This window comes from Methyloligella halotolerans (genome assembly GCF_001708935.1).
Classification (GTDB): Bacteria; Pseudomonadota; Alphaproteobacteria; order Rhizobiales; family Methyloligellaceae; genus Methyloligella; species Methyloligella halotolerans.
The window spans coordinates 37501-265079 of sequence record NZ_MASI01000003.1 but is presented as its reverse complement, the minus strand read 5'-3'; the positions used below and the strand labels follow the sequence as shown (position 1 = coordinate 265079).

Below are 227579 nucleotides of genomic sequence, written 5' to 3'. Positions count from 1 at the left end.
CTCGACGTTGACATTGTCCAGCGGCGAAATCCCGGATTTGTACTCCACATTCTCCAGGATCTGAGGCATGCGCTCGAATCGATTGCACACCTCGCTGACCGGCTTGCCGCTCTGGGCCACGACGGCCATCAGCTGCAGCGCCGTCACCAGTCCGTCCCCGGTGGTCGAGAAATCCGAAAGGATCACGTGGCCCGACTGCTCGCCGCCGACATTGTAGCCGTGCTGGCGCATATGCTCGACGACATAGCGATCGCCGACCGGGGTGCGCTCCACCGTCAGCCCGAGACCCTCCAGATATTTCTGCAGGCCGAGATTCGACATCACCGTGGCCACGATGCCGCCACCGGCGAGACGGCCGCGCTTCAGCCAGGATTCGGCGATCACCGCCATAAGCTGATCGCCGTCGATCACCTTGCCGGTCTCGTCGGTCACCACGACCCGGTCCGCATCGCCATCCAGCGCGATGCCGATATCGGCGCGCACTTCGCGCACCTTGTTGGCCAAGCTTCCGGCGCGGTGGACCCGCATTCCTTGTTGATGTTCAGGCCGTTCGGCTCAACGCCGATCTGCACCACCTCTGCGCCGAGTTCCCAAAGGGCGGCAGGCGCCACCTTGTAGCCCGCGCCGTTCGCACAATCGATCACCACGCGGAGACCGTCGAAGCGGAGATTGCGCGGCAGGGTACGCTTGGCAAACTCGATATAACGCTCAGACGCGCTGTCGATGCGCTTGGCCCGGCCGATCCGATCCGGCGGCGCAAGAAGCTCGCTCACATTGCTGTCCATCAGCGCCTCGATCTCGAGCTCCCTGTCGTCTGAGAGCTTGTAGCCATCGGGTCCGAACAGCTTGATGCCGTTATCGATATACGGATTGTGAGAGGCCGAGATCATTACGCCCAGATCGGCCCGCAGCGACCGCGTCAGCATGGCCACGGCCGGGGTCGGCATCGGGCCGAGCTGGAACACGTCCATGCCGACCGAGGTGAAGCCGGACACAAGCGCCGATTCGATCATGTAGCAGGAGAGCCGGGTGTCCTTGCCGATCACCACCCGGTGGCGGTGCTGGCCGTTGGTGAACAGCTTGCCCGCCGCCATGCCGACCCGCATCGCGATCTCGGCCGTCATCGGGTGAGCATTGGCACTTCCGCGGATACCATCGGTTCCGAAATAGCGACGAGACATGTTGAACCCCCAAAGATCTGGCGCGCGGCAGTCGAGACTTATCGGCCTTGAGGCAAGTTCTACCGAAACTGGCGGGATTATGCCTTTCAAGATCGGCACTATCCCTTCAATTCATGTAAGCGAACTTTACAGCGGCCACTGCACCGCCGACTGTTCAAAAAGGATCAGTTAACCCTGGGTGGCGGTGTTGGCGGGGCTTCCCGTCACGCTTCCATACCAAACTTCAAGCGCTTGCCTGGTCGCCGCCACATCGTGCACCCGCAGGAGCTGAACGCCCTGGGAGGCGGAGGCGATGGCGATGGCCTGGGAGCCGGGCTCCCGGTTGCGCGGGTTCTTTTCGCCGATCACGCCTTCGATGAAGCGCTTCCGCGACGCGCCGACCAGAACCGGCACGCCGAGCCCGTGAAAAATCGAAAGATGCGCCAGAAGCTCCAGATTGTGATCGAAGTTCTTGCCGAAGCCGACTCCCGGATCGGCAATGATCCGCTCCTTTGGGATGCCGGCCGCCGAGACCGCGGCGATACGCTCTGCCAGGTAGTCGTAGACTCCAGAACCACGTCCGCGTAGGTCGGATTCTTCTGCATGGTCTTAGGCTCGCCCTGGGCATGCATCAGCACCAGGTCCATGCCTGTATCGACTGCGGTCTGTAGACTTTCCGGATCGTAGGTGAGAGCCGAGACGTCGTTGAAGATCGTCGCCCCCTGCTCGGCCGCCGCCCGGGCCACCGCCGCCTTGCGCGTATCCACCGAGATGACGGCTTGCACGCCCCTCAGGTCCTCCAAGACCGGAACGACCCGGGAGAGCTCGTCCTCGCCCGGCACGGTCTCCGAGCCTGGACGGGTGGATTCGCCGCCGATATCGATGATTTCCGCGCCGGCCTGGATCAGCTCGGCAGCATGGTTCACCGCCGGCTCCTTCTGGTCGAACAATCCCCCGTCGGAGAAGCTGTCGGGCGTCACGTTGACGATGCCCATGAGCACCGGCCGCCCCGAGCACAACCGCGATGCCGGGATCCCCGCGATCCCCTCCCGCGGCGCCGTGACACGCCCGATCGCTTCGTAGAGCTCGCGGTCCTTGGTCTGGGAAAGATCGTTCGCCGCCACCATGCGGCGCTTGGAAGAACCGGGCTCCCCTTCGATCACCTCGGCGAGTGTGAAGGCGACCGGCCCGCCGGCGATGGGCAGAGCGAAGCCTTCCGCCTGGGCGGTCTTGGCCGCCGGACCGTAAACGAAGCCAAGCGGCCTCAGATAGAGACGTGACATGGTGGGTCCGAACTCCCGGATTCGATCCTGGCCCCTGAAACGACGAAGGCCACCGTCCGTCAAGGGCGATGGCCTTCCAGTCCGATGATGATCGGCCCTTAGGTCTGCGGCTGCGGCTCCATACCGCCCGTGCCGGGCTCGGGATCCGATTTCTTCTTCTTGCCGCGCCCGGCCGCCGGCACCGCCGATGATGCGCTGGGCTTGCTCGGCGTATCGTCTGCCGATTCGCGCTTCGGCGGCTTGCCGTCCAGCAGATCCTTGATCTCCTCGCCCGTGAGGGTCTCGTACTCGATCAGCCCCTTGGCGACGGTGTGCAGATCGTCCAGATGCTCATCGATGATCTTCCGGGCACGGTCGTACGCCTCGTCCACGAAGCGATGGATCTCTTCGTCGACCATGGCCTGGGTGTCGTCGGAAAGATTCTGCTGCCGCGCCACCGAATGGCCCAGGAACACCTCTTCCTCGTTCTCGCCATAGGCAAGCGGCCCCAGCTTATCGGACATGCCGAACTGGGTGACCATGGCCCGCGCCAGGTTCGTCGCCATCTTGATGTCGGAGGACGCGCCCGACGTGACCTTCTCGTAGCCGAAGATCACCTCCTCGGCCACGCGTCCGCCCATGGCCACCGTCAGATCGGCCATCAGCTTGCCGCGGGTATGAGACAGCACGTCCCGCTCCGGCAGGCGCATGACCATGCCCAGCGCACGTCCGCGCGGGATGATCGTCGCCTTGTGGACCGGATCGGAATACTGCTGATGCAGAGCCACCAGGGCGTGGCCGCCCTCGTGATACGCAGTCAGCATCTTCTCCTCGTCCGACATCACCATGGACCGGCGCTCGGCACCCATCAGGACCTTATCCTTGGCGTCTTCCAGCTCGGCCTGGGTGACCAGACGCTTAGAGCGTCGTGCCGCCAGCAGGGCCGCCTCGTTCACGAGATTGGCCAGATCGGCGCCGGAGAAGCCCGGCGTGCCGCGCGCGATGGTCTTGAGATCGACATTCGGCGCCAGCGGGACCTTGCGGACATGGACGTTGAGGATGCGCTCGCGGCCGATGATGTCCGGACGCGGCACCACGACCTGACGGTCGAACCGGCCGGGACGCAGCAGCGCCGGATCCAGCACATCGGGACGGTTGGTGGCGGCGATCAGGATCACGCCCTCATTCGCCTCGAAGCCGTCCATTTCGACCAGCAGCTGGTTCAGGGTCTGCTCGCGCTCGTCATTGCCGCCGCCGAGACCGGCGCCGCGATGACGGCCGACAGCGTCGATCTCGTCGATGAAGATGATGCAGGGCGCGTTCTTCTTCGCCTGCTCGAACATGTCGCGCACACGCGATGCACCGACGCCGACGAACATCTCCACGAAGTCGGAGCCTGAGATGGTGAAGAACGGCACGTTAGCCTCGCCGGCGACAGCCCGCGCGATCAGCGTCTTACCCGTGCCGGGAGGCCCGACAAGCAGCGCACCGCGCGGAATGCGTCCGCCCAGCCGCTGGAATTTCTGCGGATCCTTCAGGAACTCGACGATCTCCTGAAGATCCTCCTTCGCCTCGTTGACGCCGGCGACGTCCTCGAAGGTCACGCGGCCCTGACGCTCGGTGAGCAGCTTGGCCTTCGACTTGCCGAAGCCCATGGCCCGGCCGCCGCCGGACTGCATCTGGCGCATGAAGAAGATCCACACCGCGATCAGGAGCAGCATCGGGAACCAGGAGACCAGCACGCCCATCAGCGAAGGAACGTCGTCCTCCGAAGGCTTGGCGGTGATCTTCACGTCCTTGCTGTAGAGCCGGTCCACCAGCCCGGGATCGTTCGGCGCATAGGTCTGGAAATTGCGCCCGTCCGAATAGTGGCCGGTGATCTGGTTTCCCGCGATGGTGACGTCCTGCACGCTGCCGTTATCGACATCGCTCAGGAGCTGCGAGAAGCTGATCTCGGACCCGCGGACATGATTACCGGGGCTCTGGAACAGATTGAAAAGGGCAATCAGCAAGAGACCGATAAAGACCCAGATCGCGAAGTTACGGAAATTCGAATTCATCGATTGCCCTGATTGTTTAGATGAGGACGCGCTGTCGCCGCCGATCTAGTTGACTTGCAAGTCTACTTCCAATGCAAGCAAATCGCCGAAGAGCCTCCGCCGAGGGTTAAAGATAGGCACAGCCGAACCATTTGCCAACCGGCAGAAACTCCCCGTCTCTAAAGCGGACAAGGCGCCGCACCGGCTCGAAGAACACGGATAATCTAACCCGGAACGGTGCATTCTTTCTCAACGCGCAAACGACAGCTGGAAGCCAGCCTGCCGCAGCCGAGCCGCGTCCGGCATTCTAGAACAACTCTTAACTGCCAACTTCGTCCCAAAGATGGACGAAGCGCGCATTGAACGTATCGTCGGCGCGCACGGCGTCCGGCTCCAGCCCCTCACAGGAGATCGAGACCAACGCCTGATTGCGCCAGCATGATGGCAATGAAAACCTTGCAAACCGGGGAATATCGTTCAGCCAGGGCGTACGGTCGGCAAGATCCCGCGCGCCCGCCTCACCCAGGGCCCGCACCGTGACCGGGGATTCGGCGGTATCCGCGAGGGAGACGACGAATCGATTGTCCCACAGCGCGCGTTCGCCGGGCTGTAGGATAAGTTCGGCAATACCGTCCCGCCGGAGCTCCCGTGCGATCTGAAGCTTTCCGCTTCCCGCGACGATCCGGCAGCCGCCAAGCGTCCTTGCCGCAGCGTGATCCGCCCGAAGGTCGTCCAGCAGTGTCTCGAACTTGGCGAGCCGGACCGGTTCCTGGCGGCCGCCCGTCATGGCCACGAGCCGCTGCAGCGTCCGCAGCGCGATCTCGTCGGGGGCATCCCGCAACCGCACCCCGTCCACCTCGGCGCTGCCGGCGCAGCTGAGGCGCACCGCGCTTGCCATGAACTCCGCGGCCGCCTCGTCGAGTGCCGCCCGGGCCCGGGATAGCCGCTTCGCGGCAAGCGCCAGCGCTTCCGGCGTGAGCCCAAGAGCCTGCAACGCGGCCTGCTCCTTCCGAAGCCGCGCCCGTTCGAAACGGGAGTCCGTGTTGCTGGGATCCTTTGCGTAAGGAAGACCGGCCGCCGCGACCGTCGCGATCAGCCGCGCCTTCGGCACGTCGAGCAGTGGACGATGAATGGCGATGCCTGCCCAGTCGCCCCGGGAGGGGATAGCGGCAAGCCCATCCAGCCCGCTGCCCCGGGCGAGCCGCATGAGGAGGGTCTCCGCCTGGTCGTCCAGATGATGGGCCGTGAGTAGCGCGGGAATGCCCGCCTCATGGCAGTAGCGCGCCATGAGGTCGTAGCGCGCCCGACGCGCCCGCGCCTGAATGCCGGACGCCTCGGTGGTGTCGGGCTCCCAACGGAACGTCCTGTGGGTAAATCCCATCTCCCCGGCGATGTCGGCCACCACGGCGGCTTCGCTCGCCGATTCGGGCCGCAGACCGTGATCGACCGTCAGCACCGTGATCTCGGCGCTATCTCCGCGCGACTCCGTCCAGCAGCGCAGAAGATGCAGCAACGCCATGCTGTCCGGCCCGCCCGACACCGCCACCGCAAGACGCGGATATCCGGTGAGCGGCGCGAAACACCTCTCCCAAACCGATTCCGGCAATGGCGAATGAGTGTCGGTCATGGAAAGACCGGTTCCTTGGCCCGTCCGGGCTCCGGCAGCGATCAGTGCCGGAACGTCCGGGATCTAGACAAGGCCTCTGGGTTCGATGGCATCGAAGCGGACGGGCGCCAGCCTAGGCAAGGACGCCCCGCTTCCGATCGGAATAGAAAAGCCACCGGAACGCGGGAGAATCAAGCTCCCCCGCGCCGAAATACGCGCTTCAGGCAGATTCGAGCCTAGCGCTGGGCCATTGCCCGCGTGTTCAGATTCGTCTTCACCCGGCGGTTCTGGGACCAGCACGAGATGTTGTCGCAAACCGCGACCGGCCGCTCCTTGCCGTAGGAGATCGTGCGCATCCGGGCCGGGTTCACCCCCTGCTGCGCCAGGAAGTTGCGCACCGTCGTCGCACGGCGAGAACCAAGGGCGATGTTGTATTCACGCGTACCACGCTCGTCGGCATGGCCTTCGAGGGTGATGGAGTATTGCGGATACTGGTTCAGCCACCGCGCCTGATTGCGCAGGATATTCTGCGCCTGAGGCGTCAGATCCGTGGCATCGGTCAGAAAGTGAACCGTGTCGCCCACATTCTGGGAGAAGTCCTGGCTCGAGCCAGGCGTGGCCGCGCCTGCACTGCCCAATCCGTTGGCGCTCCCATATTCCTTGGGGCTCTGACGGGCGCAGGCGGCCAGAATGACAGCAATGGTGAGGACGCAGGCAATGTGCCCCGTCCGTCTCGCGACTTCGTTGAAGCGCATCGACAGAAACTCCCGCTAAACAGACTTAGCAAAGCGTTATGCTGAAATGCTTAACTAGTCATAAATTGCAGGGGCAACTAAGCCGCCTGGCATGGCAAAACGAAGACAGGAATCCAGGCATAAAAAAAGACCCGGCTGCGGGGCGCTGTAACAAATAAGCCACAGCGCCCCGGCATCCAGATCTATCATGCAGAACGTGACGTTCTGCTCGACAGAAAATTCTTTGGGTTATTCGCGTTAGACGCGAGCAACCTGCTCCAGCACCACGGCGGAACCAAGCTTCAGCGGCTCGGTCACGACAGTCTTCTCATGATGATGGAAGCAGCCGCCCAGCGCAACGGCGGCGGCCACGAGCGTGGCGGCGACGATAACGCCCTTCATACCCTGCATGGTCTTCTCTCCTTTGGTTAATCGGCAGTAGCCAAGTTTTGGAATACCGGCGTGCCACTGTCAGATCAAGAACGGACTAGACGTACCCAACACTTTGTCGGGTATTGGTGCGAAAATGCCACGCTGCACTTCAGGCCCCCGCATGACCCCCATACTAGCCAATTACCGACTATCGGCCAAGATGGTTAATAGGTGGTAAGCACACGTCTAGGTATGGGAACGATGCCGAAAAGCCACGCCGGATCAGACCGCAAGAAGCGGTCAGTTGAAGCGCTCAGTTGATCAGTGGCGACCATGCGGGATCGGAGGCGAAAGAAGGCGTCTGCACCTGACGCTCGTTGTAGCCGGTGAGGTCGACCGAGTAGAGCTTGGGTCCGCCTTGCGGCCCCGGCGAGTCGCGGAAGAACATGATCACCCGTCCGTTCGGCGCCCAGGTCGGCCCTTCGTTGTGGAAGCCCTCGGTGAGGATGCGCTCCCCCGTCCCGTCCGGCTTCATCACGCCGATCAGAAACCGTCCGCCCGACTGCTTGGTGAAGGCGATCAGATCACCTCGTGGAGACCACACAGGCGTTGAATAACTGCCATTTCCTGAGCTGATACGGTGCTGGCCCGAGCCATCGGCATTCATGACGTAGAGCTGCTGGCTGCCGTCCCGATCCGTCGTGAAGACGATCTGCCGCCCATCCGGCGAGTAGGACGGCGACGTGTCGATGGCGGGCGTGTTCGTCAGCCTGCGCATCTGGCGGCTGCGCAGATCCATCTCGAAGATGTTAGCGGCGCCCTCCTCCTGCCGGCTCATGACGATGCGCTGCCCGTCGGGCGCGAAGCGCGGCGCAAAGCTCATGCCGGGAAAACTGCCGACGATCTCCTTCTGACCGGTCTCGATATTGAGCAGGAAGACCTTCGGCTCGCCCCCCTCATAGGACATGTAGGTGATCTCCTGGGTCGAGGGGCTGAAGCGCGGGGTCACCACCAGCTCCGATCCGGAGCTCAGCAGCCGCACGTTATGGCCGTCCTGATCCATGATCGCGAGCCGCTTCACCCGCTGGTCCTTGGGGCCCGACTCATCGACGAACACGATTCGCGTGTCGAAATAGCCTTTCTCGCCGGTGATTCGCTCATAGATCGTATCGGCGATGATGTGCCCGATTCGCCGCGAATCCTTCGGCCGGGTGAAGAACTGCTCGCCCGCCAACTGACGGCCTGAATAGACGTCCCACAGGCGGAATTCCGCCATCAGCCGGCCATCGACCGCCGCGATGCGCCCGACCACCAGGGCTTGCGCATTGATGACCTGCCAATCCTGGAACCGCGGCGGCTGATTCATGGTCAGATTGGTCTGGATGAAGGCGCCCTGATCGATCGGCTTGAACAGCCCCGAGGATGCCAGGTCGTTGGTGATAACCTCGGTGATCTCCTGGGCCGCCCGCGGATCCACCGACCCGTCCGCCTGGAACGGGGTGATAGCGATGGGCACGGCCTTGATGTTGCCCTGGGTGATGTTGAGCTCGAGCTGGGCATGGGCCGCTGCGCCAGGGCGACCGTGAGAGCACAGAGCAGCGCAAAGGCTCCGGCGGCGCCGAGCCGCGCCAGAAGCCGGGATCTCCCGCCCCTGCCACCGTCGAAACGCTTCGGGTCGCTCGGAATGGAACCGTCTGCAAGCTGCTTCAGCATGGTCATTTGCGCGCTTCTTTGAAGAATCGAATCGTCTGTTGCCGGTCTAACCCGCCCGATACATATCGCTCGGATCGAAATTGAGGATCATGTCCCGCCAAAGCGAGTATTTTTCAATCGGCAGCGGATATGGCTGGCACTGATAGACGGCCCGCACCGCGCTGTCCGCCGCCGCCCGAAAGAAGGGCGAGTTCCCGCTGTTCTCCACCGTCGGATACCCAACCAGCGTGCCGTCCTCGTTAAGCTGCATGCGGAGCTTCACGATGATGCGCTCCGCACCGAGCCCGCCCGGCGGCAGGTTCCAGCACTGGGCGATCCGAGACCGCAAGGCATCGATCTCGTTCACCGACATGGTCAACTCCGTCCCGTCGGTCTGGCCGTGGACCTCCTCTTCCGCCTGCTCCTGGGGCGGCTCGTCCAGCGTAGGCTCCTCGCCGCCGTCTGGCATCTTGTTCAGAAGCGCAGCCAGCCTGTCCGTGCTGGAATCGCTCTGGGTCTCCGGCGCAGGCCGGTTGCTCCGGCTCGGCGTCTCGGCCTGCTGCTTGGGCTGGGGCGGTGGCGGCGGCTTGCGCAACGGCGCGCTCGGCGTCGGCCGGTTCTCGGCGACCTCGGCAGGATCGGGCGATTCGTCGGGTGGTGGCGGCGCTTCGGCCGTCTCTGGCTCAGGTTCCGGGTCCGGCTCGGGCGGATCCGGGGGAAGCGGCGGCACGTCCTCTTGGACCTGCTCCTCGGGCGGAGTCTCCTCGACCGGCGGCGCTTCCTCGGGCGGAGGCGGCGGAGGCGTCGCTTCCTGCTCGGCCTTCTTCTCGTTCACCGCGACCGGTTTTTCTTCCTTCGGCTTCGGCGCAAGGGGCGCTTCGCTTTTCGCGTCCTGGCTGCCCGCCTTGATCTGCGTCAGCTCCGAAGGCGTGAGAATTTCCACGGGGATCTCGCGGATCGGATCGCCGTCTAGCGGCGAGCCATCGATCACGACCACGAGCCACAGCACGATTGCGACGTGCAGAGCGGCTGAGATGAAGGCGCTCCTGCCCAAGGTCTAAAATGCCCCGTCTATCCTAAAACTGTCCGACCCGCGGTTCCTAGTTTTCAAGCGGCGCCTGCACCAGGCCCACCCGCGTGAACCCCGCACCGTTGATGGCGCCGAGGACTTTCGAGATCAGCCCGTAATTGGTGGCGTTATCGCCCCGCACATAGATGCGAGCTTCCGTGTTGTTCTCACTGATAGCCTTGAGTTTTGGCACAATTTCGTCGAGCTGAAGCTCCGTCTCCTGCAGGAAGATCTTGCCGTCGCCGGAAATGCTGATCTCCAGCGGCGGTTCTGTGGCGCTTTCCATCTGGTTGGCGCCGGTCTTCGGCAGGTCGATTGGCACGCCGACTGTCAGCATCGGCGCCGCCACCATGAAGATGATGAGTAGCACCAGCATCACATCGACCATGGGCGTGACGTTGATCTCCGCCATGGGCCGCGCGGTGCGCCGGCGCCGGCTGCGCCCGCCCCCGTTGCCGCCTGTCTGCAAGCTGGCGCCCATGGCTCAGCCTCGGTCGATCTGCCGTGACAGGATGGCGGCGAACTCGTCGGCGAAGCTTCCATCCGCGCCGTCAGCCGCGCCACGTCGTTGTTGAACTTGTTGAAGAAGATAACCGCTGGAATGGCCGCCAGCAGGCCGAGCGCAGTGGCGAACAGCGCCTCCGCGATGCCCGGCGCCACAACGGCAAGATTGGTGTTCTTGCTGTTCGCGATGGCCTGAAAGCTGGTCATGATGCCCCAGACCGTGCCGAAAAGCCCGATGAAGGGGGCGGTCGAGCCTACCGTCGCCAGGAAGTTCAGCCGCCGCTCGAGCCGGTCGACTTCGCGGTTGATGGTGACATCCATCACCTTCTCGATGCGGAGCTGCACGCCGTGAGTCGGCTTGGACGTCTGTTCGAGGCTGCGCTTCCACTCCCGCATCGCCGCCACGAACATCGCCGCCATCGAGACGTTCCGCCGCTGGGAGAGCGCCTGGTAAAGCTCCTCCAGAGACTGGCCGGACCAGAACACCTGCTCGAATCGGTCCGTTTCCTTCCGGAATCGCGCGTAGAGAAAGATCTTCTCGATGATGATCGCCCAGCTCCAGACCGATGCGAGCAGCAGCCCGATCATCACTAGCTGGACGATGATGTGAGCATTGGCGAACAGAGAGAAGATCGACAGGTCGACAGTCGCTTCCGGCGGATTCATCTTGGCCTCATGAAAAAGCGTGCCCCGTACCTGCTCTGCTGACACACGAGCCGGCCTTTTGGGTCCGCGACGCGTTGACGCGGGTAAGCAACAGCAAACTGACAGGAAGACTCGAGGACTAGAGCCGAACTGGCTCCATGCGCAAGCATGAGCCCCGAATGTGACGCAACTTAAGCAGCGTTGCCAGGGGTATATGAAGCCGTCGCTCTGACTTCAGTTCCGATTGAGCCCCATCTCGCGGCTTTGAAGCTTAAGCTTCCAGAGAACTTCCATTGCAAGGATGTCCTCAACGGCCGCCATTGAGCCAGCGACTTCAAGAATCGAGACCTGATAATCGCTGGGATCGCGGCTCTTCAGAGCGACATTACCGCCATGTCCATCACCGACATAGTCGAGCCACCGGCTATGGAAACCTCCGTCGCCTACCGCAGCTCCAACGTACTGCTCCTTTGTCGCCGGACATGTCAGCAGATAGACGCCCCGAGATGCTTTCAGGGCGGCGATCCAACCCGCAGGAAGATTCTCAATTTTCGATAGCGAGGTGACGAAGTTCGAATAACCGGGAAATTCCGGTTCCGCGAATGCAGCACGGATTTCCGAGACAATCTTATTCTGATTGTCTGCACGCTGGATCCATGACCTCTCGCCATGTCCCCACTCTATGAGCAACCTGCCAGCGAGGTCGTTTAGTCGATCATCCAGCCTCAGCTCATATACATCGCAAGTGCCAACCGGACTGAACCCAGACGCATGCGGCCAATGCATTACCGACTCATTCAGACCAAGGCAGCGCGATTGATAGAGGCCAGCGAGTAAGGTCTCCCCAGCGTGGTTCACAACGAAAGAAATCCAGAACTCGGCACTCAACTTGGTCCGGTTCGAAGGACTCTGAGTCGATTGATACTCTTCGAATGCAGGTCGATCGTCTCTCCAGAGTTCGTAAGGCGTTCGGCCCTTGTCTGACCGGCTATCCTGATGCCTCAGAAGTCTGACCGAACCGGGCGCGATGCCCATCTGATCGAGAAGAGAGTTGAACAAGAGCTCCATTCCTCTCCTTCTCCTCAGCTTCTTGTGTAGTCCGCCAGCGCCTCGCGAATCATCTTGCCGATCCGCTGGGGCTTACCGGCCGCCGAGATCAGCACCACCACCACCTTGGCCCGCACCAGCACCGTATCGCCGCGCTTCACCTCCTGGGTGAGGGTCAGGCTCGCCCCGCCAATCTCCGAACAGACTGTTTCCACCTCCAAAACATCGTCCAGCTTAGCCGGGCGCAGATAGTCCATCTCGATCCGCCGCACCACAAAGACGGCGCTTCGCCGTCCTCGGGGTTCTTCAGGTCCTGATGGTGGATGCCGAGCAGCCGGATAAAGTCAGACCGGCCGCGCTCGATGAATTTCAGATAGTTCGCGTGGTAGACGATGCCCGCGAAATCCGTGTCCTCGAAATAAATGCGGACGGGCAGCACGTGGCGGTCGCCCTCGATCCGCCCGGCGAGATCCGGCCAATTCGAACTCACTGATCGCCACCCTGATCGAACAACGCAAACTGGCCGGCAGCCCGCTCCGGCACGGCCAGCCCCAGATGGGCGAAGGCCTGAGCGGTGAGAAGCCTTCCCCGCGGCGTGCGGCTGATGAAGCCCTGCTGCAGGAGATACGGCTCGACGATCTCCTCCAGCGCATCGCGCGGCTCCGATAGCGCAGCCGACAGCGTCTCGATCCCCACCGGGCCGCCTTGGTAGTTCAGCGCCATGCAGCTGAGATAGCGGTGGTCCAGCGCATCCAGCCCGCGGGAATCGACTTCGAGCTGCAGCAGGGCCTTGTCCGCCAGATCGGCGTCCACCTGCTCCGCGCCCGCCACATTGGCGAAGTCCCGCACCCGGCGGAGCAGCCGGCCCGCGACGCGCGGCGTACCCCGGGCGCGCTTGGCGATCTCTTCCGCTCCTTCTTGAGTGAGAGGCAAACCGAGCAGCCGGGCGCCACGGCGCACGATCTCCTCCAGCTCCTGGGCGGTGTAGAATTCCAGCCGGACCGGAATGCCGAACCGGTCCCGCAAGGGTGTCGTGAGCAGGCCCGTCCGGGTCGTGGCCGCAACGAGGGTGAACTTCGCCAGATCGATGCGCACCGACCGGGCCGCCGGCCCCTCCCCGATGATCAGGTCGAGCTGGAAGTCCTCCATCGCGGGATAGAGCACCTCCTCGACCGCCGGGCTGAGGCGATGGATCTCGTCGATGAAGAGGACGTCGCCCTCTTCCAGATTGGTGAGCAGTGCCGCCAGATCGCCCGCCTTAGCGATGACCGGCCCGGAGGTCGCCCGGAAATTGACCCCAAGCTCCTTCGCCACGATCTGGGCCAGCGTGGTCTTGCCCAGACCCGGCGGGCCGGCGAACAGCACGTGGTCCAGCGCCTCGCCGCGGGTTTGGGCCGCCTCGATAAACACCTTGAGATTTGCGCAGGCCTTCGATTGGCCGATAAACTCGCCAAGCGATTGCGGGCGGAGCGACGGCTCCACCTCGTCTTCCGGCCGCTTGGCGCCTGCCAGCATCCGGTCGCTCATCGCGCAAGCTCCTTCAATCCGAGCCGGATCAGCTCTTCGGTCTTGGGCGTACCGTCAATCGCTTTGGCCGCCGACGCAACTGCCGCAGCCGCCTGGCCGTGGGCATAGCCGAGATTGGTCAGCGCCGAGACGGCTTCTTGCGCCGCCATGCCTTCGGGGATTTCGATCGGCTGCTCGCCACCGCTGCCACCGCCGGGCCCGAACGCAGGCGACAGGGCCGGCATCTTGTCCTTCAGCTCCGAGACGATGCGCTGGGCGACTTTCGGCCCCACGCCCGGCGACCGCGCCACGGAGGCCTTATCCTGCAGCGCCACCGCGTTGGAAAGATCCGACGGCGACAGCGTGCCAAGCACCGCGATCGCGACCCGCGCGCCCACGCCCTGCACCGATTGCAGCGCCCGGAACCAGGCCCGCTCATGCTCCGTACCGAAGCCATAGAGCCGGATGGCGTCTTCCCGGACATGGGTATCGATGGCGAGGCTCACAGCCTCCCCGACGCCGGGCAATTGTGACAGGGTCCGTGACGAGCAGGTCACCTCGTAGCCCACCCCGCCGACGTCCAGGATCAGCGTGTCCGGCCCCACCGCATCGAGCTTGCCCGTCAGCTTCCCGATCATCGCGCCGCCCTCGCAAGCTCGCCGCGCTGCACCCGCGCGGTGACGGACGTCCGGCAATGGGCATGGGTGATAGCGATGGCGAGCGCGTCGGCGGCGTGCTCCGTATCGGGGTTCGACCGCGGCAGGAGATGACCGACCATGGCGTGGATCTGCTCCTTGCCCGCGTGTCCCGTGCCGACCACGCTCTTCTTCACCGCATTCGGCGCATATTCCGCCACTTCGAGGCCGAGGAGCGACGGCACGAGCATCGCGATGCCCCGCGCCTGGCCGAGCTTCAGGGTCGCGCGGGCGTCCCGGTTCACGAATGTCTCTTCCACGGCCGCCTCGTCGGGAGACAGCCGGTTCAGGACCTCGCTCAAGCTGTCGAAGATCTGGCGCAGGCGCACCGAAAGCGCCTCTCCCGCATCGGAGACCACGGAGCCCGACGCGACATAGGTCAGCCGCGGCCCGTCGCTCTCGATCAAGCCCCAGCCGGTGCATCTCAGGCCCGGATCGATACCGATGATGCGGATCGCCGCCATTCAGGTCTCCCTCGCGAATCGCGCATGAGAGTAACGCGAATTGCGAGCCAAAACCCCTCCCAACGCATGCCCGAGCTACAGGGCCTCAAGAGCGGCTTTACGCGCTCATCCGCTCCCAGAGATCGTCGGAGACCTCGAAATTGGCGTAGACCTGCTGGACGTCGTCGGAATCCTCCAGCGCATCCAGCATCTTCAGAAGCGTCTCGCCGGCGCCGTCGTCCAGCTCGATGGTATTCTGGGGACGCCAGACCAGCGCCGCGCTGCGCGGCTCGCCCAGGGTTTCCTCCAAGGCCTTCGCCACGTCGTGCAGGGCGTCGCCCGCGCAATAGACCGTGTGGCCGTCCTCGTTGGACTCCACATCGTCGGCGCCGGCCATGATCGCAGCCTCCAGCATCTCTTCGCTGGTCGCCGCCTCTGGCGGATACTCGATGGCCCCCATCCGGTCGAACATGAAGGCGACGGAGCCAGTCTCCCCAAGATTTCCGCCATGCTTGGTGAAGGTCGAACGCACATCCGCCGCCGTGCGGTTCCGGTTGTCGGTCAGCGCCTCGACGATCACGCCGACGCCTGCGACGCCGAAGCCCTCGTAGCGGACTTCCTCGTAGGACTCGCCGCCCGCCTCCTGGCTCTTCTTGATGGCGCGCTCGATATTGTCCTTGGGCATGTTCTGGGCCCGCGCCGCCTGCACGGCACTGCGCAGCCGCGCATTGGCCTCCGGATCGGGCAGCCCCATCTTGGCCGCCGCCGTGATCTCGCGGGACAGCTTGGAGAACAGCTTCGAGCGCTTCTTGTCCTGCGCGCCCTTGCGATACTGAATGTTCTTGAACTTCGAATGGCCTGCCACTCGCGCTCACCTTGTCGCTTTTGACTATGGGGAATCGTCGGCTTTATAGGCGCGCGCTCGAACAAAATCCAGACTCGCAGCGCCGAAGCGGCCGCCGTTAATTCAGCCTTAACCCTAACGCTTCGAGAATCCGCTCCTCAAGGCGCCGCCAGGCGCCGATAGGATTCATCCGCGTGACGACAAGGAGCGGCCATGTCTCGCCAAGCCGAAACCAGTGCAATCAAGTCTCAGGCGAAGCCCAAGCGGCCGATCCTCGCCCTGTCCGGGCTGTGCAACGATGCGGCCGACCACGTCGCCCGCGCCCGCGTCGCTCTCTTCGACGAGACCGCCGACACGGAGACGGCCATGAACCAGCTCGACGACGCCATCACGCTCCTGAAGAGCGTCGTCGCGGCGAGCAAATCCGTTCTGAAGGAAAACGAGGCCGCGCTGAAGAAGACCGCGTAGCCGATCCCATCCGGACAAAGTCCGATGGGATAAAGACGTCTATTCAGACAACCAGAATTCCGGCTCGGCGCGGGCAAGTCTGCCGCCGAGCCGCACCGGTGCGAAACGGCGGGCCAGCCCCGTCGCGTCGTCGGTCTCCAACGCCACGCCGCAGACCGTAGCCTCACCCCGTGCCGGGCCGAACCGGCTCGACGGGATCCGGCTGAGGAAGCGGGAGATCGGCTCTTCCTTCTCCATGCCCAGCACGGAATTGTAGTCGCCGCACATCCCGGCATCGCTGATATAGGCGGTGCCGCCGTCCAGGATCTGGTGGTCCGCGGTCGGCACATGGGTGTGGGTCCCGACCATGCAGCTCGCCCGCCCGTCGATGAAATGGCCCATGGCCTCCTTCTCCGACGTCGCCTCGGCATGGAAGTCGAGGAAGATCGCATCGGCGCCACGCGCCAGACCGCAGGCTTCGAGCTCGCTGTCCACCGCCCGGAACGGACAATCCAGGTCGTTCATGAACACCCGGCCCATGGCGTTGATGACCAGCACCTCCTGGCCGTTCCTCGCCTTGAACAACCCGCATCCCTTGCCGGGCGTCCCAGGCGGAAAATTCAGCGGCCGCAGCAGCTGATCGTAGCGCTCGATGAAGACCAGCGCTTCCCGCTGATCCCAGACATGGTTGCCCGTGGTCACCACGTCAGCCCCCGCATCGAGGAGTTCTTCCAGGATTTGCTCGGTTATGCCGAAGCCGCCGGCCGCGTTCTCCCCGTTCACGATCACGAAGTCGAGCCGGTAGCGCTCGCGCAAGCGCGGCAGCATCTCAATCGCCGCCATGCGGCCGGTCCTGCCAACGAGATCGCCTAGAAAAAGAAGCCGCATGAATGAGCCTTGGAGTCGCGGGGAGCCAGGCGCGCCCTCCCCCGGAAGAACGCAAGGCTACTGCTTTACGGGGAAATGCTTGGGTGAATCAAATCGCGCCGGACGATCCGCGCGCGCAACGATACAGCAAGGATGGAAAGAGCAAGGCCGCGACAGCCGTCGGAGCACCGATTCCCGGCGTCCCTACATATGTAGGTGGGCGCCGAGTGCCAGAGACCACGGTCTCCGGCAGGGTCAGCTCCCATAGGAATCTTATAGGGCCCGAGGAAAATGGCTCCTAACGAACCGCGCAGCCTGCCACTGCGGAATATAGTGGCTCGCCCGGCGCCCTACTAGGCCGGAAACGCGGCGATCGGAAATCGTCCTCAAGCAGCGCTTACCGGCCGTTCTTGCGGGCGCCGAGCCGATCTTTCAGGGACTCCAGCCGTTCGGCCGCCGCGCCGATCGCGGCCGCAACCTCCCGATCCGCCTCGCGCGCGGTGACATCCTCGGGGTCCGCCCCGCTGAGGACCTCGCTGAGCTCTGCCTTGAACTCGTTGGCGACCCGCCGCATTTCCCAGAACTCGTCCGTCACCATCAGCGCGGCCATGAGGATCAGCCGATCGTCGCCGATCTGGCCGAGCTTCCTCTTCAGGCTTTCGACGTGCGACGCCAGATGCTCGGAGAGCTCGATCAGATGAGCCTCCTCGCCATTGTTGCATTCCAGCCGGTAGGTGCGGCCGTTCAATGTGACGCTGACTTGTCCCATGACCCTTAACTTTAGACGCTCCACCGAGCATGCCTAACTCGGAGAGGCCGTCAAATCCTGTTTCAGTGAAGTCATGAGAGATTCGATGCGGCCCGAGACCTCGTCATTGGCCGATTCAAGACGCCGGACCCTGGTGCGAGCCTCTTCCAGCTCGCTCGCGAGCTGGTCCCGCTCCTCTGCCAGAGCCTTTATATGCTCCTTCAGCTCGTTGACGGAATCGCCCGCCTCGATATCGCTGAGATGTGGTCCAAGAAGAGTTTCGAGAGCGTCGACGGCCTCGTCGAGCCGTTTCGTTGCCTCGTTAATATTCGATCCGAAAATTGCCACCACAAGAACTCCCCGCTTTGGCGCCGCCCGTTCGGACGGCCGTGGTTCCGCCTCCGCTCCCTGAACCAGTGGTCGAAAAAACCTGAGTTGCGCCCTCCGTCTTCAATGCGATCATAGTCGATACGGCATCATCCTGATGCCAACTATGACACGTTCAAGCTCTCGGCCATTTGACAGCTGCCGGAAGCGCGTGGTTTGACACCCTCAATCCCTCTTATCGGGTGCCACAGCGCAAGCCGCATCGAGCCAAAGGCCACTTCACCTCGGTCATGCATCGCCGGATCTATCTTCAAATTCCCCCGGCGGCCTCTGCCGCTGCCGAAATGCTGCTCACGAACGCGCTCGAGCGCTACCCCGTGGCGTCCGCGCTTCTGACAGGCGGCGACGATATTCCTTTCGATACGGACTGGGCGAACAACACCCGCCGAATTTGTCATCAGCACGACGTCGCATTTCTCGTCGAGATTTCCCCCGAGCGCGCCATCGCCACCGAGGCCGACGGCATCCACATGGGACCCGACCGGCAGGCTTATGAACAAGCGCGGCAAGTTCTTGGCAAAAATGCCATTATTGGGACCCACTGTTGCAGCCGTCATGATGCCATGGTGTTAGCCGAACTGGGTACTGACTATGTCGCATTTGCGACCCAGATGCAAAGTATGACGCAGCCCGAAGATCCGGTCCCGGACCTGATCGAATGGTGGTCCGAGACCTTCGAGATCCCCTGCGTGGCATGGAACGTTGAAAGCGGCGAGGACGCCCGTCGGGCGTTGAAATCCGGAGCGGATTTTTTGGGCATCACGAAAAAGTGTTTCGAGGCTGACGTCGGCGCGGCGGCCCTTTCGGAGATCGCTGCAGCCCTGGAGAGCGCTTAAGTGAAACGTTATTTTCTGTACGCGGCTGCACTTCTTCTCGTTTTGGGCATCACAGGACCGGTAAGCGCCAAGGAGAGCGAGGCTTATGCCGCCTACTCCAAGGGCCGCTACCTGACGGCGCTCAAGCTCGCGAAGAAGGAAGCCGAGGAGGACGACTCCAAGGAGGCCTATACGCTGATCGGGCAAATCTACGCCCGCGGCGCCGGCGTCCCCCAGGACTACGAGAAGGCCGCCGAAGCCTACGCCAAGGCCGCCGATCTGGGCGATCCGAATGCCCAGTTCGCCCTCGGCAACTTGGTCGCCGAAGGCCAGGGCGCAAAGAAGAACTATCGGCTCGCCGGCGATCTGTTCGAGAAGGCGGCCCGCTCCGGCCACCGGGAAGCGGAATACAATCTCGCCCTGCTCTATCTCTCCGGCAACGGCCGCCGCCAGGACGAAGCCAAGGCGGTAGCCTGGATGACCAAGGCCGCCATGCGCGGAAGCCTCCCCGCCCAGTACGATCTCGGCGCCCTCTACCAGTTTGGCCGCGGCGTCCCCATCGACAAGAAGAAGGCCGCCGAATGGATCGGCAAGGCTGCCAAGTCGGGCTACGCCGACGCCCAGGTGGAATACGGCATCATGCTGTTCCGCGGAGAAGGCGTGGAGAAGGACCAGGAGCGCGGTACCAAGCTGATCGAGCTCTCCGCCGAGCAGGGAAATCCTATCGCCCAGAACCGCCTGGCCAAGCTCTACGCCAACGGCGTGATCCTGGATAAGGACCTCGTGAAAGCCGCCAAATGGCATATCCTGGCCCGCGAAGCGGGGGTCAGCGATTTCGATCTGGAATTGCTTCTCTCCAAGCTCTCCAAGGAGCAAAAGGCGGAAGCCCAGCAGGCCGCCTTTGACTGGATTGACGGCAACTTCAAGGGAGAGCCCCTCGAATCGCCCCAGCCGCCCATCGCCCAAGGGGATATGGACGACGGAGAGCTGGTGCCGCCGGTCCGCAAGAAGGCGGAAGCGGCAGACGAGGCACCCAAGGACAATTAGTCCGCCGCGACAGGCGGACATCGGAGGAAAGGGCCGTGCCATGAGCAGACTTTTCGGCGACCGTCACCGGCAATTCCAGGACATGTTCGAAAGCCGGCCTCTGGCGGACCGGATTGAGGACATCGCTCTCAAGACCGAATTCGACGACCTGACCCGGGGTTTTGTCGAAGCCCAAGACATGTTCTTCCTCGCGACCACCGACGACAGGGGTCGCCCGACCTGCTCCTACAAGGGCGGCGCTCCGGGTTTCGTCCGCGTCACGGGGCCGAGCACGCTGGTCTTTCCCAGCTACAACGGCAACGGCATGTTCCTCTCCGTCGGGAACATCGCCGAGACCCACCACGTCGGCATGCTGTTCATCGATTTCGAAACGCCCAACCGCCTCCGCGTGCAGGGCGAGGCCGAGGTCGCCGACGATCCCGACTTGCTGGAATGCTACGAGGAAGCGGAGCTGGTGATCCGCGTCAACGTCACCGAGATCTGGCCGAATTGTCCACGCTACGTGCACCACTACAAGAGGGTTCGCGACTCCCGCTACGTGCCGCGCGCGAATTGCGAAACTCCCGTGGCGGAGTGGAAGCGCGTCGACGGCGTCCAGGACGTCATCGACGATCGCGACCGCCGCAAGGTCGAGGCGGCCGGAGGCACAATCACCCAAGAGGAATGGTTCGACGCCGTCGGTCGCGGCGAGGGCTGACACCACCCCGCGAACCCCGCAAATCGCATTGCTGGCGCACCCGGCTTGACAGGGCCGCCCTCAGCGCGGCTAAAAGGCGGCCAATCCCTCTTACCTGAAGGCCTCAGCATGAAGATCAATGGCAACGAAATTCGGCCCGGCAACGTGCTGGAGCATAAGGGCGGACTCTGGGTCGCCGTGAAGACCAACCACGTGAAGCCGGGCAAGGGCCCCGCCTACGCCCAGGTCGAGCTGAAGCATGTCACCGAAGGCACCAAGCTGAACGAACGCTTCCGCGCATCGGAAACCGTCGAGCGCGTCCGCCTGGAGCAGAACGATTATCAGTTCCTCTATTCCGAGGGCGAGATGCTGGTCTTCATGGATCTGGAGAGCTACGAGCAGCTCGAGATTTCTCGCGACTTCGTCGGCGACCGCGCCGCCTTCCTCCAGGACGGCATGCAGGTGATGGTCGAGAGCTACGAGGGCAAGCCCCTCGGCGTCTCCCTGCCCGACCATGTCACCTTGGAGGTCTCCGAGGCAGACGCCGTGGTGAAAGGCCAGACCGCGGCCTCCTCCTATAAGCCCGCGGTGATGGAGAACGGCGTCCGCGTAATGGTGCCGCCCTTCATCGCGGTCGGCGAAAAGATCGTCGTCGACACCAACGAACTGACCTACGTGAAGCGCGCCGACTAACGCCGTTCGCGCCCCTCACACCCGAATCCTTCGAGACCGCGAAAGCGCCTATGCCCGCCTCAGCCTTGATGAATGTGATGCTCGCCGCCGCCCGCAAGGCGGCCCGCAGCCTGTCGCGCGACTTCGGCGAGGTCGAGCATCTCCAGATCTCCGTGAAGGGTCCGGGCAATTTCGTCACCGCCGCCGACCACAAGGCCGAGGAGATCATCTACAGCGAACTTTCCCGCGCCCGCCCCGGCTACGGCTTCATCATGGAAGAGCGCGGCGTGGTCGAAGGCGCCGACAAGAGCCATTGCTGGATCGTCGATCCCCTCGACGGCACCACCAACTTCCTTCACGGCAATCCGCTGTTTTCGATCTCCATCGGCCTCGTGCGCGAAGGCGAATTCGTCGCCGGGCTGATCTATATGCCCATCCTCAACGAGACCTACACCGCCGAGAAGGGCAAGGGCGCGTTTCTGAATGACAGGCGCATCCGCGTCGCTGCACGTTCGCGCCTGCCCGAGGCCATGATCGCGACCGGCATTCCCCATCTCGGAAGGCCGGGCCAGAAGCAGTTCATCGCCGAGCTGGACGCCGTCATGGGCACCGTTGCCGGCATCCGGCGCACAGGTTCGGCCGCGCTGGATCTGGCTTGGACGGCCGCAGGGCGCTTCGACGGCTATTGGGAAAACAACATCCAGATCTGGGATGTGGCTGCAGGCATCGTGATCCTCCGCGAGGCTGGCGGCTTCATCACCGACCCCGCAGGCAAGCAAGTCACCCTTGAGACCCGCAGCTTCCTGGCCGGCAACGAGGCCATCCACAACGATCTGAAGCGCATTCTGAAGGGCGTGCCCGCCGTGAGCGCCCCGGAAATCTCGTAAGGCCCGCCCCCGCGATCACGCGCCGATCGCGCCGCGACGGCAGCGCCTATGCCTTTTGCCGCCGAACGATATCCTCAAGAAGGCGTTGGCCCTTTCAATCCGGCGGTTTTGCGTCTCCGCGCTTTCCGTTAATGTCTGCCCCGGTTTGTGGCGTTGCATTGAGTATCCCGCCTCCCGCATAGGGCTCGCGACGGTCCGTCGCGAAAATCCCAAGTTGAGGCGCGAGGATGTGTGCAGACGACGCCAGGTGACGAGGGCGACGGGTAGACCTCGTAGGACCGTGTTCAGTGTAAAGCGTTGAGACGAGGGGCTGACGGCAGCAAGGGACCGAAGGGAAGACATGGCCAAGGAACCGGCAGAAACCACCTACCACGCGACGCTCACGCGGCCGCAAGTCTTCCTGTGGCGGATGACCCTGTTTCTCATCCTCGCCGCGCTCATCATCATCATCATCGACGGCCAGACCAGCCAGGTCCGCAGAAGCTTCATGGCCAATCCCGGCCTCAACGGGCTCATCGTCGGCGTGCTCTTGATCGGCATCGTCTATGCCTTCCGCCAGGTGCTGCGGCTCTATCCCGAGATCCGCTGGGTGAACTCTTTCCGCATCGCCGATCCCGGCATCGCCGGTCAGGAAACCCAGCCCCGGCTCCTGGCCCCCATGGCCACCATGCTGCGGGACCGCACCGGCCAGCTCTCCCTCGCAACGGGCGCCATGCGCTCTCTGCTCGATTCCGTGGCCTCCCGCCTGGACGAGGCCCGGGAGACCACACGCTATCTGGTCGGCCTGCTCGTTTTCCTCGGTCTGCTCGGCACCTTCTGGGGCCTGCTCCAGACCATCAGCTCCATCGGCACGACCGTGGGGAGCCTCGATTCCGGCGCGGGCGAGAACACCATGCTGTTCGACCAGCTGAAGGAGGGCCTCGTCGCCCCCCTGAGCGGCATGGGCACGGCTTTCTCGTCGTCGCTCTTCGGCCTCGCCGGCTCGCTGATCCTGGGCTTTCTCGATCTCCAGGCCGGCCATGCCCAAAGCCGCTTCTACAACGAGCTCGAGGATTGGCTCTCCGGCATCACCGAGATCCAGACCGCGGAATCCGAAAGCGCGACGGGCGTGCCGCCTCAGCTGCGCTTCGCCCTGCTCGATATGCAACGCTCTCTCTCCGATCTCAGCGAGAAGGTGGATATCCGCAGCAAGGACAGCGATTCGACGGAAGCCGTGAAGGATCTCACCCAGGCCGTCGACAAGATGATCAAGCAGATGCGCGCGGAGCAGAAGATCGTGCGCGAATGGGCCGACGAGCAGGCCCAGCAGCAATACGAGCTTGCCGAGACCCTGCGGGAAATCAGCAACCAACCCAAGGCGCCTAAGCCGCCTGCGGAGAAGAAATAGAGATGGCTTCGGTGCGCGCCCGCCATCGCGCCATGGGCAGCGATTACTGGCCCGGCTTCGTGGACATGCTGTCCACCTTGCTGCTGGTGGTCATCTTCCTGCTTTCGCTCTTCATGCTGACGAACTACTTCGTCACCACCCAGTCGAGCGGCAAGGACACCCTGCTGAGCCAGCTTAACACCCAGCTCGCCCAGCTCACCGAGCTGCTCGCCCTCGAGCGCTCCAAGAAGCAGTCCCTGGAAGACAGCCTCGCCTCCCTGCAGGCCACCCTTTCCGACCAGCAGGCCGAGAACGCCCGCCTCTCCGCCCTGCTCGAGCAGCAAGGCACCCAGACCGACACCGCGGAGACCCGCGCATCGAGCCTCAGCCGGGAGCTTGCCGAGCAGAAAGGCATCACCAACGATGCGCTAGCCAAGGTGGAGGTGCTCAATCAGCAGCTCGCCGCGCTCCGCCGCCAGCTCGCCGCGCTGCAGGATGCGCTTGACGCCGCCGAGGAGAAGGACCGGAAGAGCCAGGTCAAGATCGCAGACCTCGGCAAGCGACTGAACCTCGCCCTTGCCCGGAAGGTGCAGGAGCTCGCCCGCTACCGCTCCGACTTCTTCGGACGTCTGCGCGAGATCCTGGGCAACCGCGAGGATATCCGCGTGGTCGGCGACCGCTTCGTCTTCCAGTCCGAGGTGCTGTTCGATTCCGGCTCCGCCGAGCTGAAGCCCAACGCCGAGCCGGAGCTGGACAAGCTGGCCGGCGCCCTGAAGCAGCTCGAGACCGAGATCCCCGACGACATTCCGTGGGTCCTGCGGGTCGACGGCCATACGGATATCAATCCGATCGCCACGGCGGACTTCGCCTCCAACTGGGAACTGTCCTCCGAGCGCGCCATCGCCGTGGTGAAATATCTGATCCGCGACGGCGTCCCGCCGAACCGGCTGGTCGCCGCGGGCTTCGGCGAATACGCCCCCCTCGACACAGCCAACACCACGGAAGCCTACCGCAAGAACCGCCGCATCGAGCTGAAGCTGACCGAGAAGTAACTCTGTCTGTCATTGCCTGGCTTGACCGGGCAATCCAGTAACCATCGTCGTGGCTAAAATGCTGCTACAGGGGCTACTGGATCCCTGCTTTCGCAGGGACGGCGGCCGTGCGTGGCGTGTGGACCCGGCTTCATCCCGGAGAGTCATTCCGGCGAAAGCCGGAATCCAGCAGCGCTGTGGGGATAGGATTGGAGACCGGCTTTCGCCGGTATGACACCGAAGCGGTTAATTACTCCGCGGCATCCGTGGCGAACTGCAGCTCCGCCAGCCTGGCATAGGTGCCGCCCGCCGAGATCAGGGATTGATGCGTCCCCTGCTCCACCAGACGTCCGTCCTCGATCACGAGGATGCGGTCCGCCTGCACCACCGTGGAAAGCCGGTGCGCGATGACCAGGGTCGTGCGCCCTTCCATCACCTTGTCGAAGGCGCGCTGCACCAGGATCTCACTCTCGGAGTCCAGCGCGCTCGTCGCCTCGTCCAGCAGCAGGATCGGCGCCTTGCGGAGCAACGCCCGGGCGATGGCGATCCGCTGGCGCTGACCGGCCGACAGCCGCAGGCCGTTCTCGCCGAGCTTGGTGTCGTACCCCTCCGGCAGCGCCACGATGAAGTCGTGAGCGAAGGCCGCCTTGGCCGCCGCCTCGATCTCGCCTTGCGGCACGTTCTCAAGACCGTAGGCGATGTTTTCCGCGACCGAATCGCTGAACAGGGCCGGCTCCTGGGGCACCAGGGCGAAGCGGGAGCGGAGATCCGCAAGATCGGCCCGGGCCACGTCCACGCCGTCGACGCGCACGGCGCCGCTGTCCACGTCGTAGAACCGCAGCAGCAGGGAGAAGATCGTCGTCTTGCCGGCGCCTGATGGGCCCACGATGGCGACCCTCTCGCCCGGCTTGATGGCGAACGAGATATCGTGCAGCGCCGGCGCATCACGCCGCAAGGGATAGGCGAAGCTCACATCGTCGAAGCCGATCTCACCCTTGGGCGGGGTCGGCAGCGGAATTGGATCGGCCGGCGAAACTATGACCGGCTCCACTTCCAAAAGCTCGCCCAGCCGCTCCGCGGCGCCGGAGGCTTGCGCGACCTCGCCCCACACCTCGCTGAGCTGTCCCAGAGAAGCCGCCGCGAGCACGGCGTAAAGCACGAACTGGCCGAGCTGTCCGCCGGACATCTGTCCGGTCATCACGTCTTGGGCGCCATACCAGAGGATCGCCACCACGCTTGCGAAGACGAGGAAGATGGCGACCGCCGTCAGCACCGCCCGGGACCGGTTCCGCGCAAGCGATGCATCGAACGCGCTCTGGACGTCACGGTCGAAACGCTCCCGCGCCGCATCTTCATGGACGAAGGCCTGCAGCACGCGCACCTGTCCGAGACTCTCGTTCGCGTAAGCAGACGCCTGCCCCAGCCGATCTTGGGCCTCGCGGGACAGCTTCCGCACCGACCGGCCAAACGCCACCAGCGGCAGCACGATGATCGGAATAGCGACCAGCACCAGGAGGGAGAGCTTCGGGCTGGTCACGAACATCATCACCAGCGCGCCCAGCAGCATAACGATATTGCGCAGCGCCAGGCTGACGCTCGTGCTCATGGCCGACTTCACCTGGGTGGTGTCGCCCGTGAGCCGGGAGAGCACCTCGCCCGAATGGGTGAGCTCGTAGAATTGCGGGCTGAGACTGAGCAGATGGCTGAAAACGTCGGCGCGGATATCCGTCACCACCCGCTCGCCGAGCCAATTCACGTAGTAGAACCGTGCCGCACTGGAGATGGCCAGCACCAGTCCAACGCCCACCAGCGTGATGAAATACTCGTCGATCAGCACCGGATCGGCGCCCGAGAAGCCGATATCGATCATCCGCCGCACGGCGATTGGGAGCACCAGCGTCGCCGCCGCCGACAGCAAGAGCGCGACACCGGCGGCGAGCAGGATTCCCTTGTAGCGGAGAACGTAGCGCTTCAGCGCAAGGAGCGGCCGCAAGGACCGCGACTTCTTTACCGTCTCCTCATCGCCCGCAATTGCGGCGATATCCGATGCCGTCTGCCCGGCTTCCTGATCCTGAGCTGTCACGATCACCTAACGCGCTGACCTGAAATTGGGCGGAGAATGCGTCACGCTTGTGCTTCGAGGCAAGGCCTCAGAGGAGACGCAATGCCGCGCACCCCCCGAAACGACGCCGGAGCCTTGTGTGCGCCCGCCACTTCCGGTATAGCGACGCAAACTTAAGAGATTACTGCGCGACCCGCGCCCGAACGTTAAGGCATCCGGCCATGAAGAAAGACATTCATCCCGAGTATCACGCCATCAATGTCGTGATGACCGACGGCACCGAGTTCACCACCTATTCGACCTTCGGCGCCGAAGGCGAGACCATGAAGCTCGACATCGATCCGAAGACCCATCCGGCCTGGACCGGCGGCAGCCATCACCTGATGGACCGCGGCGGCCGTGTCTCGCGCTTCAAGCAGAAGTTCGAAGGCTTCATCAAATAGGATTCGCGTCGGCCTGCGGCCGATAGCGCACGCTTTAGTAGCCAGAGACGCCAAGCGTCTCGAAATGATCTTGCCCGGCCCTTGCGCCGGGCATTTTCTTTTTGGGAATGGCTTCTCTTCGGAGTGGCTTCTCGATCTTAGTCCGGCGTGGGCAGCTCCAGTCCCGGCGCCTTCTCGATGAGCTGCGTCGAGACGATCTCGAAGCCGGACTGCTGCGTGGCGGTCACGGTCTTTGAGATCCAGCCAAAACACCTCGGCGCGCCAGGGGACTTACTCCGCTCAAACACAAAGCTAGCCCGCTTCCGAGAAGGAATGAATTCACAATCCAAGCCATGGGATCGCCGTGGATTTGGACGCCGAATTTCGCAATGTACAGAACGACCACGGCGAGGAGCACCGCCCCACCCATGAGCCGCAGGAGCCGGCCGCCTGTCTTCCCGCCTTCCGACAGGATGCCGATGCCGAGCGAACCGGCTGTGGCGGCGAGATAGCTCGCCAGAATGAAGCCCGGCGCGCCTGATAACGCCACCAATGCGGAGACCGCCAGCGCCAACGGCTGACTCCAGGCCACGGCCGACCAGACCCGCTCCCAGAACGGGGCAGGATCGCCTTTCTCCCGCTTCCGGTGCAGCCAGATGGTGACGCCTGTATGAGTGACGATGGTGAGAGCCAGGCCAAGGATCCCATAGACGATCTTCACCGGCATGCCGGCGAACCAGCCGAAATGGACCGCCTGCAGAGCGCCCAGGATCTGCTGACCGATGGAGCCCGTCTCCAGCCCGCCATCGCCGATCAGCTTCCCCGAGCCATCGAAGTAATACCGATTGGCCGCGGCGAGATGGCCCGGTGTCCCCATGGAGAGGTGGGTCATCTGACCGGCCGTTCCGGCATGCTCGATATCAGCGCTGGCGAAGACCGCATCCGGATGATCCTCCCGCACGCGCGCCATCAAGGCGGCGAGATCGGGTAGCGGGGCAGCCTCCATGTTCTCTCCGGCCCGAGGCCCGAGGATCTCGGCGAACGCCTTCTCCGAATCCCCCTCATAGGCCGCCATGGCCAAGACGCCGATGATCAGCACCGCGAGTCCTAAAAGCGCACCTGTAAGAGAGACCGCGACATGAAACGGCAGGCCCCAGACGCCCAGCCGGTTATGAAGATCCGCATCCTGCAGGCGGAGCGACCCGCCGAAGCGAAAGGCGAAAGCATCCCGGAAAATCCGCGGATGGGACAGCACACCCGAGATCAGCGAGGAGAGCAGAGCCACCCCCGTCAGCCCGACGATAAACAACCCGTAGGATTGCGGGATATGCAGATTGATATGCAGACGGGCGAGGAACTCCGACCACGGCGCGTTGATCTCCTCGACGAGAGTGCCGCTGCCATCGGCCAGCCACTCCCGCTCGAAGTCGGACTCGTGATCGTGGACCCTGATGGTGAAATGGGGCGTCCGGGACCCGTCCCAGGCGATGAAGAGATCGGGATGTTCCGCCTTTTCCTTGGCCGTGGCGAACGCCGACGCGGCCGCCTTCTGGAGCGCGCCTTCGCTTGGGACCTCGAGAACCAACGGCGCATCAGGCTGTTCCCAACGCTGGAACTCCATCACGAACACGGCAAGCGTACCCGAGAGGCAGACGATGTAGATCAGCGCTGCGAAGGCCAGCCCGAGCGCCGAATGACCGGCGAGCATGGCCCGCACGAAATCCGGCGAGAGCCAGTTCTTCTTCCCGCGCGGCCCTGTTTGCTTCGGCGTTTTGCTCATGAGACAAAATTCGGCAGAAACGCGATGCCGTAGCCGACCGCGCAGATGATTAGAAGGATCGCGGTGGCGCGCAGGAGTTTCGAATCTGCGAGCGTCCAGGCCATTCCCCCGCCCCACAAAATCGGCACCATTAGACCGCCGATGATCATCTTATCTGTGGCCGGCATGGGCATGGCCACGGCGAAGGCAACCCCGACACCGATCGCGGCGGCGCCGGCCAGCACCACCGCCAGCAAGCTCTTTCCGATAGCCCGCATCCAGTTGGTGCGCCGCTGCTCGGGCTCCATCGCCCGGTCCCTCGGCTCCGAACGCTTGTTGCGCAGTTGGAGTGTGGCGGTCACTGCCAGAAGGCCGGCAATCGAGAAGGCGAGCAGCGCAAAGGTGATCCCGCGCTCGCCACCGAACACATGGGCGAAAACGTAGAAACTCGAGACGATCGCGAGCCACCCGCCGACGACGAATCCTCTTCCCTCGCCCCGCTTCTGCAGCCATGCCCATCGCAAGGAAAAGATCCCAGCGGCGAGCAGCAGGAACGCTTCGGCCGTCACGTCCAAATCGTCTCTCCCTCGTCCATTCCCCAATCCACCGTTTAGCGCCTCCGAAGCGTTGGCGCCCACCCACCCCCGAGAAAGAGGATGGATGGGCGTTGAAACGAGCGCTGGGATAAGCCTGCAATGCGGCTCGAGCCACTCACGATCCGACTAGAATTTGTAGGTCGCGCTGCCGATCACGGTTCGGGCCTGGCCGATGGCGCAATCGCCGCGGAACGCCGTGCAGGAAAGGACATAATACGTGTCCTCAAGGTTCTGCGCGGTCACGGCCCAGCGCCAATTGTCGGTCTCATAGGCCAACGAAGCATCGAACAGGGTCACCGAAGGCGTCGTGACCTCGAGCCGCTGGCCGGTCGTGATGTCGACGGCGACATCCTCGATCTCGCCGATATAGCGCACGCCGCCACCGATCGAGACCCCTTCCAGCCACCCGCGGCTGAACGTGTAGATCCCCCAGAGCGAAGCGAGATGAGGCGGCGCACCTTCACGCTGAGTGCCGATCTTGATGCCGAGCGGATCGGGATAGTCGGTGTATTTGGCGTCCGTGTAGCTATAGGCACCGATCACCTTCAACTCGTCCGTGATATTGCCGATTGCCTCGATCTCGAAGCCCTTCGCCTCGACCTCCGCGCCGATCAGCGTCTCGAACAGCGTGTCCGGCGAGACGACCAGATTCTCCTCGGTCAGCTGGTACGCCGACATATAGAGGCCGAACCGCGAACCGTCCGGCTGGATCTTGAGGCCAACCTCGATCTGCTCGCCTTCCCGCGGCGTCGCCGCCCGGGCATTGGTCCGGACGAACAGCTCGTCGGACACGATCTGTCCGGGCTGGGGCGTGAAGGATTGCGACCAGGTGATGTAGGGCGCCCAACCGGCATCGAACTCGTACATCAACGCGGCCCGGCCCGACGTCGCCTGCTCATGAGTGTCGGGCGAGCCCTCGAAGCCGATATTCACCCAGTCCTGGCGGATACCGAGAATGCCGATCCAGTTCCCCAGACGGATCTGGTCCTGAAGATAGACACCCGTCTGATACTGCCGCTCGGTGGGATTTTCCCGCAGGGTCAGGTTGTTCGGATCGACCGGCGAAAACGTGCCGAGGTCGACTTGATAATCCGAAGGGCCGTAGCTCGGATTATAGAGATTGAAATTCTTCTGGAAGCCGGGATAGCCCGCGAGTTGCAGCACCGACTGGCGATTGATCCCCAACCCCGCGACATAGTCGTTTGCAAACTGCGTTGCCAAAGCTTGGGCCGTTGCCGGCGGCACGAAGGACGGGATCTGCGCCAAGGCGATCGGGTATGCCTGAGCGAAGGCAGCCGCTTCCGCCGCCGGCACCACCCCCGGATTGACCGATGTGCTGGTCAGGAGATTGTCGAGCGAATCCGCCCGGCTGCTTTCCTCCTTGAAGCTCATGAAATCGACACCGCCCGTGATCTCGTGGTTGATGCGGCCGGTATTGATCTCTCCGGTTAGATAGGCGTCCTGATTGAATACCTCCGTCTCGGTATTCGAGACGAACCGGACGCGGGCAACTTCTTCCTGACTGGCATCCAGAAACGGGGCGTAGTCTGGAATGACCAGATCCGTGCCGAGCAAATTCGCGAACGGCGAATTCAGGATGGAGAACCGAGCCGGCGTCAGAGGGGCCGGCAACGTCGAGTCGTATTCATTCTCCGTGTGGGTATACCGGGTGCCCGAATGAAACTTCAGCTTGTTGTTGAAGGTCTTGTCGATCAGCAGCGTCCCCGACTGCTGCTCCGTGTTGTAGTAGTCCCCAGGCTCGCCCGTGAACGTGTCACGTGGCACGATCCGGCCGTTGATATTCGGATAGAGCGTGCCAGCTTGCGGCATGAATTGCTGCACCGAGCCGCCATCGTCTTTGCGGAAATTGGCGATGAAGGTGACGTCGGTATCGGCATCCGGACGATACGAGAGCGCCGGCTGGATCATGAAGCGGTCATTATCGACATAGTCGACCTGGGTGTCGGCCCGACGCCCGAGAGCGGTGATTCGGTAGTACCAGTCGCTGCCTTCCGAGATCGGTCCGCTCACATCGCCGCGCACCTGCTTGAAGTCGAAGGACCCGTAATCGATTCCAGCCTCGGCAAACGGCTCCAGGGTCGGCCGCTTTGAGACCCCGTTGATGATGCCGCCGGCGCTGGTTGCCCCGTACAGCATGGAGGACGGACCGCGCAGCACCTCGATTCGCTCAAGCGCATAGGGCTCGATCTGGATGGTGTTCGAGTTGGAGCCGCTGACGACCTGGGTCTGCAGCCCATCGATGAAATAGGCCGCCGGGATACCGCGGATGATCGCGTAGTCGTTACGCGTATCGAGGCCGAACCCGTCGGCGAAAACGCCCGGCGTGTAGCGCACCGCCTCCTGCAACGTCTGCACGCCCTGATCCTGCATCTGCTCGACGCCGATCACCGAGATCGACTGGGGCGTCTCCATGATAGGTGTGTCGGTCTTGGTGCCCGTGGCGGAACGTGTCGCGACATATCCCTCGACGGGGCTATAGGCGGTCGGCTCCCCTCCAAAGGTGGAGCGCTCGACCCCTTCCGGCTCCGGTTCCGGCAAAGGCGCCGGGACGGCCGTTTGAATCGGCGCCGTACCGCGCGCAGACCGCACAGGCGGCGCAGCTGGCGACGGCTCGTCTCCCTCCACAACGATCGGATTGAGCTCGATGCCCTGAGAGGCTTCTTGTTCCTGAACGCCCTCTGGCGCACCTTCAGGGCCAATGGGCTCTCCGTCCGACGGCGAGGAGATTTCCGCGCCTTGAACGGGCTGCTCTTCCTGGATGCCTTGCGAAGCGTCCGGTTCTTGCGCCTGCGCCTGCACAACCGTTCCAGTTGAAAGCGCTATGCCCAGCAGCATCAGAATTGCTGCCTGCCCACGCGCGCACGCGCCGCCCTTCACGGCGGCCACCCTATTAAGAATTATCAATTTCGCCCCCCGGCAAATGCTGTGCTGGTGCGCTAGGCGCACCTGTTAACAAGCGCGTAACCTAGAGGGGGGAGCCGCCCAGCGGGTACTGAACTGTTCTCAACTATCTTGTTGAATTAGAGTGGAAACAGATTTTCCGTACCCTGTTCGAGAACCGGCGCAGCAGGGACGGGATCGGAAAGCAGGCGATCGAGATCTTCGCTGAAGCTCACTATTCGCCGGTGTCGAACGCGGCGCGGAGCTGCGACATCTGCCGATGCAGGGGATGCTCCGACTCAAGGGCCGGCCGCTCCGCATCCAGATTGAGCATTTGATTTAGCCGGAGCACGCGATCCTGCAGCTTCAGGCTTTCTCCCACCAGGAACCGCAGCCGCTCCGGCAGCGCTTCGAAATCTCGCGTGGGGTGGTCGCCGCTCTTCACGGGCAGCTTGATCTTGCGCTGCTCTTCCAGCGCCTGCTCGGCGGAAAGCTCGCCTTCGGTGACGGCCCGGCGAATCAGCAGCCAGGAGGCGAGCTGCATCAGCCGCGTGGTAAGGCGCATGCTCTCTGTCGCGTAAGCCAGCGAAAGCGGCGGCTTCAGGCCCCGTGCTTCCAGGCGTCCTTCCCCGTCGAGATAGGCGGCCGCCTCCTCGACAAGCGCCATCCCTTCGCGGAAAACTGCTTTGAACTGCTCGGATTGTGCGAATTTAGCGCCGAAGGAGACGGTTACGTCGCCTTCGCCGCTGCTCGAACGTTCCGCCATCGGCACTCCCCCTGACGTCGCTGGCCGGCCGGCACACTATGCCAACTCGCGGGCCTGTCGACCACCTCATGCGACAATAGGTTAACGCCGAAGATGGGCAAAAAAAGAGCCGCCCGGTGGGCGGCTCAGGAAGTTAACAGGGAGGCGTCAAACAGAGTGGTTGGGGCCACTCCGATCCAGAGGACTGGATAAGGGGAACATTAAGCGTAATGTCCTAAGGATTCGTTAATGCTAACCAGCGATTTACCTAAACGAATCCTTAACGCCCGAAGACCCCGCGCCCCTAACTCTTGAATGCGGATTCCGCGGCATCTTTCGAGGCCTTTTTCGCCTCCAACACCGCTTCCACCCGCGCGATCTCGTCGCGAAGGGACTGGGCGAGGTCTTTCAACTCGTCCACGGAGAGCTTGGAAAGATCGGCGCCCAGGCTGTGCACCTCGGGCTTTTTCGGCTCCAGGTCGCTCCAATCCATCTGCACCTCCTATCATCTGGCCATCAGATCGTTACACTCGCCGCCAATACCGACCGAGCCCATTCTAATCGGAGACCCTTTATGCTGCCATCGACCATGACCGTGATCGAAGCCGAGGACAAAGGCGGCCCGGACGTCCTGAAAGTCGCCGAGCGCCCCGTGCCCGAGCCGGGTAAGGGAGAGGTTCTGATCGAGGTCCATGCGGCAGGCGTGAACCGCCCCGACGTGCTCCAGCGCATGGGCCTCTACCCTGCGCCGAAGGACGCGTCCGACCTCCTCGGCCTGGAAGTCGCCGGCAGGATCGTGAAATGCGGCGAAGGCGCGAACCGCTTCGCCGAAGGCGATGAGGTCTGCGCCCTGGTGAATGGCGGCGGCTACGCTCAATACGCCGTGGCGCCTGAAGCCACCACCTTGAAGAAGCCGGAGAATCTCTCCTTTACGGAAGCGGCGGCCCTGCCCGAGACGGTGTTCACGGTCTGGCACAACGTGTTCGAGCGCGGACAGCTGAAGGAAGGCGACTGGCTGCTGGTCCATGGCGGCTCCAGCGGCATCGGCACCACGGCGATCCAGATGGCCACCCTCAAAGGCGCCAAGGTCATCGTGACTGCCGGCACCGATGAGAAATGCCACGCCTGCGAGGAACTCGGCGCAACCAAGGCCATCAACTACAAGAAGGAGGACTTCGTCGGCATCGTGAAGGAGATCACCGACCGCCACGGCGCAGACGTGATCCTCGATATGGTCGGCGGCGACTACATCGAGAAGGATATCCACGCCGCGGCCACCGAAGGCCGCATCGTGCAGATCGCCTTCCTGCAAGGTTCGAAAGTCGAGGTGGATCTCGTCCGGCTGATGATGCGCCGCCTGACCCTCACCGGCTCCACCTTGCGCGCCCAATCGGATGCCGCAAAGGCCGCCATGGCCCGGGCCATCGAGACCGCGGTCTGGCCCCTCGTCGAGGAGGGCAAGCTCGCACCCGTGATGGACTCGACCTTCGATCTGAAGGATGTGGCCGAAGCCCACAAGCGGATCGACGATCCCCATCACATCGGCAAGATCGTCCTGAGCGTGGAGCACGGCTAGGCTAGTCCGGGCGACGACCGCCGCTCAGGCCGCGGATTGCAACACGTCCTTCAAGTGCAAGGGAAAAGCCCCATGCAACCGACGGGAAGCGTTTGCGTCGAAAACCCGCAAGCCCTATATAGGGCTCATCCCCTTCATCGTTGTCAAAAGGCTCTCGCGCCGGAAGGGGGCGAGAGGCCGCTCGGATTCCAATAGGTTTCTTTCGCCATAAGGTTGCTCTGCTCATGACCCGAATTCCGCTGATGCCCAAGGCGACCGCCGTCTGGCTGGTCGACAACACCGCGCTCACCTTCGAGCAGATCGCCGAGTTCTGTCACCTGCACGTCTTGGAGGTGAAGGGCATCGCCGATGGCGACGTGGCGCAGGGGATCAAGGGCATGGACCCGGTCTCCGCCGGGCAGCTCACCCGCGACGAGATCAAGAAGGCCGAGGACGACTCGTCCTACAAGCTGCATCTCGCCGAGCCGAAGGTGGAGGTGCCCGAGGTGAAGACCAAGCGCGGGCCGCGCTACACGCCGGTCTCCCGCCGTCAGGATCGGCCCAACGCCATCCTGTGGCTCACCAAGAACCACCCTGAGTTGAAGGATGCACAGATCATGCGGCTGGTGGGCACCACCAAGCCGACCATCCAGGCTATCCGCGACCGCACCCATTGGAACTCCGCCAATCTCCAGGCGCAGGATCCGGTGACCCTCGGACTCTGCTCCCAGATCGATCTCGATGCCGAAGTGAAGAAGGCAGCCGCCCGCGTCGAGCGCGAGCGCAAGGCCGCCGGCGAAACCGCACCGCCGCTCGGCGGCACCCTCGCCCCGAGCGAGGAGACGGCCGGCACGCCGGCCTATTCCGCCGACGATGCGGAGCGGGTGCTCGAGGAGGAGGCGGAGGCCTTCGTCGACGACGGTTACACCACCGACGATACGAACGCGCCCGATCCCGATTCCGTGTTCTCGAAGCTGCAGAACCTGAAGGACGACCTCGCGAAGGATCCGCTCCAGCAGGCCGAGGACGACGCATCGCCCCAGGAGCCGCCCGTCACCGAGGTGTCGGATCAGGTTTCGGCCGACGATATCTTCAAGACGACCGAAAGCGCCGAGACCCCCGAGACGGATGAGGCCGGCGACAACGACGAGGACGACGACAAGAGCTGAGGTGTTGGCGGGGCCGCCAGGCCCCTCCTCCGTGACATCGAAACAGCGCCGGGCAAGAATCGGGGCGGCCGGCGCATATTCCGATTGAAGCCGGCCACGTCCCTTGCTCTGTTAGCGCCTCGTAGGGGGGCAAAGCATGAGTACGAGTCCTTACGACTTTCATCTGGGGCCAAATCCGGCCAATTATCAGCCGCTTACGCCGTCGGTCTTTCTTGAGCGCGCGGCCCTGATCTATCCGGACCACACCGCCATCGTGCATGGCACGCAGCGGATTCCGTATCGGACCTTTTACGCCCGAGCCCGCCAGCTCGCCTCCGCGCTGACCGCCCGCGGCATCGGCTTCGGCGATACCGTCTCCGTCATGCTCTCCAACACGCCGTCCATGCTGGAGGCCCACTACGCGGTCCCCATGACCGGCGCGGTGCTCCACTGCATCAACACCCGGCTCGACGCCGCGATCATCGCCTTCCAGCTGGACCACGCCGAAACGAAGCTCCTCATCGTCGATAGCGAGTTCACGCCCGTGATGAAGGAAGCGCTCTCCCAGGCGAGCGTGAAGCCGATCATCCTCACCTACGAGGACGTGGAAAGCGGCATCGAAGGCGAGAAGATCGGCGAAGAGGACTACGAAGCATTCCTTCAGGAAGGCGATCCCGACTTCCCCTGGTCACCACCGAGTGACGAGTGGAACGCCATCTCCCTCAATTACACCAGCGGCACCACGGGCAATCCGAAGGGCGTCGTCTACACCCATCGCGGCGCCACCCTGATGTGCTACGCCAACACCATCGCCACGGGCATGCAGACTCATCCGGTCTACCTCTGGACCCTGCCGATGTTTCATTGCAACGGCTGGTGCTTCCCCTGGACCATCGCGCTGGTCGCCGGCACCCATGTCTGCCTCCGGGCGGTCCGGGCCAAGCCCATGTACGACGCCATCGCAGACCATAAGGTGACCAACCTCAGCGGCGCGCCGATCGTCATGTCGGTGCTCTTGAATGCCTCCGATGACGAGAAGCGTGACTTCGATCACACCGTCTCCGTCAACCACGCCGCAGCCCCGCCCCCGGCCGCCGTGCTTGCCGCCATGGGCGAGGCAGGCTTCGAGCTCACCCACCTCTACGGGCTAACCGAGACCTACGGCCCCGCCACCCTCAACGAGTGGAAGACGGAGTGGAACGAGCTCGACGACGAGGAGCGCCTCAAGCTGCGCATCCGCCAGGGCGTACGCTATCCGGCTCTGGAAGATCTCACCGTGAAGGACCCGGACACCATGGAGACGGTACCTGCCGACGGGGAAACCCTCGGTGAGGTGATGTTCCGCGGCAATATCGTGATGAAGGGCTATCTGAAGAATCGCGAGGCGACCGATGCAGCCTTCGCCGGCGGCTGGTTCCATTCCGGCGATCTCGGCGTGCTCCATCCCGACGGCTATATCCAGCTCAAGGACCGCTCGAAGGACGTCATCATTTCCGGCGGAGAGAACATCTCCTCCATTGAGGTCGAGGACGTGCTCTACAAGCATCCAAGCGTGGCCGCCGCGGCCGTCGTCGCCAAGCAGGATGAGAAATGGGGCGAGACCCCGTGCGCCTTCATCGAGACCAAGCCTGGCGCGGAAGTGACGGCGGAAGAGATCATCGCCTATTGCCGCGAGAAGCTCGCCCACTTCAAATGCCCGCGCTACGTGGTCTTCACGGAACTGCCGCGCACGTCCACCGGCAAGATCCAGAAATTCAAGCTGCGCGACGAAGCGGACGCGGTCACGGCGTGACGCGGGGCGCTTCTGCGTTACCCCAGGCTAAACCGCCCCATCCTTCTCCGCGGAAACGAAGCGTTCCACCCAGCTCTGGTTGATGCTGTCCGCCAGCTTCGCGACTTTGGGTTCGACTTGGTCCGCCGCGCGGCCATCTAACCCGAGGCGCGCCAGCAATAGTCCCAGGCTCACAATCGGTGCCGCGGAGAGATCTTCATAGGTGAACCGCAGCGGATCGATATTTGACGCGTCGAACCACCTGTTCCACTCGCGGTCATGAGCGGTCATTTATCTGCGGTCGCACAGACGGCCCTACGCACATCCAGACAAAAAGAAAGGCCCGCCGAAATTCGGCGAGCCTCTCTTGTGGACTTCGGCAGGCTCCTAAGCCTGATCCGATTTAGTCCTAACGGCGCCAGCGACGGTTCCACCGGCGGTCGTGATCGTAGCGGTGATGACGGTGATACCGGTGACGATAGCGATCCCGGTCGCCCCCGACATAGACACCCACGCCGGGCGCTCTCAGCCGGAAATCGGCACCACCACCACCGCGGCAACGGCGATCGAACAGTCCGCAGTTGCGCCAGCCCACGTTCGTGACGCCAGCCGGGGCGGTGGATTGGATGCCGGTCGCCGTGGCGGCACCGGGCGCAGCCATAGCCGGCGCTGCGGCAAAACCAAGCCCCAGCGCAGCCGTCATTGCTATCGCGATCTTTCTCATGATCTCCTCCTTCCGGGATTTGAATTGGGAAAAAATAAAGGGGCCAGCGGCGACCAGACGGTCCCCACGGCCCTTAGGAGATGATATCTTCACAAATACAAACCCTTAGCCCCGCACGCTGGTTCCTCCGGAACGCTAAAAAGTCACGTTGGGGCGCGCCTGGCTAGGTTGCGAAGCAAGGCCCAGAAAAAGGAAATTTGCATGCCGTTTATCAAAATTGACGTGATCGAAGGCCGCTCGAACGCGGAGATCGACACCCTTCTGGATGCGACCCATGAAGCCGTCCTCGAGGCCTTCAAGGTGCCCGAAGGCGACCGCTATCAAATCCTGAGCGAGCACCCGAAGACCCATATGCGCTTCGAGGACACCGGGCTCGGCTTCTCCCGGACAGACAAGGTCGTCTTCCTTCACGTGACGACCCGCCCCCGACCGCGGGATCAGAAGGAGGCGTTCTACCGTCTCGTCGTAGAGAAGCTGAAAGCCCAGTGCGGGATCGACGATACTGACGTTATGGTCAGCCTGGTTGAGAATGGCGACGACGACTGGTCCTTCGCTCATGGCCGCGCCCAATTCCTGACCGGAGAGCTGTAGACGAATCGAGGAATCGGCTTGGCCGGCCTCCTCCTGATCGCCGAAGATTGTATTTCGCGAATCGAGAGGTCCGGTCGGCCCGATGGTCGAGGAGAATTTCAAGGAGATCGCCGAACTCGTCGCCGTGGCGATCGAGGCGGGCGCGTGGCCGTCGTCACCTATGGCGCCGCGGAGGCGATCGTGCTGCTCGTCAGCGCCATCGCGCGGCGTGAGCCGACCGCCTATCAGGGCCGGATTATCTGGCTGAAATTCGCGACCTGGATCCTGCTCGCTTTGGAATTCGCCTTGGCCGCCGACATCGTGCGCACGGCCATCGCCCCCACCTGGGACGATATCGGCAAGCTCGCCGCGATCGCGGTTATCCGCACGATCCTGAACTACTTCCTGGCGAAGGATATCGCCGCCTTCAGCGAAACACTCGGGGACGGCGGAGAGGCGGCGGGAATCATGCCGCCGCGTCCGAAGCCGCGGCGGCAGTCCAGCAAAGCCTAGCTCGAATCAGATCGGCGGATCCTAGCGGCCGAAGGCGCGACGAAGCAGTCCGCCCAGCGGCCCGCTACGGCGGCGCTCGGGCCGCGCCTGGGTGTCTTCGACCTTCATGGCCCACTCGTCGGAGAATGCCGACTCGCTCTCATCCAGAGCAGGCGACACGCCACGCCCTTCGCGATCGAGGCGAGCCATGCGCATCTCGCCAGGCTTCGCAAGCTGATCGGCCTGGATCCAGCCGACGGTAGACGTTTTCGGCTCCTCGACCTTCGTCCAGCCGTCCTTCTCGCCGCGGACGAACAGCTTTCGGCCAACCGGGAAAGCGACAATCATGGGCGCGGCATTTGCGGGCAGCGAACGCATCACCGCATCCTTGCCGGCCACATTCACCCAATTGTCGGCGTCTTCCTTCTTGGAAGGAAGCGGCATCGCGCCCTGCTGATCGGAAAGGCTGACGGATTGGATTTCCGGCGCGGGATTCTGCGCCGCTACGGGACCCTTGGCCTGGGGCTTTTGGGCAGTGGTCTCCCGGATGGCGGCCCGATATTCGAGCGTGGTGGCGGCTTCGGTGTTTCGCGCATTGGCAATGTCGCGCGGACCAATGGCCGACTGGGCCATGAGAAAGATGCCGAGCCCGAATATCGCGGCGCTCGCCATCCAGATAGAAGCAACGACCTTGTTCATTCGCATGGGAGAACTCCGTCCCTCTAAGGGTCTCCGGGTTTCGCTTGCCGGATTAACGAAGATGTCATCGAAACGTTCCCCGTTTGATCGTTGGATGGCGTGTGCGCACGCAAATGTGATTGAACCGGTCTCGGCTCGTGATGGCGGCCCATCCAACCTGGAAACCCGGATCTCGCGCTAGGCAGTAGCACCGGGCCCCGGTACCATGCGGGGCACACACCCGAGATGACGGATTCGAGACCGCGGAATGCTGAGCTACAAAGAGTTCGACAACGCCAAGACCGTGGAGGTCCGCATTGCGGGCAAGGTCACGGCCGAAGAGTTCGACCGCGTGGCAAAACAGCTCGAAGCCTTTATCGCCCGTCACGGCGAGGTCCGCATCATGGAGATCTTCGAGAGCTTCGAGGGCATGGATGCACGCGCCTTCTGGCACGACATCCGCTTCACCCTGAGCCATCTACGCGACTTCGATCGCTGCGCCGTGGTGTGCGAGGCGACAATCTTCGATCTCTGGTCGGAACTTGTCGCCCCCTTCACCAAATGCGAGGTGCGTCAGTTCAAGCCCGATCAGATGGCCGAGGCCCGCGCCTGGCTGAGCGGCACCGGCGACCCGGAGATCTAGCTTCACAGCAGCGCGCGCCACGCGAGAGGCGAATCCGTCCCCGGGCCGGCAAGTCTTGAAGCCGCCAGGCCGTCATTTCTTGAATCAGTCTGTTCGAGCTTCGTACGTCCCGTCAGCCGCGACGGTCTAGCGCTCAGAAACGGCCCCTCGGTCTAATGGGGCGTCTGATGCTTGAGGCGTTCCATCTCGTCTTTGAGCCGCAGCTTCTTCCGCTTCCAGTCGGTGATCTTGAGCGGATCGGCCATTGGCCTGGCCTCCTCCTGCTCGATCTGCCGCTCCAAAGCCCGGTGCTTCTCGGAGAGTTCAGTGAGATGTGCGTCAAGCGCCATAGTGAGACCTCCACTTTGTTAGGTGGATTATCGAGTTTGACCCAACGCCGGGGCCTTGTCTAACGGTCTTGCGACGCCTCCGCTCACAAATTGTTTCAAGGCCACAAAGGCGCCATCCCCCTTGCGCAAATCCGCCTCCATCGCCTTGCGCACGCCACCTTTGCCGCGCGATACTCCGCCCGTCCTTTGAGGCAGGGGAGCATCCCGCTGGCAGGCCCGGCGGCATCAGAAGGGGCGGAAGGACACTCCTATGGAAAGCGAGGAGCTTGAAGAGCTCCGCCAGGCGTTGGAGCGCTTGAAGCAGGAGCATCGCGACCTCGACGGCGCCATCAATGCGCTAGAGGAATCCGGATTCGCCAACCAGCTCGAGCTGCGGCGGATGAAGAAGAAGAAGCTTGTCCTGAAGGATGAGATCGCCCGCATCGAGGACATTCTCCTCCCCGACATCATCGCCTGAGCAACCGCCGGATTCCGCCCGCGCGACCTTGCCAAGCCATTGCGCGCCCCTATAATCGCGCGCTTTTCCTGAGCAAGGCGCGGGAAGCGCCGGAAAGCGATCGATGAGCGAGCCCAAGCCAAAATCGGCAGGCGAAAACAATCCGACCGTCGGTATCATCATGGGGAGCCGCTCCGACTGGCCGACCCTGCAGAAGTCGGCCGAAGTGCTGGACAAGCTCGGCGTTCCTTACGAGACGCGGGTGGTCTCGGCCCATCGCACGCCCGAGCGTCTCTACAGCTACGCGAAGGAAGCGAAGTCGCGCGGCCTCAAGGTGATCATCGCCGGTGCCGGCGGGGCCGCGCATTTGCCCGGCATGACCGCCTCCATGACGCCGCTCCCCGTGCTCGGGGTTCCCATCGAGAGCCGCGCCCTGAAAGGGCTCGACAGCCTGCTGTCCATCGCTCAGATGCCCGGCGGCGTCCCTGTGGGCAGCCTGGCCATCGGCGATGCAGGCGCGACCAATGCGGCCCTTCTGGCGGCCCAGATCCTCGCCCTCTGCGATCCCGCGCTCGCCGATCGCGTGGATGAGTGGCGCAAGGCCCAGACCGATTCGGTCGCCCACGCCCCTGAAGATTAGGATTGATACGCTTATGAGCGAGATGCTTCCTCCCGGCGGCACCATCGGCATTCTCGGCGGCGGACAGCTCGGCCGCATGCTTGCCGTGGCCGCCTCCCGCCTCGGTTTGAAGGTGCGCATCTATGCCGACGGGCCGGATTCGCCCGCGGCGCAGTTCGCCGAAGAGGCCATGATCGGCGCCTATGACGACGAAGCCAAGATCGCCGAGTTCGGCCAAGGCGTCGATGTCGTCACCTGCGAGTTCGAGAACGTCTCGGCAGGCGCTCTCGATGCCGCGGCGAAAGGCGCCCGGGTGGCTCCGCCCGCCCGCGCCTTCGCGATCACCCAGGACCGCCTGCTCGAGAAGCAGTTCGTCCAGGAGCTCGGCATTTCCGTCGCGCCTTTTGCCCAGGTCGACACGGCGGAGGATCTCCGCGCGGCCCTGGAGACCCTTGGCACCCCTGCCCTCCTGAAGACGCGCCGCTTCGGCTATGACGGCAAGGGCCAAGTCGTCGTCCGCAAGCCCGGCGATGCCGAGGCGGCCATGGAAGAAATCGGCAACCAGCCGGCGATCCTCGAAGGCTTCGTGAAATTCGATCGCGAGGTCTCAGTGGTCGTTGCGCGCGCCCTTGACGGAACGCTTGGCTTCTATGACGTAGCTGAGAACCATCACCAGGACGGCATTCTGTCGAGCAGCCGTGTGCCTGCTTCCATCGACGGCGACTGCACCTACAACGCCAGGGAGATCGCCGGCAAGATCGCAACCGCCCTGGAGCATGTCGGCGTGCTCTGCGTGGAGATGTTCCACTGCGAAGGCGAGCGCAACGCCCTGGTCGTGAACGAGATCGCGCCGCGGGTGCACAACTCCGGGCACTGGACTATCGACGGCTGCCAGGCGAGCCAGTTCGAGAACCACATCCGCGCCATCGCGGGATGGCCCCTAGGGCCCACCGGACGCCACAGCAACGCGGTAATGATCAATCTCATCGGCCACGATGTGGACCGCTGGGCAGAGCTCGCCGCCGACGAACGCGTCGCGCTCCACCTCTACGGCAAGGCCGACACTCGCCCCGGCCGCAAGATGGGCCACTACACGAAGATCTCGCCGAAGTCGGGCTAGGCGTTAGCCCTAAAACGTCAGCGCGTCGATCATCTCGGCGGCGTCGGTGGCACCCTTTTCCTGGCCGATGGCCGACCCGATCTCGGCTGCCCGCGACAGGGTCTCCCAGCTGCGCGCCTTCTGCAGCGCCCGCGCCAGAGCGCTCGGCGTCAGCGACCTTAGCGGCAGCATCTTCGGACCGGCGCCCAACGCATTTACCCGACGGCCCCAATAAGGCTGATCCACCCCCATCGGACAGATCACGGTCGGGCGCCCCCAGCGCAACCCCTCATGGGTCGTGCCGGCGCCGCCGTGATGCACCACCACGGCGCAGCGCTGGAACAGCCAATCGTGGGGCACCTCCTCCAAGGTATAGATGCCGTCGGTCGGTTCCGGATCGAGGCCGCCCCACCCCGTCGCCAGCACCCCCCGAGGCCCGCGAGCTTCAGGCCCTTGATGACCGTCTTGGTCTGCCGCTTCACGTCTTCCGCGGGCATGCTGCCGAAACCGACATAGACGGGCGGCGCGCCTGTCGCGAGGAAGTGCTCCAGAGCCGGCGGCGGCTGAAAGTGGGATGTTTGATCGAGGAACCAGTAGCCGGTAATCCGCTCGCGCTCCGTCCAGTCGTCAGGCGCCGGCGCGAGGTACCGGCTATAACCGTGCAGCCGCTGGCGCAGCCGCCCTTGAGGATCGTACCCTTCGAAGAAGTTGGTCGGCCCGCGGCTCGTGAGCCCGAGCTTGCTCTCCCGCCACTTGCCGATCAGGGATTTCTGCGCCCACCGGGTTACCCGGTCGATCAGGTCATGACTCAGCCGGTTGCCGATCCACCCCAGATCCGGCAGCGGCGTGAAGGGGTTCGGAAAGGCCCCCGTCGGCACGAAGGCCGGTTGCAAGGTGGATGGGATCGCCACCACGCCGAGCGCCTCGGCGATATGCTGCGCGGCGAACCCCTTCGGATGATAGACGATGACGTCGGGCTCCACCTCCTGGGCCACCGTCCACATCTCGTCGAACTGGGTGCGGATCATCCCCTTGAATTCACGCATCGCCTTGAACCGCCCCGAGATGGAGCGAAACGCCTCGTGGGCGATCGGCCGGTTGATGATCTCCCGGTAGTCGATCGAGACGGTCGTCGGCGCGATCCCGTATTCGCTGATGAGGGAATCGAAGCCCTGCCCCGTGCACAGGGACACCTCGTGGCCCATGCGTACCAGCGCCGCTCCCAGCGCCACATAGGGCTGCACGTCGCCGCGGCTACCGAACGTAAACAGCAGAACCTTCAAACCGCCCCCCTTTGGAACCGAACACGGTTCCCAACCGTCTTATGCTCGCTGGACAAGCGGCGGTCCTTTTGCTAGGTACTGCCCCAGATTCGAGGTCGGCCCTAACCGCCGATGTTGCGGTGTGGGCTTTGACCCGCTTCGATCCTTCAAGATCACGACTATTCGGAGATAGCACTCAAGTGCAAGTCGTTGTACGCGATAACAATGTTGATCAGGCGCTTCGTGCCCTGAAAAAGAAGATGCAGCGCGAGGGCGTGTTCCGCGAGATGAAGCTGCGGAACTACTACGAGAAGCCCTCCGAGAAGCGCGCCCGCGAGAAGGCGGAAGCCATCCGCCGCGCTCGTAAGCTGGCTCGCAAGCGCGCCCAGCGCGAAGGCCTGGTGGCTGGTCGCGGCCGCACACGCGGTCGCCGCTAAGCGCATCTGCTTTTTCTGAGATGATTGAGACGGCCGGGGCTACCGCCCCGGAGCCGTCGCCCTAGCCCGCGGCCTCGGCGCTTGCGGGCTTTTTGGCGTTGGGCGCCCGGCTGCTGCCCTGGACCTTGTCCAGCCCCTGCAGGTATTCGTCGACGGTGACGAAGGCGCCGTGCTCGTAGAGGTCGTTGTGATCGGCCTGCGGGAACACCACCATCTGCTTGGGATCGGGCGCCTTGGCGAACAGCTCTTCGGCCATCCGCAACGGAATCACGCTGTCCTGCTTGCCGTGCACGATGAGCAGCGGCATGGAGATCCGGTCGATCACGCTGATGGTCTTATACTTGTCGACCATCACCAGCCGGAGCGGCAGGAACCACCATGTCAGCCGCCCGACCGAGACCGCCGAGGTGAACGGCGCTTCCAACACCAGGGCCTTGGCCGGCCGCTTCAGGGAAAGCTGGGTCGCAACAGACGTCCCGAGGGATTCGCCGTAGATGACGACGTCCTTCGGTTTCAGTCCGCGCTCCATGAGGAGATCGTAGGCCCGTTCGGCATCGGCGATGTTGTCCGCTTCCGTCGGCCTGCCCTCCGAGCCGCCGAAGCCGCGATAGTTCAGCATGAAGACGCCGTAACCGGCCCGCGCGATCTCATCGATCTTCTTGGCCCGCCCGGCGACGGACCCGCCATTGCCTGTGAAGTAGAGCAGCGTCGGCATGTCCTCCCGCGCCGGCACCCACCAGGCGATCAAGGTCACGCCGTCCGGAGTCTTGAGCTTGACCTCTTCGACATTCTCCAGCGCCGTATCCTGGGGCGCCGTGTAGGTCGGGTCGGGCTTGTAGACGAAATAGCGGTGCACGCGGTAGGCGCCGACGCAGATGATCGCGTAGGCCACCACGAAGAGAAGCAGAATAGTGATCCACATGGGGCGAGACATACTCTGCCCTTAGATTATCCGAAAGCGCGAATTCGGCGCACCTTTACACATGCCTAACCGCCAATTGCCTCGAGCTTAGGGTTGAAAGTCCGAAGCCGCCTCCTTCGAGGCGCGCGTTTCTCGCGCACCAAACGATGAGTCACCACGGGGCAAACGGGTCCCGCTTTGCGTGCCCGAGCACGGTGATCCATGAACACCTTCGCAAGGTGTCTGGCCCAGGGGTTATGGATGCCCGGCACAAAGCCGGGCATGACCATGGATCTAAAGCGACTTCACGATCTCTTCCGTCATCTTCTTGGCATCGCCCAGCACCATCATGGTGTTGTCGCGATAGAAGAGCGGATTGTCGATGCCGGCATAGCCGGACGCCAGAGACCGCTTGTTGAAGAGCACGGTGCCCGCCTTCCAGACCTGCAGCACCGGCATGCCGTAGATCGGCGAGGACGGATCGTCCTCAGCCGCCGGATTGGTCACGTCGTTGGCGCCGATCACATAAACCACATCGGCCTGGGCGAACTCGCTGTTGATGTCTTCCAGCTCGAACACCTCGTCATACGGCACCTGGCTTCGGCCAGCAGCACGTTCATATGTCCCGGCATGCGGCCCGCCACCGGATGGATGGCGTATTTCACCTCGACGCCCTCTTCCTTCAGGGTGTCGGCCATCTCCCGCAGGGCATGCTGCGCCTGCGCCACCGCCATGCCGTAGCCCGGCACGATGATGACCTTGCCCGCATTCTTCATCAGGAAGGCGGCATCCTCCGCGGAGCCGAGCTTGACCGGCTTCTGCTCGCCGTCGCCGCCCGCAGGGCCGGCCGTCTCGCCGCCGAAGCCGCCCAGGATCACGCTGATGAAGGACCGGTTCATGCCCTTGCACATGATGTAGGACAGGATCGCGCCCGAGGAGCCCACCAGGCGCCGGTGACGATCAGCGCCGTGTTGCCCAGGGTGAAACCGATACCGGCCGCCGCCCAGCCCGAATAGGAGTTGAGCATCGACACCACGACCGGCATGTCCGCGCCGCCGATAGGGATGATGATCAGGATACCGAGCAGCAGCGAGAGCGCCGCGATGGCCCAGAACAGCACCGCCGTCTGCTGCTGGCAGAACAGCACCACCAGCACCACGAGGCCGATCGCCAACGCAAGATTGATGATATGCCGCCCCGGCAGGGTGATCGGTGCGCCGGACATGCGGCCCGACAGCTTGGCGAAGGCGATGATGGAGCCCGTGAAGGTGATGGCGCCGATGGCCACGCCCAGCGACATCTCGACCAGACTCTGAATGGCGATGTTGCCGGGCTCGCCGATGCCGAAGGCTTCCGGCGCGTAGAACGCGGACCCGGCCACCAGCACCGCGGCAAGGCCGACCAGAGAGTGGAACGCTGCGACCAGCTCCGGCATCGCCGTCATGGCGATGCGGCGCGCGATGACCGCGCCGATCAGGCCGCCCACCGCGATGCCGCCGGCGATCATCGCCCAGGTGACCGGATCGTCCGGCGCGGCGACGGCCAAAGTCGTGACGATGGCGATGGCCATGCCGATCATGCCGACGAAGTTGCCGCGGCGCGACGTTTCCGGCGAGGACAGCCCGCGAAGCGCGAGGATGAAGAAGACGGACGCCAGCAGGTAGAGCAGCGGGACGAACTCGTTGGTCATCTCTAGCGCTCCTTCCGCTTGTACATGGAAAGCATGCGCTGGGTGACCAGGAAGCCGCCGAAGATATTGACGCTCGCCAGGACCAGCGCAGCGAGGCCGAGCAGCTTGGCGATCCATCCGTTGGTCTCGCTCAGCGCCCCGCCGATCTCCACCGAGACCGCGAGCAGCGCGCCCACCACGATCACCGAGGAGATCGCGTTGGTCACAGCCATGAGCGGCGTATGCAGAGCCGGGGTCACCGACCAGACCACGTAGTAGCCGACGAACACCGCCAGCACGAAGATCGAGAAGCGGAACACGAAGTCATGGGCGGAATGTCCGCCGCCCGCCGCCTCCTGGGCGAACGCCGTGCCCGTGATGAAATTCTCCGCCGCCAAGCCGAAGCACAGAACGGCAAGCGTCAGCCAGAGCTGGCGCATTGAAAGCAGCTTGCTCATGAGGTTCCCCCCTTGGTCGGACGCGTCGGCTGCGCCCGGCTCGTCTGCGGCTTGGAATTGCGGGACGGCGTCCGGCTTGCCGCCGGCTTCTTCGGCGTCGTGCTTTTTGCGGTAGACGTCTTCGCGGCGGATGTTTTCGCCGCAGGCTTCTTCGCCGTCGACGTCTTGGCTGCCGGTTTCTTCGCAGGAGCGCTCGCCCCACCGCCCGACTTGAGATTGCCGGCGATCATTTCGTTCACGATCCCGCCATCCTTGGCGATGGCCGTGCCCTTGATGACCTCGTCCTCCCAGTCCAGCGCCAGATCGCCCTTCTCCTTGTCGAGCATCACCTCGATGAAGGAGACTAGGTTCTTGGCGTACAGGCTGGAGGCGTTGACCGGAACCTCGCCGGGCAGGTTGAACTTGCCCATGATGGTGACGCCCTTGTGCTCGGCGATCTCGCCGGGCTTGGCCACCTCCACGTTGCCGCCCCGCTCCACCGCCATGTCGACGATGACAGAGCCCGGCTTCATGCTCTCCACCTGGGCTTTCGTCAGCAGCACCGGCGCGGGCCGCCCCGGGATCAGCGCCGTGGTGACGATGATGTCCTGGTTCTTGACGTGATCGGAGATCAGATCCGCCTGCTTCTTCTTGTAGGCGGCGGACATCTCCTTGGCGTAGCCGCCGGCGGTCTCCGCTTCCTTGAACTCGTCGTCCTCGACGGCGACGAATTTCGCGCCGAGGGATTCGACCTGCTCCTTCGCCGCGGGCCGCACGTCGGTCGCAGTCACGATGGCGCCGAGACGGCGTGCCGTGGCGATGGCCTGGAGGCCGGCGACGCCGGCACCCATGATAAAGACCTTGGCGGCGGGCACCGTGCCGGCCGCCGTCATCATCATCGGAAGCGCGCGCCCGAACGTGGCCGCGGCGTCCACCACCGCCTTGTAGCCGGCGAGGTTCGATTGGGAGGAGAGGACGTCCATCACCTGGGCCCGGGTGATGCGCGGCATCAGCTCCATGGCGAACAGGTTCACGCCCGTCTTGGCCAGGGCATCGAGGCCTTTCGGATCGCCGAAGGGCTCCAGCATGCCGATCAGCAGCGCGCCCTTCTTCATCGATTTGGCGAGAGAGATGTCGGGCCGGCGCACGGTCAGGACGATATCGGCGGCCTTCACCGCCTCGGCGTCCGACTTGGCGATCTTCGCCCCGGCTTCCTTGTACTGCTCGTCAGAGAAATGGGACCGCAGCCCGGCGCCGGAGCTGATCAGCACCTCCGCGCCGTTCTTAGTCAGGCGCTTCACGCTTTCCGGCGTCACGCCGATGCGCGGTTCGTCCTTGCCTTCTGCAGGCACTCCGATGGTGATCATATCGGATATCCGTCGCTTGGGTTGCAGCGCTGATGCGGCCGCGCGACGTTCGCCTGAAATGCGAGCGTGCTATGACCGCCTCAGGAGGCGGAAAGGGGGATTACGCGACGAAGATGGCGAGTGCGAGCACGAGCGCAGCCGTGGCAATCGTGCCCCAGACCGCAAATTTCAGGAACAGCGCATAGGTGCTCGTGTGCTGCTCGTAATCCATATCAGGATGGCAATCTGCCGGATTGATCTTCATGGTCTCTCTCCCCCGAACGATTATACCGTTCTTAGTGGTCGCATTTTCTTGCACCCACGGAGATAGCACAAAGCTTTATCGCGCGGCAATCCGAACCGTGCGGGTGGCAGTGCAAAGGATCGGCGGGCACAGCCTTGCCACACACTCCGTCGTCATGCCCGGACTTGATCCGGGCATCCACGCCGTTACAGGGCAGGCGATCCCAACATCATCCGCACGCTTGAGCGGAAGCGCGACCAGATCGAACAGGCCATCGCTCTGTACGAAAAGAAGATCGAAGCGGCCAAGGTGGATCTGGCGCACGTCAACGCCACGCTGCGCATGTTCGAGGCTCCAGAAGGCCGGTCGCAATACCCGGTCTATATGGACACCCTGAGGCTGTTTAAGCGGGGTGAGATCGTCCGGATATGCAAAGCAGCCCTAGCCGATGAAGGGCCGCTAGACACGCGGGAATTGGCTCTGAGAGTCATGCGAGCAAAGGGGCTGGACGAAGGCGACACCGTGCTGCGCACGTCGATCACCTATCGCATCGTCCAGTCCATGCGGCTTCAATGGAAGCGTGGTCAGGTTAAGAGCCCTGAGAAGCGGAGTGGTGTGCGCGTGTGGTGCGTCCCTGTTTAGTCAAACCGACTAAAGCAGGTTAGCGGCCTCTTCCTCAGTCATAGGATAGTTTGAGTAGACACCCTTCCGGCTTGGCACGGAATAGATCAGTCCTTTTAGGCCCATCCGATAGAGCCGGTTATTCATCTGCGACCGCTTCATTACCTCCCCAGTGAGCCGATAATATTCCACCAAAAGCCGATCCAAGGAGATCACGCCACCGGCCTCTTCGACGATTGAGGCAATGTTGAATTCCGTCTTGTCTGATTCGGTGATGTTAAGCTCGCTGAGCAGTTCTTCGGGCAAACCTTCAATCTCGTCCCAGCTAAGAGCGAGCCGGTTCCGGGGCGCGTCCGGCCTTGAAGTTTTGGAAACTAGATCCAGATAATCGGCAAGCGCGGCGAACTTTGCAGCCGTCTCCTGATGCCGTTCAGATCGCTTGGGATTTGCGGCGTGATATTCCGCTTGCCTCTGATGGAACGCGGTTTGTCCCTTGACGAAATCAAGGAATTCTCTTACATTATCCATGTCAATCGCTCCAAGCGTGTTGGCGGAGGGGGTGGGATTCGAACCCACGGCACGGTGTTCCAGCACCGTGCATCGGAGTATCAGTCCGGTGCTTTAAGCCTCTCAGCCACCCCTCCATAATACACCCCCAGCACCATAGCTGGGGCACCCCACATACAGTTTCAGAAACAGGTCTGGCTCTGAGAAGGGCTGGACCTGTTTCGATTCTATTAACCCTAGCACATTCCTGGGAATTGCGCAAGGGAAACCGAGTGGAAAGAGAAAGAAAGAAAAAAGTAGACGCCAGGGACGGCGCTTCCACTCACCTTCTTTGGTGCGTTTGCTACCTAAGGCCGCAACAATCAGGCAGCGAAACTCGACATCAAGTTGGTAGAGCGAAGCGACAGCTACCGCTCGCACACCTCAGATGCCGCCCCCCAAAATAGCCTCAAAATGACCCCGAATGAGGCGGGAACGGCTCGCGTTCCCTGGCAGTTCTGTTCCCCACTATTGGCGACAACAATAGATTTGGACAGGAGAACTGCCATGAAGACGACCATTCGGACTGCGCTGCTGAGTGCCGGGATTTTGGGCGGTATGGCCCTGGTGACCCCCGCCTTGGCCGACGAGACCACGACCACCGTGGACCCCGTCACCGGCGGATCCGTCACAGTGCATGAGAAAGATGCGCTTCTGCCGAAGAACCGCGACACCGAAGTGATCGTCACGCCGGGCGTGCAGCCCGCCCCTGACGTCGACATCGTGGATAGCGACAATGGCGTCATCCACCATCACGAGGAAACGACCATCGAGCGCTACTAAGCCGAAAAGGCAGATTCGATTCGAGTAGCGCGTAAGCCGATGCCGCCTTCGGGCCCGGTCCCCGGAGGCGGCATCGGTTTTTTGTGCCCGCAGTTACGGAAGCGGCACGCCCGTCGCACCGAAGGCCACGCGCTGGCGCGTTTCGACAGCGTCGATATCCGTGCCCGCGATCGCCTCGTTGAACAGCTGGTGATAGTTCAGCGCCGCATCGAGATGCAGGAACACACCGCCGAGCCCGATCGCCGCGCGGTCCATGAAGACGAACTCCCGCGGCACCCGCACCGGCCCTTTCTCCTGCAGCGCCTGATGCACCTTGAACGCCTCGCGCCGCCCATACATGCCGGGCGTGGTGCCCTCGGCGATGGTGCGCACCCGGTCCTCCAGCATCGGCCCGTAGATGAACTTGGCCCAGATGTTCAGCACGTCGATCACGTCCTCCTTCAGCCCGGTGAAGCCCCAGGTCTCATAGGCATGGACGATCAGGTCCCGGTCGTCCCGCAGCAGCCCGTGATAGAGGTCGATGACGCCCTGGATGAACTTGGGCTGGAAGGTTCGCATGCAGCCATAGTCGAGCAGGTTGATGCCCGTGGCGCGGCCGGCCTCATCCTCGAAGACCGTGTAGTTCCCGAGATGCGGATCGCCGTGGATGATGCCGTAATGGCTGAATGGGAACCACCACGCCTTGAACATGGCGGTGGCGATCCGGTTGCGCTCCTCGGCGGAGTGACCGGTGTAGCCGAGCAGCGGATTGCCCTCCAGCCAGGTCATGGTGAGCAGGCGCTTTGTGGAGAGCTCGGGTAGCACGTCGGGCACGCGGATCATCGGCTCGTCGGCAAAGATCCGCCCGTAGAGCTGCATGTGCCGCGCTTCCAGGGTGTAATCCAATTCCTCCCTTAAACGGGCGGCCAGCTCCTCGCGGATCTCGCTTGTGTCGATGGCCGGACGCATGCGCCGATGCAGGGAGAACAAAACACCGAGCTGGTTGAGATCCGCCTCCACTGCGGACTGCATGTCCGGGTATTGCAGCTTCACCGCGATGGCGCGCCCGTCGTGGGACGTGGCGCGATGCACCTGGCCCAGCGAAGCGGAGTTGGCGGCGTTCCGTTCGAAGCTTGCGAACTTCGATTCCCAATCGGGCCCGAGCTCCGAGGCCATGCGCCGCTTCACGAACGGCCAGCCCATGGCGGGCGCCTGAGACTGAAGCTGGCCGAGCTCGGCGGCATATTCCGCCGGCAGCGCTTCGGGGATGGTGGCGAGAAGTTGCGCCACCTTCATCATCGGGCCTTTCAGGCCGCCCAGCGCCTGGGCCAGCGCCGCCGCGTCCTTGTCCCGCTCCGGATCGCGTCCGAACGCGCGGCGCATGGCGACATTCGCCGCCACGCCGCTCACATTGGCGCCGACCTTCGCATAGCGGAGTGCCCGTGCGCTGAACCTGTTTCTCTCCCGGTCGGCGTCTCTTTCGCTCATTTAGCCTCTTCCGGCCTCCCGACCTACATCCTTCGCAATACGCGGTTTTCCGCCGCGCGCGCCTTGGCTTCCCATGACGGCCTCTTCATATAGGGTGCGCGAGCCGCAATCGCCGCCTATCGGCCCGCCGAAACCATCGAGCCAATCGCACACCGCCATCGAAGTTCCGAAGAAGCAGCATCGAATCGTTCATGTCGAAAGTTCTGAAGCTCCTCACCCTCGCAGGCCTGGTCGTCGGCCTCGCCCTGACGGGCGCCATCCTGCTGGCCCGGGTGTTCCCGTCCCTCGACATCGTGAGCAACGGCCTTCCCGTGCTCGTGCTCGGCTGCTTCTTCCTGTTCCTGCTGGCGGCCTATAGCGGTCCGAAGGGCGCGGCGCCGTCGGCCCTGGTGCTGCTGCTGTTCAACGGGGCGATGCTCTATCCGGCCCTGACGACCACTGCCCAAACCGCGGAGGCGAGCCGTGCGCCCCTCCTGAAAGTGGCGACTCTCAACGTCCGCCAGCGCAATCTCGAGCCGGCGAAAGCCGTCGAGTGGATCGAGCAGCTCGACCCGGACGTGGTCGTGCTTCAGGAAATGTGGGCCCTGAACAAGCCGCCCTTCAACGCGCTCCTCGACCGCTACCCCTATCAAGTCGGCAAGCAGAGCGTCGTCCTCCTGTCCAAATATCCGATCGAGTCCAAGGGCCAGATAACCCGGGCGGGCTTCGAGGTCTGGAACGAGACTCTTGCCCGCTGGGCACAGGTCACGGTCAACGGCGTGCCCGTCGAGATCCTCGCCGTCCATCCTGCCCGGCCCTTCTATCCAGACCTGCAGCAGAACGACATGGACAGCCTGACCCGCTTCGTGCAGTCCCGCCACGGCCCGCTGGTCGTGGCCGGCGACTTCAATCAGACACCGTGGACCCAGTCCCTGCAGCGCTTCACGGAGATCACCGGCCTCGGCCGGTTGAACACCTATCGCCCGACCTGGCCCATGCGGCGGGAGGGGACCCAGATCGTGCCCCTGCTCCCCATCGACAACATCTTCATCTCCAGCCAGCTCGCGGTGATCGATACCCAGTTCTCGCCCGATGTCGGCTCCGACCATCGCGGCGTTGCCGCCGATCTGGCGCTTGCCGCGCCGCAGCCTTAAGGTTGAGCCTCCTTGACCCACAGGAGGCACCAATGGTCCGCACCCTGCTTCTGACAGTCCTGCTCGGCGTCGCGCTTGCCCTGCCCGCCGCAGCTGCCGAACAAACCGTCGAGCTTTGGAAGTCGCCCAGCTGCGACTGCTGCGCCAAATGGGCCGATCACATGAAGGCGGAAGGCTTCGCCGTCTCGCCCCACCCCGTCGATACGGACACGCTCGCCAAGATCAAGCATCAGTCTGGCGTGCCGTCCAAGCTCGCCTCCTGTCATACCGGCAAGATCGGCGGCTATGTGATCGAAGGCCACGTGCCCGCCTCGGACGTGAAGCGTCTCCTGGAAGAGAAGCCCGAGGCCGTGGGCCTCACCGTGCCTGGCATGCCTATCGGCTCCCCCGGCATGGAGGGCCCCGATCCCGAAAGCTACGACGTGCTCCTCATCAAGAAGGATGGCAGCACTGAGGTCTTCGCCCATCACGGCTAGCAGCGTCGATGCAAGCCGACGGCCTGGGCATGTCTGATAGGGATCGGGTCTAATAGGGATCGGGCTTGCGGCCCTTTTGCAGATCTTCCATGAGCTGACGGCGCGCCCGCTCCAGCTCGTCTTCCAGGCTCTGGTCCAGATCGTCGTATCGCGGTGTCGGACCGTCATAGCGCGGCTTCTGCGGCGCAAGCTGTGGCGGTTGAGGCTGTCTCCGCTGCGGCGGCGGAGACGTGCGTGGCGAAGGCGCCCGACCTTGGTTAGATGAGCCTGCATTCGACGGGGCTGGATTTGTCCCGCCCCCACGGGTCGGCGAGACATCGGGAAAACTGGGGCCGCAGACTCAGGCCCGAACGCCGCGTCCCAAGGTGTCCGCTCCTGAAGCCCCGAAGCCACCTTTTGCCCGAACGGATCCGGCGACCCGTATCCGCCGTCCGGCCAGGATATCTCGCCGCCGCCATAAGCCGGCGGAGTTTTGCCGTAGGATGGCGCCTGCTTTCCATACGCGGTCTGGCCGCCGCCATAGGCCGGACCTTGCGGCGCGGCGCGCCCGCCTTCGGGCTTCGGCAAGGCCGGCAGGGCAGCACGGGCCGCAGGCTGCGGCTGCAGGCCCCGCGGCACGGCGCTATCCGCTGAGGCTTTGGCCGAAGCCGCACGCTCTTGTCTCTGCGGTGCGAGGAAGAGCAGCAGCAGCGTGACCACCGGCGTCAGGAAATTCTGCAGGAAGACGGCGCCTGCAACACCGGGCGCGAGGTCGTCGCCGTCCAGGATGTTGTTCACCAGGCTCAGGCCCGATCCGGCCAGGAAGCAGGCCACCAGCAGCGCCACCGCCACTTGCGCCGGGCGCTTGGCGAAGGCGGCGTAGAGGCTCGCCGCGCCGAGCCCCAGATTGGCGAAGGCGAGCTCCATCTGGAACGGACTCTGGGCCCAGCCGAACTGGTCCGCGATCGTCTGCGGCAGAAATCCGTAGGTGACGAAGTCCCAGAGGCCGAGGGCGCCAAGCGGAAATATGAATATCCAGCGCAGCGAAGCCCGCCCGATATTCACCAGCGTCATGGGCTGCGATGCGACGTAGAGCGTGGCCGATACGCCGACCAGCGCCGCGACCCACATCAGCATCGGCATCAGGGTGATCATCCCGCCTCCTCGCAAGAGGCCTGCCGAAGGCGCGTCTCAGCCGGACGGATCAAACGGCGCCGGCCTCCGCATCCATGGCTTCGAGCTCGTCGATCAGCCCTTCGATCACGTTGAGGCCCATGGACCAGAAGCCCGGCTCCGTCGCATCGAGGCCGAACGGCGCCAGAAGCTCCTTGTGATGCTTCGACCCGCCGGCCGCCAGCATATCCAGATAACGCTCGGCAAACCCTTCGTCAGACTTCTCGTAGACCGCGTAGAGCGAGTTCACAAGGCAGTCGCCGAACGCATAGGCGTAGACGTAGAACGGCGAGTGGATGAAGTGGGGGATGTAGCACCAGAAGGTTTCGTAGCCTTCGTCGAGCTCGATGGCCGGGCCCAGGCTCTCCCGCTGCACGTCCATCCACATCTCGCAGAGCTGCTCCGAGGTCAGCTCGCCCTGACGCCGTTCCGTGTGGATCTTCCGCTCGAACCAGTAGAACGCGATCTGGCGGACGACCGTGTTGATCATGTCCTCCACCTTCAGTGCCAGCATGGCCCGGCGCTCCGCGGCCGAAGGCGCATTGTCCAGAAGCTGCCGGAAGGTGAGCATCTCGCCGAACACGCTAGCGGTCTCGGCCAGGGTTAGCGGCGTCGGCGCCATCAGCGGCCCCTGCCCGTTCGCCAGCACCTGATGCACGCCATGGCCCAGCTCGTGGGCCAGGGTCATCACGTCGCGCGGCTTGCCGAGATAGTTCAGCAGCACGTAGGGATGCGCGCTCGGCACCGTAGGGTGCGAGAAGGCGCCCGGCTGCTTGCCCTGGCGCGCCGGGGCGTCGATCCAGCCCTTGTCGAAGAAGTCCTGGGCGATGTCCGCCATGCGCGGAGAGAAATTGCCGTAGGCCGAAAGCACCGTATTGCGGGCCTGATCCCAGCCGATTGTCTGGGCGGGTTCCTTCACCACCGGGGCGTTGCGGTCCCAGTACATGAGCTTGTCCTTGCCCAGCCACCTGGCCTTCATCTTGTAGTAGCGGTGGGAGATCGAGGGATACTTGTCCCGCACCGCCTGCACCAGCGCATCGACGACCTCGCGCTCCACCCGGTTCGCCAGATGGCGGGAGTCCGCCACATCCTCGAAGCCGCGCCAGCGGTCGGAGATTTCCTTGTCCTTGGCCAGCGTGTTGGTGATGATGGTGAAGAGGTGGAGGTTCTCCTTGAACTCCTTGCCCAGGGCCTGGGCCGATTTTCTCCGCTTCTCCTCGTCGGAATCCAGCAAGAGGTTGATGGCCGGCTCGAGGCTCAACGCTTCCCCATCCACCTCGAAGCGCATCTGGGCCAGCGTCTCGTTGAACAGCCGGTTCCAGGCGCCCCGCCCGGACACGGCCTTCTCGTGGAACAACTGCTCCAGCTTGTCCTCGAGCTGATAGGGTTTCTCCTGGCGCAGGTCGTCGATCCAGGGCCTGTAATGGGCGAGTTCCGGCGCCTCCATGGCGCGCTCCATCATCCCGTCATCGACCCGGTTCAGCTCCAGCGGGAAGAAGATCAGCTTCGAGCTGATCGTGGTGACCCGCTCCTGGATATCGCCGAAGAATTTCTGCCGCGCCGGGTCCGACGTGTCGGCCGCGTAGCGCAGGCTGGCATAGGAGATCACCCGGCCCAACAGGTCGCTCAGCGTCTCGAACTCCTGCACCGCCGTGGCGAGATCGCCGCCGCTCTGTGTCGCGATCGCCGAAAGCTTGCCGGCATAGCTCTCCTGCATGGCGTCGGCGAGCTTCTCCGCCCGTCCGAGATCGGCTTCCAGCTCTGGGGCCTCCGGCGAGGGATAGAGATCCTCCAGCTTCCATTCCGGCAGATCGCCCAACGTGCTCGTGACCTCCGCCGCGGTCGCGCCGCCGGCGGCCGAAAAACATGGGGTTCCGGGACTGGAAAATTTGGCAGCTTGCATGGTGGGGATCTCGCGAAAAACAGAGGATACGGGAATCGGATTTGGCGCCACTTACGGCCTAAAGACGGGTTTTGTCCATCCCGCCGCTGAGCGAACTCACCTTAGAAAATGGTGGATTTGAAGGCGCTTTCCACCCCCATCAAGTGGCATCGAAGCATCGCTTCCCCAAAATCGAACCCCCATAAAGAGGATATTTACCCTTCCGGCGCAGATTTTGCCGTCAGGAACAGCGCCTAAGGGTCGAAGTAATTGACCCGCCCGGCGGCCGCTCCGCGTGTTTTGTATTGTGCGTAATCGTAGCGAGTCTTGCGTCATGGCTAAACGGGTTCTGGTCGTCGATGACGACCCTGCGCAGCGTCGTATCCTCGAGGAGACGATCAAGCGGTTCGGTTATAGCGTCGTCTCCGCTGAAAGCGGTGACCAGGCTCTGGAAATACTCCAGGCCGAGGGTCAGGACATTCAACTCCTTCTCCTCGACCTCGTGATGCCCGGCACCGACGGTATGGCCGTCCTTGCCGCCATCAAGACGTTGCCGAAGAAGCCGCCTGCCATCGTGCAGACCGCTCACGGATCCATCGACGCCGCCATTTCCGCCATGCGGGCCGGCGCCGCCGATTTCGTCGTGAAGCCAGTGAGCCCCGAACGGCTGGAGGTTTCCATTAAGAACGCGCTTCGCATCGAGGCCCTTCAGGGCGAATTGACCCGCATGAAGGCAAGTCATGGCGGCGAGCTCTCTTTCGACGACCTGATCGCCGGCAGCGAGACCATGGCCCGCGTGGTCGAGCTCGGCAAGCGCGCGGCAAACTCTCAGATTCCCGTCCTGATCGAAGGCGAAAGCGGCGTCGGCAAGGAGCTGGTCGCCCGGGCCATCCAGGGCGAAAGCGATCGCGCCGGCAAGCCTTTCGTGACCGTGAACTGCGGCGCGATCCCGGAAAATCTGGTCGAGAGCATCCTCTTCGGCCACGAGAAGGGCGCCTTCACCGGCGCCACCGAGAAGCGCATCGGCAAGTTCCAGGAAGCCGATGGCGGCACCCTCTTCCTCGACGAGATCGGCGAACTGCCCCTGGAAGCCCAGGTGAAGCTGCTCCGCGCCCTTCAGGAAGGCGAGATCGATCCCGTCGGCGGCAAGCAGCCGGTGAAGGTCGATATCCGCCTGATCTCCGCCACCAACCAGGACCTCATCAAGCTGGTCCAGGAGGGCCGTTTCCGGGAAGATCTGTATTACCGCCTCAACGTCTTCCCCATCTGGGTGCCGCCCCTGCGCGAACGCCTGGAAGACGTCCCCGAGCTCGCACGCCATTTCGCGGCACGTTTCGCCAGCGAGGAGAGCAAGCAGATCGACGGCCTCGAGCCCGAGGCGATCTCGATGCTCTCGCGCTATAGCTGGCCGGGCAATATCCGCCAGCTCGAGAACGCCATGTTCCGCGCCGTGGTCCTGGCCGACGGCGACACGGTAGGCGTGAACGAGTTCCCCCAGATCGCCGCTCATGTTGAGGGATATTCTGTGACCGTGCCGCCCGCGCCGGCGCCGAAGAAGCCCCCGCAGATCGAAGGCCCCGTCGTCCTCGGCGATTCCGGACGCACCCCGGCCACCATCCATATTCCGGCCGGCAATGGACGGGACGCGGTTGGCATCCCGGCGCTCTCCGATTCCGGCGATATCCGGCCCCTTGAGGCCATCGAAGCCGATATGATCCGCCTGGCGTTCGGCCGTTATCGCGGACGCATGACGGAAATTGCCAAGAAACTGGGCATCGGACGCTCGACACTGTACCGCAAGATGCGGGAGATCGGCCTCGAAGCGCGAATTGGCTAATTTGCGATCACGACTTTGCAGGAAAGCAACAGTCGTCGAAAAAAGGACCTGAAACCGGGCCGGAATCGGCCCGGCCTCTGGTTTTCCGCGGGGGGCCAAGCTACGTTCCAGACCTTGCCGAATCGTACCGCGTTGTCCGGCTAGGGAGCAGGGATTATGAGGCCTATTTATTCGATTGCTGTCGGACTTTCATTGCTCGCGCCAATTGCGGCGGCGTCGAGCCTTCCGGCATTTGCCGCGGAACCCGATGGTCCGTCGGCGCTGATCGGTCGCGACGAAGCGATCCGCATCAGCATCCAGGAGCAGCTTTCCGAGAGTTTTACCAGCGCGACCGAGACGCGCAAGCAGGAGCATGGCGCTCTTGTGGAATTCTACTCGCTGCCCGAGAACAAGCCCCTCTGGGTGAGCGAGAAGGGGCTGACCGATCGCGCCAAGAAGGTGATCGCCGAGCTGCAGAAGGCCGATAGCTACGGTCTGCGCTCCGCCGATTACGCGGTGCCCGATCTTTCCGATTTCGATCCGGCGAGCTTCAAGCAGGACCCCGCGGCAGCCTCCAAGCGCCTGGCCGACGCGGAAATCCAGATCAGCTTCGCCGTGGCCCGCTATGCCCATGACGCCCGCGGCGGCCGTATCGTGCCCCGCCAGGTCAGCGGCTATCTCGATCCCGACCTGCGGCTGCCTGAGCCGCTGGAAGTGATCGAATCCATTTCTTTCCGGTCCGACCCGGCCGGCTATCTCCGGAGCTTCCAGCCCGATCAGCCCCAGTTCGAGGCCCTGCGCCGCGTCTGGCGAAGCTGCGCGGTGGGGACGAGAAGGAAGAAGAGCCCAAGGTCGTCATTCCGGCCGGCCCGACCCTTCGTCTTGGCGTCAAGCACCCTCAGGTTCGCCTGCTCCGCAAGCGTCTTGAGGTCAGCGCCGCGCCCGAGGAATACGGCGATGGAGGCCCTGGCGGCGATCCCGAGCTGTTCGACAAGGACGTCCAGGATGCGGTCGTGGCCTTCCAGCAGGCCCACGGCATTGCAACCGACGGTCTCGTCGGCCCCGGCACCCGCCGCGTGCTCAATGGCGGTCCGGCCCAGATGGGCAATCAAGATCAGATCAAGCTGATCCTCGTGAACATGGAACGCTGGCGCTGGCTGCCGAACTATCTCGGCGACTACTACGTCCGCGTGAACATTCCGGAGTTCAAGCTCCGCGTCGTCGAGGATCGCAAGGTCATCCATTCCGCCAAGGCGGTCGTGGGCAAGCCGGGCACGGCGACGCCGGTCTTCTCGGACGAGATGGAGACCATCGTTTTCCAGCCGTCCTGGCACGTGCCGAACTCGATCAAGACCGGAGAGATCCGCCCCTATATCCGCCGGGCCAGCGGTGGCTGGTTCAGCGCGCCGACGGGTTGGGACACCTCTGTGATCGAGCGTCATAACCTGCGCGTCAGCTATAAGGGCCGCGAGGTCAATCCTCAGTCCATTCCGTGGGATCAGGTGGATGTGCGCACGATCGCCTTCCGGCAGCCCCCGGGCCCGGACAATGTGCTGGGTGTCGTGAAGTTCCTCTTCCCGAACAAGCACGACGTCTACATGCACGACACGCCGCAGCGCTACCTGTTCAACAACACGGTTCGTGCTGAAAGCCATGGCTGCATGCGCATCCAGAACCCGGATCAGCTCGCCGCTGTGCTCCTGGGCCACGACCAGAACTGGACCAAGGGCCGGGTCGATTCGATGATCCGCACAGGTCACGATTCCGGTGTCGCCCTCAAGCGCCACATCCCGGTCTACATCACCTACTTCACGGCCTGGGCCGGGCCAGATGGCAGCATCAAGCGGTATGGCGACATCTACGGTCACGACCGCCGGATGGAGAGCGCTCTGCACCTCTAAGGCGCAGTCAAGAACCCCACAACTCGACCATGGTTAACGCCGTCAGCAGTAACGTGCTGGCGGCGTTAACTTTTTCGCCCTCTTTTGCGCAAAATTTCCGCTCAATACTTCCCATTAACCGCGGTCGAAGAAGACTCGCTGTCTCGCAAGCCCAGCTGGGCGGACGAAACGGGGATGAGGGAGGCCGCAGCCAAAGCGATGTTCGGCCTTGGTCTAGTAGCTGCGTAGGGGTGGAATGCAAAGACGCGGATTTCTTCCGACCAGAAATGCTGTGCGCGCCATTTTCATGGGGCTACTTGCCGTTCTCCTGGTGACGCCGGACCTCTATGCCCCCGCCGCCAACGCCAATTCAACGGCGCGAACCCTCCGCTTCTATAATATCCATACCAAGGAATACCTGACCGTCACCTACAAGGTGAACGATCGCTTCGTGCCCGCCGCCATGAACAAGCTCAACGCCTTCATGGGCGATTGGCGCGTCAAGGATCAGACCAAGATGGATCCGGAGCTGATCGACCTGATCTGGCGCATCTACACCCAACTCGGTGCCACCGAACCGATCCACCTGATTTCCGGCTATCGCTCCCAGAAGACGAACAGCAAGCTGCGCGCCGCCGGCGGCGGACAAGCCAAGTACAGCCAGCACATTCTCGGCAAGGCCGCCGATATCCATATTCCCGGCGTGCCGGTGAAGAAGCTGCGCAATCTGGCGCTGATCCAGGAATTCGGCGGTGTGGGGTATTATCCGAACTCCGGCGTTCCCTTCGTGCATGTCGATACGGGCCGGGTCCGCATGTGGCCGCGCATTCCCCATATGGAACTCGCAGCCCTCTTCCCGGACGGCAAGACCGATTACATCCCGAGCGACGGCCGCCGCATCACCCAGGCCGATTACCGCAGCGCCGCCTCCAGCGGGAAGTATCAGACCGCTGCCGATATCCTGCGCGGACGCCCCAGCGCCCCGGCCACCGTTGCTGTCGCCTCCGTCGAGCCGCCGCCGCTTCCGACGCCCGCTCCCTTCCGCGAGCTCTCGAACCAGCTGGCGAGCGCCGGCAACACTCAGCCGAACAACCCGCTGCTTGCCGCGACCAACGTGAATTACCGGCCCATGAGCCTCGGCCAGGCCGACGAGACCGCGAAGCCTGAACAGCCCGCCTCGGCCATGGCGTCCGCACCTCTGCCGAACCGGAAGCCCGCCAGCCCCTTTGCCATGGCGAGCCTCGGCGGTACACCGTCGTTCTCATCGAACCTTGTCCCCACGCCCACCCCGCGGCCCGCCCCTGCTCCGAAGCCCATCGCGAGCTCCAACGACAGCAGCACCTATCGGAAGACCGAGGTGATGAGCGCGAACCTGCAGGACGAAGAGCACCCCGACGAGACGCTGATCTACGCCCAATACAATGTGGCAATGCTGATGAGCGATCGTCCCGTCGGCTACGATCCAGACATCGCGCCGCTGGTCCATCCGCGCCAGAGCGACCTGGATTTCGTCTTCGAGGAGATGACGATCCCGACCCCGCTTCAATTGCGTGAGACAGGCCGGGTGATGAGCCTCGCTCTAAGCGACCATTTCGACGGTGCCGCCGTGCGAAGCCTCTACGCCGCACTGCCCGGCAACAGCGAGACCAGGCTAGCCTCGCGCTAAGCCGGATAGGCCGCTGTTACGCGGCAGCCACCTCGTCCTCGGCGCCGTCGTCAGCCATCCCCAGCGCGTGGAGATAGGTCGTCAGCACCGCTTCCTCTTCCTTCCGCTTCTCCTCGTCCTGCTTGCGGATCCGGATCACGGATTTCAGCGCCTTGGTGTCGAAGCCGTTGGCCTTGGCCTCGGCATAGACCTCCTTCAGATCGGCGGCCAGCGCCGCCTTCTCCTCTTCCAGGCGCTCGATGCGGGCGACGATCGTGTGGAGCTGGTCTTTGGCTGAGGAATGAAGCGACACGTCTGGACCTCACTGAACTGAATAGGGTGATGAAAGCGAATCGAGCGGTGAGCTTAGGCGCTGGCGCTTCGGGCCCGCAAGCATCCTGACGGGGTAATCCAAGCTATCCAAAGGTCCTCGCGCAGAACGAGAAAAGAGTATCTATATCAGACGCTTACTTCTGATATTTCGTCTTCCACTCCTCATAGGCTATGCCGTAGACGATCTCCCGCGCCTCGTCCTTTGAAAGGCCGACGCCCTCGGCTGCCGCCGCCTCCATATACCAGCGCGACAGACAGTTCCGGCAAAAGCCGGCAAGGTCCATCATGTCGATGTTCTGGACGTCCGTGCGCTCGCGGAGATGGTCCCGCAGCCGCCGGAAGGTCGCCGCCTCTAGCTCGGTGCGGAGCGCCTCGCCGATCCCGGTCTGGCCATCGCTCCCCGATGCTCTTGCCTCTTCGGTCTCCACGCCGCCGCTGCCACCCGTCTTCCCGGGCGCAGGCTGTCCTTCGATCCGATCCTTTGCGCCGCCCGTGTAGATGCGCTGACCGAGCGATTCGGCAACGGCCGGATTCTCCATCACGGAGCGAACGATCCGCGCCAGGCGCTCTGCCCATTCCTCTTGCTGCTGATCGGTGCCGAGCAGATCCTGACGCAACTCGATGAGCGCGTGGGCAACCCCCCGCCGCGTGCCGTGGCGGTTCAGGGTGTCCCCTTCCAGCTCGCCGCTATAGGGCACGTTCTCACCGGAGACGATGTCCTCCTCCGCCGTCAGTCCCGCGAGCAGCGGCTGCGGCAGCCGGCCGTCCTTGTCCCATAGCACCGTCGCATGCCACGGACGCGGCACGCCCTTCCAGGCTGGGGTGAAGCTGTGAATGGCGAGCAGTGCCGGAACCCGGCCGGCCTCGGTGCCCTGATCGATCAGCGCATCGATCGCCTCGTGATACGGCCTGTAGAATGTGTCTTGCCGCTCCGCGCGCTGCTCCGGTGTCAGGCCGATATTGCCGGGCACGATCACGCTGTCGGAGATCTGCATGATCTGGGTGGGATCCCGCGGCCCGCGATTGGGGTCGATCAGCAGCCGGGAAAAGCGCGTCAGCAGCGCCGGCGCGCCCAGAAGCTCTGCGAGCCGCGTCGCCACGCCCTTGGCGCCGGGATCGTAGGCGATATGCCGGCGCAGGATCTCGTCTTCGAGGCCGAGCTGAGCGAATCGCTCGGGGATCGTATTCTCCGCGTGATCGCACAGGATGATCAGACCGCGGGACAGATCGCCATCGATGAACTGGTAGGATTCGTCCTGCGATTCGGTTGGGTGCGGTTTGGGGACCCGTTGCTCCACTGAATGCCTCTTAGTGCTCTTTACGGACTTCCGGCGCGAAGCCCTTCCGTTAAAGCCTCAGCCCCTATACAAGACGATGAGTAGGAATTGGGGGGCGGGTGCGTTGCGACCCATTCTCCCAGCCGTCGCGCGGCGGGTTTTTTGCAGGCGTGAATTACTCTTATAATCCGGCGCGCCGATGATAGAAACGCACCCGTTCGGTACCATCAATCCATTCGTGACCAAAGGCTCAGACTTGACTGTCGCTTCCAAAACGATGCGGACCCCGGCCAATGGCGCCGGGCGCGTGAGGAGACAACTGATTCGCCTTCTCTTCAGTTTCATACTCGCCGTGCCGCTCCTTGCCGCAGGCACGGCCGCGCATGCCGACCTCAAGCTCTGCAACACCACGACGAGCCGCGTCGGTGTGGCCATCGGCTACAAGGACAAGGAAGGCTGGGCCACGGAAGGCTGGTGGAACGTCGCCGCCCATACCTGCGAGACCCTTCTCAAAGGCGTCCTCATCGCCCGGTACTATTATCTCCACGCCGTCGATTACGACCGCGGCGGCGAATGGGCCGGCAGCGTCTCCATGTGCACCGACGACAAGGCCTTCACCATTCGCGATACGAAAAATTGCGTGAAGCGCGGTTACAAGCAAACCGGCTTCTTCGAAGTAGATACCGGTGAGGAGCGCGATTGGACGATCCGCCTCACCGACCCCGGCGCTGAAGACGACGGACAATGAGGCGGAATCGTAGGGTCAAGATCGTCGCCACACTCGGACCCGCATCAAACAACAGAGCGACGTTGGCTGCCCTCTTCGAGGCGGGTGCGGATGTTTTCCGCATCAACATGAGCCACACCAGCCATGAGAGCATGGCTGAGACCCAGGCCATGATCCGGGAGATCGAGCAGGACTATCAGCGCCCGATCGGCATCCTCGCCGATCTGCAGGGGCCGAAGCTGCGCGTGGGCAAGTTCGAATCCGGCGCCATGCGCCTGACCGAGGGCGACGTGGTCAGCTTCGTGCGCCGCGAGGTGACCGACGGATCGGGGCGCATCCACCTGCCCCATCCCGAGATCTTCGAGGCCATCGAACCCGGCCACACCCTGCTTCTCGACGACGGCAAGCTGCGCCTGAGCGTGGTCGATGCCAGCGACGTCCGCATCGACGCCGAGGTCATCGTCGGCGGCTCCCTGGGCAGCCGCAAAGGCGTCAGCCTTCCCGACACGGTTCTGCCCGTCAGCGCCATGACGGAGAAGGATTACGCAGACCTGGAGGCGGCCTGCTCAACCGGCGTCGACTGGATTGCTTTGTCCTTCGTCCAGCGCGCCGAAGACGTGGCCGAAGCTCAGAAGTTGGTTGCCGGCCGCGCGGCCGTGATGGCGAAGATCGAAAAGCCATCCGCCGTTCACGAGCTCGCCGACATCATGAAGCTCGCAGACGGCATCATGGTCGCCCGCGGCGATCTGGGCGTCGAAATGCCCGTTGAAAAGGTGCCGGGCCTGCAAAAGCAGATCACCCGCGCCGCACGCAACGCCGGCAAGCCTGTGGTGGTCGCCACTCAGATGCTGGAATCCATGATCTCCTCGCCGGTCCCGACCCGCGCCGAGGTCTCCGACGTCGCCACCGCGGTGTTCGAAGGCGCCGATGCGGTGATGCTCTCGGCTGAATCCGCCGTCGGCAAGTTTCCGACCGAAGCTGTCGCCACCATGGACCGGGTCGCCGTCGAGGTGGAGCGCGATCCCCTCTACGAGGCGATCATTCACGCCCAGAACATCTATCGCGAGGCCACTGGCATCGACGCCGTCTCCGCGGCCGCACGCACCGTCGCCAACACCCTGAATCTGGCGGCCATCGTCTGCTACACCTCTTCGGGCCAGTCGAGCATCCGGGCCGCGCGCGAGCGGCCGCCCCAGCCCATCGTCGCCCTGACGCCGGTCCCGGCCACGGGTCGCAAGCTGGCGATCGTATGGGGTCTGCATTGCGTGCTTACGGGTGACCCGGAAAGCGTCGACGACATGGTCGCCAAGGCGTGTCGTATCGCGCTCGAGGAAGAGTTCGCCCAGGACGACGACCAGATCATCATCTCTGCCGGCCTGCCCTTCGGCAAATCGGGCGGCACCAATATGCTGCGCATCGCCCGGGTCGGCGACGGTTCCCACGAGCAGGCTTAACCGGCCGGCGACGACGACCGGTTAGCGCCTTTCGAGACGCTAGAAACTACGCCGCCGTCTGAGCCGACGCGTCCGGTGCGCGATCGCGCTGCTCTTTCCGCGCGATCTCCCAGCGAAGCCGTGCCCAGCGATAGGCATCCAGCACCGACAGCGAATAGATCGCCAAGCCGCCCGCATAGCGGCCGATGAACGACGCGTCCGGCGACGCCGTATGCATGGTGACCATGCCCAGCAGGATCATGAAGAACAGGAAGACGAGGGCGCGCTGCTGCTGGTTGTTCAGAAGCTGTCCGACGCCCGGCAGCACGATAGCCACCGCCATCACGAGATAGGGATGCAGAGGCATCGAAACCTTCTCAGGCTTCGAGGGCGATGCTTTCTTGCTCATAACGTCCTTTCCGTCCGTTCGTACGGATCACTCGGAGGTCTGGCTTCGAAGGGGCCTGCTGCTGGGCCGCACACAGGGTTTCCGCAAGTCCGAGCGCACTTTCAAGCAGCGATCTCGCCAACGCCCCGTCGATCGGTTCGGGATCGAACCGGGCCTGGCGCAGCAGGAGATACGTTCCTCGCTCACCCTCGTCGGCCAGATAGATGATGCGGACGCCCCGCGGTGTCACCACCACCTCCTTGACCCGGCGGTCGGCGCAGAGCTGCCGCAGCGGCCCCGCGAGCGCCTTCAGGGAGGGCACAGTGCCCTCCTCGTCGGTCCGGAGCATGGCCGCCTCTTGCGGCCAGTCCGCCGGGATGTCCAGCCGCCTTGCGAGCCGGGAAGAGGGCGAAAAGAATTCCGTGTTCACCGGCCGCAGCAGATAGCTCAGCCGCGCGGTGTATGGGATCGGCGTGAGGATGGAGACCTCAAGCCAGAGCGATGGAAGCTTCCGGGGGATCAGCGTGTCGACGGTTGCACGCAGCACCGCATCCTTGCCCGCATATTGACCGGTGAGGACCGGAAATCCGTCCTGCTGATACCGGCCCCGGACCTCCCCCGCGAGAACCTCGGCGCAATCGTTCAAGGTCGCGCTTCGCCGCTGCCCCGTCGCCCGCTTCTCGCGGACATGGATCCAGGCGAGGACCGCCACCATCAAAGCTGCAATCAAATAAGCCATCTGGGACCACCCATGGTGTCGTTCGCCGGAAACCCGGCAGGCGAACCGCTTTTCCCCCTGGAAGGGCTTGGAGGAAAAGCGGCCGCCGCCGGAAATCCAGCGGGGTTCGCCGTTAGTACCCCGCCGGACGTGGCCACGTCATCGTGAACTGGTCGCCACGCGCCACGTACTTGTAGCGGTGCAGTGCGAACCAGATGGACGCGATGATGTAGAACACCATGATCGACAGAAGCTGCGGTCCGTATCCGAGATACGTGGCGAAGTAGGTTGCCGTGCAAAGCGTCAGCAACATCAGCGCCGGTAGCGGATGGAACGGATGGACGTAGCCGCGGTCGATAACCCCGAGGGGCCATTTCCGCCGGAACTTGATCACGTTGATGGACATGAACGTGTAGCCCAGCAGACCCGACAGGATCGAGAAGGTGATCACCTGGTCCAGAAGTCCGGTGAACGCGAAGGACACCGCGATCGGGATCAGGAACACGATGGACCGGAACGGCGTGCGGTAGCGCGGATGCACCGCACCGAACCAAGTCGGCATGTAGCGGTCACGGCCCATGGAGAACCAGGCGCGCGACGCGTCGTTGATGCAGCCATTGGCCGAAGCGACCGCTGCAAACAGCGTGCCCACGAAGAGCAGCGTCTGAAGCATCGGGCTGCCGGTCATGCGGGCGGTGTCGTAGAGCGGCACCATCGCCTGGCCGAGATACTCCCAAGGCAGCAGGCCGGAGGCCATGAACCAGGTGAGCGAGGCCGCGATCAGAAGGGTGATCATGCCGCACATCGTGCCGAGCGGGATCGAACGTCCCGCGCTGCGCACTTCCTCCGCAGCCTGGCAGGTGCCCTCGATACCGAGGTAGTACCACATGCCAAACTGCAGAGCGGCGACCACGCCGATCCAGCCGTAGGGAAGCCCTGTCAGCAGATCCCCATGGAAGATCGTCACCCCTTCGTTCCACGGCGAAATGCCGAAGAACATCACAATGATCGCGATGAACGCCACCGCGGTGATCAGGAAGTTGACCGAGAGGGTCATCAACACGCCGCGATAGTTCATGAAGGCCAGGATGGCGATTGTCAGAACCACGAACGCTTGAGCGTTGAAGTCCGTCACCCCGCTTTCCTCGGCGAGCTGTGTGAGCAGGTCGCCCACGATCAGCGCATCCGCCGCCTCCAGCATGGTGTAGGCCATCACCAGATACAGACCCACATTGAAGGCCATCAGCGGCCCGATGATGTGCTTGGCTTGGGTGTACTGACCGCCGGCCGCCGCCACCGTCGAGGTGACTTCGGAGTCGATCATCGCGACGCAGGTGTAAAGCAGTCCGATGACCCAGCAGGCGATCAGCGAGCCGAGCGCCCCGCCCTTCGCGACAGAGAAGTTCCAGCCCATATACTCGCCGACCAGAACGATACCGACACCCAGCGCCCACACATGGATGGGGCCGAGTACCTTGAGGAGAAAGAGGCGATCCTTCCCGGATTCAGCTGTAGCTGCCGTGCTCATTTACGGCCCCCTTCCTCTTCTTCCGCTTCCTGCAGAAGTTCGTCCTCGCCCTCGCGGGCACTCATCAGGAAGTCTTCGCCGTAGACCGCGCCGACCCGGATGAGATCGAATAGCATCCAGCCGAGCAGCAGGGCGGAGATGGCCCAGGCCGCGTAGCTGGCGATTGTCCAAATACTCATTTCATCCCCCCTATTTCTGTGTCCGGCCGAAGCGCTCGGCGATGACGTCCCGGTACTCCTTCTCGGAGTATTTCAGGACGAACAGGAAATAGCCGAGGATCACGAGGGCTGTGACGCCCAGCGAGATCGGCTCGATGGAGTAATCGAAGCGTGCGTTGATGAGCTCCGCGGCCTCCTCCGGGCTGTAGCCCAGCTTTTCCCATTGCGCTTGCATCACTTCGTTCTGCTGAAGCGATTGCCAGGTGATCTCGGTCTTTTCAGCCGGCGCCTCGGCCGCGCTTTCGCCACCGCCGAAATTGAACAGCAGCGGGAGCATCAAGCACCCGTAGACCAGGACGATCAGAAAGATGGAGTCGACGAATTGGCCGATGCCTGTCTGCTTCGGCGGAAGATATGCTTTTGCCATTGTGATTACTCCGCGAGCTGACGGTCGAGACGGCCGCTCTTCTTGAGAGCGACGAGAGCGTCTTTGTGGCGGATGTCGATGCCGTAGATGTCTTCCTTGTCATCGGCGTAGTGCCGAAGCATCGCGAAGATCGAGGCGGTATTGAAGATCAGCACAGCGGCGCCGGCGGCGCCGATTGCGATCTTGACGTTCATGTCGTCAACGAATGGCGAGACGGACACGAACACGTAGATGACCGATGCCCACAGAACGACGACGAAGCCAATGGCACATATCTTGTCGATCCTGAATAGGGTATCGATCCGCTCCGATGTGGTGCGGCTCATGGTATTTCCTCCCTTGGTGCGCTCCCAGGCGATTTATTTTTAGCTTTCCCAGGAGGAAATATTATTTCCTGACATTCCTCAACATGTCAATAGGAACCAGGAATTGCAGCGCCGTTAGGCATAACTTGTCTACAAAGCAAGCAATTGCGCCCGGATTTTAGGCGGTGAATTTGCAAGTGTGACGGGATGTTAGCCGGACTTGGCGTGGCAGGGAGGCGTGCCCGGCAGCCGGGATCAGATATCCTGCCCCTCGATCTCGCGGGAGAGGTCCTCAACCGCAAGTCGTGCCGCTTCGAGATAAGGATTGACCTGGAGAGCCCGCCGATACACGGCGAGCGCCGACTCCTTCTGGCCGAGATGCTCCAGCACACGGCCCAGGCCGACGATGGCCTCGTAATGCTTAGGGTCCAGAGCGAGCGTACGCCGCAGATCGGACAACGCCTTGGAGTTCTCTTCCCGCAGGAAATGGACCATGGCCCGCTGATGCCAGGTCTCCGCCGTATCGGGCGAGAGCGAGATGGCGGCGTTGAGGATCTCCAGCGAAAGCTCGTAATCGCCCTCCTGTCCGATCGTCATGGCCCGCTGCAGCAGGAGATCGACTGTCGGGCTGCCCGTGCGCTGCCAGATCGTCTTGATGGCGTCCTGTACCCGCGATGCGGCCTGGGCGTCCGGACTGTTGCTCAGCGCATCGTAAAGCTGATCCAGCATCTGCGCGCGCGCCTGCGGGTTCGCGAAGACGGCGTCGGTATCGATACCGCCAGGCCCGCCCGAGGCGGACGGTCCGGCACCGGGCAAGCCGCCCCGCCCTGGTCCAGGCGGTTGTCCTGCTTCCGCTCCGGGAACCGGAAAGGGTGCGCGGTCGGGTGTCGGCATGAGGGGATCGTCGGCGCTGCGTTCGGCGACCGGCGCTTCCTCCACCCCCCAGCCGGGTTCCCCCGGACCGAGCACGGCGAGCGGCCCCGGCGTCACATTGATCCGGCGCGGCGAAGACGTTGAAGCTTGAATGTCGGGAGATCGAAGAGCCGGCGCGGAGACCGCGTTGGCTGGACCGGCGGCGGCGATGCACCCCAGCGATACGAAACCGGCAATAGTGCCCTGGAGAGCCACCCAGGAGAGCGGCGCCCCCCACCTACAAATGCCCATGAGCGATAGCGTAGGCTTGCGCGCCGGAGTCCGTCAAAGCAAAATCTGACGACACTCCAACGCACATGCGAAGCATCGCGCTCAAAGCCTTAGCCGAGCAGCGAATTGTCTGGTCGGGAAAAGCTGTGGACGCGCTCTAGCCCTGGCGCGCTTTGAACCGCCGGTTGATCTTGTTGATCACGTACAGGCGGCCGCGGCGGCGCACCACACGATTGGCCCGGTGGCGCTTACGCAAGGATCGGATGGAATTCTTGATCTTCATGACCCGAAGCAGTCCGCGGTTTTGAACAATAGGAAAAGCGCCGAAGGCTCTTCGCCCGGCGCTTGAGCGGCGGAACATAAAAAGCCCGGCCCGCCCTGTCAACGGGTCAGGCTGGCCAATCGGCGGCTTTTCGGCTCAGGCGGTCGTCTTTTCGGCCTTGGAACAACCAGGCCGGGACCTCGTTCAGGGTCCGGGGCACCGCCGCAACGGTGTTCCGTCCCCTTTGGTCATGGAGAAACACGGAAGTCAGCGAGAGGCATTATGTGGGTAACGGTCATCGTCGCCATCGGAGCTTTAGTGGTGGTCCTGTCGGCGCATTACTGGACCCTGTGGGGCTTGGCGGCCATCACCCCGAGCGACGATGCCGACAATCACCGGCGCTCGCTTCTGATGCTCATGCTCTTGGTAAGCGCCCATCTTCTCCATATCGTCGGCTACGCGCTGCTGCTCGCCCTGCTGATCGACCAGGGCGGCTGGGGACATTTCGCCAAGGCGGACGCCGATGCGATCGACCTGCTCTATTTCTCGAGTTCCGCCTACACGACCCTCGGCTTCGCCGATGCGACGCCCCAGGGCGACCTCCGGCTGATCAGCGTCTTCGAGGGCCTTGCGGGCTTCATGGCCCTGACCTGGTCGGCGACCTTCGTCTACTCTTCTTTCAAGGCGACGTGGCGCGCGTAGACCCGGAGATTGCGCATGGTCGGCCCTAGGGCTTGGCCATGCCTTTCACGCGGAGCTTCAGCGTGTAGTCGGCCGGGTTCTCGCTGAACTGGAAGAAGGCTTGGCGCGTCGATTGTTGCGGCACGTAGTCGATCGTCGCGCTGCTGTCCTCCACATCCGTGCCGCCCTGCTCCAGGGTCCCGGAGATCTCCACGGCAGCCGCCGTCGAATGCCCGTAATTCTCGACCTCGACCTCCACCAAATAGCCGTCCCTGATCTTTTGGATCTCCGACAGCTGCCGGATCGCAAGCTCGGGCGGACCGTCCGGACGGGCGATGCCGTACCAGACGAGATAGGCGATGGCGGCGGCGACCAGCACAGTCCCGACCGCCGCGACCGCCCATTCCAGATAGGACGTTCCGGTGGGCTGCTGCGTAGCGGGCTGCTTGGTTGCGGATTGCTTGCGAGCCATTAGAGGATCAACCGTGCAAATGCGGCGCCGATCGCGCCTGGAAAGCTGATGACGGCGACGAGGCTCATGATCTCATGGAGCGAAAGCCCGTCGGTCCGGCCGAAGGTCCATAGAAGATAGAGATTGACCAGGGCGACCACGGCGTAACCCACCACCGTGAACCGCACGAAGACGCTGAGGAACGACTCGACCCGGACTTCGGTGCCGGTGAATTCGACCATGTAGACGATGGCGTGGAGCAGAGCGATCGAAAGCACCACGATGATGACCACATGCCAGACAGACATCTGGTAGGCGATCAGTTCCACCTCCTCCGTCGGCGCGATATTCAGCGATAGAAAGAGAGCGCCGACGGCGAGGATCAAGAGCTCGCCCCAATAGGACGATTCCACCTCCTCCATCTTGTCGCGTACCCCGCCGCCGAGCTGATTCTGCGCCAGGATGGCGCCGATGGCCGCCGGAAACATCTGCACCGCGATCTTGCCCATCACCTCGCGCACCGGCATCTCCAATGTGATGAGGTTGAACAGCGCGAGCACGATCACCGCGGAGATCGTGGCCACCGCGATGGCCACGAGGCTGTCGGCGACGTCGTCGAGAATATGCAGGTTGTTGCGGAAACCGCCCAGCCGCGAAAGCCCGGTGAGCATCGGCACCAGAACGAAGAGCAGCAAGGCGAGGCGGAACGGCTCGACGGTGAAGCCGAGCCACCACATCTCCATGGTCATGAGCATGGGGACGGAGAAGATCAGGCGCCCGCGAACGCACGGCCGAGTCCGACCAGGAACTCCCGCGCCGAGCCGTCATCCGGCTCCTCTTCGCGTGACTCGATTCCCTCGCTGCGGCTTGCCAATCGATCTGCCCTTCCATCGCTGGGTTCGGAGGGGTGCCCCCGCCACCACGAATCGCCCAAAAGCCGTACGGCCGGCCAGTTTCACCTAAAACCTCAGTGCCTCAACACAATTCCCGGGCATTACGTTCGCCGGATGCAATAGCGACACGCGACCCCTTCCCGCTTGTGTCCGCGCACGCGGCCGCAACGCCCTATGCTTTGGCCGGCGGCTGCCGGCCGACAAGCGGAGCCGCTGCGCGCGATCTATGTTCGCGAACGAGGCCTCTCGAAACGCCGGAGGACTTTTTATGTGAGGAAATGGTGGGCGGTACTGGGATCGAACCAGTGACCCCTACGATGTCAACGTAGTGCTCTACCGCTGAGCTAACCGCCCGTCCGATACAGGTTCGGGACGGCTTCTATATCGGTTGAACGGTGCCGAAGGCAACCGGCTCTTTTCGCCCCTCGCGAATTCGACCCCAAAATCGGCAGGCAGACCCGTCCTGACGCCTTTGCCGCACGGCCTTCGCCTTGACACCCGTGCCGTGCGATTGAACGCTTGTCTCAGTCGAACAGACGACGGGGAGAGGCCTTATGCATGTCGAAGTGAACGTCCCGATTCCATTTTCCGCCGATGAGGTCTGGAGCCTGGCAGGGGGATTCAACCTGCTCCCGATCCTGAGCAGCGGCTGCCTCGGCAGCGTTCTCGAAGATGGCGGGCGCGTTCGCGTCCTCACCAACACCGACGGCTCGACCCTTTGGGAACGGATGCTGAGCTTCGACGAGAGGAAGAGGACCCTCTCCTACCTCATCACCGACAACAAGAATTTCAAATCCGCCTACGACGTCGGCTATGTCGGCACCGTGAGGATCGTCGACGACGGCGATGGCAATTCCATCTTCAACTACACCGGCGATTTCGAGCCCACTCCGGGCACGTCGCCGGAACAGGCCGAACAAGCGGTTCAGAATTTCGCAAACGATTGCGCGAAAGGGATCGAGCGCGCCCTCAAGGCTCGCAGCCGGTAGGCAACGCGCCGGCCGGATGCCTCAGACCGTCTCGAGGATCCGCTCGACCTCATCCACCAGATCGCGCAGATGGAAGGGCTTGGAAAGGATCTTCGCGTCTTTCGGTGCCTGATTGTCGGGGTTGAGCGCCACGGCGGCGAAACCCGTGATGAACATGATCTTGATGTCCGGATCGAGCTCATTCGCCCGGCGGGCCAGCTCGATGCCATCCATCTCTGGCATCACGATGTCGGTGAGGAGCAGCGTGAAGGGCTCCTCCTTCATACGCTCATACGCCTCGAGCCCGTTGCCGAACGCGACCACGTCGAACCCGGCTTTGTTCAGCGCGTTCACCAGAAAGCGGCGCATGTCCTCGTCATCTTCGGCCAGAAGAATGCGCTGAAGACTGCGCGCCCTCGGATCGTTCGCTACCATCGACTTCCCCCTAAACACATCGCCGAAGAAAAATACGGCTACTCAAGCAAGACGCGACTGCTCAGCGCTTCACTGAATCACCGCCCCGGCCGCAGATTCGAAGGCTCTACACGAAACCGGTAAATGAGCCCTTGCCGTGGCCCGCATGGCACCGGCGGAAAGAATTCGCGAAGGCGAGGCAATCTCCCTAAGCCGGCAGCCGGACGCCTTGCGCACGGCCGCCCCCGATCGCTTAAATCATCGCCGCAATTTCGGTGTCGCACAAGCTATAAGACGCCTAGACAGAACTTGTCCCGGTTGGCAGAGTTTGCCTCACTCCTGCCGTTCGCGTTTCCATCGAGACGGCGCGGACGGATGACAGTTGAGGAATTAGAATGTGCCCCGATGAGGCTGAGACGATCAGGTCGGAGCTGTCACCTGCGTTCGAGGTGATCCAGCCCGCCAATATCGAGCTCCCCTTCATATTCAATTCGCCTCACAGCGGCCGCCGCTACCCGAAGAGCTTTCTCGCCGCCTCGAAGCTGGATCCCGTGACCCTGCGCCGCTCCGAGGACTGCTATGTCGACGAGCTGTTCGATTTCGTCGCGGAGCTCGGCGCGCCGATGCTCATCGCCCATTTCCCCCGTGCCTATCTCGACGTGAACCGGGAGCCTTACGAGCTCGATCCCGTGCTCTTCGGAGATCGCCTGCCCGAATACGCCAACACCCAATCGGTCCGGGTGGTCGGCGGGCTGGGCACCATCGCGCGCATCGTGTCGGAATCGGAAGAGATCTATCGCGAGCCGTTGTCGATCGCCGCGGCCATGGAGCGCATCAACCGCATCTACACGCCTTACCACGAGACCCTGAACAGCCTGCTGCTGGAAGCCAAGACGCGCTTCGGCACCGCGGTCCTCATCGATTGCCACTCCATGCCTTCGACGCCCATGGCCGACAACGACGGCGGCAGGCCAGACTTCGTCCTGGGCGATCGCTACGGTACCTCCTGCCATCCCGCGCTCATGCAGCTCGCCGCCCAGGAGCTACGCGCTCTGGGCTATGCAGTCAGCCTCAACAAGCCCTATGCCGGCGGCTACATCACCGAACATTACGGCTCCCCGGATGAGGGGCGCCACGTGCTGCAGATCGAAATCAACCGCGCGCTCTATATGGATGAGCTGAGTTTCAGAAAGCGGCCGGGCTTCGACCGTTTGCGGTCCGACCTCAAGCAGGTCGTGGAAGCCGTCATGGAATTCCAGGCCGAGTGCGAGGCGCCGTTCCGGGCCCCTCGCGAGGTTCCCAAGGCGGCCGCCGAGTAGCGGCAAAGCCGTGCCGTTCGCTCCCTCAAGACTGCAGACATAAAAAAGGGCCGTTCGAAATAGATCCGAACGGCCCAAGTCTAGGGAGGAAACGCCCAAGGAGGGCAGCGACACAACAAGCGTTATGCCGCGTTGCAACAATATGTCATTGCGACGCACAAAGTGCAAGGTTGCAGACGTCGCAGGTGGCTTTTGCAGAACAGTGATGCAAATGCGCCATACGTTGCGACCGGATTTGTTGGATTTCCGCCATCCCGGCAAACGTCCAGGTCAACGACCCCGTTGATTTCTTGGGGAAAACCGCATCAAGGAGACCTCGTCATCACCTCGACCAAACCCGATTTCGACGCCCTTTTAGCGCAAGCCCACGCCCTTGCGAACCGGGCAAGCTCGGTCATATTGCCGCGTTTCCGTGCAGGCGTCGGAATTGCGCATAAGGGCGGCAGCGACTTCGATCCCGTCACCGAGGCGGACAAGGAAGCCGAGCGCGTCATGCGCGCGCTCATCAACGAGCGCTTCCCTGATCACGGCATCATCGGCGAAGAATTCGGCAGCGAGAACGAAGACGCCGAATATTGCTGGGTGCTCGATCCCATCGACGGCACCCGCGCCTTCATCATGGGCCAGCCGCTTTGGGGGGTCCTCATCGGGCTGGCGAAGGATGGCGCTCCTTATGTCGGCATGATGGAGCAGCCCTTTCTCGGCGAGCGCTTCTGGGCCGCGGACGGCAAGGCCATCTATCGCCGCGGCGAAACCGAAAAGCTCATGCGTACACGCGCCTGCGCAGACCTCGCCGACGCCCTTCTCGGCGCCACAGGGCCCTACATGTTCGAAGAGTGGGAGCTGGCGCGCTTCGACGAGCTGGGAGCCAATGTGCGCCTGAAGCGCTATGGCGGGGACTGCTACAACTACTGCCTGCTCGCCATGGGCGAGGTCGATCTCGTGGTCGAGGCAAGCTTGAACATCTACGACATCCTGCCGCTGATCCCGATCGTGGAAGCTGCCGGCGGCGTGGTCACCACATGGGAAGGCGGCGACCCCGCCCAAGGCGGGCGGATCATCGCCGCGGGCGATCCGGCGCTGCACGAAAAAGCGCTGAGATACCTCAATCCCTAGCCGGGCTTACGCGCTCCGCTTCAGCTTGGCGCCGGGCACGAAAGCATCGAATGCCGCCCAGAATTCTTCGCGGATCGGATCGCGTTCCTGGAGGATCTCGTGCTCGGAGCCCCTGAGCACGATCTGCGAGCCAAGCCTGAACCGGTCGGCGAATGTCTCGATCGCGTCGTTGGAGACGATGCGATCGTTCCCGGCGGCAAGCATGACCACGGGCACCCGCAGCCGGCGCGCAAACGCCTGGTCGTTGATCTCATCCATTGCGCTCATCGCGGCGCGCACCCAGCCGAAGGTCGGCGCCCCCACGGCGAGCTCCGGCGCAGCCTGAGAACCGAAAGATTGCGCGCGAAGCGCTCCGCGTCGCTCGTCAGGATGTTGCCGTCGAAGATCTGGGTTTGGCGATAGACCCTCATGCCGCCCGGCACGGCCAGTCGGCCAAGACCGACCGCCGAAACCAGTGCGGTGGCATTGGCCGTAAAGGCATCCGATACGGGCAGGCCCCGGACACGGATCATGGGCGCCGAGAGCACCATGCGTTCGAACCAGCTGCCCCGCATGGTGGCCGCCTTCAGTGCGATCGCGCCGCCCATGGAATGGGCGAGAACGTAGTAGGGCGGCGGGCAGTCCGGCAGGACCACCTCGCTCATCAGGCGCGAGACATCCGTCTGATAGTCGTCGAAGCTCCGCACATGCCCCTTGAGAGGATTGCGCGCGAGACGCGTCGAGCCCCCCTGCCCCCGCCAGTCGATCGCCACGACGTAGAAGCCGCGGCGGCGCAGATCGCCGACGACCTCGAAATATTTCTCGATATATTCGCTCCGCCCCGGAAAGATGCAGACCGTGCCGTGCCGCTCCTTGAGGCCTGACGGCCAATGGGCGTAACGCACACGGATCGGCTTTCGGAAACGGCGTGGAATCTCCAGCGCATCGACGGTTGCGCCCAGAGGGGCGGGATTCTGTGGGATAGAAACAAGCTCCATCATCGGGTCCGGATCAGCACGCCGCAGCTTGGGCTCTGGCCTCCAAAAAAATTCAATTCGCCAGCGATTTCAGCCGATTAGAAATCTTGACCGGCCGAAGATGCCTTCCCATATCCTTATCGCGCAACGCCTCTGAAGGGTTGCGCTTCCAACCCGTCCGGCTCCCATCAGAGCGGCTCATGGAGATTCGCCTGATCGAGCGGACATCAGCATATCGCTTCTTTAGGAGGATGTGACATGAGACAATTCGATTTGACCCCCCTTTATCGCTCGACCATCGGCTTCGACCGTCTCGGCACGCTGCTCGACCATCTGGGCTCGTTCGAGAACGACGCCCCGAGCTACCCGCCCTACAATATCGAGCGGGTCGCCGAGAACCAGTACCGCATCTCCATGGCGGTCGCCGGCTTCAGCGAGCAGGATCTCAATATCGAGGTGAAAGAGCACGCCCTGAGCGTGCGTGGCGAGAAGCAGGAGGATACGAACGACACCACCTTCCTGCATCGCGGCATCGCGGCCCGCAGCTTCGAGCGGCGCTTCCAGCTTGCCGACCATGTCGAGGTGACGGGCGCCAAGCTCGAGAACGGCCTGCTTCATATCGATCTGAAACGCGAGATTCCCGAAGCCATGAAGCCGCGCACCATCGAGATCACCACCAAGAACGAAACACCCAAGGTGATCGACAGCAAGGCGGCCTAGTCGCCACTGTTGCTGTCCCGACGTCCTGGCGGGCGTCTTAAGCAACAAAAAGGGCGCCACCGCTTGGAGGCGCCCTTCCTTGTTGCAGGTGCTATGGGAGAAAACCTGCTGTAGGAACCGCCGGAAGACACGCTGGACTTTTGTCCCTGGCAGTTCGAACACTGTAGGGGGAGACACTTTACGCGAGTGTTAATGCAAGCCAGTTTTCTCGGCGAGATTTACTCGCAAGAGACCACAGCAAACATCTGAATAAAATACACAATCTGCGCTAGTCTCAATTTGAGATTATTATTTATTGCTCTGCCCACGCACGATTTTGTGCGATCCGCGCGAAACCCTCCTCAACCTTTGGAGGTATTGACGCGGCCAAGAAGCCCCTTCTCTGGTCTCCGGCCCGAAATCGGCTTGTCTGCCGAGGGGAATTCTGTCATTTTGAGGCGGAATAGGACAGGCTTGCTGACCTTTGTGGAACCGCGCCGGACAGTCTGCACCGGCCGGGTCCGGCAGCCGCGATCGCAAACTGAAATCTTTCAGCGTGCTTCCGTCCGGAGGCCGGGTCGACAAGGGGGATCGCCTGAGGCATGGGCCGGGTCTGTTGCGCGATGCGCAGCCTCGGCGTTGACTTATTGGCTGAGCGACACACGTAACTTCAATGCCCCGCAGGCATTTTCGAAATCCGCGAGATGACGCGGAGCCGAGGCGCGGGCCAAACTTCGATGTGGCTATGAAATTCGAGAATTCGCGTATGCGTTCTATCGGCGCGTCCAAGTCTCTAAGTGCGCTTCACTCCGGAAGCGCGTTGGCATCTATCGGTGCGCCTCTCGGCATGCCCCGTGCGCAGGGACTCTATAATCCCGCTCTCGAGCATGACGCCTGCGGCGTGGGCTTCATCGCCGACCTGAAAGGCAAGCCCACCCACAAGACGATCGAATCCGGTCTGCAGCTCCTCGTGAACCTGACCCATCGCGGTGCGGCGGGCGCCGATCCGCGCTTCGGCGACGGCGCCGGCATGCTGCTCCAGATTCCCCATGAGTTCTTCGTCGAGGTCTGCGATTTCGAGCTGCCGGCCCAGGGCGAATACGCCGTCGGCCAGCTCTTCATGCCGGCCAACAAGGCCCAGCGCATCTATTGTGAATCCGTGGTCGAGCGGGCCGTCGAGTCGGAAGGCCTGACCCTGCTCGGCTGGCGCGACGTGCCGACCGACAACGACTGCCTGCCGCCCATCGTCATCGAGACGGAGCCGTTCCACCGCCAGGTCTTCATCGGGAAGGGCGCCGAGCCCTTGGACGATGACGCCTTCGAGCGGAAGATCTATCTGGTCCGCAAGATCATCGCCAACACCATCAACGGCGAGACCGGCGGTCACGACATCGGCTTCTACACCGTCTCCATGTCGTCCCGGACGGTCGTCTACAAGGGCATGTTCCTGGCTTATCAGCTCGGCGCCTACTACGCCGACCTGCATCATCCGAAGATGGCCTCGGCGCTCGCGCTGGTGCATCAGCGCTTCTCGACCAACACCTTCCCGTCCTGGAAGCTGTCTCATCCCTACCGGATGGTCGCCCATAACGGCGAGATCAACACGCTCCGCGGCAACGTCAACTGGATGGCGGCGCGCCAGGCTTCCGTTTCCTCTCCCCTGTTCGGCGAGGACATCCAGAAGCTTTGGCCGATTTCCTATGACGGCCAGTCCGATACCGCCTGTTTCGACAACGCGTTGGAGTTCCTGGTCCAGGGCGGCTACAGCCTGACCCATGCGGCCATGATGCTGATCCCGGAAGCCTGGGCCGGCAACCCGCTCATGGATCAGAAAACCCGCGCCTTCTACGAATACCATGCCTGCATGATGGAGCCGTGGGACGGTCCCGCCGCGGTCGCCTTCACCGATGGCCGCCAGATCGGCGCCACCCTCGACCGCAATGGCCTGCGCCCCGCCCGCTATCTGGTCACCGACGACGGCCTCGTGGTCATGGCGTCGGAGACCGGCGTCCTGCCCGTTCCGGAAGAGAACATCGTCCAGAAGTGGCGTCTCCAGCCCGGCAAGATGCTGCTCATCGATCTGGAGAAGGGCCGCATCGTCTCCGACAAGGAGATCAAGGAGGAGATGACCTCCAGCCATCCTTATCAGGAATGGCTCGACCGCACCCAGATCCACGTTTCCGACCTTCCGGGTCCGAATGGCGGAAACCACCGGCCGAAGACCAATGTCAGCTTGCTCGACCGCCAGCAGACCTTCGGCTTCACCCAGGAAGCCATCAAGTTCCTCATCGCGCCCATGGTCCAAGGCGGCCAGGAAGCGATCGGCTCCATGGGCACCGACACGCCGCTTTCGGCCCTGTCCGACCGGCCCAAGCTGCTGCACACCTATTTCAAGCAGAACTTCGCCCAGGTGACGAACCCGCCGATCGATCCGATCCGCGAGGAGCTCGTCATGTCCCTGGTGAGCTTCATCGGCCCGCGGCCGAACCTGCTCGATCTGGAAGGCACGTCGAAGAACAAGCGTCTCGAGGTGGGCCAGCCGATCCTCACCAACGAGAACCTGGAGCGCATTCGCTGCATCGGCGAGGTTCCGGACAACCATTTCCACACCGCCACGCTCGACATCACCTATCCGGCCGAGAAGGGCGCCGAAGGGATGGAAGAAGCGATCGACGCGCTATGCCAGAAGGCCGAGCAAGCCGTGAAGGCGGGCGAGAACATCATCATTCTCTCCGACCGGGCGGCGAGCGCCAGCCGGATCCCGATTCCTTCGCTGCTGGCCACGAGCGCCGTGCATCATCACCTAATCCGCAACGGCTTGCGCACCTCCGTGGGCCTCGTCGTTGAGACCGGCGAAGCCTATGAGGTGAACCAGTTCTGCACGCTGGCCGGCTACGGCGCGGAGGCGATCAACCCCTATCTGGCCTTCGACACCATCGTCGATATCCTCGACGATCTCGAAGAGGAGCTGACGGCCGAGGAAGCCATCAAGCGCTACGTGAAGGGCATCAACAAGGGCATCCTCAAGGTGATGTCCAAGATGGGCATTTCCACCTATCAGTCCTATTGCGGCGCCCAGATCTTCGACGCGGTCGGCCTGCGCACGGACTTCATCAAGAAATACTTCACCGGCACCCACACCCAGGTGGAAGGCGTCGGCCTGAAGGAGATCGCCCGCGAGACCGTCGAGCGTCATCGCCTCGCCTTCTCCGATGCGCCGGTGCTCAAGAACGCCCTGGAGGTCGGCGGCGAATACGCCTTCCGTATCCGCGGCGAGCAGCATATGTGGCGGCCCGAAGTCGTGGCCGACCTGCAACACGCCGTGCGCGGCAACCTGCCGGAGAAATATCGCAGCTTCGCCGAGCAGGTGAACAAGCAGAACGAGCACCTTCTTACCCTGCGCGGACTGTTCCGCATCCGCTCCGCAGAGGAGCTCGGCCGCAAGCCGGTGCCGCTCGAGGACGTCGAGCCGGCGGAGGAGATCGTCAAGCGCTTCGCAACGGGCGCCATGTCCTACGGCTCCATCAGCCGTGAGGCCCATACAACCCTCGCCATCGCCATGAACCGCATCGGCGGCAAGTCCAACACGGGCGAAGGCGGCGAGGAGACCGATCGCTTCACGCCCATGGAGAACGGCGACTCCATGCGCTCCGCCATCAAGCAGGTCGCTTCGGGCCGCTTTGGCGTGACCACGGAGTATCTGGTCAACGCGGACATGATCCAGATCAAGGTGGCACAGGCGCGAAGCCCGGCGAAGGCGGCCAGCTGCCCGGCCACAAGGTGGATGCGACCATTGCCAAGGTGCGCCACTCGACCCCGGGCGTCGGCCTCATCTCGCCGCCGCCCCACCACGACATCTATTCGATCGAGGATCTGAAGCAGCTCATCTACGATCTCAAGAACACCAACCCGAAAGCCGATATCTCGGTGAAGCTGGTGTCCGAGATCGGCGTCGGCACGGTTGCTGCGGGCGTCGCCAAGGCCAAGGCCGACCACGTGACCATCGCCGGCTTCGAGGGTGGCACGGGTGCGTCCCCGCTCACGTCGATCAAGCATGCCGGCAGCCCGTGGGAGATCGGCCTCGCCGAGACCCAGCAGACCCTCGTGCTCAACGGTCTGCGCAGCCGTATCGCGGTCCAGGTGGACGGCGGTCTGCGGACCGGGCGCGACGTTCTGGTGGGCGCCCTGCTCGGCGCCGACGAGTTCGGCTTCGCGACTGCCCCGCTCATCGCCGTGGGCTGCATCATGATGCGCAAATGCCATCTGAACACCTGCCCGGTCGGCATCGCCACGCAGGACCCGGTCCTGCGCAAGCTGTTCTCCGGCGCGCCCGAGCACGTCATCAACTACTTCTTCTTCATGGCCGAGGAAGTGCGCGAATACATGGCGGCCCTCGGCTTCACCAAGCTCGAGGAGCTGATCGGACGCTCCGAGATCCTCGACAAGAGCGAGGCCATCGACCATTGGAAGGCCCGCGGCCTCGACTTCAGCCGCATCTTCCACAAACCCCAGGTCGGCCCCGAGGTGTCCCTTTCGAACACCGAGCGTCAGGACCACGAGTTGGAAGAGGTGCTGGACCGCAAGTTCATCGAGCTGTCCAAGGACGCGCTCGAGAACCGCAAGCCGGTCAAGCTCGACCTGCCCATCAAGAACATCGACCGCACCGCCGGCGCGATGCTTTCAGGCGAGGTCGCGACCCGCTACGGCCATAAGGGCCTCTCCGAGGACACCATCTGGATCACCTTGCGCGGCTCTGCCGGCCAGAGCTTCGGCGCATGGCTTGCCCACGGCGTGACCCTCGACCTGATCGGCGAAGGCAACGACTATGTCGGCAAGGGTCTCTCCGGCGGACGCATCATCGTCCGGCCGCCGGAAGAGGCGAAGATCGTGCCCGAAGAGTCCATCATCGTCGGCAACACGGTGCTCTATGGCGCCATCACCGGCGAGTGCTACTTCCACGGCGTCGCCGGCGAACGCTTCGGCGTCCGCAATTCCGGCGCCCTGGCGGTGGTCGAAGGCACCGGCGATCACGGCTGCGAATACATGACCGGCGGCGTCGTCGTCGTGCTCGGCGGCACGGGCCGCAACTTCGCGGCGGGCATGTCCGGCGGCGTGGCCTACGTCCTGGACGAGGCAGGCGATTTCGAGCAGCGCTGCAACATGGCCATGGTCGATCTCGAGCCGATCCCGGCGGAGGAGCAATTCAACGCCCAGGATCAGCATCAGATCAACGACATGGAGAGCCACGGCCTCGTCGACCTGACGGACATGACGAAGGACGACGAGAAGCGCCTTCGCCAGCTCATCCAGAACCATCTCCACTACACAGGCTCCAAGCGCGCCCGTCAGATCCTGGAGAACTGGGGAGAGTATCTGCCGAAATTCATCAAGGTGATGCCGGTGGAATACCGCCGGGCCCTGGAAGAGATGGCCGAGGCGCAGGCCGCCGAGGACACTGGCTTGGCCGAGCTCGAAGTCGGCATGCCGGACGCCAAATAGCGCGACATAGGCTGGAACCGCCCCACGTGCCGGCAGGCCGGCGGGGGTGCGCTCCGGCGCGCGCGATGACAGAATAGGTTTGAGAACGGCGGCTTTCGGTCGTCGCAACGGTTGGGAATAAGATGGGAAAAGTCACAGGCTTCCTCGAGATCGAGCGTGAGGACCGGAGCTTGGAGCCGGCCGCCGATCGCGTGCGCCATTATCGCGAGTTCGTGAAGCCTCTGCCCGAGGGCGAGGTGAAGGACCAGGCCGCGCGCTGCATGGATTGCGGCATCCCCTATTGCCATCAGGGCTGCCCGGTGAACAACCAGATCCCCGATTGGAACGACCTCGTCTATCACACGGACTGGCAGGAGGCGGCGCGCAACCTTCACTCGACCAACAATTTCCCGGAAGTGACGGGCCGCGTCTGCCCCGCCCCATGCGAGGCCGCCTGCACCCTGAACATCCATGACGACGCGGTGGCCATCAAATCGATCGAATGCGCCATTGCCGACAAGTCATTCGAAGAAGGCTGGGTCGAGCCGCAGCCGCCCGAGCACGAGACCGGCAAGAAGGTCGCCGTGATCGGCTCCGGCCCGTCCGGCATGGCCTGTGCTCAACAGCTTCGCCGCGTCGGTCACGAGGTCCATCTCTACGAGAAGAATGCTCAGCCCGGCGGCCTGCTGCGCTACGGCATTCCCGACTTCAAGATGGAGAAGCACATCATCGAGCGCCGCCACCAGCAGATGGAGGCGGAAGGCGTGGTGTTCCACCTGAACACCCATATCGGCAAAGACGTTGAGGCGAAGAAACTGCTGAGCGATTACGACGCAATCGTGCTCGCCGGCGGGTCCGAGTCGCCCCGCGATCTCCCCATCGAAGGCCGCGAGCTTGATGGCGTGCATTTCGCCATGGACTTCCTCACCCAGCAGAACCGCCGCGTGTCCAGCGAGGATCTGGGCGATGTTGAGCCCATTCTGGCCGACGGCAAGCATGTCGTCGTGATCGGCGGTGGCGACACCGGCTCCGACTGTATCGGCACCTCGTTCCGCCAAGGCGCGGTCTCCGTGACCCAGCTGGAGATCATGCCCATGCCGCCGATGCAGGAAGACAAGATGCTGACCTGGCCTCACTGGCCGCTCAAGTTCCGCACCTCCTCCAGCCAGGCGGAAGGCGCGGACCGCGACTTCAGCGTCTCCACCAAACGCTTCATCGGCGAGGACGGCAAGGTGACCACCCTGGAATGCCAGCGTCTCGATGAGGAGATGAAGCCCATCGAAGGCAGCGAGTTTCAGCTGAAGGCCGATCTCGTGCTGCTCGCCATGGGTTTCGTGCACCCGGTCAAGCAGGGCATGCTGGAAGCGCTTGGTCTTGAGCTGGATGGCCGCGGCAACGTGAAGGCCAACACGAACGACTATCAGACCTCCACCGACAAGATCTTCGCCGCCGGCGATATGCGCCGCGGCCAGTCTCTGGTCGTCTGGGCGATCCGCGAAGGCCGCCAGGCCGCCCACGCGGTCGACAAGTTCCTCATGGGCACCACGGACCTGCCGCGGTAGCAATCTCTGAACGTCATCACCGGGCTTGCCCCGGTGATCCAGCAATCCCGCTCTCGCGGTCCACGAAAAGTGCGTTGTTGGACGCCTGCTTTCGCGGGGGTGACAGCAGCACTTGCCGCTCGTCTAACGCCGTTCGCCTGGCATAGAGCTCGTGTAGGGGCCATCATCGGTCCGGCGCTTGGCCGTGATCGGGTCATCGCCTGCGCCGAACACCGCCGCCACGTCGGACCAGCTGGCATATTGCGCATCGAGCACCAGACCGCGCACCGAAGCCATCAGCCGTTTCGCTCCAACTCGCTCCATGGCATCATCCCAGCGCTCCGCCACCGGCAGGAGCGACCGGCCCAACCGGCTTTCTGCGAGATCTCGGGCGGTCGAGACAAGACCCTCGGAATTGAATACGGCGAGGAGTGCCGCCGCGATCAGAAGCGCCAGCAGGGCCGCCCGCCTCGCGGGGCTGCGGTCGGCGACCTCGCCGATGCGCTGGCCGACGGGCGGAATTGGCCGCGGCACAGCATCAGCGCTTTGAGTGCGGTCTGGCCCCTCCGCGGCAAGAACACGGTCCAGGAAGGATTTTCGGCGGAATGCGAGCGCGAAAGAGGACACGGGACTAACCTCCATCAGAACTGGAAATATATAAACGGCGCGACGCCCTCCGGCGCAATCGCCCAAATGAGGAGAATGCCGAACCCGAGCACCGCCCCGAGCGTGAGGGCGCTGCGGTCCTCCAGCCATGCGATCGCGCCGGGAAGCAGGTCCTCGGGTAGGAAATGGGCGGCGAGAGACACGGCTACCAGCGCCACTAGGAAGGGCGTCGCCATCTCCACTGGACCCGACCAGTCCACCAGCCCCTGAAGATAGAGCAGCGCATAGTCGAGGGACTCCGCCCTGAAGAAGATCCAGGCGAGACACACGACGTTGAAGGTGACGAGCACGCCGAACGCTCGGACGAGCGCCTCCCGGGAAGGCGCGCTGCCCCAGCCGGCGCTTACGGCCCCGCCGAAGCTGTCCCCGGCGACGACCCCCGATCCAGAGGCCGGTAGGACAGCAAGGATCATGCGCTCGATCACCAGGGCCACGCCATGGATCGCGCCCCAGATCAGGAACGTCCAGTTCGCGCCGTGCCAGAGCCCGCCAAGCACCATGGTGATCATGACGTTCCGGTAGGTCGTGACGGTGCCATGCCGGCTGCCCCCAAGGGGCTTGTAGAGATAGTCGCGCAGCCAGGTGGAAAGCGAGATGTGCCAACGTCGCCAGAACTCGCGCAGCGAGGCAGAGCGATAGGGCTGCAGGAAGTTCGGTTTGAAGTGATAACCGAGCAGCGCGGCGACCCCGATGGCGATATCGCTGTAACCCGAAAAGTCGCAATAGATCTGGATCGCGTAGCCATAGACGGCGAGCAGAAGATCGGGCCCGCTATAGGCGTCGGGCGCAAAGAACACATCGTCCACCAGCAGCGTCGCCAGGTAGTTGGCGATCACCATCTTCTTGAACAGGCCGAGCAGGATCAGCACGATGCCCTTGGCGACCATCTCCCGGTCGAGCTCAGGCTCCGCCTTCAGCTGCGGCAGGAAATCCGCCGCCCGCACGATGGGGCCGGCCACCAGCTGCGGAAAGAAGGAGATGTAGAGGAAAACGTCGAGCGGGTTCGTCTCGGCCGGAATCTCTTTGCGGTAGACATCGACCACATAGGAGATGCCCTGGAAGGTGAAGAAGGAGATGCCGATCGGCAGGATCACCTCCAGGAACGGCATGTCCCGGGCCATACCACCGCGGGCCAGAAGCTCGCCCAGTTGCTCCAGGAAGAAGCCGTAATACTTGAAGAAGCCCAGGATCCCGAGATTGATCGCCACGGCGATGGCCACCAGGATCTTCTTGTCGCGGTCCCCGCTTGCGACCGAGACCAGCCGTCCCGCCGCGTAGTTGATCAGCGAGCTGGCGGCGAGAAGACCGGCGAAGCGCCAGTCCCATGCGCCGTAGAACACGTAGCTCGCCGCCACCAGGAACGTCTTCCGCCCCTCCGGCCGGGCCCGCAGCTCCCAGGCGATGGCGAAAACCACCAGGAAGAAGGCGCCGAACTGGAGCGTGGGAAACAGCATGGCGGCTGACCTATAGCTTCGGCTCTGCTGGCGCCGCCGCGTCCGTCTCGCCGACACGGCCGGTCGGCGGCGGCGTGTTGCGATAGGTCTGGTAGCCGTCCATCAGATCGTCGACGATTGCCTGGGCGATCTTCTCCGATCCGAGATCGGAGAGATGCACGTGATCCGGCAGCGCCAATGCCGGCTCGGACTGGGCCCAGCGATGGATGCTGCAGGGCCCGCCCATCACCTCTTCCAGATCGAGATAAAGCGCGCCCTGCTTCTCCGCGGTCTCCTTCAGCACCTTGCGCACCTCGGCGAGCTTCGGCGGCGGATACCAACGCGCCAGCGCGTCCGACTTGCCGCTGAGGAACTCGTCGTAACGGCTAATCTCACCGGAGGTGAGCGGCGCGCAGCGTAGAGAAAGCGCATCGTCGAACTTCGCGTAAGTTGGGAGCTTCGCCCCATCGGTCGGCCCAAGGATCAGCAGGGTGGCATTGGGCAGGCTCGATCTGATCTTCGCGATAAGCCCTTCATATTCAGCCCGGTACGCCTCCATATCGAGCCCGTCCTGGAACCCCTCGTTCGTGCCATAGCCAACCACCACGAGTTGGGGCGAAAGTGCCTCGAGATCCTGCGCCACCAGGCGGTCGCTCCATCGCCGCGTCGTCAGCACCGATGCGCCGGGAATACCCAGATTGACGTAGCGGATGCCGGGCGTGTCCTGACCCGTGGCGATGCCCAGCACGGTGATCTTCCCCTCGCCCGTTGGCGCGATGGAAAGGCTCTTGCCGCCGCCCACCGATACGCGCAGCACGCCACGGTCCGCCGCTTGGGTATCGACCGTTTGCCGCTGATCCCCCTCTCCGATCACCGCCTTCCCCTGCCCCGGACCGACCAGGAAGCTCACTTCTGCGGATTGGTACGGCTTGTCGGCGCTCAGGCTGAGCGTGGCGTCGGGAGAAGAGGCGCTCAGGCTCACCCCCGTGATGCCGTAGGCGCCATCGTCGGTGAGGGAATTGGCCGCCTGCCAATCGCCCGTCTTGTCGAATGTGACCCCCTCGGCACGGTAGTAGGGAAAGGGGAAGCCCGGCATCATCAGGCCGCGCCCCGCATCGCCGAAGCGTGCCTGAAGGCGGCTGCGAATGTCCTTGGTGATCCGGTCGGCCGCGATATGGCTGTCGCCCAGGTGAAGCACCGTGACCGTCTCGTGGCCCTTGCCCGTCTCCAGTCCTAGAAGGGCATCGTAGAAGGAGCCGTCGCCGGTAACCGGCGGCAGGAGCCGATGGTCCTTGGCGTCGCGCGCTACTTGCAGGCCGGTGACGTCGACCCGTTCGCCACCGTTTCCATTGTCGAAGTAGCCGTTCTCCCCGTCCGGGGCCGCGACCTCGGTGGCGGGTCCGAAGATTTGCTGGACGGCCAGGAAGGTGACCGCGGTCAGGAGTGCGAAACCCAGCACCGCCGCGACGATGCCGCGGATGCGGCCCGCTCTCGGTCGGTCACTCTCATGCTGGGTCTGGCCGGCCATTCAGCGATCCCCTCCCGAGGCGTCGGCTCCCGATGGTCGCTATTGCATGGGCCAGCGGAAATCGTCGGCCCGGCCCTCCTTGGGCTTCAGCTGCTCGCCCTTGACGAGCACGCGGTAATAGGGCCGTTCGGCCAGCGGCAGCCGCGGCTTCGAGGAGACCATCGACAGGTCGCTCACCGCCGAGATGGAGCTCAGCGCCGTTAGACCGTTATCCAGCTGCGCGGCCACGGTCTGGCCCGCGGAACCGCCGCCGCCCTGGCCGCCGAGCGCCTCGGATTCCAGTACCGAATCCGACATCGCCGGCCGCAGCAGCGCGACCCCGCCGACCATGCTCTCTTCCATGCGCGGACCTTCGGGATCGTCCACCGCCTGATCGCCGCTCATGGGATTCTCTACCTCCCCGGAGGCGCCAGGCCGGATCGCCTCACCCGAGATGGCGTGTCCGCCATAGTTTTCCGGTGAGTCGCCACTTCCCTTGGAGATCTTGCGACCCATCACCCGCGCCTGCTCCTGCTCGCTCCCGGCCAGCGGAATATTACGCTCCGCCTTGGCGAGCTTCAGGTCGCGCCGGATTTCCTTCTCCACGAAATGAGCAAGCTTGAGATAGCCGCGCATGGTGAAATGCACGCCGTCATTGGCCCGCAAGCGGCGCTGCTGTCCCGTCATGTCGGGACCGTAGGCGCTGTAGCGGCCGGCCTCGTCGGTGAAGCCCGCCCAGGTCTCGATGAACTTCGTGCCGTAGATGAACGCCTTCTCGCGGAAGATGTCGTTCATCACCTCCGCGTCCTTATTGTCCTGGGCAGTCCGCATCACCGGCAGCCCGACCCAATAGGTGGCGATATTCTTCTCCCGCAGAGTGCGCAGGAATTGCTCGACCCGCTCCGAATAGACCTTCCGCCAGCCTTCCGAGCCCGGCTGATACCATTCCCCGTCCTGACGAATGTTCTGGGCATCATTGGCGCCGAACATCACCACGGCGATCTGGTACTTGCGCTCGCCCTCTAGGAGCTCGGGCAGCGCCTCGTTCCAGTTATAGCGATCGGTCCGGACAAGGCCCGTCGAGACCTTGGACTTCCGGACCACCTCCAGGTTCGTCTCGTCCTCGAAGCTGCGGTAGAGCCCCGACCAAAGCCCGTCGGCGAGGGAGTCGCCCACGACCAGTATCCGGTAGCGATCACCCTTGGGAAAGGGATCGACATAGCTGCGCTGAAAGCCGTTGCTGTTCTGGGCCATGCCGGACGAAAGCGCGGCAAAGCCGGAGATCAGCGAAATGGCGATAAATAACGCCGCCCCCGGGACCGGGCGCAGCGTGAAAACCGTTCGGAAATTGGACGCGATACGAAACATGATCGATCGGACCCCCGTTGGGCCCCCCTAATCGTTCCGAATTGGAACATGGCGAGCCGTGAAACACCGCAACGCCAAGCCACAATTCATATTGCATGCCGTACCCCGCTACAGGAGTTGTGAAGCAGATTGGGACCAGTTTGCAAGAGGGTAAGCGTGTCGCCTGACCCTAGGTGTCGGCCCGCAACATCTTCAGGAGCGTCATGCTCGGGAATCCGTCGACATTCAGCCCCTTCTGGCGCTGATAAGCCTTCACCGCCGACAGCGTCGCCGGCCCGATCACCCCGTCCACCTCGCCGTCCAGCAGCCCGACATGGAGCAGCCGTGTCTGCAGCTCCTTCCGCTGCTCCAGCGACAGATGGTTCTCGTCCGTGGGCCAGCTGTGGGCGAACGGGCCATACCCCATCAGCCGGTCGGCCAGATGCCCCACCGCCAGAGCGTAGGACGGCGCCTGGTTGTACCGCAGGATGACCCGGAAATTGTGCAGGGTCAGGAAGATCGGCCCGTTCTTGCCTTCCGGCGCGAAGAGGGCCGCCTGATCGTTCGGCCGCGGGAACGGCGCGCCATTGATACGGCGCACGCCCATCCGCTCCCACGTGGAGAGCGTCTTCAGGTTCTTGGCCCCGTAGGCACTGGTGTTCATGTTGCTTGGTACGGTGACCTCGTAGCCCCATGTGTGCCCGGGCCGCCAACCGGAAACCTTGAGATAAGCCGCCGTGGAGCCCAGCGCGTCCGGCAGGCTCTGCCAGATATTGCGCCGCCCATCCCCGTCGAAATCGACCGCATAGGCTTGGTAGGTCGTCGGAATGAACTGGGTGTGGCCCATGGCGCCGGCCCAGGAGCCAGACATGTACTGCCGGGAGACGTCTCCCCGCTGGAGGATCTTCAAGGCCTGGATGAGCTGCTGCCGGGCAAACTTCGCCTTCACTCCGCGATAGGCCAGCGTCGCAAGCGCCGCGATGACGTAATGCTCGCCGAGATTGTCGCCGTAGCTCGTCTCCACGCCCCAGATCGCCACCACGATATGGCGGTCCACGCCGTACTTGTTCTCGATCGCATCCAGCAGCGGCTTATGCTGGATCAGCATCTCGTGTCCGGTCTGGAGCCGCTTATCGGAGACCAGCCGGTCCACGTATTCGCCGACCGGACGCTTGTATTCCGGCTGATAGGTGGCGGATTCGATCACTTCCGCGTCGGGCGAGACCCCCTGGAAGGCACTGACATAGACATCCCGGCGGATGCCTGCGGCCTGTGCCGTCGGCCAGAAGCTCTCGACCCAAGCCTGAAAGCTCTGGGCGGCAGATGCCTGAACCGTGGAGCCGAGGAGGCTGACGGCGAAGAGGGAGGCGAGCATCGACGCGAGCAGGAGCCCGCGAAAGAAACTGCCTGATTCCGGGGATGTAGCCGTCGAACGAGGAATGATTCGCATGGTCGCGATTGTACCAAGCGCTCCCGGCAAAACATAGGCAAGCTGACGGCCCGAAGGTCACCTTCGAACGTCACCCCCGACCGTCACTGCTGACCGAGCACCGCGTCGACGATTTTCTTGCTCGGATAGCAGGTCAGCGGCGCTCCCGCCTTCTTCTCGTAGAGGCCGATGGCCTGACGCGTCTTGAAGCCCACCAGCCCGTCGACATTGCCCACGTCGTATCCGTAGCGCTTCACCAGCACTTCCTGGAACGCCAGCATTCTATCCCGGGTGAACCGGTCCACCGGCTTCCAGGCGCCCACGAACCCGGCCGGTGCGCCATACTCGATCATATCGGCAACCTTGCCCACGAAGAGCGCATAGACATCGGAGTTGTTGTATTTCTTCAGCACCGAGAAGTTCTCGGTCACGAGGAAGGCCGGCCCCTCCATGCCGGCGGGCAGGACGAGGAAGCCCTGGTTCTCGAGCTTCTCTTTCGGGAACGGCCGCCCCTTCACCCGGGTGATCCCCATATCGACCCAGTCGCCGAAGGAGCGTGTCTTGTCGGGTCCCTGCAGAGTGCAGTCGAACCCGGCCGGCAGATCGATCTCGTAGCCCCATTCCTGATCGCCGATCCAGCCCTGGCTGTGCAAGGAGTTTCCGGCCGAGGCGAGCGCATCGGGCACAGATTCCCAGATGTCCCGTTTGCCGTCCTGGTCGATATCGACCGCATATTTCAGGAAGTCGCTCGGCAGGAACTGAGTATGGCCCATGGCGCCGGCCCAGGAGGACCGCATCTCGCTTCGCGAAATATGCCCGTCCTGCAGGACCTTCAGTGCCTTGATGAATTCCTCGGTGAAGACCTCCGGGCGCCGTCCGAGAAAGGCCTGGGTCGCGATCGACTGCAACGCATCGTTCGGCAGCCGCACCGTGCCGAAATTGGTCTCCCGCCCCCAGATCGCGACGATGATGCTGCCCGGCACCTGATAGCGCTTCTGCACCTCGGTGAGCACCGTCTTGTACTGGTGGTATTGGGTCTTCCCCTGGGCCGCCAGGGCATTGAGATTGCTGATCTTGAAGTAGCGCTCAGGGGAATCGAACTCCGGCTGCCGGGCCGGCGCCTTTGGCTTCAGGCTTTGCGGCAGCCGTGGCCCGCCGAGATAGGCGGGATCGGGAAGCACCAGATGGGGCAGCGACCAGTCGAGGGTCAGCCCCTTCACCTCCCGTTCGAAGGTCTCGCGGCTGACGCCTTCGGCCTGGGCCTCTGGCCAGCGCGCCTGAAGCCACGCCTCGAACTGCTGCTCTACCGCGCGCTTATAGGCGGCCGCATCGTCGGCTGCCGAGGCGGCGACACTTGGCCCGAGCAGCCCGCCGGCCACAAAACCGATCAAGGCGATTCGCTTCCAAAATCCCATGCCGGCCAGTGTGCCGCCCTCCCTTCCCCATGGAAAGACGAAACGGCGCATCTGCGGCCGTCAGGACTGGGCGGCCATATCCTCGAGATGGCGCTCCCAGCGGAGCGCGTCGGCGACGATCTGATCGAGATCGTCCCGTTCCGGCGTCCAGCCGAGCACCTTGCCGATGCGCTCCACTCCGGCCACCAGCGCCGCCGGATCGCCGGGACGCCGCGGCCCCTGATCGACGGGGAAGTCGACGCCGGAGACCCGCTTGACCGCCTCGATCACCTGGAACACGGAATAGCCGTTACCGTAGCCGCAATTGATGACCTCCGACCGGCCGCCTTCGCGCAGATAGCGAAGGGCCGCCAGATGGGCCGCCACCAGATCGGAGACATGGATGTAGTCGCGGATGCACGTGCCGTCCGGCGTGGGATAGTCGGTGCCGAATACCTCCAGCTTTGGCCGCTGGCCCAGCGCCGCCTGCACCGCAACCTTGATCAGATGGGTCGCGCGCGGCGTTGATTGCCCGCTCCGGCCCTGACCGTCGGCCCCCGCGACGTTGAAATAGCGCAAGGCGACGTAGTTCAGGTCGAAGGCGAGCGCCGTGTCCCGCAGCATCATCTCGGTCATCAGCTTGGAGCTGCCGTAAGGCGAGATCGGGTTGAGGGACGCCTCTTCGGAGACCGGGTTCTCCTCCGGCATACCGTAGACGGCGGCGGTGGACGAGAAGATGAAATGCTTCACGCCTGCGTTCACCGCGCAATCGATCAGCGCCCGGGATTTGCAGGTGTTGTTGAGATAGTAGCCGAGCGGATCGGCCACGGAGTCCGGCACCACGATGGAACCGGCGAAATGGATGATCGCATCGACCTTCTCTCGCTCGATAAGATCGCGCACCAGGGCCTGGTCGCCGATATCGCCGACCACGAGCTTAGCCGGCTCGGCCACCGCCCAGGAGAAGCCGGTGGAGAGATTGTCGAGCACCACGACATCCTCCCCGGCATCGTTCAGCGCCAGCACCATGTGACTGCCAATATAGCCGGCACCGCCGGTCACGAGCACGCTCATCCGAAAATCTCCGATTGAAGAATTCGCCTCTTGATATCCGAAAGTGGTTGAAGGACGGTAGCCGCGCAGAATTTCTCCCCTGCTGCCCTCCTAACACGTATGAGGACTGAATGAGCGCCCCGGTTCGCAAGGCTGTGTTTCCCGTCGCCGGTCTCGGCACCCGCTTCCTGCCAGCCACCAAGCCATGCCGAAGGAGATGCTGACGGTGGTGGACCGCCCGCTCATCCAGCACGTCGTCGATGAGGCGATCGCCGCGGGCATCGAGCACCTGATCTTCGTGACCGGCCGCGGTAAGGGCGTCATCGAGGACCATTTCGACCGGAATTTCGAGCTCGACCGCACCTTGGCGGAGCGCGGCAAGAACGAAGCGCTCGCCCATCTCAACGACGAGCTGCCCCTGGCCGGCCAGACCAGCTTCACCCGCCAGCAGGACCCGCTTGGCCTCGGTCACGCCGTCTGGTGCGCCCGCGAGCTCGTCGGCAACGAACCGTTCGCGCTGATCCTTCCCGATGTTCTGGTCAAATCCGACGGCAAGGGCTGCCTCGCCCAGATGATGGATGTCTACGACGAGCACGGCGGCAACATCCTCGCCGTCGAGGAAGTGCCGAAAGAAGCCGTCTCCAGCTACGGCATCCTAAGCGTCGGCGAAGGCGACGGTAAGATCTTTCCCGTGGACGGCATGGTCGAGAAACCGGCCCCCGAAGACGCGCCGTCCAATCTGAGCATTCTCGGCCGCTACATCCTGCAGCCGGAGATCTTTGAGATCCTGTCCAATCAGGAAACCGGCGCAGGCGGCGAGATCCAGATCACCGACGCCATGCTGAAGCTGCTCCAGGATCAGCCCTTCCACGCCATCAAATGCGACGGCACCGCCTACGATTGCGGCTCCAAGATCGGATTCCTGGCTGCCAATGTCGCCTACGGGCTGGACCGCGAGGATCTGGCCGAGCAGTTCGAGGCGGAGATTCGCCGGCTCCTGCCGTAGGTCGAGCCTAGCTCGGTGTCATGCCCGGCCTTGTGCCGGGCATCCATAACCCTGAAGGTGTTCTTTCGACGGATCGGTGTTCGTGGATTGCCGGGACAAGCCCAGTAATGACTCGCTCAAACTTCACTTCCGCAGGCGCATGCCGACGGTGACGTCGTTGGACGTATAGTCCCCCGCCGGATCCGAGCTCGTGTAATCCGTATGCTCGTAGCTCGCCACCAGCGCCATGTTCCGGTTGAAGATGTATTCGGCCGTCACCCCTTCCCGCCATGACTCGTCGCTGAGGTCGGTGCCGATATAGTCGGCGGTATCGTAGGTGATGAAGCCGCCGAGGATCACGTTCTCCCGCAGCTCGTGGCTCAGGGTGGCCCCGTAGAACCGGCCGAATGCGCCCGCCGCATCGATCGCCGTGGTCTCGTCGAGATTCGTCCGGGCCTGCAGGCTCAACGATGTCAGCGGCGTGATCTGCCAGAGCACGTCGGCATTGAGCAGGAAGCCGTCGACCAGCTCGAAATCCTCGTCGATCGGATCCTGGACGCCATAGCCCATGCCCACCTCGCCGGTGATATTGCCGAACAGACCGAAGGCGAGACCCGCCTGAAGGCGATAGCCCTCCGAGCCGAGCTCGTTCCCGCCGGCGGAGAATTGCGCCTTGTAATCCCGCTTCACCAGTTGCGTATCGACGAAGCCCGTCATGTTCGGGTTGAATTCGTAGGAGCCTCTCAGCCCGATATCCTTCTCCACGTAGTCGCGATCGAGCGTGTTCGTCGGATCGTCCGGGTTCTCGCCGATCAGGACGATATTCGAATAGTCGTAATCGGTGACCGTGCCCTGCAGCGCCAGGCCCAGCCGGTTGAACCGGTGATTGGCGCCGGCAGTGAGATGCTGCTCGTCGAGATCGGAGCTGAACACGCCCGCATCGGGCAGGTTCTCCTGGCCACGGCCTTCTGCGACCTGGCTCTTCTCCAGCTCCAGCGTGAGATTGGTCTTGCGGGTCACGTCGAGACGCCCGTCGATCAGCGCCTGATAGTTGCGCGTGTTCTGGCTCTCGTAGTTCTGGTACCAGCTCCAGTCCCCGTTGAGATCGGCCGAAAGCGCATGTCGGCTCCAATTGGAGTCGAGGCGGAAATCCGGCTGCAGCTCCGGCGCCCAGTCCGATTGAGGGTTGTTTCGCGTGGCGAGCACATTGTCCGTCGCCGTGATGTCCGCCACCAGCTCCGAATAGAGGATGAAGCTGCCGATCCGGGTGCCGAGCGGCGCGTAAGGGTCTTCGTCCGGATTGGCAGCGCCGGGCGAGACGGGCACGCCGGGCGGCAGGGGCGCGCCGTCCATCCGCCCGCTCGAAAGCTGCGCAGCCTCCTTCACGATACGGTCGGCCTCCGACATGGTCGGTCCGTCCCCCAGCCGGCTGGCATCCACGCCGGTAGCAAGCTCGGCCGGCTCCGGCCCGTCGCCGAGCCCGCCCAGGGCGTCGCCTTCGGCATAGCCCGTATCGCCAAGCCCGGAATCGAGGGTCTGCCCGTCCTCCCCCGGGCCGACCAGCCCCATATCGCCAGTGACGTCGTCCGGCGCGGTCTCGTCGCTGCTGCCGGTATCGGGGGTGCCGGCCGCATAGGGATCTGTGATGGTTGCCCGGCCGCCGAAATAGCCTTCGGCGTCGTCCGCTTCCTCTTCCTGGACTTCAGGCGTGATGGGGCCGCGGAGCATGGGTGCGTCGTCGCTCTGCGCCAGGCAGGGCGCAGCGAAGCTCACGCTTATGAGCAATGCGACCGCGAGAGCGTCCGCAGCGCTGATATGAGGAGGACGCGGCAAGGACAAACCCTCGGGAATTGCTGCCGGAAAACGGTTGAAACCCGTCTCTCCGGACGTTGTCCTTCGACCGTAGCGGCCATAGAGTTAACGAGGCGTTTAGGCATGTTTCGCAATGGAGCGATTCCGGCAGCCTTAAGCCCGCCAAAATCGTGCTAGACCAATCGGGAAAGCAGCAGGAGAGAGCCAGTATGTCGGCGAGCCTCGGCCATAAAGGCGTGCCTGAAGGCCTCAGCGATCGGGGCGACGGGGAGCAGGTGCGCGACCTCCCCCACCAGGATATCCAGACCGACGCCATCGGCGCGGCCGCCCGCACTCTGGAACTGGAGGTTCAGGGACTGCGCGCCCTTGAAGCGGCGCTGCGCACCGATCTCGCCGATAGTTTTGCCGAAGCCGTCAAAGCCATCCGTGCCTGCCAGGGCCGCGTCATCGTCACCGGCATCGGCAAGAGCGGCCATATCGGTCTGAAGGTTGCCGCCACCCTCTCGTCCACCGGAACGCCCGCTTATTTTGTCCATCCGACCGAGGCAAGCCACGGCGACATGGGGATGATCACCGGCCAGGACATGATCCTCGCCTTCTCATGGTCGGGCGAGACCATCGAGCTGGGCAACATCGTTTCCTATTCCAGCCGCTTCGCCGTGCCGCTCATCGCAGTGACCTCGAACGCGGAAAGCACCCTCGCCGAGGCCGCCGAGATCGTCCTCGCCCTGCCCCAGGCCAAGGAAGCCTGCCCGCTGGGCCTGGCGCCCACCACCTCGACGACCATGCAGCTGGCGCTGGGCGACAGCCTCGCCATCGCGCTTCTGGAGAGCAAGGGCTTCACGGCGGGCGACTTCAAGATCTTCCATCCGGGCGGCAAGCTCGGTGCCAAGCTGAAATTCGTCTCAGACCTGATGCACAAGGAAGACCGGCTGCCCATCACCGCCGCCGAGACCCCCATGGCTGAGGCCCTGGTCGTCATGACCGAGAAGGCTTTCGGCTGTCTTGGTGTGGTGGATCAGTCGAACCGGCTCATCGGCATTATCACCGACGGCGATTTGCGCCGCCATATGGGTAATGGACTGTTGGAGTCCTGCGCCGGCGACATCATGACCGCCGATCCGAAGACGGTCGCGCCCGACACCATGAGCTCCGAGGCCCTCGCCATCATGAATATGAGCGATCGCCCCTTCACCGCGCTGTTCGTGGTGGAGAGCGGCAAGCCCGTGGGCATTATCCACATCCACGACCTGCTCCGCGCCGGCGTGGTTTAGGGCGCCAAGCGTTGTCCTCGGGCAAGCGAAACGCGACCCGAGGATCCAGCAACCGCCGGCAGCGCAAATCGAGCAGCCCAGGGCGTATTGGATTGCCGGGTCAAGCCCGGCAATGACAGGACGGATGCGCTGATCCCCTAAGACGCCATCGCTGCGATCGGCGGCGCCGGGCGGCGCAGACGGCTGAAGGACCGGCCGGCATTCGGCATCACATCCTTGCCGCCATAGGCCTGGGCCAGCTCGTTCGCCAGCGCCTTGAAGTGATAATGCTGCGCCATCTTGATCACGTAGACGAACAGGATATGCGGCTCCAGGCTGCGGCTCTTCATGATCCGCATGAGCTGCTTGCGGTAGCGGGCCCGCATCTCGTCGTCCTCCACCATGCGCAACAGCCGCGAAGCGACCACCGCGAAGCGGATATAGTTCAGCGTGGCGCGCTTGGCGAAGGCGAAAGGGTGCTTCCACCAATAGGGCAGATTGTGAATGACGAACTGGAAGCGCTCGTCGACGAACAACGAATCCAGCCGCTCGAAATAAGCCTCCTCCCCGTAGGACTTGCTCATCACCTCGACGAAGCCGTCGCGCAGCTCCTCCCGGCTCATACCCAGCGGGATGACGTTGGTGCCGTAACGCTCCGAGCCGTCGTCGTCGTTCAGGCGGTCCGCCTCCTTCAGGCGCTTGTAGAGCGGCGTCGTGGGGATGGCGTGCAGCATGCCGATCAGCGCCGCGGAGATGCGGGCATCCGAAAGGAACTTCGGCATGATCTGGAAGATGTCCTGCTTGTCGTGGTCGAAGCCCACGATCATGCCGCACCAGACATCGAGCCCGTGGTCCTGGATGCGGTGCACCCGGTCCAGCAGCGAGCCCGCATTGGGCCGGACGTTCTGGAGCTTCTTGGTTTCCTTGAGGGACTCTTCGTTCGGCGTCTCGATGCCGATGAAGACGCTCTGGAAGTTGGCAAGCCCCATTAGCTCCATCAACTCCTCGTCCTCGGCGAGGTCGAGTGACGCCTCGGTGAACAGGGTCAGCGGATAGGCCCGCTTCTGCTGCCACGCGATGATGTCCCGCAGGATCGGCTTGATGGCCTTCTTGTTGCCGATCAGATTGTCGTCGACGATGAAAACGATCTTCAGCCCGGCCTTCTCGAAGGATTCCAGCTCGGCGAGCACCTGGTCGGACGTCTTCAGCCGCGGCTTGCGCCCGAAGGTCACGATGATGTCGCAGAACTCGCAGGTGAACGGACAGCCGCGGGAGATCTGCATGCTCCCGAACATGTAGCGCTCGGCCTTGAGAAGCTCGACCCGCGGCAGCGGCAGGGTCGCGACATCCGTCTTCTCGGTCTGCTCGTAGCGCGTCTTGTAGGTGCCGTTCTCCCAGTCCTCGATAAACTGGGGCCAGGTGGTGTCCGCCTCGCCGACGAAGATCACGTCGCACAGCCCGTCGAGCTGCTCCGGCTCCACCGTGGCCATGGGACCGCCAACAACCGTCATCACGCCACGCTTGCGCACCTCCTCCAGGATCTCGCCGATGCGGCGTCCCTGGATGCTCATGCCAGTCAGGCAGACGAGATCCGCCCGGCCGAGCCTGTCGAAATCGATGTCCTCGACATTCTCGTCGACGACCTCGACATCATGGTGATCGGGAACGAGGGCAGCGAGCAGCCCGAGGCAGGCAACGGGCAGATTGGCCTTCTTGCCCAGCAGCCCCATGCAATGTTCCATCCCCCAGAAGGAGACGTCGAAGCGTGGATTGATGATTACGATGTCGGCCATTCGTCCTCCCAAATGCGAGGCGTTCGGTCGCTACCTCACGCTTATTAAATCCTGAAACCCATCCTCAGGTTGCAAGAGGCGAAATTACGGCGCCACCGTAACAGTTCTTAGGCCTGCCCGCTCTCTCCGGCTTTGGTAACGTAAAGGAGTGTTCCATCCGCCCCCGTGACCGTCACCTTCTCGCCGGCCGGCAGCTCGGGCCCCGACACCCGCCAGACGCTGTCGCCGATCCGCACGCTGCCCCGCCCGTCCTCGATGGGATCGACGAGGATGTAGGTCTTCCCCACGTGGCGGGTTGCCCGCAGGTTCAGGAGCGGGCGCTCGCTCGCCAGCGGATGGTTGCGGAGATAGCGTGCTGCCAGCCCCACGGCGATGAGCGAGAGCACGCCGAAAGCGATGAGCTGCCACTGCCAGGAGATGTCATAGCCGAAGGTGATGAGGCCGGTGATGGCGGCGGCCAGCCCGAACCACATGAAGAAGATTCCGGGCGCCGTGATCTCCAGCACGAACAGCGCCGCAGCCAGGATCATCCAGCCCCAGGGCCCGAACAAGAAATCATCCTCCATGGGGTCCTCCCTCTGCCCAGGCTCCGGTCCGACGGCTAGCGCTTCCGCGCTCCGCTCGTGGGCACGCCACCGTCCGCCGGAGGCGTTCCGCTGCCGCCGTTTCCGCCGAAGGCCTCGCGCGCGATCTCGCTCACTCCGGCAATGGAGCCAATCACCGATGCAGCCTCGACCGGAAGCATGAGAACCTTCTGGTTCTTCGCCGTCGCCAGCTCTTTCAGGGCCTCCACATATTTGTTGGCCACGAAGTAGTTGATTGCCTGCACGTTGCCCGCCGCGATCGCCTCGGAGACCATGGTCGTCGCCTTCGCTTCGGCCTCCGCCTCGCGCTCGCGCGCCTCGGCATCCCGGTAGGCCGCTTCGCGCCGGCCTTCTGCAGCCAGAATCTGCGCCTGCTTCTGGCCTTCCGCCTCCAGGATCTCGGATTGCCGCTCGCCTTCGGCGACCAGAATCGCGGCGCGCTTGTCGCGCTCGGCCTTCATCTGCCGCGCCATGGCATCCACCAGATCCCGTGGCGGCTCGATGTCCTTGATCTCTATACGGGTGATCTTCACCCCCCAGCTATGGGTCGCGTCGTCGACCACCCGCAGCAGCCGATGGTTGATCTCGTCGCGCTGGGACAGGAGCTCGTCGAGATCCATCCCGCCCATCACCGTACGGATATTGGTCATGGTGAGGTTCATCACCGCCAGCTCGAGGTCGGTGACCTCGTAGCTCGCCTGGGCGGCATCCAGCACCTGGAAGAAGCAGACCCCGTCGACCCGCACCATGGCGTTGTCGCGGGTGATCACCTCCTGGCTCGGCACCTCGGCGACCTGCTCCATCATGTTGATCTTGCGGCCGACCCTGTCGATGAAGGGGATGATGATGGTCAGGCCCGGCTGCAGGGTCCGCGTGTAGCGGCCGAACCGCTCGACGGTGTAGTTGTACCCCTGCGGAACCACCTTCACCCCCGCCAGAATGACGACGATGAAAAGGACGAGCAGAACGAGAACGAAGAGATTGAAGCCGAACATCGAAGGTCCTCCAGCGGCCGCGCGACACCATATGCCGGCCCGTTCGGAGGCGAACCTTAAGCCAAAAGTCGTGCAGGCTCGATAGAAATCCGGCGGTCGGCGCCGCTAGCGGACCCAGCCTTGAAGCTCGCGGTCGATCACCGCTTCCAGCACCCGCATGCCGTCGTCGCTGTCGTTGAGGCAAGGGATGAAGCTGAACTTCTCGCCGCCATGCTCCTCGAAGATCTCGCGGGCCTCGCCGTTGATCTCCTCAAGCGTCTCCACGCAATCGGCGACGAAGCCCGGCGTCATGATCGCCAGGCTCTTCACGCCTTCCTTGGCCAGCTCTTCCACCGTCTCGTCGGTGTAAGGCGTCAGCCACTCTTCCGGCCCGAAGCGGGACTGGAAGGTAAGGCGGAATTCGTGCTCGTCGAAACCGAGCGCCGCGCGCAAGGCGTCTGCCGTCTCCTTGCACTGCCCCTGATAGGGGTCACCCTTCTCGATATATTTCTTCGGTAGCCCGTGGAACGAGGCCAGGATCACCTCCGGGTCGTAATCCAGCCTGGCGAGATGATTGCGCACCGAATTGGCCAGCGCCTCGATATAGACGGGATCGGTCGGATAGGCGGGAACCGTGCGAACGGCCGGTTGGAAGCGCATCTGCTGCAGCGCTTCAAAAGCCTTGTCGTTGACCGTGGCCGTGGTCGGCGCCGCATATTGCGGATAGAGCGGAAACACCAGGAGACGGTCGCAGCCGGCGCTCGCCAGCGCATCGATCCGCGCGGCGATGGAGGGCGTGCCGTAACGCATCGCCCAGTCGACGACGATCTCCGGCATGCTCGCATACCGGATGGCGAGCTTCTCGGCCTGGTTGCGGGTGATCGTCCGCAGCGGCGATTCCCCCCGCTCGTTGTCCCAGATCGAAGCGTAGGCCTGTCCGCTCTTGGACGGGCGGACGGTCAGGATGATGCCGTTCAGCACAGGCCACCAGATCACCCGAGGGGTCTCGATCACGCGGCGGTCGGAGAGAAACTCCTTCAGGTAGCGCCGCATCGGCCAATAGGTCGTATCGTCGGGCGTGCCGAGATTTACGAGCAGCACGCCGATCCTTCCGCCGGGATGGCTCACACCTGGTCTTTCCGCCGCGAACTGGCAGGGCCCTGGCCTCTCAGTCATTCCTTGCAACCTTTGGGGACGCCTCGATCGGGCGTTCAATAAATTATTCTGGAACAGCGCACTAGGATCTCTCCGACTGCGCCGCAAGCCGCATTGCCTGCTTCATAATCTGCGCGTGATCGAACGCAAGATCAACGCTTTGCCAATCCTCGATCCACTCCGCCGAAGCGGCATCGTCGCCCGCCACCGGCACGGCATCATCGGTGAGCTCGGCGAGGAACGCGGCACTCACCGTGTGGCCCCGCGGATCCCGGCTCGGATCGGAGAACACGCCGATCAGCCGGAGCGGACCGACATCGAGTCCGACCTCCTCCTTCACTTCCCGGCGGCACCCGTCTTCGACGGTTTCGCCGATATCGACGAAGCCACCCGGCAGCGCGTACTCACCCTTATACGGCGGGTTCTTGCGGCGGATCAGCAGGACCCGGCCGGCCGCATCGAGGATGACGCAATCGGTGGTGAGAGCTGGCGTTTCGGGCATTCCCATAGGGGTAGCCATTTCAGAGCCCCCGCCCGCCGTCAACATGAGATGAGACGTCCGAGAGCGGCGCCGGAGATCGGACCCGCATCCGTATAAAAAGAAAGCCCGCCGAAGAGGCGAGCCGGTCTGCCATATTGGGAAGCTTAGCGGTCTTGGCGGGCCGCGAGCTGCCTCGCTTCCTTCAGGGCCATGCCCAGAAGGTAGGCGAGAAAATCCATGCCGCATTTTCGCGACGACTCGATCATCGGCACCAGCTGTTCGGCGATCTGACTTGCCGCCTGCCGAGAATCCGCCACGTCCCCCGATGGCTCGGGGTTCTTAGGACCCGCCATGTCACCCCTTGAATTTCACCCCTAGAGAATGCCGCGCGTCATACGGCGCAGCTTTTCTCATGTCCACGGCCAGCAATGGCCGCCCCCGATACGGACTGAATATCGCGTTAGTCCGTACACACGCTTTTTTACGTGTTGGGAGGCGCCATGCCAAACGAATTTTCAGGCCGCGGGAGGCGCGAAGCGCATGCTCGGATAAGGACTTGTGCGCCGAAAAACTTATCGAGCTTTAACGGCGGGGCGATGAGACGTAGCGCAGATAGGGTTTTTCCTCCCGCCAGCCCTCCGGATATTTCTTCTTGGCATCCTCGTTGGAAACCGACGGGACGATGATCACCTCGTCGCCGCTCTTCCAGTTCGCAGGTGTCGCAACCTGATGCTCCGAAGTGAGCTGCAGAGAGTCGATCACCCGCAGGATCTCATCGAAATTCCGGCCCGTGCTGGCAGGATAGGTCAAGGAGAGCTTGATCTTCTTGTCCGGCCCGATCACGAAGACCGAACGCACCGTGAGCGTGTCGGAAGCCTTCGGATGGATCATGCCGTAGAGGCCCGCGACCTTCCGGTCCGGATCGGCGATCAGCGGGAAATTCACCGCGGCGCCTTGAGTCTCCTCAATATCCTTCGACCACGCCTCGTGGGCATCCAGCGGATCGACGCTGAGACCGATCACCTTCACGTTGCGACGCTCGAATTCCGGTTTCAGCTTCGCCGTCGCGCCGAGCTCCGTCGTGCAGACCGGCGTGAAATTCTTCGGGTGCGAGAACAGAACGCCCCAGGAATCGCCGAGCCACTCGTGAAACCGGATCGGGCCTTCCGTGGTCTGGGCTTCGAAATCGGGGGCAGTATCGCCAAGCTGTAGAGCCATCTTAAATCTCCAAAGTAATGTTCGGCCCGTCCCGCTTTGCGGCGGCACGAGCTCGATCTTGAAACTCATGTAGAAATCGAGGGGGCGGCGTTTCAATCGCCCGCCCCGAAAAAGCAATCGGTTTCCGCAAACGGCGCATCCCGCGAAGGGGGAATGCTATCTATTTAGCAATCGCGCGATGGAACGGCCATCGCGTGTGAAAAGCGAAAAGCCGGAGAGCGGACTCCCCGGCTTTTCTCTAGCGCGTATTCGTTCTAGGCCGCCTGGCGCTTCTCGTGCCGGCCCTCCAGGACTTCCTCGATGATCTTGTCGCAGAAGGCGGGAAGGTCGTCGGGATTGCGGCTCGTGATCAGGGCCTGATGCACGGCCACCTTCTTGTCCACCCACTTAGCGCCGGCGTTCTTCACGTCGGTTGCGATGGAGTGATAGGACGTCATCTCCCGGCCCTCCGCGAGACCGGCTTCGATCAGCACCCAGGGTGCATGGCAGATCGCAGCCAGCGTCTTCTTCGTGTCGAAGAAATCGCGCACGAAATTTACGGCCGTCTCGTTGGCGCGGAGCAGGTCTGGGTTGATCTGGCCGCCGGGAATGACCAGCGCGGCATAATCTTCGACCTTGGCTTCGTCGACCGTCTTGTCGACGGAGACCGTGTTGCCGGACCAGTCCTTGCCCTTCCAGCCTTTGATCTCGCCTTTCTCAAGGGAGATGATCTCGATCTCGGCGCCAGCTTCGGCAAGCGTCTCTTTTGGCACCATCAGTTCCGACTCCTCGTAGCCGTCGGTTGCCAGGATGGCGATCTTCTTTCCATTGAGCTCGTTCATATGAAACCTCCTTGGAAAACAACGTGTCTCGGCGTTCTTGGGAGGTTAAACGCATGGCCCGCGCCCATTGTTTCGGCGGCGACGGCGTGGTTCATCGCCGCAATGCCGATGGGGGCCGGCCCAGAAAAAAGGCCGCCCGGGTGCGAACCGGACGGCCTTTCCGACCTTTACAAGGTCTACGGCTGGGGGGCCGGAAACTTTGGGGCTGCCCTTAGCCTTGCGCGAAACGTTGCCAGGTCACCACGACCTTCGTGCCGATCGGAACCCGCTGATAGAGATCGATCACGTCGCGGTTATACATGCGGATGCAGCCATGGGAGACCTCCTGGCCGACCGTCCAAGGGGCGTCGGTTCCGTGGATCCGGTAGAGGCTGCTGCCGAGATACATAGCCCGCGGCCCCAGCGGATTCCGTGGATGACCGCCCGGGACATAGGACGGCAGCGAGGGATTTTCCCGCCGCATATCCGCCGTCGGCGTCCAGCCCGGATTGACCTTCTTGGCCGTCACCTTCAGGACCCCTTGCCAGCGGGCTTCGGCCATGGGCGCGCCGATCGGATAGGAGATCGCCCGCGCATTGGGAAGCACGTAGTAGAGCTTCCGGTCGGTGAAGGAGACCAGGATGGTGCCGGGCTCGACCTGCGGCGTGAACGAAACGAGCCGCGCGCCGGAGCTGGCCTGGGTCGGCCGCTGCTGCGGCTCGAAGATGCTGAGGATGCCGGCATAGGAGAATGCCGGTGTGGAGCTCGCGCACAGAGCGAGCAGCGCGGCGCCGGTAAGCGCCGCACGACAGAAGACGATACGCATAACAAAACCCCGTCTTTAAACGCACACCTTCTTGCCACGATTTTGGTTTCCAGCCGGTTAAAGCCGTCCCCCTTCTGAGCAGAATCCGTTCGGTGAAGGGCTTGGCCGTTCAAAATTGCGGTTTTCTTATGCCGCCCTCCCGAGACCCCGATTGACTCCCGCCCCGACTCGAATGTAGAACAAAATAGGAACATTCGTTCGGAGTTGTCCCATGGCCCACAACCCAGACGGCGCAGAGAGGTCGAGCGTCACGTCGGCTGGCGTTGCCGAAGCAGGCGGGCGGGAGAAACACCTGATTGAGCGGCTGCGGTCCCTCATTCGCAAGCTCGAGCAGGTGCCCGTATCCTTCCATCACCACCCCCCCGCGACGGGTGCGGGAGCCGCACCGTCCGCCTGCTTCTCCTCTTCTTTTGCCGATAACGCCCCGCGAGACGAGACGGCCTTTCCGCCGCTTCATCGCCTGGGCGAGCCGGGATTGCATGAGCTGAAGCCCGCCGCCTATGGGGACATGCCGGCAGCCTTGGGCTTCGCGCTGGGTGCCTTGCGCTGCCAGGTGCGGGGGATCGAAGAGGATGCCCCGCTCCTCTGGTGCCTCACCGAGAACCAGCTGAAAGAGTGGGGCGCACCCTACGCCCCCGGCCTGCTCGGCTTCGGCCTCGATCCGGCGCGGCTTCTCATCGTCCGGGTGCGCACACCGAAGGACGCGGCCTGGACCTTGGAGGAAGGGCTGAAGAGCGGCGCGCTGGCCGGCCTGCTCGGTCAGGCGGAGATCGACAAGCCGGTCATGGCAAGGCGTCTGGGTCTCGCCGCCAAGCAGGGCGGCCTCCCTTGCCTGCTCCTGTCGGACCACCGGCAAGCGAGCCTGCCCGGCAGCCTCACCCGCTGGCGCATCGCCCCTGTCCTGAGCGGTCCCGAACCGTTCGACAAGCAAAGCCCCGGCCCGCCCCGCTGGCGCCTCACCCTGGAGCGGGCGAACGGAGAACCGCCCGGACAGAGCTGGATCTTGGAATGGAACCGTCATGCGTATGATTTCCGTCTGGCTGCCCCACTGGCCGATCGAACGGCTGAAACGGGAGCTGACCAGAAGCGCCGCTCCTCAAGCGGAGCGTAAGGCGCAGATCGACACAATTGACCGTCACCCCTTCGCGCTCATCGGAAGCGAAGGGCAGAAGCTGCTCATCACCGCGCTCAACGCGCCGGCCGAGCGTGCCGGTTTAAGCGAGGGCCAGGCTCTGGCCGATGCCCGTGCGATTTATCCGCAGCTGCTCACAATACCCGCCACACTCGAAAGAGACGCCGAGGCGCTTTTGGCCCTAGCCCGCTGGGCAGAGCGCTTCAGCCCCTGGCGCAACACCGCCGGCGCCGACGGTCTCTGGGTCGATGCCACCGGCGTGGCCCATCTCTTCGGAGGCGAAAAAGCGCTGCTTCAGGCCATGGAGCACGGCTTTGCCCGGCTTGGTCTGACCGCCCGTCTCGCCATGGCCGACACCCTCGGCGCCGCCTGGGCTGTTGCGCGGTTCGGCCCCGAGACGCTCTCCATGGTGCCGCCGGGCAAACAGGAGAAAGCGCTTGCGCCTCTTCCCGTCGAAGGCCTCCGCCTCAGCGAGGACGCCACCCGCCTCCTGCGGCGCCTGGGGCTGAAGCGCATCGGCCAGCTTTATGACCTGCCTCGAACGAGCCTGAAGCGCCGCTTCGCCTCCCGCGAGATCGCAGACGCCGTGCTGCGCCGTCTGGACCAGGCGCTGGGCCGTCACGACGAACGCGCCATCCCCCTGCTGAAAGATCCCCCGCAGACGGCGTACCTCTCCTTCGCCGAGCCTCTCATCACCCATGACGGGATAGTGGCCGCGCTCGCCGTTCTGGCGGGGGATCTCTGCGGGAAGCTGGCCGACGCCCATCTCGGCATGCGGCGCGTCGCCTTCCGCCTCACCCGGGCCGACGGCGGAACATCCATCGTTCGCGCCGGCTTCAGCGCGCCCTGCCGGGAGGCGCATCATCTCTGCGACCTGCTGGAGAAAAAGCTGGAAGGTCTCGATCTCGGCTTCGGCATCGACACGCTCCGGCTCGCCGCCTTTGCCCTGGAATCCCTGACGCCCCATCAGACGGCGCTGACCAAGGCCGCCAGCCGCGCCAATCTCGCGCCCCTCGCCGACCGGCTTGCGAACCGGCTGGGTCCCCGCGCCGTGCGCCGGCTGGAGCCCCGCCAGAGCCATCTGCCGGAACAGGCCCAGCGGGCACGCGTCCTCGGCAAACCTGAATCGCATAAGCCTGGATCAGATAAGCCTGGATCAGATAAGCCGATCCCCAAAGCTGCGGATATCCTGCGCGTGCTCGCCGCCAAACCGCCGCGCCCGGCCCTCTTTCTGCCCCGGCCCGAACCGCTCCAGGTGCTGGCGGAAATTCCCGAGGTCCGCCAGCCCGCTTCACCTGGCGTCGGGTCACCCGCCGCATCGTGAAGGCCGAAGGCCCGGAGCGCATCGCCCCGGAATGGTGGAAGGCACGGCCCTCTCCCCCACGGGGAGAGGGCGTGGTGAGGGGGTGACAACATATCCGTATCCTGATCCCCCTCACCCGAGCGCTGAAGCGCTCGACCTCTCCCCACAGGGGAGAGGTGAACCACGTTCACACCCAACAAAAAGCAATCTCACTCGCGACTACTACCGGGTCGAGGACGAGGAGGGCCGCCGCTACTGGGTTTATCGCGAAGGCCTCTATCAGGAGAGCGAGGACGGCGACCCCGCCTGGTATCTCCAGGGGGTCTTCCAGTGAGCGCACCTCACCATTCGCAGTCATCCCGGCGAAAGCGGGATCCAGCAACAACGGACTGGATACAAGCGGTTGGATTCCGGCTTGCGCCGGAATGACGGCGGTGGGGTAAGCTATGTCTTTGCCCCCCTATGCCGCGCTGGATGTCACCAGCAACTTCTCCTTCCTGGAGGGCGGCTCCCATCCCGAAGAGCTGGTGGCAACGGCAAAAGCCCTGGGTCTCGAAGCCATCGCAATCGCCGACCGCAACACCCTGGCCGGCGTCGCCCGCGGCCATCTCGCCGCCAGGGATATCGGCATGCGCTTCATCGTCGGCGCACGCCTCGACTTACAAGACGCGCCGAGCCTGCTCGCCTACCCAACCGACCGCGCCGCCTATGGCCGCCTCTGTCGCCTCCTCACAATCGGCCAGCGCCGCGCCGAGAAGGGCGATTGCATTCTTTACCTGGACGACGTCGCAGAACTCGCCGAAGGCTGATCTTCATTGCCCTCCCACCGGACGATTTTGCATTTGAAGAAGAGCGTGCCCCCGCCGAGCCCCCCACTCCCCAGAGCGCTGAGATTCTAGCCTTTCCCGGCAACACGGAGCTCCCTCTCCCCTCGGGGGAGAGGGCTGGGGTGAGGGGGAAAGAGAGGCAGGTGAGGGGGGACCTACCCATCGATTCTTCATCCCCCTCACCCGGCACTTGCAGCGCCGACCTCTCCCCGTCGGGGAGAGGTGAAGACGCTCTGCCGGTCGAGCCGGGCGACGACACCTCATCGGAAGCCGACTTCCCCGCAGCCCTCGCTCGTCTCAAGGCAGCGCTCCCCGCCCCCCTCTACCTCGCCGCGCGCCACATCTATGCCGGCGACGACCGCGCACGCATCGAAGCTCTCGCCCAGCTCGGGCAAGAAGCCGGCATACCCATCGTGGCCAGCACCGGCGCGCTCTATCACGCCGCCCACCGCCGCCCGCTGCAGGACGTGCTCACCTGCATTCGCGAGAAATGCACGATCCACGAAGCCGGGTTTCATCTGCGCGCCAATGCCGAGCGCCACCTGAAAGCGCCGCAGGAAATGGCCCGCCTCTTCAAAGGCCACCGGGACGCGCTTCGCCGCTCTATCGAGATCGCCGATGCCTGCCGCTTCTCCCTCGACGAGCTGAAATACGAATACCCGGACGAGCCGGTGCCGAAAGGCAAGACACCCCAATCTCATCTGGAGGAGCTCACCTGGACGGGCGCCCACTGGCGTTTTCCCGATGGGTTGCCGGACCGTATCCGCGTGTTGATCGAGAAGGAGCTGACCCTCATCGACCAGCTCCGCTACGCGCCCTACTTCCTCACCGTCCACGACATCGTCCACTTCGCGCGCAGCCGCGGCATCCTCTGCCAGGGTCGGGGCAGCGCCGCCAACTCCGTCGTCTGCTACTGCCTCGCCATCACCAATGTGAACCCGGCGGAGATCGATCTGCTGTTCGAGCGCTTCATCTCCCCGGAGCGCAACGAGCCCCCCGATATCGACGTCGATTTCGAACATGAACGCCGCGAGGAGGTGATCCAATACATCTACGGCCGCTATGGCAGAGAGCGCGCCGGCCTCGCCGCCACGGTGATCTCCTATCGCGGCCGCTCGGCGATCCGCGAGGTGGGCAAGGCCATGGGCCTTTCCGAAGATACCGTCGCTGCACTCTCCGGCACGGTCTGGGGCCTCTCCAATCGCGGGCTCCCGGACGAGTATGTCCGTCAGGCCGGACTCGACCCGCAAGACCCGCTGCTCGCCCGCACCCTCGAGCTCACCCAGGAGCTCATCGGCTTCCCCCGCCACCTCTCCCAGCATGTCGGCGGTTTCGTCCTCACCCGCGGCCCCCTTTGCGAGACCGTGCCCATCGGCAACGGCGCCATGCCAGACCGCACCTTCATCGAATGGGACAAGGACGATCTCGATGCCCTGGGCCTCATGAAGGTCGATGTGCTGGCGCTCGGCATGCTCACCTGCATCCGCAAATGCCTCAGCCTGTTGAAGACCCATTACGGGCGCGACCTGACCCTCGCCACCGTGCCCCGCGACGACGAGCGCACCTACGACATGCTCTGCCGTGCCGATTCTCTCGGCGTCTTCCAGGTGGAGAGCCGGGCCCAGATGAACATGTTGCCCCGGCTGAAGCCCCGCTGCTTCTACGATCTCGTCATCGAGGTCGCCATCGTCCGCCCCGGCCCTATCCAGGGCGACATGGTGCACCCCTATTTGCGCCGCCGCTCCGGCGACGAGACGGTCGAGTTTCCCTCTCCATCCCCCGAGCATGGTGACGTGGACGAGCTGCGTCAGGTGCTGGGCAAGACCATGGGCGTGCCTCTCTTCCAGGAGCAGGCCATGCGGCTCGCCATGGTGGCGGCGAAATTCTCCTCCGAAGAGGCGAACGAGCTGCGCCGCGCCATGGCCACCTTCCGCCGCCGCGGCACCATCGGCAAGCTGGAGCACAAGATGGTCTCCCGCATGAGCGCGCGAGGCTATCCGCGCGACTTTGCCGAACGCTGCTTCAACCAGATCAAGGGCTTCGGCGAATACGGCTTCCCCGAAAGCCACGCCGCCAGCTTTGCCCATCTGGTCTATGTCTCGTCCTGGCTGAAATGCCATTACCCGGCAGCTTTCGCCGCGGCGCTTCTGAATTCTCAGCCCATGGGTTTCTATGCGCCGGCCCAGATCGTTCGCTGCGCGCGCGAGCATGGTGTGGAAGCGCGCGAGGCTGACATCAATCACAGCCTTTGGGACTGCACTTTAGAACCGGCATCTGAAGGCGGCTTCGCCCTCCGCCTGGGCCTGCGCCAGATCGACGGCTTCAAAGAAGACGCCGCGCGCGCGCTGGTGGCGAAACGCGACAACCGCCCGCCCGAAACCGAGCCTCACCTCTTCGCCCCGCCCGCTTCTCTGGGACTTCCACCGCCTGAGCCAATTGAGGCCGAACTCCCTCTCCCCTCGGGGGAGAGGGTTGGGGTGAGGGGGAAAGAAGAATCGGTGAGGGGGGCCCAACCTCTCGAGTCTTGCTCCCCCTCACCCGGAGGCTGCGCATCCGACCTCTCCCCGGCGGGGAGAGGTGAAACGCGCGCCCCCACCCCTACTCCGACCTCCACGATCTCTGGCAGCGGAGCGGTCTCTCCCGCGCCACCCTGGAGCGGCTGGCCAGCGCCGATGCCATGCGCTCCTTGAGGCTAGACCGGCGCCAGGCCCTCTGGGCTGTGCGCGGCTCCCGGAGACGGAAGCCCTTCCGCTTTTCCAGCATGCCGACGCCAGGGAGATGGGCGAGGAGCCCCAAGCCGCCCTGCCGGAAATGCCCCTGCCTGAGCACGTGGTGAACGACTACCGGTCGTTACGTCTTTCCCTGAAAGCCCACCCCATGCAGTTTCTGCGGGACTATTTTGCCAAGCGGCGCATCGTGCCTTGCGGCGCCCTCAAAGACGCCCGCGACGGCGCGCGCATCCAAACCGCCGGCGTGGTGCTCGTCCGTCAGAGGCCGGGCTCCGCCCAGGGCGTCGTCTTCATGACCATCGAAGACGAGACCGGCGTCGCCAACGCCGTGGTCTGGCCCAAGACCTTCGAGAAATTTCGTCGCGAGGTCATGGGATCGCGCCTGATCGTTATCCAGGGCCGTATCCAGCGTCATGAGGACATCGTCCATCTTGTTTCCCAGCGCCTGGAAGACCGCAGCGATCTGCTCGGTTTGCTCTCCGAAGGCGGGCTGGAAGCGAACGATCTCCTCGCCAACGCCGACGAGGTCCGCCGACCAGATCCCGGCTCCTGGCGCGGTGCGAGGCTGGACAAGCGAAGGGAAGAAGCCGCATTCGACATTCCGGTTGCCCATGGTGATCATGTAAAGCATGCCGGCGAGGATGCACGCGCACGCGCCAAGGCGAAGACGGAAGAAAAGCACGATCGTTACAGCCGGCCCCATCCGCGCTGGCGGCCGAAGCATCCGAGAAGCGAACGCATCATCCCGAAATCCCGCGATTTTCACTAACCGCCTCGGAGCTGCTGGTACGCAGGCGCAAAACGCTTATCTTCGGGCCATGAAACTCACGCCGATTGCCACCTCACTTCTCGCTCTACTCATCCTCTCTCCCACCGCCGGCCTCACTCAGGACGCAGCGCAAAGCGACACGCGCCAGCCGGAAGCCGGAAGCACCATCGCCCACAAACCGCTGGCGAAGGCGAAGCATGAGATGGTGGTCGCCGCCCATCCGCTGGCCGCGGAAGCCGGCCTGACGATCCTGGAGAACGGAGGCAGCGCCATCGATGCCGGCATCGCCGTGCAGCTCGTGCTCAATCTCGTCGAGCCCCAATCCTCGGGTATCGGCGGTGGCGCCTTCGCGCTCTACTGGGACAAGCAGGCCGCGACCCTCACCGGATTCGACGGTCGCGAGACCGCACCCGCAGCTGTCGGCGAGGACCTGTTCCTCGACAAGAAGGGAAAGCCGCTGAAATTCGATCAGGCGGTGGCAAGCGGCAAATCCATCGGCACCCCAGGCGTCGTCGCCATGCTGTGGAAGGCCCATCAACGCTACGGAAAGCTCCCTTGGAAGGACCTGTTCCAGCCGGCGATCGATCTGGCCGAAAACGGCTTCCCGGTGCCTGACCGCCTGGCCGCGTTGCTCTCCGACATGAAACCGCAGGACTTCGCACCGGGGGCGCGCGCGTATTTCTTTCCGGACGGCAAGCCGCTTCAAGCCGGCGCCATCCTGAAGAACCCGGCCTTCTCCAAGACGCTCCGGAGTCTCGCAAAGGACGGACCGGAGGCCTTCTATTCCGGACCGCTCGCCGATGCCATCGTCGAGACCGTCGCAAACGATTCCCGCGCGCCCGGAAAATTGAGCGAGGACGACCTCACAGATTACGAAGCGAAGGAACGCCAACCGGCCTGCGTCGATTATCGGAAGCGGGAGGTCTGCGGCGCCGGCCTTCCTTCGTCCGGCGGCATCACCGTCGGCCAGATCCTCAAGCTCGCCGAACCGTTCGACTTGGGCCAGGCGCCGCTTACTCTGCCGCCCACCCAGATCATCGCCGATGCGGAACGCCTCGCCTTTGCGGACCGCAACGAATATCTCGCCGATAGCGATTTCGTGGACGTGCCGGCCAAGGGCCTGCTGAACCCGGCCTATCTGGCGGAACGCGCCAAGCTGATCACCCCCGGCACGATGCTTCCCGAGGCGCTGCCCGGCACGCCGTCCGGCATCGACCCAGACCGGTTCGGCAAGGACGCCACCAAGGAACGCAAGGGCACCAGCCATATTTCGATCGTTGATGCAGACGGCAACGCGCTTTCCATGACCACCAGCGTCGAGCAAGCCTTTGGCGCGCGCACCATGACGGGCGGCTTCCTGCTCAACAATCAGCTCACCGACTTCTCCTTCGAACCGAAAGACAAGCAAGGCCGCCCGATCGCCAATCGCGTCCAGCCGGGCAAGCGCCCGCGCAGCTCCATGGACCCGACCATCGCCTTCGACAATCCGGAAGGCGAACGCACCTTGCGCTATGTGCTGGGGTCCCCCGGCGGCCCGGGCATCATCCTCTTCAACGCCAAGGCTCTCTTCGCCATGATCGACTGGAGTCTTGACCCCCAAGCCGCCGTGGATCTCGCCAATTTCGGCGCGGTCGGCAACACGATCCTCTTGGAGAGCGATCCGACCCTCGACGGTCTCGCCGCCAAGCTCGGAGACCTCGGCTATAAGGTGAAGCGGTCGCCCCTGACCAGCGGTCTCCACGTCATCGCGGTCACCAGGGATGGGCTCGAAGGCGGCGCCGACCCCAGGCGGGAAGGCGTGGCCTTGGGCAACTGAGCGCGTTATGGCTCACCGATGACCGAGAAGCCTTCAACCCTGGCCATCCGCGGCGCTGGCATCACAGGCCTCTGGCAAGCGCTGATGCTCGCGCGAAAAGGCTATGACGTGACCGTCTACGAGCGGTCCGAGACGCCGTTCACTGACACCGCAAGCCGCTGGGCCGCCGCGATGCTCGCCCCCCGCTGCGAGGAAGAAAGCGCGGAACGCTTCGTCCGAGATCTGGGCTTACGCAGCATCGCGCTATGGCAGGAGAGCTATCCCGGCACCATCGTGAACGGCAGCCTCGTGCTGACCCTCCCCCGCGACCGGCCGCTCCTGGAGCGCTTCTCGCGCATGACGAGCCGCCACGAGCGGATCGGCAGGGAGAGGATCGAAGAGCTGGAGCCCGGCCTCGCCGACCGCTTCGAGACGGCGCTCTTCTTCGAAGACGAAGCCCACTTCCCGCCCGAAGCCGCCATGGCCTGGGCGCAGGAAGCTGCCGAAGTGGCAGGCGCAAAGTTCGTTTTCGGCACCGAGGACTACGACCGAAACGCCGATCTCGTCATCGACTGCCGCGGTATGGGCGCACGGGACGATTTGCCGGGGCTTCGCGGCGTGCGCGGCGAGCGCATCATCGTGCGCAGCGGGGAGATCGAATTGTCGCGGCCTATCCGCCTGCTCCATCCGCGCCAATCCCTTTACGTCGTCCCGCGCGGAAACCAGGAATATATGCTCGGCGCCACGGCCATCGAGAGCGATGAGGGTGGGCTGATCAGCGTTCGCTCGACCCTCGACCTCTTGGGCGCCGCCTATGCCCTCGACCCCGCTTTCGGCGAGGCGGAGATTGTGGATCAGGGGGCCGGAGTCCGTCCCGCCTTCCCCGACAACCGCCCTAGGATTATCCTCTCCCCTCGCTATATCTATGTGAACGGCCTCTTCCGGCACGGCTTCCTTCTGGCGCCGGCCCTGGGCGAGCTTGTCGCCAACTATCTCGAAGACGGTACGCGCGAGGAGGAAATCTTTGCAGATTCTCGTGAATGGTGAACCGCACGCGACCGAAGCGGGCGATCTCGCTGCACTCTGCGCGGAGCTCGAGCTTGCCGACGCCAAGATCGCCACGGCGCGCAATGGCGACTTTGTGCCCACGGCCGCCCGCGCCGACACTCGCCTGACGGATGGTGACGAGATCGAGATCGTCGCGCCGCGCCAAGGCGGATAAGAGACCGCGGATAAGACACGGCGACTGAATGAACGCACCCATGGCCGATCCAATGCTGACATTGTACGGCGAGAGCTTTGCCTCTCGGCTGCTGCTGGGCACCGCGGGCTATCCCTCGCCCGACATCTTAGCCCGCGCGGCGAAGGCGTCGGGTGCGGAGATTCTCACTGTCTCTCTCCGTCGGGAATCCGCCCGCCAGCGCACCGGTCAGGGGTTCTGGCAACTCGTCGAAGAGCTGGACCTCAAGCTCCTGCCGAATACCGCGGGCTGCCATTCCCCGAAGGAAGCGATCGCCACCGCCCAGATGGCCCGCGAGCTGTTCGGGACCGATTGGATCAAGCTGGAGGTGATCGGCAACGACGACACCCTTCAGCCGGATCTTTTTGGTCTGGTGGAAGCGGCCAAGGCGCTCTCGGAAGAGGGCTTCAAGATTCTGCCCTATTGCACCGAAGATCTCAGCGCCGCGGAACGGCTGGTCGCGGCAGGCTGCGAAGTGCTGATGCCCTGGGGCTCGCCCATCGGCTCCGCGTGTGGCCTCTCCAACCGGCCGGGCCTGAAGGCATTGCGTGCCTACTTCCCCGATATCCCGCTGATCGTCGATGCCGGCATCGGCGCGCCGTCCCACGCCGCCGAGGCCATGGAGCTCGGCTATGACGGCGTGCTGCTCAACACCGCCGTCGCCAAGGCCGGCGATCCGGTCGCCATGGCGGCAGCGTTCGGCAAGGCCATCGAGGCGGGTCATCAGGCCTTCGCAGCGGGGCTGATGGAGCCCCAGGACATGGCGAGCCCCTCCACCCCGATGGCGGGCACGCCCTTTGCCGGCTCCGGCCGCGTCTCCTGACCGGGGCGCACCTCTGCTTATGAAGCTCGATCCGTTCTATCCCATCGTCCCGGATTTTGCCTTGGCCGCCCGGCTCGTGCCGCTTGGCGTGAAGTTTCTGCAACTTCGGATCAAGGATGCCCCTGCTGAGACGATACGGGCCGAGATCGCCCAGACCATGCAGCTCTGCGCGGAGCACGATTGCCTTCTGGTGGTGAACGACTATTGGCGGGAAGCGATCGACCTCGGAGCCGATTTCATCCATCTCGGTCAGGAGGACCTCGCGGCGGCCGATCTCGGCGCCATCAAGCGCGCCGGGCTGAAGCTCGGCATCAGCAGCCATTCCCCGGAGGAGCTCGGCAATGCCAAGGCCGCCGAGCCCGACTATGTGGCCCTCGGCCCGGTCTATGAGACGAAGCTGAAGAAGATGCCCTGGGCGCCTCAGGGGCTGGACCGCATCAGGGAATGGCGTTCCGCCCTGCAATGTCCCCTGGTGGCCATCGGCGGGATCACCGTGGAGCGGGCGGCAGGCGTTCTCGAGGCAGGCGCGGATAGCGCGGCCGTCATCACGGACATCCTGACGGATGCCGCCCCGGAAGCCCGGGCGCGACAATGGATCGCCGCGACTCAAGGCTGGCGGGCAAACTCTTGACCCTTTATATTCGGGCAATGTTCAGAGCGGTCCCGGCCGGTCTTGCCCGGTCAGGAGTGTAGCGGCCGTGTAGGAGTCCGCAGGTATGGGGTACAGTCTCGATCCGGCCTTGCCGGTGACCCATAGTGTCCGGCAAGTCGCCCTGAGCGAGCTGGACGGCGCCAGGGCTTGGCTCGCAGAAGACGACATCCACACCGGAATCCATAACGCCCGCAAATGCCTGAAGCGTCTTCGGTCGCTTTTGCGACTGGTCGAGACGGGGCTCCCCGAGCCGCAGGTGGATTATCTCCAATCCCGGTTGCGGGGCATCGGCAGAGAGCTGGCACCCGCCCGGGATGCCCAGGCCTTGATCGAGACCCTGGACAAGCTCGCACTCAAATCGCCCAAGCTCTCCCAGGGCAAGGTCTTCGGTCAGATCCGGGAGTGGCTCGAAAACCGGCGCGCCAATGTCGAGGCCCGCGGATCCGATCCCGTTGAGAAAGCCAGTGAGGACCTGGACAAGCTTCGCCCCCTCCTGGCCAAGCTCGCGGTGTTTCCGGACGATTTCGAACCGATCCGCAAGGGAGCGAAACAGCAATACCGCGCCTGCCGAGACGCCTATCGCGAAGCCTTCAAGACCAAGTCCGACGAAGCGCTGCATGAGTGGCGCAAACAGGTACAGCGTCACTGGCGCCAGCTCCAGCTATTGGCTCCCTGCTGGCCGGATACGCTGGCGGCCCGCGCAGAGCACGTCCATAGCCTAGCGAAGAAGCTCGGCGACGATCACGACCTCGCCAATCTCCAACAGCTCGCCACCGCTCCGGCTATGAGCTTCGGCGGCGCAGACGAGACCGAGAGGCTCGCCAAGCGCTGCCGCAAGGATCAGAAGGCCCTGCGCGCTGAAGCGAAGGCGCTCGGCGCCCGCCTCTTCGCCGATAAGCCGAAGACGTTCATCGCGCGAATCGAGACCCGCTGGAATGCGGCCGTCGAAGCCGCAGCGGCTGCGGATAAGCCGGCCAAGCGGCCGGACCGGCAGCCCGACGCCCCGGCTCCGGCCGAACCCGATGCCGACCGCGTCAATAACGTGGTGTTCCTGGATGAAAATTTGGGAGCCGGCAGCAAGGCCGGATAGGGCTGCGCCCCGCCGTGGCTAAAGCTCAAGCTTCATTCCATCAAAGGCGACGTCCCAGCCTGCCTTGGTGACGACCGCACGTTCCTCGGAATCCTCGCGCAGAACGGGGTTCGAGTTGTTGATGTGGATGAAGACCTTCCGCTCCACGCCGAGATCCTCGAAAGCCGCCAGCGTGCCTTTCGGCCCCGACATGTTCATGTGGCCCATGCGTTCGCCGGTCTTCTGAAGCATCCCCTGACGCAGCATCTCGTCATTGGTGAAGAGCGTTCCGTCGAAAAAGACCAGGGGCGCGCCCGTCAGCCTTTCCTTCAGCCGATCGTCGACTTGAGCGCATCCCGGGACATAGAAGAAATGCGTGCCGGCGATCGTGTCCGTCACCTTCAGACCGACCGTGTCGCCTTCCTGGGTGCCGAAATCCTCGCCGGCGGACTCGTCTTCAAGATATAGCGCCACCTTGCCCGGCACGGCGAAACCTTCGATCTCGATTCCGACCGGACCGTCCGGCCCTTTCACTTGGAATGGCTCGCCCAGCGTCATGGGCACCCGATCGACGATCTCCGGATTGAGCACGTTGAAGATGGAGTTCTCCGCCAGCACGCCGAGCACCCGCTCACTGCCGTAGATGGTGAAGGGCTGCCCCTCGCGGAGGTTCAGCAGCCCGGCGACATGGTCGACATCACCATTGGTGAGCACGACGGCCTTGATCGGACTGTTGCGCACCGGGCCGTTCGGATCGGGATGAAGCTCCGGCGTCTCGTTGATCTGCTGGCGAAGGTCCGGCGTGGCGTTCAGCAGCACCCAATCCTTGCCGTTCGCGCTCACCGCGAGCGACGACTGGGTCCGCGCGCGCAACCCTGGAACGCCCTCTCGCACGCCGGCCGAATTCCGCCCCGCGCAGTTCCATTGCGGCAGGCCACCGCCTGCTCCCGATCCTAGAACCTTGATCTGCATAGCGCCTGTTGCATGGCCAATGTGACACGCACCCGTCAAGCCACTTAATGGCGCGTTCATGAAAGAAGGGCTCCCGGTTTTCGCCGGGAGCCCAGAGTAGCTCAGGGTCTTTCAGTGAAGGTGCCCGGGCCGGCCAAACGGCCCGCCCGGGTTTCAAACCGCTCTTACCAGAGCGCGATCTTGGCGCCGCCGTAGATAACCGCAGGCGGGGCCGGAGTAATGGTGCGCGGGTTGGTGAAGAAGTCCTCGCCGAGATCCGGGTCGGCTTCCGCACCCTCGTTCGCACCAGCAAGATTGAAGAAGGTGCCGAACACGCCGTACTCCTTGTCGAAGACGTTGTTGGCGAGCGCGAAGAGCTGGATGCGCGGCGTGATCTGATAGCTGGTGTGCAGATCGACCCGCCAATAACCGTCCAGCTGAGGCTGCTGGTTGGCCTCGTCGCCGAAGAAGTACTGGCTGCTCACACCGATGAGATCGCCACCGATCTTCCACTTGTCGGTCACCCAGTAATCCATGCCGGCCTTGAAGCGATGGGGCGGGATGCCCGGCAGCTGGTCGCCCGGACGCACCGCGATACAGGCCAACTCGCCTTCGTCCTCGCCTTCCTCTTCTTCCTCTTCGAAGTCCGACGCATCGCAGATGCTTTCCCGTGCGGACGGGTTGTCGGGCGCATTGAGGATCAGGTCGTTCTGATAGGTGGCATCGATATAGGCGTAGTTGGCGTAAGCCTGCCATTTCTGGGTCTGGTAGGTCAGGCCGGCTTCGATGCCCTGGCGCAGAATATCCGCACCGTTCTGGAAGTAGCCACGGGTGGAGTTCGTCACCACCGTGATGATGTCGTCATCCGTATAGGTCCGGAAGAGACCCGCATTCCAGGTCCAGCGGGACGACCCGTCAGCAGCAGTATCTTCGCCGCGCAGACCGAGTTCCCACGTGTTCGAGACGACCTGCTCCAGCGGCGGGTCGGCCACCAGGAAGCTCTCGATGAGGCAGGGACGCTCCGGATCGGCGCAGGCGAGCTCCGCCGGCACGGGCGCACGGTTCGCTTCCGAATAGCCGCCATAAGCGCTGATCGTCGAGGTCAGCTGATAGGTCAGGCCTGCCGCCGGGTTGAACCTCTCATAGGTGTTCGTCCCGTTCAGAGCCGGATCCTCGCCGGTCAGATCGGTCAGCTGGATGCTGGCGTAGTTGTACCGGCCGCCCAGGGTCACAGCCAGACGATCGTTCACCTCGTACGTGTCGGAGATATAGAGACCGACATAGGTGTTTTCGGTGTCGATCAGCTTGGGCGCCACCTCGTCCGGTCCGCCGAAGGTCGTGCCCGTCGGCGTGACAACGAAGCGCGGCTGGAACTGGGCCAGCTCGCTCTGGGCGTTAAAGGTCACCTGGCCATGGTCGTAGCTGGCACCGATGATGAAGTGGTTGCCGTGGCCGTACAGATCGGCGTCGTTGGCCATCTGGACCGCCGTGCCCCAGCTGTCGGCTGTCTGACCGGTGGAGTCGATCGAGCCCAGCTCGCCATCGGGCGTCGGGATCAGATTGCCGCTGATATCCGTCGCCTCTTCGCCTTCCAGGCAGAGGATTGCCGGATTGTCGTCGCACGGCTCGGCCTCGGAGATGTTGCCGTCGTCGTGGCTCTGCTCAAAGCGGCGGTAGTAGGCGACACCGGACAACGTGATGTTGTCGTTCACGTTATAGCTCGCATTGACCGACGGCATGATCATCTTGTTGTCGGTCGTCTGCGGCGAGGTGAAGGTCCGTTCCCGATCCAGCGCCAGCAGCTGAACCGGCGCAGAAGCCGTCACGCCGAAGGAGGTGTCCGCCGCCGTCACGTTGACGTGCACCTCGCCCTTGCTGTTGCGGAAGCCGAGATCGGCATACATCCGGCGAAGATCGGATTCCGAGAAGTCCCGGTAGCCCTGATCCTTGATCCGCTCGGCTGCGAAATAGGCCGCCCAGTTGCCGCTCTGCATACCGACCTGGGCGTTGCCCTGCACGCGGCCGAACGAACCGCCGAGGGTAACGATCTCCGCGCCTGGTAGCTGAAGCCGTCCTTCATCTGGATGGTCAGCGCGCCGCCGAGGGCGTTCAGGCCGTAGATCGGGTTGCCGCTGACGATCGTCATATCCTGGATCGCGATCTCCGGCAGGAAGTCGTAGTTGACGATGTCGCCGAACGCCTCGTTGATCCGGACGCCGTTCTGATAGACTGCGAGGCCCTGGGCCACGCCCTGCACCGGCGAGGACTCGAAGCCGCGATACTGAATGTTGGTCTGGAACTCGTTGCCCTGCAGATCCGACTGGATCACGCTCGGCACCTGCTGCTCGAGCACCTGAGCCGGCGGATCCACATAGTCCTGACGGCCGAACGCCTCGCCATTCACATAGGAGAAGGCGCTGGGAACGAGCTGCGCCGGAATCTCAGATCCCTTGACGGGCGACATGGGAACGCCGCCGCTCGGCGGTAGCGTCGAGATGGACTGATCGGCCTCGAATCCTTCGACGGGCTGCGCCACGGGCACCACCGGGGCCGGCGCGGGCGCCGGAGCGGGTCGCGGCGTGCGGGTCGCCTGCTGACGGGGCGGCGGCGCCGGTGCGGGCTGAGGCTGCTCCTGGATGACCTCGACCGCCGGAACTTCGACCTCGCCTTCGCCATCGGGAGCGGCGGCGGATTCCCCTTCGGGAGCGGCCGCGTCGGTCGGTGCTGACGTGCCTTCCGGCGATGTCGACTCGACCTCTTGCTGTTCGATATCGGCGTCCTGCGCCTGCGCGTACGCCGGCAGAAGAAGCGCTCCGGCGAGGAGGACGCTATATCCAAACCCCCTGACGATCATTCTTAACCCCCTGCAGTCCATGACGGATACCGAATCGAACCGACTCGGCATCATTGATTCTTGGACCGATGACATTCGGTTGTCTGGAGGATTTCGCGTCGGCGCTGTCGTCAAGCAGCTTACGATTGTCTTTTCAGGGAACTCCTGGCCTTCCCCAAGGCGGATTTCCCTTTTCGCTCTATGGCGAGACGTCCCTGCTTCCTGCGCCCCGAATCGCCCCCCAAAACCGACGCTCGGTGCTCTGCGATAATGTCGCAGTTTCAAAATGAATAGAACATGAAGTCTCTATTAACGCTATCCCATGACCGTCGGGAAAACCTGGCAATCTACTTACCAGCCGCTCCGGGTGGCGCTTGCTTTTCAATAGTTTGGCGCTCGTTCGGCTTCTCTTACCAGGCGCTTCGCCGTTAACGATCCATGGCAGCCCTGCGGGCCCAAGGCAGTTGATTCGTTTATGAACTCCCGCTACCCATTGCCGCGGTCTATCGCGCCAATCGGTCTGCCCCGCGCAAGCTGAGGGGCGCGAAAGAGTGCGAATTACGGACAGGATAAACTGTCCCAAATGCTGCGGGAGAAATGGCGGACGGAGCCGCCAGTGCGTGGCCGGATGCCGCCCTCTCCCCATGGCGCAGAATGAGAGCACGGCCCGGGTCTGTAGATGTGTATCGCGTGGATCGTCCGATGATGTGGTGGAAAGCGCCTCTGGGCCGGTATTCGCCGTTGGCGAAGCCCCTGCTGCGCTCCAGCGCTGCCGTGATGGCCGTTGCCGGCATCCTGGTCATCGCGGGCGTCGGCGTGAGCCACGCCCAGGTCACCGGCGATGAGGCTGGAACGGCCGCTCCGGAAGGCCACGCAGACGCTCCCGCCAAGTCCACGGCGGAATCTCGGGCGCCGCCGCGCCGGCGTCCGCAGACGGCCTGACGCTGGAGTTGAACAAGCTGGAGCCCAACGGCGACAACTGCCGGGCCTACATGGTTCTGCGCAACCAGAGCGAGCGCCATTATCAAAGCTTCAAGCTGGATCTGATTGAATTTCGTACCGACGGGATCATCGGCCATCGCTTCGCCGTCGATCTCGGACCCATTCGCCCGGAGAAGACGTTGGTCAAGCTGTTCGATATTGCAGGCAGGCACTGTGACGAGATCGGCAGCTTTCTGATCAATGACGTGATGGAGTGCAGCACCGGGAGCGGTGCCGTCGACGATTGCTTCTCCGGACTTTCCGTTTCCTCCCGCGCAGATGCGGAACTCACCAAATAAGGGCGACTGACGTGGAGCACATCGCGACATCCTCGGCGGACTACACCGTTTACGGTCTGGTCATGGCCGCCGACCCCGTGGTGAAGGGGGTCATGATCCTTCTCGTCCTCGCCTCAGTGGCGTGCTGGGCGATCATCTTCGAGAAACTCATCCGGGTCGCCGCGTTGAACCGGCAGATCAAGCGTCTGACCCGTGTCGCTCATCAAACCGATGACGAGCTTCCGCCGCCCCATACCCAGCGCGGCCTGGTCGGCCACGTGCTGAACGCCGCCGAAGCCGAGGTGGAGGTCCCCACCTTCGGCAACGAGTCTCTCAGCGAGTTTCGCGGCCGGCTGGAGCATGCCATGCGAGGCGCTCTCCGCACCGATCTTCAGAAGCTGGAAAGTGGCCTGCCCTTCCTGGCGACCACCGGCTCCGCCGCCCCCTTCATCGGCCTCTTCGGCACGGTCTGGGGCATCGTCAACAGCTTCACGGCCATCGCCCAGGCCAAGGACACCAGCCTCGCCGTCGTGGCGCCGGGTATCGCCGAGGCCTTGATCGCCACGGCTCTCGGCCTTGCCGCGGCCATTCCGGCGGTGGTGGCCTACAACATGATTGCCGTCGCGCTGGGCCGGGCCTCCAACCGGGCCAACGCGGCCGTCACCGAGATCGCCCGGCGCATTCCCCATGCCCGGCCGTCGGTTAGAAAGGCCGCAGAATAATGGCGATGTTCGTCGGCAATGGCGGCGGAGGCCAGGAGGGCGGCGGCTATCAGCCCATGGCCGAGATCAACATCACGCCCATGGTCGACGTGATGCTCGTGCTGCTCATCATCTTCATGGTCGCCGCGCCGCTGATGATGGCGGGCGTGCCTGTCGAGCTTCCGCAGACCAGCGCGACGCGGGTTAGCAATCCCCAGAAGCCGATGATCGTTTCGCTCACCGCCGACGGCGAGCTCTATATCCGCGACGAGCAGGTGAGCCAGGACGGGCTGATCCCGCGGCTACAGGCGATCCGCGCCGAGGAAGGCGACACGGTCGTCTATGTGCGAGCCGACAAGTCGAGCGTCTACGGCAACGTGATGGACATTCTCGGGATGGTGGGGCGCAGCGGCTACGGCCGGGTCTCCCTGCTGTCGCAGCCCAAGCCGGGTGGCGACGAGTGAACGGTCGGGCGGCCGAAAGATAGCGGCCTATCTCAATGATCCGTTTTTTGACATGGCTGATCTCGCTGAGCCTTCACGCTGGGCTTGCCGCGTTCTTCCTGTATCAGCCGGGCGGCAAGGCGCTCCAGGAAGGTTCGGGTGAGGATCTGCTCGTGGTCGAGCAGGGCGTCGCCATCGAGGGGCTCTCCGCGCTCGGCCAGGACGAGATTTCTCTCGAGCCCGTCGAGGCGCCCCCGCCCCAGATGGCCCAGCCCAGCCCGCCCGTCCCGGAGACCGAACCCATTGAGACGGCTGAGCTCGCCGAGGAGGCCGTGGTGCCGCCGAAGCAGGTGGAACCCCTAGAGGACACCGAGGTGATCGAGTCCGAGCAAGGACCCGAGCAGGAGCTCGACATCCAGCCGGAGGTGAAGCCGGTCGAGAAGCCCCCGGAAGAGGTGGAGGAGGTCGACCCCGAGGTTCAGGAGGTGAAGAAGCAGCCTCCGCCCCAGATCGCGACCATCGTCGAACAGACCACCGTCCAGAAGATGCAGAGCTCCGGCCAGGAGCGCAAAGGCGGCACCACCACGAGCCGGACCGCCTATATCGGCTCGCTCCGCACCCATCTGGAGAAGAACAAAGTCAATCCGCGCTCGCGCTTCTCCGGCACGGTGCTCGTCCGCTTCACCGTGAACAAGAAGGGGGAGTTGATCCTGCACGAGATCAAGAAGAGTTCCGGCTCCAAGGTGCTGGACCAGGCCGCGCTCGATTCCATCGAACGCTCCGCGCCCTTCCCCGCGATCCCGGAGGACTGGGGCAATCAGCAGTTCACCCTGGTGGTGCCGTATAATTTCAGCATCCGAGACCGCAAGTAGCGGTCCGGCAGCGAGCCTCGAGACATCCCGCCGCGCGGGAGCGTTCGGCTAGTTGAACTCGTAGCCGACGAAGACCTTGGCGGCCACGTCCGAGCTCGCGTCCGTCAGTCCGAACAGTACGCCGAAGCTGACCGTGAATTCGTCGTATTTGCCGGGGACGCCGCGCTCCGACGCTTCGATCAGCGCCTCGTCGTCATCCTCGCCCCAGGTGAAGTAGAAGGCCGGACCGATGTAGTGTTCCTGCTCTTGGAACGACGTCGAAGAGAGGTCTTCCGCCTCACCGAAGGCTTCCACGGCCAGCATCAGCCGGTCGGTGACGTTGTAGGCAGCCTGCAGGCTGTATTCGACGCCCCAGACGCCCGGCTCGCTATCGGGCCCGAACTCGTCGAAGAACAGGATATCGTTGGTGAGCAGGAAGTCCCCCTGGCCGTATTCGAAGATCGGGCCGAAATGGAAATCGCCCGATCCTTCCGGCGCATTGCCGACCCCCTGCTCCATGCCTCCCTGCATGGCAAAGCCGAACCCGTCGCCCTCCAGGGTGATGATCTCGACCTGGGTCTCGAACTCGATGGCATTGATGTCGAAGGTCTCGCCGTCGGGGACCGTATAGCCCTGGGTGAAGGCGAGCAGCCAATGGCTCGTCGGGCTCATCTGCAGCTCGAATTCCTGGCTCTGCCGCAGCGGCTTCTCGTCCTCGTCATCGTCTGATTTCGACAGACCCGTATGACCGGCGCCGCGATATTGCAGCTGGATCTCGCCTGCATCGATGGTCGATTCCTGGACCTCGAACTCGGCCCGCGCTCGATCGAGCGGCAGGAAGGTCAGAGCAAACCCCGCCGTGGCCACGAGACCGAACTTCATGACCGCTATGGTGCGTTCAGTACTCAAGAGCCACCATCGCTTTCAAAGAAAGGTCCGTGGTCGCCGGCGTCAGAGCAAACAGCGCACCAAGTCCGATCTTCCAGGATGATTCGAGCTGTGAGCCTTCCTTCTGTTCGGTGAATTCGTCGAATTCCTCCTCGCCGAGCAGCAGATAGAGCGTCGGTCCTGCCCTGTGGACCTGATTTTCGAACGGGCCGGAATTCGACAGGCTCTCGATCTCGCCGAAAGCCTGAGCGGCGATCGCCCAGTGCCGGGCGAATTGATATTGCAGCTGGGCGGCGTATTCGAAGCCGGCCCCCGGCACCGCGTCAGGACCCCGCTCGCCTGTGAGCAGTGGATTGAGCGTGAGCAGCCAGGACCCCGTCGCATATTCGATGATCGGACCATATTCGTATTCGTCCGGTTCGCCTTGGGCTTCGTTGAAGGGATGCGTGTAGCCGAGCATGAACGCGATGCCGAGCCCTTCGGGCGGGCGCCGCAGCAGCACGAACTGGGTCTCTGCATTCAGATAGTTGTAGGTGAGGTCTCCGCCCTGGGGCTGGGTCAGCCCGGGCGTGATGCGGAACATCCACGAATCCGTCGGCGCGAGCTGGAATTCCAGCTCATGGCTCTGCTCGAGATTCGCCTCCTCGTCTGGTTCGGCGAGAAGGATGCCGTCATGGGTCGCGCCGCGATACTCCGCCTCGATGGAGCCGGCCTCGGCGTTGACTTGCGGGATTTCGAATTCGGCGCGCGCAGCGGGCGACCCAAAGCCGACCGCGGCAGCCGTGGCAATGGCGACCAATACTCCGCCTTCCCTCTTCTGACGCGACGCCATCCGAAGCGGTTTCAAGCGGCTCCCCCCAACCAGTTCGAACACACACAGGAACCCTGCACCGCCTTACCGACGATTTGCCGCAAGCCTAGCGAGGCTCGCCGTGGCCCGCAAAACGAAAACAGGAACATCTGGCACAGACGACGGGAAGAGTCGGCAGAGGTGGCCGCAAAGCCACAAGTGTTGGTTCTCAGACGGCCTTCTCTCAATCGAGATGAATGGCAGATGAAGTCTACATGAAAATCTAATTACCTTCGCCCCCAACCCTCGGCAGAGGGCCGGGAAAATGAGGTATAGAAGGTGAGAGGATTGTCTAGCCTGAGAAATGCAGGAGTGACTGCCTGGCAGCGACGCTGGGGCGGAGGATCGAAGCCGCCGCCCATGCCGGGTCTCAGAGCGCGAGATTTGGAATGCGTTATCAGACCAAGCTGCTGCTGACGGCCGGAGTGTTGCTGATGCTATCGCTTTCGGCGGCGGGCCTCGCCTATTGGGGAGTTGCCAAGTCGCACGACTATCTCACGCGCTCCCGCATCGCCCATCAGGAGCTGGAAGCGCAGCTCCAGCTGTCCCGCCACAGCCGTCAGCTCTTCAAGGCCTGGACCGACACGTTGTTGACCGGCACCTCGGAGCGTCCCTTCGGCGCCGCCTATCTGGAAAAGGTGATCGAATCCGATCTCTCCACCCTGGAAGGCTTGAGCCGTAAGGAGATGGAGGTCGTTGGCCCCGACGAATCCGCGGCCGAGAATGAGGAGCTGGTCCGTCTCAACGCCATCAAGCGGGAGTTCCAGCACACTCTCGATCAGCTCGCGGAGGTCGAGCAGCTCCGCAGCCGCGGCCGGCCCGACATCGCATGGCAGCGCCTGATCGAGCTTCTGAAGGGCGGCATCGACAGCAAGCTCAACGAGTTGGTCGAGGCCGCGGTCGCGGACGAAACCGCCGAGGTCGCCCGCATCGACGCCGATGCCGCGAAGCTCCTCGCCCGCCTGGAGCGCATCAGCCAGATCCACGCCGCCATCGCCATCCTCGCGACCCTCGGCTTGGTGATCCTTCTGCTTCATCGCCTGCGCGCGCCTCTCGCCGAGCTGCTGCGCGGCACACGCTCTCTGGCCGAGGGCGACCTCTCCCACCGCATCGCCATCACGGGACGCGACGAGTTCGCCGATCTCGGCCAGAGCTTCAATCAGATGGCGGCGGACCTGCAGGCCCATCAGAAGGCGCTCGAAGCAGCCCACGCCAATCTTGAATCGACGGTCGCCGAGAGAACCGAGGAGCTGCGCCGCGCGAACGAATCCTTGCGTCACATCGACGAGACCCGCCGGGGCTTCTTCGCCGATATCAGTCACGAGCTGCGTACGCCTCTGACCATCATCCGCGGCGAAGGCGAGATCACGCTCCGCGGCAAGAACAAGCGGATCGCCGAGTACAAGCATTCCATCGGACGAATCGTGCAGCAGGCCAAGCACCTCTCCGTGCTGGTGAACGACCTGCTCTTCATCGCGCGCCAGCGCCGGCGCCGCCAAGATGAACGTCCAGGACATCGACCTCGCCGAGCTCCTTGCCGGGGTCTGCGACGACATCTCGGTGATCGCGAAGTCGAAAGGCGTCGAGGTGACCTTCGAAACCAGGGCGAAGGAGACCCGGATCGACGGCGATCCCTCGCGGCTCCGCCAGCTTTTCGGAGTCGTGCTGGACAACGCGATCCGCTACTCCAAGACCAAAGGTACCGTGAAGGTGAGCCTCACGCGCAACCGCGATATGCTCACGGCGAAATTCGCCGATGATGGTATCGGGATCCCTGCCGAGGAACTCGACAGCATCTTCGAGCGCTTCCGCAGAGGCGGCAACGCGATGGATCATAACGAAGAAGGGATGGGCCTCGGCCTGCCGCTGGCGAAGGCCATCGTCGAAGCCCACAAGGGAGAGATCAGGATGCAGAGTCGCCTGGGCAAAGGCACCACCGTTGTCGTCACCCTGCCGGCCGAACAGACAGGCACGGCGCCAATGCACGGCGCAGCCGGGACGGTCGCCGCCGCCAAAGCGAAGGCTGGCAAGGCGGAGGCCCAGACGTGAACGTATTGCTGGTGGAAGACGAGCCCCGCGTCGCCGATTTCATCGACCGCGGTCTTCGCGCGGAAAATCACGGCGTAACCGTAGCGCCCTCCGGCGGCGAGGCCATCGAGGTCGCCAAGGGCGGCGAGTTCGACGTGATCGTCCTCGATCTCATGCTGCCGGACATGCACGGCTATGACGTCTGCCAGCGCCTTCGCGCCGAGGGGGATCACACCCCCATCCTGATGCTCACCGCAATGGACACCCTTGAAGACAAGATCAAGGGACTGAAGATCGGCGCCGACGACTACCTGCCGAAGCCGTTCGATTTCGACGAACTGCTGGCGCGCATGGAAGCGCTGGTCCGGCGCTCCCACAATTTCGCGCCGAGCTCCAACAAGCTTCAGGTCGCCGATCTCGTTTTGGACAGGGATGCCCTGGAGGTGACCCGCGCGGGCGAGACCATCAAACTCACTGCCAAGGAGCTCGCGATCCTTGAGCTGCTCATGGGTGCGCCGGGCCGCGTCTTTTCCCGCACCCGCATCCTCAACCAGGTCTGGGGCTATTCGGAAGACCCGCTGACCAATGTCGTCGATGTCTATATCGCGCGGCTTCGCAGGAAGATCGACACGGAGGGCAAGGAACCCCTCCTGGAGACGGTTCGCGGCCACGGCTATCGCCTGAAAGCCGTGAACGAGAAGTCCGAACCCGCCGATGCCTCCCCCTCAACCGCACCGAAGGAGTGACCGTTGCGTAATCTCATTGTCGCTTTTCTGTTTCTCGTAGCGGTGCTTCCGTTCGCCGGATCCGCATCCGCGCAAGACGACGAGGTCTCCGTCGGCGTGCTGAAGTTCGGCACGGTGAGCTGGCTGCTCGACACGATCCAGCATTACAAGCTGGACGAGAAGGCCGGCGTGAAGCTCGACATGCTGCCCCTTGCGAGCAACCAGGCGACCGCCGTGGGCCTCCAGGGCGGCTCCGTCGACATCATCGCGACGGACTGGCTCTGGGTCTCCCGCGAACGTGCCGGCGGCTCGGACTTCACCTTCTCCCCCTTCACCACGGCCCTGGGCGCCATCATGGTTCCGCCGGATTCTCCGATCCAGACTCTCGGCGATCTGAAGGGCAAGACCCTCGGCATCGCTGGTGGCCCTCTGGACAAGAGCTGGCTGCTGATCGTGGCCTATGCCAAGCGGACGGCGAATATCGATCTCAGGACCGAGACCCGCCAGGTCTTCGGTGCGCCGCCGCTCCTCTCCGAGAAGGCCATCCAGGGTGAGCTCGACGCCGTGCTGAACTACTGGCCCTATGCGGCGCGCCTCGAGGCGAAGGGCTTCAAGGATCTCATCGGCCTCGAAGACGTGGTCGAGGAGCTCGGTGCCAAGGGCGAGGTCTCCATGGTCGGCTTCGTCTTCAGCGAGGATTGGGCCGAAGATAATCCCAAAGCCATCAAGGGCTTTCTGGAGGCCGCGGCCGAAGCGAACGAGCTGCTCGCCACCTCCGACGAAGCCTGGGAGCGTCTGCGGCCCATGATGAAGGCAGAGGACCAGGCGACCTTCGAGGCTCTTCGCCGCCGCTACCGCGAAGGCATTCCCGAGCGGACCACGGCTCAGAACGAGGCCGACGCCAAGGTGCTCTATCGCTTCCTACGGGAGCTGGGCGGAGAACGCCTGGTCGGACCGAGCGAGCAGCTCGCTCCGGGCACCTTCTGGATCGGCAAAGGCTCGTGACGCTCGCCCCATGACCATCACTCAGTCAAAGATCCGGCGCGATGCACGCCCCTGGGCCTCGTCCGGCCCAGTGGTCACGCTGATCTCATTCGCGGGCTTCGTGGCGGTCTGGTTCCTCGCCGCCTATATCGCCGATAGCAAGCTGCTGCCGGGTCCGGTGGAAGTGGTGGAGTTCACCATCGACGAGGCCGTCAACGGACCGCTCCTGAGCGAGCTCGGCATCACATTGTGGCGCGTCGCTGCCGCCTTCGTCATCGCGATGGCGATCGGCTCAGTGATCGGCATCGCCATGGGCGAGTCGGTCGTGCTGAACCGCTGGCTCGACTCATGGCTGATCGTGCTGTTGAACCTGCCGGCCCTGGTGATCATCATCCTGGCCTATGTCTGGTTCGGACTGACCGAGGCGGCCGCGATCGGGGCGGTAGCGCTCAACAAGATCCCCAACGTGATCGTCACCTTGCGCGAAGGTGCCCGCTCTCTCGATCCCGGCCTGGACGAAATGGCCCGCGCCTACCGCATGCCGGCGATGGAGCGCCTCAAGCATGTCATTCTGCCTCAGCTTCAGCCCTATATCGCCGCGGCCTCGCGCACCGGGCTGTCGCTGATCTGGAAGATCGTCCTGGTGGTGGAGCTGTTGGGCCGGTCCAATGGCGTCGGGTTCCAGCTCCACCTCAACTTTCAGCTCTTCAATGTCACCGCCATTCTCGGCTACACGATCGCCTTCGTGGCGGTGATGCTCGCAATCGAATTTTTCTTGGTGCAGCCCTTTGAACGTTACACGACCCGTTGGCGAAACCGGCCGGTTTGAGATCGATATCGCGGAGAAGACCTATACCGGCGCCAACGGCGTGCCGGTCCCGGTCATTCGCGACTTCCGGCTTCAGATAAAGCCCGAGAGCATGACCGTGCTCATGGGCCCGTCCGGCTGCGGCAAGACCACGTTCCTGCGCATCCTGGCGGGGCTCGACCATAATTTCGACGGCAGCATCGAAATGCCGGAAGAGACCCGGATCGGCTTCATGTTCCAGGAGCCGCGACTGCTGCCTTGGCGGAAGGTGCGCCGGAATATCGAGCTGGTCGCGGATGAGGCATTCACCGAAGAAGACCTTCTGATTTTGGCGGATGCGCTCAACATCGCCGACAAGCTGGATGTCTATCCCGGCGAGCTGTCCCTGGGTTTGGCGCGGCGCGCGGCTCTCGCCCGGGCCTTCGCCACGCGACCGAACCTGCTCCTTCTCGACGAGCCTTTCGTCTCCCTGGATGAGCCGACGGCCGACCGCCTGCGCAGACTTCTGCTGGAGGTCTGGGAGGCGCGGCCGACGACGGCGGTGCTCGTGACCCATAACCCCCGCGAGGCGGTCATGCTCGCAGACGAGTTGGTGCTTCTATCGCCCCGCCCAACCCACGTGCTGGAGACCGTCCCGGTCGACGTTCCCCAGAACGAGCGGACCCCGGCAATGATCGAAGAGATCTATTCCGACCTGCTGAAGCGCTATCCCGAAAATTTCGCGGCCTGAACGCCCGCGACTCTACCGGCCGATGGGCGCCGCCAATTCGAAGGAGGGTGACGCCCCCCTAGGCCGCTGCGCCGACCTTTCGCTGCTGGATGCCGCGGGACGGATCGTAGGCCCAGGCGGAGAGCCCCAGGAACACGATCGTGCAGCCGCCGACGACGGCCAGCGCCTCCCAGTTGACCTGCTCGTAGAAAGCGAAGCGGATCAGCTCCACCGCATAGGTGAACGGGTTCCACAGGCAGACATAGTAGAGCACCACGCTGCCCTCCCGCATCTTCCACAGCGGGTAGAGGGCCGACGAGGCGAAGAACATCGGGAAGATCACGAAGTTCATGACGCCCGCGAAGTTTTCCAGCTGTTTGATGGTCGACGAGATCAGCATGCCCATGGCGCCGAACATCATCCCCGTAAGCACCAGGGCCGGCAGCACCGAAATCAACGCCGTCAGCGACGGCAGCATGTACACGTCGCCCTGCTCGGAGAATTGGACCGCCGTGGACGGCAGATCGATACCGAACAGATAGGCCACCAGCAGGAATGCGTAGACCTGCACCAGCGACACCAGCACACTGCCGAACAGACGGCAGAACAGGAGATAGGACCGCGGCAGCGGCGTCGTCAGCAGCACGCGCATGGAGCCCATCTCCCGGTCGTAGACCATGGAAAGCGAACTCTGCATGCCGTTGAAGAGCTGGATCATCGCCAGCAGGCCGGGCGTGATATAGACCTGATAGGTGATGTAGGTCTCATAGGGCGGCTGGATATTCACGCCCAGTGCCGCGCGGAAGCCGGCGGCGAACACGATCAGCCAGATCAGGGGCCGCACCATGGCGGCGAAGAAGCGTTCCCGCTGCTGCAGGAACCGCAGCATCTCGCGTCCGACGATGCCATTGAAGGCGCGGATCAGATGGGCGACATTCATGCGGCAACACCCTCGTGCGGATCGCTGGTCAGCAGCTTGAAGGCCGCCCCAAGATCCTCAGCGCCAGTTTCTTTCACGACATCCTTGGCCCGGCCCCGGGCCACGATACGACCCTTGTCCAGCACGATCAGGTCGTCGTCGGGTTCGATCTCGTCGAACAGATGGGTCGCCCAGAGCACGCCGATATTGTCATCCTCCGCGAGCCTGTGAATATGCTCGACGATGGCCATGCGGGTCGGATTGTCGAGGCCGATTGTCGGCTCGTCGAGAAGCAGAAGATCCGGGCTATGCAGGATGCCGCGCGCAATCTCGACACGGCGCCGGTGTCCGCCATTCAGCGCCCGCACGCGTTCGCCGATGCGCTCTCGCGTGTCCAGAGCGTCCAGCGCCCGCCCCATGCGTTCGTCGGCCTCCTTGCGGGGAATACCGCGGAGCGAAGCGAAATAGCGGAGGTTCTGCTTGACCGTAAGGTCGAGATCCAAGGTCGGCTGCTGAAAGACGACACCCAGCGGGGCCAGAGCCCGGCTGCCGACTTCCGCCGGTGACAGGCCGCAAATTTCGATCCGGCCGATGGGCGCATCGAACAGTCGCGTGATGAGCGAGAAAAGTGTGGTCTTGCCGGCGCCATTGGGTCCGAGCAGAGCGGTGACCCGTCCGGGAAGCACCTCGAAGCTGACATCGTCCAGCGCCTGCTTGTCTCCATAGTAATAGGAGACGTCCTTGACGCTGAGGACCGGCGCACCAGACACGTTCGCCTTCGATTCCTTTTGCATGGATGTGCGTGTTCCGTGCCGTCGGCGGACGCGCCGCGGCGCGTCTTTGTTTCCTACCCACCCCAGAGATAACGGTCGGGCGGAAGCGACACAAGCCCGGGGCTCCCGGGCGGCACGCTGTTAATGTTCTTGAAAGGTCGGGATCATGGAGACCGGCGTCGGGCAAACGCACGCCTCGTGCACGTCCGGATTTTCCTGTGATCCGGATCCCGGGCTCGGGCCCCAATCAAATCCGAAGGGACGCGGTCTAGGCAGACGAATTCGAGCTCGCGGCCGCGTCCAGACAAAAAAGAAGCCGCCCCGAAGGGCGGCTTCCGATTTCGTCGTCTGTGGTTCGATCTAGAAGAAGATCACGCCACCAACCTGGAACAGGTCCCAGTCTTCGGTGGAGAAGGAACCACCGCCGGCTGCAGCGCTGAAGTCCGCATCCAGCTCCTGATGCTGCCAGCGACCGAAGACGTGCATCGCAGCAGCGTCGATCTCCTGGACCACACCGAGGCCGTAGCGCTCGACTTCCGAGCTGTCGAAGACGTTGGCACCCAGGGCGAGGTTGGCATTGAAGAACTGGTCTTCGTAGTTGCCGTACTCACCGTAGAAGGTGGTCGCGCCCATCGGCATGAAGGTCTTCTTCAGGAAGGGCTTCAGGTACCAGACGTTGGTGTCAGGCGCTGCCACAAGGTCCAGCGTCTCGTACTGGTACATGCCGTACAGACCGAGGCCAGAAGGCTCGTGCATGACCGTTGCGCCAACCTGGTGCAGGTCGGAGTCAGCCGTCGGGAACGGGAGGCCGGTGCCGCTGCCGCTGGTGTGCGTGTAGGCATAAGCAGCGGTCGTTTTGAAGTTGCCCCAGTCACCGTTGTAGAAGACAGCGACGTCACCCTTGTCGTCGGCACCCCAAGAAGCCTCGAGGCGGAAGCCGGCGATCGTCGGCGAGTCGTAGCGAACGGCTTCGTAAGCGACACCGTTACAGTCGACGCCGATACCCGCGCCACCGATGCCGTAGCAGCCAAGGAAGCTACCCCAGGTCAGAGCGCTGGTGCCGCCGCCCGGCGTACGCAGGAAGAAGCCAGGGCCTTCGAAGAACACCGCATTCGACTCGATGACCGTGCCGGAGGCGTCGGCCAGAACCGCTGCGTTGTCAGAAGCCGGGCTCAGCGTACCCCAGTTCAAAGTACCCCACTTATCGCTCTTGATATACATGTAGGAGTACAGGGTGCTGATGTCGCCGAAGACATCGTCATTGACCTGGTTCGAAGCGAAGCCGAAGACATCGGCCGGCGCCAGAACGGTCATGTTGTAACCAGCCGACCAGCCGGGAGAGATCTGCGCCTCGCCGGTGATCGCGAAACGGCTACCCAGGTCGTAGTCCTTATCGCCAACGACCGAGTTGGAGTCGAAGCCGTCGTCCCAAACGTTGAACGACTTGACGACCCAGCCAGAGATCGTGACGGAAACCTTCTTGTTGCCCTTGCGAACCGTCGTCGCCTCAAGCTCGGCCACCCGCTCTTCCAGATCAGCACAGCAGTCGCCCCCGAAATCCGCGGCTCTCGCCGGGGTTGCGCTCATGGCGTAAACGCCAAGAGTCACACCGAGTGCGGTTGCGATGGTGATGCGGCTGGATGTCTTTTTCAGTCCCCCAAACATATCCATCTCCACCTTCCCTAAATTAAAAGTCCCATCCAAACTCTCAGGCTGGATTTGCATGGGTTGGTTGTCCCCCAGTGCCCAACTGCCTCTCTTCGGCAGTCCCTCCCTTGAGAGAGTTCTGATCTTGGTTATACGGATTCCTCTTTCGAGGTAAATTGCTATCAAAGCAGGCGACTTGGTTTTTGGGGCTTTGTGACATTTGAGCCACGAAGGTTGAACCGGTCCGAAAATGCTCGAAAAAATTACGCGTCCGAAAAATCGTAGTTAAATCAGTTAGTTGGCCTGCGGCGCTCGGTCGCACGCGACGGATTGGGGGTCTGGTAGCAAGACGGGGAAATTTTCCCGTCTTTCTGGCCACGTCTGGAGGACTGCCGCTTTCATAGTCAGTCCGGCACCGGTTTTTGAGCCCGATTTCGTCGATGGACGGCCCGCATTTGCACATTTCGGCGGCAATTCGGTGCGATTCTCCGGACGGTGCAGCCCCAATAGCGAGCGCTGCGACATGAAAGGACTTGCCTTCAGGCGGCTTAGCCTGTTGCTAGCGCGGTCGGCCCGCTCTGGGATAGTCTGGACCATTCCGATCTGACCCGGTGGGGGCGCGGCGGAAAACCAGAAGGCATCAAGCCCAACTGCAAAAGCCAAGCACGTAGAGAGCGTTGGATATGGATCAACTCGCTGACGAAAGCCGTTTGAGCGGCAAGCATATCCTAGTGGTGGAAGATGAAGCTTTGGCGGCACTCCACCTGGAGGACATGCTCCAGGAGCTGGGCTGCGAAGTGGTAGGACCCGCCGCGCGGGTCAAGCACGCCATCGAGCTGCTGGATCAAGGCTCGCCCGATTTGGCCATTCTAGACCTCAACGTCGCCGGCGAGCTGGTTTATCCCGTCGCCGACACCCTCGCCGCCCGGGGCGTGCCGTTCCTGTTCGCCACGGGGTTGGGAATCGCGTCGCTGGACGAGAACTACCGCGACCGGCCGGTGCTTCAGAAGCCCTTCGCCTTCTCCGATCTGCGCGACGCCATGGAGGCGAGCCTCGTCCCGGCCTGAACCCGGTCCAGGCGCGACGCCGTCTCGCCGCAACAGGCATCCTTGATTGTAAGAAGCTTTGGCTCGCCGCCGGTCTAGTTGACCCGCGTCACCTCGACCAGATTGTCGGAGAAGGTCGGCGCGTTGCCGAGCCCGCAATGGGCGTCCGACGAGATCGAGTTCACCGATCCGTCCGAGCGGTTGAGCGACCGCCAATAGCCCAGCGTCGCCACCACGCGGCCAGCCGGAACGTCGTCCGTGACCTTGGCGAATCCTTCGAAGCTGCCGCGCCCGTTATGAACCCGGACGGGATCGCCTTCGCGAATCTGCCGCTCCTGCGCGTCCGCCGGGCTGATCATCACGAACTGCTCGCCCTGGCTTTTGATCTTGTGCGGCTCGTTGGCGTAGCACGAGTTCAGGAAGCCGTGGCTCTTCGGCGAGACGATGTTCAGCGGATAAAGCTTGCCCAGATCGGCGTTGGTTTCCGGACTTTCCCGCGGCGGCACATAACCCGGCAGCGGATCCACGTCCTCGCCGGACTGCATTTCCTCGTACATATGCCGGAAGGGCGGCGCGACGAAGTTCTTGGCGCCTTCCACCTTGAACTCCACCTTGCCCGAAGGCGTCGGGAAGTTGCCTTCCGCATGAGGGAGCCGGTCGTCCGGCGTGCCCACCGCGAGATGGAAGAACCCATGTTCGCGGAAATAATCCATGTCGATCCCGCCCATGGCGTCCGCGTCCCAATCGAGGAAATGCTCGATCTGCTCCTGATCGGACATCTGGAGCCGGGGATCGTCGAAGCCCATCACCTTGGCAAGCCGGCGGAAGATCTCCGAGTTGGAGACCGCTTCGCCCCGCGGCTCGATCGCCTTCTGATTGAGCGTCAGATAGAAATGGCCCCAGGAGAACATCATGTCGTCGTGCTCTCCGGCCATGGTCGCCGGCAGGATGACGTCGGCGTAGCGCGCCGTATCGGTGATGAAATGCTCCGCCACCACCGTAAAGAGGTCTTCGCGCTGCAGGCCAGCCACGATCTTGTCGGTCTCGGGCGCCTGGCTCACGGGATTGGTGTTGTAGCAGAAGAAGCTCTTGATCGGCGGATCGAGCTCCATCTCGCCGGTCAGGGCGCGACCGAGCCGCAGATTGTTCACCACCCTGGTGCCCGGCTTGATCCAGTCCGGCCGCGAGACGCGGTCCCAATGGACCGGAAACTCCCAGAGCGGCATCTGCAGCAGCCCGCCGCCGACATGGCGCCAGGAACCGGTCAGAGCCGGAATGGCGCACACCGCGCGGATGGTCTGGCCGCCGCCCGCATGACGCTCCAGTGCCACGCCCAGCCGGATCACGGAAGGCTGCGTGGTGGCGAATTCGCGTGCGAATTGAGTGATCTCGGCAGCAGGAACGCCGGTAATCTTCTCGACATACTCGGGCGTGAAGTCTGCGGCGCGCGCCTTCAGATCCTCGAAGCCGACCGTATAGTTGTCGACGTAGTCTGATCGACCAGCCCGCCTTCGACGATGGCATTGATGATGCCCATGGCCAGCGCACCGTCGGTGCCGGGCTTCGGGCAGATATGCCAATCGGCGGCCTTGGCCGTGCGGGACCGATACGTGTCGATCACCACCACCTTGGCGCCGTTTTTGCGGGCCTCCAGCACGAAGGGCCAGTGATGCAGATTGGTCGAGATCGAGTTGCAGGCCCAGATCACGATGAACTTCGAATGCACGAAGCTCTCCGGATCGACGCCGCCCGTCGGTCCGACGCTCAAGAGCCACGCGGTCGATGAGCCGGACGCGCAGAACGTCTTCTCGTTGACCGTCGTGCCGAGCTTGTTGAAGAACGCATCGCCCGCGGTCAGCCCCTGCACCAGCCCCTCGTTGCCGAGATAGCTGTAGGGCATGATGGCCTGCGAGCCGTATGTGTCGATGATCTCCGTCCACCGGGTCTTGATGGTGTCCAGCGCCTCGTCCCACGAGATGCGCTCAAACTCCATGGAGCCTTTCGGCCCCGACCGCTTCAGCGGATAGAGAACCCGATCCGGGTTGTAGTGGTGGTCGTGATAATCTTTCAACTTCACGCAGAGCGTGCCGCGGGTCATCGGGTGGTTCTTATTGCCGCGGACCTCGACCAGCTGTCCGTCGACCACCTCGTAGACCATGGCGCAGGTGTCCGGACAATCGTGCGGACACCCGCCATAAAACCGAGAGCTTGGCAATTGTTCGTTCATGCTCTCGAAAGTCTCCCCAGACTTGGACCGTCGGTTTACCGACTTGGTGGTAGGGGGCGCACCCTAATGGCGCATATGGTGTTTGTCGATTATGAAATCAAATCGCGCGATAGAATTTTTTGATTCAAGCAAAGGTTGAGAACCACAAAGGTCCAACTCGCAATTTCACAGGTCCAATTGGTAAGTGACGGGCACCCAGCGATACCCTGAACCGTGCTCTTCCACGAAGCCCACCGACGGGAAGGACGTGTGATAACCGGCCACGGGCAGCCTCTCTCGCGCCGCCATCGCATAGATCCGGCGGCGGGTTTCCGCACCTTGCGCCTTGTCCATATCGAACAGGGCGTCCCAGTCGGGCCGCGCGAGGGACGCAACCTCGTGATGGGCGCAGTCGGCCCAAAGCAGCAGTTGCTTGCCGTTGCTTTCCAGATGGAAGGCCAGATGGCCCGGCGTGTGGCCGAACGCGGCGACCGCCTCGATTCCCGGCACCACCGAATCGCCCGGCTCGATACGCGTCAGCTTTGGGTCGAGGGGCGCCACATGGCTGCGAAACAGAACGGCGCTCTTGTAGTCGTTGCTTTCCTTGTCGGCGGAAAGCGCCGCATCGCCTCGCCAGAAATCGTGCTCTTTCGCGCCGATCACGTAGCGGGCGTTCGGGAAGGTCCATTTGCCCTTCTCCATGAGCCCGCCGACATGGTCCGGGTGGCAATGGGTCAAGACGACGATGTCGAAATCCTCCGGCTTGAACCCGGCCGGGCCGAGCTGGGCGGACAGCCAACCCCCATCGGGACGCGGCACGAAGCCGTTGTCGCCATTGCCCGTGTCGAACAGGATCAGCTCCTTGCCCGTGTTCACGATCGTTGGCGTGAACCCGGGCCGGAAGCGGGTCTCGGGCAAGAGGTTCTCCCGCATCAAGGCTTCCACTTTCTCTTGCGGCTGATCCTGACCGACGATGGGCCACGGCCCGTCGATGGTCGCCCGCGCATCCATGATCGTGGTGATCTCGAAATCGCCGAGCCGGAAGCGGTAATGGGTCGGATAGGCCGGCTCGAGATAAGGAGCCGCCCCACGCGCCTGCCTTATCGGCAAGCCCGCGGCGAACGGCAGCAGCGCAGCGCCGGCCGCAGCTGTCAGCGCCCCACGCCTCGTGATCTCGAACTTTCGCCGCTTCGCTTCCTCTGCCATTCTCCGTCTCCCTATGGATGATCGACCGAGTTCGGAGACTGAGCGACGAAGCCCATGACGCGCTTGTATGAATCTGCTGCCGGCTTAGAAGAGCCGCGTCCGCTTTGGCATGTGGGGCCGGACCGCGCGTTCTTCGCAGGACCGCTCGGCCACAACGTCTCCCACAGCCACGCCACCCCGGTGCTCCTCACGGGGCTCTACGGCACCTTCCGCCTGCGCATCGGCGGCGGCGCTTGGCGTCTCGCTAGCGCCGCGATCATTCCGGCCGGCACCCGCTACGAGTTCGACATGGGCGGCGAACCCCTTTCGGTCCTCTATCTCGAACCGGATCTAGCGGGCACGGAGGCGCTCCTCCCCATCCTCCAAGATGCATCCGGAGAGGAGGATGGCGTCGTCGTGGGACGGTCCGCGACTCTCGATGTCTTCCGCGAACTCTTCGAGTCCTCGGACAGCCAGAGCTGGGCCCAGCATGCCCTGTCCGACCTCGTTTCCTACGCACATGCGCGCGCCCACTCCGAAATCGATCCGCGCGTCGCAAAGCTCGTACGTCGCCTGTCGGACGACCTGACGGAACAGATCCCGGCCGAGAGCTTGGCGGCGGAGATCGGCCTGTCCGTCTCCCGCATGCAGCATCTCTTTGCCGAAACCGTCGGCGTGCCGGTCCGCAGGTATCGCACATGGCGCCGGCTCCGGTCGGCGATCAGCGAGGCCGCGAATGGGAGCAACGGCACCGCCGCCGCCCATGCCGCCGGCTTCTTCGACCAGTCCCATTTCGTCCATGCGTTTCGGAGGGCGTTCGGCGCACCGCCACGGCTTGCCGGCGTGCGCGGCAACTAGACCGGCTCGGCAGCTGCCGGACGCCGGGTCGACACGAAAGCGCCGATGAACACGCACGTCATCAGCAGCACGATAGTGGGCGCGGGCGCGCTGTCGATGAAGAAGCTGAGATAGACCCCGAGGAGCGAGCAGCCTACGGCAACCGCCATCGACGTCATTAGCATCGCGCCGAAACGCTTCGTGATCAGAAAGGCGATAGCGCCCGGCGCGATCAGCATGGCGATCGCGAGAATGATCCCGACGGCCTGAAGCGCACCGACGATCGTCAGCGACAGGATGCAGAGCAATCCGTAATGAAGCAGGCGCACCGGCAGGCCGATCGCCTTGGCCTGCTGCGGATCGAAAGCGTGCAGCAGCAGGTCGCGCCACTTCAGGACGATGGCCCCGACCACGACGAGGGCGATGATCGCCGATTGGGCGATGTCGTCCCAGCCGACGCCCAGCATGTCGCCGAACAGGATGTGCTCCAGATGCAGGTTGGTATCGATCTGGGTGTAGAGCACGATGCCGAGCCCGAACATGCCGGAGAACACCACGCCCATGACCGTGTCCTGCTTTACCCGGCTATTCTCGCGTAGGAAGCCTGTGGCAAGCGCGCAGAGCATGCCCGCGGCAAAGGCTCCAATCCCCAACGGGATCCCTGCCACATAGGCGAGCACGACCCCCGGCAAGACGGCGTGACTTGTCGCATCGCCCAGCAGCGCCCAGCCCTTCAGGACCAGGAAGCAGGAGAGCAGCGCCGTCGGCACCGCCACGCAGAGCGCGATCAGGAAGGCCTGCTGCATGAAGGGAAACAGGAACGGGGCCTCCGGATGGGCCAAGAGCAGGCTCATGCCGGTACCTCCGAGGTCCTTTCCTGTTCAGAAGGCTCGTTCTGCTCAGATGTCTCCTTCAGAGCGTCGGCTACCTTCCGGCGCGCAGCCAGCATTCCATGCTTCGGGGCGAAGACAAAGGCCGTGAGGAAGACCAATGTCTGCAGCACCACGATGACGCCGCCCGTCGCGCCGTCGAGGAAGTAGCTCGCATAAGCGCCGAGGAAGCTTGTCACCGCTCCGATAAGGATCGAGATCACGATCAGACGCGGAAACCGGTCCGTCAGGAGATACGCGGTCGCCCCGGGCGTCACCACCAGGGCGATCACGAGAAAGGCCCCGACGGTCAGCAGCGCGGCCACCGTGCAGGCGCTCAGCAGTGTGAAGAAAAGGAACTTCATGGCGGGCGGATTCAGCCCCGCCGAATGGGCGTGGTTCTCGTCGAAGAACACCGCCATCAGGTCTCGCCATTTCAGAGTCAGCAGCACAAGCGAGACGCCCGCTATGAGAACCAGCTGCAAGGTGTCCTCCGGTGTGATCGCCAGCACGTTGCCCAGCACGATCTGCTGCACATCCACCGAGGTGGGTGACAGAGAGACCATGAACAGGCCGAGCCCGAAGAACGAGGTGAAGATCAGCCCGATGATGGCGTCTTCCTTCAGCTTCGTCCGCTCATTCAGGAACAGCATGGCCCCGGCGGCCAGACCGCCAGCGATGAAGGCGCCGAAGGAGAACGGCAGCCCCAGCATGAAAGCACCGGCCACGCCGGGAACGATGGAGTGAGACAGGGCATCGCCGATCAACGACCACCCCTTCAGCATGAGATAGGCCGACAGGAACGCGCAAACTCCGCCGACCAGCGCGCTCACCCACATCGCGTTGACCATGTAGCCGTAACCGAAGGGCTGGAGCAGCGTGTCGATCATGTGCGAGGCGTCCTGCGCCGAGGCTTCGGCATGGGCTTCTTCGGCGTCTCCTTCTTCGACGTCCGCGCCTTCACGGGCTTCGCCGAGAGCTCCTCCCCCTCGTCCCCGTAGACGACGAAGGGACGCTCGTCGTCCGAGATCACCGTCACGCTCTCGCCCGGATGACCATCGGCGCCCCGCTCGCCCGGCAGCACGAAATGCCGGAGCACACCGCCGAAGGTCCGGCGCAAATTCTCCTCCGTGAACACCTCCGGCGTCGGTCCCGCATCCAGCACCGTCTGCTTCAGGAGCACCGTGCGGTCGCAGAATTCCGGAACGCTGCCGAGATTATGGGTCGAGACGAGCATCACCCGGCCTTCGTCCCGCAACCCCTTCAGAAGCCGGATGATCGCCTCCTCGGTCTTGACGTCCACGCCCGTGAACGGCTCGTCGAGCAGGATCACCTGAGCGTCTTGGGCCAGCGCGCGGGCGAGAAAAACGCGCTTCTTCTGGCCCCCGGAAAGCTCGCCGATCTGGCGCTTGGCGAACTCGGTCATGTTGACCCGTGCAAGCGCCCCCGCCACCGCCTCGTGATCCCGCTTCCTCGGAATGCGCAGCATGTTCATGTGGCCATACCGGCCCATCATGACCACGTCCTCCACCAGAACGGGGAAGTTCCAGTCCACCTCTTCGGCTTGCGGCACGTAGGCGACCAGCGTCTCTTTCAGGGCGTCCCGCACGCTGCGCCCGAGGATCGAGATGGAGCCCTTGCCGGCGCGCAGGAATCCCATGATCGCCTTGAACAGGGTCGACTTGCCGCTGCCGTTCACGCCGACCAGAGCGGTGATTGTGCCGGTCGGGATCGTGAAGCTGACGTCGCGGAGAGCCGTCGTGCCGTTCCGGTAGCTCACCGTCACATCGTCGACCGCGATGCCGTCGAGACCGGCGCCGCCGTGGCCCTCCTCAAGATCGCTGGCGGCCGTCTTCATCGGGTCGGCCCTTTCATTGGCGCAGCCCCTCGGCGATGCGTTCCGACGTAACCCGCAATAGGTCCAAATATGTCGGCACGGGGCCGCCCGCCTCGCTCAGGGAGTCGACGTAGAGGACGCCGCCATATTTCGCCCCCGTCTCCCGCGCGACTTGCTTCGCCGGCGACGCCGAAACCGTGCTTTCGGAGAAGATCACCGGAATGTCGTGGGCCTTCATCTGATCGATCACCGCGCGCACCTGCTGGGGCGTCCCCTGGGAATCGGCGTTGATCGGCCAGAGATAGAGTTCCTTCAGCCCGTAATCCCGGGCGAGATAGCTGAACGCGCCTTCACTCGTCACCAGCCAGCGCTTGTTCTCCGGCACCCCGTCTAGCGTTTCGCGGATGGGCTTCGCCATGGCATTGAGCTTCTCGATATAGGCGGCTGCATTCTTCTTGTAGGTCTCTGCGTTTTTCGGGTCCGCCTTCGCCAGCGCGTCGCGGATGTTCTGCACATAGATCACCCCGTCGGAGACCGACATCCAGGCATGGGGGTTCGGCTTGCCGGAATAGGGTCCCTCGCCGATCCCGATCGGCTTCACCCCGTCGGAGATAACGACACCCGGCACATCGCTAAGGTTCCTGAAGAACTTCTGGAACCAGCGCTCCAGGTCGAGCCCGTTCCACAAGATGAGGTCGGCGCCTTGGGCCTTCACGAGATCACCCGGTGTCGGCTGGTAGTTGTGAATCTCGGCGCCAGGCTTGGTGATGGATTCCACCACCGCCTTATCGCCGGCGACGTTGCGGGCCATGTCGGCAATCACGGTGAAGGTGGTCAGCACCTTCAGCTTGCCGTCGTCTGCACCGCCCATCTCGGCATCGCCGCACGCCGCAAGCGGCAGCACGAGCAGGACCGCCAGACCCAGGACGCAGGCGCGCCTCGTGATCTGCCCTGCCCGCTCCAACCGATTGCGAAATCTCATGCAGCTCTCCAGACGACGGAACCGGCGCGATGTCGCGACCACGCCGGACTTTCCTGTCTCTTCCCGCCTAAGCTAGTTGCGAATCATTTGCAATAAAATAAAGGGCGGCGAATTGGCCCGTTTCGCGCGGAAGCGCGCGATCCCATATGGACAAGCACCGGCGGTCCGCGCCATGCAGTGATCCGGCTGCACGTTCACTTCCCACGTCCGGCACGCCCCTGCCGTTCACCCGTCATCCAGGCTTCCCGATGAACCTCGCCCTGGCAGCGCCCATCGCCCTCTACGTTTTCGTCATGGCGATCACGCCGGGCCCCAACAACATGATGCTGACCACCTCCGGGCTGATCTTCGGCCTGAGGCGGACTCTCCCCCACATGTTCGGCATCCCCGTGGGCGGCGCGGCCCAGATGGCCGTCGTGGGTGCAGGCCTGGGCGCGGCCTTTGCGGTGGAGCCTCGCTTGCAGCTCGTCATCAAGTTCGGCGGGACGCTCTATCTGTTTTGGCTTGCATGGAAGCTGTGGCGTGCCGCAGGCGTTCCGGAAGCCCGCGCCGCCGAGCCCATCAGCTTCTGGCAGGCGGCTCTGTTCCAGTTCGCCAATCCGAAATCCTGGGTCCTCGTCGTCACGGCAGTCGCCGCCTACACGACGCCCGGTCCGGACTATGTCTGGTCGCTGCTCCTGGTGATCGGCGTCTTCATGTGCACGACGACCCCATGCGCGGCGACATGGACGACATTTGGGGCCGCCCTGAAATCGCTCCTGAAGGACGAAAGATGGCTGCTGATCGTCAATCGCACCCTGGCCGTGCTGACGGCGCTCACGGCGCTGATATTCTGGCTCTAGCAGCTGCCGCAAAGAAGCGCGCGAGGAGAAGTTCAATGACCGCGGAGTTCGAAACATTCGCCCTGGGCGACGTCACGCTCCAGTCGGGCGAGACCCTGAAGCACGCCAAGCTCGCCTATAAGACTTACGGCACCCTCTCGTCCAAGGGCGACAATGCGGTCCTCATGCCCACCTTCTATACGGGCACCCACACGCGCAACGAGGCGTATTTCGGTCCTGGACGCGCCATCGATCCGGCGCGCCACTTCATCGTCTCCATCAACATGTTCGGCAACGGCCTCTCCTCATCGCCGAGCAACACCGTGCCCGAGCAGGCGGGCCACCGCTTCCCGCGCATCAGTCTCTACGACAACGTCGTCTGCCAGCATCGCCTTGTGGTGGAGGAGCTCGGCATCGACCGCCTGGCGCTTGTCATCGGCTGGTCCATGGCAGGCTGCCAGACCTACCATTGGGGCGCGCTCTATCCCGATATGGTCGAAGCGATCCTGCCCTTCTGCGCCTCCGCCAAGACCTCGCCCCACAACATTGTGTTCCTGGAAGGCGTGAAGGCCGCGCTCCAGGCCGATTGCGCCTGGAAGGGCGGCGATTACGACGCCCAGCCTGTCGCCGGGCTCAAGGCCTTCGCCAGGGTCTATGCCGGCTGGGCCTATTCTCAGGCCTTCTTCCGGGATGGGCTCTATCGCCAGCTTGGCTATGAGACGATCGAAGCGCTGCTGCAGGATTGGGAGGCCGACCACGTCGACAACTGGGACGCCAACGATCTGATGGCCAAGCTTTGGGCCTGGCAGAACGGCGACATCAGCGCCAACGGCCATTACGGCGGGGACATCGCCAGGGCGCTGGAAAGCATCCGCCCCAAGGCGATCCTGATCCCCTCAACCACCGATCTCTACTTCCCGCCGGAGGATAACGCTCTCGAGGCCGAGCGCATGCCGAATGCCGAGTTCCGCCCCTATGCATCCGACCTCGGCCACTGCGCGGCATCGCCCGGCAAGGATCCCGCATTCGCATCTTTCCTCGATCGGGCGGTTGCAGACCTCCTTTCATAGACACCCGGCCGCAACCGATCGGCCGCAACCCCTAGGACTGGGGCGATTTATCGCGGGTAACGGCCTAACTAACTGACCTATCGGTATATTTTTCTTACCTCTAGCTTTATCCGGCACGGTAAACGCTCGTTGACTCTGCAACCGAAGATAGACGCAAATTAACCGAGAGTTGTGCAACCTGGATCACCATAAGCTGATTAGGCCGACCAATGGCCATCTATGGAGGACCGGGTTATGCACCTTGACTACCCGCGCAATGGACGACTTGCTTATCTCGCTGCAATTCTTGCCCTATCCACGGCATTCTCGGCACCTGCCGCCGCCCAGTTCCTTGGCGGAGGGGGTGGCGGAGGCGGCCTCGGCGGAACCGTAGGTGGCATTACCGGCGGGGTGGGAGGCACCGTCGGCGGTGTAACGAGCGGGGTCGGAGGGACGGTCGGCGGGGTGACCAGCGGCGTCGGCGGCGCGGTCGGCGGTTCGGTCGGCGGCACTGTCGGTAGTGTCGGAGGCGCATTCGGCGGGACCGTTGGTAGCGTCGGCGGATCGGTCGGCGGCGCGATCGGCAGCACCGGCGGTTCGGTCGGCGGTGCGCTGAGCGGTGCCACGGCGGCGGCGGTGGCGGAAGCCTCGGCGGCGGCATCGGCTCCGCGACGGGCGGCGCGAGTGGCGCGGTTAACAATGCCCTGGGAGCGGCCGGCACTGTCGGCAGAGGCGGCTCGAGCTTGAACCAGGGATCGTTCTTCTCGGGCGGTGTCGATTTCAACAATCGCAACCGGCGAATCGTGGTCCCGCCTGAAGGGTCCCGCAACGCCCGCTCCGGTGGCGGAGGCCTGTTCAACTGTCGTAACGGCGTGACGCAAGCCGCGACCCAACCGGTCCAGCGGGCTCCCGCCATCGCAAATACCAAACCTGCCCAGACCAAGCCGGCATCCGCGGTCGCGAGCACCGCGAACAACGTCATTCGCCGAGCGAGCGGTGCGCCTTCAGAGCCGCCGCCGCTGCCGGTCCGCAACCCGGTTCGTGTCGAACCCGCGGCCAAGCTGGTCCAGAACGACACCGGGCCTGACAAATCCGTCAGCCCGGGCATCGATCGCGGCCTGAAGCTCGGCAACGGCGGCAAATCCGGCAAGCTGGCCGATGCCGATGTCAGCACCGAGCTCGGTCAGGACGTCTCGGTGAAGGCCGACGAAGGCGGCCTCGCACTCGACATCAATCCAAACGACAAGAAGCTGAACAGCGAAGGCGCCATCGTCTCCACGAACGCCCAAGCGCTCGGCGACAAGAGCGAGGTCGGCGGCGGTGAAGAGGCGGCCATCGCCTCCACCAATGTCGGCGTCGCCAACGCGGCAGGCACCAAGACCGGCGGCGATGCCAATTCCAAGGCAACCTCGACCAACATCGCCGCCTTCAACAAGAAGGGCAGCACCACGGGCGATAACAGCTCCGGCGACAATCTCCTCGGCGCCGCGAACGTGTCGGCTCTGAATGGGGAGAACACCCAGACCGGAAACGAGGGCTCCGGCGATACGGTCGCTTCGCCCAACGTTTCCCTACTCAATGCCGACGGCAACAAGACCGGTGATCGTGGCGCCGGCGAGCGGTTGGTCTCCGGCAACGTCTCGGGCCTGAATGCCGAAGGTATCGAGACCGGCAACAAGGGCTCCGGTGATGCGGTCACCTCCCCCAACGTCGCGCTGCTGAATAAGAACGGCACCGAGACCGGCAATCGCGGTCCGGGCGACAAGGGCGTCTCCGGCAACCTGGCCGTTCTCGACGACGGCGCCAAAACCGGGAACGAGGGCTCGGGTAATCACGCCATCAGCCCCAACGTCTCAGCTCTCGACTCAAACACTGAGACCGGTAACCAAGGCTCCGGGGACCGGCTCGCCGCACCGAACGTGTCGGCTCTGAACGACGGCACCAAGACCGGCGAGGAAGGATCTGGCGAACGCGGGATCACACCCAACGTCTCCGCCCTCAACGCCGAAGGCACCGAGACCGGAAACGAGGGTTCGGGCGATAATGTCCTTGCCCCGAACGTCTCCGCGCTGAACGGTCCCGATACCCAGACCGGCGAATCCGGCTCCGGCGACCGGACCATCGCAGGCAATATCTCGGCCCTGAATGCGAAAGGCACCGAAACCGGCAATGACGGCTCCGGCGACGGCTTGGCGGGTCCGAATGTGGCGGCGCTGAACGGCAAAGACACGAAGACCGGCGAGTCCGGCTCCGGAGATCGCGCGACCACGGGCAATGCGGCGCTGCTCAATGCGGCCCGTACCCGCACCGGCGACACGGGATCGGGCGACGGGCTGGCGGGCACCAACGCCTCCCTGCTCAACGCCTCCGACACCTCGGCCGGCGATAGCGGTTCCGGTGAGGACAGCCTGTCCGGCAATCTCTCCGTGCTGAACGAAAGCGGCTCCGAGACGGGAGACAGCGGGTCCGGCGACTCCCTGTCGGATCTCAACGCCGCGTTCCTCAACGGCGAGGACACCAAAACCGGCGAGTCCGGCTCCGGAGACGACGGTTCGGTGCTGAACCTGTCCGCCCTCAATGCGGACGGCACCGACACCGGCGACAGCGGCTCGGGCGACAGTGCGGGATCCACCAACATTCAACTCCTGAATGCGACGGACTCTGTGACCGGTGACAAGAGCACTGGCGATGACGCGCTCACCACCAATGTCTCTGCCCTCAACTTCTCCAAGGCCCTGACCGGCGACTCCGGCGGCGGGGACGGCACGACATCCACCAATGTGGCTCTGCTGAACCTCGGCGGAACGGAGACCGGAGACGACGGCTCGGGTGATTCCAATACCCTGAACCTCTCCGTTCTCAACACCGATCCGGGCGACGGCGGCCCCGGCGATGGCGGACCCGGTGACGGCGGCCCTGGGGACCGCGGCCCGGGTGACGGTGGACCTGGTGACGGCGGACCCGGTGATGGTGGTCCCGGCGATGGCGGTCCTGGCGGCGGCGGCCCCGGCGATGTTGGTGACAACGGCGGCCCGGGCACCAATGGTCAGGACGGCAACAATGCCGGTGGCGACTCCGGTGGCGGCGGCGGCAGCGTGGCGATCGGCGGCTATAACGGCCAGTATCAGGATGCCGATCTGAAGAAGCTCGCCAGGCTGTGTGTCGACGTGCTGCGGGATCCCAGGCGCTACCGCGAGCTGAAGTGGCGCCGTAAGGATCTGGTGAAGCTCTGCAACGAGATCGCCCGCAGATATCCGGAAGTGGCGGAGGCCGCGAAGCGAAAGCAATAGTCTTTCGAGAGCGAGGACGACTGAAGGGCGGAGCTGCGGCTCCGCCCTTTTTCCGTCGCGATCAGAAGCGCGCGTTCGCCGACAGCAGGTAGACGTTCCGGTTATAGGACGGAAGCCCGATACCTTTCGATTCGAAATCCACCCGCCGGTAGTCGAAACCGACCGTGAAAGTCGGATTGATGAAATACTTCACCGAGGCAAGCGGGCTCCAGGCGTCATCGGTCCGCGGGATCAGATTGTAGTCGTCCTGGATGTAGCTGATCCCGCCGCCGACCACGACATTTTCCATGACCCGGTAGTCGGCCCGCAGGATAGCCACGGATTCGACCACGCTAATACCGTCATTGGGAATGATGCCGCCGGTGAACGAAGCTTCCAGCGCCTCGCGCCGGCCGCTCGCGGTCACCGTCATGTTGTCGGTCGCTGCCCAGGTCAACGCGCCGCCCGCCGTCCAGGTCGAGACGGGAAGCATGGTGAACCCGTTATAGTCCTGGTTCATGTAGCCGACGAAGACTTCGCCGGTAATGTTTTTCCCGTCCCCGGGCTCGAGCAGGACACCGCCGACGACCCGATAGCCTTCCGAGCTGAAGTAATCGACCTCGAAATTGCGGGCGTATAAGCGCCTTCCACGAAGACGCTGGTCTGCGGCGCCACCACATACCCGACCCGCAGCGGCACCTTCTCGATATCGCCGCTCCGGTAGTCCTGGGAGATCGGGATGCCGAACAGGATGGCATCCTGATAGTCGATCTGCAGCGTCGATCCGCCCGCCGAAGCCCAGTACCGGCCCCAGCGCTTGTTCAACGCCGCCGCGCCCTCGAGCTGATCGTAGGCGATCGGCTCGAAGAACAGGTTGAACACGTTCCGGCTGACGCCGCGCGACTCGTGACCGTGCACGTACTGGCCGCGGGTCACCAACTGGGTATTCTGATTGACCAGGGTCTCGGTGGCGAAGCCGATCGCACCGTTGTTCTGGTCCTCGCTTTTGAATTCCTCGTAATCCCGGACCTCCAGGAAGCCCTCGACCAGCATGTTGGTCCGCTCCCAGCCGTTCGACCGCATGGTGAACTGCGGTCTCGCGATATAGATCCAGTCGCTCAGCGGATCGGTTGCCAATGCGAACACGTTGTCGTCGTACATCAGCCCGCCCGTCACCGACGGGTAGACCGTGAAGGGTCCGGCGCGGAACCCTTTCAGCCCATAGGGATCGAAGCGATCGAACGACTGGTAGTCCTGGTCGTCCGCCTGAGTCGCCGTTTCTGTCGGTGGCTCGGGATTGAGGGATTCGAAGATATTGACCCCCGCCCCCCGCCGGGTCTCTTCGCCGACTGGACCGATCTGATCCTCGTTTACGACCGGTTCCGCACCTTGCGCTAAGGCCTCCATGGGGACCGCCACCGCCGCCAGCGCGAGCCCCAAAATTAGCTTATTCATGTCCGCACCTCCTAATAGTTGTAAAAGACAACCGATTCGCAGAGATGCGACAATTGCTAAGCCTCTGAGACTCTAGATAAATTCGATCATGAGTCTTTTGTGCAACAGTCCAGAGGTCTTGTGGAGCCGCGCTGAATTGCCGGTGGATAAGCTGTGGAGCCGTTTCGGCGGCGTGTCTCAAGCGGCGTCTGTACCGCTCGTACCGTGTCCGCACAGGCGCAAGCGATAGGCGGCAACCGCCGGCGCATGACGCGTTTCGACCCCAATTCCGTGCGCCAATTGGTGCGCGCAACCGCAAGCCGGCACGGTGTAAGATGCGCCAAATCCGGCGCCCCGCCGACACTGGCTCGCATTGGAGTCCGACGCCATGGCCGCTGAATTCCCGACCGAGACCTCATCCCAGACCGAGACTTCGCCCCCGGAGCGCCGCCCGCGCCATGCGCAGACCTTTCCGGTCCTCACCCACGAAGAGATCGACCGGATCCGCCGCTTCGGCACGCCCCGCAGCTTCTCCGCAGGCGACATGCTCTTCGAGGCCGGGCGACCGGCGCCGGGCATGTTCGTGGTGATCTCGGGTCAGGTCGCCGTCACCCAGCGCGACGGGTTGGGTCACGTCACGCCGGTGATCGAGCAGGGTCCGGGTCAGTTCCTGGCCGAGATCGGTCAGCTCTCCGATCGCGCCTCTCTCGTGGACATCCGCGCCGAGAGCGACGTGGAAGCGCTGCTCATCCCGCCGGATCAGCTTCGGGCGCTTCTGGTGGCGGAGGCCGATCTCGGCGAACGCATCACCAGGGCTCTGATCCTGCGTCGCGTGGGGCTGTTGGAGAGCGGCTTCGGCAGCGCTCTCATCGTCGGCCATCCGGACCATGCCGACGTCATCCGCCTCCAGGGCTTCATGAACCGCAACGGCCAGCCCTATCACCTCATCGATCCCTGCATCGACCGGGAGGGTGCCGCAGTGCTGGAGCGCATCTCCGCCACATGCGATCAGCTGCCGCTCGTGCTCTGCCCCGATGGGTCGATCCTTCAGAACCCGACGGAAGGAGAGTTCGCCCGCGCCATGGGCATGCTCGGCCAGGGCGTCACGGACAAGGTCTTCGACGTGGCCGTGGTCGGCGCAGGACCGGCCGGCCTCTCCACCTCCGTCTATGCGGCCTCGGAGGGCTTGTCGGTCATCGCGCTGGACTGCCGGTCCTATGGCGGCCAGGCGGGGGCGAGCGCCCGCATCGAGAACTATTTCGGCTTCCCAACGGGCATCAGCGGCCGTGCCCTGGTCGGACGCGCCTTCGTGCAGGCGCAGAAATTCGGCGTCGAAATCCGTATCCCCGTGACCGTCACCAAGCTCGACTGCGACTGTGCCGACGGCATATTCCAGCTCCATTCGGCCGATGGCGACCTCATTCGCGCCAGGACCGTGGTCGTGGCGAGCGGCGCCCGCTACCGCCGGCCGGATCTCGAGGGTCTCGAAGATTTGGAGGGGCGTGGCATCTGGTATTGGGCTTCCCCTCTCGAGGCCCAACGCGTCCGGGGCCGCGAGGTGATCCTCGTCGGCGGCGGCAACTCGGCCGGCCAGGCCGCGGTGTTTCTCTCAGGCCATGCCGACAGGGTACGGATGATGGTGCGGAGGGACAGCCTCGCCAGCAGCATGTCCCGCTACCTCATCGACCGCCTCGAGGCCTCGCCGAATATCGACCTCATGTACGAGACGGAGATCGTCGGACTGGAAGGCAGCCGCCTTTCGGGCCTGGAGCGTGTCCGCTGGCGGGATAAATCGAACGGCGAAGAGACCACCGGCGATATCCGCGATGTGTTCCTGTTTATCGGCGCCGATCCGGAGACCGAATGGCTCGACGGATGCGGCGTGACGGTGGATCAGGCGGGGTTTGTCCAGACCGGAAACGCGAATGACGGCGGCGCGGAGAGCCTGCCGCTGGAATCCAGCCTGCCAGGCGTCTTCGCCATCGGCGACGTCCGGGCGGGCTCCGTGAAGCGCATCGGCGGCGCCATCGGGGAAGGTGCCGCCGTCGTCCGCTCGATCCACACCTATTTGAGCCAGGCGCCTATGCCCGAGCAAAGCAACGGAGCCGTCACCGCGCCGGTCGTCGATGCACCAGTAGCGTAGTTGTCATGCGCTGCACGACCTCGTCCCGCTGATTGAGCGTGCGCACATCGACCGTCACCCGGCCCCGCTCGGGCCGCGACTTCGAGTTCTCGATATCGACGATGACGCCTTCCGCATGAAGTCGATCGCCGGGCTTGACAGCCTGCGGCCACGTCACGTCGATCCGGCTGCCGATGAAGCCGTCGGCAAGCCATCGGCTCTCCACCAGCAGACGCATGGTGACCGAGCCCGTATGCCAGCCGCTTGCCACCAGCTCGCCAAAGAAGCTTTCCGCCGCGCCCGTCTCGTCCGTGTGGAAGACCTGGGGGTCGAACTGCTGGGCGAAGCGTTTTATCTCGTCGGCCTCCATCCGGTGCTCTCCGGTGCGAAACGTCTGACCGACCGAAAGATCTTCGAGATAGAAATCCGTGGCCTTGGGACTTCCCTGGCTGTGCTGGCCTTTTTCGCCGACCTTGCTTTCGTCGCCGCTCATGGATGCCTCACGCCGCTTTCAACGGAGGCGCCATGAAGGCCGGGGAGATCGGCTCCGGAATGTGGCGCTTCAGGATCGCGTCGATCTCCGCCTTCGCCGCATCGTCCACATGCCAGCCCTCGACATCGGCCATGGCGTCGAGCTGCCTCGGATGGCGCGCACCCCACAGCGCGATCGTCGGCCCCTGGTCGAGCACCCAGCGTATCGCGAGAGCCAGCACGGATTTTCCGAAGCGCTCCTGCGCGAGGGCGTGGAGGTCGTCCACCGCCGCAATGTAGTTTGGCAGCGTCTCCGCCTGGAATTTGGGATCGTTGTTGCGCAGATCGTCGCCCTCGAACTCCCGGTCGGCCGTGACCTTGCCCGATAGAAGTCCGCGGCACAGCGCGCCGTAGCAGAGCGCCGTGAGCCCGTTGAGCTCAGCGTAGGGAATGACGTCGTTGTCGATCTCGCGCTCGAACAGATTATAGGGTGGCTGCACCGCATCGAGGCTTCCGCCCTTGCGGAAATCGTCCACCTCCGCCGGCGAATAGTTGCTGACGCCGATGGCCCGGATCTTCCCCTCCTTTTTCAAGCCTTCGAGCACCTCCGCCGTTTCGGCAAAGGGCGTCTTCGGATCCGGCCAATGTACCTGGTAGAGATCGATGACATCGGTGTCGAGCCGCCGCAGGGAATCCTCGATCTCCTGCCGGAGTCGCGCCGGGCTGGAATCCCGGAACGGCTTCTCGTCGGAGCCCCAGTTGAGCCCGACCTTGGTCGCGATCACCACCTTATCCCGTAGCCCGCCTTGGGAAATCGCCTTGCCGACGATCTCCTCGGATCGCCCGAAGCCATAGACCGGCGCGGTGTCGATAAGCGTGACGCCGCGCTCAACCGCCTGCTGGATGGTATCGATGGCGTCGGCCTCTTCCGTGCCGCCCCACATCCAGCCGCCGATCGCCCAAGTCCCCAGCCCGATGCGCGAGGCCGTCAGCCCGGAATTGCCAATCTCGATCGTTTCCATGTTTGATAGCTCCCGAAGCTTCGATTCTGCGCTGTCTCGCAGATAGGCGTCCGCCGGCGAAGCCGAAACCCCGGCGCAGACAATTTGGCGCGCCGGCCCGACAAGAAGAGGCCGCGACGGATCGATCAAATGGCGCAAGAAGACACCGAACAAACGCCGGTCAATATCAACTTCCGCAAGGCCACGGGCAGCAAGTGGCCCGTCGTTCTGATCCATGGCTGGTGCGGCGACCACAGCTTCCTGTCGGAGCAGTTTTCCCATTATGCCCCCGCCGGCCATACCGTCGTCACCATGGATCTCCGTGGCCACGGCAAGAGCGACAAGCCCGACGCGCCCTACACCATGCAGGCCTTCGCCGACGACATCGCACTGCTGCTGGCCGACCTGCAGATCCGCCGGCCGATCCTCATCGGCCATGGCATGGGCGGGATCATCGGATTCGAGATCGGCATGCGCTACCCCCATCTCGCCGCCGCCGTCGTGATGCTGGATTCCGCCGCCGTACTGCCGGACTCCAAAACGGCTCGGGTCGGCGAGCTGCTCGAGGCTTTGCGCGGCGAGGACTATCGCGAGACCCTGCGCGATTACGCAGAAGACATTCTCTTCCTGGAATACGACGATCCGGTGCGCAAGGAACGGCTCCTCGACGTCATGGCGGCGACACCGCAGCACGTCATGATCTCCTGCCTGGAGAACCTCCAGACCTATGAGCCCGGCGGCCATCAGAGAGAGCTCCCGGTCCCCTGCCTCTATCTGGCCACCCGAGAATCCTGCCCGCCCTCGGAGATGTCGCGTTTCGAGGCGGCCGCTCCCCACATGATCTACGGCAAGACCGTCGGCGCCGGCCATTTCTGCCAGATCGAGATCCCGAACCAGGTCAATACCATGATCGACCGCTTCCTCACCCTCGCCCTCCGCTAGACGAACGAAGGCCCGCCTGTGTCCTCGGCGACCGGCGGCTTCGGACAGCGAGTTGGCTGTCAATTCAGCGTTATGGAGCGATGCGACTATTCGACAATGCCCGCAGCGTCCGCTTCGCGCATAGCCTTGCCGGTAGCCCGAATAATTCGGCAAGCCGAGGCGAACCCATCCTCCCCCAGAGCCCGCACAAGAGGAGCACATGACAGACAGCACTCCCCTCAAGCGCCCGATCGTAGACCTCTCCGGCAAGCGCGGACTCATCGTCGGCATCGCCAACCGGCACAGCATCGCGGCCGGCTGCGGCGCCGCCTTCAAGGCGGCCGGCGCAAGGCTTGCCGCCACCTATCTCAACGACAAGGCGAAGCCCTTCGTGCAGGAGGTCACCGAGTCGCTCGGCTGCGAAATGCTGTTGCCCTGCAATGTCCGCGAGCAAGGGCAGCTGGAGGCCGTGTTCGAGACCATCGAGCGGAAATGGGGTGGACTCGACTTCCTGCTTCACTCCATCGCCTTCGCACCCGCGGAGGACCTCCATGGCCGCCTCACCGATTCCTCCGCCGAGGGCTTCGGCATCGCCATGGACGTCTCCTGCCACTCCTTCGTCCGCATGGCCCGTTTGGCCGAACCGCTGATGAAGGGCGGCGGCTGCCTGCTCGGGATCACCTTCTTCGGCTCAGAGCGCGTGGTGGAGCACTACAATCTCATGGGGCCGGTGAAGGCGGCCCTTGAAAGCGCCACCCGTTATCTCGCCGCCGAGCTGGGACCCGAGGGCATTCGCGCCCACGCCCTGTCGCCCGGCCCCATCAAGACCCGCGCCGCCAGCGGCATCGATCGCTTCGATCAGCTGATGGACGAGGCGGCGACTCGCGCGCCCCAGCATCACCTGGTGGATATCGATGACGTCGGCAATCTTGCCGCCTTCCTGGTGAGCGACGCCGCCAAGCGCATCACCGGCACCATCATCCCCGTCGATGGTGGCGCTCACCTCATGGCGTGAGCTTGGCTAGGTTGTGGAGCCGGGCTTGCCGCAGCCGAAATAGCCCCGGAAGCCGAGCTCCTCGGCGCCCTCCACCTGGAAGCGCAATGTCGCCTCCCGAAGCTTGTCGTCATCGCCCTCGTCAGGCGTGACGGATGCGCGGACGCCATCGGCTCTAAGCGCGATCCCATCCTCTGACGAGTCGGCCGGCGTCAGCTCGAAGAGCTTTCCATTCGCCTTCATGACGGCTTTGGCGCCGTCCTCGCCCTCGCTTCCAGTCGTCAGCACCAGCACGGGAAAATCCGAAGAGGTCATCCGGAAACTGCAGGCCTCGTTGCTGGAGACGACTTTGGTGAACTCGTCGCGTCCCATGGGGAGCGGGTAGACCTGAGCGGGATCCGCCTCCTTCACCGCCGTTGCCGCGTCGGCCACGTCGGCTGGCGGCGTGTCAGGCACCTCTGCTGCGGAGCGGTCGTTGCCGCGATAGGTGTTTTCCTCGCAGCCACCCAACGCCGCGGCGACGAGCAGAGCTGCGACCAGGGTCGTCGCTTTTGCGAGTGTCTTGAGTGGCATTGCTCTACTCCTCCCGCTCGTCGTCTTGTTCGAGATCGCGGATCAGATAGCGCATCTCGGCGATCTCCCGCCGCTGCGCATCGATGATGCCTTGCGCCAGCTTCCGCACCCGCGGATCGGTGATCTCGGCCCGCTCGCTGGTCATGATGGCGATGGAGTGATGGGGGATCATCGCCTTCATGTAGGAGACCTGATCCACGGTGGTCTGGCTGCGCACCAGGAAGAGGCAAAGTCCGAAGCCGAGAAGGGCGCCGCCGAAAATCGCCACGTTCACCGCTGTGTTCCTGTACATGCCCAGCATAAAGCTGAGCATGACTACGGCCATCGTGGCGCCCATGAGCAACGCCATATAGACCCGCGTCTCGCTGAAAAAGATGTGCTCGACCGCGTAGGTGTTCAGATACATCAACCCGAACATCACGATGGTCGATGTCGCGATCATCGCAAAAAATCTGAGATAAGACATGGGTGCTTCTCCCCAGGACGGCGTTTGGCCTGTGAAATTCGGAACGAGGAGGAAGACTTTCGGTTCCAGACATGCGGAGATGGCGCGCTGAGCACGCAACGCCGGAGCATCAGCCCAACGACATTGAATTGGGGGACGTACTCCAGTTTGAGCTATTCTCCGCTTAAACGCGTTGAACCGAATCGTGATCGACGCCTGAACGGCCGTCAGCCGGAGCTCCACCTCACTGGGAAGGCAGAGCTAAATGTGGTGTATCGCACTTGCTCTTCTGCTGACGCTCCTCAGCGCCCCCGCCTTCGCGCAAAGCGCTTCTGGAGGCCCTGACACGGCGAACCAGCATCACGAGACGTCCGGTATGGCGGCCGGCAAGCGCGAGCAGCAGCACAATGCAGGCGACCAAAGGCACTTCTTCTTCGAGGCGGACCGGCTGGAATACCGGGTTGCGACGAGCCGCAGTTCGAGTGGGACATGCAGGGCTGGGTCGGCAATCGCCTGAACCGAATCTGGGGGAAGTCCGAAGGCGCCTATCTGACGGAGGCGGACGCTTTCGAAGACGCTGAGGTCCAGCTCCTCTATGGCCGGGCGATCTCCAAGTATTTCGATTTTCAGGCCGGCGTGCGCGAGAGCCTGGAGCCCGACTCCAAGACATACGGCGCCATCGGCATCATGGGCCTCGCGCCCGATTGGTTCGAGCTCGACGCCGCGATCTTCATCGGAGAACACGGCGACACGATCGGCGAGTTCGAGGCGGAATACGACATCCACGTCACCGAGCGGCTGATCCTCCAGCCGCGGATCGAGCTTAATCTTGCAGGCCAGGCGGACCCCGAGCACCTCCAGGGGTCCGGCTTGCGGAACGGCGAGCTGGGTCTGCGGTTACGCTACAAGATCGTCAAGGAGGTCGCGCCCTATATCGGCGTCTCCTATGCGCGGCAATTCGGTGAGACCGCAGACTTCGCCGAGGCCTTTGGCGAGGATGTGGAGACCACCTCCTTCGTCGCCGGCTTACGGATCTGGTACTAGGAGGGCGTCATGCTGACCGGCCTGATCGAACCCAACCTGCATCCAATCTTCGTCCACTTCGCAGTGGCTCTCCTGTTCACGGGGAGCATCGCCACCTTTGTGGCGACCGTCTTTCCATCCGGCGCCTGGCGCGGTTCGCTGCAGACTGCGGGCGATTGGATGCTGCTGCTCGGATGGCTCGCGGCGCTCTCCGCCGTGATCGCGGGCTTCGATGCCTATCATGAGGTCACCCAGGACGAGGCCTCCCACGCCGCCACCCATATCCACCGCAACTGGGCGCTCGCGACCTTCGCCTGCTTCACCCTCCTTGGCGCCTGGCGCCTGTTCAGACGCAAGAACGCACCATCCCTCGTCTTCGCCATTTGCCTTCTGGCCGCCGCCGCTCCTCTGACGGTTACCGCCTGGTGGGGCGGCCGTCTCGTCTTTCATTACGGGCTCGGCGTCCAGAGCATGCCCGATCCGTCGGCAGAGCCGGGCGGTCATTCTCACGGCGACGGCGATCACCACCACTGACCGGCAGGGATCATTTTCCCGGCGCCCGCGTTGGCCCGTCGAGGCAACACCAACGATAAAGGACGCTAGGGGGCGCCTTACCGCATGCAACAAGGATTTCTGGAAACCTGGCACACGGCCGCCTACACGACAGTTGGCCTGTTCTGGATGGCGCTCTGGGCGTTCGGCTTCGGCTATCTGATCTCCGCCATGATCCAGGTCTTCGTGACCCGAGAGCGCATGAAGAAATCCATGGGCGAGGCTGGCGCGGCCAGCGTTGGACTGGGCACGTTCTTCGGCTTCCTGTCGAGCTCTTGCTCCTTCGCCGCCCTTGCCACCACCCGCTCGCTTTTCACCAAGGGCGCAGGGCTTATCCCCTCCCTCGCCTTCCTGCTCGCCTCGACCAATCTCGTCATCGAGCTCGGCATCGTCATCGCCGTCTTCCTCAGCTGGCAGTTCGTGGTCGGCGAATATCTCGGCGGCATCTTACTGATCCTGCTCACCTGGCTTCTGGTGCGCCTGACATACCCCAAGAAGCTGGTGGAGCGCGCCCGCGACCACGCCCGTGAAGAGGAAGGGGCCGACAGCGACACGGACGTCCCCGACTGGCGCCAGCTGATCCAAAGCCGGGAAGGCTGGCGCATGGTCGCCATGCGCTATGTCATGGAATGGCGGATGGTCTGGAAGGACGTGATGATCGGCTTCACCGTCGCCGGCATCATCGCCGCCTTCGTGCCGAGGAGCTTCTTCGAAGCGCTGTTCGTCGGCTCGGGCAGCCAGAACCCCGCCTTCTGGGAAGTCCTGGTTCAGGCGGTGGTCGGCCCCATCGCGGCGTTCTTCACCTTCATCGGGTCCATGGGCAACATCCCGCTCGCCGCCGTTCTCTATTCCAACGGCGTCAGCTTCGCCGGCATCATGGCGTTCATCTTCTCCGACCTGGTGGTGTTTCCGGTCGTACGCATCCAGGCCAAATATTACGGGTGGAAGATGGCGCTCTATATCGTCGGCATCTTCCTGACCGTGCTGATCGCGACCGCCGTGATCATGCATTACGGCTTCGCCGCCATCGGCGCCCTGCCGGATTCCGCCAATGCCACCAGCGTGACCGACCGCCAGTTCTTCGGCGTCGACTACACCCTGTTCCTGAACCTGGCCTTCCTCGCTCTGAGCGGAGCGTTCCTCGTCTGGAAGACGAAGGCCATGGGCTTCGACATGAGCCAGCCCGATAAGCTCGGCGAACAGATCCTGCTCTGGCTTGCCATGGTCGCGTTGGCCTGGCTCGTCATCGGACTCTCCCTGCCGCTCTTCGGCGTGGGCGGCTGATGGTCTTACGGCGTATCCGTGCCGGAGCCCGATTTGAACGTCTCTTCCATGCGTTCGAGGATCGGCTGAAAGACCTCCTTAGAACCCTGCGAGTACGTCATCAGCATCCCGTTGAGGATCTTGCCGCCATGGGACAGGAGATATTTGTCGTAGAAGATAGCGTTGTCCCGATAGCCTGACAGAACGAACCAGGTTGGACCGCTGGGTGAATACGTCACCTCGCCATAAGCCGGAGTCGACATCATGGATTGCTGTATGGCCTTCGCGTCCGCGCCCGTCGTGTTGTGCGACCCGAACACCGTGACCGACGCGACACCGTTCGGCGCGACAAAGGTTTGGCCATCGCCATTCGCCGAGGGCGGCTGGATCTCGAAGCAATCGACAGGAAGCATCACCTCCATGCCGAACCGCTCATTGAAATAGGTCCGCCAGACCTCCGGGTTTTGGCAATCGGCTTTGGCTACACCGGGCAGGCAGGCAGCCCCGAAAAGAAAAAGAACGACGGCCGTCGAAGCCGCGCAAAGCTTCGCTTTGCAGGAATGGAAACACGCCATCACGCCCCCCAAGATGATCGCCTCTCCATGGAAGGCTACCAGCCTCGCAGCGGTTGTAGAGAAAAATATAACACCCGATGAGCCGCGCTGAAGTGTTCACGATTGTGCGACACGCTCAGCTAAGGATGTCTATTGGCCTGAAAAATGGCCGATTCTTCTGGCTTCAAAGCCGCCAAAAGACGAAACCCGCCTGTACCGGTTCCCAATGCGCTGCTATCTATGCGGGCGGACACGGTCCGCTGCTGAGCAAAGCTAGGCTCAGGGGCAAGTAATGCGTGCCATGCGGGGGCGCGCCGAGAACGGCGAGAGGGACGTAGCCTGTATGACCGGTGAACAGCGACCACCGACCTGGATCTATCGGACGAGCAAGCCGATCCTCATCCTGGGCGAAATCCCGGCGCGCTATCCCATCATCTCGCTCATTGTGCTGCTCCTCATGACGGTGGTCATGGGCATCGGCTTGAGCAAGCTGAAGACCGACGACTCCCTCAATCAATTCCTGCGCTCCGACAGCCCGGACTATCAGGTCTTCGAGCATATGAGCGAGCGCTTCCCGGCGAGCGATCTCGACATCTACATGGCGGTCGAGGGCAACGATATCTTGAGCGCGAAGCACCTGAAGCAGCTTCGCGAGCTCAACTACGATCTGCTCTTTGCGGACGGTGTGGAATCCATCACCTCGATCTTCGCCCTGCGCGAACCCCTGCCCGACGAAGGCACGCCGGCCGCGCTGATCCCAGACGAAATCCCCGACGGTGAAGCCCTCGCCAAGCTGCAGCAGGAGATCGAGAGCCATCCTCTCGCGCAAGGCCGCCTGATCTCGCCAGACGAGAACGGAAGCCGGCTCGCGCTGTTCATCGTGTCGTTGAAGAATGACCAGGTGAACGAGCGCGGTCTTCCCGCAGTCGTCGATGAAGTCCGCGAGGTCGCCCAGAAATCACAAGCCGCCAAAGATCTCACCATCGGCCTCGCCGGCATGCCCGCCATGAAGGCCGAGGTCGTCGGCGGCACGAAGCGCGATATCAGCACCTTCAACGGCGTCGGCTTGCTTGTCGGCGTTGTCGCCCTCGGCTTCTATTTCCGCCGCGTACGCCTTGTCGTGATTGCCCTCAGCCCCGCCGTGCTGGCGATCGTCTGGTGCCTGGGCCTGTTCGGCTGGACCGGCACCATGATGAACCCGCTGCTCAACGCCGTGATGCCTCTGGTGCTGGTGGTCACCATCAACAACGCCATGCATTTCCTCTTCGGCTTATGCCGGAATCTCGACGAAGGCATGAGCAAGGCCGTGGCCATCCAGCGAACCATCGTGGAGATCGGGCCGGCCTGCGCGCTGACCTCGCTCACCACCTCCATCGCCCTATTCTCGCTGGCCATGAGCAACTCGGCCCTGATCCAGAAATTCGGCATCATGGCCGGTCTCTGCATCCTCGTATCGCTGCTTCTGGTGATCGCAGTGATGCCGGTCCTTGCCGCCCTGTTCCTGAAAGAGGGCGAGGCGAAATACCTGGTGGAGGAGAAGGCCAACTGGGGCGTGAAGCTCCTCGATAACGCCTCCGCCGCCGTCAGCCGGCTGGTGCTCCGCTGGCCCACCGTTATCGCCGTGGGCGGCACGCTGCTGACCATCGCCTTCGCGATCGCCTATTTCCAGCTCGAACCGCGTTATCGGCTCAGCGACATGCTTCCCGACCAGGGCACGGCCGCCCAGGTCTCCAAGCAGATCGAGGGTAGGCTCGGCGGCCTGTTCCCGCTGCGCATCGTGGTGGAATGGCCCGAGAAGAAGACCACCGAGTCGCCCGACGTGCGCAACGTGATCGCGGAAGCCCACCGGATTCTCGACGACCATCCCAAGGTCGGCAAGGTGAACTCCCTGGAGGATCTCCAGCAATGGGCGGAATCCAGCGGCCTGACGCCGGATGAAGCGAGCGCGCGCCTCATGGAGATGATGCCGCCCGACGTCGCCAGCCGGTACGTGAATCGCAAGCTGAATGCCGCCCTGGTCTCCGGCTATATCGGCGATCTCGAGGCGAAGCAGATTCTGCAGATTCGGGAGGACCTCGCGCCTAAGATTGCGGAGCTGCACGCGGAAAATCCGGATTTCAAGCTCAGCCTGACCGGCATCGCCAGCGTCGGCGCGACCCGCTCCACCGCAATCATCTCACAGCTCAGCTACTCCATGCTCGGCGCAATCGCGATTGTGATCGCCGTCATCGGCCTCGCGTTCTGGTCTCTGCTCTATGCCGGTCTTGCCACGATCCCGAACCTTTTCGCCTTGTTCGCAACCGCAACGTGGCTGGCTTTTCTGCAGGGCGGGCTTGATTACGCCACGATTGTCGGGCTTACCGTTGCCTTCGGCTTGGCTGTTGATCACGCGATCCACGTGCTCAACCGGTTCGAGCTTGAGATGGAGCGCACCGAATCCGTTGCTGCGGCGGTGGATCGCACGTTAAGATTGATTGGTACTGTGCTGATCCTGACGACCGCGGTGCTTGTCGCAGGTCTGTCGATCACCCAGCTCAGCGCGGTGCCACCGACACGACAATTCGGCCTGATATGCCTGTCGACCCTAGTTTTTGCATTGCTGGCGGACCTTATTATCCTCCCGGCACTTATTCTGGTCACGTCCCGTTATCGCATAGGCCGTAAAGCGCTATCCCCAGATACCGAGGAAGGGTGGGCTAACACCCGCGAACCCCAAAACCGTTAGAACTCACGAGGAGAAACGATGAATATGCGGAAACTGCTCCTGTTTGTGGCTCCGCTTGCCCTTGCAGTCTCGACCGTGCCGGCCATGGCCGCCTCCGACATCGAAGGCACCTGGAGCGGCAGCGGCACCGCGCAGCCGAAGAATGGCAAGTCTGAATCCATCCGCTGCAAGGTGACCTACCGCCGTGAAAGCCCGAAGGTCGTTGGCGTCAACGCGCTCTGCGCCACCAGCTCCAACAAGTTCCGTCAGACGGGTTCCCTGCTGCAGGTGAACGACAACCGCTTCGTCGGCGACTTTCACAATTCCCAGTTCGATGTCTCGGGCCGGCTGAATGTGACCGTGAGCGGCTCGAGCCAGAGCGTCAGCTTCACCAGCCCGCGTGGCACCGGCAATATGAGCCTGCGCAAGCAATAGCGCCGCGCTCCAACGCCGAAGATTGAAAACGGATTAGGCTCGGCCTCACGGCCGGGCCTATTCTGTTTTCGGACCTCATCTTTCGGAGCCTGCTTCCTTCGGAGCCACCGTCCTTCGGCGACCTGGGCCAACCGAAGACTCTGACTATTCCCCTTTGCGGCCGCGGGCGTCCTGCTCGCCGATCCGCAATCGATCTGGACGATGCAATGACCGCGGATCTTGCCAGCGGCGAGATGATCACCCTCTTCGTCGCTCTGCTCGCCGGCGGCGCGCTCACCGGCTTTCTCGCCGGGCTGCTTGGGATCGGCGGCGGCGGCATTCTGGTGCCAGTGCTCTTCGAGCTTTTCGTCGTACTGGGCACGCCCGAAGAGGTGCGCATGCCCATGGTGCTCGGTACCTCATTCGCCGTCATCGTGCCCACAGCCGTCCGCTCCTTCCTCTCCCATCGGAAGCGCAATGCCGTCGACGAGGACGTCCTGAAACGGCTGGCGCCCTATGTGGTCGGGGGCGTTGCAGCCGGCATCGGGCTTGTCGCCCTCGTCTCGGGCGAGGTGCTCACATGGATCTGGATCGTCTTCAGCATGGCCGTCGGCGCGAAGATGCTGCTTGGCCGCGACGACTGGCGGGTGGCCGATGCCTTGCCCGACAACTGGATCGTCCGCCTCATCGCCTTCGCCATCGGCATGATCTCCACCCTCATGAGCATCGGCGGCGGCATGTTCTTCGTCACCCTGTTCGTCTTATGCGGCTGGTCCATGCAGCGCGCCGTGGCGACCTCCAGCGGCTTTGGGCCCCTCATCGCAATCCCCGGCCTGCTCGGCTACATTTGGGCCGGCTGGGGCACGCCGGGCCTGCCCGCCTACTCCCTGGGCTATGTCAGTGTCATCGCGGCGATCGTGATCATTCCCGTGAGCGTGGCCTTCGCGCCGCTCGGCGTCCGGCTCGCCCATGGCATTTCCCGGCGCAAGCTTGAGCTCGCCTTCGCGATTTTCCTCATTGCTGTCTCGATTAGGCTGTTAGTCTCGGCCGTACAGTAGACAGCCGACGCCGGTCCTCCCCCGGCCGTTAACCAGCATCGCCGCGAATGGCGGGCGTTAACGCAAACGGGAGCTTTCGCGCCTAAGCACAAGGCTGCGGTATACAACCGAAGCGTCCAATGCTCGGAGCTTGGAGCGGGCTTTAATGTCAAGCGTAATGCAGGCCGGTAATCCCAGGATTTCCGCCCCACGGGGGCATGCCCGACGTTTCACGAGCGGGCTGATTTCGCTCGACCAGGTGCCCGCTCATCGCTGGCAGACCCTCGCCGACAATGCCGTCGACCCCAACGGCTTCTTCGATCCGAGCTTTCTGATCCCCGTCATCCGTCACATGGCCTCCCCGGGAGCCTGCAAGGTGCTGCAGAGCCATGGCGCCGATGGCGCTCTGACCGGGCTGATCCCCTTCCGCACGGCTTCGAACGCCTTGCGGATGCCGATCCCCGCGGCCATTGGGCTGTTCCCCTACGTCACCCTGGGCACCCCATTGCTGGATAGCGGCGATATCGAGCAGACGGCCGCGAGCCTGCTCGACGGCGCCGCCGGCCAAGGCATCGCCGCGATCGGCATGCCCATGGTCGCAATCGACGGACCGGCCGCCAAGGCGATCCAAACCGTGCTGTCGGAACGCGGCCTCAAGGCCCAGTTCATCAACGTTCACGAACGGGCCGCCCTGAAAGTGCCGGAAGATGCCGAAGCCTATCTACGCGCCGGGCTCGGCAGCAAGAAGCTGAAGGAACTCCGCCGCCAGACCAACCGGCTGGAAGATCTCGGCCCCTCCGCCTGGACCATCGCCCGCACCGAACCGGAGATCCTCGCCGCCCTCGGCCGCTTCCTCACCCTGGAAGCCAACGGCTGGAAGGGCGCAAGGGGCTCGAGCCTCGCCCAGGACCAGGCGGATCGCGCCTTCGTCACCGAAGCCGCCCGCAATCTCGCCGCACGGCGCGCGATCGAGATCGTCGAGCTGAGATCGAACGGCGATCCCATCGCATCGGGCATCGTGATCCGGTCGGGCCGCAGCGCGCTCTACTTCAAGACGGCCTATAACGAGGCTTTCTCGCGCTATTCCCCTGGTGTCCAGTTGACCGTCTTCCTGACCCGCTATCTGTCGGAGCAAGGCGAGATCGACTACGTCGATTCCACTGCAGCACCGGGCCACCCGATGATCGACCACGTCTGGCGCGAACGGCGGCGCATCGGCGACATGCTCATTCCGACGAAAAAGGGAATGCTGCCCCTCCTGTCTATCGCCGCCATCAAAGGGCGCTCCGTCTTGCGGCGGCACGCCAAGACCGCCTATCTGAAGTTCTTCGATCGCGGCTTCGGCACACTTCGCAGAAGAAAGAAAAGATCATGACCGATATGCTCATGGCCGAGCGCTCAGCGTTCGAGACGCTTTTCCCCAACAAGCCTTTCCGGATCACCCACAATCTGGAGAACGATCCGCGCCTCACCCTGGACGCGATCCTGGAACTGGTCCGCGCCCTGCCTGGCGACCACATCGAATACAATTCCGGCCAGGCCAATGTGAGCCAGGATCCGGACGCGACGCCGCTGGTCGATCTGCCGCCGGAAGAGATCGTCAAGCGCGTGGAGACTGCCGGCGCCTGGATGGTGCTGAAGAAGATCGAGGCCCATCCGGCCTATAAGCAGCTTCTGGAGGATGCCCTTCTCTCCGTCGCCCACGCCCAGGGCCACGCGACCTTGAAGGAGGCAGGCTTCTCCAATGTGGAGGGATTCCTCTTCGTCTCCTCTCCCCATTCGACCACGCCGTTCCACATCGACAGCGAGGACAATTTCTTCGTCCAGATCCACGGCGACAAGCTGTTCAGCATCTTCGACAACAAGGATCGATCCTTGGCCAACGAAGACCAGATCGAGCATTGCATCACGAAGCACCGGAACGTCGCCTTCAAGGACGGCTTCGACGACCGGGCCATGCATAACGACCTGAAGCCGGGCGAAGGCGTCTTCGTGCCCTATCTCTGGCCGCACTACGTGAAGACCAAGGACAGCTACTCCATCTCCGTAGCCATCACCTGGAAGACGCAGGCGACAAAGCGGCGGAACCAGCTCTATATCGCCAATGCCATGCTGCGCGATCGCGGCTTCCCGCAAGCGGCGCCAGGAGTGCACCCGGCCTGGGACGCGGCCAAGATGGCCTTCGTCGCGACCGCCTCGGCCGTCGCCTCGCCCTTGCGCAAGTCCGAGGAGCTGCGGAAGCTCTTCCGCAAGATCGCCCTTGGCAAGAACGCGAACTACTACTATCGCGGCCAGAAGGGCGAAGAGGGCGTCGCGAACTAGCGCCGGCCCGGCCACCCGTCACAGCACCCCGGAAGGTCGTCCCCGTTTGGGCGGCCTTCCACCGGGGGCCTGCTCTCGCAACGCTTCTGCCTTCCGCCCCGCCTGATTCCTACGCTTCAACACAATCTCTTTGCCGCAAGACCCTCCGGGATTTGCCGGCAAGCTGTCTCAAGTGCCTGACCTTCCAGTTTCCATGATCCTCTCGAATTCCCTCTCGCCTTCCCTGCGTCTTTGCGCACACATCCTCTCCTTGCTCGCGCTTCTCGCCGCCTCTGCACCTTCCCTCGCACAGGATGCTCCGCCTCCATCCCTCTTGGAGCGCAAGCTGGTTGTCGGCATCACGGAGAGCCCTCCCTTCGTCATGAACGAGAAGGGCCATCTCACCGGCCTCTCCATCGAGCTTTGGCAACGAATCGCCGGGGAGCTCGATCTTCGATGGGACTACAAGAGATACGACAGCTTCCGCGGACTCGTGGATGCGGCAGCCGAAGGCGATATCGATATCGCGGTGACGAATTTGTCCGTCACCGAAGGCCGCGCCCGGCGGATCGAGTTCACCCAGCCCTGGTTCGACGGCGGCCTGCGCATCCTCACCAGCAGCGAGCAAGGCGCGAGCTTCCGGGATGTCCTGGCCGGGCTGAACGAGAGCGGCTTCCTGCGGGTCTATGCCTTGATCGGTCTGATGATCCTCGCCGCCACTATCGTCACGACCCTCTTCTATCGCCGCTACGATCCCGACTTTCCGAGCCGCTGGCGGGACGGGTTCGCCGAGAGTTTCTACAACGTCATGACCGTGGCGACCTCGGGCAAGCTGGTCCCCGGTCGGAATTTCTTCGGCTGGGTCGGACGCATCTTCCAAGGCATCTGGCTTCTCGCCGGCGTGGCGCTCATCGCCTACGTGACCTCGTCGATCACCAGCGTGATGACCACCCTATCCCTGACCAATCAGATCCGAAGTCTCGACGATCTGCCCGGCCGGACCGTCGCGGTCCTGAGCGACAGCGTCGGGGAGGACTTCGCCCAGGAGGCGGGCCTGCGCTACCGGCGCTACAAGACCATCGGTGATGCGTCGGATGCCCTTCTGAACGGTGGCGTCAATGCCGTCATCGCCGATACGGGCGTGCTGGAATATTATGTCCTCACCCACACCGACAAGCCGCTTGAGGTCGTCGGGCGCATCTTCGAACCCGACAAATATGCCTTCGGCCTCCCGCGCGGCAGCGCGCTGAGGCGTCCCCTCACCCTTAAGATTCTGGAAGCCCGTGAGGATGACGAGATCGAAGCGTTGCGTCTGAAATATTTCGGCGAGGAAACATAGAGGGGCCAGGCGCGCCTAGCTTTTCAGTACGACCATGTGGCCATCGGGATCGCGGATCGCGGCGGCGCGGCCGCCCGATTTGAGCGAGACGATCCCCGGCGAGACGAAATCGGCTTTCGCACCGTTGAGCGTCGCGACCAGGCTTTCGAGATCGTCCACCCCATAGACCTGTCGCGCCGAGGCGACGTCTGTCGCCTGCACCATATGTTTCCCATGAACCGCCGGCGGCTGCCGGTAATGCAGTAGCTCCAAATGGGGTGTGTGCTCCCCGGGCGGGGCCAGCGCCACCACATCCACCTCGCAGCCCTTCAGCCCGTCGAGATGATCCTGCTCCGGTCCACGGTTCAGGGATTGGCCGGCTTTCTCGAGACCGAGCGACCCTTCATAGAAGGCGAGGCTCTTGTCGAGATCGGCCACGGCGATGGCGGTGTGATCGTAGCCGCGGATGCCCGCCCCGCCCATCTGCCAGCGCGGATCGCCGATACCGTCGGGAAACGAGATCAGCTCCAACGGATGACCTTCGGGGTCGCGAAACTTGAAGGCCGTGACGCTACCCGTATTGGGCGGCAGGACGACGGGCGGCCCCTCGGTGACCGTCTCAGGCGAGAACTTTTCCAGCCTCGCCCAGGTCGACTCCATATCGCCGGTGACGAGTGCCACATGTTCGAACCACGGATCGTTGGAGGCGCGTGCCGGCGGATACGATCGTCCCGGCGGATCGAAGGCAATGAGCTTCAGCGTCTGCTCGCCTACGCTCACATCGACCGCCTGGGCGGTCGTGCCTTCCGCGAGTCCGAGCAGCCTGTTCCAGCCGGGATCGCCATAGGCGAGCTGGTCGCCGACCTCGAGCCCGAGCGCGCCCCGATAGAAAGCGGCAGCCTGCGCGAGATCCGAAACGGTGATGCTGACCCTGATGAGTTTGGTGACCGCCATGAACCGGGACGCCTAATCGAACGCGCCCGGTCGGGCCGCTTTCCACTTGTCTCCCAGCTGCACAAGCATCAGCCGGCAGGCCTCGTCGCCCACCGTGCCCGAGCGATGTCCTGCATGGCCGTCCGGGCCCGGCGTCGTGTTCTGGTCGGCGCCAAAGGAGAACTCGCCCGGCCCCATCTCGACTCGCTTGCCGTCCATGGTCTCGACGAACCACCGCCCCTGCAGCACGACAATCCACTGCGGCTTCGGGTTCTCGTGCCAGTCGCCGACCCAGCCAACGGGTAGCTCGCAAACCATGAGGTGACATTCGCCCGTCAGGATGTCGTCGTTCCACTGGGGCGCGGCCTTGCCGCCCATGCTCTTCTTGGCGAAATCTGTCAGGGCGCAGCGAGTCTGGTGGCTGACGCCGTCATCATCGGTCCAGACATGCCAGTATTGGAACTCTGGCGGGCTCTCACTCATAACGCCTCCTACGCGTCCGCGGCTCCTAAACGAGGCCGATGGCGTGTCCCAAAAGCTGGGTCAGCTCGTTGAGATCGCCTTCCGCCTCTCCGATGAAGCCGCTCTGAAACATCACGTAGATCAACCCGCCGACGATGGCGAAGTTCTTGAAGAAGTCCCAGACATGGGGATGGCCTTCCGTGTCGGCCGCCCAGAAGCGGGGATAGGCCCAGAAATTGTGATAGATGATCGCCGTGACCACGCAGTAGCCGGCCAGCACGAAGGCGGCGATGCCGTCGTAGAAATGCAGCACGATCATCGGGGGTGTGAGCAGCTCGACGAACATCGCCAGCACCAGCAGCACCGGCCCGCCCGGCAACCAGCCTGAATTCGCCTGCTTCACCGCCGCGTCCCAGTTGATGATCTTGTCCAGGAAGCTGAACGGGAAAATCCATACGATGAAGATGCGCGCCAGGGTCGGCAGCACATCGTTGATCAGAGCATCCATCGCTCCCCTCCTAACAATTCAGTATCGCGTAAAACCGGCGTCGACCTTCAGCCCTGGACCATCATGCGCCAGTCGAGATCGAACATGATCCAGAGGCTGCCACCGACCATGATGCACATGAGCACGATGGCGAATGCCATGACGACCAGGTTCTCCGTCGGCGTAGAATCGAAGCCGATATGCAGGAAGAAGCGCAGGTGAACCAGGATCTGCGCCACGGCGAAGAACGCGATCACGATCAGCGTTGTGCTGTTCTGCAGGAAATCGAAATAGACGACGCCGAACGGCACGGCGGTCAGGATCAGCGCCAGTGCCAGCCCGAAGAGATAGGGCGCGGCGCTGCGTTCGGTAGGAAGACCTGAAGCATCCATTAGAGCAGCCCCGGCAGGTAGACGATGGAGAAGATGGCGACCCAGATGATGTCGAGGAAGTGCCAGAACAGACCGAGCCGGTAGAGCCGCGAGAGCACCGGCACGGAGAGTCCCTTCATCCCGATCTGCGCCAGCATCGTGACGATCCAGATCAGTCCGATGCTCACATGGAGCCCGTGCGTTCCGACAAGCGTGAAGAAGGCAGACAGGAAGCCGCTACGGCTGGGCCCCGCCCCTTCCGCGATCATGCCGCGAAACTCCGAGAACTCCAGGAAGATGAAGCCGAGGCCGAGCGCCACGGTAACGACGAGCCACATAACGACCCGCTCGCGGTCGGCCCGCGCCGCGGCGATGCTCGCCATGCCGAATGTCGTGGAGCTCATCAGCAGCAGGAATGTCTCCGCCGCCGCCCGCTCCAGGCTGAAGACGTCCTTTGCCTCCGGCCCGCCGGCCGTGTTTCCGAACATCACCAGATAGGTCATGAAGAGCAGCGCGAAAATGATCGCGTCGCTCATCAGATAGATCCAGAAGCCGAACGCCTTCTCTTCCGTCTCCGGCGATCCGCCCGGATGGACCAGGGTCGCGTCTGTCGCGCTGGCCATGCTCATCGCGCTCCCTCCGGCAACGGGTCGGGGCTGGGATCGCCCGCATAGCCAGGTTCGTCGGCCATCTCGTTCGCGGGATGCTTGGCGAGTTGTTCGTAGCGCCGGTCCTCGATCGCCTGAACGGTGCTCGCAGGCATCGTGAAATCCGGATCGTCGTCGAATGAGCGGAATATCACCAGTCCCCCGATGAACGCCAGGGTCGCGACCGCCAGCCACCAGATCCACCACACCATAGCGAAACCGAAGACGAAGGCCGTCCCGCCGACCAGCAGCGGGATCAGCGTATTCTTCGGCATGGTGATGGGTTCGTATTCCTTCGGCTGCACATAGGCCACGCCCCGTGCCTTCATGTCCCAGAAGGCGTCGATGGCTTCGACCTTCGGCAGCACCGCGAAGTTATAGGGCGCGGGCGGCGAAGCGGTCAGCCATTCCAGGCTCCGCCCATTCCACGGATCGCCCGACACATCCAGGGCGGATCGGCGGTCACGCACGCTCACCCAGAGCTGGACGCCCAGGCAGACGATTCCGAGGAAGATGATGAAGGCGCCGATGGCCGCGACGATCAGATGCGGCTGCCATGCGGCGATGTCGTAATGCTCCATGCGCCGCGGCATGCCCATGAGCCCCAGCACATAGAGCGGCATGAAGGCGAGGTAGAAGCCGATGATCCAGCACCAGAACGACGCGGTGCCCCACCACTCGTTGAGCTTGAATCCGAACGCTTTCGGGAACCAGAACATGTAGCCGGCCAGATAGCCGAACAGCACGCCCGGAATGATCATGTTGTGGAAGTGGGCGATCAGGAACGTCGTGTTGTGCATCAGGTAGTCGACCGGCGGCATAGCCAGCAGCACGCCCGACAGCCCGCCGATCACGAACGTGACCAGGAACCCGATGGTGAACAGCATCGGCGGTTTGAAGATCAGCCGTCCGCGGAACATGGTCAGCAGCCAGTCGAACACCTTCACGCCGGTGGGTACCGCGATGATCGTTGTCATGATCCCGAAGAAGGAATTGACCGTCTCGCTCGACCCCATGGTGAAGAAGTGATGCAGCCAGACCGTGAAGGAGAGGATGCCGATCGCCATGGTCGCCAGCACCAGGGAGATATAGCCGAACAGCCGCTTCTGGCTGAACACGGCGACGACCTCCGAGAAAACGCCGAACGCCGGCAGGATGAGGATGTAGACCTCGGGATGCCCCCACAACCAGAACAGGTTGATGTAGTTCATCATGTTGCCGCCGCCGGCATTGGTGAAGAAGTGGAAGTCCAGCGTGCGGTCCAGCGCCAGCATCACGCAGGCGACGGTGAGCGCCGGGAACGCGAAGATCATCAGGATCGCGGCAACGAACACCGTCCAGGTGAAGAGCGGCAGCCGGAACATGGTCATGCCCGGCGCGCGGCGCTTCAGAATCGTGACCAGGAAATTGATGCCGCTCATGGTCGAGCCGATGCCCGAGATGAGCACCGCCCAAAGCCAATAATCGACGCCGACGCCGGGGGTGAACTCCGGCCCCGAATAGGGCGGATAGCCCGTCCAGCCGGCGGTCGAGAACTTGCCGATCACCAGGCTGATCAGCACCAGCCCCGCGCCCGCCGCCGTCAGCCACAGGCTCACCGCGTTCATGAACGGGAAGGCGACGTCCCGCGAGCCGATCTGCTGCGGCATCACGAAATTGATGATGCCAGACAGGAAAGGCATCGCCATGAAGAAGATCATGATCGTGCCGTGGGACGAGAAGATCTGGTCGAAATGGCCCGGCGGCAGATAGCCGTCGCTGTTGAAGGCGACTGCCTGCTGGGAGCGCATCATGGCGGCGTCGATGAAACCGCGCATCAGCATCACCAGCGCGACGACGACATACATGATGCCGATCTTCTTGTGATCGAGGCTGCTGAGCCACTCGCCGAACAGGGCTTTCCACGCACCGAGATAGGTGATCAGCGCCACCACCGACAGCCCGCCGAGCACGGTGACACCGGCCCCCGATGCAGCGATCGCACTGTAGAACGGCAGCGAGTCGAGGGTGAGCCTGCCGAAGAAATCCACCGCGTCCCCCTCTCCTATTCGGCCCTGCTGCCGGTCTCGCCGCCGGAGGCCTGCGACGCCTGGGCGAGCTCCGGCGTCGTGCACTGCATGGCGTAGCCGTGGGCGTTGCCCTTGGTGTATTTATAGATGATCGAGTCGAAGAGCCCGGGCGTGACACTCGAGTAATAGGTCACCGGCAGTTTCGAGCTGGGCTTGGCGAGCGCCTCGTAGCCCTCCTTATCCAACATCTTCCCGGCGTCCTTCGCCTTCTGGACCCAATTCTCGAAATCCTCGTCCGATACCGAGATCGCGTGGAATTGCTGATCCGCGAACCCGTAGCCCGAGTACTGGACGTTCCGCCCCCAATACTCGCCGTTCTCGTCGGCCAGCAGATGCAGCTTCGTCTGCATTCCCGCCATGGCATAGATCTGCCCGCCCAGCGCCGGAATCACGAAGGAGTTCATCACCGTATCGGAGGTGATCTTGAGGGAGAGCGGCTTGCCGGTCGGGAAGACGAGCTCGTTCACCACCGCGATACTCTGCTCAGGATAGATGAACAGCCATTTCCAGTCTTGGGCCACCACCTGGACTTCCAGTGGCTCGACGCTCTTGTCGATCGGATCGTAGGGGTCGAGCTTGTGGGTGCCGTCCCAGAGATGGAATCCGAGCCAGACGATGATCGCCGCCGGTGCGCCCCAGACCAGGATCTCCACGGGCCAATAATAGACGAAGCCGGGATCGTAGCGCGCCTTGCGATTGGTGCCGCGATAGCGCCACGTGAACAGCGCGGCCATGACGAAGACCGGCACGATCACGATCATCATGATGAAGAAAGCGTCGAACAGAAGCTGTCGCTCGGCGAGCGATATGGGACCCTTGGGATTGAGATCCGCGCTCGTCAGCATCCCGCAGCCGCCGCACAGCAGCGCCAAACCTAAGGCAGCCGCTACCGGAAGCAGTCGATGGGCAAGCAATCGCACGATCAAGCCTAAGCAGTTCGAGAGAGCACTCTCGCGCTCGGTTGTCATTGCTACAAGCTGTAGCGTGATTCTTTTCTCTCCTTCGAGTGTCTAGCGAAACAATGTTTACAATCTTCGAACGGCTGTTGCGGTAATGGCACGAGAAACGCGAGATGAGGCGAGGCCGTCCATCTTCCGCCGCTTCCCGCAAAGCTCAGTTCGAAGGGAGGAGCCGTGACTGAATCTTCACATTCCGCGACCGGAGCCGCGATCGCCCTCAGTGAGGAATTCCGCGACGAGTTTCGACGGATCGTCGGCGAAGATTTCAGTCGAGAGGTGCTGACCGAAACCAACGCCCACGAGGGTCCGGTCTATATCCGCAAAGAGCATGCCCTCTACTTCACCACGGTGCCGGAAGAGGGACCCAAGAAAACCCCTCAAAACATCGCCATCAAGCGGCTGAAGCTGGAAGGCGAGGAGTTTCCGTTCCGCGCCGGCAAGCTCACCACCATCCAGTTTCCGTCCAACATGGCGAACGGCATGACCCTGGACCGGGATGGCAACCTGGTCATCTGCGAGCAGGGTTTTCACGACACACCCGCTCGCATCAGCCGAATGAATATGGCGACGGGCAAGATCGATACGGTGGTCGATCAATGGCGCGGTCTCCACTTCAATTCGCCAAACGATGTGGTGGTGAAGAGCGATGGGACGGTCTGGTTCACCGACCCGAACTACGGCGAGATTCAGGGCTTCAAGGGCAAGCCGGACGTCGGCGCCTATGTCTATCGCCACGATCCGAAGACCGGCGAGACGGCCGTCGTGACCGACAGCTTCAACAAGCCCAACGGGCTGGCCTTTTCAGTCGACGAGAGCGTTCTCTACATCACCGATACCGGCGCCAACCAGCAGCCCGGCACCTACTTTCCAGGCCTGCCCCATCACGTGATGGCCTATGACGTAAAGGACGGACGCTATCTCCGGAACGAGCGTCTCTTCGCCGTGGTGAGTCCCGGTGTGCCCGACGGCATCAAGCTCGACGAGACCGGCCGCGTCTACACATCGTCGGAGAGCGGCGTGCAGGTGTTCACGCCCAACGGCGATCTGATCGGCGAGATCGCGGCGCCCGGCGTTGCCAACTTCACCTTCGGCGGACCGGACAACGGCACCCTCTTCATCTGCTGTGACGACTTGATCTGGCAGGCGAAGCTCGCCGTACACGGCGCCGTCGTCATGTAATCTTGAACGTGCAAGCTGTAACGGCGGTGGTGACTCAATCTAAAGATTACTGTGCTTGGGTGGGTTTGAGATGAAGATTGGCTAGGGCCTCGCCCGAAGGCCGAGAAGCGAAAGCGCAACGAGAGGCACCGATGCTTGCGCGAAGCTACGGGACCATGCCGGACGGAACGCCGGTCGAACTGTTTTCGCTGGGAAAGCCACCCGGCCTCGTTGCCCATGTCATCACCTATGGCGGCACCATCGTGCGCCTGGACGTGCCCGACCGCGACGGCGTGGCCGGCAACGTCGTGCTGAACCTCCGATCGCTGGAAGACTACATCGCTCAAGACGCCTATCTCTGCGCGATCGTCGGCCGCTACGCCAACCGCATCGGCGGCGCGGCCTTCAGGCTCGACGGCAATAAGTATCGCCTTTCCGACAACGACAATGGCGACTGCCTCCATGGCGGCCAAGTCGGCTTCAACAAATATGTCTGGCAGGTGGTCGAGTGGCGCGACGCACCGGAGCCTCGCCTGACCCTCCGTCATGTCAGCCCCGACGGGGATCAGGGCTTCCCCGGCACGCTGAAGACAGAAGTCACCTACACCGTCATCGGCGGCGGTACCCTGGCCATCGACTTCCGCGCCGAGGCCGACCGGCCCACGGTGCTCAATCTCATCAACCACACCTATTTCAATCTGGCCGGTCCCGGCAGCGGCGACGTTCTCGATCACAAGGTGACGATCGCCGCCGAGCGCTTCACACCGACCAATGCACAAGAGATTCCGACCGGCGAATTGAAGGACGTCACCGGCACGCCGTTCGATTTTCGCGAGCCGTACGCCATCGGTGCGCGCATCGAAAACGACGATCCGCAGCTGAAATACGCGCACGGCTACGACCACAATTTCGTTCTCGCCAAGCTTCACGCTCCTCGCCGCAATTCGCGGCCCGCTGCCACGAGCCGACAACCGGCCGTATCCTCGAGGTCCACACCACCCAGCCCGGACTGCAGCTCTATTCGGGCAATCATCTCGACGGATCTCTGAAGGCCCCAAGCGGCGCAGCATACGGCCCACGATCGGCCGTCTGTTTCGAGACGCAAGCTTTTCCGGATTCGCCGAACCGGCCGGACTTCCCCTCCACGGTTCTGCGGCCAGGCGAGAATTTCACAAGTCGCACGGAGTACCGCTTCGCCACCGCATGAGGCAGCCGGCGACGCATCATCGAGAGATTAGAGACGACAGGAGATATTGGGATGTCATTGGAGAATAAGGTCGCCATCGTCACCGGCGGCAATAGCGGTATCGGCAAGGCCATCGTCTGCGCGCTTGCCCGCCAGGGCGCCAGCGTCGTGATCGACTATGTGGTCCACCCGGAAGCCACCGAAGCGCTGGAGCAGGAGATCCTGCAGCACGGTGAAAAGGCCACCGGCGTCGAGGCCGATGTGAGCAAGGTCGCCGATCTTCAGAAGCTCGTCGACACGGCGGTGGAGAAGTACGGCCGCCTCGACATCATGGTCAACAATGCCGGCGTGGAGACCCGCACCTCGATCCTCGACACCACCGAGGACCAGTACGAGAAGGTGATGGAGATCGACATGAAGAGCGCCTTCTTCGGCACCCAGCTCGCCGCCAAGCAGATGATCAAGCAGGGCGGTGGCGGCCGCGTCATCAACATCACCTCGGTGCATGAGGACTGGCCCATGCCCGGCAACACGCCCTACTGCGTCGCCAAGGGCGGCATGCGCATGCTGACCCGCACGGCGGGCGTCGAGCTTGGCCCCCACGGCGTACAGGTGGTCGGCGTCGGCCCCGGCGCGGTCGAGACGCCCATCAACACCTCGACCATGGACGACCCGGCTCTGCTCAAAAAGCTCGACGACGCCATCCCGCTCGGCCGCATGGCCAAGCCGGAAGAGATCGCCAACGTCGTCGCCTTCCTCGCCGGCGACGGCGCGACCTATCTCACCGCCACGACCATCTTCGCCGATGGCGGCATCATGCAGAGCAGCGTCGGACTCTAGCCTCAACGCGTCCGCCTGAATCAAGGTTCGATAGCAAGCCGGTCAGCCAGCCGAGGAACCCTCCATGAGCAAACACTACGACGTCATCATCATCGGATCGGGCGCCGGCGGCGGCACCCTCGCCCGTCACCTCGCGCCTTCAGGCAAGAGCATCCTGATCCTGGAGCGGGGCGACTGGCTCCCCCGGGAGGCCGGCAACTGGGACCCGGCCGTGGTGTTCGAGGACAATCGCTACATCACGCCCGACACCTGGTACGACCGGGAGGGAAAGCCCTTCCAACCCCAGGTGCACTACTTCGTCGGCGGCGCCACCAAGATGTACGGGGCAGCACTCTACCGTCTCCGCGAGCGGGACTTCCAGGAGGTGCAACACTACGACGGCATCTCCCCCGCCTGGCCGATCCAATATGAGGAGCTCGAGCCTTACTACGGCAAGGCCGAGGCGATGTATTTCGTCCATGGCGAGCGCGGCACCGACCCCACCGAGCCTCCGGCCAGCGGTCCCTACCCGTATCCGCCGGTCTCGTCCGAGCCGCGGATCGAGCAGATCTTCCAGGACATGAAAGATGCCGGTTACAAGCCGTTCCCGGCGCCGTGCGCGATTCAGCTCAACGAGGCCAACATGGCCTACAGCAACTGCATCCGCTGCAGGACCTGCGACGGTTATCCCTGCCTGGTGCATGCGAAGTCCGACGCCGAAGTCTGCGCCGTGCGCCCGGCCGTGGAGTTCGACAACGTCACCCTGCAGCGGAACGCCCATGTCTCGAAGCTGGAGACCGACGCCTCAGGCAAGACCGTGACCACGGTCCATGCGGAGGTCGACGGCGAGCCCCAGACCTTCAAGAGCGATATCGTCGTGGTGTCCTGCGGGGCGGCCAACAGCGCAAAGCTGCTTCTCATGTCGGCGAACGACAAACATCCGAACGGTCTCGCCAACGGCTCCGACCAGGTCGGCCGCAACTACATGTATCACAACAGCCAGGCGGTCCTGGCCTTCTCCCTGGAGCCGAACCCGACCTTCTTCCAGAAGACCCTCGCCCTGAACGACTTCTATTTCGGCATGGAAGGCTTCGACTATCCCGTCGGCAACATCCAGATGATGGGCAAGTCCCAAGGCCCGATGTATCGCGCGCAATCGCCGATCCTCACCGCGCCGCTCCCCATGCAGGGGCTCCAGGACATCGCCATGCATGCGGTGGATTTCTGGCTCACCACCGAGGACCTGCCCGACCCCGACAACCGCGTGACCGTTGATAAGCAGGGCAAGATGACCCTGAGCTACACGCCCAACAATCAGGTCCCGCGCCAGAAGCTCTACGACAAGCTAAAATCCATGCTAGGCTCCATCGGCATGCACCCGGATCACCTGATCCCGCACCACTATTATATGAAGACCGACATCCCCATCGCCGGCTGCGCCCACCAGGCGGGCACCTGCCGCTTCGGCACCGACCCGAAATCGTCCGTGCTCGACACCAACAACAAGGCGCATGAGCTCGACAATCTCTACGTGGTCGACACCAGCTTCTTCTGCTCCATCGGCGCGGTGAACCCGTCCCTGACCGCCATCGCCAACGCCATGCGCGTCGGCGATCACCTCATGGAGCGGATGGGGTAAGTGGGAACCGCCGCACGTGAGCGATCTGACGCCTTGGTGCAGGCATCCATCATTTGATCCCTTGAGAGAGTTTGAGCGTCCCGAGATGTTTGCCTGCCTCAAGATAACCATTCGGATCGGAGGCATCTCTTGCCCACGCCGGCAACACGAGTTCTTTGAGCCAAGGAAGAGTCTTAAAAAGATCTGTCGTGACAGGCTTGTCAGTCATCTCAATCTTCACGATTGGGGGGCCGACCGTCGGCCCAAAGGCTCTCGAAAAATCCTTTGGATCGACAAGAGTCGCTGTCCCCGGATTATCAAGGTCACCGAAGGTCATGAATGCAGGCGCTCCGATAGCTGGAGGATCGAGAGGGTCGATCGTCCATTCGCCTGTGAGATACGGAAACTTTCGAAGGTCCTGCCGCGTGTAAGAAAGATCGAAATGGGCGAGCACGATATAGGCCGGATAGTCGTGGTAGTCTGTGGCGTAAGGCGCTGATCCCAGCAATGCGAAGACGTTGCGGCCATCACCCAAATCGACATAGACGGCCTGACCGGTGATCTCATCCCGAGACCCTGCCAGGGATGGAATTATCCGGGGATGCTTGATTACCTTGACCTCGATCACACTCGATCCGGAGTGGACCTTCCCGTCGACTTCGACCTCAACGGTCATGCGGTAGCGGTAGGTGACGGTCGGATAGACGATCTTGTAGAGGGCGAGGAGGCCGAGGAATACGACCGCGACCCACACCATCGCCTTCACGAACTTGGACATCGGTAGCTCGCTCCCTGCCAACCGGGATGCCGCCCAATCAGGAGGCGCCTAGCATTGGTATCGGGGATACCTTAGAATCCTCAACGCGAGGTTGTTGCAAAGTCAGATCCTCAAGCCCACTTGCTCATCGACTAAGCCGCAATCGAGCGAGGCTTCCCATGTCAGCCCACACTCGCACAATACTCTTCGCCTTGCTCCTGGCCGCCGCCGGCTTGGCCGCACAACCGCGCTTCGGCCACGTTCAGGTATGACGACGACGGCTCCGACCTCGACGACCGCTACGATCTGCATGGCGAATGGCATTAGGACGAGGACTGGGACAGACGCCGGTTCTCAGGAAGCGTCACGCAGCGGTTCAGAAGGACTAACCCTCCTCACCTCGCCAACGCGTAGTGCTTCGCGTAGGCGTCCAGCGTCTCGCTCTTCACCTTGCCGATATCGCGGTACGCGTCGCCGAAGCGGCGGATATCGACCGGCGCGAGATCGGCGTGGGGTTCGCCGTTCATCACCCAGTGTGCCAAGGCCATGCCGGCCCCGCCGCCGGCCGCGATGCCGAACGCGTTGAAGCCCGCGCCAACGAAAAAGCTCTCGCATTCCGGCGCCTGACCCAAGATGAAGTTGCCGTCCGGCGTAAAGCTCTCCGGCCCGTTCACCAGCTCCTTGATGCCCGCCGTCTCCAGCGCCGGCACCCGCGGCAGGGCCAGCTCCATGAGCTGCTCGAAATGATCCCAGTCGGAATCGAGCAAGGTGAAATGGAAGCCCTTCGGGATCCCCTCCTCCGCGAAAGGAATCGGGTCCGGCTCGTAGCCGCCCATCACCAGCCCGCCGACCTCTTCCTTGTAATAGGTGAGCCGGTCGGGATCGCGCATGGTCGGCAGCCCCGGCGTCACGCCGTCGATCGCCTCCGTGATCAGGTACTGATGCTGAACCGAAAAGAGCGGCACGTTCACCCCGGCCATGGCGCCGACCTCACGCGCCCATTGCCCGGCGCAGTTCACGACGACCTCGCATTCGATCCGGCCCTGATCCGTGACGACGGCGGTCACCTTGCCGTCCTCCATCTCTATGCCCGTGACCGCGACATCCTCGAGGATGCGGGCGCCGTTCAGCTTCGCACCCTTCGCCAGCGACTGGGTGAGATCGGACGGGTTCGCCTGACCGTCCGTCGGCAGGAAGGCGGCGCCGACCACGTCGGAGATATCCATCAGCGGCCAGAGCTCCTTCGCCTCCGACGGCGTCAGCATCTCCATGGGCAGGCCGAAGGACTGGCCGGTCTTCGTCTGCTGCTCCAGTTGCTTCAGCCGCTCCTCGCAGCAGGCAAGCCGTAAGCCGCCATTCGCCTTCCAGCCCGTGTCGAGCCCAGTCTCTTCCTTCAGGCTGGCGTAAAGCTCTACCGAATAAGTCAGGAGCTCGGTGATGTTCGCGTCCGCCCGAAGCTGCCCAACCAAGCCCGCCGCATGGAAGGTGCTGCCCGAGGTGAGCTTGTGCCGCTCCAGCAGCACGACCTCATCGCATCCGGCCTTGGCCAGGTGATAGGCGGTGGAGCAGCCGACGATGCCACCCCCGATGATGACGACCTTGGCCTCGGTCGGAAACGCGCTCATGGGATCCTCATTCTATCTGGGGCCGTCAGAGAGATTTGAAATCGGCGAAGGCCCGCTCGTAACGGGCAAGGTTCTCCGCCGTATAGGCGGCGTAATCGAAATCGACGTCGGAATGGATCTCGGAGATCATCGACCATTCCGCCTCACGCAGGAGCGATGCGCATTTCATTGCCGCATAGCTGCGCCATAGCGCTTCGGTCAGCGGCCGCTCGAAATAGCTTTCCAGCATCGCCCGCTCCGCCGCCTCCGAGAATTCGTTGTTGGAGGCGAGCCCGCCGAGATCGAACAGCGGCGAGTTGAACCCGGCATAATCCCAGTCGATCAGCCAGAGCCGGTCGCCCGCATCGAGCAGGTTCGCCGCCAGCAGATCGTTATGGCCGAACACGATCTCGACCGGACCCACCGCCTCTTCGAGCAACGCCGCCTCCCGCTGCAGCTCGGGGATACGACCCATATGCCGGCTGCCCTCTTCGAGGAGGCGGCTCGTATAGTCCCGCATCACATGGAAGACCCAGAACATCACGACGGGTCCGCGCAGATGCTTCGGCACCTCATGGTGGCACTTCCGGATCAGCGGCAGGATGCGCCCGACCATGTCCGGATCGCGGACCTTCTCCGGCGACAGTGGCGGCGCATCGATATAGTCGAGAATAAGGATGCCCGGTTCGGCATGGAGCACAGCTGGCGAAAGCCCGGCCACGGCGGCCGCACGGCTCGCCGCAAGCTCGTTGGAGCGCAGCACGAGATGCTCGGGAATGTCGTCGCCCACCCGCGCCACAAAGCGGCGCCCGTCGCAGGTGACCAGGAAATTGTGATTGGTGATGCCGCCGCCCAGCGGCTCCAGCTCCACCGGAGCGCCCCAATAGTCGAGAGCGGCGATACGCGCTTCGATTTCGCGACGGTCACCGCTCATGCGTGGGGCGTGCCCCTATGAGTCGCTGGCTTTCGGATCGGATTTCCGTTCCCGCTCTAGCACCTGAGATGGCGGGCTCTCCCGCCACCGCAAAAGAGTTTCCGATCTCGCGCGGCTTCGCAAGGCCAAAGCCCAATCTGCCGCAGCGGCGGGTCGGACCGGCCCCCTCAGGCCGCAAGGAGCAGATCGGTCGCCTCGGCAATGCCGGCAAGCTTCGCAAGCGGCACCACCTTCGGCTGCTTCAGCCCGGCGAGCTTTGTGAGATCGAACTTCGTGTAGTTCATCCCGTGATAGTCGCGCAGGAAGAACAGCTTGCGGTCGAGATCCGACAGGTTCGTCCAGCAGGTGAACTCCGTGGCGTAGGCCTCGCCGCTGCCCCCATCGAGCCCCGCGACCTCAAGCTGTCCGCCGCCCTTCTGGGGATAGTCGATGGTGATCCCTCGCGGCCGGTCGAAATTGTTCATCACATGGGCGAGCGTCTGCACGGCCTGATCGGGGTCTGACACCTTCTCGGCGAACTGGGCGTAATAGACCGCGCGCACGAAGCGCCCGACGGAAGTGTTGGAGGCGGGGAGCCCCGCCGTGGCGATTCCGGAATCCGGTTGCGCCGCCTGATAACCGCCGAAGGTGGCGGCCGATTGATCGACATTGCTGAGGAATGTGTAGTTATCGAGATTGGTCAGATGCCAGGTGAACTCCGGCCCGTTGGTCATCACACCCACCGGATTGTCGTGCACCGACATCTGGCCCCGGTTGAACTCGATCACGATGGAAGCCCCCGTCGCATCGTGCACCACGTAATGGAAGGGCGACTCTATCCCACCGAGGATCGCAAGCGCCTGCAGCATCACCGGCTGCTCCGCCAGCGCGGATTTCACCTCTGCCACTGTCGCGAACTGCGCCAGCGCCCAACTCCCCAGATCAGACGCCGACAGAACCGCGCGCGTAACCTCGACCGCCTGCTGCGGGCCGCCGGCGCTCGGATAGGACAGTAGGCTGAAGGTCAGGCCCTGATCGTTCAGCCCCTCAACCGCTTTGAGGTCGGGAAGCCCGATCGGCGAGGCCGTGCTCGGCACGCGGTCCGGCATGGTCACGGCGAGAAAGCCGTGCTTCCCCTCATAGGTCAGAGCGGGATGCCCCTCCATTTCCGATGTGAACGACCAGCCGGCCGGGAAGTAGACGGTCTGGTAGGGCAGATCGACGGTCATCTCCAGCGTGCGACCGAAATAACTCCGGCCCGTCGCGTCCTGATAATTGAGGGAGGTGCACATAGGGGTTCCTTGGCGAATGGCGTTCGGATCTTTCTCCGAGAAACGCAAAGAAGCTTGAAGAAACCGTGTGCGCGACGGCGTCCTCCATCCCTTCACGCCTCGCCCTCAGCCACTCCAGGCAGCTCTGCCAACTTTGTCGTGAGGCTCCCAGCGCTTTCCGAGACGGCCCCGCCAGCGCAATGCGGATCCGTGCCAAAACAGGCCGTATACGGAAGGTGCGGCAGCTTGCCGCAGAAAAAATGGCAATTATTTCGCACCTGCGAAAGCGCTCGATCGGGACGTCACATTACGCCAAGTTTCATGCCACAATTCTTCTACCCCAGAATCTGCCCCAGCCTCCAAGGGCCTGCGTCTGATCAGAAATCGGGAATTGGTCCAGTGCTGCCGAATTGTGACGAAAGGGACAATACAACCTGAACGCACTGGTGCGACGCGAGCCCTCATAGGCAGGTCGGAGCCGTTCAATGGCACGAAATGGCAAGAACGGTCTCATCGACTTTGAATATGCTCCGTAAAGATCATGAATTTCGTCAATAGCTTCATGATCTTTTCGGGCAGAGAATTCGGAATGCAAAGACATCAATCGTAAAATTCTAATAATTCTCCAACCCGAACAGAAAACGAAAATAATAAAAATCTAATAATTTCTTGGAAGGCAGACGCTAAATAGAGGGGTGATGGTTTTTGGATAAAAAAATATAGCAAAATTACATAAGAGAACTAGCGCATCGAAAGACTTAACGACGGTAGAGACAACTACTCGCAAGCCTGTTGATCGAGTTGAAAGATCTGATCGATGAAGTCTAGCGAAACAGAAATTCTAGTTGGCTTCCTGCTATCGCTGTTCAGCGACGTCACCGGTTTAACCTCAGAACACTTCGACGAAACTACGCACTTCGATGAAATCGGTCTGCAATCACTCTCTGTGGTCGCATTTACCCGCCGCTTAGGCAGCTTTTTCCCGAATCTTCCCCCTACCTTCCTCTATGACTGCGGCAACATTTCGGACGTCGCCGTCTACCTCGAAACCCGGTACGACGCCGCCACCATCGATGCCGCCCTGGGCGCACAGCCCCCCAAAACCACCGTTCCAGACGCACCTCAGGTCACCCCAAAAGCCGCTCCAGAGCCCTCCGATCAGCCCGCGACCGCGGACACTGGATGGCCGGAACTGACCCCGCTCGACGCGACTTTAGGTGCGCTGCAGCATTTCGAATCTCAGCCTTCTGCGACGGGCGACATTGCCGTCATCGGCATGCAAGGCCGCTTCCCCGATGCGCCCGATCTGGAGAGCTTCTGGACCAACCTCGCCTCCGGCGTGGATTCGGTCCGGGAGATCCCCGAAGACCGTTGGCCGCTCGAAGGCTTCTTCCGGGCGAGCGAAGGTCAGAGGATCCCAGGCCGCAGCTATTCAAAATGGGGGGGCTTTCTCTCCGGAATCGATTGCTTCGACGCCCAGTTCTTCGGCGTCGCCGCCCGCGAAGCGGCCCTCACCGATCCGCAAGAGCGGCTCCTCCTGGAATGCGCCTGGCACGCCATGGAGAGTGCCGCGCTCCTGGGCAACCGCGCTGAAGGACTGAAGACGCCCGAGGGCTCGGATATCGGCGTCTTCGTCGGCCTGACCACCAACTCTTATTCCCTGCTCGGCCCCGATCGCTGGCGTGAGGGCGATCCGGAGATCCCGGCATCCATGCCGTGGTCGGCGGCGAACCGCATTTCCTATTGTCTCGACCTCGCAGGCCCCAGCCTGACCGTCGATACGGCCTGCTCCTCCTCCCTGGTGGCGCTTCACCTCGCGGCCGAGAGCCTTCTTGGCGGCGAGTGCCGTGCTGCCCTCGCCGGCGCCGCCAATCTCTACGTCCATCCGGCGAAGTATGTGCAGCTCTGCCAGCAGCAGATGCTGTCACCGACCGGACGCTGTCATAGCTTCGGCGCGGATGCCGACGGGTTCGCTCCCGGCGAAGGGGTCGGGGTGGTCGTCCTGAAACGCCTCGCCGATGCCCAGGCCGATGGCGACCGCATCCTCGCCGTGATCAAGGCCACGGCGGTGAACCACAACGGCCGCTCAAACGGCTACACGGTCCCGAAGACGCGCGCCCAGGCCAAGCTCGTGGGCGACGCTCTCCGCAAGGCGGGCTTGCCGTCCGAGCGCATCGGATTCATCGAGGCCCATGGCACCGGCACCAAGCTCGGCGATCCCATCGAGGTCGCTGGCCTCACCGAAGTGCTGGGCGGGAAGGACGATGCGCCCGCCTGCCCCATCGCCTCGGTGAAATCGAATATCGGCCATCTGGAATCTGCCGCGGGCATGGCCAGCCTGATCAAGACGATCCTGCAGCTCCAGCATGGGCAGATCGCCCCCTCCCTCCACGCCACCCCGCGCAACCCGGCCCTCGAGCTCGACCGTACGCGCTTCTTCGTGCCTGAGGAGATGCAGCCTTGGCCGGAGCCGGCCGGCGGGGGCCTGCGTGCGGCCGGCATCAGCTCCTTCGGCGCCGGCGGCACGAACGGCCACGTGATCGTCGAGGAAGCCCCCCAACAGACTCTGACCGCCGCCGAAGGTCCCATGGTCTTCCCGCTCTCGGCGCGCAATCCCGAGCGGCTGCGGACGCTGATGGAAACCGCGCTTGCCCATTTGGCGCGCCTCCCCGAGCCGGACCTCCCGCGCCTCGGCTACACGCTGCAATGCGGCCTCCGGCATTTCGAGCACCGCATCTGTCTCGTCGGAAGCACCAAGGCCGAACTTGAAGCCCGCCTTCGGAACGCCATGTCCGGGACGACGGAAAGCGCCCCTTCTTCGGACCCCGGGCTCGATGCGCTCGCAAAGTCATATATGGACGGCGAGACGATCGCGTGGCGAGACCTCTGGCGCGGGGAGCCGATCCCGGTCGAACCGCCTCATTACCCCTTCGCCCGCGAGCGCCACTGGCTGAAGCCGCTGAGCAGCGCACCGGCCCTGCCGACCGAGGCAGAGATCGCGATCCACCCTCACGAGGTCCCGACCCTCGAAGAGCATTTCATCTCCATCCCCCACGAGAGCAGCCTGGTGTCCGAGCATCGCATCGGCGACTGCCCGGTTGTCCCCGGAACCGCCTACATTGCCCATTGCCTGGATGCCGCCGGAAAGGTTCTGGAGACCTCCTCGGTCACCCTTCAAGGTCTTCGATGGCTGCGCCCGGTGAAGGCCGGAAAGACCGCCGCCGATCTCGGCCTGCGCATTCTCTGTAGCCACCAGGACGACGGCGCGGCAGTGGAGCTCGAGGATATCGGCGCCCCGGGCGAGACCTGCTTTCGGTGCGATGCGCGCATCGATGCCGCCCCCTCGGCGAGCGCCGCGCCGTCTCTCGCCGAGGCGCGGGATGCCTGCACCGAGCCCTTCGATCCCGAGATCTGTTATGCACGGTTCGAAGCGCCGGCATGGTCTACGGCGCACGCTATCGTGCACTGACGAAGGTCTGGCGCGGCGAAGGCCGGTTCCTCGCCGAGATCGCCCGCCGATCTTACGATCCTGACGGCGAAGGCGAGCCCACCCTCGATCCTGCCCTGCTCGACGGCGCGCTCCATGCCGCGAGCGCGCTGCTCGCAGAGACCGAGCTCGACGTTCCTCTCGTCCCGGCCAGCCTCGAAAGCTTCCGCCTCTACGGCGACCTCGGCGACAAACTCTTCTCTTATGGGATCGGCCGGCCCGCCAAGCGCAAGGGCGAGAAGCGTTACGACGTCACTCTCTTCTCTCCGGACGGGACGGTTCTCGCCGAGTTCGGCGGTCTCACCTTCCGCAGCGCGCCGAATCTTCGGCAGGGGCAGGGCACGAACGAAGCCTTGCATCTCCTGCAGCCGAGCTGGGTGCCAAGCCCCCTGTCGCCTCCCCGCGATCCTGAAGGCTTCATTGTCCTCTTCGACACGGATGACACGCTCTTCTCGGAGCTCAAGGAGACCCATCCGGCGTTCGCCGCCAACCTCCGCTTGGTGACTCCCGGCAAGACCTTCGAGGTGCACGGAAACGACCGTCTCCGTATGGCTGCGAATGACGATACCCACGCTTCGCTTCTGTGGCGGACTCTGCAGGCCGAGGCATCACCCGTCTCCAAACTGGTCTTCAATATCGCCGCCGACGCGGCGTCCGGTGGCAACGCCCTGCTCAACGATGGCTTGGTCCAAGACGGCTTGGGCGGATCGGAGCCGGGCGGAGTCCTCGAGACCATCGAGACCATCCGCGCACTCTGCGGACAGACCGGCACTCCGCGCTTTCACATCCAGATGATCGTCCATGGCGGCGATGCGGCGATGCCGGCCGCGAGCGCCCTTGCCGGCCTCCTGCGCTCCGTCAATCTCGAGATTCCGACCCTCTCCGCCCAAGTCGATCTGGTTTCCTTCGGAGGCGGGGCCCGCGGCGAGGCGATGCAAGCGATCATGGCCGCAAGCGAGCCCGGCATCACCGAGCGGCGCTGGCGCAGCGGTGAGCCCGTCTCCTTGGAAGTTAGCTCGGCCGAGACGATCACCTCTGCAGAATTGCCGGTCAGGTTCGGGCCCGACGATCTCTTCATCGTCACCGGCGGTGCCGGTGCGGTCGGCAGCGCGCTCTGCGCCGAGCTCGCCGAGCGCGGCGTGGCCAAGCTGGCGATCCTCGGCAGGAGCGAATGCACGCCGGCCGTCGAGGCCGTCCTCGCCGAGCTGGCCGGGAGCGGATGCCAGGCCGAGTATTTCTCCGCCGACTGTTCCGATCGCGACAGCCTCACCGCCGCTCTCACGAAGATCCGAGCGTCCCTCGGCAACCCTACCGGCGTGCTCCATTGCGCCGGCCTTCTCCAGGATGGCTTCTTCCTCCGTCAAAGCGTGGACGATCTCATAAGCTCTGCGAAAGCCAAGATTGCGGGCGCTCACTGGCTCGACGCCCTGACGGCGGACATGGACCTTCGCTGGTTCGTACTCTGCTCCGGCCTCGCAGGCATCGGCGGCAATGTCGGCCAATCCCACTACGCTTTCGCCAATCGCTGGCTCGACGGTTTCGCCGAGCGCCGGCAGGCCATGGCCGCGCGCGGCGAGCGCAACGGCCGGACCGTCTCCATCGTCTGGCCCCTCTGGCAGACCGAAAGCGGCATGCAGGGATCGCTCCATCTCGCAAGCCGTCTCGCCGCCGCAGGCCTGGAAGCCATCTCACCCGAGGAAGGCCGCACCCTGTTCATGGCTGCCCTCGGCCGCAACCTGCCCATCGTCATTCCAGTGAAGGGCGAGGCGGCCAAGTTGAGCAGCTTCTTTGGAAGGGCGGAGCCGCATGTCGCCCAGCAGCCTCGCTCGAAACCACAGCTCGAGCCGAAGTCGCAGAGCGTCCCCGACAGCGATGTCGAGATACAGGTCCTCCAGCTTCTGAAGGACGCCATCGCCGAAGTCACGGGCACGTCAGCTGCGAAGGTGGACGCGGATGCGCCCATGGAAGTGTTCGGCCTCGATTCCATAATGGTCACCGAGATGGCCGGATTGATGGAATCGCAATTCCCGGAATTGTCCAAGACGGCCGCGTTCGAAGCACGGGATCTGCGTGGCCTTGCCCAACTCATCCTTCGGGAGCATCCGGAGCAAGCACGCGCGCTTCTCCCCGAAGACGTGCCGACCGAAGTCGAGGAAGCGGCGGAGGTGCCCCCGACACCGGCCGGCTTCGACGCGGAGCCCGCTTCCCGGCCACATCAGATTCGCGACGAGGACATCGCGATCATCGGGTTGGCCGGCCAATATCCCGGCGCGGAAACTCTGGAGCAGTTCTGGGAGCATTTGGCCGAAGGCCACGATCTGGTCACCGGGCTTCCGCCGCGCTGGCCTGATGCCGCATGGCCCAAGGGCACGCAGGACGACGACGCGATCTACGCCCGCTGGGGTTCTTTTCTGGATGACTTCGACAAGTTCGATCCGCTCTTCTTCGGCATCTCTCCGCGCGATGCGGAACGGATGGATCCGCAGGAGCGGCTCTTCCTGCAGACGGCCTGGCACGCGGTGGAGGATGCCGGCTATACGCCGGAGACGCTCTCCGGCAAGCGGGGCCGCGACCGGCGCCGCGTGGGCGTGCTCGCCGGGGTCATGTACGGCGAATATCAAATGTACGGCGCGGCCCACGGAGACAGCCCGGCCGTCCCGCTCACCAACTCCTCCTATGCTTCCATAGCCAACCGCGTATCCTACTGCCTCGATCTCGACGGCCCCTCCCTCGCCGTCGACAGCATGTGCTCATCCTCGCTGACCGCGATCCATCTCGCCTGCGATCTCATCCGGTCGAAAAGCTGCGATGCGGCGATCGCGGGCGGCGTGAACCTGTCGCTCCACCCCTACAAGTACCGGACACTCTGTGAGCTCGGCTTTGCGGCGAGCGACGGCAAATGCCGCAGCTTCGGCGAAGGTGGTGACGGCTACGTACCGGGCGAAGGCGTCGGCGCAGTCCTCCTCAAGCCCCTGCAAGACGCGCTTCGCGACAACGACCACGTCTACGCCGTGATCAAGGGCAGCGATATCGGACATGGCGGCCGAAGCTCCGGCTACACCGTGCCCAACGGCGAGGCCCAGGCCGATGTCATCGCGCGCGCTTTCGAACGCGCCGGCGACGCCGGTCCACGCGTGAGCTATATCGAGGCCCACGGCACCGGCACCAGCCTCGGTGATCCCATCGAAATCCGCGGCCTGACCCGCGCCCTGAAGGACAAGCTGCCGGACGGCGCTCGCTGCCCCATCGGCTCTGTCAAATCCAACATCGGCCATCTGGAATCCGCCGCCGGCATCGCCGCGGTGACCAAGGTCTTGCTGCAGATGAAGCACGGCAAGATCGCGCCCTCGATCCATTCCGATGTGCTGAACGCGAATATCGATTTTGGCAAGACGCCATTCGACGTGCAGACGGCCCTCGGCGACTGGACACCCAACGGCAACGCTGCGCGCGTCGCCGCCATCAGCTCCTTCGCGCCGGCGGCAGCAATGCGCACCTTGTCTTGGAAGAAATGCCTTCCGAGATCGTCGCGGCAGTACGGACCGGAGAGCCGTCGGTCTTCGTGTTCTCCGGCCGCAATCGCGACGCGCTGGTCCGCAATCTTGAGCGCTTCGCCGCCCATCTCGAAACAGAACACGGTGCGACTCCGCAAACGGACCCCCATGCGCTCGGCGCAGATGGCTACACCCCGGAGGAGGTCGCAGCGACCCTCTTCCATGGCCGCCGCTGGCTTTCCCATCGCGGCGCCATCGTTGCGTCAAGCTTTCCCGAGCTTCGCGACCGGCTCGCCTGGCTTCTCGATCGCCTCGACGAGCCGGAAGGCGAGTCTGCCCCTTTGAGCGCCGAAGACCCTGCGATCTTCATGGCGACCATCGAGACGCCGGCCATTCCAGACGAGCCGCTCGACCGGGGGACGGCCCCCGCCGAAGCCCTGGCGCAAGCCTGGGTCGAGGGCCGGCTCGAGCGGAGCGCTGGCCCGGGCCACACCCTTAGGAAGGTGCCGCTCCCCGGCTACGCCTTCGACAAGCGCAGCTTCTGGATCGGGGATCTGAAGGCGCCAGAGGCAGAAGCCCGCGAGCGCGAGCAGGTCGTGCAGAAGCCCGCGCCGATCCGCCAGGACCGGGAAAAGACTGAACGGCGAGAGAACGGCGTGTCGCGGGCCCCGGAGCCCGCACGGCCGAAAGCACCCATTACGCCGGAGGCAATCCTCGAAAAGGTCGACCAGGGCGAGCTCGATCCCGCCGCGGCCCAGGCGATGCTGGAGAGCCTCATGGAATCGGAGAAGGCGGCATAGCGCGAAGCGGACATTGCTCCAGTCGGTAGAGGCACTCGGACGGAGACCCAGAGCCATGACACGGAAGAGCGTTGGAATCATCGGCGGTGGCGCGAGCGGAATCGGCGTCGCCCGGCAGCTAAAGCAGGCAGGTATCGACTTCGAGATCATCGAAGCGACCAGCAAGCTCGGCGGCAACTGGCAGCCCGCCGGTCCGGCATCGAAGATGTACGAGTCCGCCCATCTGATCAGCTCCAAGAAGAACACTCAGTTCACCGACCACCCCATGCCGCAGGATTATCCGGCCTATCCGCGGCACAGCTTGTTCTTCCGCTATCTCACCGAACTTGCCGAAGCCAACGACCTGCAGGAGCACACTCGCTTCGACACCCGGGTTCGCGAGATGACGCCTGACCGGGGCGGCTGGCATCTGGTCTTCGATGACGGCTCCACCGCCGACTACGACGTGGTCGTGCTCTGCAACGGCCTGCTCGGCAGACCGATAACCCCGAAGATCGCCGAGGCCGTGACCTGCGAGAGCATCCACGCCGTCGAATACAAATCCGCCACGACCTTCGCAGGCAAGCGCGTGCTCGTGGTGGGCGGCGGCAACTCCGGCTGCGACATCGCCGTGGACGCGACAAAGACCGCCGACGCCGTCTTCCATTCGACGCGGCGCGGCTACCACTACATGCCCAAGTTCATCGACGGCCGTCCGACGCAGGAATGGCTGATGGACGAGAGCTCGAAGTTCAAGGATGCGGCCTCCTATTGGGAGCACGTGGAGACCACGTTCAAGATGGCCGGCTTCCGCGGCGAGGATTTCGGATTGCCGGCCCCCGATCATCCGATCGAGGCGTGCCATCCCATCATGAACTCCCAGATCCTCTTCCATATCGGCCACGGCGATATCGATCCGAAGCCGGATATCGAGGAGATCGAACGCGATACGGTCACCTTCGCCGACGGCACGAAGGAGCGGGTCGATCTGATCGTCTGGGCCACAGGCTATCGCGTGGATATCTCCTTCCTCGACCGGAAGATCTACGACTGGGACAGCAAGCTGCCCGAGACCTTCCTGCGCATGGTCCCGGCCGAGTTCGATAACCTCCTTTTCGTCGGCTATCTCAACTCACCCTCCGGAATCGGAAATCTCGTGAACACCATGGCCCGCTTCGTGGCGAGCTACGTGATCGGCCGGCAGCAGGGAAGCGAAGCCTTCCGCGTCGTCCGCCAGATCGCCCAGGCCCACGAGCGCCTCGACCTAGGTCAGGGCCGCTTCATGCAGACCGACCGCCACCGCCACGAGGTCGACCTCTGGAAGTTCCTGCGCTCGGTCAACTTCGTCACCGCCAAGCTCGCCAGCGAACGCCACGCCACCCAGGACAACCGGCTCGCCGAGCCCACCCGGCTGCGGGCCTGATCGTCACCGAGGAAGCCGAATATGAGTCAGATCCAGCAATCGCCAGACCAGCGCCGCCTCTCGGCAGCCGAAGCCCTCCGCCTCCTGCAGGAGCGCCGCGGAGGCGAGGCGACGGTCGAGCAGCCGGCATCCGCGTCGCACGCTGAGTTCGATCCCGTCGAGCACATCGCCGCAGAACTCAAGGAGCTGGTGCTTGCCGTCCTCAAGCTTCCCGAGGCGGAGTTCTCCAGCACCACGCCGCTTCTGGAGTACGGACTCGATTCCATCGCCGCAACCGAGCTTGGAACGCGCTTCACCGAGCGCTTCGAGATCACCGTGCCGCCCACGGTCTTCTTCGAATTTCCCGACGTGCAGGGTTTCAGCCGCTATCTCGCGGAGAATCACGCCGACGAGCTCAAAGGCCGCTACGATCACCTGCAGAACGAGGTACCCGAACCATCGCCGCCCCCTGTGGAAGAGTCCGCGACACATCGGGAGGCTGCGTCCGAGCCTGCACCGGCCACCCAGCCCGAACCTTCACCCGAGCCCACGGCCGCAGAGCAACCCGCACCCGCCACACGGGCACAAACCGCCGAGCCGGTTCCGGCGCCGCAACCGGACCAACCCGCTGTTCCCAAGGTTCCCGCGAAAGCCGAAGACAACGGGCTGATCGGCATCGAGCAGCTTTGGGCCGAAGGGGTCCGCGATCTCGGGGAAGCCGGCGGGCGGAACGAGAACACGCCGGTCAAGCAGCCGAGTTCGGCAGAGCTCAAGATGATGCTGACCACCGCGGAACAGGCTCAGACGATCTCCATCAAGCGCAAAGGCCGGCACGATCTGGAATGCGCGGTGTACGGCGAGGGCCCGCCGGTTCTGATGCTCGGCGGCCTCCTAATGCATTACGCCGCCATGTGGCGCCCCCAGCTTGCACCGCTCGGCGCCCATCACCGGCTCATCATGTTCCACATGCCGGGCTGCGGCGGTGTCGAACTTTATGACGGCCTCTCCCTCGACAGCATCGTCCAGGACGTGAACGACCTCCTCGATGCTCTCGGCATCGACGATCCGCTCCCGGTGGTCGGTTGCTCCTTCGGCGGCGTGCTCGCCCAGGCGTTCTGCCTCGCCCATCCCGAGCGCTGCGCATCGCTGGCGCTCACGGTCACCACGCCGATTTCCGAAGGCGCCACGGACTTCCAGAAGCTCATGAGCGAACTCCAGTCCAGCTCCAGCTTCATGGAGGTCAACCGCGGCTGGCCCATGGGATCGCTGGCGGCCTACTCTCACGTCATCGAAGGCTTCGACCTGCGCGACCGGCTGAAGGATATCTCCGTGCCGTGTCTCGTGCTCTCCGGCGGCCGCGATGGATACACCCCCGCCTCCTTCTCCGAGATCATCGCCGAGAACGTTCCGAACGCGGAACTGATCCAGGTCGACGACGCCGGCCATCTCCTGCCCTTCACCCATTACGAGATCTTCAACGACGCGCTGCTCGGCTTCCTCGCAAAGCAGGAACGCGGATCCCGCCCGGACGAGGCCGGCGCAAACACCGGCACCGAAGCGGGCATCGCATACGCGCCTATCCGCCAGCAGACCCTCGATATCTGCGAGGCCTATATCCGCGAAGGTCGCCAAGGCCACTGCGTGCTTCTTCCCGAGGCGACCGCGAAGGCGTCATATCTCCTCGACCGGCTTTGCCGCACCGGCAAGGACGATCCCGCGACGTTCCGCAGTTATTTCGTGCCGTCCATCGAGGAAGCCCTCGATGCAGCTCTGCGCCTGGCCCGGCACCACGCCCGCAACAAACGCCCGCAAAGCAGCGGCGCGGTTCTCGTTCTCGAGAGCGGCAAGCGCTGGGCCGACTATTTCAACCCGCTTTCCGAGAGCACCGACGCAGCTCTCCTGCCGCGCGTCAGCTCGATCCCCACGCCGGATGCCCTCCGCCGCCGCCTGAAGTCCGAGCCCGAGCCGATCGTCGTGGTTCTCACCGCCGATAGCGGCGTGCCCGCGGCGGAGATGGATGCGCTCATCTCGGAGGTGAAAGACGCCGGCATCCTCTCCGTCCTCGTCGAGACCGAGAACAAGGATGCGACCCCCGGCGACTATCGAATTGCCGAGCTGAAGACCCAACCGGACCTCGTTGTCTTCGGCGAGACCATCGCAGGCTTCAAGGCGCCGGTGGCGGCCTGCAGCCTGAAAACTACCCTGTCCAATCCGTGGCTCATGACGCCGAACGAGGGATACGTCCGTCAGCCCATGGCGGCCAACGGCCTGCCCGTAACCCTCGCCTTCGAGCATCTGTCAGCCGCCCTTGCCGGCGACCAAGAGGTCGCAGCAAAGCTCGAGGCCATCGGCACCGACCGCCAATCGGTATTCGATGCCCATCTCGCCTACGGCAATGCCGGCTACGCCCGGGTGGCCCGCATGCATGGTTATGACGGCGCGTTCCACGACGCCCACGGCATGCGGTCCAAGCTCACCCTGCGCAACGGGGAAACCCGGGAGATCGTCGACTGCCTGCTGAATGTGGGCACGTCGCCGCGCGGACTGAATTCGCCGGACGTCATCGACAACGTCCTGAAGTCCCACGATCCCGAAAAGGATTACTGGGCCGAGCTGGAAGCGTTGCTGAAGGAAAAGACCGGCTTCGACACCCTCCTGCCGGCATCGAGCCAGACGGCGGCCATCGAAGCCGCCGTGACCCTGGGCCTCATGGCTGCCGCGCCGCGGAAGAAGATGCTCTGCTTCTCCGGCGGCGCGGGTTTCTCCATGGTCTCCGCCGCCACCGCCCAGGACACGCTCTTCGATCTCTGGCGCCGGCCGTTCCAGCCGCTCTATCCCCACACCGTCTTCATCGATCCGCACGCGGACGATGCGGAAGACGCTCTTCGCGATGCGCTCCGCTCCGGCGAGATCGGCCTCGTCTGGATGGAGACCTATCAGGTGGAAGGCAACGCTATCCGGCCGTTGCCCGAACGGCTGATCGAGATCGTCAACGAGAGCCGCGAAGACGCCGGCTATCTCCTCGCCGTCGACGAGACTCAGACCAACCTCTGGACCGGCGCCTTCCTCCACAGCGAGAAGACGATCCCCAACCCCGATATCGTCGTCATCGGCACCGCGATCTGCGATTCCTTCTTTCCGGCCGGCGGCGTTCTCACCAGCGAAGATCTCTTCGAGAAGGCAAAGGCACGAAATCCGCGCCGCGCCGAATCTCTGCGCGAGCGCTCCGCCTTCCCGCTGACCGCCCATCTCGCCCTGAACGCTCTCCGCGATCTCTATGGCAGCGGCAAAGTCGACGAAGCCCGCGAGTCGGGCGCCTATCTCAAGGACAGGCTTAGGGAGCTCGCCGACAGCTATCCGCTTCTGAAGGAGGTCCGTGGCGAGGGCCTGCTGCTGGCCATCGAGTTCGACCTCTCCGGCTACTCCGAATTCATCGAGCGCAGCTTCGGCTACCTGCTCTGGGGCGCCATGCTCCGCGACCGGAAGGCGGTGTCGCCGTCGTCGTCTGCCCCATCCACAACACCGCCATGCGCATCGTCCCCGCCCTCACCGTCACGCGCGAGGAGATCGACCTCATGGTCGCCAATCTGCGCCGCCGCCTCGAAGCCGGCGTGACGGGGATCGTCACCGATTGCGCCGCCTACAACCGAACCCTCGGCGACGACAGAACAGCCGAGTTCCTACTGGGCCAAATCGGCCCTGAACAGCGGAGGACCACCAAGATGGAAGCGACCGAGACGAAAGTTGGAGCCGGGAGCGGCATCGCTCCTCTGAAAGGGTCGAAGGGCCTGCCGAGCATCTGCATCATCGGTGCCGGCGTCGGCGGCATCTCCATGGCCGGCGCGCTGAAGAAGAAGGGCATCCCCTTCGACTGCTTCGACAAGCGCGAGAAGATCGGCGGCATTTGGGCCTTCGACGAGAAGCTGGAGAACACGTCCGTCTGGCACGGGCTGAACATGAACACGCCGAGCGGCTGGTACCAGTATTCCGACTTCCCAATGCCGGAGAACTATCCCGACTTTCCTCAATGGCATCAGGTCCAGGCCTATCTGGAGAGCTATGTCGACCATCTCGACATGCGCGGCAGCTTCCATCTCGGGAACGAGGTGTCCGAGGCGAAGCGTCTGGACGACGGCAAATGGCGGGTCGTCCTCGGCTCAGGCGAGACCCGCTATTACGACGCGGTGATCGTCGCCAACGGCCATCACAACACGCCGAACTTTCCGGACTACGCCGACAAGATCGACTTCGACGGCCCGGCGATCCACTCCCAGCACTATCGCTATCGCCACGAATATCGCGACAAGAACGTGATGATCGTCGGCATCGGCAATTCCGGCGCTCAGATCGCGGTCGATGTCAGCTTCGACACCAAGCAGACCTATATCAGCCTGCGCCGGGGCGTGTATCTGCTGCCCCACTACATGTTCGGCATGCGGGTCGACAAGTTCCTCGGCCCCACCCTGAGCTGGTGGTTCAAGAAGATGCTGCCGGGCAAGCTCTACGCGCTCTACTTCACGGGCGTCTATCACCTGCTCGGCAATCATCGCGGCATCGGCATGCCGAAGCCCGACCACCTCATGATGACTTGCTTGCCGACGGTGACCGAGTCACTCGCCAACCGTATCGGCGACGGCAAGATCAAGCTGGTGCCCGAGGTGAAGTCCATCGAAGGCAACACCGTCACCCTGGCCGACGACAGCACCATCGAGGTCGACGCGATCATCTATTCGACCGGCTATCACACGACCCTGCCCTTCTTTGAGAAGGACTTCTTCGAGGTCAGGGAGAACAAGATTCCGCTCTTCAAGCGGCTGTTCAAGCCGGACACGCCGAACCTCGCCTTCGTCGGCATGTTCCAGGCCATCCGCTGGGGCTTCCTCGACGTCATGGAGACCCAGGCGAAGCTGATCGCATCCTATTTCGCCGGCGAGTATTCGCTCCCCGACGAGGACGCCATGGAGGCGGATATCGAAGCCGAGCGAAAGCAGGTGGAGCGCGAGTTCATGCACACCTTGCGCAACAACTACTACCTCCACGGCGACACCTATATCCGCGAGCTTCGCAAGGAGCAGAAGCGCGGCGAGCGCCGCATCAAGAGCGGCGACAAGCCGGGCGACTTCCCCGTCGGCGACGACGTCATCTCGACCCAACAGGCCAACGAGCATCGCCTCGTCACCGCGGCCGAGTAGCGAGGGAACCGGTGGCCGGCATGGAATCCGAAGACAAGACAGAAGCAGCGCGGAACGCGTTCCCGGTAGCGGTCGTCGGCCTGAGCGGCCGCTTCCCGGGCGCGCCCGACATCCGCGCGTTCTGGTCGAATCTGTGCCGGCGCCACGATCCCGTCACGAAAGTGCCGGCCGACCGCTGGAACTGGCGCGACTTCTATGGTGAGGCCGAGGAGGGCGCTGCCCGCAGCCGCGCCAATTCCGGGGCCTTCGCCCCTTACGTCGACCGCTTCGACGCCGCCTTCTTCGACATTCTTCCCCGCGAAGCCCAATCCATGGACCCGCAGCAGCGCCTCTTCCTGCAGGCGAGCTTCGCGGCGCTGGAAGATGCAGGCCTCGCGCCCAAGAGCCTCGCGGGCCGTGCGGTCTCGGTCTTCGCGGGCATCGGCTTTGCCGACTATCCCACGGAGATGCGCCTTGCCGGTGCGCCTTACGACGTCTATCGCGGCACCGGGATCACACCGACATCCATCGCCAACCGGGTGTCCTTCGCCCTGGACTTGCGCGGCCCCAGCGAAACCGTCGACACCGCCTGCTCCGGTTCCCTCATCGCCATCCACCGCGCCATCCAGAGCCTGCAGCTGGGCGAGAGCGAGATCGCCCTCGCCGGCGGCGTGAACCTGCTGCTCGGACCGGAGCTCTTCGTGGCCTTCGGACAGGCGGGCATGCTGAGCCCGTCGGGCCAGTGCCGAACCTTCGACGCAGGCGCCAACGGCTATGTCCGCGGCGAAGGCGTCGGTGTCGTCGTGCTGCGTCCACTCCAAGACGCCGAAGCCGCGGGCGACTTCATCTACGGCGTGATCCGCGGCAGCGCGGTCAATCACGGCGGCAAGGCCCACAGCTTTACAGCTCCCAACGTCGGCGCCCAAAGCGAGCTGGTCCGGACGGCCTGGGACAAGGCGGGTCTCGACCTCGCCGACGCCGTTCTTCTGGAGACCCATGGCACGGGCACGCCCCTCGGCGATCCCATTGAGGTGCAGGGCCTGAAACGTGCCCTCGGGAGCCGGGACGATACCGACGGCAAGCGAACTGCCCTCGGCGCCCTCAAGACCCAGATCGGCCATCTCGAAGGGGCCGCGGGCGTAGCGGCGTGATCAAAGCGCTGCTCGCCCTGAACCATCGCCAGATCCCGGCAAACCTCCATTTCCAGTATCTCAACCCGAAGATCGATCTTGCCGGCACGCCCTTCTTCGTGCCCGACGAGCCAGTGTCGCTCGACCCCGAAGCGCGCCTCGCCGCCGGGATCAGTTCCTTTGGATTCGGTGGCGCCAACGCTCATGCGGTGCTGGAGAGCTATGCTAATCCAGCGCCCGGGGAGGACGAAGATCGCCCTTGCCTAATACCCCTGTCCGCTCGTACCCGCCCGGCCCTCATCGCCCGCACCGAGCAGCTTCTAGCCTATCTCTCGGTCGGCGGCAGGGACGATGCACCGCAGGCTCTCCCGATCCCCGAGCTGTCGGCGGAGCTCGGTCTCGGCCGACTTCCAGAGACGGCCGGCCCTATGCCGCTTCGCGCTCTACGCCTCGAAGTCAGTGACCTCGCCGCCGTCCTGAAGCGGATCGGCCGCAAACGCGGAATCGATCTCGCACTGGATGATGTCCGCGATTGCGTGACCCTCGGCGAACTCTCCGCCTGCATCGGCGAACTGACGTGCATTGCGCCGTCCCATAGGGACAGTGGCGAGCGCCTGCTCTCCGGCGTCGCGATCCCAGATCGAGCCGTCCGCGATGCCAGCCTCGTCCAGATCGGCTTCTCTCTGACCGAGGGCCGCGACGCCATGGCCGAGCGCCTGGCGATCGTCGCGCGCAGCAAGCAGGAGCTGAAGCAGCAGTTGGAGCAGTTTCTGGCCGAGCCGGAAGCGACGGCCGACGGCCTGTTCTCCGGCAGCGTCCGCCGCCCCATCGAAAACGCCCCCGAAGCGCCCTCATCACCCGACGCCCCCGCGACGGTGGAAGAGCTCGCAGCTTGGGCGCGATACTGGGTCGCCGTTCGAACGGCAAAGCTCGATTGGATGGATCTCCATGGCGGACCGCGCCCGAGGAAGATCCCGCTTCCCTCTTATCCCTTCGCCCTCACCCGCCACTGGTTCGAATCCCCCAAGACCGCAGAACCCGAGACGGCTCCGGAGAAGGCGGCCGCTCCGATCACGCCGCTGGCGACACCAGCCGAGAAACCTCGGCCCGCGAGCGCCGACCCCGTCACGCCTGAAGCGCTTGTGCGACGCTTTCCAAGCTCCGCGGTCGCGCTCGCCTACCTGCTGGATCACCTGGCGAAACAATCGAACGGCGCCACTATCACACTGCGGAATCTCGTTTTCGGCGCCCCCCAAGACATCGATCTCCGGCACCTGAAGGCCGTCGGCATTGCCAGCGGCGGCCTGACCATGGCGCAATGCCTGCACCAGCTTGGTACCGCCAAGGTCCTGCTCCAGGCCGAGATCGCTGCGAATCTTTCGGCGCCGCACTTCGGCGGAGGAACTGCGGGCTCGCGCGTAACCCTGGGCCCGATTGCCGAAGCGGAGCGGAGCGCGCCCTTCTGGGCGGCGATCTTCGGCCCCCTCTTCGGCGCTGAGGGTTGGATCGCCGAACCCGATGCACCTGCCCTCTCTGCACTCTACCGCGCCGACGCCGTCGGATTCGAACCTCGGCGGAAGGCGTCCCTGGCGCAGATCGAAATTCGCCGAACACAGGGCGGCAGCTTCGATTTTCTCGCCGGAGACGGAACGGCCCCACCGATCCTCTGGATCGAGAACCTCACCGTGAAGCCCGCAGCTGCGGCGCCCTCCGGACAACAACCGCGCGAGGAGGCGCTCGCCTCATGAGAGCGTTCCTCTTCCCCGGCCAGGGCAGCCAGCGTACCGGCATGGGCGCGGATCTTTTCGACCGCTTCCCCGAAATGGCGGCGGAAGCCGATAAGGTGCTGGGCTATAGCATTCGAGACATCTGCCTGAACAATCCCGGCGGTAAGCTCGACCGCACCGAGATCACCCAGCCTGCCGTCTATGTGGTGGCGGCGCTCCGCTCTCGTGCTGAAGAAGCCGGCGAACCGCCGCGCATGATGGCGGGCCATAGTCTCGGCGAGTACGTCGCGCTCTATGCTGCGGGAGCCTTCAGCTTCGCCGACGGGCTACGCATGGTGCAGGAGCGTGGCCGTCTGATGGGAGAAATCCCCGGCGGGGGGCTGGTAGCCGTCATCGGATATTCCATCGAGGTCATCGAACAGCTTCTCGCCGAGGACGGTCTCGCGGGCGTCGAGATCGCCAATATCAACACCCCCGAACAGGTGGTCGTTGGCGGCCGGAAGGGCGCTCTACAGCGCCTCCTCGAAGCCTGCCGGAGACGCGGCATTCGGGCCGTTCCGCTCCGGGTGAGCGGCGCCTTTCACACGAGCGAGATGCGGCCCGCCGCCGAGCGCTACGCCAAATTCCTCTCAGACATCACCTTCGCCGCACCGCGCGTGGATGTGCTCTCCAATGTCACCGGCACGCCGCACACCCGCTCGGAGATTCGCGACCGGCTCGTCGAGCAGATCGCCAGCCCCGTGCGGTGGGCTCAGTCCATCGAAACAATGCTGAAGGCGGGCGTGACGGATTTCGTGGAACTCGGCGCGCCGCCGATCCTAATGCCCATGGTGAGCGTGGTCCGGCGCCACGTCGAAGGCAGCGCGACCGCCTCACCTCTTCCCGCACCTGCCGCCGAACCATCATCGCAGCCGGCGCCCGCGCTGACAGCACCCGTCGGCGAATCTGCCCATCCGCCCAAAGCGCAAGTATCTAACGAAGCCACGCCGGAGCCGGCCGCTCCACTATCCCTTCGCGCGGAGCTGGCGCGCCATCGCGGGCTGGATGAGCAGACGCGTCGGAAACTTCTGAACGGAAGCGGGCAATTCGAACCGCTGCCGGACTGGAGCTTCCCCGAATTCGCAACGACCTCGCATAGCTTCGTCAGCCATCCCGTCTTCGCCGCTGCCGCCCGTGCCCTGCAGCGCTGCTATGGCAGCGACACCGTATCGCCCGAACGTATCGCCGCGATCGCGAGCCGCCTCCCGGCGCCCTACAGCGAGCGCCTCCAACACCTCGCGGCCGAGGCTGAAGCCGAGCGCCAGACGCGCTCCCGCCGCCGTCTCATCCGCCTCGTGGCGGGCGAGATTTTCTTTCCCGGGATCCTCCCCTGCGCACCGCAGAGCACATTCCGGCAAGCCACCCCAACCATCGAACATATGGAGAGACAAGATGGCTGAGATGTCAGAACTCGAGATCCAGAACCGGATCATCCACTTCATTTCCGACGAGCTCGGCATTCCGCCGGACGATATCGACGTCGAGACCAATCTCGGCACATACGGCCTGGAGTCCGTCGCCGCCAGCAAGCTCGTCGGCGTCCTCGACAAGGACCTGAACCTGGGTCTCACCGAGATCATCGTCTTCGAATTCCCGACCATCGCCAGCCTCTCCGGCGAACTCCAGAAGCTCAGCATGGCTGAAGCGTCCTAGCCCTCGCGGCCGGACGAGATCTTGAAGAAAGCGAGGATCGTCATGTTCCAGAAATCTCAGCTGACCCGTCCCGAAACCCTGAGCATTCTCGGCGAATTGCCGGTGCATGGCTCTCTCGCACTGCGCGCCTGGCTCCACCCGGACAAGCGCCTCTACACCTTTCTCAACGAGCAAGGCGAGGAGACCGACACACTCACCTATCTGGAAACCTGGCAGCGGGCCCGGGCCGTGGCCGACGCCCTGAAGGAGCGCTACGAGCCCGGCGAACGGATCATGCTCTTCTTCCCGCAAGGCCTGGACTTTATCGTCTCCTTCCTCGGCTGCTTCATGGCCGGCATGGCGGCCGTTCCCATCAACCTTCCCTCGCGTCGGCGCATCGACCGCTGCGTCAAGATCATCCGGGATAGCGGCGCCATCTGCGCGATCGCGCCCCAGAAGGTCATCGAGAACGCCGACGGCGCCTTCGACGGGACGGCGGCGGAGGATCTCGAATGGATCTGCGCCGAAGATATCGGCCGGTCCGACGGCCTCCCCGAAACGGAGGATTGCGAGTGGCACTCCGACGGCGGCCGCCTCGCCTTCCTGCAATACACCTCCGGGTCCACCTCCGATCCCAAAGGCGTCATGGTCACCCAGGGCAATCTGACCGTGAACCTGCGCTTGATGCGGGACACCTGGCAGCTCACCGAGGAGACCGACATGGTGTTCTGGCAGCCCCACCATCACGACATGGGCCTGATCATGGGGCAGCTCCTGCCCATCGTGCTCGGCAATCACTCCGTGCTCATGGGGCCGAACACCGTGGTCCGTCAGCCCTCCATCTGGCTGCAAGCCATCTCGCGCTATCGCGCGGCCTTCGCCGGCGGGCCGAACTTCATCTACGACATCGCTGTGGAGCGCTATTCCGCCGACAAGCTGGAAGGCGTCGATCTTTCCTGCTGGAAGCTCGCCCCCAACGGCGCCGACGTGGTCCGGGCCACCACCCTCGATCGCTTCGCGAAGCTCCATGCAAAGCACGGCTTCGACATCGAGACCTTCCAGCCTTGCTACGGTTTGGCCGAAGCGACTCTGGTGGTCACGGCCGGTCCGATCCGCCGCCTGCCATCACGCGCGACGGTCGACTCCAACGAGCTGAAAACGAATCGACAGATCAGGTCGCCCTCTCATCCCCGCAATGCGTTGGAGCTGGTGGGGTGCGGCGAGCCGGCCTTCCCCTTCGAGATCGCCATCGTCGATCCCGACACTCACGCAAGGCGCGGCCACGACGCGCTCGGCGAGATCTGGCTGCACTGCGATTCCGTGGCGGCCGGCTATTGGAAGAACCCGGAAGCCACCGAGGCCACCTTCGGCGCCATGATCGACGGCGAGCCCGGCAAGACCTATTTGCGCACCGGCGATATGGGCTTCATCCACGCCGATGACCTTCAGCTCTATATCTGCGGGCGACTGAAGGACGTCATCATCTGGGATGGGCGCAACCTCCATCCCGAGGACATCGAGTACACGATCGCCGAGAGCACCCCGGCCCTCAGCCACCAGAGCGCGGCGGTATTCGGTTATCACGACGCCGAGCAGCGCCAGCGGATCGTAGCGGCCGTGGAGGTCGACCGCTCCTTCCGCCGCAGCACGCCTCAGGAATTCAAGGACATGAAGAACCTGATTCGCCGCTGCGTCTCGGAGGAGCACGGCGTGCCCTTGAGCGAGATCGTCTTCCTGCCGCCCAACGCCTTGCGCAAGACGACCAGCGGCAAGGTCCAGCGCGGCCTCATGCGCCAGCTATTCCTGTCGGGTGATCTGGAGCTTCTCGGCAGCGAACCCGTGGCGGCCTGATGATGCAGCGGGACGGGAACAGCGAGGCATATGACGGGGCGGGCTTCGTTCCGCTGGGGGTCAACCCCGGCGGAACCTGCCGCCTCGTCTGCTTCCACTATGCAGGCGGCAGCGCACAGACGTTCTTTCCGTGGACCAAGCTGCTTCCCGAGGACTACGCTCTCCTCGCCGCAGAGCTGCCGGGCCGCGGCCGCCGCCGCGACGCACCTTTCGTCCCGTCGATCCGATCGGCCGCGCAACAGCTCGCCGAGGCCTGGGGTCCCTATGGCGATCTGCCGGCCATCTTTTACGGCCATAGCCTCGGCGCGCTGCTGGCTTACGAAACAGCCCGCGCTCTCAAGAGCCGGGGCCAGACGCTTCCAGAGTTGCTTGTCGTGTCGTCGCGCGCCGCACCCGGCTCGCCCACCTCGACTCACACCCTGCCCGCCCTCTCCGATGGGGATCTCAGGCGCTATCTGGAATCACTGGAAGGTACGCCGCGCGCCGTACTGGACAGCAAGCCCCTCATGAAGCGGGCCATCCCAATGCTGCGCGCGGACCTCCAGCTGATCTACGACTACCGCCACGAGCCCGGTCCGGCTCTCGACATTCCGATCCACGTGATCGGTGCCATCGACGATCCCTTTGCACCCCTGGAATGCCTCCTCGAATGGCGGTCCGTCGCGCCTGCGGGCTTCCGCCTGCAGATGCAGGGTAAGGGTCACTTCTCGCCCATGCGCACGCCCAACGCCGTCATGCAGGCCGTCGAGGATCACGGCTTGGCGCCGGTGCGCGAACCCATACGTGCGGCAAGCTAACCGGAGACCTGAGCCATGCTGGAAGTCTGGATTGCAGCGACCCAAGGCCAGGACCTCGACGGTCTCCAATCCGTCCTCAGCGACGAAGAGCGTACCCGCTGCACCAGCATCCGCATTCCGGATGTGCGCGACCAGTATATCGTCGCCCATGCCTTGAAGCGGCTCACCATCGCCAACCTGCTCGGCGCCCGCGACCCGAGGCGCCTGCGTTTCGCGAGGCTGTCTCGCGGCAAGCCGGTGCTGCTGGACGGTCCCCTCAATTTCAATCTCAGCCATTCCCGGGGCATCTGCGCATCGTGCTCTCCACCTTTGGCCCGTGCGGGATCGATATCGAAACCCATCGGCTGAACCGGCCGCTCGCATCGGCTCTGCTGAGGAGCATGACCGCCGACGAGCAGCGCGAGATCGAACGAGCGAGCGATCCCTACACCGCCTTCATCAACCGTTGGGTTCTGAAGGAGGCCTACTCGAAGGTCAGCGGCCTCGGCCTCGCCGAACCTTTCGGCGAGCTCTGCACAAAGCGCGAGATCGAATGGCGGAACGATGAGTTCGGCCATCTTCGCAAGGTGAATATCTGGCGGCGGAACTCTCCCGACCATGCCATCGCCATGTGCGCCACGGGCTGGCCCGGCGCCCAATGGTGCCGCGGCGCCGAGGAGCTTTCCCAGACACGGCTGGGCGATCTGGCCGTGAGCGGCTTTGAATTCGTCGGCGCGTTCGCTGCCGCCGAGCCGCAGCGTGCAACCGCGTGAGGTGTCGCAAATGAATTATGTCGAACCCATCGAACAGTCCCGCTGCACTGCGCTCCTACAGTGGATCCGCGATTACGGCAGCCGGCGCGTGAACTCCCTGCTGATCGACACGCGGCGTTCGATTCCGCCCAACATCGTGCTGGACTTCGGCAATGTTGGACTGCTTGGCCTCCAGGTCCCGCGAGCCGAAGGCGGACTTGGCTTGTCCCACCGTTCGACCGCGAAGGTGCTGGAGCAGCTCGCCGCTCTCGACGTCAATCTCGCCGCCTTCGTCATCGTCCATAACTTCTTAGGCGTGCGCCCGGTGATGCTCTCCGCCGCCGAGCCGCTCCGCAGCGAACTGCTGCCCCAGCTCGCCGCGGGCCGCGTCATCGGTGGCTTCGCGCTCACCGAGCCCGCAGCGGGATCCAATCCGGCTGGGATCGAGGCTACAGCCCAGAAATGTGGGGATGGAGTCCTCCGCCTGAACGGCACCAAGATGTGGATCGGCAACGTCGGCTGGGCCGGGATCGTGAATGTCGTCGCGCGACTGACCGACGAGGCAGGCAAACCTTGCGGCACCTGCGCCGCGATCGTGTCCGCGGATGCGCCCGGCTTCGTCATGGGACCTGAAATCCTGACCATGGGCATGCGCGGCATGGTCCAGAACATGATCCGCTTCGACGATCTGGAAATTCCCGAAAGTCATTATCTCGGCGAGCTCGGCGCGGGCATGGCCGTCGGCCACGCCGCCATGATGACCACTCGGCTAGCCCTCGGCGCCCTATTCGTCGGCGGCATGAAGCGCTGCCTGCAGCTCATGACGCGCTATGCCGGGCGCCGCGCCGGAATCTGCTCCGGACGTCTCATCGACAATCCGATCTCGCGGCAGCGCATCAGCGAGACCCTCGCCCGTACGGCGACCCTCGAAGCCTTGGTTGCGCATATCTGCGACCTCCTCGATGCCGGCGAGACGCCGCCGGAAGAGCTCCTCGTCGTCGCCAAGGCGTCCGGCTCGGAGTTCCTCTGGCAGACGGCGGACTGGGCCATCCAGATGCTGGGCGGCCGGGGCTTCGTGGAAACCAACATCCTCACCCAGATCATGCGGGATGCACGTGTGGGCCGCATTTTCGAAGGTCCGACCGAGACTCTGATGCATCATCTCGGCTCTCGGCTCATGCTGGATGATGCCGGCCTGCGCAGCCATCTCGCTGGGGCCTTGGATGCGAACGATATCGCCGACCGCCTGACGGCCCTGCGCGACCAGTTGAAGGGGTTCGGCGGAGCCTCGCCAAGTCGTATCCCGGGCGCCAAGCCCGCGATCTTTCGAACTCCCGTCTCGGGGAGGCCGTCGCGGCCGCAATCCTCTTGGGCGTTGCGCGCAAAACGGCACGACGGGATGGTCAGCGCTGGACGGTCACATGGGCCCAGGCGGCATTCGAGTCCGCCATCGAGGCCGCCCGCGCGACCGAATGGGACACCCGTCACGTGCTTGCCTCCGACGAAGCTCTGAGCCTCGTGGAAGCTTTGGAGCGCGATATCGGCGACATCGAGCAGACCATGCCTGCCGAGGAATGGCGCCTCGATCCCTATCTCCGGAAAGACGCCCCCCAAAAAGACGCCCCCCAAGACGTGACCCTGACCTGGTAGCTGGAGGCTTCCCATGCAGATCGAAGGCGCTATCGCACTCGTCACCGGCGCCAATCGCGGCATCGGCCTCGCCTTGGTTCAAGCTCTGGCCGAAGGAGGCGCGCGCCACATCTACGGAACGGCGCGAAACCCGGAGAGCTTCCCCCCGGGAGAGCTGCCGCCGCCGGCTCAGTTCTCGGCGCTACGCCTAGACCTCTCCGACGGGGAGAGCATCGAAGACGTCGCCGCCCTCGCCAACGACGTGACCCTCCTGATCAACAATGCCGGGAGCCTTTCCGGCGGCGCGCTGCTCGCCGCGCCACCCGAGGCCATCCGCGGCGAGATGGCGACGAACTGCTTTGGCTTGATCGAGGTCACCCGTCTCTTTGCCCCGGTGATCGCCCGCAATGGCGGGGGCGTGATCCTGAACATGTTGTCGGTATCGTCCCTCGCCAGCGCGCCCGATCTCGGTATCTACGCGACATCCAAGGCCGCTGCCTGGGCTGCGACCCAAGCCATGCGGACGTCTCTGGCAGCCGACAACATCAGGGTGCTCTCAGCCTTCCCAGGCCCCGTCGATACGGACATGTCCAGCGAGCTGGAAGTCCGCAAGGCCTCGCCCGGCAGCGTCGCCGAGGCGCTGATCGCCGGCATAGAGCGCGAGGATCCAGAGATCTTTCCGGACGACATGGCGCGTCAGGCCGAAGCGGTCTGGCGCTCCGATCCAGCCATGCTCATCCGCCAGTTCTCGGTGCTCTGAGCCTCGGAGCGGCGCGCCACGGATCGGCTTTACCGCGTTCCGGCATGCTCGGCTCAGACCGGTGACGTCTTGAGCCGTTTGACTCCGTGCCGCTCCCGCCAATCCCGCGGCGAGACCCGGTGCCAGGCCTGGAAGGCCCGCGTGAAATGGGCCGGATCCGAATATCCGAGCTCGAAAGCCACTTCGGAGACCGATAGCCCGGAATTCTTGAGAAGGTCCGTGGCCTCCTGGTCGATCACGTGGCGCGCCACTTCGGCAAAGCTCGTTCCGGAATCCCGCAGCCGGCGCTGAAAAGTCCGCACCGACATATCGAAACGGCGCGCGGTCCAGGCCCGCTGGGGTCGGCCGTCAAGCAGGCTCAGCCGCACAAGCTCCTCGACGCAGTCCCGGAACGCGTCCAGCTGGGTCAGCCGCTCGTCGGCCTGCACCTCCTTCGAGCCGTGGCTCGTCGGATTCTGCAGCTCCAGCAACTCGGCCGGGAAGATCGTTGAGGTCAGCTCTCCCGTATCGATATCGCAGCGGAACAGGGTCTCGATGAAAGCCTTGCCGTCGGGCTTGCCGCCGCTCAGCTCGACCCGGAGCGGCACCCATTTCGAGCCCATGAAATGGCGCAGGAGATCCAGCATGTAGCCGAGGGCCAAAACCTCGTTCTTCTGCCGCCCGACCTCTGCGCGGTCCTTCACCCGGTAGGACCACCGCGCCAGATCCTTCTCGATGACAAGGCGCATCTCCGTGCCGCTCTGCAGCACCGAGGCGAAGATCCGGTTGCCCTGAGCGATGGCCTCTCCGAGCGTCGGCGCGGACAGGAACTGCTTGCCGTAGGGCCCGAGGCCCGCCGCCCCGATCGAGGTCGAAAGCCGGGCCGACAGCGCGTCGTCACCGAGCTCCCGCGCGGCGTATTCCACAAGCTTGAATTGGTCGCGTAATGGGATGAGCGCGTGTGGGCGCTCGCAAAGCTGCAATGGAAGCTCGGCGGCCTTGAAGACCCGCTCGGCGATCCCGCCGCCTTGCTCAACGAAGTCGATAAGTGGTCCGATCGTGCTCGCACGCGTGAAGGAGATAACTTCCATACACAACCTCCCGGCAAATAGAGGCCCCGCGCGATTACGCGATCAGGGGCCCGACGTTGCGCCGCAGAAACAGTGAACCGCCTTCCCCATTCTGGTGTGGTTTTCAACGATTGCAACCGAGAACCCGGTCTGCGGCTTGAATAAACGCTAGAAGAATTATTCAGTACACGCAATCGATGCGCGGCCGGCCTCAGAGTTCGAGTGGGGCTGTCACGGTTTGCGGCGTGGGACTTGGAGACGGCAGGATGACCGTGTCCGTGCCGAGCGATCGTTTCGCCTCACATTGACGAGGGAATGTGGACCCTCATCTCTGTGATCTTCCGGATGCCGCCGAACCCGATCATCTGAGGGGCGACATCGATCTCGAGATCGGGCGCCGCCTCCAGGAGAGCCCTGAGGCTCTCTTCCATCTCCAGCCGCGCCAGCAGATCGCCGATACATCGGTGCGGCCCCAGACCGAATATGAGGTGGAGACGGGGGTGATCGGTCCGGCGTATCAGGAATTCGTCCGGCCTGTCGTAAAGGTCCGGATCGCGCATCGCGGACATGGTGCTGAGCTGCAGGGGAACGCCGGCAGGGACCCTTGCCTCGCCGATCTGCATTTCCGCCACGGTGAAGCGCGGGAGGTGGCCGACCGAAGGTTCGAAGCGGAGGCTTTCGGCGATCGCTCCGGGAATCATCGACGGGTCGGCCCGCAGGGCGGCCCAGTCATCCGGGCGCTGGCGCAGTAGCGAGACCGCAATTGCGAACGCGGCACGGGTCGTGTCGCTGCCCCCGAGCATGAACGCGATAACCTGGTGCACCAGATTGCTGAACTCGATAGTGCGCGTCTCATTCCAATCGGCGACCAGTCGCGAAAGCAGGTCGTCCTTCGGCGCGGTCAATCGCGACGACATCTCCTCTTCGACATAGGCGAAGACCTCACTTGCCCCCGTCTCGATCCGGTCGTGCTTGTCGATCGGATAGATCGACGCGATCCCGTCGGCGATGGCGTAGATGCGAGGGGCAAAGTAGGCGGCTCCGGAAACCGGCAGTCCCAGGATCGCAGCGATCATCTCCGACGGCACCCGGCCGCACATGCGCTCGACAAAGTCGAAGCTCTCGCCCCGCGGCAGGTCGGCAACGATCGAGCGCGCGACAGAGCGGATACGGTCCTGCATCCCGAGAATAGCGTGATGCGAAAACGTGCGCGCAAACGGACCGCGCTTTGCCCGGTGATTCTTGCCGTTGGAGAACAGCGCCATGTCGCGCAGGAACCGGGCCATGGCGCCGTCCGGGATCTGATGGAACCCGACGTAATCGCGGCCTTCGAGCTGGACCGTCTGATCGTCCTTCAGGAGGGAGAGCACGTCGTTTGCACGAAGAGCCCAGTAGCTTTGATCGCTAATCCGGATGACCGCGTGATCTCTCCGCAGCTCGGCAAATCTGGTGTGAGGATCCGCGAGCAGCCAGTCCGGATCGACCAGCGGCGCTTCGATTGCGATCGGGGCAGCCTGAGTCATTGTGTCCGCCAACTCACTCATCTCCACACAACTCTCGGTAAAAGGCGGAGAAGTGCACAAGCCATTTCGGGCCAGAATGGTGCTTTGGCGGCTTTCGGGCCTTCCGGCCCTCTCGGCAAGATTTTGAGCGGCTAGTCTTTTGGAAGAAATTGGTTGCGGGGGCAGGATTTGAACCTGCGACCTTCAGGTTATGAGCCTGACGAGCTACCGGGCTGCTCCACCCCGCGCCAAGATATTCGATCTCTCTCGGAGAAAACGGCCAGAGCCTTGAGGCTCGAGGAAGCGGAAGGGCGCTTCGCCGGGCGGAAGAAATCCGCAAGAACCGGCCCGTTGGCCAAGACATGTAGTCCCTTCTCGCCCGCCGATCAACCCCTGTGACGGTTCATTGACGATTCAGACGACGGGCACCCCGCCGGGGTGCTTGGCCTTTGCCTCCGGCTCCACATGGATGGTCACTTTTGCGCCCTTCACCGCCCTTTTCAGAGCGTCTTCGATGCGATCGCAAATGTCGTGAGACTCCTCGACGCTCATCTCCCCGGGCACCACGAGATGGAAGTCGATGAAGGTCATGCGCCCCGCCCTGCGTGTGCGCACGTCATGGGCTTCGATCGCCCCCTCCGCATTGCTGGAGATGGTTTCCCGGATGCGGTCCATATCCTCCTCGGGCACAGCTTCGTCCATCAGCCCTCCGATGGATTTCCGCATCACGTCCCAACCCATCCAAAGAATGTTCAGCGCCACCAGAACGGCGACCGCGGGATCGAGGATGGCCCAGCCGGTCGCCATGGCCGCGGCGACGCCGAGCAGCACTCCGACCGAGGTCACCACGTCGGTCATCAGGTGCTTGCCGTCCGATTCCAGGGCCGTTGAGCGCATCGACCGGCCGAACCGGATCAGCATGAAGCACCATGCCGCGTTGAAGAGGGTCGCCAGGCCGTTCACCGACAGCCCCTGGAGGGGCGCCGACAGCAGCTTGGGATTCTGCAGGTCGTAATAGGCTTCATGAAGGATGGAGAGCGCCGCGAGTACGATCAGTACGCCAACCAGAACGGCCGAGAGATACTCGGCCTTGTCGTGCCCGTAGGGATGGTTGGCGTCCGGCGGCTTGGCGCTCAGCCTCACCGCCATATAGGAGGTGATCGCCGTTGCGACGTTGACGATGCTCTCCAAGGCGTCGGAGTAGAGACCGACGCTGCCTGTCAGCACATAGGCCCAATATTTCAGGCCGAGAACGAGGAGGCTGACGGCAATACTGCCGAGCGCGAGTTTGGTCGCCGAGAGCATGGAAAATCGAATAGCAGGTGTCGCTGTGAATTCAGGGCGCACCTAAGAAGCTGCGTCCGTCCGGGGCAAGAGCTATCTTTTTCAATGCAAACAATTGGCATTAGCCGGCAGCCATCGGCCTCGGCGAAAGAACGCGCTTACCCGGTATCTAATGCTGGGATTCGGCTATGCTGGCTTCGCTCTTGCTGTTCGCAAGAGAAAGCGGCTTCGTCTTGTGATTGGCCCAGGCCTGCCAGCCGAGAATCACCAAAGCCGCTAATGTAAGCACGACCGCCGCGCTGATTTCTATGACTCGGAACTTGGTCAATTTGATCATTCCGATCGTTGTCTCCCGCCGCTTTCATCCGTCCAGACAGGAGCGCGCCCGGCCTCTGGGGCACCCTCGAGCGCCTGTTTAGACTCATGCCGAAGCAGACGTCTTGTGCCCTGATGTCGCGCGCGGCGGGAGGTCGCGTCTGGTTGCGACCGGAGCGACCGTAACCGATGCGATTATCTGGAAGCGCTCTCGGATGGATTTTCCGGCCCGAGATTGGCGGCAAATGGCGGAAAAGAAGTCTCCCGGCGAGAAAGCCCCCGTCCCCGGTCATCCGGCCCGGAGGACTCGGCCGGTGGGGGATTGGGACCGATTGCCCCATCCTCGCGTTCGCTGGAGAGAGGCGTGCGCTCCGGCGCCACCCGGTCCAGCCATCCGGACAATCCCGGCATGGTCACCGGCAGCAGAGACGGCCGTGCCTGGAACCGGCTCGCGATCCGCTTTCCTCGAAGACAGGGCCCGTCTCCGGCGTCCTGAAAGATGGACCGCCGGGTGCACAGCATCCGGCGGATCAGAAGCGTACCCACCGTGCCAGCCAGGGCACCGGCCACCACGTCGGAGACGTAATGGGCGCCCATGAGGAAGCGGCTGGCCGCGATCCAGGCCGCCGCCGTGAACAGCGGCACCGCGTAGCGCGGCCACAGCACGGCGAGGGCCGTCGCGAGCGCGAACGTCGTCGTGGCATGGCCGGAAGGAAAGGAGGCGACGTTGGCGTCGAACGCGAAGGGTGAGAAATGGAACGAGCCGACCTGATCGTAGAGCCTCGGCCGCGCCCGCCCGATCGCCAGCTTGCAGAACGCCGCGAACAAACCGGTCGTCGCGATGGAGAGGAAGATGAAGGCGGCGATCTGGCCGGCATAGAGGCGCCCGATCCGCAGGCGCCGATGGGTCGCCCGATAGCCCAGCGCAACGAAGGCGAGCACCGCCGTGCCGCTCACGATCAGCACCCAGCCGGATTTCCCGACATCGGTGATGGTCCAGAAGATGTGTCGCACATTGGGGTCGAGCTCACGCGCCCAGCGAAGCACCAGCGGATCGAGGAAGAACATCCCGAAGGCGATCAGCGAACCGGCGATGATCGCCTTGTCCCGAAGGGGCATCGCCCCGATGGCCTGCCGGACTCCGCTGAGCTGGCTTTCGCCATTACGCCCCTGCATCGTCCGGTCCCCCATGGCGGCCTATTTTTCCGGCGAGGCCGAGCGGAGTTCCGCCTTGCGCGTCCAGATGAAATAGAGATTGCGGGAATAGACCACGAGGCCCATGGCCTGACCGAGGATGAAGACCGGATCGCCCCGATAGACCGCATAGGTGAGCAGCATCAGCCCGCCGACCAGGCTGAAATACCAGAAGGCTTCCGGCACGACGCTTTCCCGCGCCCGCTCGGTATAGACCCACTGGATGAGAAACCGCATGGCGAACATCATCTGGGCGGCGAAGCCCACGACGAGCCAAATCACCTCCGCCCGCGTGGCGTTTCCGAGCAACGTCCCAGAAGCAACTGCTGCGCTCACTTCGCTCCTCCGTCCATGAAGATCCTTCCGCCTCAGGCGGTCTCACGCTCCGAGACCAGGCGTTCCGCCCCGCTGTCTTCAGCGACCGGCGGCACCGCCGTGCGGCGGCGAAGCCATGTCACGCCGAGCAGGTCGTAAACTCCTATAAGCGCCCGGCCGAGATTACTATATTTCGATTTCCCAGCCACCCGGGGACGATCGTTCACGGGAACATACTCCACGCGGTAGCCGTAGGTGAGAAACAAGACAGGCAGATAACGGTGCATGGTCGTGAAGAACGGCAGCCGCATAAACGCCTGCCGCCAATAGACCTTTATTCCACACCCCGTATCCGGACAGTCGTCCTTCAGGACGGCATCGCGGATCCAGTTCGCCGCCCGCGACGCCAGGCGCTTGGAGCCGGTGTCCTTGCGATCCGCCCGCAGACCGCCGACCAGCGCCGGCCCGTCCGAGCCTGGCTCGCCGAGCTTGGCCACCAGGTTGGGAATGTCCGCCGGATCGTTTTGCGCATCGCCATCCATCATGGCGATCACAGGCGACGCGGCGGCCAGAATCCCCGTGCGGAGCGCGGCGCTCTGCCCGGCCCGCGATCCATGACGCAGATAGCGGAGCGACCTGTAGCTGGGCCGCAGCGCCAGCACCTCGTCCCGTGTCCCGTCCTCGCTGCAATCGTCTACGACGATCACCTCATGCAGCAGGGAGCGCGGAAGGACCGCATAGGTCTCTTCTACGAGTCGCCCGATATTGCCGGCCTCGTTATGGGCCGGCAGCACAACGCTTATACGCATCTGTCTCCCTAATGATGCAGCACCGTCAGAAGCGGATCGGCTAACATGCGCCGGTGACGGTTCCTTAGCAATTGGATGGAAGATGTTACAGCCCGTGGATCGACTTGGCGCGACGAACCCACAGGAGCAGGGCGACAGGTGGACGACACCCCTTCTCCTGGTCCTCTCGCTCATCACCCTCGTACGGCTGATCGCCCTGGGGTTCTCCCAAACCGACCTCTATTTCGACGAGGCGCAGTATTGGAGCTGGGCCCAGGATCCGAGCTTCGGCTACTTCTCCAAGCCGCCGCTCATCGCCTGGATCATCTGGGCCACCACCTCCGTCTGCGGCGACGGCGAAGCCTGCGTCCGCATCTCGGTCCCGTTCTTCCACGCCGGCTCCGCCATCTTTCTTTTTCTGGCCGGACGAGCCCTCTATGACTCGCGAACCGGTTTCTGGTCCGCCGTCATCTTCGCCACCCTGCCGGGCATCTCCTTCTCCGCCAACATCGTCTCCACCGACGTCCCGCTGCTCTTCTGCTGGTCGGCGGCGCTCTATTTCGGCGTGAAGCTGCAGGCGGAACGGCGATGGCGCTGGGCGCTTCTCTTGGGTCTCGCCATCGGCCTGGGCGCACTGGCGAAATACGCCATGCTCTATTTCTACCTCTGCGCCGGCATCTGGCTCGCGGTGAGTCCGGCCGGACGCTGGCTCCTGCGGGATATGAAGGGCCTCGCGTTGCTGGCGCTCCCGGTTCTGATCCTGGTCCCGAACCTGATCTGGAACCTCGATAACGGCCTCGTCACCTTCGCCCACACAGCCGACAATGCGAAACTTGGGGGCTCGCTCTTCCACCCGGGAAACATGCTGGAATTCCTGATCGCCCAACTCGGCGTTTTCGGACCGTTTGTCTTCCCGATGCTGATTGTGATCGCGGTCAGGACGGTAAGACGCGGCGGCTCTCCAGAAGACCGCTATCTCCTCGCCTTCTCGCTGCCCGTGCTGATCCTCGTGACGGTCATCGCCTTCCTGTCGCGCGCCCACGCCAACTGGGCGGCGGCGACCTATCCCGCGGCCACCATTCTCGTCACCGCCATGATGCTCCGGCTGCAGCGGGACACGATCTTTGCGGCGACCGTGGCGGTAAACGTCGTCTCCCTCATCGTCCTCGCCGTGGCGCCGGCCTTCGCCGACCGCCTGACGCTTCCCGGCGGCGGAGATCCCTTCGCCCGGACCATGGGGTGGCGACAAACTGCGGAGGTCGTGCGGGGTGCTCTGAAAGACGGGGATTACGGCGCCATCGTCACCGACGATCGCGCCATAACGGCGGAGCTGCTCTATTACCTGCGCGATAGCGGCGTTCCGATCCTGGCCTGGCCGAACGACGGGCAACCGCGGGACCATTACCAGCTCACTCGCCCCTTCACCAAAGGCACCGAGGCGCCGGTCCTTCTCGTGACGCTCCGCGAGCCGCGCAACCGGATCACGCGGCATTTTTCCACCGTCGAGCCCGTGGGTGTGGAGAAAATTGCCGCAGGCCCCAAGACCAGCCGCACTGTCATCCTGACTTCAATCACCGGCTTTAAGGGAGGCTGAAAGCAGACGCCAAAGGCTGGGAGATTGGCAAGTTGCGTATCGAAAGCCCGAGTTTCTTCACGCTGACCTGTCTCGCCGGTCTGGCCGCCGCAGTCGTTTTCGTCGGCTTTCCGGATCTCGACCTCGCGGTCGCCGATCTTTTCTATTTCGGTAAGCGCCACTTCCTTGCAGACCCATCCCTGCTCGGCAATGTGATGCGCCAGAGCTTCCGCCTGCTGTTCCTGTTCGCCGTCCTCGTGGCCCTGTTCGGCCTGGGGCTCAGCGTCGCGACCGGGCGGAAGCTCTTCGGTTTCGGCTTCCCGCACTGGCTCGCGGTGGTGCTGACCCTTTTCATCGGTCCCGGCCTGATCGCCAACGTGATCTTCAAGGACAATTGGGGCCGCGCCCGGCCCTTCTACGTCGAGCAGTTCGGAGGCCCGCAGAAATTCACGCCGGCCTTGAAGCATTCCGATCAATGCGCCCGCAATTGCTCCTTCGTGTCGGGCGAGGCGTCATCCATCTACGCGGTCTTCTTCGCCTTCGCATTCCTGATCCGCCGCCGGCGGCGCGAGATATTCATCGCGGGCCTCGCAATCGGAACCCTCGCCGGCCTCCTGCGCATCGCCAGCGGCAGTCATTTCCTCAGCGATGTGATCTTTGCCGGCGTGTTCATGGGCCTCGCCGTCCGGGGCGCCTTCGCTCTGGTCTTCGAGATGTCGCCGGTGACGTTTGCCGAGGGCGGCAAGCTTCATTGCCTGCTTCACCAGGGAGTCACCGCCGCTTCGGCCCAGGTCGCAGAAGCAAGGCGGCAGCTGCTTGGCGGCGGCCAGCGGATCGCCGGACGCCTCGCCGCCAGTCTCATGCTCTAATCCCCGGCGTTATCCGGCTTTTCGAAGGTCCCCATCAGCACGTCCTGCGCTAGGATGTGGCCCTTCATCGCCTCCAGCAGAGCCTCGCGATCGGCGTCCGGCCCGAGATCCAGCATCTTGTCGAGGGCGAAGAGCTGGAAATAGTAGCGGTGGGGCTTCTCGTCCGGCGGCTTCGGTCCGAAATAGCCCGTCGATCCCATGCCGTTATTGCCCTGGCGCGCGCCGTCGGGCTGCTCCAGCGCCGCGGAGCCCGGCAGGCCTTCCTCCAAGCTCGTCACGCCGGGGGGAATGTCGAACAGCACCCAATGAACGAATGGCTTCTCCATGGGCGCATCCGGGTCCTCGATAAGAAGTGCATAGGACTTCGTCCCTTCTGGCCCCTTGGTCCAACGCAAGGCCGGCGAGATATTCTGACCGTAGGCGGAGAACTTGTGGGGAATCGCGTCCTCTGCGCCGAAAGCCGGGGTGGTCAGCCCCAGATCGGCGCCGTTTTTCGGGCTCGTCCGCTCGGTCACCACTCCGCTCTCATCGTCATTCGCCATCGTCTCCTCCGTCTCTTCGTCGGTATCGGGCGTCACAACGTCCAGCACGTCCTCCACCACCTCGCCGACCTGTTTACCGGCTTGCACCAACTCGGACTCGTCCTCCGGGAACGTCACCTTGTAGATCGCCCCGTTCGCATCGTCGGAAATGAACAGCGCACCGTCCTTGGAGGTCGCAAGGCCGAAGGGCCGGCCAAGATAGCCGTAGCCGTCTGATGTCTCCTTGAGAAAGCCGGTCACGAAGGGCTCGAGCTTGGTGGGCTTCCCGTCCTCGAAATGCACGCGAAGCACCTCGTAGCCGGAGGGTGGCTTCCGGTTCCAGGAACCGTGCATGGCGACGAAGGCGTCCCCCTGATAGTCGTCGGGGAATTGATTGCCCTCGTAGAACTCCAGCTCCATGGGCGCGGCGTGGGCGGTGTTGGTGAGCACCGGCGCTTCGCTCGCCTTCGCCCAATCCTCATGGGTGAGATCGCCGGGCGGCTCGTCGGCGGGGTTCTTGCCTCCATCTCCATAGATGTAGGGCCAGCCGTATTTCCTGCCCTTCTGGATCAGGTTCAGCTCTTCCGGCTGTTCGTCGTCGCCCAGCCAGTCGATGCCGTGATCCCAGCCATAAAGATCGCCGCTGCGCGGCTGGAAGGCGAAGCCGATCGTATTCCGGAGACCCGAGGCGTAGATGGTGCGAGAGCTGCCGTCCGGCTCCACTTGCAGCATCGTTGCGTTTTCCGGATTCCGTTCGTCGCAGGCATTGCAGGTCGAGCCGACGCTCACATAGAGCTTGTCGTTCGGGCCGACGGCGATGGTGCGGTCCGCATGCTGGCCCGCATCGGGAAGATCGTCCACGATCCGCGTAAGCTCGCCGAACGTCCCGTCCTCCTTTACCTCAGCCTTGTAGATCTCCTTGATGGTGACGAGGTAGACCGTGTCCCCGTCGAAGGCGATGCCGTGCATGTTGGGCCGGCTGGCGACCGTCTTCACGGTCTCGGCCTTCCCGTCGCCGTCCCGGTCCTGGATCATGATCACGTCGCCGACCGAGCGTCGCGTGGCGTAGAGGGTCCCGTCCTCGGAGACCGCGAGCACCCGCGGATTGATCAGCCCCGTGGCAAAGGTCTCCAGCTTGAAGCCCTCCGGCAGCTTCAGACCGGCGACATCCTTGTCGGTGGGCTGAAGGGCTTTCGGCTTCACGATATGCCCGGTCACCTCGACATCGGTCATCTTCTCTTGAGCCGAGGCCGGGGGCACGGCCGGCGCGAGAATCCAGGCGGCGCTCAAGGCCGTCAGGGCGGCGGTCTTCAGGGGATGCTGGAAAAGAGGCACGAGCTTGCTCCTTTGACGGCGGGAAAAGCCCGCCGTCCACGGCTGCGGGGGGAAGCGCCGGAGACGGACGCCGTTTGCCTAGCAACCGTGTGCGGGAAGCGAAGTTCCTTGTCGGACGTGCCTTAGCGCCGGAACTTTAAGGCGTGATGGCGGAGCGCTGGGCGGCGATCGCCGCATTGTCGTCGACCTCGCCTTCGGCGAAGCCCGAATCCCGGCCGTAGATATCGGGGCGGAATTGTACCGCGCCGTTCCCCTGCGCCCAGGCGGTGAGATAGACGAAATGCACCGGCACCGCCGGCCGCAGGCGGACGTCGATGCTCTCGCCCGCCTGGGCGGCCTCATGCACCCGCGCCGCATCCCAGCCTTTCTGCGCCGAGACCAGCCAGGCCACCAGATCGATCACCCGCTGGACGCGCACGCAGCCGGACGAAAACGCCCGCGTGGACTGGCCGAACAAATCCTTCAGCGGCGTGTCGTGCATATAGACCGCGTGCTTATTCGGCATGTTGAGCCGCACGATGCCGAGCGCGTTGTTCGGCCCCGGATCCTGCCGGAACTTGTACTTGGTCACATCCGCCGCCGACCAGTTCACCTGGGCGGGATCGAGCGGCTCACGGCCCCAGCCCGGCATCACGTTGAAGTTCTCCCGGTTGAAATAGGCCGGGTCCTTCCGGATCGTCGGAATCAGATCCTTGCGCGCCACCGAATCCGGCACCCGCCAGGTGGGATAGAAATTCACCTCCACGATCCGCGTGTCGATCAGCGGCGTGGCGCGGTCCGGGCGGCCGACGATCACGCGGCTCGAGAGCGCGAGCCCTCCGTCCTCGACGGCATTCAGCGTGTAGCCCGGCACGTTCACCAGCACGTAGCGCTTGGCCTTGTTGAGCTTCATCAGCTCCTGCACCCGCTCCAGATTGGTTTCGAGCTGCCGCAGCCGCTCCTCCGCCGGGACGTTGAGCACCCGTGCCGTGCGGCGGTCCACGAAGCCGGTGACCTTCAGCCCGTTGCGGATCTGGAATCGGGCGAGGCCTTCGACCAGCTTCTGATCGAATTTCGGGCTGCGGCTGTCGCGGGGTATGTCGCCTTCGATCGCAAGATGCTTGCGCAGCGTCAGCACATTCCGGTCCGTATCGCCGGGCCGCAGGGTCTTCTCCTGGCTGATCTTGGGCCAGCCGCCTGATGCCACGATGGCGCGGTAGCGCGTGATCGCCTGCTGCAGGGATTGGATTGCCGCCTCGCTGACGAACGGCACCTTCATCTCGTAGGCGGGGGCAAAACGCGTGGCCATGGCCTCCCGCTCCTCGCGCAGCCGCTCGCGATCCTTGGCCGTCATTGGCCCGCTATCGGAGAAGCTGCTGAACGGGTTGGCCGCCGCCGGAGCCATTGCCCCAGACGCGGAGAGCGCGAAGCTGGCGATGAGAGTGGCCGGCCAGGCGAAGGAAAGCAGCCGGCGCGGAAAGGCGCCGGTCGGGAAATGCGCAGAAAACATGGAAGAGATCGAGTGCCCTTTAATGGTCCGTACGGATCATGTTCGAATCGTCAATCGTCCCCGGCACGGCCTTGTAAAGCACATCGGCTTCTAAGGGGCCACCGCGGGTGGCGATTAGACGCTCCGCTGGATCCGCATCCGGCCGGCCTGGATGTTCTCGATGGGCGTCGAAAATGCCGCCCCGATCGCATCCCCGCCCCGACCGACGATCACGACTCCGTCGCCGGCCTCGATCTTCAGGCTCTTGTCGGGCTGGGTGATCGGCTCGCCCTGTGCGCGGTTGAGCTGCACCACGAAAAAGCGCCCGTTCACTCTCCGCTCCGCCTCCTCGATGGTGAGTCCCGTCAGCGCCCCGTTCTCGGGCGCAACCACCACCTCCATCGCCAGTCCGAGATTGCGCAACGAGCGGTCCAGCTCCTTCATCTTCTCGGAGTCGCGGATGAAACGCGCGGTCTCGGGATAGAGAATGATCTCCGCGATGCGCTCAGCCCCGATATGGGTGGGCAGCACCACCTTGTTCGCCCCGGCATGACGGAGCTTCCGTTCCGTTGAGACCGCATCGCCCCGCGCGACGATTTCGATGGAGGGGTTGAGATTGCGCGCGCTCAAGGTGATGAACACGTTCGCCGCGTCGTTCGGCAGCACCGTCGCCAGGGTTCGCGCGCGGGTGATGCCCGCGGCCGCAAGCACGACCTCGTTGGTGGCGTCGCCTTGCAGACAGAGATAGCCGGCCTCCCGCGCGTCCGCCACCCGCCGCTCGTTCTCCTCCAGGATCAGGAAGGGAACGCCCCCGTCGAAGAGGGCCACCGCCACGGCCACCCCGATGCGGCCGAAGCCGCAGATGATGGTGTGGTCCTTGAGCTTCTCGATTTCCGTCTGCACGCGCCTCACCCCCAGAACTTTCTGCAGCTGCGCCACCGTGAAGAACTGGGCGAGCGCACCGGTGAAGAAGATCATCCCGGTACAACCGAGGATCATGGTGACCATCGTCAGCCCGTGCAAGTAGGCCGTATCGATGGGGCGAACCTCCCCGTAGCCCACGGTGAACACGGTGATGGCGACCATGTAGATCGCGTCTTCGAAGTCCCAGCCGGCCTCCATATAGCCGACCGTGGAAGCCAAGAAGACCACCAGGATGAAGAACCCGATGCGGACGATATTCTTGGCCGGAGACACGTCTAGCTTGTCCATCGCGATAGATTTCAAGCAACGGCGCAGTCTCACAAGCGAAAATTTGGCATGCGTTATTTCGAGGCGCGGGCGAGCCGATCCAGGAAGTCGGCCTGGGAGGCGTTGATTCGCATCCGCGCCTCTTCCAGGCCGAACCATTCCGCCCGGTCGATTTCCGGAAAAGATTGCCTCTTTCCGCTTCTCGGCGGCCATTCCATCTCGAATGTATCGGAGACGAACCCCGCCGCATCGAAATCGCCCTCCACGGCGAAGGCTCTGACAACCTTGCCGCCGGCCTGGCGGATCTCCCCAAGATCGGCGAACTCCCCGTCCGGCCGCCGTCCCAGCTCCTCCTCGAACTCGCGAATCGCGCAGACGAGCGGGTCTTCATCGTCGAATTCGCCCTTCGGAATCGACCACGCCCCGGCATCTTTTTTGGCCCAGAACGGCCCGCCCGGATGCACCAGCAAGACCTCGAGGTCTTTTCCCCGTCCGCGGTGCATCAGGATTCCGGCGCTACGCTTTGTCATGGGATGAGTATAGACTGCCCGCCTGACGAACGGCCCCCTTCGCGTTGTGCCGCGATCCTGCCTCTAGGCTGACACATTCGGAGGGCAATTCGTTAACTGAGGGACAGCTTACGCCGCGAGGGGGAATGGGGCGCAAAGCAATCAGACTGTGCGTGATCGGCGTGCTGGGGACAGCCGGGCTTTCGCTTGGGGGCTGCACCGGCAATTTCGGCAGCGTTGACGGGATCGAAGTGACCGGCCAGGAGCGTGACTGCCTGACCCGCGCCATGTATTTCGAATCCCAGCGCAACAGCGAAGAAGGCCTCCTCGCCGTCGGCACCGTGGTCATGAACCGCGTGAAGTCCGATCAGTATCCCAACACCATTTGCGGCGTCGTCGGTCAGCGCCGCCAGTTCGCTCACGGCGTGCTGCGGCGCGAGATGGATCCTGGCCAAAAGGTCGCCGCCGACAAGGTCGCCGGAGAGGTTCTCGCCGGCAAGCGCTCCAAGGAAGTGGGCGAGGCGATGTATTTCCATGCCGCCCGCATCCGCATCCCCTATAAGAACGTCCATTACGTAACGGTCGCCGGCGGCAACGCCTTCTACGAGAAGCGGCCGGGCGGCGGGCGCCAGCTTCCGCCGCTCGAGACGCCGGCCACGGCCGTCGCTGAGGCCGAAGAGGCCGCACCGCAGACGACCACCCTGGCGGGCGCTGAAGCGAAGCAAAGTCCGATCCCTGCGCCGGTCACCCAGACCGCCGAGGCTGAAACGCCCAAACCGCCGGTCACACCCGTAGCGGCCAGCATGTCGGCCCTCCCTTCAGAGATGGCACCGAGCTTCGCAGAGCCGGTCGAAGCCGCTCCCAACACCACCTTCATCCAAAAATCGACCTTCGGCTGGTAGCCTCCACGGCATAAAAAAACCGCCGCGAGGTGACCCCCGCGGCGGCTTCGTATTCCGTGATGATGTAGCGACTGCTACTCGCCCTTCAGGCCCTTCTCGAAATATTTGTGGACCACCTTGTCCTGATTTTCGAGGAGCCAATCGATGGACGGCTCGTTCTTCATGGCCTTGTGGATGGCCTGGGCGGTGGCCTTCCGGTGCACGTCGAACAGGGCCTGGTGATCCAGATCCTTCACATCGACGATGCCCGGGTTCAGCCAGACCGAGCAGATGATGCCGAGATCGTTGGCCTTCTCCTTCGGAATATCGCCGTTGGCGACGCTATCCAGCACGCCGCGGGCAATGGCGTACTGCACCGTGCCCATGAGGATCGACGTATAGCGGCTGTCCTTCACCGTCACCTTGCTGACGCAGATCGTCGGCGGGCGGACCATCACATCCGTGTTCATCAACGCCAGAACACGGGAATGCCCTTTGACCTGATCGCCGAGCAGGCTGGCGAAGGCCGTGCCCATGGGGCCGTCCATTTCACCGATCGCCACTTCCGGCTCCGCCGCCGTCATGGGCGGGCCCGCAACCAGGCTTTCGCCGACACGCATCACAATACGTTCAGCCATGCTGTCCTTCTCCCTTTGATTTGGATGGAAAGTTTTGAAGACGCGAGGACGGGCGGACTATGGCCGGGCAGCACCGCAGGCGCAACCCGCCACGGCGAAATTGCCGCCCCCTGCCGCGTTCAGCAGGATTCGAAGGACAGCGTCGCGCCGTCCCAATTCCCCGCCTCCAGATCGCGCGGCGAGATCCAGAACTGGAAGGCGCCGAGATCGCCGAACCGCCATCCCATCATGTCGTCATAGACGAGCTGCAGAAGCATATGCTTGCTGTCGTTCTCGGCCGCCGCATTGCCCTGGATGTTCAGGCCGAGCCCAAGCACCTGATGCCAGCCTTGGGTCGGGAGCCTGTAGTCCCGATTGATCAAATCAAGAATCGCGGGCGGCATGGCCGAGAAGGCCATCTCGTCTCCAGTCGTCATGGCGAGAAGGCTTTCGGTGGCGAGATCGTCGATCCGGTAAGGAATTCTGTTACGGAGGAGTTCCGGGAAGGCCTGCTTCGCGTGCTCGAACATTGTCGCGAACTGTTTCGTTTCGTCAGGTGCCATCAGAGCCCACGGATCCTTGTCGCCCGCAAACGACTCCACAGCTGCAATGAACTGATCGAGCCCAGTCAGCTGACGCTGCAGGCCGTCATACTGCTCCTCGTGCTGATCGAGGGTAATCAGGGCCTCGGCAAACGCCCCGCTCGGCTCCCCCCGGCGTTCGAACAGGCCGAAAATCTTCTTCGGCTCCAGCCGCATGGCTTCGGCCCGCGCAGCCTCAAGCCCAGCCACCCGGGCCTTCGCGATCCCCACCGAATGGAACCGCGCGATCTTGAGCTTCTCGATATAGCGCTGCGCCCCATGCCACCACATCGGTGTCCCGGACACCCCGATCGCCTCGAAAGCGCTCCGCGCCGAAAAGAAGTAGTTCCGCCGCACGAAACGACGGCTGACCGCGGCCTCCATATGAGCGTAGACCGCATCGTCCGGAAGCTCGCCAGGCACGTCGCCGGTCTCTAATGCGGTAAACTCGACGGGCCAGTAGGGAAAGGTTTGCTTCGCCCAGTGCGACGGACGCTCGGGAAAGAGCCCGCCGGCAGGATCGTAGGCAGGCGTCACGCCCTCCGGAGTCCGCGTGGGACGGCGGTGCGCATCGGCCGGAACGTGGACGACCGCGCCCGCTCCGAGAAAGAAGGCCAGGGATCCACCGGGCGGCAACGGCCAGATCCGCTTCGCCAGGGCGAGCTCCGCAAGATCGAGCTGGGCAGCGAAGGGGAGAGGCTTCCCGGTCCGAGGACAGGTCGGCCAGGGCTGATCGCCTAGGCACGGCACACCGCCGAACCAGCTTCTTGCACCTTGCCAGCGGCCTTCAATCGTCCGCTCGCGCCGCGAGACCACAATGGGCGGCAATTTCCTCGTCATGGCAGTTTCCCTCGACCCCGTTTTCAGGGGCAAAGGTCGCGCCATCAGATTGCTTTTCCGTGAACGAAACTGGGGACGATTGGGCACAAAAAAACCGCCGGCGGCGCGAAGGCCAACGGCGGTTCTTGTCTAAAGATCGTGAAGATAGAGGGGATGATCGATGAATGCTCTTGCGAGCAGCAAATCCAGTTCTTTGTAAGCCTGGCGACGACCTACTCTCCCAAGCCTCAGGGCTTAGTACCATCGGCGCTGGAGTGTTTCACGGCCGTGTTCGGGATGGGAACGGGTGGGGGCACTCCGCAATAATCACCAGCCAACGAAGAACTGGCTTTACTGGGACCGGTGCTCCCTTGCGGGAGCCCGGCTCTGATCTCTTACGCGCTTCGCGTCTTTGAAAAACGCGAAGCGCTGACTGCCACGTCCAGAAGATGCGCTAAGCGCATCCCCAAAGACGGGCACTGACAATGAAAGCAATCAAGCCGATCGAGCTATTAGTACTGGTTAGCTTCATGCATTGCTGCACTTCCACACCCAGCCTATCAACGTGGTGGTCTTCCACGGCTCTCAAGGGAGATCTAGTTTCGAGGTGGGCTTCCCGCTTAGATGCCTTCAGCGGTTATCCCGTCCGCACGTAGCTACCCTGCTGTGCCGCTGGCGCGACAACAGGTCCACCAGAGGTGCGTCCATCCCGGTCCTCTCGTACTAGGGACAGCTCCTCTCAAATCTCCAACACCCACGGCAGATAGGGACCGAACTGTCTCACGACGTTCTAAACCCAGCTCACGTACCACTTTAATCGGCGAACAGCCGAACCCTTGGGACCTGCTCCAGCCCCAGGATGTGATGAGCCGACATCGAGGTGCCAAACGATGCCGTCGATATGGACTCTTGGGCATCATCAGCCTGTTATCCCCGGAGTACCTTTTATCCGTTGAGCGATGGCCCTTCCACGCGGGACCACCGGATCACTAAGGCCGACTTTCGTCTCTGCTCGACCCGTCAGTCTTGCAGTCAGGCTGGCTTATGCCTTTGCACTCGACAGCTGATTTCCGACCAGCTTGAGCCAACCTTCGCGCGCCTCCGTTACTCTTTGGGAGGCGACCGCCCCAGTCAAACTACCCACCATACACTGTCTCGGATCCGGATTACGGACCGCGGTTAGATATCCATGATCGTAAGGGTGGTATTTCAAGGCT

209 protein-coding genes, 3 tRNA genes, 2 rRNA genes, 1 other RNA gene and 13 pseudogenes (2 of these 228 only partly in view) are annotated in these 227579 nt (G+C 63.7%); 105 read left to right on the top strand and 123 right to left on the bottom strand.

Annotation, left to right across the window (positions count from 1 at the left end):
* The 12 genes and pseudogenes from glmM to A7A08_RS17325 all read right to left on the bottom strand — a co-directional run.
* Positions 1–1181: pseudogene (glmM, locus tag A7A08_RS07660) on the bottom strand (phosphoglucosamine mutase); it reaches 165 nt to the left of the window's first position.
* Positions 1182–1349: 168 nt separating this feature from the next.
* Positions 1350–2155 (bottom strand): annotated as a pseudogene (gene folP / locus A7A08_RS17330) (dihydropteroate synthase).
* Positions 2156–2541: 386 nt separating this feature from the next.
* On the bottom strand, positions 2542–4482 hold the full coding sequence (ftsH, locus tag A7A08_RS07650) for an ATP-dependent zinc metalloprotease FtsH (protein WP_069094912.1): 1941 nt from the start codon (positions 4480–4482) through the stop codon (positions 2542–2544).
* A 298-nt stretch (positions 4483–4780) separates the two neighbouring features.
* Positions 4781–6088, bottom strand: coding sequence for a tRNA lysidine(34) synthetase TilS (gene tilS, locus A7A08_RS07645; protein WP_083226561.1), 1308 nt, complete (start codon positions 6086–6088; stop codon positions 4781–4783).
* A gap of 215 nt (positions 6089–6303) precedes the next feature.
* On the bottom strand, positions 6304–6822 hold the full coding sequence (gene pal / locus A7A08_RS07640; protein WP_069094910.1) for a peptidoglycan-associated lipoprotein Pal: 519 nt from the start codon (positions 6820–6822) through the stop codon (positions 6304–6306).
* A 237-nt stretch (positions 6823–7059) separates the two neighbouring features.
* On the bottom strand, positions 7060–7212 hold the full coding sequence (locus tag A7A08_RS16225; RefSeq protein ID WP_169822953.1) for a hypothetical protein: 153 nt from the start codon (positions 7210–7212) through the stop codon (positions 7060–7062).
* Between the two features lie 274 nt (positions 7213–7486).
* Entirely contained in the window at positions 7487–8767 is a 1281-nt protein-coding gene (gene tolB, locus A7A08_RS07635) for a Tol-Pal system beta propeller repeat protein TolB (protein ID WP_208430599.1), read from the bottom strand.
* 165 nt (positions 8768–8932) lie between these two features.
* The gene (locus A7A08_RS07630; RefSeq protein WP_069094908.1) at positions 8933–9919 is read right to left on the bottom strand and encodes a cell envelope integrity TolA family protein; all 987 of its coding nucleotides are present in this window, start codon (positions 9917–9919) and stop codon (positions 8933–8935) included.
* A 46-nt stretch (positions 9920–9965) separates the two neighbouring features.
* Positions 9966–10415: a protein TolR gene (tolR, locus tag A7A08_RS07625; protein ID WP_069094907.1), complete on the bottom strand. Its 450-nt coding sequence runs from the start codon at positions 10413–10415 to the stop codon at positions 9966–9968.
* Between the two features lie 3 nt (positions 10416–10418).
* Positions 10419–11104: pseudogene (gene tolQ / locus A7A08_RS07620) on the bottom strand (protein TolQ).
* Between the two features lie 213 nt (positions 11105–11317).
* Complete coding sequence (locus A7A08_RS07615; RefSeq protein WP_069094906.1) at positions 11318–12151, bottom strand: GIY-YIG nuclease family protein; 834 nt, start codon at positions 12149–12151, stop codon at positions 11318–11320.
* A gap of 14 nt (positions 12152–12165) precedes the next feature.
* Positions 12166–12387, bottom strand: coding sequence for an acyl-CoA thioesterase (locus A7A08_RS17325; protein WP_342586635.1), 222 nt, complete (start codon positions 12385–12387; stop codon positions 12166–12168).
* A gap of 59 nt (positions 12388–12446) precedes the next feature.
* Here A7A08_RS17325 and A7A08_RS17320 point away from each other — a divergent pair, with 59 nt between their 5' ends.
* Positions 12447–12623, top strand: a complete 177-nt coding sequence (locus A7A08_RS17320) for a hypothetical protein (RefSeq protein ID WP_342586634.1) — start codon at positions 12447–12449, stop codon at positions 12621–12623.
* Here the strand turns inward: A7A08_RS17320 and ruvB are convergent.
* The 4 genes from ruvB to A7A08_RS07590 form a co-directional block, all read right to left on the bottom strand.
* Positions 12617–13657 (bottom strand): Holliday junction branch migration DNA helicase RuvB, encoded by a 1041-nt coding sequence (gene ruvB / locus A7A08_RS07605; RefSeq protein ID WP_069094905.1) that lies wholly within the window; start codon positions 13655–13657, stop codon positions 12617–12619. The genes A7A08_RS17320 and ruvB overlap by 7 nt on opposite strands.
* Positions 13654–14274: a Holliday junction branch migration protein RuvA gene (gene ruvA, locus A7A08_RS07600; protein ID WP_069094904.1), complete on the bottom strand. Its 621-nt coding sequence runs from the start codon at positions 14272–14274 to the stop codon at positions 13654–13656. The genes ruvB and ruvA overlap by 4 nt, the downstream gene beginning before the upstream one ends.
* Positions 14271–14795 (bottom strand): crossover junction endodeoxyribonuclease RuvC, encoded by a 525-nt coding sequence (gene ruvC / locus A7A08_RS07595; protein WP_069094903.1) that lies wholly within the window; start codon positions 14793–14795, stop codon positions 14271–14273. Before ruvC ends, ruvA begins: the two co-directional genes overlap by 4 nt.
* A gap of 97 nt (positions 14796–14892) precedes the next feature.
* Positions 14893–15639: a YebC/PmpR family DNA-binding transcriptional regulator gene (locus A7A08_RS07590; RefSeq protein WP_069094902.1), complete on the bottom strand. Its 747-nt coding sequence runs from the start codon at positions 15637–15639 to the stop codon at positions 14893–14895.
* A 192-nt stretch (positions 15640–15831) separates the two neighbouring features.
* On the opposite strand from A7A08_RS07590, the gene A7A08_RS07585 reads away from it, so the two are divergent.
* Positions 15832–16086: a hypothetical protein gene (locus A7A08_RS07585; RefSeq protein ID WP_069094901.1), complete on the top strand. Its 255-nt coding sequence runs from the start codon at positions 15832–15834 to the stop codon at positions 16084–16086.
* 39 nt (positions 16087–16125) lie between these two features.
* Here A7A08_RS07585 and A7A08_RS07580 read toward each other — a convergent pair whose 3' ends face one another.
* The 4 genes from A7A08_RS07580 to A7A08_RS07565 form a co-directional block, all read right to left on the bottom strand.
* Positions 16126–16953 carry a TIGR00282 family metallophosphoesterase gene (locus tag A7A08_RS07580; protein ID WP_069094900.1) on the bottom strand — a complete coding sequence of 276 codons (828 nt, stop codon included), beginning with the start codon at positions 16951–16953 and terminating at the stop codon, positions 16126–16128.
* A gap of 140 nt (positions 16954–17093) precedes the next feature.
* Positions 17094–17252: non-coding RNA, 6S RNA (gene ssrS, locus A7A08_RS07575), on the bottom strand.
* Positions 17253–17329: 77 nt separating this feature from the next.
* Positions 17330–17701 (bottom strand): cell division protein ZapA, encoded by a 372-nt coding sequence (locus A7A08_RS07570; RefSeq protein WP_069094899.1) that lies wholly within the window; start codon positions 17699–17701, stop codon positions 17330–17332.
* Positions 17702–17734: 33 nt separating this feature from the next.
* On the bottom strand, positions 17735–18028 hold the full coding sequence (locus A7A08_RS07565) for a DUF4164 family protein (protein WP_169822952.1): 294 nt from the start codon (positions 18026–18028) through the stop codon (positions 17735–17737).
* A 170-nt stretch (positions 18029–18198) separates the two neighbouring features.
* On the opposite strand from A7A08_RS07565, the gene A7A08_RS07560 reads away from it, so the two are divergent.
* From A7A08_RS07560 to A7A08_RS07530, 7 genes are all read left to right on the top strand, one after another.
* Positions 18199–18903 carry a thiamine phosphate synthase gene (locus A7A08_RS07560; protein WP_141693898.1) on the top strand — a complete coding sequence of 235 codons (705 nt, stop codon included), beginning with the start codon at positions 18199–18201 and terminating at the stop codon, positions 18901–18903.
* Positions 18904–19929, top strand: coding sequence for a tetratricopeptide repeat protein (locus A7A08_RS07555; RefSeq protein WP_069094896.1), 1026 nt, complete (start codon positions 18904–18906; stop codon positions 19927–19929).
* Positions 19930–19969: 40 nt separating this feature from the next.
* Positions 19970–20626 (top strand): pyridoxamine 5'-phosphate oxidase family protein, encoded by a 657-nt coding sequence (locus tag A7A08_RS07550; protein ID WP_069094895.1) that lies wholly within the window; start codon positions 19970–19972, stop codon positions 20624–20626.
* A gap of 108 nt (positions 20627–20734) precedes the next feature.
* Complete coding sequence (gene efp, locus A7A08_RS07545) at positions 20735–21298, top strand: elongation factor P (RefSeq protein ID WP_069094894.1); 564 nt, start codon at positions 20735–20737, stop codon at positions 21296–21298.
* Positions 21299–21348: 50 nt separating this feature from the next.
* Positions 21349–22164, top strand: a complete 816-nt coding sequence (locus tag A7A08_RS07540) for an inositol monophosphatase family protein (RefSeq protein ID WP_069094893.1) — start codon at positions 21349–21351, stop codon at positions 22162–22164.
* Between the two features lie 340 nt (positions 22165–22504).
* Complete coding sequence (locus tag A7A08_RS07535; protein ID WP_069094892.1) at positions 22505–23551, top strand: MotA/TolQ/ExbB proton channel family protein; 1047 nt, start codon at positions 22505–22507, stop codon at positions 23549–23551.
* 2 nt (positions 23552–23553) lie between these two features.
* Positions 23554–24582: a peptidoglycan -binding protein gene (locus tag A7A08_RS07530; protein WP_069094891.1), complete on the top strand. Its 1029-nt coding sequence runs from the start codon at positions 23554–23556 to the stop codon at positions 24580–24582.
* Positions 24583–24811: 229 nt separating this feature from the next.
* Here A7A08_RS07530 and A7A08_RS07525 read toward each other — a convergent pair whose 3' ends face one another.
* Positions 24812–26644, bottom strand: coding sequence for an ABC transporter transmembrane domain-containing protein (locus A7A08_RS07525; protein WP_208430598.1), 1833 nt, complete (start codon positions 26642–26644; stop codon positions 24812–24814).
* 200 nt (positions 26645–26844) lie between these two features.
* Between A7A08_RS07525 and rpmE the strand changes: the two genes are divergently transcribed.
* On the top strand, positions 26845–27066 hold the full coding sequence (gene rpmE, locus A7A08_RS07520; RefSeq protein ID WP_069094890.1) for a 50S ribosomal protein L31: 222 nt from the start codon (positions 26845–26847) through the stop codon (positions 27064–27066).
* Positions 27067–27289: 223 nt separating this feature from the next.
* Here rpmE and A7A08_RS07515 read toward each other — a convergent pair whose 3' ends face one another.
* From A7A08_RS07515 to A7A08_RS07495, 5 genes are all read right to left on the bottom strand, one after another.
* Positions 27290–28825, bottom strand: coding sequence for a PepSY-associated TM helix domain-containing protein (locus A7A08_RS07515; RefSeq protein ID WP_069094889.1), 1536 nt, complete (start codon positions 28823–28825; stop codon positions 27290–27292).
* Entirely contained in the window at positions 28822–29379 is a 558-nt protein-coding gene (locus A7A08_RS07510) for a hypothetical protein (RefSeq protein WP_069094888.1), read from the bottom strand. The genes A7A08_RS07515 and A7A08_RS07510 overlap by 4 nt, the downstream gene beginning before the upstream one ends.
* A gap of 147 nt (positions 29380–29526) precedes the next feature.
* Positions 29527–32256: a TonB-dependent siderophore receptor gene (locus A7A08_RS07505; protein WP_083226558.1), complete on the bottom strand. Its 2730-nt coding sequence runs from the start codon at positions 32254–32256 to the stop codon at positions 29527–29529.
* 280 nt (positions 32257–32536) lie between these two features.
* The gene (gene rcdA, locus A7A08_RS07500) at positions 32537–33067 is read right to left on the bottom strand and encodes a protease adaptor protein RcdA (RefSeq protein WP_069094886.1); all 531 of its coding nucleotides are present in this window, start codon (positions 33065–33067) and stop codon (positions 32537–32539) included.
* Positions 33068–33350: 283 nt separating this feature from the next.
* The gene (locus A7A08_RS07495) at positions 33351–33539 is read right to left on the bottom strand and encodes a DUF1192 domain-containing protein (RefSeq protein WP_069094885.1); all 189 of its coding nucleotides are present in this window, start codon (positions 33537–33539) and stop codon (positions 33351–33353) included.
* An 81-nt stretch (positions 33540–33620) separates the two neighbouring features.
* Here A7A08_RS07495 and A7A08_RS07490 point away from each other — a divergent pair, with 81 nt between their 5' ends.
* The 3 genes and pseudogenes from A7A08_RS07490 to A7A08_RS07480 all read left to right on the top strand — a co-directional run bounded on the left by A7A08_RS07490 (position 33621) and on the right by A7A08_RS07480 (position 37541).
* Positions 33621–34622: an NAD(P)H-quinone oxidoreductase gene (locus tag A7A08_RS07490; protein ID WP_069094884.1), complete on the top strand. Its 1002-nt coding sequence runs from the start codon at positions 33621–33623 to the stop codon at positions 34620–34622.
* Between the two features lie 224 nt (positions 34623–34846).
* A pseudogene (locus A7A08_RS16785) lies at positions 34847–35632 on the top strand (DUF1013 domain-containing protein); the annotation flags it as partial.
* Between the two features lie 274 nt (positions 35633–35906).
* Positions 35907–37541, top strand: coding sequence for an acyl-CoA synthetase (locus tag A7A08_RS07480; RefSeq protein WP_069094883.1), 1635 nt, complete (start codon positions 35907–35909; stop codon positions 37539–37541).
* A gap of 27 nt (positions 37542–37568) precedes the next feature.
* On the opposite strand, the gene A7A08_RS07475 is transcribed toward A7A08_RS07480, so the two are convergent.
* Together A7A08_RS07475 and A7A08_RS15950 are read right to left on the bottom strand one after the other, a co-directional pair.
* Positions 37569–37811, bottom strand: coding sequence for a Stf0 family sulfotransferase (locus tag A7A08_RS07475; protein ID WP_069094882.1), 243 nt, complete (start codon positions 37809–37811; stop codon positions 37569–37571).
* A gap of 118 nt (positions 37812–37929) precedes the next feature.
* Positions 37930–38244 (bottom strand): hypothetical protein, encoded by a 315-nt coding sequence (locus tag A7A08_RS15950; protein WP_141693897.1) that lies wholly within the window; start codon positions 38242–38244, stop codon positions 37930–37932.
* Positions 38245–38445: 201 nt separating this feature from the next.
* Between A7A08_RS15950 and A7A08_RS07470 the strand changes: the two genes are divergently transcribed.
* Together A7A08_RS07470 and A7A08_RS07465 are read left to right on the top strand one after the other, a co-directional pair.
* The gene (locus A7A08_RS07470) at positions 38446–38835 is read left to right on the top strand and encodes a tautomerase family protein (protein ID WP_069094881.1); all 390 of its coding nucleotides are present in this window, start codon (positions 38446–38448) and stop codon (positions 38833–38835) included.
* A 144-nt stretch (positions 38836–38979) separates the two neighbouring features.
* Positions 38980–39327, top strand: a complete 348-nt coding sequence (locus A7A08_RS07465) for a DUF1622 domain-containing protein (protein WP_069094880.1) — start codon at positions 38980–38982, stop codon at positions 39325–39327.
* Between the two features lie 21 nt (positions 39328–39348).
* On the opposite strand, the gene A7A08_RS07460 is transcribed toward A7A08_RS07465, so the two are convergent.
* Entirely contained in the window at positions 39349–40011 is a 663-nt protein-coding gene (locus A7A08_RS07460) for a hypothetical protein (protein ID WP_141693896.1), read from the bottom strand.
* A gap of 241 nt (positions 40012–40252) precedes the next feature.
* Here A7A08_RS07460 and A7A08_RS07455 point away from each other — a divergent pair, with 241 nt between their 5' ends.
* Entirely contained in the window at positions 40253–40627 is a 375-nt protein-coding gene (locus A7A08_RS07455; RefSeq protein WP_069094878.1) for a SpoIIAA family protein, read from the top strand.
* 152 nt (positions 40628–40779) lie between these two features.
* Here A7A08_RS07455 and A7A08_RS07450 read toward each other — a convergent pair whose 3' ends face one another.
* Complete coding sequence (locus tag A7A08_RS07450) at positions 40780–40956, bottom strand: YdcH family protein (protein ID WP_069094877.1); 177 nt, start codon at positions 40954–40956, stop codon at positions 40780–40782.
* A gap of 250 nt (positions 40957–41206) precedes the next feature.
* Here A7A08_RS07450 and A7A08_RS07445 point away from each other — a divergent pair, with 250 nt between their 5' ends.
* From A7A08_RS07445 to A7A08_RS07435, 3 genes are all read left to right on the top strand, one after another.
* Positions 41207–41413: a YdcH family protein gene (locus A7A08_RS07445; RefSeq protein WP_069094876.1), complete on the top strand. Its 207-nt coding sequence runs from the start codon at positions 41207–41209 to the stop codon at positions 41411–41413.
* 103 nt (positions 41414–41516) lie between these two features.
* Positions 41517–42032: a 5-(carboxyamino)imidazole ribonucleotide mutase gene (purE, locus tag A7A08_RS07440; RefSeq protein ID WP_069094875.1), complete on the top strand. Its 516-nt coding sequence runs from the start codon at positions 41517–41519 to the stop codon at positions 42030–42032.
* A gap of 13 nt (positions 42033–42045) precedes the next feature.
* Complete coding sequence (locus A7A08_RS07435) at positions 42046–43131, top strand: 5-(carboxyamino)imidazole ribonucleotide synthase (protein WP_069094874.1); 1086 nt, start codon at positions 42046–42048, stop codon at positions 43129–43131.
* 9 nt (positions 43132–43140) lie between these two features.
* Here the strand turns inward: A7A08_RS07435 and A7A08_RS15545 are convergent, their stop codons facing one another.
* On the bottom strand, positions 43141–43434 hold the full coding sequence (locus A7A08_RS15545; RefSeq protein WP_342586640.1) for a glycosyltransferase: 294 nt from the start codon (positions 43432–43434) through the stop codon (positions 43141–43143).
* Complete coding sequence (locus A7A08_RS07430) at positions 43371–44393, bottom strand: glycosyltransferase (RefSeq protein WP_083226555.1); 1023 nt, start codon at positions 44391–44393, stop codon at positions 43371–43373. Before A7A08_RS07430 ends, A7A08_RS15545 begins: the two co-directional genes overlap by 64 nt.
* A gap of 179 nt (positions 44394–44572) precedes the next feature.
* Between A7A08_RS07430 and rpsU the strand changes: the two genes are divergently transcribed.
* Positions 44573–44809 carry a 30S ribosomal protein S21 gene (rpsU, locus tag A7A08_RS07425; protein ID WP_069094873.1) on the top strand — a complete coding sequence of 79 codons (237 nt, stop codon included), beginning with the start codon at positions 44573–44575 and terminating at the stop codon, positions 44807–44809.
* A gap of 61 nt (positions 44810–44870) precedes the next feature.
* On the opposite strand, the gene A7A08_RS07420 is transcribed toward rpsU, so the two are convergent.
* The 5 genes and pseudogenes from A7A08_RS07420 to A7A08_RS15540 all read right to left on the bottom strand — a co-directional run bounded on the left by A7A08_RS07420 (position 44871) and on the right by A7A08_RS15540 (position 49427).
* Positions 44871–45743: an alpha/beta hydrolase gene (locus A7A08_RS07420; protein WP_083226554.1), complete on the bottom strand. Its 873-nt coding sequence runs from the start codon at positions 45741–45743 to the stop codon at positions 44871–44873.
* Positions 45744–46004: 261 nt separating this feature from the next.
* A pseudogene (locus A7A08_RS07415) lies at positions 46005–47400 on the bottom strand (NAD(P)(+) transhydrogenase (Re/Si-specific) subunit beta).
* A 2-nt stretch (positions 47401–47402) separates the two neighbouring features.
* Positions 47403–47819, bottom strand: coding sequence for a proton-translocating transhydrogenase family protein (locus A7A08_RS07410; RefSeq protein ID WP_425349006.1), 417 nt, complete (start codon positions 47817–47819; stop codon positions 47403–47405).
* Between the two features lie 14 nt (positions 47820–47833).
* A complete protein-coding gene (locus A7A08_RS07405) occupies positions 47834–49183 on the bottom strand; it encodes a Re/Si-specific NAD(P)(+) transhydrogenase subunit alpha (RefSeq protein WP_069094870.1) in 1350 nt (449 codons plus the stop codon).
* 100 nt (positions 49184–49283) lie between these two features.
* On the bottom strand, positions 49284–49427 hold the full coding sequence (locus A7A08_RS15540) for an aa3-type cytochrome c oxidase subunit IV (protein ID WP_083226553.1): 144 nt from the start codon (positions 49425–49427) through the stop codon (positions 49284–49286).
* A gap of 288 nt (positions 49428–49715) precedes the next feature.
* Between A7A08_RS15540 and A7A08_RS07400 the strand changes: the two genes are divergently transcribed.
* A complete protein-coding gene (locus A7A08_RS07400) occupies positions 49716–50048 on the top strand; it encodes a hypothetical protein (protein ID WP_083226552.1) in 333 nt (110 codons plus the stop codon).
* Between the two features lie 9 nt (positions 50049–50057).
* Here A7A08_RS07400 and A7A08_RS15535 read toward each other — a convergent pair whose 3' ends face one another.
* Positions 50058–50555, bottom strand: a complete 498-nt coding sequence (locus A7A08_RS15535; protein ID WP_141693894.1) for a hypothetical protein — start codon at positions 50553–50555, stop codon at positions 50058–50060.
* Positions 50556–50575: 20 nt separating this feature from the next.
* A tRNA-Ile gene (locus tag A7A08_RS07395) sits at positions 50576–50671 on the bottom strand.
* Positions 50672–51080: 409 nt separating this feature from the next.
* Between A7A08_RS07395 and A7A08_RS07390 the strand changes: the two genes are divergently transcribed.
* Positions 51081–51356: a hypothetical protein gene (locus tag A7A08_RS07390; protein WP_069094868.1), complete on the top strand. Its 276-nt coding sequence runs from the start codon at positions 51081–51083 to the stop codon at positions 51354–51356.
* A 93-nt stretch (positions 51357–51449) separates the two neighbouring features.
* Here the strand turns inward: A7A08_RS07390 and A7A08_RS07385 are convergent, their stop codons facing one another.
* Positions 51450–52823 (bottom strand): ABC1 kinase family protein, encoded by a 1374-nt coding sequence (locus tag A7A08_RS07385; protein ID WP_069094867.1) that lies wholly within the window; start codon positions 52821–52823, stop codon positions 51450–51452.
* Between the two features lie 191 nt (positions 52824–53014).
* Here A7A08_RS07385 and A7A08_RS07380 point away from each other — a divergent pair, with 191 nt between their 5' ends.
* Entirely contained in the window at positions 53015–53956 is a 942-nt protein-coding gene (locus A7A08_RS07380; protein WP_069094866.1) for an endonuclease/exonuclease/phosphatase family protein, read from the top strand.
* Positions 53957–53988: 32 nt separating this feature from the next.
* Entirely contained in the window at positions 53989–54432 is a 444-nt protein-coding gene (locus tag A7A08_RS15530; RefSeq protein WP_083226550.1) for a DUF411 domain-containing protein, read from the top strand.
* A gap of 666 nt (positions 54433–55098) precedes the next feature.
* On the opposite strand, the pseudogene A7A08_RS17315 reads toward A7A08_RS15530, so the two are convergent.
* Positions 55099–55542 (bottom strand): annotated as a pseudogene (locus A7A08_RS17315) (DUF6790 family protein); the annotation flags it as partial.
* A 73-nt stretch (positions 55543–55615) separates the two neighbouring features.
* Positions 55616–57487, bottom strand: a complete 1872-nt coding sequence (locus A7A08_RS07370) for a M3 family oligoendopeptidase (protein ID WP_069094864.1) — start codon at positions 57485–57487, stop codon at positions 55616–55618.
* A gap of 313 nt (positions 57488–57800) precedes the next feature.
* Here A7A08_RS07370 and A7A08_RS07365 point away from each other — a divergent pair, with 313 nt between their 5' ends.
* The 5 genes and pseudogenes from A7A08_RS07365 to A7A08_RS07350 all read left to right on the top strand — a co-directional run bounded on the left by A7A08_RS07365 (position 57801) and on the right by A7A08_RS07350 (position 62828).
* Positions 57801–59303 carry a sigma-54-dependent transcriptional regulator gene (locus tag A7A08_RS07365; RefSeq protein ID WP_069094863.1) on the top strand — a complete coding sequence of 501 codons (1503 nt, stop codon included), beginning with the start codon at positions 57801–57803 and terminating at the stop codon, positions 59301–59303.
* Positions 59304–59459: 156 nt separating this feature from the next.
* Positions 59460–60074, top strand: a pseudogene (locus tag A7A08_RS17590) (L,D-transpeptidase scaffold domain-containing protein); the annotation flags it as partial.
* Positions 60005–60304 (top strand): annotated as a pseudogene (locus A7A08_RS17585) (hypothetical protein); the annotation flags it as partial. The pseudogenes A7A08_RS17590 and A7A08_RS17585, both read left to right, overlap by 70 nt.
* Before the next feature lie 78 nt (positions 60305–60382).
* Positions 60383–61183 carry a L,D-transpeptidase family protein gene (locus A7A08_RS07355; RefSeq protein WP_069094861.1) on the top strand — a complete coding sequence of 267 codons (801 nt, stop codon included), beginning with the start codon at positions 60383–60385 and terminating at the stop codon, positions 61181–61183.
* Between the two features lie 271 nt (positions 61184–61454).
* The gene (locus tag A7A08_RS07350) at positions 61455–62828 is read left to right on the top strand and encodes a peptidoglycan L,D-endopeptidase MepK (RefSeq protein WP_069094860.1); all 1374 of its coding nucleotides are present in this window, start codon (positions 61455–61457) and stop codon (positions 62826–62828) included.
* A gap of 16 nt (positions 62829–62844) precedes the next feature.
* On the opposite strand, the gene A7A08_RS07345 is transcribed toward A7A08_RS07350, so the two are convergent.
* Both A7A08_RS07345 and A7A08_RS07340 read right to left on the bottom strand, forming a co-directional pair.
* The gene (locus A7A08_RS07345; RefSeq protein WP_069094859.1) at positions 62845–63120 is read right to left on the bottom strand and encodes a DUF2312 domain-containing protein; all 276 of its coding nucleotides are present in this window, start codon (positions 63118–63120) and stop codon (positions 62845–62847) included.
* Positions 63121–63274: 154 nt separating this feature from the next.
* Positions 63275–64438: a DUF1244 domain-containing protein gene (locus tag A7A08_RS07340; protein ID WP_069094858.1), complete on the bottom strand. Its 1164-nt coding sequence runs from the start codon at positions 64436–64438 to the stop codon at positions 63275–63277.
* Between the two features lie 286 nt (positions 64439–64724).
* Here A7A08_RS07340 and A7A08_RS07335 point away from each other — a divergent pair, with 286 nt between their 5' ends.
* On the top strand, positions 64725–65165 hold the full coding sequence (locus A7A08_RS07335; protein WP_425349004.1) for a DUF1036 domain-containing protein: 441 nt from the start codon (positions 64725–64727) through the stop codon (positions 65163–65165).
* A complete protein-coding gene (pyk, locus tag A7A08_RS07330; RefSeq protein WP_069094856.1) occupies positions 65162–66598 on the top strand; it encodes a pyruvate kinase in 1437 nt (478 codons plus the stop codon). The genes A7A08_RS07335 and pyk overlap by 4 nt, the downstream gene beginning before the upstream one ends.
* Before the next feature lie 46 nt (positions 66599–66644).
* On the opposite strand, the gene A7A08_RS07325 is transcribed toward pyk, so the two are convergent.
* From A7A08_RS07325 to ykgO, 8 genes are all read right to left on the bottom strand, one after another.
* Positions 66645–66986 carry a hypothetical protein gene (locus tag A7A08_RS07325; RefSeq protein WP_069094855.1) on the bottom strand — a complete coding sequence of 114 codons (342 nt, stop codon included), beginning with the start codon at positions 66984–66986 and terminating at the stop codon, positions 66645–66647.
* Complete coding sequence (locus A7A08_RS07320) at positions 66955–67704, bottom strand: hypothetical protein (protein ID WP_069094854.1); 750 nt, start codon at positions 67702–67704, stop codon at positions 66955–66957. The genes A7A08_RS07325 and A7A08_RS07320 overlap by 32 nt, the downstream gene beginning before the upstream one ends.
* A gap of 112 nt (positions 67705–67816) precedes the next feature.
* On the bottom strand, positions 67817–69211 hold the full coding sequence (locus tag A7A08_RS07315; protein ID WP_069094853.1) for an APC family permease: 1395 nt from the start codon (positions 69209–69211) through the stop codon (positions 67817–67819).
* Positions 69208–69390, bottom strand: a complete 183-nt coding sequence (locus A7A08_RS07310) for a hypothetical protein (protein WP_069094852.1) — start codon at positions 69388–69390, stop codon at positions 69208–69210. The genes A7A08_RS07315 and A7A08_RS07310 overlap by 4 nt, the downstream gene beginning before the upstream one ends.
* Before the next feature lie 10 nt (positions 69391–69400).
* Complete coding sequence (locus A7A08_RS07305; RefSeq protein ID WP_069094851.1) at positions 69401–69796, bottom strand: hypothetical protein; 396 nt, start codon at positions 69794–69796, stop codon at positions 69401–69403.
* Positions 69797–69801: 5 nt separating this feature from the next.
* Positions 69802–70122 (bottom strand): hypothetical protein, encoded by a 321-nt coding sequence (locus A7A08_RS07300; RefSeq protein WP_069094850.1) that lies wholly within the window; start codon positions 70120–70122, stop codon positions 69802–69804.
* A gap of 234 nt (positions 70123–70356) precedes the next feature.
* Positions 70357–71265, bottom strand: a complete 909-nt coding sequence (locus A7A08_RS15525) for a tetratricopeptide repeat protein (RefSeq protein WP_083226547.1) — start codon at positions 71263–71265, stop codon at positions 70357–70359.
* Between the two features lie 136 nt (positions 71266–71401).
* Entirely contained in the window at positions 71402–71527 is a 126-nt protein-coding gene (ykgO, locus tag A7A08_RS07290) for a type B 50S ribosomal protein L36 (RefSeq protein WP_069094848.1), read from the bottom strand.
* Between the two features lie 261 nt (positions 71528–71788).
* Between ykgO and A7A08_RS07285 the strand changes: the two genes are divergently transcribed.
* The gene (locus A7A08_RS07285; protein ID WP_069094847.1) at positions 71789–72208 is read left to right on the top strand and encodes an ion channel; all 420 of its coding nucleotides are present in this window, start codon (positions 71789–71791) and stop codon (positions 72206–72208) included.
* Between the two features lie 25 nt (positions 72209–72233).
* Here the strand turns inward: A7A08_RS07285 and A7A08_RS07280 are convergent, their stop codons facing one another.
* The 3 genes from A7A08_RS07280 to A7A08_RS07270 all read right to left on the bottom strand — a co-directional run bounded on the left by A7A08_RS07280 (position 72234) and on the right by A7A08_RS07270 (position 73885).
* Positions 72234–72659: a hypothetical protein gene (locus A7A08_RS07280; RefSeq protein WP_069094846.1), complete on the bottom strand. Its 426-nt coding sequence runs from the start codon at positions 72657–72659 to the stop codon at positions 72234–72236.
* Positions 72659–73393 (bottom strand): TIGR02587 family membrane protein, encoded by a 735-nt coding sequence (locus A7A08_RS07275; RefSeq protein ID WP_083226546.1) that lies wholly within the window; start codon positions 73391–73393, stop codon positions 72659–72661. Before A7A08_RS07275 ends, A7A08_RS07280 begins: the two co-directional genes overlap by 1 nt.
* Before the next feature lie 417 nt (positions 73394–73810).
* Positions 73811–73885, bottom strand: a tRNA-Val gene (locus A7A08_RS07270).
* A 200-nt stretch (positions 73886–74085) separates the two neighbouring features.
* Here A7A08_RS07270 and A7A08_RS07265 point away from each other — a divergent pair.
* Positions 74086–74520, top strand: a complete 435-nt coding sequence (locus A7A08_RS07265) for an SRPBCC family protein (RefSeq protein WP_069094845.1) — start codon at positions 74086–74088, stop codon at positions 74518–74520.
* Positions 74521–74541: 21 nt separating this feature from the next.
* Here the strand turns inward: A7A08_RS07265 and cpdR are convergent, their stop codons facing one another.
* A complete protein-coding gene (cpdR, locus tag A7A08_RS07260) occupies positions 74542–74934 on the bottom strand; it encodes a cell cycle two-component system response regulator CpdR (protein WP_069094844.1) in 393 nt (130 codons plus the stop codon).
* A gap of 374 nt (positions 74935–75308) precedes the next feature.
* Between cpdR and A7A08_RS07255 the strand changes: the two genes are divergently transcribed.
* Both A7A08_RS07255 and hisN read left to right on the top strand, forming a co-directional pair.
* Complete coding sequence (locus tag A7A08_RS07255; protein ID WP_069094843.1) at positions 75309–76232, top strand: N-formylglutamate amidohydrolase; 924 nt, start codon at positions 75309–75311, stop codon at positions 76230–76232.
* A 321-nt stretch (positions 76233–76553) separates the two neighbouring features.
* Positions 76554–77348, top strand: a complete 795-nt coding sequence (gene hisN, locus A7A08_RS07250; protein WP_069095062.1) for a histidinol-phosphatase — start codon at positions 76554–76556, stop codon at positions 77346–77348.
* Positions 77349–77354: 6 nt separating this feature from the next.
* On the opposite strand, the gene A7A08_RS17310 is transcribed toward hisN, so the two are convergent.
* Complete coding sequence (locus tag A7A08_RS17310; RefSeq protein WP_342586633.1) at positions 77355–77615, bottom strand: alpha/beta hydrolase; 261 nt, start codon at positions 77613–77615, stop codon at positions 77355–77357.
* The gene (locus A7A08_RS17305; protein ID WP_342586632.1) at positions 77612–78232 is read right to left on the bottom strand and encodes an alpha/beta fold hydrolase; all 621 of its coding nucleotides are present in this window, start codon (positions 78230–78232) and stop codon (positions 77612–77614) included. The genes A7A08_RS17310 and A7A08_RS17305 overlap by 4 nt, the downstream gene beginning before the upstream one ends.
* A 330-nt stretch (positions 78233–78562) precedes the next feature.
* On the opposite strand from A7A08_RS17305, the gene A7A08_RS07240 reads away from it, so the two are divergent.
* The 4 genes and pseudogenes from A7A08_RS07240 to A7A08_RS07230 all read left to right on the top strand — a co-directional run bounded on the left by A7A08_RS07240 (position 78563) and on the right by A7A08_RS07230 (position 86043).
* Complete coding sequence (locus A7A08_RS07240; RefSeq protein ID WP_069094842.1) at positions 78563–79024, top strand: Hsp20 family protein; 462 nt, start codon at positions 78563–78565, stop codon at positions 79022–79024.
* 652 nt (positions 79025–79676) lie between these two features.
* A pseudogene (gene gltB / locus A7A08_RS07235) lies at positions 79677–83344 on the top strand (glutamate synthase large subunit); the annotation flags it as partial.
* A gap of 18 nt (positions 83345–83362) precedes the next feature.
* A complete protein-coding gene (locus A7A08_RS17580) occupies positions 83363–84502 on the top strand; it encodes a GltB/FmdC/FwdC-like GXGXG domain-containing protein (RefSeq protein ID WP_425349005.1) in 1140 nt (379 codons plus the stop codon).
* 122 nt (positions 84503–84624) lie between these two features.
* Positions 84625–86043 (top strand): glutamate synthase subunit beta, encoded by a 1419-nt coding sequence (locus A7A08_RS07230; protein ID WP_069094841.1) that lies wholly within the window; start codon positions 84625–84627, stop codon positions 86041–86043.
* 123 nt (positions 86044–86166) lie between these two features.
* Here the strand turns inward: A7A08_RS07230 and A7A08_RS07225 are convergent, their stop codons facing one another.
* The 7 genes from A7A08_RS07225 to galE all read right to left on the bottom strand — a co-directional run bounded on the left by A7A08_RS07225 (position 86167) and on the right by galE (position 94872).
* Positions 86167–86649 carry a hypothetical protein gene (locus A7A08_RS07225; protein ID WP_141693893.1) on the bottom strand — a complete coding sequence of 161 codons (483 nt, stop codon included), beginning with the start codon at positions 86647–86649 and terminating at the stop codon, positions 86167–86169.
* 14 nt (positions 86650–86663) lie between these two features.
* Positions 86664–88142 (bottom strand): MBOAT family O-acyltransferase, encoded by a 1479-nt coding sequence (locus A7A08_RS07220; RefSeq protein ID WP_069094839.1) that lies wholly within the window; start codon positions 88140–88142, stop codon positions 86664–86666.
* 10 nt (positions 88143–88152) lie between these two features.
* Positions 88153–89649 (bottom strand): GDSL-type esterase/lipase family protein, encoded by a 1497-nt coding sequence (locus A7A08_RS07215; protein WP_069094838.1) that lies wholly within the window; start codon positions 89647–89649, stop codon positions 88153–88155.
* A gap of 39 nt (positions 89650–89688) precedes the next feature.
* Positions 89689–90996 (bottom strand): SGNH/GDSL hydrolase family protein, encoded by a 1308-nt coding sequence (locus A7A08_RS07210; protein ID WP_069094837.1) that lies wholly within the window; start codon positions 90994–90996, stop codon positions 89689–89691.
* Between the two features lie 169 nt (positions 90997–91165).
* Entirely contained in the window at positions 91166–92350 is a 1185-nt protein-coding gene (locus tag A7A08_RS07205; RefSeq protein WP_141693892.1) for a lytic murein transglycosylase, read from the bottom strand.
* A 158-nt stretch (positions 92351–92508) separates the two neighbouring features.
* Positions 92509–93795 (bottom strand): lytic murein transglycosylase, encoded by a 1287-nt coding sequence (locus A7A08_RS07200; RefSeq protein ID WP_169822950.1) that lies wholly within the window; start codon positions 93793–93795, stop codon positions 92509–92511.
* A gap of 84 nt (positions 93796–93879) precedes the next feature.
* A complete protein-coding gene (galE, locus tag A7A08_RS07195; protein WP_069094834.1) occupies positions 93880–94872 on the bottom strand; it encodes a UDP-glucose 4-epimerase GalE in 993 nt (330 codons plus the stop codon).
* Between the two features lie 110 nt (positions 94873–94982).
* Between galE and galU the strand changes: the two are divergent.
* Positions 94983–95857: pseudogene (galU, locus tag A7A08_RS07190) on the top strand (UTP--glucose-1-phosphate uridylyltransferase GalU).
* Positions 95858–95980: 123 nt separating this feature from the next.
* Here galU and A7A08_RS07185 read toward each other — a convergent pair.
* Entirely contained in the window at positions 95981–97669 is a 1689-nt protein-coding gene (locus tag A7A08_RS07185) for an outer membrane beta-barrel protein (protein WP_141693891.1), read from the bottom strand.
* Positions 97670–97857: 188 nt separating this feature from the next.
* Between A7A08_RS07185 and A7A08_RS07180 the strand changes: the two genes are divergently transcribed.
* Positions 97858–98922, top strand: a complete 1065-nt coding sequence (locus tag A7A08_RS07180; protein ID WP_083226544.1) for a KpsF/GutQ family sugar-phosphate isomerase — start codon at positions 97858–97860, stop codon at positions 98920–98922.
* Between the two features lie 137 nt (positions 98923–99059).
* Here A7A08_RS07180 and A7A08_RS07175 read toward each other — a convergent pair whose 3' ends face one another.
* The 9 genes from A7A08_RS07175 to A7A08_RS07135 form a co-directional block, all read right to left on the bottom strand.
* Positions 99060–100694 (bottom strand): B12-binding domain-containing radical SAM protein, encoded by a 1635-nt coding sequence (locus A7A08_RS07175; RefSeq protein WP_069094832.1) that lies wholly within the window; start codon positions 100692–100694, stop codon positions 99060–99062.
* A gap of 107 nt (positions 100695–100801) precedes the next feature.
* A complete protein-coding gene (locus tag A7A08_RS07170) occupies positions 100802–101260 on the bottom strand; it encodes an NfeD family protein (RefSeq protein WP_069094831.1) in 459 nt (152 codons plus the stop codon).
* A 35-nt stretch (positions 101261–101295) separates the two neighbouring features.
* Positions 101296–102273, bottom strand: a complete 978-nt coding sequence (locus tag A7A08_RS07165) for an SPFH domain-containing protein (protein ID WP_069094830.1) — start codon at positions 102271–102273, stop codon at positions 101296–101298.
* A gap of 105 nt (positions 102274–102378) precedes the next feature.
* Positions 102379–103428, bottom strand: a complete 1050-nt coding sequence (gene hemH, locus A7A08_RS07160) for a ferrochelatase (RefSeq protein ID WP_069094829.1) — start codon at positions 103426–103428, stop codon at positions 102379–102381.
* A 61-nt stretch (positions 103429–103489) separates the two neighbouring features.
* Positions 103490–103927 (bottom strand): NUDIX domain-containing protein, encoded by a 438-nt coding sequence (locus tag A7A08_RS07155; protein WP_208430592.1) that lies wholly within the window; start codon positions 103925–103927, stop codon positions 103490–103492.
* 125 nt (positions 103928–104052) lie between these two features.
* Positions 104053–104241 (bottom strand): hypothetical protein, encoded by a 189-nt coding sequence (locus A7A08_RS07150; protein WP_069094828.1) that lies wholly within the window; start codon positions 104239–104241, stop codon positions 104053–104055.
* A gap of 229 nt (positions 104242–104470) precedes the next feature.
* On the bottom strand, positions 104471–105106 hold the full coding sequence (locus tag A7A08_RS07145) for a peroxiredoxin (RefSeq protein WP_069094827.1): 636 nt from the start codon (positions 105104–105106) through the stop codon (positions 104471–104473).
* A gap of 254 nt (positions 105107–105360) precedes the next feature.
* The gene (locus tag A7A08_RS07140) at positions 105361–105927 is read right to left on the bottom strand and encodes a type 1 glutamine amidotransferase domain-containing protein (RefSeq protein ID WP_069094826.1); all 567 of its coding nucleotides are present in this window, start codon (positions 105925–105927) and stop codon (positions 105361–105363) included.
* 211 nt (positions 105928–106138) lie between these two features.
* On the bottom strand, positions 106139–106732 hold the full coding sequence (locus A7A08_RS07135) for a L,D-transpeptidase (RefSeq protein WP_069094825.1): 594 nt from the start codon (positions 106730–106732) through the stop codon (positions 106139–106141).
* A 211-nt stretch (positions 106733–106943) separates the two neighbouring features.
* Between A7A08_RS07135 and A7A08_RS07130 the strand changes: the two genes are divergently transcribed.
* From A7A08_RS07130 to A7A08_RS07075, 11 genes and pseudogenes are all read left to right on the top strand, one after another.
* Positions 106944–107843 (top strand): ImuA family protein, encoded by a 900-nt coding sequence (locus A7A08_RS07130; protein ID WP_069094824.1) that lies wholly within the window; start codon positions 106944–106946, stop codon positions 107841–107843.
* Positions 107752–109188, top strand: a complete 1437-nt coding sequence (locus tag A7A08_RS07125) for a Y-family DNA polymerase (RefSeq protein WP_083226543.1) — start codon at positions 107752–107754, stop codon at positions 109186–109188. The genes A7A08_RS07130 and A7A08_RS07125 overlap by 92 nt, the downstream gene beginning before the upstream one ends.
* 82 nt (positions 109189–109270) lie before the next feature.
* Positions 109271–109501, top strand: a complete 231-nt coding sequence (locus tag A7A08_RS15940; protein ID WP_141693890.1) for a hypothetical protein — start codon at positions 109271–109273, stop codon at positions 109499–109501.
* Between the two features lie 112 nt (positions 109502–109613).
* A complete protein-coding gene (locus A7A08_RS07115; protein ID WP_069094821.1) occupies positions 109614–109976 on the top strand; it encodes a PHP domain-containing protein in 363 nt (120 codons plus the stop codon).
* A gap of 161 nt (positions 109977–110137) precedes the next feature.
* Positions 110138–113492 (top strand): annotated as a pseudogene (locus A7A08_RS07110) (error-prone DNA polymerase).
* Positions 113493–113541: 49 nt separating this feature from the next.
* On the top strand, positions 113542–115308 hold the full coding sequence (gene ggt / locus A7A08_RS07100) for a gamma-glutamyltransferase (protein ID WP_069094819.1): 1767 nt from the start codon (positions 113542–113544) through the stop codon (positions 115306–115308).
* 18 nt (positions 115309–115326) lie between these two features.
* Positions 115327–116334 (top strand): FAD-dependent oxidoreductase, encoded by a 1008-nt coding sequence (locus A7A08_RS07095; RefSeq protein ID WP_069094818.1) that lies wholly within the window; start codon positions 115327–115329, stop codon positions 116332–116334.
* Complete coding sequence (gene thiS, locus A7A08_RS07090) at positions 116312–116509, top strand: sulfur carrier protein ThiS (RefSeq protein ID WP_069094817.1); 198 nt, start codon at positions 116312–116314, stop codon at positions 116507–116509. The genes A7A08_RS07095 and thiS overlap by 23 nt, the downstream gene beginning before the upstream one ends.
* Positions 116510–116537: 28 nt before the next feature.
* Positions 116538–117350 carry a thiazole synthase gene (locus A7A08_RS07085; protein WP_069094816.1) on the top strand — a complete coding sequence of 271 codons (813 nt, stop codon included), beginning with the start codon at positions 116538–116540 and terminating at the stop codon, positions 117348–117350.
* Positions 117351–117369: 19 nt separating this feature from the next.
* Positions 117370–117981 carry a thiamine phosphate synthase gene (locus A7A08_RS07080; RefSeq protein WP_069094815.1) on the top strand — a complete coding sequence of 204 codons (612 nt, stop codon included), beginning with the start codon at positions 117370–117372 and terminating at the stop codon, positions 117979–117981.
* Positions 117982–118066: 85 nt separating this feature from the next.
* The gene (locus tag A7A08_RS07075; RefSeq protein WP_069094814.1) at positions 118067–119092 is read left to right on the top strand and encodes a CHAD domain-containing protein; all 1026 of its coding nucleotides are present in this window, start codon (positions 118067–118069) and stop codon (positions 119090–119092) included.
* A gap of 18 nt (positions 119093–119110) precedes the next feature.
* On the opposite strand, the gene pqqB is transcribed toward A7A08_RS07075, so the two are convergent.
* The 3 genes from pqqB to A7A08_RS16775 form a co-directional block, all read right to left on the bottom strand.
* On the bottom strand, positions 119111–120043 hold the full coding sequence (gene pqqB, locus A7A08_RS07070) for a pyrroloquinoline quinone biosynthesis protein PqqB (protein ID WP_069094813.1): 933 nt from the start codon (positions 120041–120043) through the stop codon (positions 119111–119113).
* 164 nt (positions 120044–120207) lie between these two features.
* Positions 120208–121926: a TonB-dependent receptor gene (locus tag A7A08_RS07065; RefSeq protein WP_083226540.1), complete on the bottom strand. Its 1719-nt coding sequence runs from the start codon at positions 121924–121926 to the stop codon at positions 120208–120210.
* On the bottom strand, positions 121872–122876 hold the full coding sequence (locus tag A7A08_RS16775; RefSeq protein ID WP_245290844.1) for a TonB-dependent receptor plug domain-containing protein: 1005 nt from the start codon (positions 122874–122876) through the stop codon (positions 121872–121874). Before A7A08_RS16775 ends, A7A08_RS07065 begins: the two co-directional genes overlap by 55 nt.
* A gap of 681 nt (positions 122877–123557) precedes the next feature.
* Between A7A08_RS16775 and A7A08_RS07060 the strand changes: the two genes are divergently transcribed.
* From A7A08_RS07060 to A7A08_RS07040, 5 genes are read left to right on the top strand one after another with little or no spacing between them, the layout of a single operon-like run.
* Positions 123558–123797: a hypothetical protein gene (locus A7A08_RS07060; RefSeq protein ID WP_141693888.1), complete on the top strand. Its 240-nt coding sequence runs from the start codon at positions 123558–123560 to the stop codon at positions 123795–123797.
* A gap of 50 nt (positions 123798–123847) precedes the next feature.
* Positions 123848–124135 carry a hypothetical protein gene (locus A7A08_RS07055; RefSeq protein ID WP_245290843.1) on the top strand — a complete coding sequence of 96 codons (288 nt, stop codon included), beginning with the start codon at positions 123848–123850 and terminating at the stop codon, positions 124133–124135.
* 11 nt (positions 124136–124146) lie between these two features.
* On the top strand, positions 124147–124836 hold the full coding sequence (locus tag A7A08_RS07050; protein ID WP_245290842.1) for a MotA/TolQ/ExbB proton channel family protein: 690 nt from the start codon (positions 124147–124149) through the stop codon (positions 124834–124836).
* Complete coding sequence (locus A7A08_RS07045) at positions 124836–125279, top strand: ExbD/TolR family protein (protein ID WP_141693887.1); 444 nt, start codon at positions 124836–124838, stop codon at positions 125277–125279. Before A7A08_RS07050 ends, A7A08_RS07045 begins: the two co-directional genes overlap by 1 nt.
* Before the next feature lie 35 nt (positions 125280–125314).
* Positions 125315–126130 carry an energy transducer TonB family protein gene (locus A7A08_RS07040; RefSeq protein WP_069094810.1) on the top strand — a complete coding sequence of 272 codons (816 nt, stop codon included), beginning with the start codon at positions 125315–125317 and terminating at the stop codon, positions 126128–126130.
* A 48-nt stretch (positions 126131–126178) separates the two neighbouring features.
* Here A7A08_RS07040 and A7A08_RS07035 read toward each other — a convergent pair whose 3' ends face one another.
* A complete protein-coding gene (locus tag A7A08_RS07035) occupies positions 126179–127018 on the bottom strand; it encodes a hypothetical protein (RefSeq protein ID WP_141693886.1) in 840 nt (279 codons plus the stop codon).
* Entirely contained in the window at positions 127008–127796 is a 789-nt protein-coding gene (locus A7A08_RS07030) for a hypothetical protein (protein ID WP_069094808.1), read from the bottom strand. The genes A7A08_RS07035 and A7A08_RS07030 overlap by 11 nt, the downstream gene beginning before the upstream one ends.
* 440 nt (positions 127797–128236) lie before the next feature.
* Between A7A08_RS07030 and A7A08_RS07025 the strand changes: the two genes are divergently transcribed.
* Genes A7A08_RS07025 through A7A08_RS07000 form a run of 6 tightly spaced genes read left to right on the top strand, consistent with a single transcriptional unit; the run spans position 128237 to position 133122 of the window.
* Positions 128237–129607: a HAMP domain-containing protein gene (locus A7A08_RS07025; RefSeq protein ID WP_069094807.1), complete on the top strand. Its 1371-nt coding sequence runs from the start codon at positions 128237–128239 to the stop codon at positions 129605–129607.
* Entirely contained in the window at positions 129510–129896 is a 387-nt protein-coding gene (locus tag A7A08_RS15510; protein WP_169822949.1) for a sensor histidine kinase, read from the top strand. Before A7A08_RS07025 ends, A7A08_RS15510 begins: the two co-directional genes overlap by 98 nt.
* Entirely contained in the window at positions 129893–130621 is a 729-nt protein-coding gene (locus tag A7A08_RS07015; RefSeq protein WP_069094805.1) for a response regulator transcription factor, read from the top strand. Before A7A08_RS15510 ends, A7A08_RS07015 begins: the two co-directional genes overlap by 4 nt.
* A gap of 3 nt (positions 130622–130624) precedes the next feature.
* Positions 130625–131605, top strand: coding sequence for an ABC transporter substrate-binding protein (locus tag A7A08_RS07010; protein ID WP_069094804.1), 981 nt, complete (start codon positions 130625–130627; stop codon positions 131603–131605).
* Positions 131606–131615: 10 nt separating this feature from the next.
* Positions 131616–132413 (top strand): ABC transporter permease, encoded by a 798-nt coding sequence (locus A7A08_RS07005; protein ID WP_083226537.1) that lies wholly within the window; start codon positions 131616–131618, stop codon positions 132411–132413.
* A complete protein-coding gene (locus A7A08_RS07000; protein WP_069094803.1) occupies positions 132373–133122 on the top strand; it encodes an ABC transporter ATP-binding protein in 750 nt (249 codons plus the stop codon). The genes A7A08_RS07005 and A7A08_RS07000 overlap by 41 nt, the downstream gene beginning before the upstream one ends.
* 58 nt (positions 133123–133180) lie before the next feature.
* On the opposite strand, the gene A7A08_RS06995 is transcribed toward A7A08_RS07000, so the two are convergent.
* The 3 genes from A7A08_RS06995 to A7A08_RS06985 form a co-directional block, all read right to left on the bottom strand.
* Positions 133181–134041, bottom strand: a complete 861-nt coding sequence (locus A7A08_RS06995) for an ABC transporter permease (RefSeq protein WP_069094802.1) — start codon at positions 134039–134041, stop codon at positions 133181–133183.
* A complete protein-coding gene (locus tag A7A08_RS06990) occupies positions 134038–134814 on the bottom strand; it encodes an ABC transporter ATP-binding protein (RefSeq protein ID WP_069094801.1) in 777 nt (258 codons plus the stop codon). Before A7A08_RS06990 ends, A7A08_RS06995 begins: the two co-directional genes overlap by 4 nt.
* A 339-nt stretch (positions 134815–135153) precedes the next feature.
* Complete coding sequence (locus A7A08_RS06985; RefSeq protein ID WP_083226536.1) at positions 135154–136464, bottom strand: porin; 1311 nt, start codon at positions 136462–136464, stop codon at positions 135154–135156.
* Between the two features lie 659 nt (positions 136465–137123).
* On the opposite strand from A7A08_RS06985, the gene A7A08_RS06980 reads away from it, so the two are divergent.
* The gene (locus tag A7A08_RS06980) at positions 137124–137507 is read left to right on the top strand and encodes a response regulator (protein ID WP_069094800.1); all 384 of its coding nucleotides are present in this window, start codon (positions 137124–137126) and stop codon (positions 137505–137507) included.
* Between the two features lie 74 nt (positions 137508–137581).
* Here A7A08_RS06980 and A7A08_RS06975 read toward each other — a convergent pair.
* A pseudogene (locus A7A08_RS06975) lies at positions 137582–139713 on the bottom strand (molybdopterin-containing oxidoreductase family protein).
* Positions 139714–139878: 165 nt separating this feature from the next.
* Entirely contained in the window at positions 139879–140898 is a 1020-nt protein-coding gene (locus A7A08_RS06970) for an MBL fold metallo-hydrolase (protein ID WP_083226535.1), read from the bottom strand.
* A gap of 54 nt (positions 140899–140952) precedes the next feature.
* Here A7A08_RS06970 and A7A08_RS06965 point away from each other — a divergent pair, with 54 nt between their 5' ends.
* On the top strand, positions 140953–141735 hold the full coding sequence (locus A7A08_RS06965) for an AraC family transcriptional regulator (RefSeq protein WP_069094799.1): 783 nt from the start codon (positions 140953–140955) through the stop codon (positions 141733–141735).
* Here A7A08_RS06965 and A7A08_RS06960 read toward each other — a convergent pair.
* Genes A7A08_RS06960 through A7A08_RS06945 form a run of 4 tightly spaced genes read right to left on the bottom strand, consistent with a single transcriptional unit; the run spans position 141732 to position 145402 of the window.
* Positions 141732–142568: a metal ABC transporter permease gene (locus A7A08_RS06960; protein WP_069094798.1), complete on the bottom strand. Its 837-nt coding sequence runs from the start codon at positions 142566–142568 to the stop codon at positions 141732–141734. The two genes, A7A08_RS06965 and A7A08_RS06960, sit on opposite strands and share 4 nt — an antisense overlap.
* On the bottom strand, positions 142565–143473 hold the full coding sequence (locus tag A7A08_RS06955) for a metal ABC transporter permease (RefSeq protein ID WP_069094797.1): 909 nt from the start codon (positions 143471–143473) through the stop codon (positions 142565–142567). The genes A7A08_RS06960 and A7A08_RS06955 overlap by 4 nt, the downstream gene beginning before the upstream one ends.
* Positions 143470–144441 carry a manganese/iron ABC transporter ATP-binding protein gene (locus tag A7A08_RS06950; RefSeq protein ID WP_069094796.1) on the bottom strand — a complete coding sequence of 324 codons (972 nt, stop codon included), beginning with the start codon at positions 144439–144441 and terminating at the stop codon, positions 143470–143472. The genes A7A08_RS06955 and A7A08_RS06950 overlap by 4 nt, the downstream gene beginning before the upstream one ends.
* Positions 144442–144454: 13 nt before the next feature.
* Positions 144455–145402 carry a metal ABC transporter substrate-binding protein gene (locus A7A08_RS06945; RefSeq protein ID WP_083226582.1) on the bottom strand — a complete coding sequence of 316 codons (948 nt, stop codon included), beginning with the start codon at positions 145400–145402 and terminating at the stop codon, positions 144455–144457.
* A gap of 248 nt (positions 145403–145650) precedes the next feature.
* Between A7A08_RS06945 and A7A08_RS06940 the strand changes: the two genes are divergently transcribed.
* The 3 genes from A7A08_RS06940 (at position 145651) to A7A08_RS06930 (ending at position 150562) form a co-directional block, all read left to right on the top strand.
* A complete protein-coding gene (locus tag A7A08_RS06940) occupies positions 145651–146244 on the top strand; it encodes a LysE family translocator (protein WP_069094795.1) in 594 nt (197 codons plus the stop codon).
* Positions 146245–146279: 35 nt separating this feature from the next.
* Positions 146280–147293, top strand: coding sequence for an alpha/beta fold hydrolase (locus tag A7A08_RS06935; protein WP_069094794.1), 1014 nt, complete (start codon positions 146280–146282; stop codon positions 147291–147293).
* A gap of 722 nt (positions 147294–148015) precedes the next feature.
* Positions 148016–150562 (top strand): beta strand repeat-containing protein, encoded by a 2547-nt coding sequence (locus A7A08_RS06930; protein WP_069094793.1) that lies wholly within the window; start codon positions 148016–148018, stop codon positions 150560–150562.
* Positions 150563–150623: 61 nt separating this feature from the next.
* On the opposite strand, the gene A7A08_RS17135 is transcribed toward A7A08_RS06930, so the two are convergent.
* Together A7A08_RS17135 and A7A08_RS17130 are read right to left on the bottom strand one after the other, a co-directional pair.
* Positions 150624–151115 (bottom strand): outer membrane beta-barrel protein, encoded by a 492-nt coding sequence (locus A7A08_RS17135; RefSeq protein ID WP_083226534.1) that lies wholly within the window; start codon positions 151113–151115, stop codon positions 150624–150626.
* A complete protein-coding gene (locus A7A08_RS17130) occupies positions 151058–151996 on the bottom strand; it encodes an outer membrane beta-barrel protein (RefSeq protein ID WP_069094791.1) in 939 nt (312 codons plus the stop codon). Before A7A08_RS17130 ends, A7A08_RS17135 begins: the two co-directional genes overlap by 58 nt.
* Positions 151997–152363: 367 nt before the next feature.
* Between A7A08_RS17130 and A7A08_RS06915 the strand changes: the two genes are divergently transcribed.
* Entirely contained in the window at positions 152364–154118 is a 1755-nt protein-coding gene (locus A7A08_RS06915) for an FAD-dependent oxidoreductase (protein ID WP_069095053.1), read from the top strand.
* Here A7A08_RS06915 and A7A08_RS06910 read toward each other — a convergent pair.
* Together A7A08_RS06910 and A7A08_RS06905 are read right to left on the bottom strand one after the other, a co-directional pair.
* Complete coding sequence (locus A7A08_RS06910) at positions 154084–154590, bottom strand: MaoC family dehydratase (RefSeq protein WP_069094790.1); 507 nt, start codon at positions 154588–154590, stop codon at positions 154084–154086. The two genes, A7A08_RS06915 and A7A08_RS06910, sit on opposite strands and share 35 nt — an antisense overlap.
* 7 nt (positions 154591–154597) lie before the next feature.
* Positions 154598–155590 (bottom strand): aldo/keto reductase, encoded by a 993-nt coding sequence (locus tag A7A08_RS06905; RefSeq protein ID WP_069095052.1) that lies wholly within the window; start codon positions 155588–155590, stop codon positions 154598–154600.
* A 129-nt stretch (positions 155591–155719) separates the two neighbouring features.
* Here A7A08_RS06905 and A7A08_RS06900 point away from each other — a divergent pair, with 129 nt between their 5' ends.
* Positions 155720–156511: an alpha/beta fold hydrolase gene (locus A7A08_RS06900; protein WP_069094789.1), complete on the top strand. Its 792-nt coding sequence runs from the start codon at positions 155720–155722 to the stop codon at positions 156509–156511.
* A gap of 199 nt (positions 156512–156710) precedes the next feature.
* The gene (gene fabI / locus A7A08_RS06895; protein WP_069094788.1) at positions 156711–157505 is read left to right on the top strand and encodes an enoyl-ACP reductase FabI; all 795 of its coding nucleotides are present in this window, start codon (positions 156711–156713) and stop codon (positions 157503–157505) included.
* Between the two features lie 6 nt (positions 157506–157511).
* Here fabI and A7A08_RS06890 read toward each other — a convergent pair whose 3' ends face one another.
* Both A7A08_RS06890 and A7A08_RS06885 read right to left on the bottom strand, forming a co-directional pair.
* Complete coding sequence (locus A7A08_RS06890) at positions 157512–158057, bottom strand: DUF6692 family protein (RefSeq protein ID WP_069094787.1); 546 nt, start codon at positions 158055–158057, stop codon at positions 157512–157514.
* Positions 158058–158061: 4 nt separating this feature from the next.
* Positions 158062–158523, bottom strand: a complete 462-nt coding sequence (locus A7A08_RS06885) for a DUF305 domain-containing protein (RefSeq protein WP_069094786.1) — start codon at positions 158521–158523, stop codon at positions 158062–158064.
* Positions 158524–158955: 432 nt separating this feature from the next.
* Between A7A08_RS06885 and A7A08_RS06875 the strand changes: the two genes are divergently transcribed.
* The 3 genes from A7A08_RS06875 to A7A08_RS06865 all read left to right on the top strand — a co-directional run bounded on the left by A7A08_RS06875 (position 158956) and on the right by A7A08_RS06865 (position 161361).
* Complete coding sequence (locus tag A7A08_RS06875) at positions 158956–159546, top strand: copper resistance protein B (RefSeq protein ID WP_280948723.1); 591 nt, start codon at positions 158956–158958, stop codon at positions 159544–159546.
* Between the two features lie 9 nt (positions 159547–159555).
* Complete coding sequence (locus A7A08_RS06870; protein WP_069094783.1) at positions 159556–160059, top strand: DUF2231 domain-containing protein; 504 nt, start codon at positions 159556–159558, stop codon at positions 160057–160059.
* An 84-nt stretch (positions 160060–160143) separates the two neighbouring features.
* Positions 160144–161361, top strand: a complete 1218-nt coding sequence (locus A7A08_RS06865; RefSeq protein ID WP_069094782.1) for a permease — start codon at positions 160144–160146, stop codon at positions 161359–161361.
* 5 nt (positions 161362–161366) lie between these two features.
* Here A7A08_RS06865 and A7A08_RS06860 read toward each other — a convergent pair whose 3' ends face one another.
* Positions 161367–161762 carry a hypothetical protein gene (locus A7A08_RS06860; protein ID WP_141693885.1) on the bottom strand — a complete coding sequence of 132 codons (396 nt, stop codon included), beginning with the start codon at positions 161760–161762 and terminating at the stop codon, positions 161367–161369.
* 475 nt (positions 161763–162237) lie between these two features.
* Between A7A08_RS06860 and A7A08_RS06855 the strand changes: the two genes are divergently transcribed.
* The 6 genes from A7A08_RS06855 (at position 162238) to A7A08_RS06830 (ending at position 169689) form a co-directional block, all read left to right on the top strand.
* A complete protein-coding gene (locus A7A08_RS06855) occupies positions 162238–164619 on the top strand; it encodes an efflux RND transporter permease subunit (RefSeq protein ID WP_069094780.1) in 2382 nt (793 codons plus the stop codon).
* A gap of 18 nt (positions 164620–164637) precedes the next feature.
* Entirely contained in the window at positions 164638–165033 is a 396-nt protein-coding gene (locus A7A08_RS06850; RefSeq protein ID WP_069094779.1) for a DUF2147 domain-containing protein, read from the top strand.
* A gap of 206 nt (positions 165034–165239) precedes the next feature.
* The gene (locus A7A08_RS06845) at positions 165240–166070 is read left to right on the top strand and encodes a sulfite exporter TauE/SafE family protein (protein ID WP_069094778.1); all 831 of its coding nucleotides are present in this window, start codon (positions 165240–165242) and stop codon (positions 166068–166070) included.
* A 145-nt stretch (positions 166071–166215) separates the two neighbouring features.
* Positions 166216–167424 (top strand): GNAT family N-acetyltransferase, encoded by a 1209-nt coding sequence (locus A7A08_RS06840; protein WP_083226532.1) that lies wholly within the window; start codon positions 166216–166218, stop codon positions 167422–167424.
* Positions 167421–168371, top strand: coding sequence for a cupin-like domain-containing protein (locus tag A7A08_RS06835; RefSeq protein ID WP_069094776.1), 951 nt, complete (start codon positions 167421–167423; stop codon positions 168369–168371). The genes A7A08_RS06840 and A7A08_RS06835 overlap by 4 nt, the downstream gene beginning before the upstream one ends.
* A 172-nt stretch (positions 168372–168543) precedes the next feature.
* Positions 168544–169689 (top strand): transporter substrate-binding domain-containing protein, encoded by a 1146-nt coding sequence (locus A7A08_RS06830; protein WP_245290841.1) that lies wholly within the window; start codon positions 168544–168546, stop codon positions 169687–169689.
* A gap of 15 nt (positions 169690–169704) precedes the next feature.
* Here A7A08_RS06830 and A7A08_RS06825 read toward each other — a convergent pair whose 3' ends face one another.
* From A7A08_RS06825 to cyoA, 7 genes are read right to left on the bottom strand one after another with little or no spacing between them, the layout of a single operon-like run.
* Positions 169705–170622, bottom strand: a complete 918-nt coding sequence (locus A7A08_RS06825) for a VOC family protein (RefSeq protein WP_069094775.1) — start codon at positions 170620–170622, stop codon at positions 169705–169707.
* Between the two features lie 12 nt (positions 170623–170634).
* Positions 170635–171084 (bottom strand): cupin domain-containing protein, encoded by a 450-nt coding sequence (locus A7A08_RS06820; RefSeq protein ID WP_069094774.1) that lies wholly within the window; start codon positions 171082–171084, stop codon positions 170635–170637.
* Positions 171085–171109: 25 nt separating this feature from the next.
* Positions 171110–171571 carry a DoxX family protein gene (locus A7A08_RS06815; protein ID WP_069094773.1) on the bottom strand — a complete coding sequence of 154 codons (462 nt, stop codon included), beginning with the start codon at positions 171569–171571 and terminating at the stop codon, positions 171110–171112.
* A gap of 47 nt (positions 171572–171618) precedes the next feature.
* On the bottom strand, positions 171619–171942 hold the full coding sequence (gene cyoD, locus A7A08_RS06810; protein ID WP_069094772.1) for a cytochrome o ubiquinol oxidase subunit IV: 324 nt from the start codon (positions 171940–171942) through the stop codon (positions 171619–171621).
* On the bottom strand, positions 171942–172544 hold the full coding sequence (gene cyoC, locus A7A08_RS06805; protein ID WP_245290840.1) for a cytochrome o ubiquinol oxidase subunit III: 603 nt from the start codon (positions 172542–172544) through the stop codon (positions 171942–171944). The genes cyoD and cyoC overlap by 1 nt, the downstream gene beginning before the upstream one ends.
* 2 nt (positions 172545–172546) lie before the next feature.
* A complete protein-coding gene (locus tag A7A08_RS06800; RefSeq protein WP_069094770.1) occupies positions 172547–174598 on the bottom strand; it encodes a cbb3-type cytochrome c oxidase subunit I in 2052 nt (683 codons plus the stop codon).
* Positions 174599–174612: 14 nt separating this feature from the next.
* Positions 174613–175605 carry a ubiquinol oxidase subunit II gene (gene cyoA, locus A7A08_RS06795; protein WP_083226530.1) on the bottom strand — a complete coding sequence of 331 codons (993 nt, stop codon included), beginning with the start codon at positions 175603–175605 and terminating at the stop codon, positions 174613–174615.
* Positions 175606–175770: 165 nt separating this feature from the next.
* Here cyoA and A7A08_RS06790 point away from each other — a divergent pair, with 165 nt between their 5' ends.
* The 5 genes from A7A08_RS06790 (at position 175771) to A7A08_RS06775 (ending at position 180398) form a co-directional block, all read left to right on the top strand.
* Complete coding sequence (locus tag A7A08_RS06790; protein WP_069094768.1) at positions 175771–176775, top strand: SMP-30/gluconolactonase/LRE family protein; 1005 nt, start codon at positions 175771–175773, stop codon at positions 176773–176775.
* A gap of 131 nt (positions 176776–176906) precedes the next feature.
* Positions 176907–177803: an aldose epimerase family protein gene (locus A7A08_RS06785; RefSeq protein WP_245290838.1), complete on the top strand. Its 897-nt coding sequence runs from the start codon at positions 176907–176909 to the stop codon at positions 177801–177803.
* Complete coding sequence (locus A7A08_RS16765) at positions 177734–177961, top strand: aldose epimerase family protein (RefSeq protein ID WP_245290852.1); 228 nt, start codon at positions 177734–177736, stop codon at positions 177959–177961. The genes A7A08_RS06785 and A7A08_RS16765 overlap by 70 nt, the downstream gene beginning before the upstream one ends.
* 51 nt (positions 177962–178012) lie before the next feature.
* A complete protein-coding gene (locus tag A7A08_RS06780; protein ID WP_069094767.1) occupies positions 178013–178780 on the top strand; it encodes a glucose 1-dehydrogenase in 768 nt (255 codons plus the stop codon).
* A 64-nt stretch (positions 178781–178844) separates the two neighbouring features.
* Complete coding sequence (locus A7A08_RS06775) at positions 178845–180398, top strand: GMC oxidoreductase (protein WP_069094766.1); 1554 nt, start codon at positions 178845–178847, stop codon at positions 180396–180398.
* Positions 180399–180447: 49 nt separating this feature from the next.
* Here the strand turns inward: A7A08_RS06775 and A7A08_RS06770 are convergent, their stop codons facing one another.
* The 4 genes and pseudogenes from A7A08_RS06770 to A7A08_RS06755 form a co-directional block, all read right to left on the bottom strand.
* Positions 180448–181155 (bottom strand): hypothetical protein, encoded by a 708-nt coding sequence (locus tag A7A08_RS06770; protein ID WP_069094765.1) that lies wholly within the window; start codon positions 181153–181155, stop codon positions 180448–180450.
* 380 nt (positions 181156–181535) lie between these two features.
* Positions 181536–182759, bottom strand: a pseudogene (locus A7A08_RS06765) (FAD-dependent oxidoreductase); the annotation flags it as partial.
* A 25-nt stretch (positions 182760–182784) separates the two neighbouring features.
* Positions 182785–183672, bottom strand: coding sequence for a phosphotransferase (locus A7A08_RS06760; protein ID WP_069094764.1), 888 nt, complete (start codon positions 183670–183672; stop codon positions 182785–182787).
* Positions 183673–183839: 167 nt separating this feature from the next.
* Positions 183840–184943, bottom strand: coding sequence for a linear amide C-N hydrolase (locus tag A7A08_RS06755; RefSeq protein WP_069094763.1), 1104 nt, complete (start codon positions 184941–184943; stop codon positions 183840–183842).
* Between the two features lie 796 nt (positions 184944–185739).
* On the opposite strand from A7A08_RS06755, the gene A7A08_RS16760 reads away from it, so the two are divergent.
* The 17 genes from A7A08_RS16760 to A7A08_RS06675 are packed head-to-tail and all read left to right on the top strand — an operon-like array spanning position 185740 to position 209551.
* Positions 185740–188391, top strand: a complete 2652-nt coding sequence (locus A7A08_RS16760) for a beta-ketoacyl synthase N-terminal-like domain-containing protein (protein ID WP_083226528.1) — start codon at positions 185740–185742, stop codon at positions 188389–188391.
* A complete protein-coding gene (locus tag A7A08_RS06745; RefSeq protein ID WP_069094761.1) occupies positions 188361–192248 on the top strand; it encodes an SDR family NAD(P)-dependent oxidoreductase in 3888 nt (1295 codons plus the stop codon). The genes A7A08_RS16760 and A7A08_RS06745 overlap by 31 nt, the downstream gene beginning before the upstream one ends.
* Positions 192245–192703: a hypothetical protein gene (locus A7A08_RS06740; protein ID WP_069094760.1), complete on the top strand. Its 459-nt coding sequence runs from the start codon at positions 192245–192247 to the stop codon at positions 192701–192703. Before A7A08_RS06745 ends, A7A08_RS06740 begins: the two co-directional genes overlap by 4 nt.
* Positions 192704–192758: 55 nt before the next feature.
* Positions 192759–194105 (top strand): flavin-containing monooxygenase, encoded by a 1347-nt coding sequence (locus A7A08_RS06735; protein ID WP_069094759.1) that lies wholly within the window; start codon positions 192759–192761, stop codon positions 194103–194105.
* Positions 194106–194126: 21 nt separating this feature from the next.
* Positions 194127–197699 carry an alpha/beta fold hydrolase gene (locus A7A08_RS06730; RefSeq protein ID WP_069094758.1) on the top strand — a complete coding sequence of 1191 codons (3573 nt, stop codon included), beginning with the start codon at positions 194127–194129 and terminating at the stop codon, positions 197697–197699.
* Positions 197612–199276 carry a flavin-containing monooxygenase gene (locus tag A7A08_RS06725; RefSeq protein ID WP_069094757.1) on the top strand — a complete coding sequence of 555 codons (1665 nt, stop codon included), beginning with the start codon at positions 197612–197614 and terminating at the stop codon, positions 199274–199276. Before A7A08_RS06730 ends, A7A08_RS06725 begins: the two co-directional genes overlap by 88 nt.
* Positions 199277–199296: 20 nt before the next feature.
* Complete coding sequence (locus A7A08_RS06720) at positions 199297–200406, top strand: beta-ketoacyl [acyl carrier protein] synthase domain-containing protein (protein ID WP_069094756.1); 1110 nt, start codon at positions 199297–199299, stop codon at positions 200404–200406.
* Complete coding sequence (locus tag A7A08_RS06715) at positions 200403–202133, top strand: ketoacyl-synthetase C-terminal extension domain-containing protein (RefSeq protein ID WP_069094755.1); 1731 nt, start codon at positions 200403–200405, stop codon at positions 202131–202133. The genes A7A08_RS06720 and A7A08_RS06715 overlap by 4 nt, the downstream gene beginning before the upstream one ends.
* Complete coding sequence (gene fabD, locus A7A08_RS06710) at positions 202130–203551, top strand: ACP S-malonyltransferase (RefSeq protein WP_069094754.1); 1422 nt, start codon at positions 202130–202132, stop codon at positions 203549–203551. Before A7A08_RS06715 ends, fabD begins: the two co-directional genes overlap by 4 nt.
* Positions 203544–203804, top strand: coding sequence for an acyl carrier protein (locus tag A7A08_RS16200; protein ID WP_169822948.1), 261 nt, complete (start codon positions 203544–203546; stop codon positions 203802–203804). The genes fabD and A7A08_RS16200 overlap by 8 nt, the downstream gene beginning before the upstream one ends.
* Positions 203805–203846: 42 nt before the next feature.
* Positions 203847–205634 carry a fatty acyl-AMP ligase gene (locus tag A7A08_RS06700; protein ID WP_069094752.1) on the top strand — a complete coding sequence of 596 codons (1788 nt, stop codon included), beginning with the start codon at positions 203847–203849 and terminating at the stop codon, positions 205632–205634.
* Positions 205634–206431 carry a thioesterase II family protein gene (locus tag A7A08_RS06695; protein WP_069094751.1) on the top strand — a complete coding sequence of 266 codons (798 nt, stop codon included), beginning with the start codon at positions 205634–205636 and terminating at the stop codon, positions 206429–206431. The genes A7A08_RS06700 and A7A08_RS06695 overlap by 1 nt, the downstream gene beginning before the upstream one ends.
* A gap of 15 nt (positions 206432–206446) precedes the next feature.
* Positions 206447–206779, top strand: a complete 333-nt coding sequence (locus A7A08_RS16195) for a 4'-phosphopantetheinyl transferase family protein (protein ID WP_069094750.1) — start codon at positions 206447–206449, stop codon at positions 206777–206779.
* A complete protein-coding gene (locus A7A08_RS16190) occupies positions 206728–207183 on the top strand; it encodes a 4'-phosphopantetheinyl transferase superfamily protein (protein ID WP_169822947.1) in 456 nt (151 codons plus the stop codon). The genes A7A08_RS16195 and A7A08_RS16190 overlap by 52 nt, the downstream gene beginning before the upstream one ends.
* Before the next feature lie 10 nt (positions 207184–207193).
* Complete coding sequence (locus tag A7A08_RS06680; RefSeq protein ID WP_069094748.1) at positions 207194–208675, top strand: acyl-CoA dehydrogenase family protein; 1482 nt, start codon at positions 207194–207196, stop codon at positions 208673–208675.
* Positions 208651–208812 carry a hypothetical protein gene (locus A7A08_RS16185; RefSeq protein ID WP_169822946.1) on the top strand — a complete coding sequence of 54 codons (162 nt, stop codon included), beginning with the start codon at positions 208651–208653 and terminating at the stop codon, positions 208810–208812. The genes A7A08_RS06680 and A7A08_RS16185 overlap by 25 nt, the downstream gene beginning before the upstream one ends.
* A gap of 13 nt (positions 208813–208825) precedes the next feature.
* Positions 208826–209551, top strand: a complete 726-nt coding sequence (locus A7A08_RS06675) for an SDR family NAD(P)-dependent oxidoreductase (protein ID WP_069094747.1) — start codon at positions 208826–208828, stop codon at positions 209549–209551.
* A gap of 53 nt (positions 209552–209604) precedes the next feature.
* Here the strand turns inward: A7A08_RS06675 and A7A08_RS06670 are convergent, their stop codons facing one another.
* From A7A08_RS06670 to A7A08_RS06640, 8 genes are all read right to left on the bottom strand, one after another.
* Positions 209605–210621: an AraC family transcriptional regulator gene (locus A7A08_RS06670; protein WP_069094746.1), complete on the bottom strand. Its 1017-nt coding sequence runs from the start codon at positions 210619–210621 to the stop codon at positions 209605–209607.
* Positions 210622–210899: 278 nt separating this feature from the next.
* A complete protein-coding gene (locus A7A08_RS06665) occupies positions 210900–212123 on the bottom strand; it encodes a cytochrome P450 (protein WP_069094745.1) in 1224 nt (407 codons plus the stop codon).
* Between the two features lie 150 nt (positions 212124–212273).
* Positions 212274–212350 (bottom strand) — tRNA-Met (locus A7A08_RS06660).
* A gap of 166 nt (positions 212351–212516) precedes the next feature.
* Positions 212517–213407 carry a cation diffusion facilitator family transporter gene (locus tag A7A08_RS06655; protein WP_069094744.1) on the bottom strand — a complete coding sequence of 297 codons (891 nt, stop codon included), beginning with the start codon at positions 213405–213407 and terminating at the stop codon, positions 212517–212519.
* Between the two features lie 148 nt (positions 213408–213555).
* Positions 213556–213723 carry a hypothetical protein gene (locus A7A08_RS16180; RefSeq protein WP_169822945.1) on the bottom strand — a complete coding sequence of 56 codons (168 nt, stop codon included), beginning with the start codon at positions 213721–213723 and terminating at the stop codon, positions 213556–213558.
* Positions 213724–213896: 173 nt separating this feature from the next.
* The gene (locus A7A08_RS06650) at positions 213897–214892 is read right to left on the bottom strand and encodes a phosphatase PAP2 family protein (protein WP_069094743.1); all 996 of its coding nucleotides are present in this window, start codon (positions 214890–214892) and stop codon (positions 213897–213899) included.
* Between the two features lie 6 nt (positions 214893–214898).
* The gene (locus A7A08_RS06645; RefSeq protein ID WP_069094742.1) at positions 214899–215231 is read right to left on the bottom strand and encodes a lipid-A-disaccharide synthase N-terminal domain-containing protein; all 333 of its coding nucleotides are present in this window, start codon (positions 215229–215231) and stop codon (positions 214899–214901) included.
* A gap of 32 nt (positions 215232–215263) precedes the next feature.
* Positions 215264–216019 carry a glycosyltransferase family 2 protein gene (locus A7A08_RS06640; protein WP_069094741.1) on the bottom strand — a complete coding sequence of 252 codons (756 nt, stop codon included), beginning with the start codon at positions 216017–216019 and terminating at the stop codon, positions 215264–215266.
* 82 nt (positions 216020–216101) lie between these two features.
* Here A7A08_RS06640 and A7A08_RS06635 point away from each other — a divergent pair, with 82 nt between their 5' ends.
* Complete coding sequence (locus tag A7A08_RS06635) at positions 216102–217592, top strand: ArnT family glycosyltransferase (RefSeq protein ID WP_083226523.1); 1491 nt, start codon at positions 216102–216104, stop codon at positions 217590–217592.
* 32 nt (positions 217593–217624) lie between these two features.
* Entirely contained in the window at positions 217625–218440 is an 816-nt protein-coding gene (locus A7A08_RS06630) for a phosphatase PAP2 family protein (RefSeq protein WP_069094739.1), read from the top strand.
* Here A7A08_RS06630 and A7A08_RS06625 read toward each other — a convergent pair.
* From A7A08_RS06625 to A7A08_RS06610, 4 genes are all read right to left on the bottom strand, one after another.
* A complete protein-coding gene (locus A7A08_RS06625) occupies positions 218437–220296 on the bottom strand; it encodes a YbhB/YbcL family Raf kinase inhibitor-like protein (RefSeq protein WP_208430590.1) in 1860 nt (619 codons plus the stop codon). The genes A7A08_RS06630 and A7A08_RS06625 overlap by 4 nt on opposite strands.
* Positions 220297–220432: 136 nt before the next feature.
* On the bottom strand, positions 220433–221785 hold the full coding sequence (locus A7A08_RS06620) for a L,D-transpeptidase family protein (protein ID WP_069094738.1): 1353 nt from the start codon (positions 221783–221785) through the stop codon (positions 220433–220435).
* A gap of 114 nt (positions 221786–221899) precedes the next feature.
* On the bottom strand, positions 221900–222976 hold the full coding sequence (locus A7A08_RS06615) for a potassium channel family protein (protein WP_069095049.1): 1077 nt from the start codon (positions 222974–222976) through the stop codon (positions 221900–221902).
* Between the two features lie 53 nt (positions 222977–223029).
* Entirely contained in the window at positions 223030–223485 is a 456-nt protein-coding gene (locus A7A08_RS06610) for an NUDIX hydrolase (protein WP_069094737.1), read from the bottom strand.
* Positions 223486–223610: 125 nt separating this feature from the next.
* Here A7A08_RS06610 and A7A08_RS06605 point away from each other — a divergent pair, with 125 nt between their 5' ends.
* Positions 223611–224366: a cell wall hydrolase gene (locus A7A08_RS06605; protein WP_083226522.1), complete on the top strand. Its 756-nt coding sequence runs from the start codon at positions 223611–223613 to the stop codon at positions 224364–224366.
* A gap of 74 nt (positions 224367–224440) precedes the next feature.
* Here the strand turns inward: A7A08_RS06605 and fae are convergent, their stop codons facing one another.
* From fae to A7A08_RS06585, 4 genes are all read right to left on the bottom strand, one after another.
* Entirely contained in the window at positions 224441–224983 is a 543-nt protein-coding gene (gene fae / locus A7A08_RS06600) for a formaldehyde-activating enzyme (protein WP_069094735.1), read from the bottom strand.
* A gap of 119 nt (positions 224984–225102) precedes the next feature.
* On the bottom strand, positions 225103–226383 hold the full coding sequence (locus tag A7A08_RS06595) for a DUF1963 domain-containing protein (RefSeq protein ID WP_069094734.1): 1281 nt from the start codon (positions 226381–226383) through the stop codon (positions 225103–225105).
* A 199-nt stretch (positions 226384–226582) separates the two neighbouring features.
* A 5S ribosomal RNA gene (rrf, locus tag A7A08_RS06590) occupies positions 226583–226697 on the bottom strand.
* Positions 226698–226853: 156 nt separating this feature from the next.
* Positions 226854–227579 (bottom strand): 23S ribosomal RNA (locus A7A08_RS06585) (it continues 2018 nt past the right edge of the window).

What these genes read in the sequence shown, in the direction of transcription:
- ftsH (WP_069094912.1), bottom strand. Translation starts at nt 4,482, where the DNA reads ATGAATTCGAATTTCCGTAACTTCGCGATCTGGGTCTTTATCGGTCTC.
- tilS (WP_083226561.1), bottom strand. Translation starts at nt 6,088, where the DNA reads ATGACCGACACTCATTCGCCATTGCCGGAATCGGTTTGGGAGAGGTGT.
- pal (WP_069094910.1), bottom strand. Translation starts at nt 6,822, where the DNA reads ATGCGCTTCAACGAAGTCGCGAGACGGACGGGGCACATTGCCTGCGTC.
- A7A08_RS16225 (WP_169822953.1), bottom strand. Translation starts at nt 7,212, where the DNA reads ATGCAGGGTATGAAGGGCGTTATCGTCGCCGCCACGCTCGTGGCCGCC.
- tolR (WP_069094907.1), bottom strand. Translation starts at nt 10,415, where the DNA reads ATGGGCGCCAGCTTGCAGACAGGCGGCAACGGGGGCGGGCGCAGCCGG.
- A7A08_RS07615 (WP_069094906.1), bottom strand. Translation starts at nt 12,151, where the DNA reads ATGGAGCTCTTGTTCAACTCTCTTCTCGATCAGATGGGCATCGCGCCC.
- A7A08_RS17325 (WP_342586635.1), bottom strand. Translation starts at nt 12,387, where the DNA reads ATGGACTATCTGCGCCCGGCTAAGCTGGACGATGTTTTGGAGGTGGAA.
- A7A08_RS17320 (WP_342586634.1), top strand. Translation starts at nt 12,447, where the DNA reads ATGGTGGATGCCGAGCAGCCGGATAAAGTCAGACCGGCCGCGCTCGAT.
- ruvB (WP_069094905.1), bottom strand. Translation starts at nt 13,657, where the DNA reads ATGAGCGACCGGATGCTGGCAGGCGCCAAGCGGCCGGAAGACGAGGTG.
- ruvA (WP_069094904.1), bottom strand. Translation starts at nt 14,274, where the DNA reads ATGATCGGGAAGCTGACGGGCAAGCTCGATGCGGTGGGGCCGGACACG.
- ruvC (WP_069094903.1), bottom strand. Translation starts at nt 14,795, where the DNA reads ATGGCGGCGATCCGCATCATCGGTATCGATCCGGGCCTGAGATGCACC.
- A7A08_RS07585 (WP_069094901.1), top strand. Translation starts at nt 15,832, where the DNA reads ATGTCTCGCCAAGCCGAAACCAGTGCAATCAAGTCTCAGGCGAAGCCC.
- A7A08_RS07580 (WP_069094900.1), bottom strand. Translation starts at nt 16,953, where the DNA reads ATGCGGCTTCTTTTTCTAGGCGATCTCGTTGGCAGGACCGGCCGCATG.
- A7A08_RS07570 (WP_069094899.1), bottom strand. Translation starts at nt 17,701, where the DNA reads ATGGGACAAGTCAGCGTCACATTGAACGGCCGCACCTACCGGCTGGAA.
- A7A08_RS07550 (WP_069094895.1), top strand. Translation starts at nt 19,970, where the DNA reads ATGAGCAGACTTTTCGGCGACCGTCACCGGCAATTCCAGGACATGTTC.
- efp (WP_069094894.1), top strand. Translation starts at nt 20,735, where the DNA reads ATGAAGATCAATGGCAACGAAATTCGGCCCGGCAACGTGCTGGAGCAT.
- A7A08_RS07540 (WP_069094893.1), top strand. Translation starts at nt 21,349, where the DNA reads ATGCCCGCCTCAGCCTTGATGAATGTGATGCTCGCCGCCGCCCGCAAG.
- A7A08_RS07535 (WP_069094892.1), top strand. Translation starts at nt 22,505, where the DNA reads ATGGCCAAGGAACCGGCAGAAACCACCTACCACGCGACGCTCACGCGG.
- A7A08_RS07530 (WP_069094891.1), top strand. Translation starts at nt 23,554, where the DNA reads ATGGCTTCGGTGCGCGCCCGCCATCGCGCCATGGGCAGCGATTACTGG.
- rpmE (WP_069094890.1), top strand. Translation starts at nt 26,845, where the DNA reads ATGAAGAAAGACATTCATCCCGAGTATCACGCCATCAATGTCGTGATG.
- A7A08_RS07515 (WP_069094889.1), bottom strand. Translation starts at nt 28,825, where the DNA reads ATGAGCAAAACGCCGAAGCAAACAGGGCCGCGCGGGAAGAAGAACTGG.
- A7A08_RS07505 (WP_083226558.1), bottom strand. Translation starts at nt 32,256, where the DNA reads ATGCTGCTGGGCATAGCGCTTTCAACTGGAACGGTTGTGCAGGCGCAG.
- rcdA (WP_069094886.1), bottom strand. Translation starts at nt 33,067, where the DNA reads ATGGCGGAACGTTCGAGCAGCGGCGAAGGCGACGTAACCGTCTCCTTC.
- A7A08_RS07495 (WP_069094885.1), bottom strand. Translation starts at nt 33,539, where the DNA reads ATGGATTGGAGCGACCTGGAGCCGAAAAAGCCCGAGGTGCACAGCCTG.
- A7A08_RS07490 (WP_069094884.1), top strand. Translation starts at nt 33,621, where the DNA reads ATGCTGCCATCGACCATGACCGTGATCGAAGCCGAGGACAAAGGCGGC.
- A7A08_RS07480 (WP_069094883.1), top strand. Translation starts at nt 35,907, where the DNA reads ATGAGTACGAGTCCTTACGACTTTCATCTGGGGCCAAATCCGGCCAAT.
- A7A08_RS07475 (WP_069094882.1), bottom strand. Translation starts at nt 37,811, where the DNA reads ATGACCGCTCATGACCGCGAGTGGAACAGGTGGTTCGACGCGTCAAAT.
- A7A08_RS15950 (WP_141693897.1), bottom strand. Translation starts at nt 38,244, where the DNA reads ATGAGAAAGATCGCGATAGCAATGACGGCTGCGCTGGGGCTTGGTTTT.
- A7A08_RS07470 (WP_069094881.1), top strand. Translation starts at nt 38,446, where the DNA reads ATGCCGTTTATCAAAATTGACGTGATCGAAGGCCGCTCGAACGCGGAG.
- A7A08_RS07460 (WP_141693896.1), bottom strand. Translation starts at nt 40,011, where the DNA reads ATGCGAATGAACAAGGTCGTTGCTTCTATCTGGATGGCGAGCGCCGCG.
- A7A08_RS07455 (WP_069094878.1), top strand. Translation starts at nt 40,253, where the DNA reads ATGCTGAGCTACAAAGAGTTCGACAACGCCAAGACCGTGGAGGTCCGC.
- A7A08_RS07450 (WP_069094877.1), bottom strand. Translation starts at nt 40,956, where the DNA reads ATGGCGCTTGACGCACATCTCACTGAACTCTCCGAGAAGCACCGGGCT.
- A7A08_RS07445 (WP_069094876.1), top strand. Translation starts at nt 41,207, where the DNA reads ATGGAAAGCGAGGAGCTTGAAGAGCTCCGCCAGGCGTTGGAGCGCTTG.
- purE (WP_069094875.1), top strand. Translation starts at nt 41,517, where the DNA reads ATGAGCGAGCCCAAGCCAAAATCGGCAGGCGAAAACAATCCGACCGTC.
- A7A08_RS07435 (WP_069094874.1), top strand. Translation starts at nt 42,046, where the DNA reads ATGAGCGAGATGCTTCCTCCCGGCGGCACCATCGGCATTCTCGGCGGC.
- A7A08_RS07420 (WP_083226554.1), bottom strand. Translation starts at nt 45,743, where the DNA reads ATGTCTCGCCCCATGTGGATCACTATTCTGCTTCTCTTCGTGGTGGCC.
- A7A08_RS07410 (WP_425349006.1), bottom strand. Translation starts at nt 47,819, where the DNA reads ATGCGCCAGCTCTGGCTGACGCTTGCCGTTCTGTGCTTCGGCTTGGCG.
- A7A08_RS07405 (WP_069094870.1), bottom strand. Translation starts at nt 49,183, where the DNA reads ATGATCACCATCGGAGTGCCTGCAGAAGGCAAGGACGAACCGCGCATC.
- A7A08_RS15540 (WP_083226553.1), bottom strand. Translation starts at nt 49,427, where the DNA reads ATGAAGATCAATCCGGCAGATTGCCATCCTGATATGGATTACGAGCAG.
- A7A08_RS15535 (WP_141693894.1), bottom strand. Translation starts at nt 50,555, where the DNA reads ATGGATAATGTAAGAGAATTCCTTGATTTCGTCAAGGGACAAACCGCG.
- A7A08_RS07390 (WP_069094868.1), top strand. Translation starts at nt 51,081, where the DNA reads ATGAAGACGACCATTCGGACTGCGCTGCTGAGTGCCGGGATTTTGGGC.
- A7A08_RS07385 (WP_069094867.1), bottom strand. Translation starts at nt 52,823, where the DNA reads ATGAGCGAAAGAGACGCCGACCGGGAGAGAAACAGGTTCAGCGCACGG.
- A7A08_RS07380 (WP_069094866.1), top strand. Translation starts at nt 53,015, where the DNA reads ATGTCGAAAGTTCTGAAGCTCCTCACCCTCGCAGGCCTGGTCGTCGGC.
- A7A08_RS15530 (WP_083226550.1), top strand. Translation starts at nt 53,989, where the DNA reads ATGGTCCGCACCCTGCTTCTGACAGTCCTGCTCGGCGTCGCGCTTGCC.
- A7A08_RS07370 (WP_069094864.1), bottom strand. Translation starts at nt 57,487, where the DNA reads ATGCAAGCTGCCAAATTTTCCAGTCCCGGAACCCCATGTTTTTCGGCC.
- A7A08_RS07365 (WP_069094863.1), top strand. Translation starts at nt 57,801, where the DNA reads ATGGCTAAACGGGTTCTGGTCGTCGATGACGACCCTGCGCAGCGTCGT.
- A7A08_RS07355 (WP_069094861.1), top strand. Translation starts at nt 60,383, where the DNA reads ATGGGCAATCAAGATCAGATCAAGCTGATCCTCGTGAACATGGAACGC.
- pyk (WP_069094856.1), top strand. Translation starts at nt 65,162, where the DNA reads ATGAGGCGGAATCGTAGGGTCAAGATCGTCGCCACACTCGGACCCGCA.
- A7A08_RS07325 (WP_069094855.1), bottom strand. Translation starts at nt 66,986, where the DNA reads ATGAGCAAGAAAGCATCGCCCTCGAAGCCTGAGAAGGTTTCGATGCCT.
- A7A08_RS07320 (WP_069094854.1), bottom strand. Translation starts at nt 67,704, where the DNA reads ATGGCTTATTTGATTGCAGCTTTGATGGTGGCGGTCCTCGCCTGGATC.
- A7A08_RS07315 (WP_069094853.1), bottom strand. Translation starts at nt 69,211, where the DNA reads ATGAGCACGGCAGCTACAGCTGAATCCGGGAAGGATCGCCTCTTTCTC.
- A7A08_RS07310 (WP_069094852.1), bottom strand. Translation starts at nt 69,390, where the DNA reads ATGAGTATTTGGACAATCGCCAGCTACGCGGCCTGGGCCATCTCCGCC.
- A7A08_RS07305 (WP_069094851.1), bottom strand. Translation starts at nt 69,796, where the DNA reads ATGGCAAAAGCATATCTTCCGCCGAAGCAGACAGGCATCGGCCAATTC.
- A7A08_RS07300 (WP_069094850.1), bottom strand. Translation starts at nt 70,122, where the DNA reads ATGAGCCGCACCACATCGGAGCGGATCGATACCCTATTCAGGATCGAC.
- A7A08_RS15525 (WP_083226547.1), bottom strand. Translation starts at nt 71,265, where the DNA reads ATGGGCATTTGTAGGTGGGGGGCGCCGCTCTCCTGGGTGGCTCTCCAG.
- ykgO (WP_069094848.1), bottom strand. Translation starts at nt 71,527, where the DNA reads ATGAAGATCAAGAATTCCATCCGATCCTTGCGTAAGCGCCACCGGGCC.
- A7A08_RS07285 (WP_069094847.1), top strand. Translation starts at nt 71,789, where the DNA reads ATGTGGGTAACGGTCATCGTCGCCATCGGAGCTTTAGTGGTGGTCCTG.
- A7A08_RS07280 (WP_069094846.1), bottom strand. Translation starts at nt 72,659, where the DNA reads ATGGCTCGCAAGCAATCCGCAACCAAGCAGCCCGCTACGCAGCAGCCC.
- A7A08_RS07275 (WP_083226546.1), bottom strand. Translation starts at nt 73,393, where the DNA reads ATGCTCATGACCATGGAGATGTGGTGGCTCGGCTTCACCGTCGAGCCG.
- A7A08_RS07265 (WP_069094845.1), top strand. Translation starts at nt 74,086, where the DNA reads ATGCATGTCGAAGTGAACGTCCCGATTCCATTTTCCGCCGATGAGGTC.
- cpdR (WP_069094844.1), bottom strand. Translation starts at nt 74,934, where the DNA reads ATGGTAGCGAACGATCCGAGGGCGCGCAGTCTTCAGCGCATTCTTCTG.
- A7A08_RS07255 (WP_069094843.1), top strand. Translation starts at nt 75,309, where the DNA reads ATGTGCCCCGATGAGGCTGAGACGATCAGGTCGGAGCTGTCACCTGCG.
- A7A08_RS17310 (WP_342586633.1), bottom strand. Translation starts at nt 77,615, where the DNA reads ATGAGCGCAATGGATGAGATCAACGACCAGGCGTTTGCGCGCCGGCTG.
- A7A08_RS07240 (WP_069094842.1), top strand. Translation starts at nt 78,563, where the DNA reads ATGAGACAATTCGATTTGACCCCCCTTTATCGCTCGACCATCGGCTTC.
- A7A08_RS17580 (WP_425349005.1), top strand. Translation starts at nt 83,363, where the DNA reads ATGGCCGAGGAAGTGCGCGAATACATGGCGGCCCTCGGCTTCACCAAG.
- A7A08_RS07230 (WP_069094841.1), top strand. Translation starts at nt 84,625, where the DNA reads ATGGGAAAAGTCACAGGCTTCCTCGAGATCGAGCGTGAGGACCGGAGC.
- A7A08_RS07220 (WP_069094839.1), bottom strand. Translation starts at nt 88,142, where the DNA reads ATGCTGTTTCCCACGCTCCAGTTCGGCGCCTTCTTCCTGGTGGTTTTC.
- A7A08_RS07215 (WP_069094838.1), bottom strand. Translation starts at nt 89,649, where the DNA reads ATGGCCGGCCAGACCCAGCATGAGAGTGACCGACCGAGAGCGGGCCGC.
- A7A08_RS07210 (WP_069094837.1), bottom strand. Translation starts at nt 90,996, where the DNA reads ATGTTTCGTATCGCGTCCAATTTCCGAACGGTTTTCACGCTGCGCCCG.
- A7A08_RS07205 (WP_141693892.1), bottom strand. Translation starts at nt 92,350, where the DNA reads ATGCTCGCCTCCCTCTTCGCCGTCAGCCTCCTCGGCTCCACGGTTCAG.
- galE (WP_069094834.1), bottom strand. Translation starts at nt 94,872, where the DNA reads ATGAGCGTGCTCGTGACCGGCGGTGCCGGCTATATTGGCAGTCACATG.
- A7A08_RS07180 (WP_083226544.1), top strand. Translation starts at nt 97,858, where the DNA reads ATGTCGGCGAGCCTCGGCCATAAAGGCGTGCCTGAAGGCCTCAGCGAT.
- A7A08_RS07175 (WP_069094832.1), bottom strand. Translation starts at nt 100,694, where the DNA reads ATGGCCGACATCGTAATCATCAATCCACGCTTCGACGTCTCCTTCTGG.
- A7A08_RS07170 (WP_069094831.1), bottom strand. Translation starts at nt 101,260, where the DNA reads ATGGAGGATGATTTCTTGTTCGGGCCCTGGGGCTGGATGATCCTGGCT.
- A7A08_RS07165 (WP_069094830.1), bottom strand. Translation starts at nt 102,273, where the DNA reads ATGTTCGGCTTCAATCTCTTCGTTCTCGTTCTGCTCGTCCTTTTCATC.
- hemH (WP_069094829.1), bottom strand. Translation starts at nt 103,428, where the DNA reads ATGACTGAGAGGCCAGGGCCCTGCCAGTTCGCGGCGGAAAGACCAGGT.
- A7A08_RS07155 (WP_208430592.1), bottom strand. Translation starts at nt 103,927, where the DNA reads ATGGCTACCCCTATGGGAATGCCCGAAACGCCAGCTCTCACCACCGAT.
- A7A08_RS07150 (WP_069094828.1), bottom strand. Translation starts at nt 104,241, where the DNA reads ATGGCGGGTCCTAAGAACCCCGAGCCATCGGGGGACGTGGCGGATTCT.
- A7A08_RS07145 (WP_069094827.1), bottom strand. Translation starts at nt 105,106, where the DNA reads ATGGCTCTACAGCTTGGCGATACTGCCCCCGATTTCGAAGCCCAGACC.
- A7A08_RS07140 (WP_069094826.1), bottom strand. Translation starts at nt 105,927, where the DNA reads ATGAACGAGCTCAATGGAAAGAAGATCGCCATCCTGGCAACCGACGGC.
- A7A08_RS07135 (WP_069094825.1), bottom strand. Translation starts at nt 106,732, where the DNA reads ATGCGTATCGTCTTCTGTCGTGCGGCGCTTACCGGCGCCGCGCTGCTC.
- A7A08_RS07130 (WP_069094824.1), top strand. Translation starts at nt 106,944, where the DNA reads ATGGCCCACAACCCAGACGGCGCAGAGAGGTCGAGCGTCACGTCGGCT.
- A7A08_RS07125 (WP_083226543.1), top strand. Translation starts at nt 107,752, where the DNA reads ATGCGTATGATTTCCGTCTGGCTGCCCCACTGGCCGATCGAACGGCTG.
- A7A08_RS07115 (WP_069094821.1), top strand. Translation starts at nt 109,614, where the DNA reads ATGTCTTTGCCCCCCTATGCCGCGCTGGATGTCACCAGCAACTTCTCC.
- ggt (WP_069094819.1), top strand. Translation starts at nt 113,542, where the DNA reads ATGAAACTCACGCCGATTGCCACCTCACTTCTCGCTCTACTCATCCTC.
- A7A08_RS07095 (WP_069094818.1), top strand. Translation starts at nt 115,327, where the DNA reads ATGACCGAGAAGCCTTCAACCCTGGCCATCCGCGGCGCTGGCATCACA.
- A7A08_RS07085 (WP_069094816.1), top strand. Translation starts at nt 116,538, where the DNA reads ATGAACGCACCCATGGCCGATCCAATGCTGACATTGTACGGCGAGAGC.
- A7A08_RS07080 (WP_069094815.1), top strand. Translation starts at nt 117,370, where the DNA reads ATGAAGCTCGATCCGTTCTATCCCATCGTCCCGGATTTTGCCTTGGCC.
- A7A08_RS07075 (WP_069094814.1), top strand. Translation starts at nt 118,067, where the DNA reads ATGGGGTACAGTCTCGATCCGGCCTTGCCGGTGACCCATAGTGTCCGG.
- pqqB (WP_069094813.1), bottom strand. Translation starts at nt 120,043, where the DNA reads ATGCAGATCAAGGTTCTAGGATCGGGAGCAGGCGGTGGCCTGCCGCAA.
- A7A08_RS07065 (WP_083226540.1), bottom strand. Translation starts at nt 121,926, where the DNA reads ATGTATGCCGATCTCGGCTTCCGCAACAGCAAGGGCGAGGTGCACGTC.
- A7A08_RS16775 (WP_245290844.1), bottom strand. Translation starts at nt 122,876, where the DNA reads ATGATCGTCAGGGGGTTTGGATATAGCGTCCTCCTCGCCGGAGCGCTT.
- A7A08_RS07060 (WP_141693888.1), top strand. Translation starts at nt 123,558, where the DNA reads ATGATGTGGTGGAAAGCGCCTCTGGGCCGGTATTCGCCGTTGGCGAAG.
- A7A08_RS07055 (WP_245290843.1), top strand. Translation starts at nt 123,848, where the DNA reads ATGGTTCTGCGCAACCAGAGCGAGCGCCATTATCAAAGCTTCAAGCTG.
- A7A08_RS07045 (WP_141693887.1), top strand. Translation starts at nt 124,836, where the DNA reads ATGGCGATGTTCGTCGGCAATGGCGGCGGAGGCCAGGAGGGCGGCGGC.
- A7A08_RS07040 (WP_069094810.1), top strand. Translation starts at nt 125,315, where the DNA reads ATGATCCGTTTTTTGACATGGCTGATCTCGCTGAGCCTTCACGCTGGG.
- A7A08_RS07025 (WP_069094807.1), top strand. Translation starts at nt 128,237, where the DNA reads ATGCGTTATCAGACCAAGCTGCTGCTGACGGCCGGAGTGTTGCTGATG.
- A7A08_RS07005 (WP_083226537.1), top strand. Translation starts at nt 131,616, where the DNA reads ATGACCATCACTCAGTCAAAGATCCGGCGCGATGCACGCCCCTGGGCC.
- A7A08_RS06995 (WP_069094802.1), bottom strand. Translation starts at nt 134,041, where the DNA reads ATGAATGTCGCCCATCTGATCCGCGCCTTCAATGGCATCGTCGGACGC.
- A7A08_RS06990 (WP_069094801.1), bottom strand. Translation starts at nt 134,814, where the DNA reads ATGCAAAAGGAATCGAAGGCGAACGTGTCTGGTGCGCCGGTCCTCAGC.
- A7A08_RS06985 (WP_083226536.1), bottom strand. Translation starts at nt 136,464, where the DNA reads ATGGATATGTTTGGGGGACTGAAAAAGACATCCAGCCGCATCACCATC.
- A7A08_RS06980 (WP_069094800.1), top strand. Translation starts at nt 137,124, where the DNA reads ATGGATCAACTCGCTGACGAAAGCCGTTTGAGCGGCAAGCATATCCTA.
- A7A08_RS06970 (WP_083226535.1), bottom strand. Translation starts at nt 140,898, where the DNA reads ATGGCAGAGGAAGCGAAGCGGCGAAAGTTCGAGATCACGAGGCGTGGG.
- A7A08_RS06965 (WP_069094799.1), top strand. Translation starts at nt 140,953, where the DNA reads ATGACGCGCTTGTATGAATCTGCTGCCGGCTTAGAAGAGCCGCGTCCG.
- A7A08_RS06960 (WP_069094798.1), bottom strand. Translation starts at nt 142,568, where the DNA reads ATGAGCCTGCTCTTGGCCCATCCGGAGGCCCCGTTCCTGTTTCCCTTC.
- A7A08_RS06955 (WP_069094797.1), bottom strand. Translation starts at nt 143,473, where the DNA reads ATGATCGACACGCTGCTCCAGCCCTTCGGTTACGGCTACATGGTCAAC.
- A7A08_RS06950 (WP_069094796.1), bottom strand. Translation starts at nt 144,441, where the DNA reads ATGAAGACGGCCGCCAGCGATCTTGAGGAGGGCCACGGCGGCGCCGGT.
- A7A08_RS06945 (WP_083226582.1), bottom strand. Translation starts at nt 145,402, where the DNA reads ATGAGATTTCGCAATCGGTTGGAGCGGGCAGGGCAGATCACGAGGCGC.
- A7A08_RS06940 (WP_069094795.1), top strand. Translation starts at nt 145,651, where the DNA reads ATGAACCTCGCCCTGGCAGCGCCCATCGCCCTCTACGTTTTCGTCATG.
- A7A08_RS06935 (WP_069094794.1), top strand. Translation starts at nt 146,280, where the DNA reads ATGACCGCGGAGTTCGAAACATTCGCCCTGGGCGACGTCACGCTCCAG.
- A7A08_RS17130 (WP_069094791.1), bottom strand. Translation starts at nt 151,996, where the DNA reads ATGAATAAGCTAATTTTGGGGCTCGCGCTGGCGGCGGTGGCGGTCCCC.
- A7A08_RS06915 (WP_069095053.1), top strand. Translation starts at nt 152,364, where the DNA reads ATGGCCGCTGAATTCCCGACCGAGACCTCATCCCAGACCGAGACTTCG.
- A7A08_RS06910 (WP_069094790.1), bottom strand. Translation starts at nt 154,590, where the DNA reads ATGAGCGGCGACGAAAGCAAGGTCGGCGAAAAAGGCCAGCACAGCCAG.
- A7A08_RS06905 (WP_069095052.1), bottom strand. Translation starts at nt 155,590, where the DNA reads ATGGAAACGATCGAGATTGGCAATTCCGGGCTGACGGCCTCGCGCATC.
- A7A08_RS06900 (WP_069094789.1), top strand. Translation starts at nt 155,720, where the DNA reads ATGGCGCAAGAAGACACCGAACAAACGCCGGTCAATATCAACTTCCGC.
- fabI (WP_069094788.1), top strand. Translation starts at nt 156,711, where the DNA reads ATGACAGACAGCACTCCCCTCAAGCGCCCGATCGTAGACCTCTCCGGC.
- A7A08_RS06890 (WP_069094787.1), bottom strand. Translation starts at nt 158,057, where the DNA reads ATGCCACTCAAGACACTCGCAAAAGCGACGACCCTGGTCGCAGCTCTG.
- A7A08_RS06885 (WP_069094786.1), bottom strand. Translation starts at nt 158,523, where the DNA reads ATGTCTTATCTCAGATTTTTTGCGATGATCGCGACATCGACCATCGTG.
- A7A08_RS06870 (WP_069094783.1), top strand. Translation starts at nt 159,556, where the DNA reads ATGCTGACCGGCCTGATCGAACCCAACCTGCATCCAATCTTCGTCCAC.
- A7A08_RS06865 (WP_069094782.1), top strand. Translation starts at nt 160,144, where the DNA reads ATGCAACAAGGATTTCTGGAAACCTGGCACACGGCCGCCTACACGACA.
- A7A08_RS06860 (WP_141693885.1), bottom strand. Translation starts at nt 161,762, where the DNA reads ATGGAGGTGATGCTTCCTGTCGATTGCTTCGAGATCCAGCCGCCCTCG.
- A7A08_RS06855 (WP_069094780.1), top strand. Translation starts at nt 162,238, where the DNA reads ATGACCGGTGAACAGCGACCACCGACCTGGATCTATCGGACGAGCAAG.
- A7A08_RS06850 (WP_069094779.1), top strand. Translation starts at nt 164,638, where the DNA reads ATGAATATGCGGAAACTGCTCCTGTTTGTGGCTCCGCTTGCCCTTGCA.
- A7A08_RS06845 (WP_069094778.1), top strand. Translation starts at nt 165,240, where the DNA reads ATGACCGCGGATCTTGCCAGCGGCGAGATGATCACCCTCTTCGTCGCT.
- A7A08_RS06840 (WP_083226532.1), top strand. Translation starts at nt 166,216, where the DNA reads ATGTCAAGCGTAATGCAGGCCGGTAATCCCAGGATTTCCGCCCCACGG.
- A7A08_RS06835 (WP_069094776.1), top strand. Translation starts at nt 167,421, where the DNA reads ATGACCGATATGCTCATGGCCGAGCGCTCAGCGTTCGAGACGCTTTTC.
- A7A08_RS06825 (WP_069094775.1), bottom strand. Translation starts at nt 170,622, where the DNA reads ATGGCGGTCACCAAACTCATCAGGGTCAGCATCACCGTTTCGGATCTC.
- A7A08_RS06820 (WP_069094774.1), bottom strand. Translation starts at nt 171,084, where the DNA reads ATGAGTGAGAGCCCGCCAGAGTTCCAATACTGGCATGTCTGGACCGAT.
- A7A08_RS06815 (WP_069094773.1), bottom strand. Translation starts at nt 171,571, where the DNA reads ATGGATGCTCTGATCAACGATGTGCTGCCGACCCTGGCGCGCATCTTC.
- cyoD (WP_069094772.1), bottom strand. Translation starts at nt 171,942, where the DNA reads ATGGATGCTTCAGGTCTTCCTACCGAACGCAGCGCCGCGCCCTATCTC.
- cyoC (WP_245290840.1), bottom strand. Translation starts at nt 172,544, where the DNA reads ATGGCCAGCGCGACAGACGCGACCCTGGTCCATCCGGGCGGATCGCCG.
- cyoA (WP_083226530.1), bottom strand. Translation starts at nt 175,605, where the DNA reads ATGACAACCGAGCGCGAGAGTGCTCTCTCGAACTGCTTAGGCTTGATC.
- A7A08_RS06785 (WP_245290838.1), top strand. Translation starts at nt 176,907, where the DNA reads ATGCTTGCGCGAAGCTACGGGACCATGCCGGACGGAACGCCGGTCGAA.
- A7A08_RS06780 (WP_069094767.1), top strand. Translation starts at nt 178,013, where the DNA reads ATGTCATTGGAGAATAAGGTCGCCATCGTCACCGGCGGCAATAGCGGT.
- A7A08_RS06775 (WP_069094766.1), top strand. Translation starts at nt 178,845, where the DNA reads ATGAGCAAACACTACGACGTCATCATCATCGGATCGGGCGCCGGCGGC.
- A7A08_RS06770 (WP_069094765.1), bottom strand. Translation starts at nt 181,155, where the DNA reads ATGTCCAAGTTCGTGAAGGCGATGGTGTGGGTCGCGGTCGTATTCCTC.
- A7A08_RS06760 (WP_069094764.1), bottom strand. Translation starts at nt 183,672, where the DNA reads ATGAGCGGTGACCGTCGCGAAATCGAAGCGCGTATCGCCGCTCTCGAC.
- A7A08_RS06755 (WP_069094763.1), bottom strand. Translation starts at nt 184,943, where the DNA reads ATGTGCACCTCCCTCAATTATCAGGACGCGACGGGCCGGAGTTATTTC.
- A7A08_RS16760 (WP_083226528.1), top strand. Translation starts at nt 185,740, where the DNA reads ATGAAGTCTAGCGAAACAGAAATTCTAGTTGGCTTCCTGCTATCGCTG.
- A7A08_RS06745 (WP_069094761.1), top strand. Translation starts at nt 188,361, where the DNA reads ATGGTCTACGGCGCACGCTATCGTGCACTGACGAAGGTCTGGCGCGGC.
- A7A08_RS06735 (WP_069094759.1), top strand. Translation starts at nt 192,759, where the DNA reads ATGACACGGAAGAGCGTTGGAATCATCGGCGGTGGCGCGAGCGGAATC.
- A7A08_RS06730 (WP_069094758.1), top strand. Translation starts at nt 194,127, where the DNA reads ATGAGTCAGATCCAGCAATCGCCAGACCAGCGCCGCCTCTCGGCAGCC.
- A7A08_RS06725 (WP_069094757.1), top strand. Translation starts at nt 197,612, where the DNA reads ATGCGCATCGTCCCCGCCCTCACCGTCACGCGCGAGGAGATCGACCTC.
- A7A08_RS06720 (WP_069094756.1), top strand. Translation starts at nt 199,297, where the DNA reads ATGGAATCCGAAGACAAGACAGAAGCAGCGCGGAACGCGTTCCCGGTA.
- fabD (WP_069094754.1), top strand. Translation starts at nt 202,130, where the DNA reads ATGAGAGCGTTCCTCTTCCCCGGCCAGGGCAGCCAGCGTACCGGCATG.
- A7A08_RS16200 (WP_169822948.1), top strand. Translation starts at nt 203,544, where the DNA reads ATGGCTGAGATGTCAGAACTCGAGATCCAGAACCGGATCATCCACTTC.
- A7A08_RS06700 (WP_069094752.1), top strand. Translation starts at nt 203,847, where the DNA reads ATGTTCCAGAAATCTCAGCTGACCCGTCCCGAAACCCTGAGCATTCTC.
- A7A08_RS06695 (WP_069094751.1), top strand. Translation starts at nt 205,634, where the DNA reads ATGATGCAGCGGGACGGGAACAGCGAGGCATATGACGGGGCGGGCTTC.
- A7A08_RS16195 (WP_069094750.1), top strand. Translation starts at nt 206,447, where the DNA reads ATGCTGGAAGTCTGGATTGCAGCGACCCAAGGCCAGGACCTCGACGGT.
- A7A08_RS06680 (WP_069094748.1), top strand. Translation starts at nt 207,194, where the DNA reads ATGAATTATGTCGAACCCATCGAACAGTCCCGCTGCACTGCGCTCCTA.
- A7A08_RS06675 (WP_069094747.1), top strand. Translation starts at nt 208,826, where the DNA reads ATGCAGATCGAAGGCGCTATCGCACTCGTCACCGGCGCCAATCGCGGC.
- A7A08_RS06670 (WP_069094746.1), bottom strand. Translation starts at nt 210,621, where the DNA reads ATGGAAGTTATCTCCTTCACGCGTGCGAGCACGATCGGACCACTTATC.
- A7A08_RS06665 (WP_069094745.1), bottom strand. Translation starts at nt 212,123, where the DNA reads ATGACTCAGGCTGCCCCGATCGCAATCGAAGCGCCGCTGGTCGATCCG.
- A7A08_RS06655 (WP_069094744.1), bottom strand. Translation starts at nt 213,407, where the DNA reads ATGCTCTCGGCGACCAAACTCGCGCTCGGCAGTATTGCCGTCAGCCTC.
- A7A08_RS16180 (WP_169822945.1), bottom strand. Translation starts at nt 213,723, where the DNA reads ATGATCAAATTGACCAAGTTCCGAGTCATAGAAATCAGCGCGGCGGTC.
- A7A08_RS06650 (WP_069094743.1), bottom strand. Translation starts at nt 214,892, where the DNA reads ATGGGGGACCGGACGATGCAGGGGCGTAATGGCGAAAGCCAGCTCAGC.
- A7A08_RS06640 (WP_069094741.1), bottom strand. Translation starts at nt 216,019, where the DNA reads ATGCGTATAAGCGTTGTGCTGCCGGCCCATAACGAGGCCGGCAATATC.
- A7A08_RS06635 (WP_083226523.1), top strand. Translation starts at nt 216,102, where the DNA reads ATGTTACAGCCCGTGGATCGACTTGGCGCGACGAACCCACAGGAGCAG.
- A7A08_RS06620 (WP_069094738.1), bottom strand. Translation starts at nt 221,785, where the DNA reads ATGTTTTCTGCGCATTTCCCGACCGGCGCCTTTCCGCGCCGGCTGCTT.
- A7A08_RS06615 (WP_069095049.1), bottom strand. Translation starts at nt 222,976, where the DNA reads ATGGACAAGCTAGACGTGTCTCCGGCCAAGAATATCGTCCGCATCGGG.
- A7A08_RS06610 (WP_069094737.1), bottom strand. Translation starts at nt 223,485, where the DNA reads ATGACAAAGCGTAGCGCCGGAATCCTGATGCACCGCGGACGGGGAAAA.
- A7A08_RS06605 (WP_083226522.1), top strand. Translation starts at nt 223,611, where the DNA reads ATGGGGCGCAAAGCAATCAGACTGTGCGTGATCGGCGTGCTGGGGACA.
- fae (WP_069094735.1), bottom strand. Translation starts at nt 224,983, where the DNA reads ATGGCTGAACGTATTGTGATGCGTGTCGGCGAAAGCCTGGTTGCGGGC.
- A7A08_RS06595 (WP_069094734.1), bottom strand. Translation starts at nt 226,383, where the DNA reads ATGACGAGGAAATTGCCGCCCATTGTGGTCTCGCGGCGCGAGCGGACG.